The organism is Nocardia sp. NPDC046763 (genome assembly GCF_040645495.1).
Lineage (GTDB): Bacteria > Actinomycetota > Actinomycetes > Mycobacteriales > Mycobacteriaceae > Nocardia.
Window position 1 is genome coordinate 1 of sequence record NZ_JBEYYI010000003.1, and the last position, 226,719, is coordinate 226,719.

At 68.4% G+C, this 226,719-nt stretch carries 219 protein-coding genes, 2 pseudogenes and 1 riboswitch (1 of these 222 only partly in view); of the genes and pseudogenes, 101 read left to right on the forward strand and 120 right to left on the reverse strand.

Annotation, left to right across the window (positions count from 1 at the left end):
* The coding region (locus tag ABZ909_RS05035; protein WP_356996332.1) for a DNA-directed RNA polymerase subunit beta at window positions 1–2,039 on the reverse strand (2,039 nt) is incomplete at its 3' end.
* A gap of 384 nt (window positions 2,040–2,423) precedes the next feature.
* Between ABZ909_RS05035 and ABZ909_RS05040 the strand changes: the two genes are divergently transcribed.
* A complete protein-coding gene (locus ABZ909_RS05040) occupies window positions 2,424–2,750 on the forward strand; it encodes a hypothetical protein (protein WP_356996333.1) in 327 nt (108 codons plus the stop codon).
* A gap of 1 nt (window position 2,751) precedes the next feature.
* Here the strand turns inward: ABZ909_RS05040 and ABZ909_RS05045 are convergent, their stop codons facing one another.
* Entirely contained in the window at window positions 2,752–3,633 is an 882-nt protein-coding gene (locus tag ABZ909_RS05045; RefSeq protein WP_356996334.1) for a sigma-70 family RNA polymerase sigma factor, read from the reverse strand.
* Window positions 3,634–3,635: 2 nt separating this feature from the next.
* Window positions 3,636–4,031 (reverse strand): VOC family protein, encoded by a 396-nt coding sequence (locus ABZ909_RS05050; protein ID WP_356996335.1) that lies wholly within the window; start codon window positions 4,029–4,031, stop codon window positions 3,636–3,638.
* Between the two features lie 242 nt (window positions 4,032–4,273).
* Between ABZ909_RS05050 and ABZ909_RS05055 the strand changes: the two genes are divergently transcribed.
* The 3 genes from ABZ909_RS05055 (at window position 4,274) to infA (ending at window position 5,739) form a co-directional block, all read left to right on the forward strand.
* Window positions 4,274–4,498, forward strand: a complete 225-nt coding sequence (locus ABZ909_RS05055; protein WP_356996336.1) for a hypothetical protein — start codon at window positions 4,274–4,276, stop codon at window positions 4,496–4,498.
* Between the two features lie 225 nt (window positions 4,499–4,723).
* Window positions 4,724–5,518, forward strand: a complete 795-nt coding sequence (locus ABZ909_RS05060; RefSeq protein WP_356996337.1) for a GNAT family N-acetyltransferase — start codon at window positions 4,724–4,726, stop codon at window positions 5,516–5,518.
* Window positions 5,515–5,739 (forward strand): translation initiation factor IF-1, encoded by a 225-nt coding sequence (gene infA, locus ABZ909_RS05065; protein ID WP_356996338.1) that lies wholly within the window; start codon window positions 5,515–5,517, stop codon window positions 5,737–5,739. The genes ABZ909_RS05060 and infA overlap by 4 nt, the downstream gene beginning before the upstream one ends.
* A 138-nt stretch (window positions 5,740–5,877) precedes the next feature.
* Here the strand turns inward: infA and ABZ909_RS05070 are convergent.
* From ABZ909_RS05070 to ABZ909_RS05130, 13 genes and pseudogenes are all read right to left on the reverse strand, one after another.
* Window positions 5,878–6,021, reverse strand: a pseudogene (locus ABZ909_RS05070) (dihydrofolate reductase family protein); the annotation flags it as partial.
* Between the two features lie 127 nt (window positions 6,022–6,148).
* Window positions 6,149–7,009, reverse strand: coding sequence for an amidohydrolase family protein (locus ABZ909_RS05075; protein ID WP_356996339.1), 861 nt, complete (start codon window positions 7,007–7,009; stop codon window positions 6,149–6,151).
* Between the two features lie 11 nt (window positions 7,010–7,020).
* Window positions 7,021–7,761 (reverse strand): SDR family NAD(P)-dependent oxidoreductase, encoded by a 741-nt coding sequence (locus tag ABZ909_RS05080; RefSeq protein ID WP_356996340.1) that lies wholly within the window; start codon window positions 7,759–7,761, stop codon window positions 7,021–7,023.
* A 54-nt stretch (window positions 7,762–7,815) separates the two neighbouring features.
* Complete coding sequence (locus ABZ909_RS05085; RefSeq protein ID WP_356996341.1) at window positions 7,816–8,967, reverse strand: glycosyltransferase; 1,152 nt, start codon at window positions 8,965–8,967, stop codon at window positions 7,816–7,818.
* 49 nt (window positions 8,968–9,016) lie between these two features.
* Complete coding sequence (locus tag ABZ909_RS05090) at window positions 9,017–10,336, reverse strand: glutamate-1-semialdehyde 2,1-aminomutase (RefSeq protein ID WP_356996342.1); 1,320 nt, start codon at window positions 10,334–10,336, stop codon at window positions 9,017–9,019.
* Complete coding sequence (locus ABZ909_RS05095; protein ID WP_356996343.1) at window positions 10,329–11,627, reverse strand: GNAT family protein; 1,299 nt, start codon at window positions 11,625–11,627, stop codon at window positions 10,329–10,331. The genes ABZ909_RS05090 and ABZ909_RS05095 overlap by 8 nt, the downstream gene beginning before the upstream one ends.
* Window positions 11,624–13,009, reverse strand: coding sequence for a glycosyl hydrolase family 28-related protein (locus ABZ909_RS05100; protein ID WP_356996846.1), 1,386 nt, complete (start codon window positions 13,007–13,009; stop codon window positions 11,624–11,626). The genes ABZ909_RS05095 and ABZ909_RS05100 overlap by 4 nt, the downstream gene beginning before the upstream one ends.
* Complete coding sequence (locus ABZ909_RS05105) at window positions 13,009–14,310, reverse strand: Wzz/FepE/Etk N-terminal domain-containing protein (protein WP_356996344.1); 1,302 nt, start codon at window positions 14,308–14,310, stop codon at window positions 13,009–13,011. The genes ABZ909_RS05100 and ABZ909_RS05105 overlap by 1 nt, the downstream gene beginning before the upstream one ends.
* Window positions 14,301–15,677: a hypothetical protein gene (locus ABZ909_RS05110; RefSeq protein WP_356996345.1), complete on the reverse strand. Its 1,377-nt coding sequence runs from the start codon at window positions 15,675–15,677 to the stop codon at window positions 14,301–14,303. The genes ABZ909_RS05105 and ABZ909_RS05110 overlap by 10 nt, the downstream gene beginning before the upstream one ends.
* Window positions 15,678–15,836: 159 nt before the next feature.
* Window positions 15,837–16,841, reverse strand: a complete 1,005-nt coding sequence (locus ABZ909_RS05115) for a glycosyltransferase (RefSeq protein WP_356996346.1) — start codon at window positions 16,839–16,841, stop codon at window positions 15,837–15,839.
* Window positions 16,838–18,121 carry an oligosaccharide flippase family protein gene (locus ABZ909_RS05120; RefSeq protein ID WP_356996847.1) on the reverse strand — a complete coding sequence of 428 codons (1,284 nt, stop codon included), beginning with the start codon at window positions 18,119–18,121 and terminating at the stop codon, window positions 16,838–16,840. Before ABZ909_RS05120 ends, ABZ909_RS05115 begins: the two co-directional genes overlap by 4 nt.
* Before the next feature lie 451 nt (window positions 18,122–18,572).
* Window positions 18,573–19,760 carry a glycosyltransferase family 4 protein gene (locus ABZ909_RS05125; protein WP_356996347.1) on the reverse strand — a complete coding sequence of 396 codons (1,188 nt, stop codon included), beginning with the start codon at window positions 19,758–19,760 and terminating at the stop codon, window positions 18,573–18,575.
* Window positions 19,760–20,800 carry a glycosyltransferase family 4 protein gene (locus ABZ909_RS05130; RefSeq protein ID WP_356996348.1) on the reverse strand — a complete coding sequence of 347 codons (1,041 nt, stop codon included), beginning with the start codon at window positions 20,798–20,800 and terminating at the stop codon, window positions 19,760–19,762. Before ABZ909_RS05130 ends, ABZ909_RS05125 begins: the two co-directional genes overlap by 1 nt.
* A gap of 145 nt (window positions 20,801–20,945) precedes the next feature.
* Here ABZ909_RS05130 and ABZ909_RS05135 point away from each other — a divergent pair, with 145 nt between their 5' ends.
* Window positions 20,946–21,350 (forward strand): hypothetical protein, encoded by a 405-nt coding sequence (locus ABZ909_RS05135; RefSeq protein WP_356996349.1) that lies wholly within the window; start codon window positions 20,946–20,948, stop codon window positions 21,348–21,350.
* Window positions 21,351–21,558: 208 nt separating this feature from the next.
* Here ABZ909_RS05135 and ABZ909_RS05140 read toward each other — a convergent pair whose 3' ends face one another.
* The 3 genes from ABZ909_RS05140 to ABZ909_RS05150 form a co-directional block, all read right to left on the reverse strand.
* Entirely contained in the window at window positions 21,559–22,398 is an 840-nt protein-coding gene (locus ABZ909_RS05140) for an alpha/beta hydrolase (RefSeq protein ID WP_356996350.1), read from the reverse strand.
* A 181-nt stretch (window positions 22,399–22,579) separates the two neighbouring features.
* A complete protein-coding gene (locus ABZ909_RS05145) occupies window positions 22,580–22,843 on the reverse strand; it encodes a hypothetical protein (RefSeq protein WP_356996351.1) in 264 nt (87 codons plus the stop codon).
* Window positions 22,840–23,211 carry a hypothetical protein gene (locus ABZ909_RS05150; protein ID WP_356996352.1) on the reverse strand — a complete coding sequence of 124 codons (372 nt, stop codon included), beginning with the start codon at window positions 23,209–23,211 and terminating at the stop codon, window positions 22,840–22,842. The genes ABZ909_RS05145 and ABZ909_RS05150 overlap by 4 nt, the downstream gene beginning before the upstream one ends.
* A gap of 89 nt (window positions 23,212–23,300) precedes the next feature.
* Here ABZ909_RS05150 and ABZ909_RS05155 point away from each other — a divergent pair, with 89 nt between their 5' ends.
* Window positions 23,301–24,695: a helix-turn-helix transcriptional regulator gene (locus tag ABZ909_RS05155; RefSeq protein ID WP_356996353.1), complete on the forward strand. Its 1,395-nt coding sequence runs from the start codon at window positions 23,301–23,303 to the stop codon at window positions 24,693–24,695.
* Between the two features lie 4 nt (window positions 24,696–24,699).
* Here ABZ909_RS05155 and ABZ909_RS05160 read toward each other — a convergent pair whose 3' ends face one another.
* Window positions 24,700–25,443 (reverse strand): HAD family hydrolase, encoded by a 744-nt coding sequence (locus ABZ909_RS05160; protein WP_356996354.1) that lies wholly within the window; start codon window positions 25,441–25,443, stop codon window positions 24,700–24,702.
* 293 nt (window positions 25,444–25,736) lie between these two features.
* On the opposite strand from ABZ909_RS05160, the gene ABZ909_RS05165 reads away from it, so the two are divergent.
* From ABZ909_RS05165 to ABZ909_RS05200, 8 genes are all read left to right on the forward strand, one after another.
* Entirely contained in the window at window positions 25,737–27,188 is a 1,452-nt protein-coding gene (locus tag ABZ909_RS05165; RefSeq protein WP_356996355.1) for an amidase, read from the forward strand.
* A gap of 168 nt (window positions 27,189–27,356) precedes the next feature.
* Window positions 27,357–28,277, forward strand: coding sequence for an alpha/beta hydrolase (locus ABZ909_RS05170; RefSeq protein WP_356996356.1), 921 nt, complete (start codon window positions 27,357–27,359; stop codon window positions 28,275–28,277).
* 96 nt (window positions 28,278–28,373) lie between these two features.
* Window positions 28,374–29,069: a DUF2993 domain-containing protein gene (locus ABZ909_RS05175; protein WP_356996357.1), complete on the forward strand. Its 696-nt coding sequence runs from the start codon at window positions 28,374–28,376 to the stop codon at window positions 29,067–29,069.
* Between the two features lie 53 nt (window positions 29,070–29,122).
* A complete protein-coding gene (locus ABZ909_RS05180; RefSeq protein ID WP_356996358.1) occupies window positions 29,123–29,428 on the forward strand; it encodes a DoxX family protein in 306 nt (101 codons plus the stop codon).
* Window positions 29,425–29,967, forward strand: coding sequence for a dihydrofolate reductase family protein (locus ABZ909_RS05185; protein WP_356996359.1), 543 nt, complete (start codon window positions 29,425–29,427; stop codon window positions 29,965–29,967). The genes ABZ909_RS05180 and ABZ909_RS05185 overlap by 4 nt, the downstream gene beginning before the upstream one ends.
* A 71-nt stretch (window positions 29,968–30,038) precedes the next feature.
* Window positions 30,039–31,739: a protein kinase gene (locus ABZ909_RS05190; protein ID WP_356996360.1), complete on the forward strand. Its 1,701-nt coding sequence runs from the start codon at window positions 30,039–30,041 to the stop codon at window positions 31,737–31,739.
* 144 nt (window positions 31,740–31,883) lie between these two features.
* Window positions 31,884–33,278: a polysaccharide pyruvyl transferase family protein gene (locus ABZ909_RS05195; protein WP_356996361.1), complete on the forward strand. Its 1,395-nt coding sequence runs from the start codon at window positions 31,884–31,886 to the stop codon at window positions 33,276–33,278.
* Window positions 33,275–34,114, forward strand: coding sequence for a glycosyltransferase (locus tag ABZ909_RS05200; protein WP_356996362.1), 840 nt, complete (start codon window positions 33,275–33,277; stop codon window positions 34,112–34,114). Before ABZ909_RS05195 ends, ABZ909_RS05200 begins: the two co-directional genes overlap by 4 nt.
* A gap of 6 nt (window positions 34,115–34,120) precedes the next feature.
* Here ABZ909_RS05200 and ABZ909_RS05205 read toward each other — a convergent pair whose 3' ends face one another.
* On the reverse strand, window positions 34,121–34,744 hold the full coding sequence (locus ABZ909_RS05205) for an MspA family porin (protein WP_356996363.1): 624 nt from the start codon (window positions 34,742–34,744) through the stop codon (window positions 34,121–34,123).
* A gap of 240 nt (window positions 34,745–34,984) precedes the next feature.
* Entirely contained in the window at window positions 34,985–36,082 is a 1,098-nt protein-coding gene (locus tag ABZ909_RS05210) for a methyltransferase domain-containing protein (protein ID WP_356996364.1), read from the reverse strand.
* A 14-nt stretch (window positions 36,083–36,096) separates the two neighbouring features.
* Here ABZ909_RS05210 and rfbC point away from each other — a divergent pair, with 14 nt between their 5' ends.
* The gene (gene rfbC / locus ABZ909_RS05215; RefSeq protein WP_356996365.1) at window positions 36,097–36,666 is read left to right on the forward strand and encodes a dTDP-4-dehydrorhamnose 3,5-epimerase; all 570 of its coding nucleotides are present in this window, start codon (window positions 36,097–36,099) and stop codon (window positions 36,664–36,666) included.
* On the opposite strand, the gene ABZ909_RS05220 is transcribed toward rfbC, so the two are convergent.
* The 4 genes from ABZ909_RS05220 to ABZ909_RS05235 are packed head-to-tail and all read right to left on the reverse strand — an operon-like array spanning window position 36,650 to window position 40,373.
* A complete protein-coding gene (locus ABZ909_RS05220; RefSeq protein WP_356996366.1) occupies window positions 36,650–37,678 on the reverse strand; it encodes an SDR family oxidoreductase in 1,029 nt (342 codons plus the stop codon). The two genes, rfbC and ABZ909_RS05220, sit on opposite strands and share 17 nt — an antisense overlap.
* 3 nt (window positions 37,679–37,681) lie before the next feature.
* Window positions 37,682–38,332, reverse strand: a complete 651-nt coding sequence (locus tag ABZ909_RS05225) for a PIG-L family deacetylase (protein WP_356996367.1) — start codon at window positions 38,330–38,332, stop codon at window positions 37,682–37,684.
* Window positions 38,329–39,111, reverse strand: coding sequence for a sugar phosphate nucleotidyltransferase (locus tag ABZ909_RS05230; protein WP_356996368.1), 783 nt, complete (start codon window positions 39,109–39,111; stop codon window positions 38,329–38,331). The genes ABZ909_RS05225 and ABZ909_RS05230 overlap by 4 nt, the downstream gene beginning before the upstream one ends.
* On the reverse strand, window positions 39,108–40,373 hold the full coding sequence (locus ABZ909_RS05235; RefSeq protein WP_356996848.1) for a class I SAM-dependent methyltransferase: 1,266 nt from the start codon (window positions 40,371–40,373) through the stop codon (window positions 39,108–39,110). Before ABZ909_RS05235 ends, ABZ909_RS05230 begins: the two co-directional genes overlap by 4 nt.
* A gap of 517 nt (window positions 40,374–40,890) precedes the next feature.
* On the opposite strand from ABZ909_RS05235, the gene ABZ909_RS05240 reads away from it, so the two are divergent.
* The 3 genes from ABZ909_RS05240 (at window position 40,891) to ABZ909_RS05250 (ending at window position 44,588) form a co-directional block, all read left to right on the forward strand.
* Window positions 40,891–42,402, forward strand: coding sequence for a sugar transferase (locus ABZ909_RS05240; RefSeq protein ID WP_356996369.1), 1,512 nt, complete (start codon window positions 40,891–40,893; stop codon window positions 42,400–42,402).
* Window positions 42,403–42,562: 160 nt separating this feature from the next.
* Window positions 42,563–43,789 carry a cytochrome P450 gene (locus ABZ909_RS05245; RefSeq protein ID WP_356996370.1) on the forward strand — a complete coding sequence of 409 codons (1,227 nt, stop codon included), beginning with the start codon at window positions 42,563–42,565 and terminating at the stop codon, window positions 43,787–43,789.
* A gap of 70 nt (window positions 43,790–43,859) precedes the next feature.
* Window positions 43,860–44,588, forward strand: coding sequence for a TetR/AcrR family transcriptional regulator (locus ABZ909_RS05250; RefSeq protein ID WP_356996371.1), 729 nt, complete (start codon window positions 43,860–43,862; stop codon window positions 44,586–44,588).
* A gap of 12 nt (window positions 44,589–44,600) precedes the next feature.
* Here the strand turns inward: ABZ909_RS05250 and ABZ909_RS05255 are convergent, their stop codons facing one another.
* The 3 genes from ABZ909_RS05255 to ABZ909_RS05265 all read right to left on the reverse strand — a co-directional run bounded on the left by ABZ909_RS05255 (window position 44,601) and on the right by ABZ909_RS05265 (window position 48,841).
* Window positions 44,601–45,059 (reverse strand): GNAT family N-acetyltransferase, encoded by a 459-nt coding sequence (locus tag ABZ909_RS05255; RefSeq protein ID WP_356996372.1) that lies wholly within the window; start codon window positions 45,057–45,059, stop codon window positions 44,601–44,603.
* A 21-nt stretch (window positions 45,060–45,080) separates the two neighbouring features.
* Complete coding sequence (locus ABZ909_RS05260; protein WP_356996373.1) at window positions 45,081–47,309, reverse strand: MMPL family transporter; 2,229 nt, start codon at window positions 47,307–47,309, stop codon at window positions 45,081–45,083.
* 140 nt (window positions 47,310–47,449) lie between these two features.
* Window positions 47,450–48,841 (reverse strand): threonine/serine exporter family protein, encoded by a 1,392-nt coding sequence (locus tag ABZ909_RS05265; RefSeq protein WP_356996849.1) that lies wholly within the window; start codon window positions 48,839–48,841, stop codon window positions 47,450–47,452.
* Window positions 48,842–48,973: 132 nt separating this feature from the next.
* Between ABZ909_RS05265 and ABZ909_RS05270 the strand changes: the two genes are divergently transcribed.
* The 4 genes from ABZ909_RS05270 to ABZ909_RS05285 all read left to right on the forward strand — a co-directional run bounded on the left by ABZ909_RS05270 (window position 48,974) and on the right by ABZ909_RS05285 (window position 53,735).
* Window positions 48,974–50,881 carry an acyl-CoA dehydrogenase gene (locus tag ABZ909_RS05270; RefSeq protein WP_356996374.1) on the forward strand — a complete coding sequence of 636 codons (1,908 nt, stop codon included), beginning with the start codon at window positions 48,974–48,976 and terminating at the stop codon, window positions 50,879–50,881.
* Between the two features lie 457 nt (window positions 50,882–51,338).
* Window positions 51,339–52,406 carry a catalase family peroxidase gene (locus ABZ909_RS05275; RefSeq protein ID WP_356996375.1) on the forward strand — a complete coding sequence of 356 codons (1,068 nt, stop codon included), beginning with the start codon at window positions 51,339–51,341 and terminating at the stop codon, window positions 52,404–52,406.
* Window positions 52,403–53,035 (forward strand): cytochrome b/b6 domain-containing protein, encoded by a 633-nt coding sequence (locus tag ABZ909_RS05280; RefSeq protein WP_356996376.1) that lies wholly within the window; start codon window positions 52,403–52,405, stop codon window positions 53,033–53,035. The genes ABZ909_RS05275 and ABZ909_RS05280 overlap by 4 nt, the downstream gene beginning before the upstream one ends.
* Before the next feature lie 31 nt (window positions 53,036–53,066).
* Window positions 53,067–53,735 carry a phosphatase PAP2 family protein gene (locus ABZ909_RS05285; protein ID WP_356996377.1) on the forward strand — a complete coding sequence of 223 codons (669 nt, stop codon included), beginning with the start codon at window positions 53,067–53,069 and terminating at the stop codon, window positions 53,733–53,735.
* Here ABZ909_RS05285 and ABZ909_RS05290 read toward each other — a convergent pair.
* On the reverse strand, window positions 53,710–54,600 hold the full coding sequence (locus tag ABZ909_RS05290; protein WP_356996378.1) for a nuclease-related domain-containing protein: 891 nt from the start codon (window positions 54,598–54,600) through the stop codon (window positions 53,710–53,712). The two genes, ABZ909_RS05285 and ABZ909_RS05290, sit on opposite strands and share 26 nt — an antisense overlap.
* A gap of 83 nt (window positions 54,601–54,683) precedes the next feature.
* Window positions 54,684–56,378, reverse strand: coding sequence for a GMC family oxidoreductase (locus ABZ909_RS05295; protein ID WP_356996379.1), 1,695 nt, complete (start codon window positions 56,376–56,378; stop codon window positions 54,684–54,686).
* 215 nt (window positions 56,379–56,593) lie between these two features.
* On the opposite strand from ABZ909_RS05295, the gene ABZ909_RS05300 reads away from it, so the two are divergent.
* The 7 genes from ABZ909_RS05300 to gcvP all read left to right on the forward strand — a co-directional run bounded on the left by ABZ909_RS05300 (window position 56,594) and on the right by gcvP (window position 63,716).
* A complete protein-coding gene (locus ABZ909_RS05300; protein WP_356996380.1) occupies window positions 56,594–57,211 on the forward strand; it encodes a CDP-alcohol phosphatidyltransferase family protein in 618 nt (205 codons plus the stop codon).
* Between the two features lie 56 nt (window positions 57,212–57,267).
* A complete protein-coding gene (gene gcvH, locus ABZ909_RS05305; RefSeq protein WP_356996850.1) occupies window positions 57,268–57,672 on the forward strand; it encodes a glycine cleavage system protein GcvH in 405 nt (134 codons plus the stop codon).
* Window positions 57,673–57,857: 185 nt separating this feature from the next.
* Window positions 57,858–58,325: a glycogen accumulation regulator GarA gene (gene garA, locus ABZ909_RS05310; RefSeq protein ID WP_354850581.1), complete on the forward strand. Its 468-nt coding sequence runs from the start codon at window positions 57,858–57,860 to the stop codon at window positions 58,323–58,325.
* A gap of 44 nt (window positions 58,326–58,369) precedes the next feature.
* Window positions 58,370–59,155 carry a MerR family transcriptional regulator gene (locus ABZ909_RS05315; protein WP_356996851.1) on the forward strand — a complete coding sequence of 262 codons (786 nt, stop codon included), beginning with the start codon at window positions 58,370–58,372 and terminating at the stop codon, window positions 59,153–59,155.
* 67 nt (window positions 59,156–59,222) lie between these two features.
* Entirely contained in the window at window positions 59,223–59,696 is a 474-nt protein-coding gene (locus tag ABZ909_RS05320) for a bifunctional nuclease family protein (protein ID WP_040807814.1), read from the forward strand.
* A 208-nt stretch (window positions 59,697–59,904) separates the two neighbouring features.
* Window positions 59,905–60,471: a MerR family transcriptional regulator gene (locus ABZ909_RS05325; RefSeq protein WP_354850586.1), complete on the forward strand. Its 567-nt coding sequence runs from the start codon at window positions 59,905–59,907 to the stop codon at window positions 60,469–60,471.
* A 139-nt stretch (window positions 60,472–60,610) separates the two neighbouring features.
* Window positions 60,611–60,706: riboswitch (glycine riboswitch) on the forward strand.
* A gap of 163 nt (window positions 60,707–60,869) precedes the next feature.
* Entirely contained in the window at window positions 60,870–63,716 is a 2,847-nt protein-coding gene (gcvP, locus tag ABZ909_RS05330; RefSeq protein WP_356996381.1) for an aminomethyl-transferring glycine dehydrogenase, read from the forward strand.
* A 336-nt stretch (window positions 63,717–64,052) separates the two neighbouring features.
* On the opposite strand, the gene ABZ909_RS05335 is transcribed toward gcvP, so the two are convergent.
* Complete coding sequence (locus ABZ909_RS05335) at window positions 64,053–64,904, reverse strand: 3-keto-5-aminohexanoate cleavage protein (protein ID WP_356996382.1); 852 nt, start codon at window positions 64,902–64,904, stop codon at window positions 64,053–64,055.
* Window positions 64,905–65,559: 655 nt separating this feature from the next.
* Window positions 65,560–66,171 (reverse strand): TetR/AcrR family transcriptional regulator, encoded by a 612-nt coding sequence (locus tag ABZ909_RS05340; RefSeq protein ID WP_356996383.1) that lies wholly within the window; start codon window positions 66,169–66,171, stop codon window positions 65,560–65,562.
* Window positions 66,172–66,247: 76 nt separating this feature from the next.
* Here ABZ909_RS05340 and ABZ909_RS05345 point away from each other — a divergent pair, with 76 nt between their 5' ends.
* The 3 genes from ABZ909_RS05345 (at window position 66,248) to ABZ909_RS05355 (ending at window position 69,094) form a co-directional block, all read left to right on the forward strand.
* Window positions 66,248–67,270, forward strand: a complete 1,023-nt coding sequence (locus ABZ909_RS05345) for a GlxA family transcriptional regulator (RefSeq protein WP_356996384.1) — start codon at window positions 66,248–66,250, stop codon at window positions 67,268–67,270.
* Window positions 67,271–67,382: 112 nt separating this feature from the next.
* On the forward strand, window positions 67,383–68,348 hold the full coding sequence (locus tag ABZ909_RS05350) for an alpha/beta hydrolase (RefSeq protein ID WP_356996385.1): 966 nt from the start codon (window positions 67,383–67,385) through the stop codon (window positions 68,346–68,348).
* A gap of 29 nt (window positions 68,349–68,377) precedes the next feature.
* Complete coding sequence (locus tag ABZ909_RS05355; RefSeq protein WP_356996386.1) at window positions 68,378–69,094, forward strand: alpha/beta hydrolase; 717 nt, start codon at window positions 68,378–68,380, stop codon at window positions 69,092–69,094.
* Window positions 69,095–69,220: 126 nt separating this feature from the next.
* On the opposite strand, the gene ABZ909_RS05360 is transcribed toward ABZ909_RS05355, so the two are convergent.
* The 5 genes from ABZ909_RS05360 to ABZ909_RS05380 all read right to left on the reverse strand — a co-directional run bounded on the left by ABZ909_RS05360 (window position 69,221) and on the right by ABZ909_RS05380 (window position 72,610).
* The gene (locus ABZ909_RS05360) at window positions 69,221–69,631 is read right to left on the reverse strand and encodes a hypothetical protein (protein WP_356996387.1); all 411 of its coding nucleotides are present in this window, start codon (window positions 69,629–69,631) and stop codon (window positions 69,221–69,223) included.
* Window positions 69,632–69,716: 85 nt separating this feature from the next.
* Window positions 69,717–71,411, reverse strand: coding sequence for a VWA domain-containing protein (locus ABZ909_RS05365; protein WP_356996388.1), 1,695 nt, complete (start codon window positions 71,409–71,411; stop codon window positions 69,717–69,719).
* A gap of 130 nt (window positions 71,412–71,541) precedes the next feature.
* A complete protein-coding gene (locus ABZ909_RS05370) occupies window positions 71,542–71,808 on the reverse strand; it encodes a WhiB family transcriptional regulator (RefSeq protein WP_356996389.1) in 267 nt (88 codons plus the stop codon).
* A gap of 77 nt (window positions 71,809–71,885) precedes the next feature.
* Window positions 71,886–72,431: an HNH endonuclease gene (locus ABZ909_RS05375; protein ID WP_356996390.1), complete on the reverse strand. Its 546-nt coding sequence runs from the start codon at window positions 72,429–72,431 to the stop codon at window positions 71,886–71,888.
* A 53-nt stretch (window positions 72,432–72,484) separates the two neighbouring features.
* The gene (locus ABZ909_RS05380; protein ID WP_356996391.1) at window positions 72,485–72,610 is read right to left on the reverse strand and encodes a hypothetical protein; all 126 of its coding nucleotides are present in this window, start codon (window positions 72,608–72,610) and stop codon (window positions 72,485–72,487) included.
* Window positions 72,611–72,885: 275 nt separating this feature from the next.
* Here ABZ909_RS05380 and ABZ909_RS05385 point away from each other — a divergent pair, with 275 nt between their 5' ends.
* On the forward strand, window positions 72,886–73,875 hold the full coding sequence (locus ABZ909_RS05385; RefSeq protein WP_356996392.1) for a LysR substrate-binding domain-containing protein: 990 nt from the start codon (window positions 72,886–72,888) through the stop codon (window positions 73,873–73,875).
* Entirely contained in the window at window positions 73,823–74,635 is an 813-nt protein-coding gene (locus ABZ909_RS05390; RefSeq protein ID WP_356996393.1) for an amidohydrolase family protein, read from the forward strand. The genes ABZ909_RS05385 and ABZ909_RS05390 overlap by 53 nt, the downstream gene beginning before the upstream one ends.
* Before the next feature lie 426 nt (window positions 74,636–75,061).
* Here the strand turns inward: ABZ909_RS05390 and ABZ909_RS05395 are convergent, their stop codons facing one another.
* Complete coding sequence (locus ABZ909_RS05395; protein ID WP_356996394.1) at window positions 75,062–75,928, reverse strand: metallophosphoesterase; 867 nt, start codon at window positions 75,926–75,928, stop codon at window positions 75,062–75,064.
* Window positions 75,925–76,230 carry a hypothetical protein gene (locus ABZ909_RS05400; RefSeq protein WP_356996395.1) on the reverse strand — a complete coding sequence of 102 codons (306 nt, stop codon included), beginning with the start codon at window positions 76,228–76,230 and terminating at the stop codon, window positions 75,925–75,927. The genes ABZ909_RS05395 and ABZ909_RS05400 overlap by 4 nt, the downstream gene beginning before the upstream one ends.
* Window positions 76,231–76,738: 508 nt before the next feature.
* Between ABZ909_RS05400 and ABZ909_RS05405 the strand changes: the two genes are divergently transcribed.
* The 8 genes from ABZ909_RS05405 to ABZ909_RS05440 are packed head-to-tail and all read left to right on the forward strand — an operon-like array spanning window position 76,739 to window position 87,966.
* A complete protein-coding gene (locus ABZ909_RS05405) occupies window positions 76,739–79,465 on the forward strand; it encodes a phosphoenolpyruvate synthase (protein ID WP_356996396.1) in 2,727 nt (908 codons plus the stop codon).
* Window positions 79,462–83,073: an AMP-binding protein gene (locus ABZ909_RS05410; RefSeq protein WP_356996397.1), complete on the forward strand. Its 3,612-nt coding sequence runs from the start codon at window positions 79,462–79,464 to the stop codon at window positions 83,071–83,073. Before ABZ909_RS05405 ends, ABZ909_RS05410 begins: the two co-directional genes overlap by 4 nt.
* Window positions 83,070–83,351 carry an acyl carrier protein gene (locus tag ABZ909_RS05415; protein WP_356996398.1) on the forward strand — a complete coding sequence of 94 codons (282 nt, stop codon included), beginning with the start codon at window positions 83,070–83,072 and terminating at the stop codon, window positions 83,349–83,351. Before ABZ909_RS05410 ends, ABZ909_RS05415 begins: the two co-directional genes overlap by 4 nt.
* Window positions 83,348–84,457: an SDR family oxidoreductase gene (locus ABZ909_RS05420; protein ID WP_356996399.1), complete on the forward strand. Its 1,110-nt coding sequence runs from the start codon at window positions 83,348–83,350 to the stop codon at window positions 84,455–84,457. Before ABZ909_RS05415 ends, ABZ909_RS05420 begins: the two co-directional genes overlap by 4 nt.
* Complete coding sequence (locus tag ABZ909_RS05425) at window positions 84,454–85,389, forward strand: nucleoside-diphosphate kinase (protein ID WP_356996400.1); 936 nt, start codon at window positions 84,454–84,456, stop codon at window positions 85,387–85,389. The genes ABZ909_RS05420 and ABZ909_RS05425 overlap by 4 nt, the downstream gene beginning before the upstream one ends.
* Complete coding sequence (locus ABZ909_RS05430; protein ID WP_356996401.1) at window positions 85,386–86,390, forward strand: ScbA/BarX family gamma-butyrolactone biosynthesis protein; 1,005 nt, start codon at window positions 85,386–85,388, stop codon at window positions 86,388–86,390. Before ABZ909_RS05425 ends, ABZ909_RS05430 begins: the two co-directional genes overlap by 4 nt.
* Window positions 86,390–87,022, forward strand: a complete 633-nt coding sequence (locus ABZ909_RS05435; RefSeq protein WP_356996402.1) for a nitroreductase family protein — start codon at window positions 86,390–86,392, stop codon at window positions 87,020–87,022. The genes ABZ909_RS05430 and ABZ909_RS05435 overlap by 1 nt, the downstream gene beginning before the upstream one ends.
* A complete protein-coding gene (locus tag ABZ909_RS05440; protein WP_356996403.1) occupies window positions 87,019–87,966 on the forward strand; it encodes a hypothetical protein in 948 nt (315 codons plus the stop codon). The genes ABZ909_RS05435 and ABZ909_RS05440 overlap by 4 nt, the downstream gene beginning before the upstream one ends.
* Before the next feature lie 13 nt (window positions 87,967–87,979).
* Here ABZ909_RS05440 and ABZ909_RS05445 read toward each other — a convergent pair whose 3' ends face one another.
* Window positions 87,980–88,759 carry an ABC transporter permease gene (locus ABZ909_RS05445; RefSeq protein WP_356996404.1) on the reverse strand — a complete coding sequence of 260 codons (780 nt, stop codon included), beginning with the start codon at window positions 88,757–88,759 and terminating at the stop codon, window positions 87,980–87,982.
* A complete protein-coding gene (locus ABZ909_RS05450) occupies window positions 88,756–90,033 on the reverse strand; it encodes a glycosyltransferase (RefSeq protein WP_356996405.1) in 1,278 nt (425 codons plus the stop codon). Before ABZ909_RS05450 ends, ABZ909_RS05445 begins: the two co-directional genes overlap by 4 nt.
* A gap of 119 nt (window positions 90,034–90,152) precedes the next feature.
* Between ABZ909_RS05450 and ABZ909_RS05455 the strand changes: the two genes are divergently transcribed.
* Window positions 90,153–92,705, forward strand: a complete 2,553-nt coding sequence (locus tag ABZ909_RS05455) for a cytochrome P450 (protein WP_356996406.1) — start codon at window positions 90,153–90,155, stop codon at window positions 92,703–92,705.
* 12 nt (window positions 92,706–92,717) lie between these two features.
* On the opposite strand, the gene ABZ909_RS05460 is transcribed toward ABZ909_RS05455, so the two are convergent.
* The gene (locus tag ABZ909_RS05460) at window positions 92,718–93,935 is read right to left on the reverse strand and encodes a cytochrome P450 (protein WP_356996407.1); all 1,218 of its coding nucleotides are present in this window, start codon (window positions 93,933–93,935) and stop codon (window positions 92,718–92,720) included.
* A 99-nt stretch (window positions 93,936–94,034) separates the two neighbouring features.
* On the opposite strand from ABZ909_RS05460, the gene ABZ909_RS05465 reads away from it, so the two are divergent.
* Genes ABZ909_RS05465 through ABZ909_RS05475 form a run of 3 tightly spaced genes read left to right on the forward strand, consistent with a single transcriptional unit; the run spans window position 94,035 to window position 95,640 of the window.
* On the forward strand, window positions 94,035–94,460 hold the full coding sequence (locus ABZ909_RS05465; RefSeq protein WP_356996408.1) for a hypothetical protein: 426 nt from the start codon (window positions 94,035–94,037) through the stop codon (window positions 94,458–94,460).
* On the forward strand, window positions 94,454–94,681 hold the full coding sequence (locus ABZ909_RS05470; protein WP_040857236.1) for a helix-turn-helix transcriptional regulator: 228 nt from the start codon (window positions 94,454–94,456) through the stop codon (window positions 94,679–94,681). Before ABZ909_RS05465 ends, ABZ909_RS05470 begins: the two co-directional genes overlap by 7 nt.
* Complete coding sequence (locus ABZ909_RS05475; RefSeq protein ID WP_356996409.1) at window positions 94,678–95,640, forward strand: NAD(P)-dependent alcohol dehydrogenase; 963 nt, start codon at window positions 94,678–94,680, stop codon at window positions 95,638–95,640. The genes ABZ909_RS05470 and ABZ909_RS05475 overlap by 4 nt, the downstream gene beginning before the upstream one ends.
* Before the next feature lie 254 nt (window positions 95,641–95,894).
* On the opposite strand, the gene ABZ909_RS05480 is transcribed toward ABZ909_RS05475, so the two are convergent.
* The 3 genes from ABZ909_RS05480 to ABZ909_RS05490 form a co-directional block, all read right to left on the reverse strand.
* A complete protein-coding gene (locus ABZ909_RS05480) occupies window positions 95,895–96,944 on the reverse strand; it encodes an alkylmercury lyase family protein (protein ID WP_356996410.1) in 1,050 nt (349 codons plus the stop codon).
* Window positions 96,941–97,345 carry a MerR family transcriptional regulator gene (locus ABZ909_RS05485; protein WP_356996411.1) on the reverse strand — a complete coding sequence of 135 codons (405 nt, stop codon included), beginning with the start codon at window positions 97,343–97,345 and terminating at the stop codon, window positions 96,941–96,943. Before ABZ909_RS05485 ends, ABZ909_RS05480 begins: the two co-directional genes overlap by 4 nt.
* Window positions 97,346–97,451: 106 nt before the next feature.
* The gene (locus ABZ909_RS05490) at window positions 97,452–98,291 is read right to left on the reverse strand and encodes an alpha/beta hydrolase (RefSeq protein ID WP_356996412.1); all 840 of its coding nucleotides are present in this window, start codon (window positions 98,289–98,291) and stop codon (window positions 97,452–97,454) included.
* A 108-nt stretch (window positions 98,292–98,399) separates the two neighbouring features.
* On the opposite strand from ABZ909_RS05490, the gene ABZ909_RS05495 reads away from it, so the two are divergent.
* Complete coding sequence (locus ABZ909_RS05495; RefSeq protein ID WP_356996413.1) at window positions 98,400–99,371, forward strand: YafY family protein; 972 nt, start codon at window positions 98,400–98,402, stop codon at window positions 99,369–99,371.
* Here ABZ909_RS05495 and ABZ909_RS05500 read toward each other — a convergent pair.
* The 3 genes from ABZ909_RS05500 to ABZ909_RS05510 form a co-directional block, all read right to left on the reverse strand.
* Window positions 99,362–99,937 carry a WHG domain-containing protein gene (locus tag ABZ909_RS05500; RefSeq protein ID WP_356996414.1) on the reverse strand — a complete coding sequence of 192 codons (576 nt, stop codon included), beginning with the start codon at window positions 99,935–99,937 and terminating at the stop codon, window positions 99,362–99,364. The genes ABZ909_RS05495 and ABZ909_RS05500 overlap by 10 nt on opposite strands.
* 204 nt (window positions 99,938–100,141) lie before the next feature.
* Window positions 100,142–100,729 carry a Uma2 family endonuclease gene (locus tag ABZ909_RS05505; protein ID WP_356996415.1) on the reverse strand — a complete coding sequence of 196 codons (588 nt, stop codon included), beginning with the start codon at window positions 100,727–100,729 and terminating at the stop codon, window positions 100,142–100,144.
* Between the two features lie 102 nt (window positions 100,730–100,831).
* The gene (locus tag ABZ909_RS05510; RefSeq protein WP_356996416.1) at window positions 100,832–103,015 is read right to left on the reverse strand and encodes a malate synthase G; all 2,184 of its coding nucleotides are present in this window, start codon (window positions 103,013–103,015) and stop codon (window positions 100,832–100,834) included.
* Between the two features lie 183 nt (window positions 103,016–103,198).
* Here ABZ909_RS05510 and ABZ909_RS05515 point away from each other — a divergent pair, with 183 nt between their 5' ends.
* The 3 genes from ABZ909_RS05515 to ABZ909_RS05525 are packed head-to-tail and all read left to right on the forward strand — an operon-like array spanning window position 103,199 to window position 105,875.
* Entirely contained in the window at window positions 103,199–103,945 is a 747-nt protein-coding gene (locus ABZ909_RS05515) for a glucose 1-dehydrogenase (protein WP_356996417.1), read from the forward strand.
* Window positions 103,942–104,583 (forward strand): TetR/AcrR family transcriptional regulator, encoded by a 642-nt coding sequence (locus ABZ909_RS05520; RefSeq protein ID WP_356996418.1) that lies wholly within the window; start codon window positions 103,942–103,944, stop codon window positions 104,581–104,583. Before ABZ909_RS05515 ends, ABZ909_RS05520 begins: the two co-directional genes overlap by 4 nt.
* A 2-nt stretch (window positions 104,584–104,585) precedes the next feature.
* Window positions 104,586–105,875 carry an acyl-CoA dehydrogenase family protein gene (locus ABZ909_RS05525; protein ID WP_356996419.1) on the forward strand — a complete coding sequence of 430 codons (1,290 nt, stop codon included), beginning with the start codon at window positions 104,586–104,588 and terminating at the stop codon, window positions 105,873–105,875.
* 67 nt (window positions 105,876–105,942) lie between these two features.
* Here ABZ909_RS05525 and ABZ909_RS05530 read toward each other — a convergent pair whose 3' ends face one another.
* From ABZ909_RS05530 to ABZ909_RS05550, 5 genes are all read right to left on the reverse strand, one after another.
* Entirely contained in the window at window positions 105,943–106,446 is a 504-nt protein-coding gene (locus ABZ909_RS05530) for a DUF4231 domain-containing protein (protein ID WP_356996420.1), read from the reverse strand.
* 102 nt (window positions 106,447–106,548) lie between these two features.
* A complete protein-coding gene (locus tag ABZ909_RS05535) occupies window positions 106,549–107,271 on the reverse strand; it encodes a hypothetical protein (protein ID WP_356996421.1) in 723 nt (240 codons plus the stop codon).
* A gap of 219 nt (window positions 107,272–107,490) precedes the next feature.
* Entirely contained in the window at window positions 107,491–108,489 is a 999-nt protein-coding gene (locus ABZ909_RS05540; RefSeq protein ID WP_356996422.1) for an adenylate/guanylate cyclase domain-containing protein, read from the reverse strand.
* A 130-nt stretch (window positions 108,490–108,619) separates the two neighbouring features.
* Window positions 108,620–109,204, reverse strand: coding sequence for a DUF305 domain-containing protein (locus ABZ909_RS05545; RefSeq protein ID WP_356996852.1), 585 nt, complete (start codon window positions 109,202–109,204; stop codon window positions 108,620–108,622).
* Between the two features lie 74 nt (window positions 109,205–109,278).
* Window positions 109,279–110,856, reverse strand: coding sequence for a hypothetical protein (locus ABZ909_RS05550; RefSeq protein ID WP_356996423.1), 1,578 nt, complete (start codon window positions 110,854–110,856; stop codon window positions 109,279–109,281).
* 267 nt (window positions 110,857–111,123) lie between these two features.
* Between ABZ909_RS05550 and ABZ909_RS05555 the strand changes: the two genes are divergently transcribed.
* Complete coding sequence (locus ABZ909_RS05555) at window positions 111,124–111,753, forward strand: DUF4232 domain-containing protein (protein ID WP_356996424.1); 630 nt, start codon at window positions 111,124–111,126, stop codon at window positions 111,751–111,753.
* 79 nt (window positions 111,754–111,832) lie between these two features.
* On the opposite strand, the gene ABZ909_RS05560 is transcribed toward ABZ909_RS05555, so the two are convergent.
* The gene (locus ABZ909_RS05560; protein WP_356996425.1) at window positions 111,833–112,111 is read right to left on the reverse strand and encodes a helix-turn-helix domain-containing protein; all 279 of its coding nucleotides are present in this window, start codon (window positions 112,109–112,111) and stop codon (window positions 111,833–111,835) included.
* A 130-nt stretch (window positions 112,112–112,241) separates the two neighbouring features.
* On the opposite strand from ABZ909_RS05560, the gene ABZ909_RS05565 reads away from it, so the two are divergent.
* Window positions 112,242–112,814, forward strand: coding sequence for a carboxymuconolactone decarboxylase family protein (locus ABZ909_RS05565; protein ID WP_356996426.1), 573 nt, complete (start codon window positions 112,242–112,244; stop codon window positions 112,812–112,814).
* 18 nt (window positions 112,815–112,832) lie between these two features.
* On the opposite strand, the gene ABZ909_RS05570 is transcribed toward ABZ909_RS05565, so the two are convergent.
* From ABZ909_RS05570 to ABZ909_RS05585, 4 genes are all read right to left on the reverse strand, one after another.
* Entirely contained in the window at window positions 112,833–113,765 is a 933-nt protein-coding gene (locus tag ABZ909_RS05570; RefSeq protein WP_356996853.1) for a 3-methyladenine DNA glycosylase, read from the reverse strand.
* Window positions 113,765–114,829: a hemolysin family protein gene (locus tag ABZ909_RS05575; RefSeq protein ID WP_356996427.1), complete on the reverse strand. Its 1,065-nt coding sequence runs from the start codon at window positions 114,827–114,829 to the stop codon at window positions 113,765–113,767. Before ABZ909_RS05575 ends, ABZ909_RS05570 begins: the two co-directional genes overlap by 1 nt.
* The gene (locus tag ABZ909_RS05580; protein WP_356996854.1) at window positions 114,822–116,198 is read right to left on the reverse strand and encodes a hemolysin family protein; all 1,377 of its coding nucleotides are present in this window, start codon (window positions 116,196–116,198) and stop codon (window positions 114,822–114,824) included. The genes ABZ909_RS05575 and ABZ909_RS05580 overlap by 8 nt, the downstream gene beginning before the upstream one ends.
* Before the next feature lie 338 nt (window positions 116,199–116,536).
* Window positions 116,537–117,973 (reverse strand): GuaB1 family IMP dehydrogenase-related protein, encoded by a 1,437-nt coding sequence (locus ABZ909_RS05585; RefSeq protein ID WP_356996428.1) that lies wholly within the window; start codon window positions 117,971–117,973, stop codon window positions 116,537–116,539.
* A 95-nt stretch (window positions 117,974–118,068) separates the two neighbouring features.
* On the opposite strand from ABZ909_RS05585, the gene ABZ909_RS05590 reads away from it, so the two are divergent.
* Window positions 118,069–118,509: a nuclear transport factor 2 family protein gene (locus ABZ909_RS05590; RefSeq protein WP_356996429.1), complete on the forward strand. Its 441-nt coding sequence runs from the start codon at window positions 118,069–118,071 to the stop codon at window positions 118,507–118,509.
* An 8-nt stretch (window positions 118,510–118,517) separates the two neighbouring features.
* On the opposite strand, the gene ABZ909_RS05595 is transcribed toward ABZ909_RS05590, so the two are convergent.
* The 7 genes from ABZ909_RS05595 to ABZ909_RS05625 all read right to left on the reverse strand — a co-directional run bounded on the left by ABZ909_RS05595 (window position 118,518) and on the right by ABZ909_RS05625 (window position 125,406).
* A complete protein-coding gene (locus ABZ909_RS05595; protein WP_356996430.1) occupies window positions 118,518–118,901 on the reverse strand; it encodes a hypothetical protein in 384 nt (127 codons plus the stop codon).
* A gap of 214 nt (window positions 118,902–119,115) precedes the next feature.
* Window positions 119,116–120,825, reverse strand: a complete 1,710-nt coding sequence (locus ABZ909_RS05600) for a DEAD/DEAH box helicase (protein ID WP_356996431.1) — start codon at window positions 120,823–120,825, stop codon at window positions 119,116–119,118.
* Window positions 120,818–121,759, reverse strand: a complete 942-nt coding sequence (locus ABZ909_RS05605) for a M48 family metalloprotease (RefSeq protein WP_356996432.1) — start codon at window positions 121,757–121,759, stop codon at window positions 120,818–120,820. Before ABZ909_RS05605 ends, ABZ909_RS05600 begins: the two co-directional genes overlap by 8 nt.
* A gap of 43 nt (window positions 121,760–121,802) precedes the next feature.
* The gene (locus tag ABZ909_RS05610) at window positions 121,803–122,204 is read right to left on the reverse strand and encodes a BlaI/MecI/CopY family transcriptional regulator (RefSeq protein WP_354831823.1); all 402 of its coding nucleotides are present in this window, start codon (window positions 122,202–122,204) and stop codon (window positions 121,803–121,805) included.
* 78 nt (window positions 122,205–122,282) lie between these two features.
* Window positions 122,283–123,110: an ABC transporter ATP-binding protein gene (locus ABZ909_RS05615; protein ID WP_356996433.1), complete on the reverse strand. Its 828-nt coding sequence runs from the start codon at window positions 123,108–123,110 to the stop codon at window positions 122,283–122,285.
* A complete protein-coding gene (locus ABZ909_RS05620) occupies window positions 123,107–124,177 on the reverse strand; it encodes an iron chelate uptake ABC transporter family permease subunit (protein ID WP_356996434.1) in 1,071 nt (356 codons plus the stop codon). The genes ABZ909_RS05615 and ABZ909_RS05620 overlap by 4 nt, the downstream gene beginning before the upstream one ends.
* Window positions 124,178–124,368: 191 nt before the next feature.
* Window positions 124,369–125,406: an iron ABC transporter permease gene (locus ABZ909_RS05625; protein WP_356996435.1), complete on the reverse strand. Its 1,038-nt coding sequence runs from the start codon at window positions 125,404–125,406 to the stop codon at window positions 124,369–124,371.
* A 131-nt stretch (window positions 125,407–125,537) separates the two neighbouring features.
* Here ABZ909_RS05625 and ABZ909_RS05630 point away from each other — a divergent pair, with 131 nt between their 5' ends.
* Window positions 125,538–126,242, forward strand: a complete 705-nt coding sequence (locus ABZ909_RS05630) for a hypothetical protein (RefSeq protein ID WP_356996436.1) — start codon at window positions 125,538–125,540, stop codon at window positions 126,240–126,242.
* Window positions 126,243–126,297: 55 nt separating this feature from the next.
* Here ABZ909_RS05630 and ABZ909_RS05635 read toward each other — a convergent pair whose 3' ends face one another.
* Both ABZ909_RS05635 and ABZ909_RS05640 read right to left on the reverse strand, forming a co-directional pair.
* The gene (locus ABZ909_RS05635; protein ID WP_356996437.1) at window positions 126,298–126,597 is read right to left on the reverse strand and encodes a hypothetical protein; all 300 of its coding nucleotides are present in this window, start codon (window positions 126,595–126,597) and stop codon (window positions 126,298–126,300) included.
* 16 nt (window positions 126,598–126,613) lie between these two features.
* On the reverse strand, window positions 126,614–127,351 hold the full coding sequence (locus tag ABZ909_RS05640) for an LpqN/LpqT family lipoprotein (protein ID WP_356996438.1): 738 nt from the start codon (window positions 127,349–127,351) through the stop codon (window positions 126,614–126,616).
* 151 nt (window positions 127,352–127,502) lie between these two features.
* Here ABZ909_RS05640 and ABZ909_RS05645 point away from each other — a divergent pair, with 151 nt between their 5' ends.
* Window positions 127,503–128,852: a neutral zinc metallopeptidase gene (locus tag ABZ909_RS05645; protein WP_356996439.1), complete on the forward strand. Its 1,350-nt coding sequence runs from the start codon at window positions 127,503–127,505 to the stop codon at window positions 128,850–128,852.
* Window positions 128,853–128,900: 48 nt separating this feature from the next.
* On the opposite strand, the gene ABZ909_RS05650 is transcribed toward ABZ909_RS05645, so the two are convergent.
* The 3 genes from ABZ909_RS05650 to ABZ909_RS05660 all read right to left on the reverse strand — a co-directional run bounded on the left by ABZ909_RS05650 (window position 128,901) and on the right by ABZ909_RS05660 (window position 133,752).
* Complete coding sequence (locus tag ABZ909_RS05650; RefSeq protein ID WP_356996440.1) at window positions 128,901–131,975, reverse strand: BTAD domain-containing putative transcriptional regulator; 3,075 nt, start codon at window positions 131,973–131,975, stop codon at window positions 128,901–128,903.
* 119 nt (window positions 131,976–132,094) lie between these two features.
* Window positions 132,095–133,105 carry a nucleotidyl transferase AbiEii/AbiGii toxin family protein gene (locus ABZ909_RS05655; protein ID WP_356996441.1) on the reverse strand — a complete coding sequence of 337 codons (1,011 nt, stop codon included), beginning with the start codon at window positions 133,103–133,105 and terminating at the stop codon, window positions 132,095–132,097.
* On the reverse strand, window positions 133,102–133,752 hold the full coding sequence (locus ABZ909_RS05660) for a hypothetical protein (protein WP_356996442.1): 651 nt from the start codon (window positions 133,750–133,752) through the stop codon (window positions 133,102–133,104). The genes ABZ909_RS05655 and ABZ909_RS05660 overlap by 4 nt, the downstream gene beginning before the upstream one ends.
* Window positions 133,753–134,150: 398 nt before the next feature.
* On the opposite strand from ABZ909_RS05660, the gene ABZ909_RS05665 reads away from it, so the two are divergent.
* A complete protein-coding gene (locus tag ABZ909_RS05665; protein WP_356996443.1) occupies window positions 134,151–135,134 on the forward strand; it encodes an AraC family transcriptional regulator in 984 nt (327 codons plus the stop codon).
* A 9-nt stretch (window positions 135,135–135,143) separates the two neighbouring features.
* On the opposite strand, the gene ABZ909_RS05670 is transcribed toward ABZ909_RS05665, so the two are convergent.
* A complete protein-coding gene (locus ABZ909_RS05670) occupies window positions 135,144–136,103 on the reverse strand; it encodes a helix-turn-helix domain-containing protein (protein WP_356996444.1) in 960 nt (319 codons plus the stop codon).
* Between the two features lie 512 nt (window positions 136,104–136,615).
* Between ABZ909_RS05670 and ABZ909_RS05675 the strand changes: the two genes are divergently transcribed.
* From ABZ909_RS05675 to ABZ909_RS05700, 6 genes are all read left to right on the forward strand, one after another.
* Entirely contained in the window at window positions 136,616–137,476 is an 861-nt protein-coding gene (locus ABZ909_RS05675) for a helix-turn-helix domain-containing protein (protein WP_356996445.1), read from the forward strand.
* 195 nt (window positions 137,477–137,671) lie between these two features.
* Window positions 137,672–138,115, forward strand: a complete 444-nt coding sequence (locus tag ABZ909_RS05680) for a PaaI family thioesterase (protein ID WP_356996446.1) — start codon at window positions 137,672–137,674, stop codon at window positions 138,113–138,115.
* A gap of 129 nt (window positions 138,116–138,244) precedes the next feature.
* Window positions 138,245–138,547: an urease subunit gamma gene (locus tag ABZ909_RS05685; protein ID WP_356996447.1), complete on the forward strand. Its 303-nt coding sequence runs from the start codon at window positions 138,245–138,247 to the stop codon at window positions 138,545–138,547.
* A gap of 5 nt (window positions 138,548–138,552) precedes the next feature.
* Window positions 138,553–138,864 carry an urease subunit beta gene (locus ABZ909_RS05690; RefSeq protein ID WP_356996448.1) on the forward strand — a complete coding sequence of 104 codons (312 nt, stop codon included), beginning with the start codon at window positions 138,553–138,555 and terminating at the stop codon, window positions 138,862–138,864.
* Window positions 138,864–140,585 (forward strand): urease subunit alpha, encoded by a 1,722-nt coding sequence (locus ABZ909_RS05695; protein ID WP_356996449.1) that lies wholly within the window; start codon window positions 138,864–138,866, stop codon window positions 140,583–140,585. Before ABZ909_RS05690 ends, ABZ909_RS05695 begins: the two co-directional genes overlap by 1 nt.
* A gap of 121 nt (window positions 140,586–140,706) precedes the next feature.
* The gene (locus tag ABZ909_RS05700; protein ID WP_356996450.1) at window positions 140,707–141,378 is read left to right on the forward strand and encodes an O-methyltransferase; all 672 of its coding nucleotides are present in this window, start codon (window positions 140,707–140,709) and stop codon (window positions 141,376–141,378) included.
* 116 nt (window positions 141,379–141,494) lie between these two features.
* On the opposite strand, the gene ABZ909_RS05705 is transcribed toward ABZ909_RS05700, so the two are convergent.
* Entirely contained in the window at window positions 141,495–142,049 is a 555-nt protein-coding gene (locus ABZ909_RS05705; protein ID WP_356996451.1) for a PadR family transcriptional regulator, read from the reverse strand.
* Window positions 142,050–142,136: 87 nt separating this feature from the next.
* Here ABZ909_RS05705 and ABZ909_RS05710 point away from each other — a divergent pair, with 87 nt between their 5' ends.
* Together ABZ909_RS05710 and ABZ909_RS05715 are read left to right on the forward strand one after the other, a co-directional pair.
* A complete protein-coding gene (locus ABZ909_RS05710; RefSeq protein ID WP_356996452.1) occupies window positions 142,137–142,544 on the forward strand; it encodes a nuclear transport factor 2 family protein in 408 nt (135 codons plus the stop codon).
* 4 nt (window positions 142,545–142,548) lie between these two features.
* Window positions 142,549–142,959: a YchJ family metal-binding protein gene (locus tag ABZ909_RS05715; RefSeq protein ID WP_356996453.1), complete on the forward strand. Its 411-nt coding sequence runs from the start codon at window positions 142,549–142,551 to the stop codon at window positions 142,957–142,959.
* Between the two features lie 30 nt (window positions 142,960–142,989).
* Here the strand turns inward: ABZ909_RS05715 and ABZ909_RS05720 are convergent, their stop codons facing one another.
* From ABZ909_RS05720 to ABZ909_RS05735, 4 genes are all read right to left on the reverse strand, one after another.
* Window positions 142,990–143,931: a formylglycine-generating enzyme family protein gene (locus tag ABZ909_RS05720; protein WP_356996454.1), complete on the reverse strand. Its 942-nt coding sequence runs from the start codon at window positions 143,929–143,931 to the stop codon at window positions 142,990–142,992.
* Window positions 143,932–143,942: 11 nt separating this feature from the next.
* Window positions 143,943–146,294, reverse strand: a complete 2,352-nt coding sequence (locus ABZ909_RS05725) for an arylsulfatase (protein ID WP_356996455.1) — start codon at window positions 146,292–146,294, stop codon at window positions 143,943–143,945.
* Window positions 146,295–146,473: 179 nt separating this feature from the next.
* Window positions 146,474–147,064, reverse strand: coding sequence for a cadmium resistance transporter (locus tag ABZ909_RS05730; RefSeq protein WP_356996456.1), 591 nt, complete (start codon window positions 147,062–147,064; stop codon window positions 146,474–146,476).
* A 411-nt stretch (window positions 147,065–147,475) separates the two neighbouring features.
* Window positions 147,476–148,144: a TetR family transcriptional regulator gene (locus ABZ909_RS05735; protein WP_356996457.1), complete on the reverse strand. Its 669-nt coding sequence runs from the start codon at window positions 148,142–148,144 to the stop codon at window positions 147,476–147,478.
* 113 nt (window positions 148,145–148,257) lie between these two features.
* Between ABZ909_RS05735 and ABZ909_RS05740 the strand changes: the two genes are divergently transcribed.
* On the forward strand, window positions 148,258–149,757 hold the full coding sequence (locus tag ABZ909_RS05740; protein ID WP_356996458.1) for an MFS transporter: 1,500 nt from the start codon (window positions 148,258–148,260) through the stop codon (window positions 149,755–149,757).
* On the opposite strand, the gene ABZ909_RS05745 is transcribed toward ABZ909_RS05740, so the two are convergent.
* Window positions 149,754–150,593 (reverse strand): hypothetical protein, encoded by an 840-nt coding sequence (locus ABZ909_RS05745; protein WP_356996459.1) that lies wholly within the window; start codon window positions 150,591–150,593, stop codon window positions 149,754–149,756. The genes ABZ909_RS05740 and ABZ909_RS05745 overlap by 4 nt on opposite strands.
* 117 nt (window positions 150,594–150,710) lie before the next feature.
* On the opposite strand from ABZ909_RS05745, the gene ABZ909_RS05750 reads away from it, so the two are divergent.
* Window positions 150,711–151,613, forward strand: a complete 903-nt coding sequence (locus tag ABZ909_RS05750; RefSeq protein ID WP_356996460.1) for an SDR family NAD(P)-dependent oxidoreductase — start codon at window positions 150,711–150,713, stop codon at window positions 151,611–151,613.
* Here ABZ909_RS05750 and ABZ909_RS05755 read toward each other — a convergent pair.
* Window positions 151,602–152,579 carry a zinc-binding dehydrogenase gene (locus ABZ909_RS05755; protein WP_356996461.1) on the reverse strand — a complete coding sequence of 326 codons (978 nt, stop codon included), beginning with the start codon at window positions 152,577–152,579 and terminating at the stop codon, window positions 151,602–151,604. The two genes, ABZ909_RS05750 and ABZ909_RS05755, sit on opposite strands and share 12 nt — an antisense overlap.
* 201 nt (window positions 152,580–152,780) lie before the next feature.
* Here ABZ909_RS05755 and ABZ909_RS05760 point away from each other — a divergent pair, with 201 nt between their 5' ends.
* From ABZ909_RS05760 to ABZ909_RS05775, 4 genes are all read left to right on the forward strand, one after another.
* On the forward strand, window positions 152,781–153,008 hold the full coding sequence (locus ABZ909_RS05760) for a hypothetical protein (protein WP_356996462.1): 228 nt from the start codon (window positions 152,781–152,783) through the stop codon (window positions 153,006–153,008).
* A 61-nt stretch (window positions 153,009–153,069) separates the two neighbouring features.
* Window positions 153,070–153,702 carry an urease accessory UreF family protein gene (locus ABZ909_RS05765; protein ID WP_356996463.1) on the forward strand — a complete coding sequence of 211 codons (633 nt, stop codon included), beginning with the start codon at window positions 153,070–153,072 and terminating at the stop codon, window positions 153,700–153,702.
* Between the two features lie 67 nt (window positions 153,703–153,769).
* Window positions 153,770–154,483 (forward strand): urease accessory protein UreG, encoded by a 714-nt coding sequence (ureG, locus tag ABZ909_RS05770; protein ID WP_356996464.1) that lies wholly within the window; start codon window positions 153,770–153,772, stop codon window positions 154,481–154,483.
* Window positions 154,473–155,123, forward strand: coding sequence for an urease accessory protein UreD (locus ABZ909_RS05775; RefSeq protein WP_356996855.1), 651 nt, complete (start codon window positions 154,473–154,475; stop codon window positions 155,121–155,123). Before ureG ends, ABZ909_RS05775 begins: the two co-directional genes overlap by 11 nt.
* Window positions 155,124–155,202: 79 nt before the next feature.
* On the opposite strand, the gene ABZ909_RS05780 is transcribed toward ABZ909_RS05775, so the two are convergent.
* On the reverse strand, window positions 155,203–155,679 hold the full coding sequence (locus ABZ909_RS05780; protein WP_356996465.1) for a macro domain-containing protein: 477 nt from the start codon (window positions 155,677–155,679) through the stop codon (window positions 155,203–155,205).
* A 362-nt stretch (window positions 155,680–156,041) separates the two neighbouring features.
* Between ABZ909_RS05780 and ABZ909_RS05785 the strand changes: the two genes are divergently transcribed.
* The gene (locus ABZ909_RS05785; RefSeq protein WP_356996466.1) at window positions 156,042–156,743 is read left to right on the forward strand and encodes an SDR family oxidoreductase; all 702 of its coding nucleotides are present in this window, start codon (window positions 156,042–156,044) and stop codon (window positions 156,741–156,743) included.
* A 28-nt stretch (window positions 156,744–156,771) separates the two neighbouring features.
* A complete protein-coding gene (locus ABZ909_RS05790) occupies window positions 156,772–157,191 on the forward strand; it encodes a tautomerase family protein (protein ID WP_356996467.1) in 420 nt (139 codons plus the stop codon).
* Window positions 157,192–157,384: 193 nt separating this feature from the next.
* Here the strand turns inward: ABZ909_RS05790 and ABZ909_RS05795 are convergent, their stop codons facing one another.
* The 5 genes from ABZ909_RS05795 to ABZ909_RS05815 all read right to left on the reverse strand — a co-directional run bounded on the left by ABZ909_RS05795 (window position 157,385) and on the right by ABZ909_RS05815 (window position 161,246).
* Entirely contained in the window at window positions 157,385–157,567 is a 183-nt protein-coding gene (locus tag ABZ909_RS05795; protein ID WP_356996468.1) for a hypothetical protein, read from the reverse strand.
* 198 nt (window positions 157,568–157,765) lie between these two features.
* A complete protein-coding gene (locus ABZ909_RS05800) occupies window positions 157,766–158,275 on the reverse strand; it encodes a hypothetical protein (RefSeq protein ID WP_356996469.1) in 510 nt (169 codons plus the stop codon).
* 120 nt (window positions 158,276–158,395) lie between these two features.
* Window positions 158,396–159,844: an NAD(P)/FAD-dependent oxidoreductase gene (locus ABZ909_RS05805; RefSeq protein ID WP_356996470.1), complete on the reverse strand. Its 1,449-nt coding sequence runs from the start codon at window positions 159,842–159,844 to the stop codon at window positions 158,396–158,398.
* Window positions 159,845–160,059: 215 nt separating this feature from the next.
* The gene (locus ABZ909_RS05810; RefSeq protein ID WP_356996856.1) at window positions 160,060–160,848 is read right to left on the reverse strand and encodes a tat pathway signal sequence; all 789 of its coding nucleotides are present in this window, start codon (window positions 160,846–160,848) and stop codon (window positions 160,060–160,062) included.
* Window positions 160,849–161,039: 191 nt separating this feature from the next.
* A complete protein-coding gene (locus tag ABZ909_RS05815) occupies window positions 161,040–161,246 on the reverse strand; it encodes a hypothetical protein (RefSeq protein ID WP_356996471.1) in 207 nt (68 codons plus the stop codon).
* A gap of 177 nt (window positions 161,247–161,423) precedes the next feature.
* On the opposite strand from ABZ909_RS05815, the gene recC reads away from it, so the two are divergent.
* The 5 genes from recC to ABZ909_RS05840 all read left to right on the forward strand — a co-directional run bounded on the left by recC (window position 161,424) and on the right by ABZ909_RS05840 (window position 172,849).
* Window positions 161,424–164,765 carry an exodeoxyribonuclease V subunit gamma gene (gene recC, locus ABZ909_RS05820; RefSeq protein WP_356996472.1) on the forward strand — a complete coding sequence of 1,114 codons (3,342 nt, stop codon included), beginning with the start codon at window positions 161,424–161,426 and terminating at the stop codon, window positions 164,763–164,765.
* A 49-nt stretch (window positions 164,766–164,814) separates the two neighbouring features.
* Window positions 164,815–168,456 carry a UvrD-helicase domain-containing protein gene (locus ABZ909_RS05825; protein ID WP_356996473.1) on the forward strand — a complete coding sequence of 1,214 codons (3,642 nt, stop codon included), beginning with the start codon at window positions 164,815–164,817 and terminating at the stop codon, window positions 168,454–168,456.
* Window positions 168,453–170,345 (forward strand): exodeoxyribonuclease V subunit alpha, encoded by a 1,893-nt coding sequence (gene recD / locus ABZ909_RS05830; RefSeq protein WP_356996474.1) that lies wholly within the window; start codon window positions 168,453–168,455, stop codon window positions 170,343–170,345. The genes ABZ909_RS05825 and recD overlap by 4 nt, the downstream gene beginning before the upstream one ends.
* A gap of 172 nt (window positions 170,346–170,517) precedes the next feature.
* Window positions 170,518–171,360 carry an alpha/beta hydrolase gene (locus ABZ909_RS05835; RefSeq protein WP_356996475.1) on the forward strand — a complete coding sequence of 281 codons (843 nt, stop codon included), beginning with the start codon at window positions 170,518–170,520 and terminating at the stop codon, window positions 171,358–171,360.
* 34 nt (window positions 171,361–171,394) lie between these two features.
* The gene (locus ABZ909_RS05840; RefSeq protein WP_356996476.1) at window positions 171,395–172,849 is read left to right on the forward strand and encodes an NAD(P)/FAD-dependent oxidoreductase; all 1,455 of its coding nucleotides are present in this window, start codon (window positions 171,395–171,397) and stop codon (window positions 172,847–172,849) included.
* Between the two features lie 35 nt (window positions 172,850–172,884).
* Here ABZ909_RS05840 and ABZ909_RS05845 read toward each other — a convergent pair whose 3' ends face one another.
* Window positions 172,885–173,424 carry an SRPBCC domain-containing protein gene (locus ABZ909_RS05845; protein ID WP_356996477.1) on the reverse strand — a complete coding sequence of 180 codons (540 nt, stop codon included), beginning with the start codon at window positions 173,422–173,424 and terminating at the stop codon, window positions 172,885–172,887.
* The gene (locus ABZ909_RS05850; RefSeq protein WP_356996478.1) at window positions 173,421–173,732 is read right to left on the reverse strand and encodes a helix-turn-helix domain-containing protein; all 312 of its coding nucleotides are present in this window, start codon (window positions 173,730–173,732) and stop codon (window positions 173,421–173,423) included. The genes ABZ909_RS05845 and ABZ909_RS05850 overlap by 4 nt, the downstream gene beginning before the upstream one ends.
* Window positions 173,733–173,807: 75 nt before the next feature.
* On the opposite strand from ABZ909_RS05850, the gene ABZ909_RS05855 reads away from it, so the two are divergent.
* Window positions 173,808–174,152, forward strand: a complete 345-nt coding sequence (locus ABZ909_RS05855) for a hypothetical protein (RefSeq protein ID WP_356996479.1) — start codon at window positions 173,808–173,810, stop codon at window positions 174,150–174,152.
* A gap of 230 nt (window positions 174,153–174,382) precedes the next feature.
* On the opposite strand, the gene ABZ909_RS05860 is transcribed toward ABZ909_RS05855, so the two are convergent.
* From ABZ909_RS05860 to ABZ909_RS05875, 4 genes and pseudogenes are all read right to left on the reverse strand, one after another.
* A complete protein-coding gene (locus ABZ909_RS05860) occupies window positions 174,383–175,000 on the reverse strand; it encodes a DUF5753 domain-containing protein (RefSeq protein WP_356996857.1) in 618 nt (205 codons plus the stop codon).
* A 42-nt stretch (window positions 175,001–175,042) separates the two neighbouring features.
* A pseudogene (locus ABZ909_RS05865) lies at window positions 175,043–175,222 on the reverse strand (helix-turn-helix transcriptional regulator); the annotation flags it as partial.
* Complete coding sequence (locus ABZ909_RS05870; protein ID WP_356996480.1) at window positions 175,219–175,755, reverse strand: DUF6879 family protein; 537 nt, start codon at window positions 175,753–175,755, stop codon at window positions 175,219–175,221. The gene ABZ909_RS05870 and the pseudogene ABZ909_RS05865, both read right to left, overlap by 4 nt.
* Window positions 175,733–176,332 (reverse strand): hypothetical protein, encoded by a 600-nt coding sequence (locus ABZ909_RS05875; protein WP_356996481.1) that lies wholly within the window; start codon window positions 176,330–176,332, stop codon window positions 175,733–175,735. The genes ABZ909_RS05870 and ABZ909_RS05875 overlap by 23 nt, the downstream gene beginning before the upstream one ends.
* A 183-nt stretch (window positions 176,333–176,515) precedes the next feature.
* On the opposite strand from ABZ909_RS05875, the gene ABZ909_RS05880 reads away from it, so the two are divergent.
* A complete protein-coding gene (locus tag ABZ909_RS05880; protein ID WP_356996482.1) occupies window positions 176,516–176,923 on the forward strand; it encodes a hypothetical protein in 408 nt (135 codons plus the stop codon).
* Here the strand turns inward: ABZ909_RS05880 and ABZ909_RS05885 are convergent.
* From ABZ909_RS05885 to ABZ909_RS05895, 3 genes are all read right to left on the reverse strand, one after another.
* Window positions 176,871–177,788 carry an NADP-dependent oxidoreductase gene (locus ABZ909_RS05885; RefSeq protein ID WP_356996483.1) on the reverse strand — a complete coding sequence of 306 codons (918 nt, stop codon included), beginning with the start codon at window positions 177,786–177,788 and terminating at the stop codon, window positions 176,871–176,873. The two genes, ABZ909_RS05880 and ABZ909_RS05885, sit on opposite strands and share 53 nt — an antisense overlap.
* 62 nt (window positions 177,789–177,850) lie before the next feature.
* Window positions 177,851–178,213: a hypothetical protein gene (locus tag ABZ909_RS05890; RefSeq protein ID WP_356996484.1), complete on the reverse strand. Its 363-nt coding sequence runs from the start codon at window positions 178,211–178,213 to the stop codon at window positions 177,851–177,853.
* Window positions 178,214–178,263: 50 nt separating this feature from the next.
* The gene (locus ABZ909_RS05895; RefSeq protein WP_356996485.1) at window positions 178,264–178,959 is read right to left on the reverse strand and encodes a TetR/AcrR family transcriptional regulator; all 696 of its coding nucleotides are present in this window, start codon (window positions 178,957–178,959) and stop codon (window positions 178,264–178,266) included.
* Between the two features lie 102 nt (window positions 178,960–179,061).
* Here ABZ909_RS05895 and ABZ909_RS05900 point away from each other — a divergent pair, with 102 nt between their 5' ends.
* The 4 genes from ABZ909_RS05900 to ABZ909_RS05915 all read left to right on the forward strand — a co-directional run bounded on the left by ABZ909_RS05900 (window position 179,062) and on the right by ABZ909_RS05915 (window position 183,283).
* The gene (locus ABZ909_RS05900; RefSeq protein ID WP_356996486.1) at window positions 179,062–180,633 is read left to right on the forward strand and encodes a succinic semialdehyde dehydrogenase; all 1,572 of its coding nucleotides are present in this window, start codon (window positions 179,062–179,064) and stop codon (window positions 180,631–180,633) included.
* Between the two features lie 34 nt (window positions 180,634–180,667).
* On the forward strand, window positions 180,668–181,522 hold the full coding sequence (locus ABZ909_RS05905; RefSeq protein WP_356996487.1) for an SDR family NAD(P)-dependent oxidoreductase: 855 nt from the start codon (window positions 180,668–180,670) through the stop codon (window positions 181,520–181,522).
* Between the two features lie 228 nt (window positions 181,523–181,750).
* Window positions 181,751–182,650, forward strand: a complete 900-nt coding sequence (locus ABZ909_RS05910; RefSeq protein WP_356996488.1) for a phosphotransferase — start codon at window positions 181,751–181,753, stop codon at window positions 182,648–182,650.
* Between the two features lie 219 nt (window positions 182,651–182,869).
* A complete protein-coding gene (locus ABZ909_RS05915; RefSeq protein WP_356996489.1) occupies window positions 182,870–183,283 on the forward strand; it encodes a VOC family protein in 414 nt (137 codons plus the stop codon).
* Window positions 183,284–183,395: 112 nt separating this feature from the next.
* On the opposite strand, the gene ABZ909_RS05920 is transcribed toward ABZ909_RS05915, so the two are convergent.
* Window positions 183,396–184,427, reverse strand: coding sequence for an alcohol dehydrogenase catalytic domain-containing protein (locus ABZ909_RS05920; RefSeq protein ID WP_356996490.1), 1,032 nt, complete (start codon window positions 184,425–184,427; stop codon window positions 183,396–183,398).
* Window positions 184,428–184,538: 111 nt separating this feature from the next.
* Window positions 184,539–184,937 carry a VOC family protein gene (locus ABZ909_RS05925; protein ID WP_356996491.1) on the reverse strand — a complete coding sequence of 133 codons (399 nt, stop codon included), beginning with the start codon at window positions 184,935–184,937 and terminating at the stop codon, window positions 184,539–184,541.
* A gap of 105 nt (window positions 184,938–185,042) precedes the next feature.
* Here ABZ909_RS05925 and ABZ909_RS05930 point away from each other — a divergent pair, with 105 nt between their 5' ends.
* Entirely contained in the window at window positions 185,043–186,038 is a 996-nt protein-coding gene (locus ABZ909_RS05930; RefSeq protein ID WP_356996492.1) for a YafY family protein, read from the forward strand.
* A 234-nt stretch (window positions 186,039–186,272) separates the two neighbouring features.
* On the opposite strand, the gene ABZ909_RS05935 is transcribed toward ABZ909_RS05930, so the two are convergent.
* The 6 genes from ABZ909_RS05935 to ABZ909_RS05960 all read right to left on the reverse strand — a co-directional run bounded on the left by ABZ909_RS05935 (window position 186,273) and on the right by ABZ909_RS05960 (window position 193,258).
* Window positions 186,273–186,620 (reverse strand): VOC family protein, encoded by a 348-nt coding sequence (locus ABZ909_RS05935; RefSeq protein WP_356996493.1) that lies wholly within the window; start codon window positions 186,618–186,620, stop codon window positions 186,273–186,275.
* 27 nt (window positions 186,621–186,647) lie between these two features.
* Window positions 186,648–188,132, reverse strand: coding sequence for a DHA2 family efflux MFS transporter permease subunit (locus tag ABZ909_RS05940; protein ID WP_356996494.1), 1,485 nt, complete (start codon window positions 188,130–188,132; stop codon window positions 186,648–186,650).
* 42 nt (window positions 188,133–188,174) lie between these two features.
* Window positions 188,175–188,327, reverse strand: coding sequence for a CopG family transcriptional regulator (locus ABZ909_RS05945; protein ID WP_356996495.1), 153 nt, complete (start codon window positions 188,325–188,327; stop codon window positions 188,175–188,177).
* A gap of 359 nt (window positions 188,328–188,686) precedes the next feature.
* The gene (locus tag ABZ909_RS05950; protein ID WP_356996496.1) at window positions 188,687–188,848 is read right to left on the reverse strand and encodes a hypothetical protein; all 162 of its coding nucleotides are present in this window, start codon (window positions 188,846–188,848) and stop codon (window positions 188,687–188,689) included.
* Window positions 188,849–188,852: 4 nt separating this feature from the next.
* Window positions 188,853–192,116, reverse strand: a complete 3,264-nt coding sequence (locus ABZ909_RS05955; RefSeq protein ID WP_356996497.1) for a protein kinase — start codon at window positions 192,114–192,116, stop codon at window positions 188,853–188,855.
* A 485-nt stretch (window positions 192,117–192,601) separates the two neighbouring features.
* On the reverse strand, window positions 192,602–193,258 hold the full coding sequence (locus ABZ909_RS05960; protein ID WP_356996498.1) for an MBL fold metallo-hydrolase: 657 nt from the start codon (window positions 193,256–193,258) through the stop codon (window positions 192,602–192,604).
* 165 nt (window positions 193,259–193,423) lie between these two features.
* Between ABZ909_RS05960 and ABZ909_RS05965 the strand changes: the two genes are divergently transcribed.
* Window positions 193,424–194,287 (forward strand): alpha/beta hydrolase, encoded by an 864-nt coding sequence (locus ABZ909_RS05965; protein ID WP_356996499.1) that lies wholly within the window; start codon window positions 193,424–193,426, stop codon window positions 194,285–194,287.
* 513 nt (window positions 194,288–194,800) lie between these two features.
* Complete coding sequence (locus tag ABZ909_RS05970) at window positions 194,801–195,538, forward strand: alpha/beta hydrolase (RefSeq protein ID WP_356996500.1); 738 nt, start codon at window positions 194,801–194,803, stop codon at window positions 195,536–195,538.
* A gap of 10 nt (window positions 195,539–195,548) precedes the next feature.
* Here ABZ909_RS05970 and ABZ909_RS05975 read toward each other — a convergent pair whose 3' ends face one another.
* The 3 genes from ABZ909_RS05975 to ABZ909_RS05985 form a co-directional block, all read right to left on the reverse strand.
* Window positions 195,549–195,749, reverse strand: coding sequence for a hypothetical protein (locus tag ABZ909_RS05975; protein ID WP_356996501.1), 201 nt, complete (start codon window positions 195,747–195,749; stop codon window positions 195,549–195,551).
* A 211-nt stretch (window positions 195,750–195,960) separates the two neighbouring features.
* Window positions 195,961–196,275: a hypothetical protein gene (locus ABZ909_RS05980; RefSeq protein WP_356996502.1), complete on the reverse strand. Its 315-nt coding sequence runs from the start codon at window positions 196,273–196,275 to the stop codon at window positions 195,961–195,963.
* A complete protein-coding gene (locus ABZ909_RS05985) occupies window positions 196,253–196,624 on the reverse strand; it encodes a hypothetical protein (protein WP_356996503.1) in 372 nt (123 codons plus the stop codon). The genes ABZ909_RS05980 and ABZ909_RS05985 overlap by 23 nt, the downstream gene beginning before the upstream one ends.
* Before the next feature lie 178 nt (window positions 196,625–196,802).
* On the opposite strand from ABZ909_RS05985, the gene ABZ909_RS05990 reads away from it, so the two are divergent.
* The 6 genes from ABZ909_RS05990 (at window position 196,803) to ABZ909_RS06015 (ending at window position 202,558) form a co-directional block, all read left to right on the forward strand.
* The gene (locus tag ABZ909_RS05990) at window positions 196,803–197,702 is read left to right on the forward strand and encodes a helix-turn-helix transcriptional regulator (protein WP_356996504.1); all 900 of its coding nucleotides are present in this window, start codon (window positions 196,803–196,805) and stop codon (window positions 197,700–197,702) included.
* Complete coding sequence (locus ABZ909_RS05995) at window positions 197,692–197,901, forward strand: DUF397 domain-containing protein (protein WP_356996505.1); 210 nt, start codon at window positions 197,692–197,694, stop codon at window positions 197,899–197,901. The genes ABZ909_RS05990 and ABZ909_RS05995 overlap by 11 nt, the downstream gene beginning before the upstream one ends.
* A gap of 193 nt (window positions 197,902–198,094) precedes the next feature.
* Window positions 198,095–199,291 (forward strand): SPFH domain-containing protein, encoded by a 1,197-nt coding sequence (locus ABZ909_RS06000; protein WP_356996506.1) that lies wholly within the window; start codon window positions 198,095–198,097, stop codon window positions 199,289–199,291.
* Between the two features lie 1,073 nt (window positions 199,292–200,364).
* Window positions 200,365–201,426 (forward strand): hypothetical protein, encoded by a 1,062-nt coding sequence (locus tag ABZ909_RS06005; RefSeq protein ID WP_356996507.1) that lies wholly within the window; start codon window positions 200,365–200,367, stop codon window positions 201,424–201,426.
* Window positions 201,427–201,450: 24 nt separating this feature from the next.
* Window positions 201,451–201,951, forward strand: a complete 501-nt coding sequence (locus tag ABZ909_RS06010) for a hypothetical protein (protein ID WP_356996508.1) — start codon at window positions 201,451–201,453, stop codon at window positions 201,949–201,951.
* A gap of 79 nt (window positions 201,952–202,030) precedes the next feature.
* The gene (locus ABZ909_RS06015; protein WP_356996509.1) at window positions 202,031–202,558 is read left to right on the forward strand and encodes an ester cyclase; all 528 of its coding nucleotides are present in this window, start codon (window positions 202,031–202,033) and stop codon (window positions 202,556–202,558) included.
* 101 nt (window positions 202,559–202,659) lie between these two features.
* On the opposite strand, the gene ABZ909_RS06020 is transcribed toward ABZ909_RS06015, so the two are convergent.
* The 3 genes from ABZ909_RS06020 to ABZ909_RS06030 all read right to left on the reverse strand — a co-directional run bounded on the left by ABZ909_RS06020 (window position 202,660) and on the right by ABZ909_RS06030 (window position 205,221).
* The gene (locus tag ABZ909_RS06020) at window positions 202,660–203,355 is read right to left on the reverse strand and encodes an HAD family hydrolase (protein WP_356996510.1); all 696 of its coding nucleotides are present in this window, start codon (window positions 203,353–203,355) and stop codon (window positions 202,660–202,662) included.
* Complete coding sequence (locus ABZ909_RS06025; RefSeq protein ID WP_356996511.1) at window positions 203,352–204,299, reverse strand: methyltransferase; 948 nt, start codon at window positions 204,297–204,299, stop codon at window positions 203,352–203,354. Before ABZ909_RS06025 ends, ABZ909_RS06020 begins: the two co-directional genes overlap by 4 nt.
* Before the next feature lie 61 nt (window positions 204,300–204,360).
* A complete protein-coding gene (locus ABZ909_RS06030; RefSeq protein ID WP_356996512.1) occupies window positions 204,361–205,221 on the reverse strand; it encodes a YdcF family protein in 861 nt (286 codons plus the stop codon).
* A gap of 274 nt (window positions 205,222–205,495) precedes the next feature.
* On the opposite strand from ABZ909_RS06030, the gene ABZ909_RS06035 reads away from it, so the two are divergent.
* Window positions 205,496–206,344: a bifunctional 5,10-methylenetetrahydrofolate dehydrogenase/5,10-methenyltetrahydrofolate cyclohydrolase gene (locus ABZ909_RS06035; RefSeq protein WP_356996513.1), complete on the forward strand. Its 849-nt coding sequence runs from the start codon at window positions 205,496–205,498 to the stop codon at window positions 206,342–206,344.
* A gap of 90 nt (window positions 206,345–206,434) precedes the next feature.
* Here ABZ909_RS06035 and ABZ909_RS06040 read toward each other — a convergent pair whose 3' ends face one another.
* Both ABZ909_RS06040 and ABZ909_RS06045 read right to left on the reverse strand, forming a co-directional pair.
* Window positions 206,435–207,181, reverse strand: a complete 747-nt coding sequence (locus ABZ909_RS06040; RefSeq protein ID WP_356996514.1) for a L,D-transpeptidase — start codon at window positions 207,179–207,181, stop codon at window positions 206,435–206,437.
* A gap of 203 nt (window positions 207,182–207,384) precedes the next feature.
* Window positions 207,385–208,023 carry a cyclodeaminase/cyclohydrolase family protein gene (locus ABZ909_RS06045; RefSeq protein ID WP_356996515.1) on the reverse strand — a complete coding sequence of 213 codons (639 nt, stop codon included), beginning with the start codon at window positions 208,021–208,023 and terminating at the stop codon, window positions 207,385–207,387.
* Between the two features lie 126 nt (window positions 208,024–208,149).
* On the opposite strand from ABZ909_RS06045, the gene ABZ909_RS06050 reads away from it, so the two are divergent.
* Window positions 208,150–209,187, forward strand: coding sequence for an LLM class F420-dependent oxidoreductase (locus ABZ909_RS06050; RefSeq protein WP_356996516.1), 1,038 nt, complete (start codon window positions 208,150–208,152; stop codon window positions 209,185–209,187).
* Window positions 209,188–209,280: 93 nt separating this feature from the next.
* Here the strand turns inward: ABZ909_RS06050 and ABZ909_RS06055 are convergent, their stop codons facing one another.
* The 7 genes from ABZ909_RS06055 to ABZ909_RS06085 all read right to left on the reverse strand — a co-directional run bounded on the left by ABZ909_RS06055 (window position 209,281) and on the right by ABZ909_RS06085 (window position 215,218).
* Entirely contained in the window at window positions 209,281–209,610 is a 330-nt protein-coding gene (locus ABZ909_RS06055) for an STAS domain-containing protein (protein WP_356996858.1), read from the reverse strand.
* A gap of 197 nt (window positions 209,611–209,807) precedes the next feature.
* Complete coding sequence (locus tag ABZ909_RS06060) at window positions 209,808–212,111, reverse strand: SpoIIE family protein phosphatase (RefSeq protein WP_356996517.1); 2,304 nt, start codon at window positions 212,109–212,111, stop codon at window positions 209,808–209,810.
* 87 nt (window positions 212,112–212,198) lie between these two features.
* Window positions 212,199–212,852 carry a SpoIIE family protein phosphatase gene (locus ABZ909_RS06065; protein WP_356996518.1) on the reverse strand — a complete coding sequence of 218 codons (654 nt, stop codon included), beginning with the start codon at window positions 212,850–212,852 and terminating at the stop codon, window positions 212,199–212,201.
* Window positions 212,845–213,258 (reverse strand): ATP-binding protein, encoded by a 414-nt coding sequence (locus ABZ909_RS06070; protein WP_356996859.1) that lies wholly within the window; start codon window positions 213,256–213,258, stop codon window positions 212,845–212,847. Before ABZ909_RS06070 ends, ABZ909_RS06065 begins: the two co-directional genes overlap by 8 nt.
* A complete protein-coding gene (locus ABZ909_RS06075; RefSeq protein WP_356996519.1) occupies window positions 213,248–213,637 on the reverse strand; it encodes an STAS domain-containing protein in 390 nt (129 codons plus the stop codon). The genes ABZ909_RS06070 and ABZ909_RS06075 overlap by 11 nt, the downstream gene beginning before the upstream one ends.
* Window positions 213,638–213,651: 14 nt before the next feature.
* Window positions 213,652–214,545 (reverse strand): STAS domain-containing protein, encoded by an 894-nt coding sequence (locus ABZ909_RS06080; protein WP_354832015.1) that lies wholly within the window; start codon window positions 214,543–214,545, stop codon window positions 213,652–213,654.
* Window positions 214,546–214,711: 166 nt separating this feature from the next.
* Window positions 214,712–215,218 (reverse strand): MarR family winged helix-turn-helix transcriptional regulator, encoded by a 507-nt coding sequence (locus ABZ909_RS06085; RefSeq protein WP_356996520.1) that lies wholly within the window; start codon window positions 215,216–215,218, stop codon window positions 214,712–214,714.
* Between the two features lie 280 nt (window positions 215,219–215,498).
* Here ABZ909_RS06085 and ABZ909_RS06090 point away from each other — a divergent pair, with 280 nt between their 5' ends.
* From ABZ909_RS06090 to ABZ909_RS06115, 6 genes are all read left to right on the forward strand, one after another.
* Window positions 215,499–217,175: a fumarate hydratase gene (locus ABZ909_RS06090; protein WP_356996521.1), complete on the forward strand. Its 1,677-nt coding sequence runs from the start codon at window positions 215,499–215,501 to the stop codon at window positions 217,173–217,175.
* A 17-nt stretch (window positions 217,176–217,192) separates the two neighbouring features.
* The gene (locus ABZ909_RS06095; RefSeq protein ID WP_356996522.1) at window positions 217,193–217,765 is read left to right on the forward strand and encodes a D-alanyl-D-alanine carboxypeptidase family protein; all 573 of its coding nucleotides are present in this window, start codon (window positions 217,193–217,195) and stop codon (window positions 217,763–217,765) included.
* Window positions 217,766–218,135: 370 nt separating this feature from the next.
* Window positions 218,136–218,744 (forward strand): carbonic anhydrase, encoded by a 609-nt coding sequence (locus ABZ909_RS06100; protein ID WP_356996523.1) that lies wholly within the window; start codon window positions 218,136–218,138, stop codon window positions 218,742–218,744.
* A gap of 73 nt (window positions 218,745–218,817) precedes the next feature.
* A complete protein-coding gene (gene cynS / locus ABZ909_RS06105) occupies window positions 218,818–219,288 on the forward strand; it encodes a cyanase (protein ID WP_356996524.1) in 471 nt (156 codons plus the stop codon).
* A gap of 127 nt (window positions 219,289–219,415) precedes the next feature.
* The gene (locus tag ABZ909_RS06110) at window positions 219,416–220,813 is read left to right on the forward strand and encodes a metallophosphoesterase (protein ID WP_356996525.1); all 1,398 of its coding nucleotides are present in this window, start codon (window positions 219,416–219,418) and stop codon (window positions 220,811–220,813) included.
* Between the two features lie 211 nt (window positions 220,814–221,024).
* The gene (locus ABZ909_RS06115; RefSeq protein WP_356996526.1) at window positions 221,025–221,297 is read left to right on the forward strand and encodes a hypothetical protein; all 273 of its coding nucleotides are present in this window, start codon (window positions 221,025–221,027) and stop codon (window positions 221,295–221,297) included.
* A gap of 21 nt (window positions 221,298–221,318) precedes the next feature.
* Here ABZ909_RS06115 and ABZ909_RS06120 read toward each other — a convergent pair whose 3' ends face one another.
* On the reverse strand, window positions 221,319–222,812 hold the full coding sequence (locus ABZ909_RS06120; RefSeq protein ID WP_356996527.1) for an MFS transporter: 1,494 nt from the start codon (window positions 222,810–222,812) through the stop codon (window positions 221,319–221,321).
* Between the two features lie 27 nt (window positions 222,813–222,839).
* Between ABZ909_RS06120 and ABZ909_RS06125 the strand changes: the two genes are divergently transcribed.
* Entirely contained in the window at window positions 222,840–223,250 is a 411-nt protein-coding gene (locus ABZ909_RS06125) for a MerR family transcriptional regulator (RefSeq protein WP_356996528.1), read from the forward strand.
* A 107-nt stretch (window positions 223,251–223,357) separates the two neighbouring features.
* On the opposite strand, the gene ABZ909_RS06130 is transcribed toward ABZ909_RS06125, so the two are convergent.
* Both ABZ909_RS06130 and ABZ909_RS06135 read right to left on the reverse strand, forming a co-directional pair.
* On the reverse strand, window positions 223,358–224,551 hold the full coding sequence (locus tag ABZ909_RS06130) for a hypothetical protein (RefSeq protein ID WP_356996529.1): 1,194 nt from the start codon (window positions 224,549–224,551) through the stop codon (window positions 223,358–223,360).
* Between the two features lie 340 nt (window positions 224,552–224,891).
* A protein-coding gene (locus tag ABZ909_RS06135) for an SbcC/MukB-like Walker B domain-containing protein (protein WP_356996530.1) crosses the window boundary here: on the reverse strand, window positions 224,892–226,719 show its 3' portion. Its footprint extends 2,534 nt past the window's final position; the window shows 1,828 of its 4,362 coding nt (coding positions 2,535–4,362); the start codon falls outside the window, past its right edge — the gene reads right to left on this strand; its stop codon occupies window positions 224,892–224,894.

A 226,719-nucleotide genomic window follows, 5' to 3' on the forward strand; every position in this document is an offset into this window, starting at 1 on the left:
TCGGCGAGCACATGCCCGGCCTCCACCCGCATCCCCTCGTCCACGATCGGACGCTGGTTGGCGCAGGTGCCCTGGTTCGAACGCTCGAACTTACGCAGGCGGTACGAACGGCGGGTGCCATCGTCGTGCATGACGGTGATGAAGTCGGCCGAAACCTCCTCCACCACACCGGGTTTCTCGTTCAGCACGACATCGCCGGAATCGATCGCCACCCGCATTTCCATGCCTGTGCCCACCAGTGGCGCCTCCGAGCGGATCAGCGGCACCGACTGCTTCTGCATGTTCGCGCCCATGAGCGCCCGGTTGGCGTCGTCGTGCTCGAGGAACGGGATCATGGCGGTGGCCACCGACACCATCTGGCGCGGCGACACGTCCATGTAGTCGACGGCGGCGGCATGAACCAGTTCTACTTCGGAGTTCTTGCGCCGCACCGCGATTCGATCGGACACGAAGCGCCCCGCCGCATCCAGCGGTTCGTTGGCCTGCGCCACCACGTGCAGGTCCTCTTCGTCGGCGGACAGATAGTCGATCTCGTCGGTCACCCGGCCGTCGGTCACCCGCCGGTACGGAGTCTCGATGAACCCGAACGGATTGACCCGCGCGTACACCGCCAGATACCCCATCAGGCCGATATTCGGCCCCTCCGGCGTCTCGATCGGGCACATCCGGCCGTAGTGGCTGTAGTGCACATCGCGGACCTCGAGGCTGGCCCGTTCCCGATTGAGCCCGCCGGGTCCGAGCGCCGAGAGCCGCCGCTTGTGGGTGAGGCTCGCCAGCGGATTGCGGTGATCCATGAACTGCGAGAACTGGGAGGTGCCGAAGAACTCCCGCAGCGCCGCCACGACCGGCCGGATGTTCAGCAGCGACTGCGGGGTCACGGCCTCGATGTCCTGGGTCGTCATGCGTTCGCGCACCACGCGTTCCATGCGTGACAGGCCCAGCCGCAGCTGGTTCTGGATGAGTTCGCCGACGGTGCGGACCCGGCGATTGCCGAAGTGGTCGATATCGTCGACCTCGACCGGGACCTCGATGCCACCGGGCGCGGTCATCACCTTCTCGCCCGCGTGCAGGCGCAGCAGGTAGTCGATGATCGTGACGAGGTCCTCCTCGGTGAGTACCGGGGAGCCGACCGCCTCGGTCGTGTGGATGCCGAGTTTCTTGTTCACCTTGTAGCGGCCGACGCGGGCCAGGTCGTAGCGCTTCTCCTTGAAGAACAGATTCTCCAGCAGCAGCTGCGCGGACTCCTTGGTCGGCGGCTCGCCGGGGCGCAGCTTGCGGTGGATGTCCAGCAACGCCTCGTCGGTGCCGGGCGTGTTGTCCTTCTCCAGCGAGGTCAGCATGATGCCGGAGTGTCCGAAGCGCTCGGCGATCTGCTCGCTGGTCCAGCCGAGCGCCTTGAGCAGGACCGTCACCGGCTGCCGGCGCTTGCGATCGATCCGGACGCCGACGGTGTCGCGCTTGTCCACGTCGAACTCCAACCACGCGCCACGGGAGGGGATGACGCGCGCGGAATACAGTGTCTTCTCGGTGGATTTGTCGATGCTCTCGTCGAAATAGACGCCGGGAGAGCGGATCAGCTGCGAGATGACCACACGTTCGGTGCCATTGATGACGAAGGTGCCAGTGCCGGTCATCATCGGGAAATCGCCCAGGAATACCGTCTGGGATTTGATCTCTCCGGTGTTGTGGTTGATGAACTCCGCCGTCACGAAAAGTGGTGCCGCATAGGTCAGATCCCGGTCCTTGCACTCCTCGATCGAGGTCTTGACGTCCTCGAAGCGGGGTTCGGACAGGGTCAGCGACATGGTTCCCGCGAAGTCCTCGATGGGGCTGATCTCGTCGAGAACCTCCTCCAGCCCGCTGGCACGCGCGCTGCCGTGCGCGGCCACCCGTGCGCGCCAATCGGCCGCGCCGGTCAGCCAGCCGAACGAATCGGTCTGCACCCGCAGGAGATCCGGAACTGCCAGCGGTTCGGTCACCGTGGCGAACGAAACCCGCTCGGTCTGATTCGAGACTGTCAAAATGCGTCCTTCCAGCACCTCGCGCCGCCCGCGCAGGCGGTCGGTCGCGGTATCTGCTTGTCCTGTGGCCGTAATTCACGCGCACCGGCGCCGGCCGCCCGAACATGGCTCGACAACAACGGGTGGATGAAGCCGCACGCAGACAGCACGACCTTCCACGGTCATTTCACATTTCGAGAGTCGGACAGCACCCGCCCAGGCGCGAAATCTCAAATTACACCTGCGGTCAACAGATGTCGAGAGGCGCAAAGAAATCGACACCGAAATTCCGGTGTCTTCCCATTTCAATAATGACACCGCGGAACACAATTCGTCAAGTCGATTGTCGCCTCCCGTTCTAGGTCCGCTGACCAGCGCGAAAGTGACTGGGCGGCAGCGTGTTCGGCGCTCCAGCGTGTGGCCGTGCAGGAATTCGTATCTCGCGAGGACCATGACCGGACGCGGGGTGGACTGTTCCTGGTCGAACTGTGGATCATTATCCGCGGCTATGTCGATCCCGGTGACGTGCGAGCCTTCGCGGAAGCGATTGTGGCCGAGGCAGATTCGGGCCGGGACTTCGAGACCTCTTTCCGCATGATCCCGTATCGCGGCGATGCGGTGTGGGGCCACCCCACCGCCTACCGGGAAGCCGGTGGTCACCCGTGCCTCCCGTGCCTCCCGTGCCTCTTCGCCCAGATCCTCGATGACAGCTGCGGCAGCGTCGAATTGGCCGACGTGGCCGGTCGGTGATTCAGTCCGAACCGGGTAGGTGCACAGCGGCGAGACGGCGGGGGTCGGCGAGCAGGGTGATGGCGGTGATGCGGTGGCCGGCGACGGCGAGGGACATGACGGATAGCGGGGTGCCGTCCTCGCGCCAGGATATGTAGCCCGGCAGATTGTCGACGAGGACCGGCTGGTGGCGGGTGACCGCGCCGGAGAAACTGCGTGCGCGCGTGGCTACCTCGGTGGCGCCGAGGGTGACGAACACACCGCCGGGGGTGTGGACGGTGAGCCGCACCTCGGGGTCGAGGACGCGGAGGAGCGCCTCGAAGTCGCCGCCCACCGCGGCCCGGCGAAACGCTTCGGCCACGGCCCGCTGTTCGCGCCCGGGGGCGGCGGGGTGCTCCCCGGCGCCCTGCACCTTCCGGCGGGCGCGGCTGGCGATCATCTTGGTGGCGTCGGCGGATTTGCCGAGGATCCGGCCGATATCGGCGAACGGCACCGCGAACATGTCGTGGAGCACGAAGGCCAGGCGCTCACTGGGGCCGAGCGAGTCCAGGACGACCAGCAGCGCCAGGCCCACCGAATCGGCCAGGGCGACATACTCTTCCGGTTCGGTGGCGCCGTGGTCGGCGGTGACGACGAACTCGGGCAGGCCGTCGTAGGACGACTCCTGCCGGGCCTGGCGCGACCGCAGCAGGTCCAGGCTGATCCGGCCGACGACCGTGGTGAGCCAGCCCGCGAGGTTGTCGATGGCGGCGGCGTCCTGGCGGGCCAGCCGCATCCAGGCCTCCTGGACCACGTCCTCGGCATCGGCATGCGAGCCCAGGACGCGGTACGCGACCGCCCGCAGCCGATCGCGCTGTGCCTCGAAGGTCGCGGTCACCGGGTCCGTCGAGCCGGATTCGGCCATGGCTACCGTCCCCGCCGCTGCTGTCGAAGCGAGATCCGGTTCCCGTCCGGGTCCACCGCCTCGATCCGCACGCCGAACGGATAGTCCACCGGTTCCGGATCGATGAACGTCACGCCCCTGTCCTGCAACACCTCGAAGTCCTTCCACAAGTTGTCCGATTCGAGAATGAGCGGCCCGGGTGCGACCACCTCCAGGCCTCCGGCCGGCTGTCCGGCCGCCTCCGGAAGCTGCCACAGGATGATCTCCACGGGACTCCCGGACGCCTTGACGGTCAGGAACCGCCCGTCGGGCCCGGCATGGTCCACCTGCTTCTCCAGCCCGAGCCCTTCGGTATAGAACCGCAGCGCCCGGTCCTGATCGGTCACATAGACGGTGACGTACAAGATGTTCGACAGCACCCTGTCCTCCATTCCTCGGTCCGGCGACCCCGGTCGATGTCGGTCGCCACCCTGTATGACGCGGGCCGCGGCGAGAAGGTAACCGGCCCCGTCGCGCGGCCTCCGTTGCGCCGATGCCCGGCGGATAACGAATCGGACGAATCGCGGCACGGTTGAGGCAGGCGGCCGATCAGGGCGGTTAGCGTCTGACGACGCGGTCCGACAGGACTCCGATCTGCCCTCAGCCTCGACAGGAGGATCCGGTGACCGAGACATCCAAACCCTCACCGCTGTCGAAGATCTCGATGAAGCAGTGGATCGCGATCATCCTCACCGTGCTGGCCGTGATCTTCATCGCCGAGAACCGGCACCGGGTGGACATCGAATTCCTGCTGATGACCATCCGTTCGCCGATGTGGCTGGTGCTACTGGTCACCTTCGCCATCGGCTGGGTCGTGGGCGTCCTGACCATGCGGTCCCGTCGCTGAGACGGCCATTTTTTCTGCTTCTTCATCGGGAGGTGGCGGAAAATACGTTGCGTGGACCGCGGTTCGGTCTGCTAGCCTGCTGCCTACCGTGACATCACGCGAGGAGGTGAGACCCATGAACACAGTACCGATGTGGGGGCTCCCTCTCGTCGTCACGGATTGGCGAACGCTGTAGTTGTCGCCGGGAGCGCCTGCCTGACAAGGCAATCCCGAAAGGTGACGACGATGAATACTTCGGATATCTCTTCGCGTGCGGGCGATTCCGCCGTGATCAACCGGGTCGCGCTGACCCGATGGCAAGCCATGGAGAACGACCTGGTGGTCGGGTGCGGCGATATTTCGACACGACCCGATGGACGGCTGTTCGTCAGCATCGACGCCTGGCACGACACGGTGTTCGATCAACTCGCTGCCGCGATGCTCCCCACCCTGCGCAGACCACTGCACACCGTGGTCGACGAGAACGACGCCGACCTGCTGTCCCGGTGGGCGCGAGCCGGTTTCACGACCCGGCGCCGGGAATGGGAGTGCCTGATCCCCACCGATCCCGCCGACACCGGGCTGCATGCCGTCCTCCCACCACCGGACATCACGATCGTGCCGGCCGGGCGCGCGGCGGAGGAACCGTTGCGCGCCGTGGACCGGGTGATCCGCGACGAGGTGCAGGCGGCGGTCGGCTGGCAGGAGATGCCGGCCGAGATCCTGGGCGGGTACGACGGTGACACCATCGTGGACCGGTCGAAATACGTGGCGGCGGCCCAGGCCGACCGCTACGTGGGCCTGGTCCGCGTGGTGCAGGTGACCCGGCTACCGCGGATCGGACTGATCGCGGTCCGGGCCGACCAACAGCGCCGCGGCATCGCCCGGGCCATGCTGGCCCACGCCCTGTCCGCGCTGCACCACCGCGGCATCGCCACCGCCTCGGCCGAGGTGAACGAATCCAACACGGCGGCCACGGCACTGTTCGACGGCATCGGCGCCCGACGCGTGAACAGCAACCTGGAACTGGTGCTGCGATGACCAAGACCGGCAAAGGAATCGAAATCGAGGGCACCGTCGTCGAGTGCCTGCGCAATGCCACCTTCACGGTGGAACTGCCCAACGGACATCAGGTCCTCGCGCACATCAGCGGGAAGATCCGGAAGAACTACATCAAGATCCTCCCGGCCGACCGCGTCCTCGTGGAACTGAGCCCCTACGACCTCACTCGTGGGCGAATTCTGTTCCGGTACAGGACGTAACGGGCACGGGCGGCGGCTCCCGGTCGTCGCCCGTGGCACCCACTCGGATGGCCGAGCCGCCGGGCGCGCGGCTGGGCCATCCGGCCGTGGGCTCAGGCGGCACGGAAGAATTTCGTAGGCGTAGTACACCAGGCCGTCGCCGATCTGCCGAGTCTCGGTGAAACGCAACGGTTTTGCAGCGGTGGTCCGATCGAAGAGGCGTTTGCCGTCGCCGAGGACGACGGGGAAGACGGCGAGGCGGAGTTCGTCGGCCAGGTCGTGTTCGACCGGTGTGCGGACCAATTCATAGCCGGCGTAGAGATCTGGACGTGCTGGTGGCCCTGCTGACCGACGACGTATTCATGTCGATGCCGCCGTGCTCCCACGCTTCGGGCTGCCCCGATCGCTGCCGAACCGCCAGCCGGGCCGCCTATTTCAGGCGATAGGTGTCGAGCGCGTTGGCCCGGTAGAAGAACTCCGCTTCCTGATCGGTGGCGTCGGCGGTGACGATGTGGTCGATCGCCGAGACCAGCTCGCTGTAGGTCCCGGCCAGCGAATCCACCGGCATGTTCGAGGCGAACATCAGCCGCCGCCACCCCCACAGCGCCACACTCGATTCCAGCCAGTACTCGAGCGAGGGCCACGCCAGATCCCGGCAGATGAGCCCGAATCCCGACAGCTTGCACAGCCACTGAGTCTCCTTGGCCGCCAAGGAGATCGCATTGTGCCAGGCGGAGCGAGCCTCGGAGGAATTCCCCTGCGGGAACCCCAGATGTTCGAGCACCACCCGCAGCTCCGGGTACCCGGCCAGGAAGTCGATCCAGTCGAGAATCTCGCCGGGCTCGGTCACCAGATCGAAGACCGCGTCGTGCTCCTGCAGCCAGCTCGCGAGGGCATCCGCCGCAGGCGTATTCGGCGACAGTCCTTCGAAAACCCGTACCCCACGGAATCGTTCGGTCCGGGCCTGCTGGTCGAGATGCGCGATCAGCTCGGTCGGCGGCAGTGCTGGATCGACCGCCCCGACGATCGCGAACGGCCGCGAACCCGCCGCGGCAATGCCATCCACCCACCGGGTTTCGTCCAGATAGGCATGCGGCGCGGTGGTGGCCGACACGTGCACCAGCCCGGCCACCTCGATCCCTCCCAGCCCCCGATCGAAATCGGCCGGTAGAAAGTTCTGCGCGATGTCGGGTCGTCCGGCGTCGGCGAATCTCGCGAGGCCCGGATACCAGGCATGCGCACCGGTGTCCCACAGGTGCATGTGGGCGTCGACGAGGGGGAGAGAGGGCATGTGGGCAACTCCTACTGCATGGTGATGCCGCCGCTGACGCTGATCAGCTGGCCGGTGACGTAGCTGGCTTCCGGGCTCGCCAGCCATGCGATGAGGGAGGCTACTTCGTCCGGTCGGCCCAGGCGTTTGAGGGGGATGGATTTTTCGAGGGCGGTGAGGGTTTCGGGGTGATCGGCCATGGTGTGGGCGACCATGCGGCCCTCCAGCGGTCCGGGGCAGACCACGTTGACGGTGACGCCGTCGCGGGCGACCTCCCGGGCGAGGGACTTGGCGAAACCGAACAGGCCGGATTTGGATGCGGCGTAGACGGTTTCACCGGAGGCGCCGGCACGCGCGCCGTCGGAGGAGACGAACACGATCCGGGCGGCCTCGGTGTCGAGCATGCCGGGCAGCAGCAGCTGGGTCAGGCGCATGGGCCCGCGTAGATTCACCTGGAACATGAGGTCCCAGGCGAGGGTCCCGCTGTCCAGGAACGGTCCCACGACGGCGACCCCGGCACAGTGCACGACCGCCGAGACCCGCCCGCCGACCGTCAGGACGGCCGCTTCGATGCTCTCCGCGCTCGTCAGATCCAGTTCCAGCGCAGTGGCTTTCGCCCCCAGCTCCGCCGCACACGCATGCGCACCCTCGGCGTCGACATCCGCGACCCATACGGGCCGCCCGGCGTCCACCAGTCGCCGCGCCACCGCGCGCCCGACATCCCCTGCCCCACCGGTCACCAGCGCGCCGGATACCGCTCCGACACCACCCACTGCCTCACCCTGTTCCGCTGTCCTCGAATCCGTTCGGATTCAATGAATAGTCGGTCAGCGGGAATTGCGCGACACAATGTCCGCGATTCGGCTGCGGAATGCCTCGGGGGAGAAGGTGATGGCATGCTTGCGGACGGTTTCGGGGTGATAGGCGGTCGGGTCGAAATCGCGCATCACCCGCGCGAATCCGGCCACCACCGAATCATCGGAACCGGTCGGAATGTGTTCGCCGGAGATGCCGGGCACGACGGTGTCGAGGGCCCCGCCCTCACCGACCGCGAGCACCGGCGCGCCACAGGCCATGGCTTCCACCGGGACGATGCCGAAGTCCTCCACGCCGGGCATGAGCAGGGCCCGGCAGCGGCGGTACATGTCCTGCAGCACGTCGTCGGAGGCCGCGCCCAGGAAGGTGGTCTCCGGGCCCGCCAGCGCCTCCAGCTGACGGCGATAGCGGCCGTCGCCGAGGATCACCAGGCGCACCCCGGCCTCGCGGGCGGCGCGAATGGCGAGATCGGGTCGCTTGTAGGGCACCAGCCGGCCCGCGAAGAGGAAGAAATCCTCCCGGCCGATGCGCGGGTCGGGGGAGAAACGGTCCACGCGCACAGGCGGATTCACCACCGACGCGGGCAATCCCCACCAGTCCCGCACCCGATCGGCCACCGCCTGCGAGTTCGCCACCACGTGGGCGAGCCGCGGTGCGGCCCGCAGTTCGTTGCGCCGTGCCAGCGCACCCAAGGCCATCAGAATGGCCTGCCCCGCCCGTCCTCCGGCCTCACGCGCCCGGAACGCGCTGTCCCAAGCCCACCGGGCCGGGCTGTGCACATAGGCGATCACCGGTGCGGTGGTGGCGAAGACCGCCTGGGTCGCGAAGGCGTGATGGCTCACCACCACCGCGTCGTACTCGCCGTCGAGCGGAAGATTGCGCAACGTCCCCGGCACGAAGGGCAGCAGCGGCGCATGCGACCGCCGCCCACTCGCCGAGTAGGCGCGCGACAGCCAGGTGTCGTACACGAGTCCGGTCGCCGCCGAGCCCGTTTGGATCGAGGGGCCTGCCGCCGTCAAGAGTGCGCGCGTGCACTCCGCGTCGGCGATGGGCGCGAAAACGGGTGCGCCGGGCCAGGTTTTCATGAACTCGGCGACCACGGCCTCGGAGCCGCCGTATTCGGTGAATCGCTCGTGGACGAGGGCGATCCGGGGTGCGGACATCACAGCTCCTGGGTTACTGCGTGAGACTGGATTACTGCGCGAGACTGGGTTACGGCGCGAGACGACGCGGTGCCGCCGTGCGCCGCAGCGCCGGAGCCACCGGCCGTCCGGTGAGCAGGCCGTCCACCGTGCCCTGTTCGAGGGCCTTGCGGTAGGTCTTGGCCGCCGACTGGCAGGCGTCGATGGTGTGGTCGATATCGGCGTCGGTGTGCGCGGCCGAGTTCACGAACGACTGCCCCAGCACGCCCCGGTCCAGCAGCTCCTGCAGGAACAGCGTCCGATACGGCTGGGAGAGAACGCCTTCCGGGTCCCGGGTGAGGAACACCAGGCACGACGGCCGGCCCGCCACCTCGAGATGATCACCGATACCGAGGTCCGCGGCGATGGCGTTGACGCCCGCGGCGAGGCGGCGGCCGGATTCCTCCATGCGCGCCACCGGATCGGTGTCCCGGTAGGTCTGCACGACGGCCCGGAAGGCGGCCAGGGACGCGGTTTCCGGCCCGTGGGTGGTCGACAGCAGGAATACCCGGTCCTCGTCGGTGCGCAGCCCGCCCAGCTCCATGTACTCGCGTTTGCCGGCCAGCGCCGAGAGCGGGAACCCGTTGGCCATGGCCTTGCCCCAGCACGACAGATCGGGCGTCACGCCGTAGATCCGCTGCGCCCCACCGGCGGACCAGCGGAACCCGGTGATGTTCTCGTCGAAGATGAGCAGCGCGCCGTACCGGTCGCACAGCGCGCGTACGCCTTCCAGGAAGCCCGGCGCGGGCTCGGCCAGGGCCGTGGCCTGTTCGAGGATCACGCACGCGATCGCGGTGCCGCGTAGGGCCTTTTCCAGCGACGCCAGGTCGTTGTACTGGAATCGCACCGTCGGAACCGCCGGTATCCCCGCGTTCATCTCGGTGGTGCCGATGAACCAGTCGTCGACCGAGAAGAACGGCTGCACGCAGATCGCTACCGCCTCCCGCCCGGTCACCGCGCGCGCCAGCCGCACCGCGGCCGTGGTGGTGTCGGAGCCGTTCTTGGCGAACTTCACCATGTCCGCGCCCGGCACCAGGCTGAGGAAGTCCTGGGCCGCCAACAGTTCCAGCTCGGTCGGCCTGGAGAAGTTGACCCCGTCGGCGATGGTGTGCGCGACCGCCTCGACCACCGGCGCGAACCCGTGGCCGAGGGTCACCGAGCGCAGCCCCATGCCGTACTCGACGTACTCGTTGCCGTCCGCGTCCCACACCCGGGCGCCCTTGCCGCGCACCAGGATCGGGGCCATGGCCTCCGGATACTGGTCCGCGCCGCGCGCGTAGGTGTGCGCCCCGCCCGGGACCAGATCGTGCAGGCGCGCCTGCAGGGCGGCACTGCGCCGGTAGTCACGCATGATCGGCACCCCCGGCTGTGATGGCCCACAGTTCGTGGTCGCCGCGGTGCCCGTCGAGTCCGGTGTAGCTGCGCATGGTTCCCTCCTTGTGCAGTCCCGCCGAGGCGGCGACCGCAACTGATGCGGTATCCCCGGCCGCGACGGCCGTGTATACGCGGAACAGTCCGAGCCGGTCGAAGGCGTGTGCCAGCAGGGCCCGGGTTGCCGCCAGGCGGACTCCGTCGTCGGCGTGGGCGGGATCGGCCCAGATGTGCATCCGGGCATTGCGATCGAACATGTCGAGGTCGAACAGCCGGGCCTCCCCGGCGTAGGCGCCCGCGGCGTCGAGGACGAGCAGCAGACCGGCGGGGGAGCGCACTCCCGCTGTGCTGCGGGCGAATTCGCGCCACCAGGACGGACCGGTGCTATCGGTTCCGTCGGTCGCCGGGGGTGCGCCGTTACGCCGGGCGATCGCGCGGGCCGGGCCGTCCGAGGGCCGCGGGCTGCGCAGCGTCACCCGGTCGTACCCGGTCAGCCGGAGCGTGACGGGCCGGGTGGGCAGTGCCTGCCGGGCGGCCCGCCACAGCTGGCCCGCGCGATAGCGGGCCAGGACCCCGAAAATGGTTGCGGTATCGGGTATTCCGTTCGCCTCGGGTGCGCCGACCGGTTCGTCCGGCGGCGCGGTCCGATGCTCGAGGGTGCGCTCGGTCCACATCTCGGTGAATCCCTTGGGCGGGATCTCGGCCCGCGTCATCGACCACAGATCGTGATCGGCCCGCGCCCCGCCCACATCGAAGTGCAGCCGCATGCGCCCCTCGCGCACGAACCCGATCTGCACCGCGCCGCTGGTGGCCGCCGCGTTCCCCGGCGAGATGGGCGCATTGATGCGCTCCAGCCCCAGCACCTCGAAGCTGAAGTCGAGGATCAATCCCGCCGCGATCCCGCCGAATCCGTGCCGCCCCGTCCGCGCGTCGATCCAGATTCCCATCTCGCCCTGCCGGGCCTGCGGATCGATATTGCCGATCTCCACCTGCCCCGCGAAGCGGCCGTCGATCTCGATGACGGTGGCGATCCGCCGCCCCGTGCGGGCATTGGTCGCCGCCTCCAGACACTCACGCACCCAGGCCTTCTCGCTGTGCCGGGTGTCCCAGTCCAACGGCGAGGTGTGCCAGAACGGTTCCAGGAAGGCGCGATCGCGCAGCCGCAGCCGTCGCCACTCCTGGTAGTCGGCGAAGCGCGGCAGCCGCAGCAGCAGGGTGCTGCCGTGCAGCCGCGCCGGGCCCAGTCGAAGTCGAGCCGGTGCGCCGCTCACGAGTGCGGTCGCTGCTTGCCCAGCGACGAGGTCTTGACCGCGCCGTCCGTGCCCACCGACAGCCGCCAGTACGTGCCCGCCGAATCCTTCAACACGATGCCGCCTTCGCTGCGATCGGAAAGATATGCCCCACTGTTCAATACGGCCGACAATACGGTCCCGTCCCGGTCCTGGACCTGGAAAATGTCGCCATCGGGCTGACTCGCCTGCGCCACCGTGGTCCCGGCGAAGCGTGCGCCGTGGATGGCTCCGCGCCCGATGACGTGCCAGCCGTCCGGGAACGATCTGGGATCCACGTCCTCGAAGGACCCGGAGATGAGGTTGACGGCCGTGCCCTCCGACACGCCCTTGGGATCCACCCGCACCTCGATGGGCGGCGCGTCCAGATCGGGGTCGAACTGCACATTGGCCAGGTACGGCTGGCGGCAGTGGATCAGGTCCAGGCACACCTTGCGCGCGGCCACCTTGCAGTTGACCAGACCGAACTGGGCGGGCCCGCCGGCCGGTCCGCCGATGGACAGCGCGGTATCGGCCCCTTCGAACCACACGTTGGTCAGCCACCAGTCGTTCGCGGGGCCGTCCACCACCAGGTGCTTGTCGGTGGTCTTGGGATCGTTGTCGGACACGAATTCCACATTGGCCAAAGCCAATCCGGCATTGTGGTCGCCGCCGGTGCCGAGCACCCCGATGTGATTGTTGGTGAGTTTCGAGGACGTCACATAGTTCTGGATGCACGAGGTGACGATCCCGTACCCGAAATTGTTGATATCGGAATTGATGACGGTCGTGCCGCCGGTGTTCTGATCCAGCACCAGCCCCCGCTGGTCCTGGAATCGTGGCGCGTTGTCGCTGAGATGGTTGCCGCGCAGCACCACCGAATCGAAGGTGCAGCGGAAGCACTCCGACAGCCGGACCGCGGTGGCCTTGGGGCCGGAGAAGTAGAAACCCAGGCGGGAGAAGCGAACCCGCTGCTTGCGCTGCAGTGCGATGAAGGTGTCATCGCCCTCGTAGTTGATGGTGGTGACATCGGCCCCGTCGCCCAGCACGGTTGCATAGTCGGCGAGCGCCGGGAACTTCCTCAGTGTGTACTGCCCGGCCGGGATGTAGAGCACCAGCGGCTTGTCGCTGACCGCGGCGGCCTTGGCGAAGGCGTCGGTGTCGTCGGCCTTCCCGTCCCCGACCGCGCCGAAGTCCTTCACATTCCGGGCCGACGGCTGATCGGTGACATGCGGCGAACGGAATTCCGTTGCGCCGGAATCGGTTTTCGCGCACGCCGCCGCGACCGGCAGGATGGCGGCCGCCCCCAGTCCGGCGGCCAGCAGCCGCCGGCGGCGCACGGCGGCCTCCGGCCGGTTGTCCGTTGTCCCCCCGTCCTCCTCGATCACCGTTTCACCAGATCGAGCGGATGCTTGACGAGCTCGCCGACGCTGCGGTGCGGCCGCGAGAAGACGACTGTGCCGATCATTCGCTTGTTGTCGTGGCCGAAGGTGGCCAGCGCCCCGCGCACCTGATTGGAGGTGGTCTGCCCGAGCTCGATGACGCCGATGGCGGCGTCGACGCGCCGCGCCAGCGCGATGGCGTCGGCCGCCGCGGTGACGGGTGCGGCCTCCACCACGATGTGGTCGAATTCGCTGCGCAGCTTGGACATGATGTCGCTGAACCGCTCGGAGTCCAGCAGGTCGGGGGTGCGGAAATCCATGCCGCCCAGCGGCAGCACGCTGATCCCCACCTCCGGCCAGGCCATCACGGTGCCCGCGGGAGTCGCGTTGTTGCGCAACAACTCCGAGAGTCCCGCAGCTCCGGCCACCGGACTGCGCCGGGACGAGCCGTGCCCGGTGGTGTCGGCGTCCACCAGTACCACCCGCGCGCCGGTATCGGCGAAGGTGCGGGCCAGCCCGATCGCCACATCCGGTTCGGAGTGCGGCGACAGCGAGGTCAGCAGCAGGCTGACCAGCTCGGGATCCTCGGTGAGCCGGGTACGCAGCCGGCGCAGCTCACCCGCCGCGCCGGGCCGCCCGTCGTCGACGATGCCCAGAATCGGCACGGGCAGAAAGGCTTCCAGCTCGGTGGAGGTGCGCACCCGCTTGTCGAGTTTGTCGCGCACGATCGCCGCGCCCAGGCCGACCATCAGTCCGGCCAGCACGCCGAGGATGTAGTAGCGCTTCTTCTGCGGTCCGCTGGGCTGGCTGGGCGTCTGGGCCTTGTCGATGACCTCCGCGCGGGCGGCGGGCGCGGCGTCGCTCTGGGTGACCTCGAGCCGGGAGACCAGCGCCCGGAACTGGGAGACCACTTCGTCGGCCAGGGTGCGTGCCCCGGCCGCGGTGGAGTCCTTCACCGTGATGATGATGATCGTGGTGGCCGGCGGCGAGACCGCGGTGATCCGGCCGCGCAGGTCGTTCACCGAACTCTTCAGGCCCAGCTGATCGTGCACGTAGGTGGCGACGGTGACGCTGGAGGCCAGATCCACGTACGAGCGCACGCGCTGCTGTGCGGCCAGTCCGCCCTGATAGGAGTCGTTGACCGACGTCCCGGTGGCCATGGACACGTACACCGAACTGGACGCCGTGTATTCGGTCGGCAGGGTGCTCGCGTATCCGTACGCCGCCCCCGTACAGATCACCACCGCGACAACGATTATCGGCCAGCGCCGCCGCAGCAGCCGCCAGTAGTCGATCAAACCCATTGCGCTGTCCTCGTTTTCCCGGATGGAATCGGTGCCCCCTGCAGCTGTTCCATCCGTCTTCGGAATTCACCAACAACCTGATACGCCAGCCATGCCAGCACCACGGCCTGCAGATATTTGCCGAGCATCTCGACGGTGCCGAGGATGCCGCGCTCGAACAGGACCGGGACCTCGATCACCGACAGGCCCAGGATCGCCATGGCCAGGTACCTGCTGTAGAGGGCGCGGATCCAGATCATCAGCAGCACGAACGTGATCGTGACCCCCACCGCGACGCCGATATAGCCGCCCAGCACATAGCCCTCGTTGATATTGCCCTCGGCGAGGGACACCTCCACGGTCGACATGTCCACCGAGCGCCCGCGCACCTGCTCGGCCCAGGCCGCGCCGGACCGGAACTTCTCCGCGCCCAGTAGCTGGGTGGGAATCAGGCTCTGCACGGTGTGCTGCGCCACCTGACTCGGCGTCAGCCAAGAACTCGGCCCGGCGAACCAGGAGTCGGTTGCCGCCTCGAGCAGGTCGAATCGGCGCAGCATGCTCAGGAACGGGTGCACCACCGTCGGATACTGTGCATCCACCTGTGCCGCCTCGGCTTTGGCGGCGGCATCGGTCTTGAGCGACTGCAGCCAGCCGAACCCGCCGATGGCGAGGCCGGTGATGCTCAGCACGCCGATCACCTTGACGCGCGTCCAGCCGGTCATGGCGAAGCGCACGGCGATGGCCAGCGCCGCGCCCATGATCGGGGTCTTGGATTGCACGGTGGCGGTCCACACCAGTTCGCCGCAGGTGAGCGCGCCGACCACCAGCGCGGTAGTGCGGCCGGACTCGTTGCGGTAGAACACGATCAGGCCGACCGCGCCGAGCGTGGCGAGAATGGTGACCAGGTTGATGAGCGGGTTCGGGCTCTCCAGTTCGCCCGCCTTGCCGGTGGTGCCCGTGGCATAGGCCGCCAGCCGGCCCAGGGTGCCGACGCCGTAGAGCAGGAACAGGGTCTGGGTGAAGATGGGCTCGCCCGCGAAAGGCGCTACGCGCGGCGTGGTGTCGCCGGGGCGCAGTCGCACCCACAGCACGTAGCCGACGATAAGCGCGGCGTAGACCCAGAGTCCGAAGATGACCGGTTGCAGCACCGCGGCGATGCCGCCGTCGTAGCCGTACTCGTAGAGCCGCGGATCGGGCACATTGTCGCCGTAACTGGGGACGGGCTGCACCCACAGCAGCACCACCGGCCGCGCAATATACGACAGCGACCAGTGCGCGGTCTGCGCGATGAGGAACACCCGGGCCACACCGGGCAGGAACATCGCGGCCACGACGATCGTCACCAGCGCGGCGGCGACGAGGAATACAGCGAATTGTGCGGAGGCCATCACTCTCCCATCACCCGTATGTTCGCGCCGCGGGCCGGGGCGTTACCCGTTTGCGTGGCCTTTCTTTTCGCCGTCGGCGTGGCGAATCCGTTGCGCCGTTTCGGGCGTGGGCAGCGTTTCGCGCGGCTAGACTGTGCGACCTGGTGCGCGCGCGGCTGCTCATGCCAGTGCGTCGATGATCTCGCGGGCGCGGTCCACATACCGATGGTCGCCGTTCAAGATGCGGCGATGACCGGCCTCGGCGACCTTGGCGACCTGATCGGGGTACTTGGTGCAGCGGCGCAGGATCTCGCGCAGCTCGGTCGGGCCGGAGAACAGGTAGCACTCGGCCTCGTCCTGGAGCAGTTCGGCGTGTTCGTCGGTGCGTTCGCCGACGAAAAGGCCACCGGCGGCCGGGACTTCGAAGGTGCGGCAGGTGTGGGTGTCGCGATTGTCCGAATTGAGCAGCACCAGGTTCGCGGTGACCGCGGCTACCGCCGTGGAGAAGTTCTCGCCGTAGACCGCGCCGCCGACATCGGCGCCGGTCTGCCACAGCGCGCGCACGCGCCGCCAGCCGGGGCCGCGTAACAACATGTCCCCGTGGTGTTCCCGGGCCAGCGAGATCAAGAGGTCTTGACGGTCGGGGCGCACCGCACCGATGAAACCGACCAGATAGTTGCGGACGGTGCGGCGGGCGGTGAGGTGGTGCAGGGCCGGATCGTACGCGCTGCGGACGAATTTCACGTGCCGGGCGCCGCGCGCCGCCAGCTCAGGAACGTTGTGCGACTTGGTGGTGACGATGAGGTCCCATTCGGCTTCGTGTGCCAAGTATTCCGGGCTGGTGTTGTACGGATTGGACACGTCATCCGGGCTGTAGTGCACATGCAGACCAGCCGGGGCGCTCAGTAGCCGCTGCTGGTCCAGGTGCACCGATTTGAAGGCGAGCAGCACGTCGGGCGCGAATTCGATAGCAGCACTATCGATCTCGCGATGCAGTGCCTCGACGTCCCAGGGCGCGCGCCGATGGGCGATCTTCGAGTACACCCACGGTGGCGACAGCCGTGCGGGCAGCGTGACCGGGGTTGTGTCGACCACCACCACCTCGTGCCCGGCCTGCTGGAATCCGTCGGCGAGTGAGCGTGCGTTACTGCCCACCCAGTCATCCCCGACGAAAAGTACTTTCACGCCAAATCCCCCTCGGTCAACAGCGCGGTGGCAGGTTCGACCGGCCCGCCGCGGCCGGCCTGTTCCCGGACCATGAGCCACCGCACTCGGATGATGTACCACAGCGCGACACTGATTTCCGCGGAAACGGTGCCGTAGACCAGGGTCCAGACCGATCCGGTCCGGGCGGCGACCGCCAGCGCCACCGCGGCGACGCAGGTGCCGATGATCGCGCCGATCAGCACGCCGATGGTGTCCTGCTTGACCGGCAGCACGGCGGTGGTCACGTACGAGGTGATGGTGGTGGCGGGCAGGATGAGAATCTCGACGCGCAGCATGGGGATCGCGCCGTCGAAATCGTGGGTATAGATGAGGTGGATGAGGATCGGGGTCATCACCCAGACACTCACCACGGCCAGGCAGGCCAGGGTCACACAGCCGATCAGCATCTGGATCTGATTGCGCCAGAACTGATCATGGGCGCTGCGGCGGGCCATGCGGGGGAGCAGGGCGAAGCCGATCGGGTCCAGGGTGGACTGGATCGCGCGGACCAGCCGGTCGCCCGCGGAATACAGGCCCAGCGAGGCCGCCTCCAGCACCGCGCCGTACACCGCCGCCGAGCCCTGGCCGTAGCCGGTGACCAGCAACCGGGAGGTGAAAATCGGCGCGGCCATGCGCAGGACGACCCGCACGCCGTAGGGCCGGGCGGGCGGGCCGAACTTGCGGAAGGAGTCCCACCAGGTCAGCGCGACCGTGGCGATGGAGGAGACCAGCAGGCACAGCACGGCCATGGAGGCGCTGGGGAATCGGGGTAGCAGTCCGACGAGCAGGCCGAGATATCCGATGCGGCCCACGCCCTGATACATGGTGGAGCTGCCGAATCTGCCCTGGCCGATGAGCAGCCAGTCCTCCGAGATCGACCAGAAGCCACCGGCGAACAGGCCCAGGAGCACCATGTGCAGTTTGGGGGACACCCCGATCGCGAGGCTGGCCAGCAGCGCTACGCCGATGAGGCACAGGGTGGTTGCGCGAATGGCGAGGTAGGTGCCGCGCAGGCGGTTCACCTCCAGGTGGCCCGGATCGTCCTCGGGCACTTTGGCGGCCAGGAACGAGGTGACGCCCAGATCCACGAGCAGCGAGCCGATGAAGTAGGACGACATGCCGATGGCCAGCAGGCCGGTGCCGTGCGGGCCCAGCATGCGGGCCAGCAGCGGGACGGTGACCAGGGTGATGACGTACTGGCCGTACTTGCCGAACGTCACCAGTCCGATATCGCGGATGATACTGCCGATACTGCCCAGGCCGGAGGACGATTCCTTGCGATGCTTACCGTTGGCCTCGGAATGATCTGTGGCGGTGTGGGATTCGCCGTCTGGAGCGGCCTGTCGGTAGGCGCCGGTGGCATCGCGCGCCGGGCGGGTGACCGGGAGTCGCACGGTGGGCGGCTCGACCGGATCGCCGTAGAAGGTGGGGAGTACCGGACCGCGGGAGGGCGCGGCATAGCGGGCGGCCCGGGTCTCGTCGAACGACACCGTGCCACGGCCGTTCGCGTGGCCGTTCGGTCCGGCGCGGCCCGGCCGCGGACCGGCCGGACCGGAATCGCTGCGGGCGTCGTGCTCGAAGGCGGAGGGCTGCTGGTCGACCTCCGGAATCCCGTGCCGCATGTGGCGGCGCTGCCGCAACCGGCCCAGCGTGCCGAGGGCCTCCATCCGCTCGGTGGGCGGGTCATAGGCCGGCAGCGGATCGGTCGGATCATCCACGCCGCCACCGCTTTCCGGGTAGACCGGTCAGGAAGTCGGTCACGATCCGGCCCGACTCGGCCACGTCGAAATCGCGGGACCGCACCCGCGCGGCATCGGCGAGCTTGACACGCAGTTCTCGATCGGCGATCAAAGTGTCCAGGGCGCGGGTGAGCCCGGCGCGATCGCCGGCCGTCACCAGCAGGCCGTTCACCCCCGGCTCCACGATCTCCTCCGGTCCGCCCGGGCGGGTCGCGATGACCGCGCAGCCCGCCCGCATGCCCTCCACCACCACCTGGCCGAAGGGCTCGGGCAGCACCGAACAGTGCACGAGGATATCGGCGTGGCGCAGATAGGATTCCGGGTCGTCCACGTGGCCGGTGAAGGTGACCGGGAGGTCGAGGGCGGTGGCGTGCACCTCGAGTTCGGCGCGGTAGGGCTCCTCGTCGAAGAAGGTGCCGCCGACCAGGAAGACCTCGCGGGGGAGGGTTTTCACATCGGCCAGGGCGCGCAGGAACAGATCCTGGCCCTTCCAGGGGGCGAGGCGGCCGACGACGGCGATGATGGTCTCGCCGGCGGGGCGTTGTTCCTGGGGTCGTGGTTCGCGGGAGAGCACGGATTCTTCTGCCGCGGTCTCGTTGTCGGGTGGAAACTCGACGCCCGGATAGGCGACGACGGCCGCTCGCCGCCAGGTGTACAGCGAGGCCAGGGTGCCGCGGCTGTTGGCGATCACGCCGCGGGCCACCACCCAGCCCATCACTCGGATGACGAGGGCGAGCGCGCGGCCGAAGTAGTCGCGCGAAACCCGGTCGTGCACATGCCAGACCAGCGGGACCCGGGCTCGGCGGGCGGCGACCGCGCCCATGAGCATTGCTTTGGTGCTGCCCGCCACCAGGACGGTGGCGTCCAGGTCGCGGACGGTCGCGCCCAGTGTCCAGCCGAGACGCAGTAGGCCGGTCGCGCCTGCGAGCAGGCTGCGGATTCCGGCCTTGTCGATGGTCATGGCGCGGGAGTCGAAACTATTGGTGACGACGCGGGTTTCGATCCCGCGCGCGGCCATCTGGCGCAGCATCGGGCCGTCCTCGGTGTAGAGCACGGCGGTCCGCCCGGCGGGCATGGCCGAGAGCAGACGCAGTGTCGCGAGTTCGGCTCCGGAGGGGGCGGCGGTGTGCGCGAGGAATACGGCCTTCAGCGGTGCCATCAGCCGACGAGTTCCGCGTAGAGATCCCGGTGCCGCCGGGCCGCGACGGCCCAGGAGAATGTCTCCGCGTGGGCGCGGCACTGTTTCGCGGCGGGCCGGGAGCCGTCCAGGGCCGCGGCGATGCGGGCCGCGAGGGCCTCGGCATTGCCCGGGGGGACGAGAAGCGTGGCGTCCAAACCCCGGACAGAATCGGGCAATCCGCCACAATCGGACACGATCGGCGGGCGACCGGCGGCGAGGGATTCCAGGGCGATGAGGCCGAAGCCTTCCAGCGCGAGGGAGGGGACCACTGTCAGGTCGGATCGGGTGTACAGGTCGGTGAGCTCCGCGTCGGAGACCGACCCGGTGAATCGGATCGACGGCTGGTCGGCGGCGAGCGACCGCAATTCGGCCTCGGCGGTCCCGGTTCCGACGATGACCAGCCGGGCGTCCGGATGCCGGGCCGACACGTCGGACCAGGCGCGGATGAGCACGTCGATGCCCATCCGCTTCTCCAATCGCCGCACGCACAGCACGATTCCGGTGTCGGCCTCGGGCTCCGAGGTGGTGAAACGCTCCAGATCCACACCTGGCGGAATCACCTGAACCCGGTCCGGCCGCACTCCGTAGTCGCCGACCAGCAACCTTTCGAAATGTTGCGAGAGCACGATGAAACGATCCGCTCTGGCATACCGCAGCCGCTCGACCAGATACTTGGCGCGCACGGCCCGCTGGCCATCTCCGGCCATCCGGCTCTCCGCCGCCCACGGCCCGTGAAAGTGCACTACCAGCGGATTTCGTACCGCTGCAGGCCCGTACAAGCAGAAATGCCGATCGATCACGGTGTCGCGAGTGAGCGTGTCCCGGTCCAGAAACGCGGTGCGCGCTCGATGGAGCGTCGACCCGCCGGTGGGTCCCCATGACCCCGCACCGACCGGTCCATCTCCGAAAGCCCTTGCGCCGACACTCATTCGAGTGTCGCGCGTCAGTGCACCGTATAAATCCGTGAAGTACCGGTTGAGACCCCCATGAGCGGCCGTGAACCACTCCGACCCTGTCATCAACACCCGAATGGGCCGTGTCAAAACCCTCACCCCCGGGTCCGTCACCCACATTCGGACCGAAATAACGATCCGAACGCCCTTGCAGCGCAAGTGTATGCCAATCCGCGCTGCTGGGCGGGCTATCGGTCCGCAATCAACCACCATGACCGCCACCCTGACCGCCCAGGACAAGCAGACCCTTCGCACCGCCGCCTACGGCGCCGTCTCCCTGATCTCGGCCGCCGACGCCGCCGGCGGCTCGCCCCACAAGGCCGCCACCGCCGGCAGCATCGCACTCGGCTCCGCCACCGGCCTGGTCGGCCACGTCCTCGCCGAAAAGTCCACCGGCGTCCGCCTCGAGTCCAAGTCCGTAGCCGCCCTGGCCGACCAGGTCCTCCCCGCCCTGAGCGCCGCAATGACCCTGCTGGCCGACCACTCCCCGGCCGAGGCCGCCAACTTCCGCACCACCGTCGTCGTCGCCATCGAGGCCGCCATCCACAAGACCGGATCCACCCCCACCGTCACCGACATGGCCCGCAAAATCACCGCAGCCCTCGACGCCGCCTGACGGAATGCGCCCGGGGCCACCCTCATCGGCGCCGACCCCCAATCCCCACCAGGCACTCGAAGCCCGGACAGAACAAGCGCTCCGTCCGGGCTTCTTCACCGTGTCGCGCCCGTGTCTTACGAGCACTCGTCAGTCGTGACCGGGGTCGGCAACGCAACGGTTTTCGCCGCGGCCAGTCGTGCCGGCACGCCGCAACTCATGCATGAAGTCAGCCGAAGAATTCGGATAATGCCGCAGCCACCGCTGCGGGATCATCGGGGTGGTGCCCCTGTCCGGCCAGCACCATCAGGTCCGCGTTCGGAAGCGTCGCGTGCAGCAGGTCGATACTCTTGCTGCCGTAGGAGTCCGTGTTGTCGCCGGCGAGTAGCAGGGTTTGTGTGTCGAGGGTCGACCAGCGGCTCAGGTCGGGCTCCATCGCCGTCAAACATTCGAGGTCGGCGACCAGACCGGCGGCGCGGTGAGCGAGTATCCGGGCGATCGGCTCGAGCGTGGTGGGCGGACGAGCCGAATCACTGATTGCGGTGAAGAATTCGACGATAGCTTCCTCGGGGCGATCGCGTTTCACCAGCTCCTGGATCTCGGCGAGGGCCGATGCCAACACCGGCCCGGCGAGAGCAACAGGGGGCTCATAGAGTGCCAAACGGCGGACAGCCGACGACGTTTCGTGCATCGCGTGCAATGCGACAAGCCCGCCAATGGAGTGCCCGAAAACGAAAGCCGGCTCGCCCAATACGCCGAGCACCGCACCGAGGTCCGCTGCCTGCCTGGAGAATCCGGCCGGCCGCGGTCCGCTTCCGCTGGGGCCGTAGTCCCGGCGTTCGACCACCACAACTCGGTAGCGCGAGGCGAGCATATCGGTCAAGCCGTTGTACATGTCCGTAGTGGTCAGGGCGCCGTGCAGAACCACCAGTGGCGGCCCGTCCCCCTGCAGGTGAAAGACGACGCGGGTGCCATCCGCCGACTCGACGCTCTCCGTGGTTCTCAACATGTCACGATCATGCCGACGGCCGCTTGCGCGGCTCTTGCACACCTCGAGCAGTTGGAGCACGCCGCACTGTCATGCCGCGACCCGCGCGGTTCGAAGCGGCCACTCGACCCAGTTGAAGATCAACAGTCCGAGATCATTTCAAGATGCGACGGAGCTATACAGCAAGATCGGGGAGCTGCCAGCGTGGGGAACTGGGTGGATTTCCGCCGTGTCCGCGTGCTCCGCTGTCGTTCGAGCGGGTTCACAGGGTGAATCGCTTTCCCTTGGCAGCCCACAGGACGCGACCGCGTTGCGTGAGTTGCCACCCACCGTCTTGGCTGTTTTCGACCAGCCCCCGGGCCTGCAATCGCGTCATAATGCGACGGATGGAGTCGGGGCTGAGGGAGACGCCGGGGCCCGATGGCGGGAGGTGAGCCGCTGCCGCGACTCGGTCAACGGTCAGAGGGTGACCTGCGCGGTTCAGCGCACCGAGCACGGCGAAGTCGTTCAGCGCCAGCGGCGTCATGCTGGACATCCGTGCCGCCCACCGAAATACCGCGCGAACGTTTCACGCGGTGCGACGACTTCCACATCGCAGAGGTCCATCAGTCGGTCCAGAGTCAACGCATCGAGATCATTCAGCGATGGGACCACGACCGCATCCACGTCAGCGGTGCGTACTTGGTCGATCAGGTCCAGTGGCGATGTGTCCTGCGGCCAGACCAGTTCGTATCCGAGCCTCCGCGCTAGACGCGTGATCTGTGCCCGATCCCATTGGGCGCCAACGCCTGAATGCTCATCATCTACATAGCCGAGTGCTGTCGGAAGCGCTCTCATCATGACGCCCTCAAAGTTCGGAGTGGTAGCTACTTGCTTCGAGAGAACCTCGGTCACGAGGAGTTCAGGAAGATGGTAAATCCGTGGAAAACCAGACTTGCCACCCGCTCCTATCAGCGAGAATGGGCGAATGCGCAGGGGCGGCGATGAGTGATCCGGGTGACGAACCCGAGCAGCGATCGGCAGCGATTGCGGACTGTTTGGCGCGCGAAATCAAGCGCCGCAGGGTAGCCGCCGGGTTGAGTCAGCGTGTGCTGGCCACGCAAATCGGCTACTCACGCCAATACGTGTCCATGACCGAATGGGAAGATGCCAACCTTCCCTCGTTTGATCTTGTGACCGCTATCGACACTGCGCTCAGCGCGGGTGGGGCACTCATCGCACTGCGCGCACAAGCGAAGACGGGACGATCGACGGTCTGCACGCAATCCCATCCTGCCGCAATGGATTCGGAGGTACCCGGTAACCGATCTGGCGGGTTGCTTGCTGATCGCTATGGGTGGGAAGTACGGCCACCACACGATCCAAGCACGACGGTTGCAGCTTGGGTGGAGTCGAATATCGATGTATCGCATAGTTACTCGGGCGTCACGCCGACTGTGCTCGATCCCGTTGAGGCGCTCGTACGTTCGCGGAAGATTTCGAGCAGGACAATCACCGGTTTCAAGGCCGTGACACGGCTGTTGGCGACCCAGAGGCAAAGCATCGCCCCCGACGCCTTGGTGGGCCTCACCGCAGCTCATCGGGATTCTGTGGCGGAACTCTTCCGTGCGGCACAAGAGGATCAGGTCAAAGATCGGCTCGGCGCACTGCTCGCAGAGACATCGATCGTCGCGAGCCGCCTGTGGAGTGCCGTCGGCGATCGACCCATGGCACTGGCCAACTGCGTGTACGCGCGGCGGCTCGCCGACAGGCTTCAGAATCCTCTCCTGAGCGGGATCGCGCGGATCTTCGAGAGCAACCTCCGATCCGACGCCGCTACGTTGTTGGGTCCGGATGGTGACATCGCGATCGGTCTCCGAATGTTGCAGGAGGCCGCCGCGTTCGGCAACATCTTGCCTCCGGCCGCTCGGGCGAGGATCTCGGCAGAGCAAGCACAGGCTTATGCGGTGCTGGAGCTGCCCCGTGAATGCCAAGATGCCCTGGCGATGGCTCGTCGCGCGGTGGACGAAATCGGCGAGGCAGACCGAACCGGGTTGTTCAGCGACTGGAACGCGGAGCGCTTACATGTGTACGAGGGAACTTGTTGGCTGTTTCTCAACGAGCCGCGAAAGGCGATCGCCGCGCTCGAAGCCGCATTGCGGGCGACCGGGCAGGAAGACCGGAATGTCGCGCTGGCTGCCCGAGTCGACCTCGCCAGTGCCTACGTTCTCGACGGCGATCTCGGGGAGGGTTGCCGATTGATCGGCGAGACTTACGAGAGCTTGATGGCGATGGGCAATCAGCGCGGCATCGAACGCGCTCAGCGGGCTATCGAGCGCTTGACGCCCTGGAGGGCGGAGCGGCCGGTCGCGAACTCGAGCGGCGTGTCGCGGCGCTGACCGCTCAATGATACCGCTGGCCGGCGGTTCCAGTGACCAACGCTTGCGCGGTGGCAACAACCGACTCTGGTTGCAGCGCATCGAGGATCGCGTCCGGTGCGTGCTGAGCCAGTTCGTCACGAGTCGCTCGATGGGTCACGACGATGACATGAAATCCCGCGTGCCGGGCGCAGGCGATGTCGTTGGGGGCATCACCGATGACAACGGTTCGCGCAGGATTGAACTCATTGCCGTACTTGGCCGGAAATCGCTTGGCGATCACGTCAGGCAGATCGAACCGGTCCCTCGCGTCGGACCCGAATGCTCCGATTTCCAAGTCGAGATGCGGGTTCAGCCCCGTGACTCGGAGCTTGACTTCGGCCGCGGACCGCAGGTTACCGGTCAGCACAGTCTGGACGAACCCGCGCGCGTTCAGAGCCTCGATCGTTGCGGCCGCGCCCTGATACGCGGGCTGATCCCGAGCCAGCTCTTCCTCACCCTCCACCATCACGTGGGCCAGCTCCTGATGGAAGCCCAGGACCCCATTTTCCGCGATCTCTGGCGAAATACCTGATGCGAGAGCGGTGTCCACCACGATGGACTCATCGGTGTAGCCGTGTACCCGTGCGGTCGGGAAAACGACAGCGTCCTCCGCGATGGCGTAGGTGCGCGCGACAGCTCTCCGGAGCCATCGCAGATCGGCCGGAATCAGAGTGCCGTCGACGTCCCAAATGATGAGTCCTGCGTACTCCGCGCTCATAACGTGCATTCTGGCAGAGTCGGCAGTGGCATGTTGGGACTACTATGCCGCGTAATGCGCTGTCTGATCCGGCTGGTTCTGGGTGATGACGCGGAATCCCGTCCAGTAATGAGACATCTATCCGGTTGTGTGACGCGGTATTCCGTGCCCTCGACCAGGGAAGGGTGACCCACTGTAGACGCTGTGACATGCGGTTGGCCGCGTTTGACGGCTGGCCGGTGCCGATCGAGGCGGAGATTCCACGGATCGTGGGTGGCGTTTATGGGTCGGTCGCCCCGCCATGCGTCGGTAAGGTCGAGCATATGGAGTGGAGTTTTCGTCCGGCGGAAGAGCTTTCGACGGCGATGCGGGGCGGTGAGGTTACCTCGGTCGAATTGACCGAGGAGGCTATCGCGCGGATCGAGCAGGATGACAAGGCGATCAATGCGGTCTGTGTGCCGGACTTCGATCGGGCACGTGCCGCTGCGCGCCGGGCCGATGAGGCGCGGGCGCGCGGGGAGGATCGGCCGCTGCTCGGGATTCCGGTGACGGTCAAAGAGTCCTACAACATGGTCGGACTGCCCACGACGTGGGGTATGCCCGCGTTCCGGGATTATCTGCCGGCCGAGGACGCGGTGCAGGTGTCGCGGCTCGAGGCTGCCGGTGCGGTGATGCTCGGTAAGACCAATGTGCCGTTCATGTTGCAGGATCTGCAGAGCTTCAACGAGATCTACGGCACCACCAACAATCCGTGGGATCTCGGGCGTTCGCCGGGTGGTTCTTCCGGTGGGTCGGCGGCGGCACTGGCTGCCGGGTTCGGCGCGCTGTCCATCGGGTCCGATATCGGTGGTTCGCTGCGTGCTCCCGCGCATTTCTGCGGCGTGTACGCGCACAAGCCGACGCTCGGACTGGCGGCGACTCGCGGGATGCTCCCGCCGCCTGCTGCGGCGCTGCCCGCTGAAGGCGATCTCGCCGTGGTCGGTCCGATGGCGCGCACCGCACGTGACCTCTCGCTGCTGCTCGACGTCATGGCCGGACCGGACCCGCTGACCCTCGGTGTCGCATACGAATTGGCTCTGCCGGCCGCCCGCCACGAGAAGCTGTCGGACTTCCGCGTCCTGATCATCGACGAGCACCCGGCGATTCCGACCGGCTCGGCCGTGCGGGCCGGGCTGAACCGAGTCGCCGACGCGCTCATCGCCGAGGGCGCTCGCGTCGAACGGCACAGTCCGCTGCTGCCCGATCTCACCGAAGCCGCGACCCTCTATACGCAGCTGCTGGTTTCGAACCTCGCGGCACGCATGCCGGCAGAGCAATACGAGCAGGTGCGGACCGTCGCCGCCGGACTGCCCGCGGACGCACAGGGTTCCGAGGTGGCCTGGGTACGGGGCGCCGTGTTCAGCCACCGCGACTGGATCGAGGCGAACACCCGCCGCGAATTCCACCGCCAGAGCTGGCGGCAGCTCTTCGGCGAGTTCGATGTCGTCGTGTGTCCGATCACGCCGACTCCCGCGTTCCCGCACGACCACAACGCCGACCTGCGCGAACGGCACATCGACATCGACGGCGTCGCACACCCATTCGGCGACCAGCTCGTCTGGGCCGGGGTGGCAACCATGCCCGGCCTGCCCGCCACCGCCATCCCGACGGGACTCTCGCCCGAGGGGCTGCCGGTGGGCGTTCAGCTCATCGGCCCGATGTACGAGGACCGCACCCCACTGCGGCTGGCCGAACTGCTCGAAGAGAAGATCGGCGGCTTCCAGCAACCGCGGTAGGGCCGCATTCGGTGCGGCGCACAACCAAACGTTGTGGGCGGCAGGTGGATCGGTTGTTTGATGTCCGGTGCATGGCCTGATTGCATCTTCATGATCGATGCGAGGGTGTTCGGGTGCGGCGATGTGCCGCTGACATTCACCCGGTACACGGCTGTGAACAGGAGGAACGTGGAGATCGGACTCACGCGGCTGATCGATGAGGAACTCGGCATTCACATCGCGGAAAGCCGACAGCTCAACGCGGCGTCGAAACCTGTCGCCGGCCCGGCCACGTTCGAGGAGCTCCGGCAGGTGCGGGACAGACAGGCCATGTCCCTGCCGCACGTGAGTACCAGGGCTACCGAGCACATCGCCGAAACAGGAGGTCGTCGAGTCCCGGTGCGGATCACGGTCCCTCGGGAAACCGAGATCCGAGCCGCCTGTCTCGACATCCACGCCGGTGGCTTCTATCTCGGCTCGGCGGCAGGCGGGGATGAACGCAATGCTCGCCTCGCCGACGCCCTCGGGGTAGCAGTGGTGAGCGTCGACTACCGCCTGGCGCCGGAGCATCCCTGGCCCGCCGCCCCCGACGACTGCGAAACCGCCGCGCTCTGGCTCCTGGATCAGGCGGAATCATTGTTCGGGACAACGGATCTGGCGATCGGCGGCGCATCCGCGGGATCCACTCTGGTCATGACCACCCTGCTGCGACTGCGCGACCGAGGCCTGGCCGATCGGTTCGCCGGTGCCGTCCTGCAGTTCGGCGCCTACGACCTCAGCGGGCAATCTCCCGGCGGCAAGCTCTACGCCGACGAGTACTTCATCCAGGCCTACGCCGGCCACATCTCCGACCGAACCAATCCGGACATATCGCCGCTCTACGGCAATCTCACCGGTCTGCCACCCACGCTACTGATGGTCGGCTCTCTCGATCTCCTCCTCGAAGACAACCTGGTTATGGCAGCCCGTCTCGCTGCAGCGGGAAACGATGTGGACATCCGCGTCTACCCCGAGTCCACGCACGCCTTCACCTCCCGCCCGACCGGCATGGCCACCGCCGCTCTCCGCAACGCAGAGTCATGGCTTGCCCAACGCCTCACGAGGAAATAACTGGTCGTCGCCCTATGCCGGACCCGGTGGCGGGTCGGAGGCGGCGGATGGTCGCGATCGACAGCATGATGGTGGGATGGCTGAGCGGGTGAGTGTATGCGTGCGTTGTTGATGTTGGTGGTTGTGCTCGCGATTGCGGTGGTCGTGGGCGACCGGGTCGGGGTCGTGGTGGCGCAGAACGAGATCGGGCGCCGGATTGCCACCGGGTACAACCTTCCACAGCAGCCGCGCGTGGAGATCGGTGGCTTCCCGTTCCTGACGCAGGCTTTCGACGGCAGTTTTCATGACATCGATATCAGGGTCGGCGACTGGAGTGGACAGCAGATTTCTGTTCACGATCTCGATGTCGGCCTGACCGATGTATCTGCGCCGCTGAGTGATGTGGTGCACGGCCGTACCTCGAATCTGGTTGCCGCGCGGGCGACCGCGACAGCTCTGGTTCCGTACGACACCGTGCAGGCTTTTGCCCCGGAGGGGGTGGAGTCGATCTCCTATGCTCCGGACGGACTGCGCGTTACGGGAACGTTTTCGGCGGAGGGTCTTTCGGTGCCCGCGACGGTGGTCGTCACTGTCGCGCCGACCGAGGACGGCATCGTGGTAACTCCGTTCTCGGTCCAGGCCGCAGCCGGTGGCCCGACGATTCCGCTGGCCCTGCTGCAACGAAATCTCACCTTCACCGTGCCATTGCAGCGGCTGCCGCTCGGCGCCCAGCTGACGTCCATCCAGCCGAGCGCCGACGGCCTGCAGGTAACCGCCGTCGCCCACACCGTGCGCTTCTCCGACCTGTCGTAAGAACACTCCCGCCCGGGTGCTGTCACATTTCCCGCGTGCCGATGGTCGAGGAGATGACACCGAAGAGTGCATCTCGATGGAAACTGCTGGGCAGCACCGCGATTCTGGTTCCCGGCTTCTCGCGACCGAAGGAATGGGCCTATGCCGGAATGTTCTTCAACATGACCGGAGCCTTCATCTCGCACCTGGTCGAGCGCGACTACGGCACCGCCGGCATGCATCTGACCGTCACCGCCGGCATCGTGGGCACTGGTCCTCGCGTCCTGGGCGCTGCGGCCCGCGGACCGCATGCTCCCGTGCCGATAGTCCCCGCCGCCGTCGATGAGTTTGCGCCTCCCGACCCGTCTCCACTCCCATGACGCAGGTTCTGTGGCACGTCACGATGTCAGTGGACGGGTTCATCGCACCGGAGGACGACTCCACCGAGTGGATGTTCGGGCACGGGGCCGCGGGCCCGCTCGGGGTGGAGGCGATGCGGCGGACCGGGGCCGTCTTGTCCGGGCGACGCGGATACGACCTGGGCAACAGGCCCGGGACCGGCGATCGGAAACTGTACGGCGGCATGTGGTCCGGGCCGATATTCGTGCTGACCCATCGGCCCGGGGAGGCGCCGTACGATCCCGATATCACCTTCCTGTCCTGCGGTATCGCGGAGGCGGTCGCCACGGCGAAAGCCGCCGCGGGGGAGGGCGACGTCGGGATTTTCGGCGCGAATCTGGCCCGGCAATGCCTCGAATCCGGGCTCGTGGACGAGATCGTCATGCACCTCGTGCCGGTTCTGCTCGGTCGTGGAGTGCGACTGTTCGAAGGGACCGCGCCGGTTCGGCTGCGCAAGCTGCGCTGCGATGACTCCGGCCAGATCACCGATTTCCGATTCCAGGTCGAGCCCGGCGATTAACGCCGACGCCGCGCTGCCGGATCTGGGTTACGGTGATCGGCGGGCACGATGTGGTCGGAGGTAGGCAGGCTGTGGGGCGGACACTCGTGCAGGGGCAGGTTTTCGCGGGGTACACCGTTGAACGGCTGCTCGGGGTGGGCGGGATGGGGGAGGTCTATCTCGCGCAGGACCGGGATCTGCCACGCTCGGTGGCCTTGAAGCTCTTGGCTTCCGGCAAGGCCGACGATCCTGAGGTACGGGCGCGCTTCCTCCGGGAGGCCGATACCGCTGCGCGGCTGTCGCATCCGAACATCGTCGCGGTGTACGCGCGGGGCAACGACGACCACCGCCTCTGGATGGCCATGCAGTACGTCGAGGGCACCGATGTGTCGGCGATCCTGCGGGAGGGCCCGATTCGGCCCGACCACGCGGTGCGCATCATCGGGGAGACCGCGCGGGCACTGGACCACGCGCACCGCGCCGGCGTGCTGCACCGGGATGTGAAACCGGCCAATATCCTACTGGCCTGGGGCCCGGATCAACGGGTGTACCTGGCGGACTTCGGCATTGCGAAGGCCGTCGACCACACCAGCGGGTTGACCCGGACCGGCGAAATGTACGCCAGCTTCCAGTACGCCGCACCCGAACAGTTCGAACTGCGCAGCGACACCGACCATCGGGCGGACGTCTACGCCCTGGGCTGCACGCTGTTCCACATGCTCACGGGTCGGCTGCCGTATCCGGGCGAGAGCACGGCACAGCTGGTGGCGGCCCACCTCGGCGCCGAGATTCCCCGGCCGAGCCTGGTGCACTCCGGCGTTCCCGCCGCCTTCGACGCCGTCATCGACCGGGCGCTGGCCAAGAACCGGGACCAGCGCTTCGGCAGTTGCGGGGAACTGGCCACGGCCGCCGAGCAGGCTCTCACCGCCACCGCGGGCCCCTGGGGGCCCGGGTTCCGCCAGGATGGACCCGCCGAACAAGGCAGCCTGCCGCCGAATCCCGCTGCGGCGCAGTCCCGGATGGGCTTCGACCCGAGCAAGTTCACCGGCGCGACCACCGAACCCAGCATGCCCACCCAGCCCGCGCCGGTCCCGCACCGTGAGCTGCCGACCCAGCTCAATGCGCAGCGTCCACGGTTCGCGGCGCCGCAGACCCAGATCACGCCTCAGCAGGTCCCGCTCACCGCGCCGCCGCTGCAGTACCACGGCCCGGCCGGCAGCGACCCGCGTCCCGTCGACGCCACCCCTGCTCCGCCCGCCTCGCCGCGCCGCCGCGTCCGCAAGGTCCTCCTCGGCGCCTTCCTGGCCGCCCTCCTGCTCGCCGGTGGATTGGGCGTCGGATTCGGTACGGGCGCAATCCATTTCGGTAACGGAGGCGGCCGCTCCAGCTCCCAGCCGCCGGTAGCCGGCGACGCCTCCCAGGCCGCGGCCACCAAGGCCGCCTGCGACTACGCCGAACTCATGACCACCTACGACTACAGTAACGGCGACGACTGGCAGTCCAAGGTCATCGCGGGCGCGACCGGCACCTGGAAATCCGAGGCCGAGACGCTACTGCCGACCATCCGCGTGCTGCTGGAGTCGGATTCCGAGCACACCCGCGCCGCCGACGCGGCCTGCACGGTGACCTCGGGCAGCAACACTCATTACGATCTGGCCGTCGACGTCACCCAGATCAACTCCACCCAGGGCAAGGCCGACACCACCAACCACCAGAAGATCACCCTGTCCATGGACTACGTGGACGGCAAGTGGCTGTGCAGCAATCTGGTGAGCCCCCTGTTCCCCAGCTGACCGGTCGGTTCGCCCGCGCCGATGATCGTGCAACTGGAACGTCTTCGCACTCTGGGACCCCCGCTGCGTATAGCGCGAAGCACTGGACGTGCGATAGATTCGCTGCGGATTCGTGCTCGGAGCGGGCGTCGGAAGGAATCGAGCGTGGGGAACTCTGGCGCGGGGGATGGTGCCGGGAAGATAAGGGTGCTCGTCGACAATGGCGAGTACTGGTTACGCAATCGCGGCGACATCGCCATGATGGTGATGACCGTCGAACGCCTACGGGAACGCTGGCCGCACGCCCGCATCGGCATGCTCACCGACGAACCCCACGTTCTGCGCGGCGTCCTGCCGCAGGCGGAACCCGTGCCGGCCCACACCGGCGGGCACTGGGGCAGGAGCGGTCTCGCGGGTCGGCTGGAGGGGGCGGCCGGGGTCCACCTGCTCGGCCCCGCCGCCATGCGCTGGCGCTCCGCCACCGAGGTGCCCAAGCACTATCTGCGCGGGGCCAAGAACTGGGCTCGCAAGGAGGTCCACGTGCTCACCACGGGCGGGCGGGAACCCGAACCCGCCGGCATGCCCGACCTGCCGCCGGTGCCCGCCGCCCTCGTCGACGCGGACCTGGTCATCGCCCAGGGCGGCGGCTATATGACCGATGTCGATCTCTACCAGGCTCATCGCACCCTCAATCTGCTGGAAGCCGCCCAGCGTCAAGGCATTCCGAATGTCATGATCGGCCAGGGCCTGGGACCGATGCGTAACGCGCACCTGCTGCGCCGCGCCGCCGAGGTGCTGCCGGGCGCCGACCTCATCGCCCTGCGCGAGGGTCGGCGCGGCCCCGAGCTGCTGGCCGAACTCGGCGTCGCCGCCGAGAAAATCGTGGTCACCGGCGACGACGCGGTGGAGTTCGCCTATCGCCTGCGGCGGCCCGGCATCGGCACAGATCTTGGCCTGTGCCTGCGTATATCGGACTATTCCAAGGTGAGTGACTCGGCCCGCGACACCCTCGGCGTGGTGGTGCGCCGCGAGGCCGCCGAGCTGAACACCGCGCTGGCCCCGCTCATCATCTCCGAATACGATGACGAGGACCGCCGGCACACGCTGCCGCTGCTCACCGGCGCGGCGAGCACCCGGCCCGTCATCGGGCGCGCGGGCACCGCGCAGGACGTGGCGCGTCAGGTCTCGCGCTGCCGGGTGCTGGTGACGAGCGCCTACCACCTCGCGGTTTTCGCACTCTCCCAGGGCATTCCGGCCGTGGCTGTAACGGCGTCGGAGTACTACGACGACAAATTCTATGGGTTGGCCGACATGTTCGGCGCGGGCGCGGCCGGGGCCGGTCTGCGCATCGTGCACTTGGACGTGGACAACCTCGACGCCGAACTGTCACGTGCGATTCGCCAGTTGTGGGAGTCCGCGCCAGAACTGCGGGATACGCTGCAGCAGAGGGCAGTTGAACAGATCGACGCCGGCCGCGCGGGTCTGGATCGGGTGTACGGGCTCGTGGCAGGAGGTGAGGGCGCACCCGGCGAACCAGCCGAACCAGTTCAGGGGGAATGATGAAGAACCTTTCGGTGTGCGTCCCGGCCTACAATTCCGGCCGCACCCTGGAGACGACGCTGCGCTCGATTCTGGACCAGGACACCGACATCGAGGTGCTCGTCCTGGACAATGCCAGCTCCGACGACACCGGCGCCATCGCGAAATCCTTCGACGACCCGCGGGTGCACGTACACCGCAACGAGGACACCCTGCCCATCGGCGAGAACTGGAACAAGGCCGTCTCGCTGACCTCGGGCCGCTTCGTGAAGGTGGTCTGCGCCGACGACATCCTGCTGCCCGGCTCTCTCGACAAGCAGCTGGAGATCATGGGCGACAATGGCATCGCCATCTGCTCGTCCAAATTCCAGGTCATCGACGAGCACGGCACGGTCGAGGAGACCGACCTGGGCCTGCCGAACCTGCTGGGCCGCCGCACCGCCCGCGCCCTCATGCGCACCATCGTGCACCGCGGCCCCGCCGACTTCGGCCCCACCGCGGCGGCGATCTTCCGCCGCCAGGACTTCGATCGGGTGGGCGGCTTCCGCGGCGATCTGGTCTTCCCGATGGACGTGGACCTCTTCGCCCGCGTGTGCGCCTTCGGCGACTTCTACGGCATGCCGGAAATCCTTGCCGCCTGGCGTAATTCGAGTTTCAACCTGTGCAGCCAGACCTCGACGGTCAGCAAGCTGACCGAGATGCTGCGCTTCCATCACCGCCTGGGCGCGGAGTACCCGCAGTACGTCGGCCGCGTCGCGGTCCTCGGCGGCGACTGGCGGCTGGCGCGCGCCGCCGCCGAGCGGGTGCGGGTCCGGACGGTCGCGACCGCACTGCGCCGCCCGGACCTGCTGCGCTGATAACCGCTAGATGCTCGACAGCGGACCGTAGGCGACAACGGTGTCGCCGCCGCTGCTCACCAGCCGCACGAACGGCCGGATGGTGGTGGTGCCCAGCACCCCGGACACGGTGCCGTGGAAGCCGGACATGGTGATGCAGCCCGCGGTGCCGGACACATCGCCGCCGGCGGCATCCACCGACTGGATGCCCGGGCCGAAGCCGACGTCGAGGGTCACGCCCAGCGTCGGAATCAGGTTGAAGACATCGGCTTTGGGGTCATTGCCGATCTCCAGCTCCAGGCCGGGAGTCTGGTACTGGAATTCCAGCTTGCCCGACAGTGTGGCCGGGTAGCCGACCTGGTACCCGAGGGTGATGTGGCCGGTCCACGGGTCGCCGGTCGGGACATCGACCTTGAAACAGGCCTTGCCGCTGTGGAACCACTCCCTGGTGAGCGGGTTGCCGTCCAGCGGCGGCACGAAATCGATCTTGGTATCGGCGGAGATGGCCTGGACCGTCCGACCCTGCTGGTCGACGATCGAATTGGTGGCGTCGACCGCGGCCGTGGAGGCGCCGCTGCCCAGAACCAGGCCGATGGTGCCCGCTACCGCGACGGTCGCGGTGCGAGAGAGCGCAGTCGTGTTGTTGCGCATGATGAATCCCATTCCCTCATCAGGTGTTGCTGCGTATTGCCTACGCGTGTTTGATGATTCCCCAGTGCTACGGGACGCGAGACGACGTCCCCGGTCCCCTCGGTCGATGATCGACCCCCACGCTGAGACTATCCCACTCGATTACCCTGCGTGTGGCCGCGATCGCATGATCGGGATCACAGGCCGACGTGGTGCTTGCCCGGCGGATTCATGCGTGTGCCGGGCGAGATCTGCTGGCTTTCATAGCGATTCGGTCACGTCGGTCACCCACTTCCCGTGAAGCTCGGGCCACCGGTACGAAACCTCCGGCAACAGATCGGGCAAAGTCAGGAAAACCCGATCCGGCTGGGCGGCAACGAGTTCCGCCGGAGACAGGATCGGGATATCGGTACCGGGCATGCGGCGGCCCTGCTTTCCCGGGGAGGCGTCGGCCACCCCGGCCAGCAGGCCGCGATGCGCGCCCGCCAGATGCAGCAGCGCGACCGCGCGCGAGGCCGCCCCGTACGCGTAAACGGTTCTACCGGAGGCGGTTTCGGCCTCCAGCCAGGCGCGCAGGGCCTGCGCCTGCTGGTCGGCGGCCCGCTGGAGCCCGCGCACCACCACCGGGTCCGCCACCGCCGCCTCCGCGGCGCGGATCCGCACGATGGCGGGGTCGGGAGCGGCGGGCGCGTGCACCGCCGCCACCAGCACCGTGCCGCCATAGAGCGGGAACTCCCACGCGGTCACCGCCACCAGCCCGGCCGGGTGCAGCAGGCCCTGTAACGAAGCCATCGTGTAGTAGGCGAAATGCCCGTGCCGCAACGCATTCCACTGCCCCTGCCGCACGATGGCGGATAGGGAGTGGAACTGCAGCAGCAGCACTCCGCCCGGCACGGTCGCCGCCGCGCGCTGCGCGAAGGCGACCCGCTGATGGGGCTCGTGCATGATGCCGAAGCAGTCGATCACCACATCGGCGGGACGATCGGTGACCCGGTACCCGAGCTCGGTCAGCAGCGGCAGCCAGCTGCCGCCGTGCGGGCTGCCGAACTCCCGCACCGTCCCGCCGCCTGGCAGCAGGCCCGCCGCGGCCACCCGGGCCACCGCGTCCGCCGCCTGATCCCGCAGCGCCTGCGGCTCCACGCCACGCGGTTCAGCGGTGACGGTGTCGTCCTCGGCCAGCTGCGCCAGCCCGCACATGGCGCACATGTCCATGGCCAGCGGATGCGCTGCCTCGGCCGTACCGGCCGCCGAGTCGAGACTCGGAAAGTCGTCTGCCGCAGGCATTTTCCCGAGATCCAGCACCCGGACCAGTGGTCCCAGCCCGCAGCCGCGACACCCGTACCGCGGTTCGCCGGTCATGGCACGATGACCTGGTGCGCATCGAATCGACCGACCTCGCCGACGTCCTGATCCTGATCCCGCAGCCGTTCCGCGACGATCGCGGCCTGTTCACCAGAACCTTCGACGCCGAGGAGTTCGACGCCCACCTGGGCACGCCGGGGGTGTCGGCGACTTTCGTGCAGGACTCGCAGTCGCGCTCGCACCGGGGCGTCGTGCGCGGTATGCACGGCCGCTCCGGGCGCGGCGAGGCCAAGCTGGTGCGCTGCGCGCACGGCGCGGTGCACGACGTGCTCGTCGACATCCGCCCGGATTCGCCCACTTTCGGCCGCCGCCAGGCATTTCTGCTGGACGACACCGACTTCCGGCACCTCTACGTCCCGCCCGGCTTCCTGCACGGCTTCCAGGCTCTCACCGAGGTGGCCGATGTGTGCTACCGCATCGACCGCCCACACGACCCGACCGAGGACTTGGGGGTCGCCTATGACGATCCCGACCTGGCCATCGCCTGGCCGCAGCCGGTGACCGTGGTGTCGGAGCGGGACGCGGGCGCGGGCTCGTGGCTCGAGCTGCTCGCCGCCCTTCACCTCACACCCCGGTCCTGATCCGGCGCAGCTCGTCGTCCAGCACCCCGGTCTCCTTGAGCGACTTCAGCCACGCCAGGCGGGTGAAACGCTGGAAGAAGGCCCCGGCGGTGAGCCCGCGCGCGAGGTACTCCCGATACAGCTCGGCCGCGCCGTCCGGAATGCTCCACTCCGCTTCGAAGCCGAGTTCCCTGCGGGCATAACCGAAGTCGACCCGGTACGAGCGCGGGTCCGCGCCACTCTCGCCGGTGATGACCAGCGTGGATTCCGGGACCACGTCGACCACCGCCTGCGCGATCTGCGCGACCGTCAGATTATTGGCCTCGGTGCCGACGTTGTAGGCGCGGCAGTGCACGGCCTCGTCGGGCGCCTCCAGACACGCGGCGAAAGCGCGCGCGATGTCCTGCGCGTGCACCAGCGGCCGCCACGGCGTGCCGTCCGAGAGCACCTTCACCTCACCGGTCAGCACCGCGTACCCGACCAGATTGTTGAGCACGATATCGGCGCGCAGGCGCGGCGAGAACCCGAATGCCGTGGCATTGCGCAGGAATACGGGGGAGAACCCGGAGTCCGCGATGGCGGCCACATCGTCCTCGACCCGGACCTTCGACTCGGCGTAGGGGGTGAGCGGACGCAGCGGCGCGTCCTCGGTCACCAGGCCGTCCCCGGCCGCCCCGTACACCGAACACGTGGACGCGTACAGGAATCGGCGCACCCCGGCGTCCTTGGCCAGCCCCGCCAGCCGGACCGAGGCGTGATGGTTGATGTCGTAGGTGATCTGGGGCGCCAGCGCGCCCAGCGGATCGTTCGACAACGCCGCGAGATGCACCACGGCATCGAAACCGGCGAGCTGATCGGCGCTCACATCGCGCAGATCCACCGCGAGGGCGGGCGGCGCGGGTGGTGCCTCGCCCAGCACGCAGTCCGCGAAAAGGCCGCTGTCCAGCCCTGTCACCTCATGGCCGGCCTGCTGTAGCAGCGGAACCATGACGGTACCCAGATACCCCTGATGCCCGGTGACGAGCACGCGCATGACTTATGCACCTCCGAAAGTGATGGTGGCCTTCTCGAGCAGAAACGCCTCGGCGTGCTGGGCGCGGCACTGCACCCCGCGCAGCCGGGACAGGGCCAGGAAGGACTGCTCATCGAACCAGTCCCGATTGCGCTGTGAGGGATAGTGTTTCACCAATAGCGCGGCTTTGCGCTCCGCGCAGCCCGCGGGCAGCGGATGGAACACCGCCGGCTGCGGGGTGTCGTTCTCCCACTTGAGGATCTCGTAGCCGAGGATCAGGTGATCGCGGAACTCGGTGGGCGCCAGCTCGGCCAGTAGCCGGTGGTCCTGATGGGCGTCCCCGCGCTGCGGCGCGAACACCACCTGGGCCGCGCTGTCGCGGCGCAGCGCGCCCACCGCGTCCTTGACTCGCGCCCAGTGCGCGGGCGCGTAACCGTCCGGCACGTCCAGGATCCGCAGCTCCAGATCCGCACCGGGACAGAAGGATTCGAGCGCGGCCCACTCCTCCTCGGCGCGCTCGGTGCCCGCGCCGGCGAGCACCATCGCCCGCACCCGCAGGCCCGGCACGGCCTCGGCCAGTGTCAGCAGCGTCCCGCCCAGCCCGATGGCGAGATCGTCGCAGTGGGCCGCCAGCAGCGCGATCTCGGTGATCGCATCGGTGTCGAGTCGGATCATGCGGTGCGCTGCTCCCACACCATCCACGGGCGGTCGCCCTGTAGATAGCCGCTATCCAGCTCGGCGCGCTCCTTGAAGGTGTCGGCGGGCTTCCAGAACCCGTGATGCTGATAGCCGAACAGCCGGCCCTGCGCGGCCAGCGCGCCGCAGGCGTCCTCCACCAGATCCCCGCCGGCAGGCAGATGCTCGAAGATCTCCTGCGTCAGCACGAAGTAGCCGCCGTTCTCCCAGATCGGCAGCTGCGAGACCGGGGTGATGTTCTTGACCTCTCCGGCCGAGTTCACGTCCACGCAATGGAACGAGGACTGCGGCGGCACGATCATCATGGCGGCCGCGGCCCCGGAATGCTGGAACTGGGTGATCATCTCGTCCAGTGGGGCGTCGGTGAGCACATCGGCGTAGTTGGCCAGGAAGTACCGTTCGCCCGCGAGGTGATCGCGCACCCGGCGCAGCCGCTCACCGATGGGCGACTCCACCCCGGTGTCGACGAAGGTGATGGTCCAGTCGCTGATGTCGGACTGCAGCAGCTCCACTTTGCCGCCGCGGATGACGAAGTCGTTCGACACCGACTCCTGGTAGGTGAGGAAGAAGTTCTTGATGTGCGCGGCGCCGTAACCCAGGCACAGCACGAAGTCCTTGTGCCCGAAATGCGCGTAGTAGCGCATGACATGCCAGATCAGCGGGCGCGGGCCCACCATCTGCATCGGCTTGGGGATCACGTCCTCGGTGCCGTTGCGCATCCGCATGCCGTAACCGCCGCAGAACAGTACGACCTTCACTTCGCTTGCCTTCCTGCATGAGTGGATGCGGCGGCGTCGTCGAGCGTCGCATGATGAAGGTGGGGGAGCGGGTAGACGATCTCGCCACCCCAGTCGGTGACGTGGCGCAGCTGCGCGGTGATCTCCCGTTCCAGGTTCCAGGGCAGCACCAGCACCACATCGGGGCGGTCGGCGTCGATCCGCTCCGGTTCATGTATCGGAATGCGGGTGCCGGGTGTGAACCGTCCGTGTTTGTAGGGGTTGCGGTCGACGGTGTACTCCAGCAGGTCGGTGCGGATGCCGCAGTAGTTGAGCAGGGTGTTCCCCTTGCCGGGGGCGCCGTAGCCCACCACGCGCTTGCCGGATGTCTTGGCGTCGAGCAGGAATCGCAGTAGATCCTGGCGCACCTGCTCGGTGTCGGGTCGCAGTTCGAGGTAACCGGCGACCTCGTGCAGACCGGCATCGGCCTCCAACTGCAACACCTCGGCAACCCGGGTGCTGGGGGTGCTCACGCCTTCGGGGCGAGCCCAGACGCGCAGTGAACCGCCGTGTGTGCCAATCAGTTCGCAGTCGACCACGGCCAGGCCGGCGGTGGCCAGGGCCCGCTGGGCCGACAGCAGCGTGTAGTACTGGAAGTGCTCGTGATAGACGGTGTCGAACTGGGCCAGCGCTACCAGGTTGAGCGCGTGGTGCACCTCGATGGACAGCCAGCCGTCCTCGGCCATGAGCGCACGCAGTGACCTGGTGAACCCCAGCAGGTCGGGGATGTGGGCGTAAACGTTGTTGGCTACCACCAGGTTTGCCGGTCCGCGTTCGGCGCGCACCCGGGCGGCCAGGTCCTCGTCGAGGAAGGCGGTTTCGGTGGGTACGCCCTTGTCGCGTGCTGCCGCACCGACATTCACCGACGGTTCGATGCCCAGGCACGGGATGTCGGCGGCGACGGCGTGCTGGAGGAGATACCCGTCGTTACTCGCCACCTCAATAATGAAACTATTATCGGTCAGATTTAGCTGTGTGATTGCCTGATCTACGAAGTGCTTTGCATGCCGAACCCAGCTGTCCGAAAATGAAGAAAAGTAGGCATATTCCGTGAACGTTTCCTCCGGTGTGATGAGCGCTGGAATCTGCAGCAGCAAGCAGTTTTCACAGAGCCTCAGGTGCAGGGGATATGTCGGTTCGCACAGGTCTAGTTCGTCGGCGGTGAGAAATTTTTCGCACGGCGGTGTGGCGCCTAGATCGAGAACGCTGCGCAGACGATCGGAGTGGCAAAGACGGCATTGCACGAAGTTCCCCACCTTTCACCGAGTTCGGGCTGCCCGCGCAGCTCCGGATGACCTGTGGTCGGCTCGGTCCGGCCTTACGTTACAACAGGATTGCGTGGTGTTCCGGTGCCCGGCGAGTGACCGATGGTGCCAAAACTTGTGGATTTCTGCGACCCGCAGAACTTGGCGTCCGATCGGCAAACGCTCGAGCCTTGCAGTGCAAAGGTTTCGACCAGCTCACACGGTGGATCTTGCGTAGTTCAACCTGCGATTTTGCGAATAGGGGAAATAGGGGGATCGGTACGGGGAACTGGTCGTCACGAAACCCGTTACTTTTCGGAAACGTTGGGGCCCTACGGGTTACATCCTGCGCGCCACCGTGGTTGTGTAACATTCGGCATCTGGCCACCGAAACACTCGTCGGCCACATCGGTTGTCATGGTCCTGAAAGCCCTTGGGAAGCCGGCGTCAGCCCGTCGTGGAACTGATCAGCGGGGATCGGAACCGAGTTCTCCCGTGGGGGAGGTGCGTTCGTTTCATGAGTTACGAAATTTCTGCCGGTCGCGCCGTGCGCGCGCATCGGCCTCCACGTCCCGAGCCGCGCTCGGATCGTGAACGCTGGCAAGCGGATTACGCGCGTCGGCTGTTTATTAGTGACTTAATCGTTTTAGTTCTATCCATCGGATTTGCCCAATGGATTCGCTTCGGCGGCGCGGGAGCCGAGCCGCCCCTGGCCTCCCAGTTGCCACTGGAAGTTCGCTACACCATGGTGTCGGCCATGCTGGCCCTGGCGTGGTCGATCACGCTGACCCTCGGCGGCACCCGGTCGCCGCGCGTAATCGGTAGTGGCACAGAGGAATACCGGCGTGTGGTGGCCGCGTCCCTGAAGCTGTTCGGTGGGATAGCCATTGTTTCGCTGCTGCTTCGGGTCGACATCGCTCGCGGCTATCTCGCCATCGCCCTGCCGCTCGGCATGATCGGTCTCATGGTGGAGCGGCGGATCTGGCGGCGCTGGGTGGCCGGGCGCCGCGCCCGCGGTCACTACCGCACCGCCATGCTGGTGGTCGGCAGCCCGGAGGCGGCGCGGGCCATGGTCGCGGCCTTCTCCCGCGATCGTGACTCGGGATATCAGGTGATCGGGATGTGCACCCGGGACGAGGGAGCGCTCGCGGACGCCGCGCTCGAGGTGGGCGGACGGGAGATCCCGGTTGTCGCAAGCGATCACGCCGTGATCGAGGCGGTCCGGCGAACGGGGGCCGACACCGTCGCGGTCACCGCCACCGACAACCTCGGCCCGGCCGACTTCCGCCGGATGGCCTGGGAGCTGGACGAACTGGGCGCCGAACTGATCGTGACACCGGGTCTGGTGGACATCGCCGGCACCCGGCTCACCCACCGGGTGGTCGCCTCCATGCCGATGCTGCACGTGGAGAAGCCGCAGTACGACCGCGCGAAGTCGATTCGCAAGGGCGTCTTCGACTTCTGCTTCGCCTGCGCCGCCCTGCTGGCCATCGCCCCGGCGCTGGCCGTCATCGCGCTCGCGGTGAAGGTCACCAGTCGCGGTCCGATCTTCTACCTCTCCGAGCGGATCGGCCGGGACGGGCGGCCCTTCCGGATGATCAAGTTCCGCAGTATGTACGCCGACGCCGAGGCGCACATCAACGCGCTCATCGAGAGCAACGGCGGCAACCCGCTGTTCTTCAAGGTTCGCGATGATCCGCGGGTGACCTCGGTGGGCAAGGTCATCCGCAAATACTCACTCGACGAGCTCCCGCAGTTCTTCAACGTGCTGCGCGGCGAGATGAGCATCGTCGGCCCGCGTCCCCAGGTCCAGCGCGAGGTCGACTCCTACGACGGCGTCATGCGCCGCCGCCTGCTGGTGAAACCCGGCGTCACGGGTCTCTGGCAGGTCAGTGGCCGGTCGGATCTGACCCCCGAGGACGCCATGCGCCTCGATCTGTCCTACGTGGAGAACTGGTCCATGGTCCTGGACCTGCTCCTGATCGCCAAGACGATTGGCACAGTGACCAGGGGTGATGGAGCGTACTGACCGCTAATTCCGAAACCGCCGCGCCTGCTGCCTTCCTCGCAGCGGGCGCGTCTTGTTTCCGGTCCGGCGGAATCTAGTGAACGGGTTTTAGTAAAACGTGTTCACAAACCCCGGTGTGGTGTGGTTCACTCGTTGTCGAACGTGTTCCAAAGGAGGTTCCGTGTCCGCGCCGTCCATCCCCACCGGTTTCGACTTCACCGACCCTGACCTGCTCGCGCAGCGTCTGCCGGTCGAAGAGTTCGCCGCACTCCGCAAGCAGGCCAAGCCCTTCTGGGTGCCGCAGGCCAATGGCCTCACCGGCTTCGACGATGGCGGTTACTGGGCCATCTCCCAGATGGATGACATCAAGGAGATCTCCAAGACCCCGGAGACCTTCTCCAACGAGGAGAACACCGCGGTCATCCGCTTCTACGGCGACATCGCCCGCGAAGAGATCGAGGTGCAGCGCTACCTGCTGCTGAACATGGACCCGCCGCGCCACACCAAGCTGCGCCGGATCATCTCCAAGGGCTTCACCCCGCGCGCCATCGAGTCGCTGCGCAACGCGCTGCGCGAGCGCGCCGAGCGAATCGTGCACGAGGCCAAGAAGAACGGCTCCGGCAACTTCGTCGAGCAGGTCGCGTGCGAGCTGCCGCTGCAGGCCATCGCCGAGCTCATCGGCATCCCGCAGGAAGACCGCGGCAAGATCTTCGACTGGTCCAACCAGATGATCGGCTACGACGACCCCGAGTTCAACGGTGACCACAAGGTCGCCACCGCCGAGGTCATGGGCTACTCCTGGAACCTGGCCGAGCAGCGCCGCGCCTGCCCGATGGACGACATCGCCTCCACCCTGCTGCAGGCCGACATCGACGGCGAGTCGCTGGCGTCGGACGAGTTCGCCTGGTTCGTGATCCTGCTGTCGGTCGCCGGCAACGAGACCACCCGCAACGCCACCACACATGGCATGAAAGCCTTCGTGGACAATCCGGATCAGTGGGAGCTCTACAAGGAGCAGCGTCCGCGCACTGCTCCCGACGAGATCGTCCGCTGGGCCACCCCGGTCATCGCCTTCCAGCGCACCGCCATCGAGGACGTCGAGCTCAGCGGCCAGCTGATCCAGAAGGGCCAGCGCGTCGGCATGTTCTACAGCGCGGCCAACTTCGACGAGAACTACTTCGAAGACCCGTACAAGTTCAACGTGCTGCGCAACCCCAACCCGCACGTCGGCTTCGGCGGTACCGGCACCCACTACTGCGTGGGCGCGAATCTGGCTCGCCTGCAGCTGGATCTGATCTTCAACGCGATCGCCGACGTCATGCCGAACCTGCACCAGATCTCCGAGCCGGTGCGTCTGCGCTCGGGCTGGCTCAACGGCATCAAGAGCTGGGAAGTCGCGTACGAATGAGCGTCCGGGCCCCGAGGAGGTAGTGTGCGTAATCCGGTAGGGGCCCGTTCTTTCAAAATATGGAGTCAGCATGAGTGAACCTCGCCGACGCGGCCGGGTGCCGGCGGTCAGCGACGCCGACATCCGGCGCGTCGCGCGGTCACTGCTGGTCGACCAGGGGCCCGACGCGATCACGCTGCGGGCCATCGCGCGGGAGCTGGGCATCACCGCTCCCGCGCTGTACCGGTACTACGAATCCCGCGACGACCTCGTCACCGCCGTCCGCACCGACGTATGCGCCGATCTGGCAAAGGATTTGGAAGCCGCCATCGAGGGTCTCCCCGACGACGCGGGCGTCCGCTTCTTCGCCATCTGCCGCGGCTTCCGCCGCTGGGCCCTCACCCACTCCCGCGAATTCACCCTGGTCTTCGCCTCCCCGGTCGGGGCCGGAATCACCAGCGCCATGCAGCAATTCGGCGAACCGGTCGGCCGCATCTTCCTCGGCGCCGCCGGCCGCCTCCTCACCGACTACGACGTCGTCACTCCGCCCACGGCCCTCATCCCGCCCGAACTCCGCGACGACCTCGTCAAATTCCAGACCGACCTGCTGCGGGTTCTCGCCGACTCCGGCCAGAAGTTCCCCGCCGAAAAACTCGATCTCGGTGTCAGCTACGTCATGATCCAGTTCTGGGCCCGCCTCTACGGCCACGTCACCCTCGAGGTCTTCGGTAACTACCCCATCCCGGTCAGCCACCCCGACGTCCTCTTCGATTCCACCCTCGCCGACATCGGCCGCGGCATCGGTCTCGTCGCCGACTGATCAGCCCACTTTTCAGTGGGCGCGGCGCATGAAGCGTTCGCAGTCGTCGTCGGGTGATGGTCCGGCGTCGACGAATCCGTGGCGGAGATACAGGGCGATCGCACTGTCGTTGCCGGACTTGACCGAGAGCACGACGTCGCGCCGGCCCGCCCAGCCCACGACCGCACGCACGGCCGCGTCGCCCACCCCGCGGCCGCGAGCCGACTCGGCGACCCACAGCGAGATCAGTTCTGCCGCATCGTCGTCCCGGATGTAGGCGCCTGCCATCCCTACGGGTGTGCCGTCCAAACGCACGATGAAGTTGAGGGGGACATCGGTCAGCCGGGCGCGCCAACGCTTTTCGGTGTCGCCGGGGCCGCTCCACTCGGCGAGGGTCGAACCGAAGGCCGACGCCGATTCGGCGAGGGCCCGCAGTCGCAGCTCGCGCCAGAGGGGCCAATCGTCGGGGCGGAGGGCCTGGATTTCGATCATGACGTCGGGACCTGGGATGAATCAGCTTCGGGCGTCTGCCAATTCTGCGCGGAGGTGGGCGGGTTCGTCGCGCAGGACGGGTTCGCTCAGGCCGATGCGCTGCTGGATGCGCTTCATCCAGGCCGGCGCCCACCAGACGCGGTCGCCGAGGAGCTTCATGGTGGCGGGGACCAGGAGCATGCGCAGGACGGTGGCGTCGATGATCAGGGCGGCGATCATGCCGTAGGCGATGTACTGCATGAGGACCAGGTCGGAGAAGGCGAAGGCGCCGGTGACCACCAGCAGGATCATGGCGGCGGCGGTGATGATGCGGCCGGTCTGGGCGGTGCCGGAGCGGATGGCCTCCTCGGTGGTCGCGCCACGCGCGCGGGCTTCGACCATGCGGGACACCAGGAAAACCTCGTAGTCGGTGGAGAGGCCGTAGATGATGGCGATGATCAGGAACAGGATGTTCGCCTGAATCGGCTGGGGGGTGAAGTTCAACAGGGTCGCGCCGTGGCCCTCGGTGAAGATCCAGGTCAGGATGCCGAGTGTGGACCCCAGGCCGAGCACGCTCATGAAGGCGGCTTTCAGCGGGAGGACCAGGGATCCGAAGGTGAGGAACATCAGCAGCGTGGTCATGGCCAGCACCAGCAGGATCATCAGGGGCAGCCGCTTCAGCAGCGCGGCGATGGCGTCGTGCTGAACCGTCGGCACGCCGCCGACCAGCACGGTCATATCGTCGGGGACCGGCAGCGCCCGCAGATAGTCGATGGTCTTGTCGTATTTGGTGGAATCGATCAGATACGCCTGGGTGCGATAGACATTCGGCTGCGTCTGGGAGCGGGTCGGAATCTCGAAACCGGTCGAGAGCCCGGTGGTGACCAGCCCGGGAGCGCGACTCGCCTGTTCGATGAAGGGGCCGACCTCGGTGCTGTCACTGGCGTTGATGAGCAACTCGATCGGGTCGGGCTTGCGGAGCGGGAAATAGGTGTCGATCTGCTGCTGGGCGACGCGAGTCGTATTGTCCGGTGGCAGATACTTCTCACTGAAGCCGCCGAAGGCGATATTGCGGACCGGCACGATCGGTACCAGCAATCCGAGGATCAGGACCGCGGTGATCTCGCGGGGATGCCGCATCACCCAGCTGGTGGACCGGCCCCAGAAGCCCTGCTCCACCTCTTGCGCCGAATCGGTACGGCGGAATCGCTTGATGCCCAGGGCATTCACCCACGGCCCGAGGATCGCCAGCATGGCGGGCAGAATCGTGACGGCCGTCAGCGCCGCCAGCGTGACGGTGGCGATCGCGCCGTACGCGATGGACTTGAGGAAACCCTGCGGGAACAGCAGCATGCCGCCCAGGCTGGCGACGATCATCGTGGCCGAGAACAACACCGTGCGGCCCGCGGTCATCACCGCGCGCCGCACTGCGGCGGGCGTGTCGTATCCGGCGGCCACCTCCTCGCGGAACCGGCTCACGATGAACAACGCGTAGTCGATGGCCAGACCCAGGCCGATCATCGAAACGACCGGCGCCACGAAGGAATTCACCTCGGTCACATTGGTGATCGCCCGGACGATGCCGTTCGCGCCCAGAATCGTCAGCACGCCCATCAGCAGCGGCAGCGCCGCGGCGACCACACCGCCGAAGATGAAGAACAACAGCACCGCCACCGCCGGAATGGCCAGCAGTTCCATGCGATGGGTATCGGCCGAAATGGTGTCGGTCAGGGCGGTCGAGACCGGCTGCAGGCCACCGACGTACACCTTGATACCCGGAATCGAGAACGCGTCCTTCACGGTCGTGGCGGCATCGTCCTTCAGCGCGACGGAGGCGACCGCGCGGGTCCGGTCCTTGGTGGCGAAGGCCGCGGAGGAACCCCGGATGGCGGAGACCTCGGGCCAGTACGTGGCGTACACGCCGGTGATGTCGTTCGGGAAGCGCTGGGCGAGCCCGTTGAGGCTGTCCACGATCGGCTGGCTCACGTCCGGATCGTCGACGGTCTTCCCGTCGGGCGCCTGATAGAGCACGATCACATCGGCGGCGTGGTTCGGCCCGAACGCATTGGCGGCCAGCACCGCGGCCTGCGCGGACTCCGAGTTCGGATCATCCAGACCGCCCGCGCTGAGTCGGCTCTCGAAACCCCAGGCGTAGCCGCCGAGACCGAGCAGGGCGGCCGCCACGATGCCCAGAACGAGAAAACGGTGGTTGGCTACGAGTTTTCCCCATAGCGCGAAGACATCGCGGTCACGCGGGCCTCTCGTGGTCATACTGCACGGTAGCAGTCAAGATCACGAGGAGTGAAAAGCGTTGTATCAGAATACAATAAGTGAATTCGGAAACGTGATTTAGCGATAGAAAACGAGTATGGATCGTGGTGAAAAGGCCATGTCGGATCGCCGTGTTGTGATCACCCGGAGCTGAGCCGTGGACGACGCAGCGAGCCCATGCGCTTCACGATGCGGGGCCGGCGCAGATCGCGGGCCATCCACTCGCCCAGGGTGACACCGGCCGCCAGCGCCAGGCCGACGGCGAACGCACTGAACAACTGGTTGAGCCCGACGATCAATTCGTCGTTGAGCAGCGCGTAGAGGCCGCGATAGACGCGCAGACCGGGAAGCAGGGGAGTGATCCCCGCGACCGCCACCACCAGCGGGGGAGTCAGGGCGCGGCGGGCCAGCAGACCACCGGCCAGGCCCACCACCGTGGCCGCCACACCCGACGACACGATCGGGCCGAATCCGAAATGCTGGACCAGCAGATAAACGATTGTGGCCGCCGCACCGCTGAACGCCGCCGCCGCGACGGCCCGCCGTTCCGCATAGCAGGCGAGCGCGAAGGCCGCCGAGGTGAGCGCGCCCGCGAACAGCTTCAGCGGCAGATTGGTCAAATCGCGGGTCGAGGTCATGTCGGCTATCGGAACCGTCGCCTCGAACACCTCCGCCACCCGCAGGGTGAACGCGATACCGGCGATGATGCCGCCGGTCATCATGATCACTTCCAGCATGCGCGCCGACGCCGTGATCGGCGCGCCGGTAATGGCGTCCTCGACCGCGCCGACCAGCTGTAAACCGGCCAGCAGCACCGTGATTCCGGCGGCGATGATGAGCGCGGGGTCCAGATGCAGGCTCTTGGCGAAGGTGGAGACCAGGACCGCGGGCACGGTGGCGATGATGCCGCCCACCATGTGCTGGAAGAAGAACGGCAGACCGCGCCGATTCAGGACGCGGTTGGTGCGATCGATCATGGTGGTGGCCGCGAAGCTCAGCAGGGCAACGAGCAGTCCGCCGTTGAGCAGCAGCGCCACCGCCGCGGCCATGACCGCCCAGCCGACCGTCGCGAGCCACCGCGGATACGGATGCGGCGCGGAGGTGATCTCGTCCAGCGCCGCGAGCGCTTCCTGCGGCGGCACCAGTTCACGGCGGATGCGGCGGGTCAGCCGGTCGGCCGCCGCGAGGCGGGTGAAGTCGAGCGACCTGTAGTGCACGACGCGCATGGTGCTGTAAGGCGGCAGCCGCGGTCCCCGGTCGGCGGAGATACGAATCGAGTTGTAGGTGACGTCGATATCGCATTTGGACAGGCCGTAGGTGGCGGCGATGAATTCGATCTGAGTGGTGGTGTCCATGACCGCGGTGCCGGACGCCAGCACCACCTCGCCCACCCGCTCGGCCAGATCCATCACCTCGGTGACCGTCGCGTCATCGGTGAGGTCGATCGGCTGCACCGGGGCGGGCGCCTCGACCACGGCGTCGACGGTCGCGCGGCGGTCCGCGACCAGCCGGTCCACTGCTCCGTCCAGCATCCGCCGCCACCGGGCGCGTAGCCCGGAGGGCGCCTCCGACTCGGTAGCCACATCGGTGCTCACATACAGAAACGTACACGGGTGCGAGAGATCACCGGGGCGAGCAGGCCCAGGGCAGTAGTGTTTTCGAGTATGGCGACGAGCGGCGTTTCGATTGCGGACGAGCTACGCGCGGCACTCGACGGCCCCTGGCGTGACGTGCGCGAACGAGCGCGGGGCATCCTCGACGACGATCGCCTCTACGGCGACCCCGCCCTCGACATCAAGGCGGCGCGGGCGCGCGTGCTGGAACAGATGCAGCTGGTCGCCTCCTTCGGCTGGGTCGAGGGAGGCTTCCGTCACCCGGACGGCAGCCCGGGTGACCCGGGAGCGGTGGTCACCGCGTTGGAGATGCTGGCCTACACCGACCTGTCGCTGTGGGTGAAAAGCGGTGTGCAGTGGGGTCTTTTCGGCGGCGCGGTCGAGAACCTGGGCACCGAGCGCCACCGCGAGTACATCGACGAACTGATTCCGCTGCGCCTGCTCGGCTGCTTCGCCATGACCGAGACCGGGCACGGCAGCGATGTCGCCAACCTGGAGACCACCGCCACCTACGATCCGGCGACCCGGGAGTTCGTGGTGCACAGCCCGACTCTCTCGGCCCGCAAGGACTATATCGGCGGCGCGGCCGAACACGCCCGCGTGGCAGCGGTTTTCGCGCAGCTGATCACCGGCGGCGAGAGCAAGGGCGTGCACTGCTTCCTGGTGCCCATCCGTGACGAGGCGGGCAGCGACCTGCTCGGGGTGACCACCTCCGACTGCGGCCTCAAGGGCGGCCTGCCGGGCGTCGACAACGGCCGAATCCTGTTCGACCAGGTGCGGATTCCGCGGGAGAACCTGCTCAACCGCTACGCCGATGTCGCACCGGACGGCACCTACAGTTCCGAGATCGAGAACCCCAGCCGCCGCTTCTTCACCACCCTCGGCACCCTCGTGCGCGGCCGCATCAGTGTCGGCGGCGCCGCCGCCGCGGCCGCACGGGTCGCGCTCAGCATCGCCGTCCGCTACGCCGAGCAGCGCCGCCAGTTCGCCGACCCCGACACCGGCGAGGAGACGGTGCTGCTGGACTACCGCAGCCATCAGCGCCGCTTGCTACCGCTCGTGGCCCGTTCCTACGCACTGGCTTTCGCACAGAACGATCTCGTACACCGCATGCACCTGGTGCAGACCGGCCAGGCCACCGACCCGCGCGCCCAGCGCGCCCTGGAGAACCGCGCCGCCGGACTCAAGGTCGCCCAGACCCGCCATGCCACCCAGGCGATCCAGGAATGCCGCGAAGCCTGCGGCGGCGCAGGCTATCTCACCGAGAACCGCCTGGTCACCCTCAAGGCCGACACCGACGTGTTCACGACCTTCGAAGGTGACAATGTGGTCCTCACCCAGCTGGTAGCCAAAGACTTGCTGACTGCCTATGCCGATGAGGTGCGCGACCTCGACGCCCTCGGCTGGGTGCGCTTCGCGGCCACCATGGCGCGCGACGTGGTGCGCGAACGATCCGGTGTGCGGCAGATGATCCAGCGCCTGCGCGACCGCAGCGACGAGTCCGTCGACGAGGGCGACCTGTCCTGGCGGTCGGTCCAGTTGCAGCTGTTCGCCGATCGCGAGGACTACCTGGTCCGCACCGCCGCACACCGGCTCCAGGCCCGCGCCGAGGAGACCGGGCCCTTCGAGGCGTTCAACAATGCCCAGGACCACATCCTCGCCGCCGGCACCGCGCACATCGAGCGGTTGGTGCTGGAGACCTTCATCGACGGCATCGCGGAGATCGAAGACCCGGACTCGCGCGCCCTCGCCGATTCCGTGTGCGACCTGTACGTCTACTGGACCATCGAGCAGAACCAGGCCTGGTACATCATGCACCGGTTCATGTCCGTGGAGCGGGCCAAGGCGGTGCGCCGCGGCGTCAACGAACTCGTCGATCGGCTACGGCCGCGGGCGCTCACCCTGATCGAGGGACTCGGCGTGCCGGAGGGCATGTTGCGTGCCGCCGTGCTCGGCTGACCCCGGTCGCCGCCGCGGCTGAATCCTATTGTCTCCGTGCATCATCGAGAGGTTGCACACACCACGACGGGGCCACGCCATGATCGGCAGACCGATCGCACCGGCGCTGCGGGCGCCGAAACCGGTGCTGGCTCTCGTCAGGATCGCCGGTCATCACCTTCGTGCTGCTGCTCCTGCTCACCGGCAGCGAGGTCCGGGCCTGGCGCTGGCCGTGCTCATGGACGCCACCCTCGTCCGCATGGTCCTGGTGTCCGCCTTCATGCGGCTGCTGGGCACCGCCAACCGGAGGCCCCGGCGCGTTCGCGCCCGCTCCTGGAACGGGCGGCGCTGTGAGAGTGACTCGTTAGTTCTTACGGAACCATGAAGTCATGCCGATACCCGCCGTGTCGGTTGGTGTCCGCAGCCGCCCGCACGGCATCGTCTCTCTCGTTTCGACGATCGACACGAGGAGATGCGAATGGGCGAGGAGAACGGTCCGCTACGCCTGAATCGGCGCGCGCTGCTGGCCGCGGCGGTGATCGCCGGTGCGGGAACCGCCGGCGTCGGCGGATTCCTGTTCGCGGAGAATGCCATCGGCCCGGCGCGGCTGACCGCCCGGCGCATCGTCGACGGCCTGCAGGCCGCCAACGGTTTCGTCCCGGGCTATCGGCGCAACCATGCCAAGGGCGTCGCGGTGGCGGGACGCTTCGAGAGCAACGGGGCCGGAACGGAGCTGTCGACGGCCGCGGTGTTCCGGCCCGGCAGCTACCCGGTGGACGGGCGGTTCTCGCTGGCGGGCGGCAAGCCGTTCGCGCCCGACGTTCTCGACGCGCGCCGGGGGCTCGGACTGCGGGTCACCCTGCCCGCCGGTGAGGAATGGCGGCTGGCTCTGCTCAATATCCCCGTCTTCACCGACGCCTCCGCCCAGGACTTCCACGACCGGACCGCGGTCTACGCGCCCGACCCGGCCACCGGGAAACCGGATCCGGAGCGAGTACGCGCCTATCTGGCCACGCATCCGAAAACCGCTGCCGCACTGGAGGTCATCAAGCGGAACCCGCCGACGGCGAGCTTCGCCACCTCGACCTTCCACGGCCTCAACGCCTTCGAATGCATCGACGCGTACGGCACCCGGACTCCGGTCCGCTGGCGGCTCGAACCCGAAACCACCGGTGCCACCGGTGCATCCGGTGATGATCAGCTCTTCACCGGCCTGGTCCGGGACCTCCGCCGGGAATCGCTGCGTTGGAAACTGATCGCGGTGGTGGGCAATCGCGGCACCGATCCGACGCACGACCCGACCATCCCCTGGCCGGCGGAGAGGCGCGGCATCGACACCGGCACACTGGTTTTGACCGGCGTCGCGAGCGAGTCCGCGGCCAATGTGCGGGATGTCAACTTCGATCCGCTGGTACTGCCGAACGGCATCGCGGCCTCGGACGACCATGTGCTGCAAGCGCGCTCGGCCGCCTATGCCGAGTCGTATCGACGCCGGGCGGGCGAGACCGCGACCCGGCAGCCGCTGCGGGTGGAGGGGCTGGCATGAGCGGGGCGATGGAACCGGCCGGGACCACGGTCGAGGAATCCGATCCGACGACACCGGACGTGCCGGAAGCCGATGCCACGGCGCCCGCCGAACCCATCGCGCGGGCAGGTCATTTCGACCTCACCACGCGGGTGCTGCACTGGCTGATGGCCGTGCTCGTCGTGGCCATGCTGTTCCTCGGAGCCGCCCTGGTCGGATCGGTCGGGGATTACGGCGTGCTGCTGAGCGTCCATCGGACGGTCGGCATCGCCATCCTGGTGCTCGGCGTGGCGCGGCTGGTCAACCGATTGCTGCGGCGGGCGCCCGTCCCGGCGGCGCTGTCACCGGCCGAGCGCCGGATCGCGATGGCGTCGGAGCTGTCGTTGTACGTGCTGTTCCTGTTCCAGCCCGTCGTCGGATGGGCGCTGGTGTCGGCCTCCGGAATTCCGGTGCGGATCGGGGGCGGCCTCCACCTGCCCGCGATCGCGCCGGAGAACGCACACCTCTACGCACAGTTGCGCACCCTGCACTCCTGGCTGGCCTATCTGCTGCTGGCCCTGTTCACCGCCCACATGTCCGCGGTGCTGTGGCACGCGATCGGGCTGCGTGACGGGCTGCTGCGGCGCATGCTGCTCATGCGCCGATCCTGAGGCGCGGGCGGGCCGTCGGTATCGTGCAGCCGTGACTCGATCGACCGCGCCCGCCCCCACCCAGCCGGATCACCGGATACGCCGTGCCGCCCTGCCCGCCATCGTCCTGGCGGGGGTCATCGTCACTGTCCTTGTGCCGCTGTCGTTTCCGGCCGGCGGCGGGTCGACGAGCGCGGATCTGGTGCTGGAGCGCGATATCCACTCGGGGCTGGACGCGCACACGTGGGTGTACCGGATCCTGCTGTTCCCCAGTAACGGTTATGTCGTCCTGCCGCTGCTGTGCGCTTCTACGGCGTGGTTCGCCTACCGGCGCCAGTGGTGGCAGGCCGGATTCGCCCTGGTGGCCCCCGAGCTGGTGGTGGCCGTCAATACCTTTGCGCTCAAACCGTTCTGGGACCGCAGGCTCGACCACTATCTCGCCTACCCCAGCGGGCACACCGTCCAGCTGGTCGCGGTCGTCATCGCCTTCGCCCTGGTGGCCGAATCCACGCGCGTGCGGACCGGCACGGTGGTCGTCATGGTTGTGGTGCTGCCGGCCGTCATGATCGGCATGGTCGGCTTCGGATACCACCATCCGACCGACGTACTGGGCGGAACGGCGGCGGCGGTCGCGCTCGTGACCGCCCTCTACCTACCGTTCCGCTACTTCACGGCTACACGGATCGCGGCGCCGTCTAGTACGACGCCGCAACCGCGATGATGAACCACACCACCCACAGCGCGGCCACCAGGAAACCGAGCGTCAGCATCACCCGCATGAGCCCGCGGGTCACCTCGATCCGGTCACTGCGGCGCGGATAGAGCTTGCGCGGGCTGAACCACGGCTCGGGGATGTTCAGACCGCGCCCGGCCGAGCCGTGATCGTGCTCCAGCCGCGCCTGCTCCTCGGCGAAGGCCTCGGCCTGGGCCTGCTGCGGACCGCCGTGCCACAGCGTCGGATCCACCGGGCCCAGGAAGCCCTCGTTCAGCAGGTCCTGCGGCGCGGGCAGATACGGCAGGATGCCCAGGCCGCGGAACGCCCAGGCCACATCATTGGCGGACCACTGCGGCCGCCCCCGCGAGAGCAGGCTGGTGAAGTGGTCGCGCAGCCGCCGCTCGTCGCCCAGCAGCACCTGGAAACTGGGATCGTTCCACAGCTGGGTGATCCGTAGATTCGAGCCGGGCGCCGGCACCACCAGCACGATGCCGTGGATGACGCGCTGCCCGAGTCCCCGCTCGGCCAGCCAGTTCTGCAGCGCGAAGGTGTGATCGCGGGACTTGTCCAGCGGACTGCGCTTGTCGCCGCCCTCGAAGGCGATGATCCGGTCGCCGACCCGCCAGGGGCCGTTGACCGGAACCTCGAGCTCACCGTCCATGCGCTCCGACAGCGCTTCGGCCTCGATCACCACACAACTGGTCGGCGTCCACACCACCGCGTCGAACGGATGCAGCTTATCGCCGTGGAACAGACTGCAATTGACGGTGGCGACGCCCTTGGGGTCGGTGCTGCCCTTCCAGGTCCGCAGCCAATCGATGAGCACCTTCTCGGCGTGGGTGCCGGCGGTGTTCTGCACTCGGACGAGCATCGGCTCTCACCTTCCTCGTCGAATCGATACCGGGAATGGTACGGGCACAACACCCCAAATTACCGCCGGGCACGCCGCCGCGCTCAGTTCGCGGAGAGCTCGTGATCGTTCGGGAACAGGGGCAGTCGCAACGCGCCGGGCGCGAAGTCCGGCACCACCGCGCGCTTGGGCGCGACGGGGCGGATCCGACGATACGCGGCGCCCAGCGCGGGCCGCGGATCGGCCTCGTTTCGGTTGGGCCAGAACGCCATTGCGCGCTCGGCCTGGGCGGTGATGGTAAGCGAAGGGTTCACGCCCAGGTTCGCCGTCACCGCCGAGCCGTCGGCGATATGCAGGCCCGGATGGCCGTACACGCGCTGATACGGGTCCACCACACCGCTTTCCGGGCCCTCCCCGATGACGCAGCCGCCGATGTAGTGGGCGGTGGCCGGGATGTTGAACACGTCCATGGCCAGCATCTGCACGTCGCCGTCGACCTTCGCCCCGAAGCGGCGGCCGACGTCGTGCGCGAGCGGGATCCAGGTCGGATTCGGCTTGCCCATACCCTGTTTGGTCCTCAGCTGCCCCCAGCGGCGGAACGAGGTCAACGAGTTGTCCAACGACTGCATGACCAGCAGGATGACCGACTTCTCCGATGCTCGGCGGGCATTGAGACTGCGCGCGAACACCACCGGGTGCAGCAGCATGGCCAGCAGGAAGCGCAGGAACCGGAACGCGCCGCCGTCCACCAGTGGCACCGACAGCGGGAACAGGCCGTTCTGGCCCTTGCCGTAGTGGCACACCTCGACATGGGTGTCGGGCTCGGGATGGATCGAGGAGGTGATGGCGATGCCCTCGGCGAAGTCGTCGCGGGCCTTGCTCACCACGTTCAGGATGGCCTCGGAGTTGGACCGGGTCAGCTCGCCCAGCCGCGGCGACAGGTTCGGCAGCACGCCCTCGTCCCGCATCTTGTGCAGCAGCTTCTGGGTGCCCAGCGCGGCCGCCGCGAACACCACCTGCTCGGCGGTGAACACCTTGCGGCCCTTGCGAACCCAGCGATCCGAGCGCTGCGTCTCGATGGCGTAGCCGCCGCCGGTCATGGGCCGCACCTTGGTGGCCGTGGTCAGCTCGAACACGTGCGCGCCCGCCTGCTCGGCCAGGTACAGGTAGTTCTTGGGCGTGGTGTTCTTGGCGTTGTGCGGGCAGCCGGTGAAACAGCGCGCGCAGTGGATGCAGCCGGCGCGCCTCGGACCCGCCCCGCCGAAGTACGGGTCGTCCACCTCCTCGCCCGGCGCGGCCTCGTTGAAGAACACACCCACATTGGTGGCGTGGAAGGTGTCGGCCACGCCCAGATCCTGTGCCACCGAACGGATCACGTCGTCGGCCGGGGTCATGCGCGGATTCGGGGCCACGCCCAGCATGCGCTGCGCCTGGTCGTAGTACGGCGCGAGCTCCGAGCGCCAGTCGGTGATGTGGGCCCACTGCCGGTCGGTGTAGAAGGCCGGCAGCGGCTCGTAGAGGGTGTTGCCGTAGATCAGCGACCCGCCGCCCACGCCCGCCGCCGAGAACACCGCGCACTTGCCCAGAATGCTGATGCGCTGGGTGCCGGTCAGCCCCAGCCGTGGAGCCCAGATCGACTTGCGCACATTCCAGTTCGTCTTGGGGATGTCCTCGGCGTTCCAGCGCCGGCCGGATTCCAGCACGGCCACCCGGTAGCCCTTCTCGCTCAGGCGCAGCGCGCTCACGCTCCCCCCGAACCCGGAGCCGATAACGACGACGTCATAGTCGAAGTCGGGCATGGCATTTCCTCTCCCTGGGCGGTACCGATCAGCCTTCACCACTCGGGTCCGAACCGCAGCACGCCCGCGAATTCGCACCCACCAATACAATGAGAAGATACTGATGTCATTCTCTCAACGAGTGAGTATGGCAGCGACCATATCGGTCGGCTCCGGCGGCGGCGCGGCGGCGTGCCCGGATGGAGATGGCGCAGCGATTGGGGTAAGACCGGGTTGTGACAACCGAGCGGAACGCCGAGCCGGTCTACAGCGACCGCATCTTCACCGTCCCCAACGTGCTCAGCCTGATCCGGCTGATCGGCGTCCCGGTTTTCCTGTGGCTGCTGCTCGCCGAGAAGGCCGACGGCTGGGCCTTCACGCTGCTGGTCGTCAGCGGCATCACCGACTTCCTGGACGGCAAGCTGGCCCGCCTGCTGGACCAGTCGTCCAAACTGGGCGCCATCCTCGACCCGCTGGTGGATCGCCTCTATCTGCTGGCGACCCTGGGCGGCTTCCTGATTCGCGGCATCCTGCCCTGGTGGGTGGTGCTGATCCTGGTCGGCCGCGACGCGATCCTGACCCTCACCCTCGGCATCTACCGGCGCCGCAACCTCCCCCCGCCCGAGGTCATCTATCTGGGCAAGGCCGCCACCTTCGCGCTGATGTCCGCGCTGCCCTGGCTGCTGGCGGGGCAGATGGACTGGGCGGCCGCGGGTTTCGGCCGTGCCTTCGGTGGGGCATTCTTGATCTGGGGCACGGCGGTCTACGTCTGGACCGGAATCCTGTATCTCCGCAAAGCCGTCGCCGTGGCCCGAGCGATACCGCCCGTGCCGCACCATGATCATTCCCGATAGTGTGTGCGGCGGACGGATCGACGACGATCCCGAGAGGAACGCCCGTTGAAAGGACGCTGCCAGTGACCGCAGTACCCGAGGATTTGCGCTACTCCGAAGAGCACGAGTGGGTGAGCAAAGTGGGTCCGACCCGGGTACGGGTGGGTATCACCGATTACGCGCAGTCGCAGCTGGGTGACGTCGTGTTCGTGCAACTGCCTGCGGTGGACTCCGACGTGGCGAGCGGTGACAGCATCGCCGAGATCGAATCCACCAAGAGCGTGTCCGATATCTACGCTCCGCTGGCCGGGAAAGTCGTTGCGGTGAACGATCTTCTGGATGCCGAACCCGAGACGGTCAACTCCGACGCCTACGGCGACGGGTGGCTCTTCGAGGTCGAGGTGGAGTCCGCCGAGGTGCTCGACGCTTCGCTCGGAAAGCTCCTCGATGCCGCAGGTTATCAAGGAGTTATCGGAGGCTGAAGGAGCCTTCACAGTTCTACCTGCACGGGTACGCCCTGGCAGGGTACGGTCAATGCCAACAGAAGTGCGCGCAGCCGGTGTCCGGATTATCCGGACCTACCCGAAGCGGGGAGCGGCCGGAGTGCCGCATCGCTGAGGGCATCAACTGCTTGCATGGATTATTCGGTTCGAGGAGGAGAGCAAGGGTGAGCGAGAACAAGGACCCGGGTTACCAGGAAACGGCAGCAGAGACCACTTCGGTGTTCCGTGCCGACTTCCTGAACGAGGTCGACACGTCGCGCACCGAGCAGACCGGCGAGCAGCCGGTGCAGGGAGTGGAGGGCCTGCCCGCGGGCGCGGCCCTGCTGGTGGTCAAGCGTGGTCCGAACGCCGGCTCGCGCTTCCTGCTCGACCAGCCGACCACCTCGGCGGGACGCCATCCCGACAGTGACATCTTCCTGGACGATGTCACCGTCAGCCGGCGTCACGCGGAATTCCGCCAGGACGACGACACTTTCCAGGTCGTCGATGTGGGCAGCCTCAACGGCACCTACGTCAACCGGGAGCCGGTGGATTCCTCGGAGCTGCAGAACGGTGACGAGGTCCAGATCGGCAAGTTCCGTCTCGTCTTCCTGACGGGACCGCGACCGGCGACGAGCGACTCGGGTCTCTAGGACCGAGCGGAATGACTGGCGCAGCGCAGTGGACGCGCGGAGGCATGTCGATCGGCTCCGTGCTGGATCTCCTGCGTCCGGATTTTCCGGACATCACCATCTCCAAGATTCGATTCCTGGAGTCGGAGGGCCTGATCAGCCCGGAGCGCACGCCCTCGGGGTACCGCCGCTTTCATGTGGCGGACGTCGAGCGCCTGCGCTTCGTGCTGACCGCGCAGCGGGATCAGTACCTGCCGTTGAAGGTGATCAAGGAACAGCTCGAAGCGATCGACAGTGGGGCGGCGACGCTCGGGGTCCGGGAGGCCCGGGCCCGGGCGAACGCCGTGGGAGGGTCCGTGCCCGATTCCAGACCTGGGCCCGGCGCGAGAGATGGTCTGTCGCCCAATGGAGGCGGACGCCTGCGGCGGCTGAACGCCGTGCCCGGTGAGGTATCGCCCGAGGAGCTCCGGTTCGACCACGAAATCCGGATCACCCGGGCGGATCTGCTCGAGCAGGCGGGCATCGACGAGAAGTTCCTGACCGAGCTGATCCGCGCCAACCTCATTACCCCCGGCGCCGCAGGCTATTTCGACGGCGACGCCGTCACGCTGGCCCGCACCGCCAAGGCTCTGAGCGAATTCGGTTTGGAGGCAAGGCATCTGCGCGCCTTCAAACTGGCCGCCGATCGCGAGGCCGCCATGGTCGCGCAGATCGCGGCGCCGATCGCCAAGAGCCGCGACGCGGATGCCCGCGCCCGGGCCGAGGAGACGGTCCGCGAGTTGGCGGCATTGTCGCTGACTCTGCACACCTGCCTGGTGAAGACCTCTGTGCGCGCTTCCCTCGGGGGCTGAATTCTTCGCCTAGACTCGGTATTACAGCCGGGTTGGGCGGCCGGTGAGGATTTTGGGAGGCACTGCGATGAGCGAAATGCGTGTGATCGGCATCCGTGTCGAACAACCACAGAATCAGCCCGTGCTGTTGCTCCGAGAGGTCTCCGGCGACCGCTATCTACCTATTTGGATCGGCCAGGCCGAGGCTACCGCGATCGTGCTGGAGCAGGAGGGTGTCACGCCCATCCGTCCGCTCACCCACGATCTGATCAAGATCCTGATCAAGGAGCTCGGGCACACCCTCAAAGAGGTACGGATCGTGGATCTGCAGGAGGGCACCTTCTACGCCGACCTGGTCTTCGAGAACGATCTACGCATCTCCGCGCGGCCCTCGGATTCGGTGGCCATCGCGCTGCGGGTGGGCTGCCCGATCTATGCCGAGGAGCCGGTGCTGGAAGAGGCCGGACTGGTCATGCCGGACGAGCGTGAGGACGAGGTCGAGAAGTTCAAGGAGTTTCTCGAATCGGTATCTCCCGACGACTTCAAGGCCACGGACAGCTGACCAGTTTCTGACCTGGTGATGATCTCGAAACGGGACAAAAACAGCGTCTCTACCTCAGGTTTAGGGTTAAAAACACGCGGCCGGCCAAGCTTTGACGGTGCCGATTCTGCCGCGACAATCAGGGGAGTAGCCTCGATTGTTAGGCCAACGCTCCAGAGTCGATTGACAGAGCCCGAGCCCTGATAGGTAAGCAGTAAGGGAGTAGTCAGTGGGAGATCAACCGCAACCTCAGGATGTGGTGCAGCCAGGGCTGTTCCCCGATGACACGGTGCCCGACGAACTCGTCGGCTACCGCGTGCCCAGCGCTTGTCAGGTGGCCGGCATCACCTATCGCCAGCTCGATTACTGGGCCCGCACCGGACTGGTCGTCCCGTCCATCCGCAGTGCCACCGGATCCGGCAGCCAGCGCCTGTACTCGTTCAAGGACATCCTGGTCCTGAAGATCGTCAAGCGGCTCCTCGACGCCGGCATCTCGCTGCAGAACATCCGCATCGCCGTGGATCACCTGCGCAGCCGGGGCGTCGAAGACCTCGCCGGGATCACGCTCTTCTCCGACGGCACCACCGTCTACGAGTGCTCCTCCGCCGAAGAGGTGGTCGATTTACTGCAGGGCGGCCAGGGCGTGTTCGGCATCGCCGTCAGCGGTGCCATGCGCGAACTCACCGGAGCCATCGCCAACTTCCCGGCCGAGCGCGCCGAAACCGCCACCACCTCGGACCGTCCCGAGGACGAGCTGTCCTTCCGCCGCAAGGCCCGCATGAGCAAGACCGGGTAGACACCCCTTTTCGAACGCGCGTCGCCTCGAGCGGCGCGCGTTTCGTGTATCGGGGGCCGGTCGTTCGGAGCGCGCCACGGTGTGAAACCGGCCCAGGCAACATTCTTGTAACCTGGCGCCGCTTAGACTGGCAGTGCGTCGCAGCCGTGCGGGAGAGTTCCGGGGATAGTCTCGGACGCCGAAGGAGCAGCACCTCCCCGTCAATCTCTCAGGCACCAGGGACCGTGCGGAGTTTCGACGCCTCTGGAAAGTGGTGACCTCGCGTCGCCCGCCCATGGTGAAAGGTCAACGGCCGCAAGGCCGGGGTCCGAATCTCTCAGGCATCGAGGACAGAGGGGGAGGGCAGACGACACGTCGGCCGTCGGGCCGACCCCCGCCCACCCCTTTGGAGAGCAGCCGTGATCTGGACTCGATCCTTCGCCGACCGCCACATCGGCCCCGACAGCGGCGAGACCGGCCGCATCCTGGAGACCGTGGGCGTCGAGTCGCTGGACGAACTCGCCACCAGGGCCGTGCCCGCCAGCATCCTGGACGCGCCCGAGGGCAATGGACTGAGCGCGCTGCCCGCCGCGCTTTCCGAGCACGAGGCGCTCGCCGAGCTTGCGGCGCTGGCGAATTCGAACACCGTGGCCACCTCGATGATCGGGTTGGGCTACTACGACACCCTCACCCCGCCGGTGCTGCTGCGCAATCTGATCGAGAACCCGGCCTGGTACACGGCGTACACGCCGTACCAGCCGGAGATCAGCCAGGGCCGCCTCGAGGCGCTGCTGAACTTCCAGACCATGGTTGCCGACCTGACCGCCATGGAGGTCGCCAATGCCTCCATGCTGGACGAGGCCACCGCCGCGGCCGAGGCCATGACGCTGCTGCAGCGGGCCAACCGCAAGAGCAAATCCGAGCGGCTGCTCATCGACACCGACCTGTTCCCGCAGACCCGGACGCTGCTCTACACCCGGGCCGAGCCGCTGGGCATCGAGATCGTCGAGGCCGATCTGGCGGGCGGGGAGCTGCCCGAGGGCGACTTCTTCGGCGTGATCGTGCAGCAGCCGGGCGCGTCCGGCCGGATCGTGGACTGGGTTCCGGTCATCGAGGCCGCGCACGCGCGGGGCGCACTGGTGGCGGTCGGCGCGGATCTGCTTGCGCTGACACTGATTACGCCGCCGGGGGAGCAGGGCGCGGACGCCTGTTTCGGCACCACGCAGCGCTTCGGCGTGCCGCTGGGCTTCGGCGGGCCGCACGCCGGCTACCTCGCGGTGCACAGCGCGCACGCGCGGCAGTTGCCGGGCCGCCTGGTCGGCGTCTCCGTGGACGCGGACGGCAACCTGGCCTACCGGCTCGCCCTGCAGACCCGTGAGCAGCACATTCGCCGGGAGAAGGCGACCTCGAACATCTGCACCGCGCAGGTGCTGCTGGCCATCCTGGCCGCCATGTACGCCTCGTATCACGGCGCGGACGGGCTGCGCTCGCTCGCGCGCCGCGTGCACGGGCACGCCCAGTGGCTGGCGGCCGGGCTCGGCGACGCGGTAGTGCACCAGACCTTCTTCGACACCGTGCTGGTGAACGTGCCCGCGGGTGCGGAAGCCATTGTGGCCAAGGCGAAGGGGCGCGGGATCAACCTGCGGCTGGTCGATGCCGATCATGTGGCGATCGCCTGCGACGAGGTCACCACCGACACCCATGTGGTCGACGTGCTGGACTGCTTCGGCGTGGAGATCCCGGTCGGCCCGGAGGGCGCGCTCTTCCACGGCAAGCAGCGCCCGCACATCGAGGTCCGCACCTCGGAATATCTGACCGCGCCCGCGTTCACCAGGTACCGCACCGAGACCGCGATGCTGCGCTACCTGCGCGCGTTGTCGGACAAGGACATCGCCCTGGATCGCAGCATGATTCCGCTCGGCTCCTGCACCATGAAGCTGAACGCGGCCGCCGAGATGGAGTCCATCACCTGGCCGGGCTTCAACCGGGTGCACCCCTACGCGCCCGTGGAAGACGCGCCGGGCCTGATCAAGCTGATCGAGGACCTAGAGGGCTGGCTGTGCGCGGTCACCGGCTACGACCGGGTTTCCTTGCAGCCCAATGCCGGTAGCCAGGGCGAGTACGCGGGTCTGCTGGCCATTCGCCGCTACCACCTGGACCGCGGTGACTCGCACCGGGACACCTGCCTGATCCCCTCCAGCGCGCACGGCACCAATGCCGCCTCCGCCGCCATGGTGGGCATGCGGGTGGAGGTCGTGAAGACCCGCCCCAACGGCGATATCGACCTCGACGACCTGCGCGCCAAGATCGCCGACCACGCCGAGCGGCTGGCCTGCATCATGATCACCTACCCGTCCACCCACGGCGTGTACGAGCACGAGGTGGCCGAGCTGTGCGGGCTGGTGCACGAGGCCGGCGGCCAGGTGTACGTGGACGGTGCGAACCTCAATGCCCTTGTCGGACTGGCCCGTCCGGGCAAGTTCGGCGGCGACGTCAGCCACCTGAATCTGCACAAGACCTTCTGCATCCCGCACGGCGGCGGCGGTCCGGGCGTGGGCCCGATCGCCGTACGCGAGCACCTGGCGCAGTACCTGCCGGGCGATCCCCTCGAAAAGGGTTCGCACGCGGTGTCGGCGGCTATGTACGGGTCGGCGTCGATCCTGCCGATCACCTGGGCCTACATCCGCATGATGGGCGCCGACGGGCTGCGCCGCGCCACGCTGACCGCCATCGCCTCGGCCAATTACATTGCGCGCAAGCTGGATCCGCACTTCCCGGTGCTCTACACCGGCGACAACGGAATGGTCGCCCACGAGTGCATCCTGGATCTGCGCGAGATCACCAAGCGCACCGGCGTCACCGTCGACGATGTCGCGAAGCGCCTGGCGGACTACGGCTTCCACGCCCCGACCATGAGCTTCCCGGTCGCAGGCACCCTCATGGTGGAGCCCACCGAGAGCGAGAACCTCGAAGAGCTGGACGCTTTCATCGCCGCCATGATCGCCATCAAGGGCGAGATCGACCAGGTCGAGGCCGGGGTCTGGCCGGTGGAGGACAACCCGTTGCGCGGCGCGCCGCACACCGCCGAATGCCTGGTCGGCGACTGGAACCACCCTTACACCCGCGAAATGGCCGTCTACCCCCAGGGTGTCAAGCACGCCCGCGCCAAGGTCTGGCCGTCCGTCCGCCGCATCGACGGCGCCTATGGCGACCGCAATCTGGTCTGCTCCTGCCCGCCGCTGGACGCCTACGCTCACGCCGAGTGATCGCTGGCTGACCACTGAATGACCGAGCGCCCCATCGGTTCCAGGAACCGATGGGGCGCTCGTCGTTTCGGCGTGTGTCCACCAGCAAGCTAACAACAAGGCAGCTAGGACCATGACCACCAGGAGGACCCGCACAAACGCCGAGCTCAATGGTCTTGTCCCGCACCAGCGATTGCCCGATCATCCAGTGGCACATCCTGGCGGGGAGTTGCCCGAAATCCCCTCCAGGATGTGCCACTCGATGAACCAGGGGTGCAGGGCTGGCCGGTTCGGTCAGCGCGGCGTGCGCAGAATGGTGCGCGGCCGCATTACCTTCCCAACGTTGCCGACGCGGCACTAGCCCCAAAGAGCTGCTGTGACGTCGTCTACGCCGACCGGAGGGCGACCATGCTGTGCGCCGAGGTCGGCCGCCTGTGCCACCAGCTCCTCGTTGGTTGGCTGTCCTTGTCCGGCGTAATCCTCGAGACCGACTCGGACGTGGCCGCCTGCTCGCAGGGCTGCCTCGGCGAGCCCTGATCCGAGTACGTCTCCCCGCGGCACCCCGACCATCCAGGGAAGTCCCGTGTCGCTGATCATCTCGACATAGGCATTCAGGCCGGCCTGCGTGGGTGGTAGGCCGAATAGTGCCGCTGGTCCGCCGAAATACAACTGGATCTTCGTCCGCTGTGGCAATCGACGCGCCTTGTGGTGCGCGAGGGTGAGCCGGAGGAAGCCGGGCTCGAAGATCGATACGTGAAGTGGCAGGTCGGCCTCACGGCACCACCCGAACACCTGGTCGACGTCGGCAGCGGAGTTGCCGAAGACGGGCAGGGCCAGCGGTCCTTCGGGGCCGTCGAACGCACGTGAGAGGCAGCCCGCATCCGCGGTGGCCATGGTCAGGGCGCCGCGCTGATGGAGTTCGACGATGTGCGAGAAGCGATCGGCGATCGCGGACGAGCGCTCACCCGATGTCGTGGGGTGCATCAGCAAACCGGGGCGGGTCTCCCAGATCTGGCTCCACGCCGCTTCGTAGGGATCGGCCGAATGTACGCTCGGCTCACCGACATTCGGCTCGTCATTGTGGTTGTGCACGATGGCTGCGCCCGCGTCGACACAGGCGAGAGCCGTCGCGACGATCTCCTCGACCGTACGCGGCACGTTGGGATTGGCTTCCTTTGACGTCGACCCATTGATGGCGGCCTCGATCACCAGTGGCTTACCCGAACTCACTCGACCTCCAGATGTCCGTAGAGTACGGGCGCAAGCATCGCTGGAATCGATCCATCCCGCAATATCCGCATTCGACCAGCGAATCCCAGCCTCAACGGGCCGTGACATCGGGTGCTATCTCGTCCGCGGGATCGTCGTCGAACATCCGCAAGTCCAAACCGATTTGGTTGAGGTCCACCTCGGGGCATGTATGGGTACTGACGCGCCGTGCCGGGTATGGATTTCCATCGCGTCGCGCGAATCGTGGATTTATTCGGCCCATGAGCGGGTGACCTCGCCCCGATCCCGGGCCAGTACGATTGCGGAGATTCCCGTTCTTCCGCCCGGCATCCGGCGGCAATCCGTGCTACCCGGCGCATAACTTGCGTTCCTGTCGCTGGACGCCTACGCGGAGTGATCGCGGGCCGAGCGTCGAAGCGCCCCATCGGTTTCGATGGCGCTTCTCATCGCTCTGGCGATGGAAGGACTGGTAACCGAGTCATGGTCCTCCCAATGGGCAATCGCCCCGCCGGTCCTCGGGGTCGGCGGGGCGATTCTCGTTGCGCCGCAGGCTGGATCTCGACCGGCTCGTGGGTGGCGATGGCTCGGATCGCCACCTCGACCCGTCTTCCGTATCCGAAGCGGGTATCGCTGCTCAGTTCACCGGCAGGCCGGCCCAGGTCGCTGGGAGGATTTCGCAGGACACGTCGGCGATTTCGCGTAAACGGGATGGGGTGACGCCCATTCGGCTCAGTTGGATGAGGCCCTGGGTGGTCATGATGATGTTGGCGCTCAGGGTCGAGAGGAGGGCTTCGTCGACGGGGCCGGTGGTGCTCGTGGTGTGGCGGAGGCGGTCGGCCACAGCGCTTTCCATGGCGGCTGTGGTGCGTGCGCCGATGGTCGCGACTTCCGGGATGCGGGTGCCGAGGTGGGCGATGCTGTTGATCATCAGGCAGCCGCGGCGGTCCGGGTGGGCGGCACAATCGTCGATGACGGCGCGGCAAAGGGCACGTGCGGCGGCCCGGGCCGAGCCGGGGGCCGATTCGATGACCTCGCGGACGAAGCGGGCGCGTTGCTCGCAGTATCTTTCGAAAGCGGCCAGGAACAAGCCGAGTTTGCTGCCGTAGGCGCCGTAGATGCTGCCATTGCCGATACCGGTGGCGCGCGAGACGTCTTCCACCGACGTCGTGTCGAAACCCTTGGCCCAGAAGAGTTCGACCGCGGCGGCGAGCAGTGCCTGCTCGTCGAACTGCCGTGGTCTGCCCATGGGCATCACCGTATCAATCTGCGATCTCGCGCACTATTGCTTGTTCTGGAGGCCAGCCTCCAGAATACTAGTGGATATGTCATCCATATCTTCCGATCCGACCCGCCGCCGGGTGGGGATCCTCGTCTTCGATGGTGTGAAGATGCTCGACTTCGCCGGTCCCGCCGAAGTCTTCATGGAGGCCAATCAAGCGGTACGCGGCTACGACGTGGTGTTGCTCTCGCCGGATGGGCGGGAGGTGCAGACCTCGATCGGGGCGCGGGTGGCGGTGCACGGTGCGGCGGCCGATGCCGGGCGGTTCGACACGGTGGTGATTCCGGGTAGTGAGCTGCCCGCCTCGGTGTTCGTGACGCCGGAGGTACGGGCGGCGGCTCGGCATCTGTCCGCGCACACCCGGCGGCTGGTCTCGATCTGCAGTGGGACGGCGGTGCTGGCCGAGCTGGGGTTGCTGGATGGGCGGCGGGTGACCACCCATTGGAAGTTCGCGCCGGATCTGGCCCGCCGATTCCCGGCGGTGGAGGTGGACGCCGACGCGATTTTCGTCCGCGACGGGAACCTGTACAGCTCGGCCGGTGTCGCGGCGGGCGTGGATCTGGCGCTCGCGCTGGTCGAGGAGGATCACGGCGCGGATGTCGCGCGACGGACGGCACAGCTGCTGGTGGTGTATATGCAGAGGGCGGGCGGGCAGTCGCAGTTCTCGGCATCGTTGAGCGGTCCGGTGCCGCGGAGTCCGCTGGTGCGCCGGGTTGTCGATCTGATCTGCGCGGATCCGGCCTTCCCGCATACGGTGCAGACCCTGGCCGCGCACGCGCAGGTCAGTGTGCGGCATCTGACCCGGCTGTTCCGGTCCGAATTGGAGCGCTCACCCGCCGAATACGTGGCCTTCATCCGCTTCGGTGTCGCCCGGGATCTGCTGCACGCCGGGTCCACGGTGACCGAGACCGCCATGGCCGCGGGCTTCGGCAGCAGTGAGGCGCTGCGCAGGGCTTTCATTGCGCGCCTGGGCATTTCGCCGCTCAAGTATCAGCAGCGCTTCCGGACGACCGGGTCGGCGAGCTGGGCGGACGCGCCGGAACCCGCCGTCGCGGCCGTGTCCTGAATCGTGGATTTCGTGGCCGGTAAGGCGGGGCGGCGCGAGACGTTTCCGGATGAAATGAATCCCGTGGCGCCGACACCCCGTTCCCGGTGCCACGGAAAGGATCCGATCGCCCATGTCCGGAAACCCGCACCACCTTTCGCTCGAACCGGCCGCCCAGGAGTTCGTGGACGCCACCTCGCAGCCGCCGTTCCTCTACCAGCTGCCCCCCGAGGAGGGCCGCAAAGCCGTTGACTCGGTACAGGATTCACCCATCTTCAAGCCCGAGATCGACGAGGAGTGGATCACCGTCGAGGGCGGTCCGACCGGATCGGTGCGGGCGCGCATCGTCAAGCCGCAGGGCGTGACCGAGCCGCTGCCGGTCATCGTCTACACCCACGGCGCGGGCTGGGTCTTCGGTGACGCGCACACCCACGACCGTCTGGTGCGCGACCTCGCGGTAGGCGTGCGGGCCGCGGTGGTGTTCCCGGAATACGATCGCTCTCCGGACGTGAAGTACCCGGTCGCCAACGAGCAGTCGTATCGAATCGCGCAGTGGGTCACCACCGATGGAGCGAGCAAGGGCCTCGACGCGTCGCGGCTGGCCGTCGCCGGCGACTCGGTCGGCGGCAATATGGCCATCGCGCTGACCCTCATGGCCAAGGAGCGCGGCGACGTCTCTTTCACGCAGCAGGTGCTGTTCTACCCGGTGACCGACGCCAACTTCGACACCGCGTCCTATCGCCAGTTCGCCGAGGGCTACTTCCTCACCCTCGACGGCATGAAGTGGTTCTGGGATCAGTACACCACCAGCACCGAAGACCGCGCCCGCATCGATGTCTCGCCGCTTCGCGCCACCACCGAACAGCTGGCCGGGCTGCCGCCCGCGCTGGTCATCACCGCCGAGGCCGATGTGCTGCGCGATGAGGGCGAGGCGTTCGCCGCGAAACTGCGCGCCGCGGGCGTCCCGGTCACCCAGGTGCGCTACGGCGGCATCATCCACGACTTCGTGATGGTCAACGCCCTGCACGACACCCACGCCGCGAAAGCCGCTGTGGCGCAGGCCGTCGCGACCCTGCGCGCGGCGCTGTACCCGGCCTGATACCCGATCCCAGCTCAGGAGCAACCCACATGACCACCACCCCGACCGTCGTCCTGGTGCACGGGGCTTTCGCCGATTCCTCCAGCTGGAACGGCGTCATCGAAGCCCTTGCCGCCGAGGGTATCTCCGTACTCGCCGCCGCTAATCCATTGCGCGGCCTCACGTCCGATGCCGCCTACATCGCCTCCGTCGTGGACAGCATCGACGGCCCGGTGGTGCTGGCCGGACACTCGTACGGCGGCAGCGTCATCAGCGTTGCCGCGCAAGGAAAGCCACAGGTCACCGCACTCGTCTACGTGGCGGCCTTCATTCCGGAGATCGGTGAGAGCGCACTGGAACTGACCGATAAGTTCCCGGGCTCGACCCTCGGCCCGACCACTCGGCCCGCGTCCTATCCCCAGGCCGACGGCACCGACGGCACCGAGCTCTACATCCGCCAGGACGAATTCCCGCGGCAGTTCGCCGCGGACGTCCCCACCGCCACCGCCGCCGCCATGGCGGTGACGCAACGCCCGGTCGCACTGGCCGCCCTCCAGGAACCGGCCACGGCCGCGACCTGGACGACCGTCCCGGCCTTCGCGCTGCTCACCACCGACGACAAGAACATCCCCCTGGAGGCCCAGCGCTTCATGGCCGAGCGCGCCCGGGCCGACGCCACCGAGGTCGCCGCGTCCCACGCGGTCACGGTGTCCCGCCCCGACGCAGTCGCCGATGTGATCCTGCGGGCAGTGCGTCGGCCACACTGAGCCTCCCCGCCGCGCGGGTTCAATGAGTGAGCGCCCCATCGGTTGTCACCGATGGGGCGCGTCGACGTTGTGCCGCAGGCACTATCGGCGCGGCGGTGCCCCGGGGCACGGTCACCGCGCCCGGGCTCAGGCGGTGACGGGCTTGTAGGTGGAGATGGCCCAGATGACGACGACGTCGAGCGCGATGATGAGCAGCGACCAGGCCGGGTAGTAGGGAATCCAGAGGAAGTTCTCCACGATGGACAGGGCCGCCAGGATCAGGGCGGCGACCCGACCCCAGGTGGTGCCCCGGAGCAGGCCGATCGCCACGACGATCTCGATGATGCCGAGGACGATGTGGATCCAGCCCCATCCGGTGGTGTTCATCTTGTAGACGTAGTCGTAGCCGACGACCAGCAGGTCGTCCGACGCCACCGCGGAAATGCCCTGCAGGATCGACAGCGCGCCGACGACGAGCAGCAGGATGCCCGCCGCGATCGTCGTTCCGGCGGCGAAACCCTGTTTCAGTGTGGGTTCGGGACCAGTGCTATGTACCATTCGCCGAATATGCCACGGGTTTGCTGGCGAATGCGGAAAGCGCTGTCGCCGTGTTGCCGTGCAGCCGCGCTGGAATTCGAGGCGGTCAGGGTGTCGTCAGCGCCTGCGAGACCGCGGTGCCGAATGGCAGGTCCGCGGTGGTGTTCACCTTGGTGTAGGTGCCGCCGGTGCGCTGGGTGAGGGTTTGCAGGGTCTGGGTGCCGGGGCCGCCGACCACGATGACGTCGATCCGCACCGGATGTGCCGGATCCGTCGCGGCGGCGATGTCGGCGAGCAGCTGATCGCCGGTGACCGTGGAATCGTCCTGGGGGCCGTCGGTGATCAGCAGGATCGAATTGGTGCGGGCCGCGGCGTAGTTTGCGAGCACATTCTTGTAGGCGGCCTCCAGCGTGGGATAGGCGCGGTCCGGCTTGGAGGTACTCGCGGTGACCGTGGTCAGGGCCTGGCCGATGGCGGTGCGCTGATCATCCGACAGCGGCGCGGTCGGGGTGAGGACCTTGTAGGGGTTGTTCCCGTCGAGGTTCTTCGAGTACTCCCACACGCCCAGGCCGAAGTCCGGCGGCATGACGCCCATCGTGGACTCCAGTGCCGCGGCCGCATTGGCGAGGCGGGTGCCGAAGCCCTCGGTGGTGGACATGGAGGAGGAGACGTCCAGCAGCACGGTGGCCTGCACGCCGAGCACCGGATGGGCGAGGATCTGGCCCACCTTGTCCAGAACCGCCTTCGCCGGGACCGGGGTGGTGGCCGGAGGCGCGGCGCCGAAACCGTTGTCGGTGAACAGCTTCGACTGGTCGGGGGCGCGCAGGAAGTCGGCGAACAGGCCCGCGATCAGGTTCTGGGTCTGGTCCACCCAGGAGCCGGTGAGCTCGGCGGCCGGGTAGTCGGCGACCGGGCCCGCGCCGTCGGGGCGGAAGGCGGTCAGGCCGTTGCGGGCCCGGATCTGCTGCTCGGTGGCGGCCACCGCGTGCACCGCTGCACCTCCCTGCGCTCGAGCGGCGGCCGGGTCGGCGGCCCCCGACAGATCGGTGAGCGCGCCGGTCACGTCCTTGGCGGCGGGTGCGCCCGCGGCCAGGCCGGAGATGGCCGAGACCACCTGACCGGTGGCGACGGCCTTCTCGTCGAGGGGATCGGTGCCGGAGACGCCCGAGCCGACCGCGGCCGCGACGGCCAGCGAGCCGTCCCCGGCGGGCATGGCGAGGCGCAGCTTTCCCCAGGTGGGCAGCCCGATATCGGCGAGCGAGCCTGCTTGCAGCCGGGGTAGGTCCGACCAGTGCGCCTTGGCGGTCTCGAGCGCGCGGCGCAGGTCGTCGGGGACGGCCAGGGCGATGGGGCTGACCGCGATGGGGGCCGGGGTGCCCGCGATCAGGCCCGGCACGCGCATCTGCTCGACCGAGCGGGAGGAGTCCGGAATCCAGAGCGCGGGCTGCGGGCCCAGTGCCGGATCCCACGCCTTGCCGGAGGTGAAGGCCGCGACCATGGCGGCCGAGGGCTGTGCGGCCACGGCCACCTCGGCGCAGTGGTCGCGCACGTGTGGTTTGGTGGCGTTGAAGCGGTCGGCCGCGGCCCTGACCGGGGTGAGGATGTCCGGATCGACGGTCACATCGAGGGTGGCGGTGCCCTCGACGCAGGAGGCGGCGGCGCGGCTGTCGCGCTCCTTGGACCGATCCGACAGCCAGGCCCAGCCGACGACGGCCAGCGCCAGCACTATCACCGCGACGACTGCGATAACCGGTCCCTTGCTGATACCTCGTGACCCGCCCGCGGCGCGATGAGTTCCCACGAGCGACCATCCTATGTTGACGGGTCGGTAGCCACCGGTGCCAGGCGGCTACGCGGAATCCGACCGGCCTGGACCCGGTGGCGTAGCGACGACAACGGCGGTGACTCCGAGGGGAGTCACCGCCGAGGTGTCAGTCGCGAATCAGCTTGCCGCGGTCGTACTCGTGACCGCCCCAGACGCCGGACTGGCCGGTGCGGGCCGCGAAGTCACCGCATTCGCGGCGGATCGGGCAGGCCGCGCAGATGGTGCGGGCGTAGCCGAAGTCCTGCGAGGGGTACGGGAACCACGCCTCGTGGTTCGGGTCACCCTTGCAGGCCGCGCGCTGCCAGTAGTCCTTCGAGTCGGAAATGGGGAGCAGATCCGCCAGGGTCGGCTCCCGAAGTGCAGTGTTCGTCATCGGATCTCGCTCCTCTCATGTCCGATCACGCGGTGTGGGCGTTCTTTGTTCATCGAGATCGGGCCCTGTCCTCGGATTCAGGACGCCGCCAGTTCCTTCCAGACCTGACGCTGGGCCCGCTCTCTGTCATTGGGGGCTTTGGGCTCCCACAGCAGGCGCATGCCGGCCTCCTCGGGGGTCCGGTCCGCCTTGTAGGTATTGCAGGGACCGCACGCGGCGACGAGGTTGGCCCAGGTGTTGGGCCCACCCTTCGAGCGCGGGCGGATGTGATCGACGGTGCGGGCCCAGTCGTTGCAGTACCCGCAGCGGTAGCGGTCGCGGCGCAGGACCGCGGCCAGGGTGGCGCGGCTGTCGTCGTCGTGCGTGAGGATCCGGTGCTCGAGGTAGACGTAGCGGTGCAACCGGATGGTCTCCGGCAGCGCCAGCTCCAGGTGCTTCGAGCGGATCGGGAAGTGCGGCCGCCGATCGGTGACGGTCTCGGCGGCGCCGCCGAGCAGCAGCACCACCGCGCGCTCGGCGCGGATCGTGGTCAGCGCCTCGTAGGAGGCGTTGAGCAGCAGCACTCCGGCGTGTATCCAGTTGTCGGTGGTTATTTCCGGGTCATCGGCGTGGCGGAACAGCATGGGGGTCACCATGTTTCGTGAAAGGGATCGAACAGAAGGAGGGAGTTGCCCGCTTACGCGTGGGCCTGGAGACGGCCGATGTTCCGGTCGTCGCCGCGCAGGCTGCGCTCGGCGTGGCGCACGAGTAGGGCGCGCTGTTCGGGCGAACGCGAATACTGTTCGCTGAACATCGGATTCAATGCCGTCTCCTCCTTTCCTGCTGGTCACGACCTTGACGGTCGGCTGATCATCGGTGAAAAACATGGTGGCACAACGGACCTGCCGTTGTCGGGTGATTTTTCGCCCCCTGACTCCGAGGTGCCCGCGTGGAGCGCGGATCTGGAGCCGTGGATGTACAACGAACGTCATCGGCCATTTGTTCCAGGGAGAACAGCAATTCATCACCGGTTACCGGCCGGGGCTAGCGTGGCTGATATCGCGACGAGCTTGGCGGGTATTACAGAGGAGCCGGCCCATGGAGATCCGACATCTGGTCTCGTTCATCACCCTCGCCGAGGAGCTGCACTTCGGGCGCGCGGCCCAGCGGCTGCATCTGACGCAGCCGAGCCTGAGCGCGCAGTTGCAGAAGCTGGAGAAGTCGATCGGTGTGACGCTGGTGGCGCGGAACTCCCATGAGGTGCGGCTCACCCCGGCCGGGCGGGAGTTCGAGGTGCAGGCCCGGCAGATCGTGGCGCAGCTGGACCGGGCGGCGCGGGCGGCCCGGGCCCTGGCCGACGGCCGGGTGGGGACGGTCGACGTCGGCTACAACCTGCCCGCGAGCCGGCACGTGCTACCGGACACGCTGGTGCGGATGACCGACCGATATCCCGACATCGAGGTGTCGCTGTGGGAGAAGCGGACCGGCCCCCAGCTCACGGCGCTCGCCGAGGGCGCGCTGGATGTGGCCATGGTGTACGGGCATCCGAGCACGCCGGAGTTCCGGTACCGGCGGCTGCTGCATCGGGTGCCGCTGGTGGCGGTGGTGGGCAAGCGGCATCGGTGGGCGGACCGGGCCGGGGTGCCGTTCGCGGAATTGCGAGACCAGGAGTGTGTGCTGTTCGCGCGGGAGCAGTGCCCGGCCATGTACGACAACATCTTCCGGGCGGCGGCGCAGTCGCGGATCTCGCTGAATGTCACGCAGTACGCCGATGATCCCGGGGCGACCGCGCACCTGGTGTCGGTGCGGCCGCTGGTGGGGTTCGCCTCGCTGCCGCGCGCAATCTCCATGGGGATGGGCGGGCCGGGAAGTATGTCGGTTGCCGTGAAAATCGTGGATCCGGTGCCCACACTGGATCTGTACGCGGTCTGGCGCAGTGCGGAGGCCAATCCGGCGGTGGCCGCGTTCCTGGAATGTCTGGACGGTCCGGAGCCGGCGGGCGCTGCGGACCCGGAGAGCAATGGGGTGGTCAGTGATGACGATCGACGCCTGGGCGCAGCATCCGACGGGTCGCTTTCTCGCGCGTGACATCTTCGACTCGCTGCGGCGGTGGACCGGGGATGTCATCCCGTCGGAGGAGATTCCGCTGAAGGCCACGCTGGCCGCCATGGACGCCGGCGGCGTGGACCGGGCGCTGCTGTCGGCGTGGTGTGCGCCGGAGGGGGTGCTCATCTCGAATGACGAGGTGGCCGAATGGGTTGCGGAGGCGCCGGACCGGCTGATCGGGGTGGCCTCGGTGGATCTGCGGCGGCCGATGGAGTCGGTGCGGGAACTGCGGCATCGGGTGCGGGACGAGGGGTTCAAGGCGGTGCGGGTGCTGCCGTGGCTGTGGGAGGTGCCGCCGACCGACGCGCGGTTCTATCCGCTGTACGCGGCGTGCGTGGACCTGGGGATCCCGTTCTGCACGCAGGTCGGGCACACCGGCCCGCTGCGGCCCTCGGAGCCGGGGCGGCCGATTCCCTATATCGACCGGATCGCCCTGGATTTCCCGGAGCTGACGATCGTGTGCGGTCATGTCGGTTATCCGTGGACCGAGGAGATGATCGCGGTGGCGCGCAAGCACGAGAACGTGGTCATCGACACCTCGGCGTACACCACCAAGCGGCTGCCGGCGGCGTTGATCGAGTATCTGAAGACCACGAGCGGGCGGCGGAAGGTGCTGTTCGGTACCAACTATCCGATGATCCTGCCGCAGCATGCGCTCGACGGGCTGGAGCAGCTCGGGCTGGACGACGAGACGCGGGAGCTGTACCTGGACGGGAACGCCCGGCGGGTGTTCGGGCTGTGATCATTCGGGTCCCGGCCGGACGAGGGCGTTCACGACGTGCCCACACCACCAGGACGGCGAACCCGAGCAGCTGCCGGCCGGTGACGCCGATGATGACCCAGTGGGCGGTGGCGGCGTCGTAGACCCGGTCTCGGTCCGAGTCCAGCGCGCCGTCGACGAAACCGGTGCGCGGGTGGAGGAGCCGGCGCCACACCGCGACGGCGGCCACCGGTGCGATGAGGACGTGGCGAAAATCAGTGCGTGATAGAGGGTTCGGAGGCGCGGACGTACCCGCTGGCTCGCCAGGTCCACGCCACCAGCAGGATCACTGCGGTGTGAGGTACAGGTGGGGCGTGGCTCGGCGGAGCCGGGCACAGTGCGGACGCGCCGCCGGTGCCGGGGTCGGCATCGGCGGCGAATCCTGCGGGGCGACAGCGACGAACACCGCTAGCCCTTTCCGGCCGCGAGGGCCTGGAGACGCTCCTGCACCTCGGTGTCGGACTTGTCGTAGAGCCGGGTCGTGGGTGTCGTCTCGACCGCGGTGGCGACGATCGCCGTGTCGAGGACGTCGATCCGGGTGAAACCCGAACCGGCGATGCCGTATTGACGGCCCGCCGGTGACATGGCGTCGATGCGATAGGCCAGCGCGGGTCCGACCCATACCGGGATGCCCGCCAGCGCGGAGGCGGCGGTCATGTGGTTGTGGCCGCAGAGGATCATGCGGACGTCGGTGCCGGTGAGCACCTCGGCCAGCCGATCGGCATTGCGTAGCTTGAGGAATTCGGCGGCTGGGACGGCCGAGGGCAGCGGCGGGTGATGCAGCACCAGAAGGCTGCCCAGGGGCGCGGGCCCGCGGAGCTGGGCGGCCAGCCAGTCCAGCTGGCTGCCTTCCAGATGGCCGTGGTGCTGTCCGGGCGCGGTGGAGTCCAGGCCGATGACGCGCAGCCCGGCCACCTCGAGGACCTGGTCGTAGGGCGCGGTGGCCGCCGCCGGACCGGGCTCGCGCCCGAGCAGTTCGACACCGAAAGCCGCACGCTCGTCATGATTTCCCAGCACGTAGAGCACCTGCGCGCCGAGTTCGGCCGCCACCGGTTCCACGGCCGCGCGCAGCCGCCGATACGCCTCGGGCGCACCGGTGTCGGCCAGATCGCCGGACAGGATGAGCGCGTCGATACGCCGCCCGCCGGCGCGGAGCTTGTCGAGGACGTGCAACAGGACCGCATGGGTGTCCACCGCGTCGAGGACGCGCTCACCGTTCGCGCGCAGGTGGGTGTCGGTGAGCTGGACCAGGGTCAGGACGTTCGCCGGGTTCATGACGTGGCCAGGAGTTCGGCGCCCTCGGCGCGCAGCGGCCGATAGCCGGTGTTCTGGGAGATCTTCACGTGGGACTCCTCGCTGGTGAGGTATTCGATCAGCGCCCGGGCCGCGCGCTGCTTGGCCGGGTCGCTGGACAGAATGTGCAGGCCACCACCGGAATTGGTGGGGACCGGCGGTTTGTCGCCGAAGCGCGGCACGCGGGCCGCGCGCAGGTCCCACCGGTCCTTGGCGCTCGCCTCGCGCACCGCGTGCTCGGGGCCGAATCGGTTCGACACCTCGTCGATCTGCAGCCGGGCCACCACTGTCCTTTCCGGGACCGCACGGGTTTTCGCCGAGGTTGTGCGGTGTGCTGCGCCCAGTCTCGCTGCGGTGGCGTCCGGCGCGGCCCGGCGATAGGTACTGTCTATCGCTCGAATCGAGCAGCGCGCGACCGCGGGAGCGTGGGAGCGCTCCGACACGGTGAGCTCGACGCCCGGCGATCCACGGGATCTCGTCGGTGGCTGCACAGTGCTTCGGCATGCGGCGACGGAAAGTGAAGCCGCACAACAAGAGTCGCGGTGTTACCGAGGAATGCCGGGTTGCGCCGGTGCCCGTCGGGGACTGTCGGGGCTTTTTCGCGCCATCCGGCCGTGTCGTACTCGCTGCGCGAATTGCACGGCGTGGCTTCGGCCGTGATGGTGGCTCGAGGAACCGGGGTGAGGCAGACCCAAGAACCTTGGGCTGGTGCGCGTTTGAAACGTGGACTACTCAAAGTAGAACCCCTGATCTTGCTCCGGCATTCGCTGTGATGTGACTGGCCTCAGGGGGATGGGAGAGGTTGTGCGATTGCTCGGCCCTTGGTCGGATTCGGTGGATGTCGCCGCGTATGGGGGCGGGAAGGCGCGGGGGTTGTACGCGTTGGGGGAGGCGGGGGTCCGGGTGCCGGAGTGGGTGGCGCTCGGCACGGAGGTGTTCGACGGGTTCGCGAGCGGGGCGGGTCTGACGGGAGAATTGGAGCGGTTCGCGGCGCTCGGGGAGGTCGAGGCCGCGGTGGCGCGGGCCGCCGAGTTGCGCGGGGCGCTGGCGGCCGCGGAGGTGTCCGCGGCGGCGGTGGCGGTGATCGGCGAGGCCTGGGAGCGGCTCGGGCCGGAGCCCATCGCGGTGCGGTCGTCCATGTCGGCCGAGGACGGGGCGGAGCATTCGTTCGCCGGGCAGTTCGACAGCCACCTGAACGTGCACGGTCTCGAAGCGGTGATCGCCCGGGTGCGGGATTGCTGGGTGTCGGCGTTCTCCGAGCGTGCGGTGCGATATGCGTTCGCGCACGGCCTGTCTCGCGCCTACGCGCCCGCGGTGGTGTTACAACGATTGATCTCGGCGCGATCCAGTGGTGTGGTGTTCACGCGGAATCCGATGACCGGCGCGGACGACGAGCTGGTGATCAGCGCCGTCTTCGGGCTGGGGGAGGGGCTGGTGTCCGGCGCGGTGGACGCCGACTCGATGATCCTGGACCGGGACACCGGTGCACTGCTCGATATAACACTGGGGGACAAGGATATTCGCGTCGAGCCCGGCGACGGGCAGGGCAGCACGACGGTCGAAGTCGAGGCCGCCCGACGCGGCACGCGGGTGCTGACCGACGCCGAGACCGCCGAGCTGGCCGAGATCGCCCGGAAGGTCGAAATATCGTGTGGCGCACCACAGGACATCGAATGGGCGATCGACGACACCGGCCTGTGGCTGCTACAGACCCGGCCGATCACCGCGACCGCGTCGACGCTGTCCGCGCGCGAGGTCGAACTGCGTGGCGCCGGCGAGCGGGTGGGTCGCAGTGAGACACGAATCTGGGACAACTCCAACATCATCGAGAGCTTCAGCGGCGTCACCTCGCCGCTGACCTACACCACCGCCGCCGATATCTACGGCCGCGTGTACCGCGGCTACGCGGCCTCCCTGGGGGTGCCGTCCGAGCAGCTGCGGCAGACCGATGCGTGGACTCCCGTGCTGCTGGGCAGCTTTCACGGCCGCGTCTACTACAACCTGCTGCACTGGTACCGCATGGTCGGCATCGCGCCCGGCTACCCGCTCAACCGCCGGGTGCTCGAGGTCGCCCTCGGCGTGGCCGAACCGCTGCCGGCGGATATCGCGAAGACGCTGCGGCCCTTCGAGTTCGACAGCGCAGCGGCCCGGCTGCGCTCGCGCGCGCTCACCACGATGATCTACGCGCGGCGCCTGTTCGGCATCGACGACCTGGTCGAAGGGTTCATGACCGACTTCTACCGCGTCTACGACGAGTACGACGCCGTGGACTACACCGCGCTGACCGGCGAGCAGGCCTACCGCTCCTATCGCACGGTGGAGGGCGACCTGGTGCGGCGGTGGGGCCCGCTCATGGTGCTCGACGCCATCCTGCTCACCTGTACGGGCCTGATGTTCCTGCTGACCAAGCTGTTCCTGCCCAAGGCGCCGGAATGGTTCCTCTACGCCGTGGTCGGCCCCGGCGCGGATGTCGAATCCGCGGAGCCGGCCCGCGCCATGACCGAACTCGCCCGGGTGGTGCGCGCTGATCCGGAACTGAACGACATCATCAATTCGGCTGCGCCGGAGGCGATTCACGACGCGCTGCGGGCCGCCGAGCGCACCGAGTTCCTGGCCGCCCTCGATGACTATCTGGACCGCTACGGCTATCGCAGCCTCGACGAACTCAAGCTGGAAACGCCTGATCTGCGCGAGAATCCGGCCAATCTGTTCGTCATGCTGCGCAGTGCGGTCGGCCGTGTCGGCGACACCGTGACCGCGAACCGCGCCGGGGAAGCCGACGCCTACCTGGACGCGCATCTCGGCCACGGCGCCCGGCGGCGCGTCTACGAACGCCTGCGCGCCAAGGTCTCCCGCTGCGCCGCCCACCGTGAGCGGCTGCGCTTCTGCCGCACCCGCGCCTTCGGCATGGTCAAGCGCATGATCCGGGTGATGGGCCGGGATCTGGCGGCGCGCGGTGTCATCGACGAGTTCGAGGACGTGTTCCAACTGACCGTCGAGGAACTGCGCGGCTGCTACGAAGGCGCCGACACCGGCCGGCTGCGCGAGGTGGTGACGGTGCGGAAGTCGCTGCGCGCCAAGGATTCCACGCTGGTGGCCCCGGCCCGCTTCCGCACCGTCGGCCCGCGGCTGGGCAATGCCGAACTGGCCGAGCAGGGCTGGATTCCGGTCACCGCGACGGCCGCGGCCACCCCCGGCACGGTGCTCACCGGAACCCCGTCGGCGGCGGGCATTGTCGAGGGCGTCGCGGTGATCGTGGACGAACCCCGCGACGTGGCCGGCGGCATCCTCATCGCCTACCGCACCGATCCGGGCTGGGTGGCGGCCCTGCCCTCGGCGTCCGCGCTGGTCATCGAACGCGGCAGTCCGCTCACCCACGTGGCCATCGTGGCGCGTGAGCTGGGCGTGCCGACCGTGGTCCAGCTGCCCGGTATCACCCGCCAATTGCGCAGCGGCATGCGTATTCGAGTCGATGGGGCCGCCGGCACCGTCACCGTGCTTCCCGAAGGAGACCAGTGATCGACCACGTGAACGACGTAGCGACCGTGCGCAGGTGGCTGATCGAGCCCTCGGCCGGCACCGGACTGTACCTGGCCGACGAGGCCGACGGATGGGAGTACCGGAGCTATCGGGACCTGGCCGACCAGGTGTGGTCGATCGCGGAGCTGCTGCGGGTCGCGGGACTCGGCAGCGGCGACGGCGCGTGCGTGATCATGCCGACCGGATTCCCGTGTGTGGCGGCCTTCTACGCGGTGTGGGCGTGCGGCGGGGTGTTCACCCCGGTCGCACCGCCCATGTTCGGCGACCTGGAGCAGATCGTCGCGCATATCGCGGGCATCGTCGAGCAGGCCGCGCCCCGCCTGGTGGTCACCTCCCCGGAGTTCGAGACCTTCGTGCGCAGCGCCTGCCTCGCGGCCGGTCGCACCGACGAGCCTGTGGTCGTCCGTGCCGCGGCGCTGCCCGCCGCCCCCGCGACGCGCGAACTCGCCGAGGTGTCGGAAGTGGCACTGCTGCAGTTCACCTCGGGCTCCTCGGGTGCACCGCGCGGTGTGCGGGTGAGCTGGCACAACCTGGCCAACAACATCGCCATGATCACCCGCCTCATCGACTGGCAGCCGGGCGAGACCATGGTGTCGTGGCTGCCGCTCTACCACGACATGGGGCTGGTCGGCGCGTTTCTGCAGGGCGTCACCAACCAGGCCGACCTGTACCTCATGCGCCCCGACCAGTTCGTGCGCGACCCGCTGCGTTGGCTGCGCGCCATGACCCACGCCCAGCACGCACCGTCGCCGTCGTTCGCGCTCGGCTATGTGGCGCACCGGATCCGGCCCGAGGAGATCGCCGGCCTGGACCTGTCGGGCTGGCGGACGCTGGCCATCGGCTCCGAACCGGTCGAGGTGGCCGACCTGCAGGCCTTCGCGAATCTGACCGGCCCGCAGGGCTTCTCGATGGGCGCGTTCACCCTCGCCTACGGGCTGGCCGAGGCGACGCTCATGGTGACCTCCTCGCCCACCCGGCGGCCCATCACCGCGCTGCGGCTGGACAATCCGAATCTGCGCTTCGGCGAACGGGTTCCGGTGCTCGAGGAGGCGATCCTCGACGACACCCACCGGGTGGCGGGCGCGGGCTGGATCACCGGGCTCGGCTTCTCCACCCCGGAATCCATCGTGACCGTGGTCGACGACGAGGGCCGGGAACTGCCCGACGGCGTCCTGGGTGAGATGGTGGTGACCGGAGACTCGGTGGCGCTGGGCTATTCCGGGGAGGCGGGCGCGACCTCCTCCACCCGCCTGGAGAACGGCCGCCTGTACTCGGGTGATGCCGGATTCCTCTACCACGGCGAGGTTTTCGTCCTCGGCCGCATGGGCACCAGCATCAAGGTGCGCGGCCGCTCGGTGTTCATGGAGGACATCGAATCCCGGGTCGCCCAGGAAACCGGGCTCACCAAGGGCAAGCTCGCGGCCGTCGGCCTCGTCGAGGCGGGACTCCAGGGCGTCGCCCTCTTCGCCGAGACCGCGCCCGGCGACTGGATTCCGCAGGCCCGCGACCTCATTCGCGGCCACCTCGGGCCCGCCCAGACCGTGCACATCGTCACCGGCCCGCGCGGCCTCATCCGCCGCACCTCCAGCGGCAAACCCCGCCGCCGCCACATGTGGCAGCTGCTGCGGGACGGCGCCCTGCAGGGCGCGGTGCTGCACGAGATGGATTCCGCTGCGGGGCAACCCACTTCCCTCGAGTCGGAGGGGGCCGCGGTCGGCACGTCACAGCCGACCACGCTCGCGCAGCCCGGCGACGCCGACGATGGCGGATCCGAGAGTGTGGCGCCCCCGGCGCAGGCCGTGCCGCGACCCGGGATGCCGATGGACAGGCTGCGACAGCTCCTGGACGGCGCGCTGCGGTCGGTCGCCGTTCCCGAGGACGCCGCGGTCTTGTTCGAGGGCTCTCTGGCCGAGGGTTTCGGCAATGCGGGCTCCGACATCGACTTCCTGGTGGTGGCCCCCGGCGCGGACGAACTGCCGACGCTGCCGACCGTCCTGTTCCTCGACGGCCGCCGCGTCGAGGTCCGCACCCGCTCGGTGGCCCAGCTGCGCCGGCAACTCGAGCGGGCCGCCACCGACCCGGACGAGGACGGCCTCAACCGTTGCCAGCGTTTCCTGCGCGCCACGGTCGTCCGACCCGGCACGGTCGATCTGGACCAGCTGCGCGGGATCCTCACCCACGACGGCTTCACCATCCTCGTGGCGGACTGGTGGACCGCCCGCGCCCGCCACGCCCTGGGCTACGCCATCGCCCTGCGTGCCTTCGGTTCCCGCACCGAAGCCGAGGCCTGGGCCGAAGACGGTCTCAGGCAGGCCATGAAGGCCTGGCTCGCCCGCCGCGGCGAAACCTACCTCGAAACCAAATGGCTGCCACAGCAACTCGATCGCACCGCCCCCGACGCGCTGATCGACCGCTACCGCGAGCTGACGGGTGCGGCCGACCGGGAGCGCGCGGGTAACGAGGGCGATTCCGGGCGGCTCGCGCGGTTCGAATCGACTGAATCATCGGATTCCGGTGGGGAGATCGCTGGGACGATCGCCACCACTGCCGATGCGGAGTCTCGGGACCGGGGCGGCGCGCGGTGGGCTGCCACGGTGGCCCTGGCCACCGATCTCGGGGTGGCGGGAGTCGCGGATGACCCGCACGAGCTGATCTTCACGCGGCGTCCCGCCGTCACCACCTGGCCGCTGGCCGGACGCCTGCACGTGCTGCGTTCCGACAGTGAGGTTTTCGTGCTGTCCGAGGCTGGAGCCCAGGCGTGGCGGTCGGTGGTGTTCCGGCAGTCGATCCGGGATGTCATGGCGCGCGCTCCGCGCGATATCGGGGCGGAGCTGGCGGAGTTCGTCCGGCTGGGGTTCGTCGGATTGCAGTGGCGGGGCGGTGAGGTGCTCGAACCGGCCCTGGCCATGTGTAAACCGGTCGAGGCGTACACGCCGGTGGCCGTGGCGGCGACGCCCGCACTGGGACTCACCGGCGCGGCGCGCGGGGAGGGGGTCGCGACGCTATCGGCGCTGCCTGCCCGGCGGTTCATCGGAGCCGGGTTGAATCTGGTGTGGTCCAACGTGGTGCTGGAAAATGCCCGCGAGGATCTGGTGGGCGCGGTCAAGGACGCGCAGGGCGAGGTTGCCGATATCGCTGGGCACCGGCTCATCGCCATGAGTGTGCGAGTGCTGTTGAGCGCGTTCGGCATTCATCCGCTGCCCGCCGATGTGGATCCCGTCGGCACGGTCGCCGGGCTGCTGCCCCCGCATGCCCCCGAGCGGGACACACTGATCGCGGCGCTGGAATCGGCCGTGCGCGTGCGGTTCTCGCGGACCCTGCGAAACGGCGGCGACACGCTGAACGATCTTGCCCGTGTCGACGCCGTCGTCGCCACGGTGCGCCGCCTGGTCGCGGATACCGGCGCGGGCCGGGACTTTCCGGCCTCCTTCGATTCCCGCGAGCAGTGGCAGCGCACCCTCACCCTCGGCTACGACTGGCTGCGGCTGGCCGGGTATCTCGACGCCGACCTGCCTCTGGACGAGGCCCGCGACCTGCTGGCCAGCGGCGGCCAGCAGCCCCACCTGCGAGAGAGCGAGCAGTCATGACCACGGAAACCACTGTCGCCGAACGCGTCCGGCACATCATCACCACCATGGCCCCACGGCCCGCCGAACTCGACGGTGCCGCCGGCGCACGGCAACAGGGTGACGAGCTGCGCCTGATCGAGGACCTCGGCTTCGACTCGCTGCGGCTCATGGAATTGACCGTGGTGCTCGAACAGAGCTTCGCGCTGCCGCGGTACCGGCCCGAACAGCTGATGGGAGTGCTGCGGGTCGGCCAGGTCGTCGATCTGGTCACCCGCACCCTGGAGGTGAGTGCATGAGCGACCGGAACACCGTCCTGCTCACCGGCGCGAGCGGACTGGTCGGGTCGGAAGTTGCCGCCAGGCTCAGCGGCGCCGGCCGACCGGTAGCCGCCGTGCTGCACAGCAATTCGGATATCCGCCGCAATGACGGCAGCGGGTACGAGCCGGACCTGCGGATCACCGGCGACATCCGGCGGCCGGTCTTCGGGCTGGAGCCTGCGACGGCGGCCGATCTCGCCGGCCGGGTGGGCATGATCGTGCACTGCGCCGCCACCACCGCCTTCGACGCCACCGCCGAGACCTACGACGAGCTCAATGTGCGCGGTGCGGAGCACGCCGTCGCGCTGGCCCTCGCCTGGGACGTGCCGTTGCTGCACGTGAGCACCGCCTATGTGTGCGGTCTGCGGCACGGCGTCATCCGCGAGGACGAACTGGATGCGGGCCAATCCTTCGGAAACGGCTACGAGCAGAGCAAATTGCGGGCCGAACAGGTGATCAGGGCGGCCGGGGAGCGCGGGCTGCGGTGGGCGGTGGTGCGGCCCGGCATCGTCACCGGCGCGCTGGGCGACGGCGTGATCCGCGAGTACAAGAACCTCTACACCGTGGTGAAACTGATGGTCGAGGGCAAGCTGCGCACCCTGCCCGGCCGCTACGACGCCACGCTCGCCCTGGCCCCGGTCGACCATGTCGCCGACGTGATCGCCGCCGCGGTCACCGATTTCGACAGTGTCGCCGGATCCACCCTGCACGCTGTGGGCCGGGACACGCTGTCGCTGCGCGAGGTCTCCGACGTGCTGGCCGAGTACCCGTCCTTCGAGGTCGCGACCTTCGTCCCGGAATCCTCCTTCCACAGTGAGGATCTCGACCCCATCGAGCGCGAGTACTACCTGCGCATCGGCGCGCTCTACACCAGCTACTTCCAGCGCCGCCTGTCCTTCGACACCAGCAATGCGGACCGCCTGCTGGACCGGCTCCCACCGCAGACCGGCAAGGACTACCTGCGGGCGCTGCTGGACCACTGCCTCGAGTCCGGCTACCTGGGCGCGCCGCTGCCGTCGATCGCGGAAACCCTGGCGCGCACCGGAATCGGCGCGCCGACGCCGGGAGCGGAGGCCCGGCCGTGACCGACGACGCCCTGCGCACCCTGCTCGCCGACGCGACACCGTCGAAGGAGAAGGTCGACGCCTACCTCACCGACACCTATGTGCTCGAGACCGTAGAGCAGGCACAGCGGCTCGGCATCGACGCCGCCGGCTTCGCCCGCGAGCACTCGCTGCTGTTGCTGAAACCGGACGCCATCGTGGCCCGGGCGGTCGAACCGACCCTGACCTGGCTGGCGGACAACGACTTCCAGGTGGTGGACGCCCGCCGCGTGGTGGTGGACCGGCACGTGGCCCGCGCCCTGTGGTACTTCGCCTGGAACATCGCCTCCCCGGAACGGCGGCGGCTGGCCGATCTCCTGGTGGGGATCTCCGACGTCCTGGTGCTGGTCGTCCGCGGCCCGGTCGCCGAGCTGCCGACACCGGTGCGCCTCACCGCCGCCAAGGGCGCGACCGACCCCCGCAAACGGCAGCCCGGTGAACTGCGCTACCTGCTCGGACGCCACAACTACCTGCTCAATCTCGTCCATTCCCCCGACGATCCCGCCGATGTACTGCGCGAACTCGCCATCTACTTCGACGAGACCACCCGGGCCCAGGTGTTCGCCCACGCGCTCGAGGCGCGCGACCGCACCGACGCGGCCGCCGCGCTGGCCCGTGACCTCTACGACCGGGCCCCCGCCCGCAGCTTCGAGCGCTCCGACGCCATCGCCCGGCTGTACGCCGAACTGGGTTCCGCCGCAATGAAATCCCCGGACGACCGCATCTCCGCGACCGAGCCCGGCTCCCCGGCCGCCCAGGCCGCGCTGCTGGAGGTGGCGTGGTCCAGCGGACGTGAGCTGGACCCCTGGTCGGTCATCGTGCTGGGTTCCTACGTCCTACCCATGCGCGCCGGGACCGGGTCGCAGACCCTGCGCCCGGTCAGCGCGACCGATTGGCTGGAGGCCAGATCATGACGACGACACAGCCACCCAGAACCGCCCACCCGCTCTCCCGGGCCGCCGTGCGCGCCACCCACCTGCGCACCATCCCGCGCGCGCTCGCGCACCGGCACGCGGTCGCGGAGGTGTTCGTGACCTCGCTGGATGCCGAGACCTCCGGCGCCTTCGTGGCCGGGGCCCAATTGCCGCGCATGCACGGCCATTACGGCGATCACGCCGGCGCGCTGGGCCTGCACCACGACCTGATCGCGGTCATGGAGGCCGCCCGGCAGGCCTCCATCGCGGTGACCCACGAATTCTTCGACGTGCCCACCGACCGGGCCTTCCTGGTGCGCACCTTCAACGGCACCGGCATCGACGGCGCGATCTGGGAGATCGGTTCCGCGCCCGCCGATCTGGAACTGCGGGTGCGGGCACTGCGCGAACACCATCGGGGAGAGCGGCTGGAGGGCCTGGACCTGGTCCTCGACATCAGCTGCCGGGGAGTTCCGATGGGTACCGTGGACGGCTCCTTCTCCTGGGTGGATCCCCGGCAGTGGGCCGCCATCCGCGCGGGCTACCGGAAGCACCTGGGCCTGGGGCCCTTCGAGATTCCCGCCTCGCCGGGCACGCGGGCCGCCGCGGCACTGGTCGGCCGGGAGAATCCCCGCAATGTGGTGATCGGGCCGCCGCAGTCCACCCCGGGCCGGTCCCGCGCCGCGCTGGTCGCCGACACCACCCATCCGGTCCTGTTCGACCATCAGCTCGACCATGTGCCCGGCAACCTGCTCATCGAGGCCTGCCGGCAGACCGCGCTCACCACCATGGGCCCGCAGCCCCGCCGATTGATCAGCGTGACAAGCGCTTTCGACCAGTTCGTGGAGCTCGACCTGCCCGCTGTGTGCGTGGCCGAGCGCACCGACTCCGGGGTGGATGCCACCGTGGTGCACTGCGAGATCCGCCAGGCGGGCACCGTGGCGGCGCGCATCGACCTCGAATTCGCGGGAGACCCGACACTGTCGGAGGACGGCGACTGATGGACATCGATCTGCTGACCGGCACCCGCGCGATCCGCAAACGCCTCGACCTGCAGCGGCCCGTCGACGACCGGGACCTGCGGGAGTGCCTGGAGATCGCGGTACACGCGCCCAGCGGCTCGAACCGGCAGCCGTGGCGGTTCGTGGTGGTGCGCGACCCCGGACTCAAATCCCGGATCGGCCAGTACTACCGGAAAGGGTTCGCCGCCAACCTCTCCGGCCGCACACCCCGGCCGGATCAGCTGGCCGATCTGGCGTCGGGGCAGTACCTGGCCGACCACCTGGCCGAGGTGCCCGCGCTGATCCTGGTATGCGCGCTGGGCCGCCCGCCCGCCGAACCCTCGGCGGTGCGGCTGGCCAGCTTCTACGGGTCCATCTATCCGGCGGTGTGGAATCTCCAGCTGGCCTTGCGCGCACGCGGTCTCGGATCGACGCTGACCACGGCGCATCTGGCCTACGAGCGCGAGGTCGCCGAGCTGCTGGGCATTCCGTTCGAGGAGGTCACCCAGGTGGCCATGCTGCCGGTCGCGCACCTGCTGCCGGGCGGCGGGAGACCCGTGCGCCGCACACCCGCCACGGAACTGACCGGCTGGGACGGCTGGCCGACACCGGGGGAGGTGGCGGCGCCATGACCGATCTCGCCGAAATTCCCTCCCGCACCGGCCTTCTCACCTCGGTGGGCCGGATCGCACGGTTCACCAAGGTGATGTACAAGCCGCACTACCTGCTGTACGGAATCCTCTGGGTGCTGGCCCTGGAAGGCACGGCGGCACTGCTGACGCAGCCGGGCGTCGCTTGGCATCCGACCGGCGCGACCGCCGCCCGCATCGGCATCGTCGCGATCGTGCTGCTGTACCTGCGCATGGTCGACGAGCAGAAGGACCTCGAGTACGACCGGGTGCACAATCCGGACCGGCCACTGGTCACCGGAGCGGTGAGCGCGCTCGAATTGCGCAGTGCCATGGGGGTGATCGCGGTGGTGTCGATCGCGGGCAGCCTCGCGTTGTCGGCGCGCTCGGCGGTGGCCATCGCGGCGGTGCTCGCCTACGGCCTGATTCTCTGGGCGCTGGAACAGCTTTCGGAGACGGTGCGCACCGACATCATGCTCAACCTCGTGGTCACCTATCCGGTGCAGCTGCTGGTGACCGCGTATGTCGTGCTGTCGGCCATCGACACCGGCGAGGCGGCGGCCCACGGCCGGGTCGCGGTGGTGGCGATCGTGTTCGCCGGTGCCTTCCTGCAATTCGAGTTCGCCCGCAAGACCTCGCGCAGCACGCGGCCGGGGGAGATGTACTACTCGAACGCGCTCGGTGCGCTCGGTAGCGCCGCGGCGTCGGTACTGTGCGCACTGGCGGCGGCGGTGTGTGAGATCGCTGTCGCGAAGCCGTGGGAGTGGCACGGCGCGGCCGCGGTCCTCGGCTGGATTCCCCTGGCGCTCACGCTGATCCCGGCCGTCGGAGCATGGCGGTTCGCGCGGTCGCGGGACGACGAATACCCGGTACTGCCCGCGGTCCTGTTCATCCTCACCCTGTACCTGACGCTCATCGCACAGGCAGTGGTGGCCACCCGCGGCTGAGCCGCTCAGCGGCTCAGCGGTAGGACAAACGCCGGAAGGACACGGCGGCACAGGCGAATCCGACCGCCGCGATGGCCAGGCACCACAGCACCGCTGCCGGCGCCCGGTCGGCGGCGGTACCGTCCAGCAGCGCGCGCACGGTGTCGACCACCGGGGTCGCGGGCTGCCGGTCGGCGATACCGCGCAGCCAGCCCGGCATGGTGCGGGTCGGCACGAACGCGCTGCTGACATACGGAATGAACGTGATGGCGTAGGTGAGCCCGCCCGCCGCCTCCGGATTGCTCGCCGCCATGCCCAGCGCTACCGCGATGGCCGTGATCGCGACCACGAACAAGGCGATCAGCGCGGCCGCGCCCAGCCAGCCCAGCGGCCCCGAACCCGGCCGGTAGCCCAGTGTCACCGCGACGCCTACCGCGATGGCGATGGCCGCCATGGTGCGCACGAGGCCCTCGCTCAGATGTCCCGCCGACAGTGCCTGCCGGAACATGGGCAGCGTCCGGAAGCGGTCCATACTGCCGCGCGTCATATCGGTGCACACGCTGGTCGCGGTGATGGACGCGCCGAAACCCGTGCACAGCAGCATGATTCCCGGCACCACATAGTTCAGGTACGAGCCGCCGACCTCGATCGCGCCGCCGAACACGTAGGTGAACAGCAGCATCATCAGAATCGGCATGGTCAGCGAGATGACCAGCGTGTCCGTGCTGCGCAGGGTCCGGCGGGCACAGCGCCGGAACATGACCAGGGTGTCGGGGACGAAATGGCGTGCCGCCGAGAGCGTGGGAACCGTCACCGGGCGGCGGCCTCGATGAGATCCGCGGTGTGCTCGGCCACCCCGGTGGTCCGCAGGGTCGCCGCGAAACCCTCGACGCGCTGCCGGGTGCGCGCGTTCAGCAGCGGCCCCAGCGCGCCTGCCAGCCGGTCGGCGGTCATGGCGGTGAACGGAAGATGCGCGCCCACACCGAGTCTCTCCACCTGCCCGCCCCACATGGGCTGCTCGAACGACACCGAGCACACCACCGTGGGCAGTCCGGCCCGCAGGCTTTCGAACAGGGTGCCGATGCCGCCGTGGTGCACGGCCGCCGCGCAGTGCGGGAAGACCCGGTCGTAGGCGAAATTGCCGACCAGCTTGATCCGGTCGCCCGTCACGATGTTCGCGACATCCAGGTCGCTCCATCCCGCGTGCACCAGGGCACGCACCCCGAGCCGCGCGGACACCTGCTCCACCATGGCGAACACGGCGGCGGCATCGCGAATCGGCATGCTGCCGAAGCCGAAGAACACCGGCGGCTCGCCCGCGTCGACCCAGGACAGAATGTCGTCGTGGCTGCCCGACAGCTCGCCCACCGCCGCGCGGGTGGCCTGATCGAGGGTCAGGAAGCCGGTGAAGGGGCGGCGGTCGTCCCACTGCCGGGGCAGACCCGGCACCAGGGCGGGATCGTAGATCTGGATCTCGGGCACCCGCGCCCGCGCGAGGGCCGCGGCCGGGCTGGTGTACGACTTCGGCAGCCCCAGCACGCCGCGCAGCTCGTTGAGGTAGCGCAGGAACACCACGCGGCGCAGGTTCTCGGCCAGCAGCCAGGTGGCCCGATTGACCGGGGCGGGCGGATTCCAGTGTGCGGGAAGCAGACCCGGGAACGGGTAGACGCTGTTCATGCGCGCCGGATAGTAGTGCAGGCTGACCAGTGGTACGCCCATGGCCTCCGCGATCGAGGACGCCCGGTCCTCGGTGACGGTGCTGGCCACGATCAGATCGGCCTTCGCGCACACGCGGATGACCTCACGGTTCATCCGCTCGCCGTACTCGGCCATCTGCTTGCCGACCAGCTGCATCAGCCGCAGCGTATTGCCCGCGGCCAGCGCGCGCTGGCCCTCGTCGGAGCTGTAGAGCCGCTGCACGTCCGGTCCGCAGGCCTGCGCGGGAAGCCCTGCGGCGGTGACGAATTCGACCAGATTCGGCGGCGCGCCGATCAGCACCTCGTGACCGCGGCGCTGCAATTCGACGCCCAGGCCCACGATCGGGTGCACATCGCCCCGGGTTCCGGTCAGCGGTATCGCAATGCGCATGCGGCCTCTCTCGGCAGGGGGACGGGATCCCTTGACACTGGGGTGCTCTGCGGGCCGGCGTCCAGACGCAGGAAATGTGGGCATTTCACAGCGGGGCGGCGCTGCGTAGGGTTGCGCTGATGCACATCGCCATGTTCGTGGACTACCATCCGGCCTCGCTCGGCGGGGTGCAAACAGCTGTCACCGGGCTGCGCCGTGGACTCGAGCGCGCCGGGCACCGGGTGACCGTGTTCACAGTGCCCGACCCGGCGGCCGCGCCGGACCCGGATATCGTTGCGCTGCAACCGCTGCCGGTTCCGGCCGTGAACGGATTCGCGGTCGTCGCACCGACCCGGCGCAATGCCTCGCTCATCGACGCCGCATTCGCCGCCCGGGGGCCCGTCGACATCGTGCACACCCAGAGCACCTACGGCGTCGCCATCGCGGGCATGAAAGCGGCACGGCGGCACCGGATTCCGCTCGTACACACCGCGCAGAGCCGCGACGACGCCTTCATCGAGCACACCTCGCCCGCGCCGTACGCCACCGCGCTGGCGCTGCGGGGGCTGCACGGCCGCTGGGTGCCGCACGAGCATCACATGCCGCACCGGGCCGAGGAATCGGCCGCGGCCCGGCACGCCTGGTGGACGATCAGCGGGCAGGCCCAGGCCGCCGACCAGGTGATCGCGCCGACCCGGCACTTCGCGGACCTGCTGCTCGCGCACGGGCTCACCCGCCCGATCACCGTGGTGTCCAACGGTGTCGACGATGCGCTGCTCGACGACCGCACCGCGGTGACGCGCCCCGCGGACGGGCCGCTGCGGCTGGTGTGGTGCGGGCGGCTGTCGGGAGAGAAGCGGCTGCTGGAATCCATCGAGGCGGTGCGGCGCACCGACAACTGCGTGCTCGACATCTACGGCGAGGGCGACCTGCACGGCGCGGCCGTCGGACGCATTGTGGAACGGCGGCTCGGGGAGCGAATCCGGTTGCACGGCAGGGTGAGCCAGGCCGCCTGCCTCGACGCCATGGCGGCGGCCGACGCACTGCTGTTCCCCTCCAACGGATTCGACACCCAGGGCATGGTGCTGCTCGAGGCCGTCGCCGTCGGACTGCCGGTGGTGTACTGCGATCCCGATCTCGCCGAATCGGTGCCCGCGGGCATCCGGTCGGCGGATCCCTCGGTCGAGGCGCTGAGCGAGACCCTCACCAAGCTGGTGGCGGACCGCTCGGTGCTCGCCGATCTGCGTGAGCAGCTGGCCGGTCACGTCGACGCGGTGCGCCAATCGCACCAGATCGCACGGGTATTGGAGGTCTATCGGGACGCCAGCGCCGGATTGGCTTCCGCGTCGCCGCCCGTCATGCCACGGAGCCTGGCGGACATCCCCACCGCGCCGGGCAGTGTGCCGGTGCTGGGGCACAGTCTGCGCGCGCTCACCGACGCACCCGGCTTCGTGACCTCGCTGCCCGCGCTCGGGCCGATCGTGCGGGTGCACTTCGGCCGCCAGACCGGCTATGTGCTCACCACCCCGGACCTGCTGCGCGAGGTCAATCTCAGCGATGCCGAATTCGAGCGGGAAGATCTGCGCGAGGCTATCGACGATATCGCGGGCGGGGCGGTCAATGTCCTGCGCGGGCCCGAACACCGGCTGCGCCGCCGCATGATCTCGCCCGCGCTGCGGCAGAGCAGGCTCGCCGAGTACGCCGAAGCCGCCGCCGATATCGCCAATGCCTGGGCCGCCGCACTGCCGGTCGAGCAACGGGTGAACCTCATGGACGAGGCGCACGGCCTGGTACTCGACACCGTCTCGGCGACCCTGTTCACCGCCGACTTCGGCGACAGCGCGCGCCGCGAGATCCGTGACAGTGTGCCGTGGCTGCTCAGCCAGGTCATCGTACGCACCGCACTGCCGCCGCAGCTGCGCAGGCTGCGGGTCATCGCGAACTACCGGTGGCGCAGCAAGTCCCGGCACCTGCGCGCGGCCGTGGGGGCGGTGGTGAGCGAATACCGCAGGCGCGACGAGGATTTCAACGACGTGGTGTCGGCGCTCATCCGGCACACCGACAGCGAGACCGGGGCGCGGCTGTCCGACGACCACATCATCGACGAGGCCATCCTCATGCTCGCCGGCGGCGTTGGATCCATGGCGTCGCTGACCGGCTGGCTGTGGCACGAGGTCAGCCTGCGACCGGCCATCGCCGAACGCCTGTATGCGGAACTGGATGCCGTGGTCGGCGGCGGTGACGTGCGGCCCGAACACCTGGCCGCCATGCCGTACCTGAAACAGGTCGTCTCCGAGACCATTCGATTCTGGGGACCCTGGATCAGCGCCGCCAACGCCAGCGCAGACCTGAACTTGGGGGACGTCACCATTCCGGCGGGGGCCGCGATCATGTTCAGCCCCTACATGGTTCAGCACGACCCGCGCTGGTTCACCCACCCCGAATCCTTCGATCCGGAGCGCTGGTCCGCGGAGAATGCCGCCGACACCGCCAAGAAGGCGATGATCTCCTTCGGCGTCGGCCGCCGCCGCTGCCTCGGCGACCATTTCGCCATGCTCGAAATCGCGCTGGCCTCCGCCGCGCTGCTGTCCCGCTGGCGGATCGCCCCGGTGCCGGGACATCGGGTGCGGGCCTCCAACCGGGATTTCGTGCTCTCACCCTCGGCGCTGCCGGTCACCCTGCGGGCCCGCTGATCCCGGCGGGTACTACAGCAGCACCGGCAGCTCGTGCAGCCCGTGCATGAGGGTGCTCGAATGCCAGGCGAGCGCCTGCGCGGCGGGTGACAGGCGCAGGTCCGGGAACCGGGACAGCAACGCGGCGAAGGCGACCCGTGCTTCCATGCGGGCCAGCGGGGCGCCGACACAGAAGTGGATGCCGTGGCCGAAGGCCAGATGGCCGGTGGTGTCGCGGGCGGGATCCAGGGCGTCGGGGACCGGATAGCGGTCGGGGTCGCGGTTGGCGGCGGCCAATGCGACGAAGACGAATTCGCCGGCGGGGATGTCCGTGCCGGCGATGGTGACCGGTTCGGCCGTGTGCCGGATGGTGCTCATGTTCACCGGGCCGTCGAAGCGCAGGAATTCCTCCACCGCAGCGGGAATCGCCTCGGGGTCGGCGCGCAGGGCCTGCAGTTGCGCCGGATTGCGGAGCAGGGCGTGCGTACCGTTGGCGATCAGATTGACGGTGGTGTCGTGCCCGGCGACCAGCAGCAGGAAGGCCATGCCGACCTGCTCGGACTCGGTGAGGGCATCGCCGTCGTCGGCGGGGACGGCCAGCGCGGACAGCAGATCGGCGGTGGGCTCCTCGGCCTTCGCCCGTACCAGCTGGGTCAGGTAGGCCGCCATGGCCTCGGAGGCGCGGGCCCGGTCCTCGTCCAGGCCCGCGACCGCGACCAGCGCTCGGGTCCACTCCTGGAAGTCCGCGCGATCGCCGAGCGGCACACCGAGCAGCTCGCAGATCACCGTGATCGGCAGCGGCTCGGCGAATTCGCGCAGCAGATCCGCCTCGGACCTACCCTCCAGGGCATCCAGCAGCGAGCCGGTGATCTCCTCGATGCGCGGGCCCAGCGCGGCTACCCGGCGCGGGGTGAAAGCCCGGGTCACCAGCTTCCGCAGCCGGGTGTGCCCGGGCTGATCGGTACTGAGCATATTGGTGAGCAGCGTCAGCGAATTCGGATCCGACTGCGGCACACCGCGTTTGCGGCTGAGCAGTGCGTCGTTGACCGCGGCCGCCTTCTGCAGGCGCGGATCGGACAGTGCGGCCCGGCCCACGGCGTAATCGAGGATCACCCAGCGAATGACGCCGTCGGGGAATCGGACTCGCCGCACCGGCCCGTGCTCGCGCCAGCGCCGGTAATGGGCGTGCGGATCGGCGAAGAACTCCGGGCCGATGGATTCGATCCGGTCCGGGGCTGCGATATCGGCCATACCGCGACCCTAGTCGATGGAATGGCATGCGGCGAAGGGCAATTCGTCGCAATGTAAAATATTCTGTACATCGAGTCGTGTTTTCTTTACACTGGGCTCATGCCCTACGAGGAGAAGCGAACCTGGATCCTGGGTGTCGCGGCCGTGGTCTCGTACGTGATCTATCTGATCGTCGTGCTGGCGCGTGCGCGGCACATCGCGGTGGTGGACGTGGCCTATGTCGCGCCGTTGCTGTGGGCGGTCGGCGGGTCCATCGTGGTCTCGATCGCCGCCAGCATCGCCGTGGCCATCGGGTCCCGGGATCGGGACCGCAGAGATCAGCGCGACCGCGAAATCGATATGCGCGGAGCACAGGTCGGTAATGCCTTCGTCGTGCTCGGCGCGGTCGCCGCACTGGTGCTTGCCATGGCGAACGGCGACCGGTTCTGGATCGCCAATGCCGTCTACCTCGGCTTCACGCTCTCCGCGGCGGTGGGCGCGATCACCAAGCTCGTCGCCTACCGGCGGGGGACCTGGCCATGGTGAAACCAACCAGGGTCACCAACAACATTCGCGCACTGCGCTTCTCGCACGGCGAGATGACACAGGCCGAACTGGCGGACCGGCTCGGGGTGACCCGGCAGACCGTCAATGCCATCGAACAGGGCAAGTACTCGCCATCGCTGGAGATGGCGTTCCAGATCGCCCGGGTGTTCCGTGCACCACTGGACGAGATCTTCGAGTATCCGGAAGAAGACCAGCCATGAAGGCCATTGCGCAAGACGCGTACGGCACCGTCGACATGCTGTCCTACATCGACATCCCCACGCCCGACACCGGACAGGACGGCGTGCTCGTCCGCGTACGCGCCGCGGGCGTGGATCCCAGCGTCTGGCATTTCATGACCGGCGAGCCGCGGATCGCCCGGCTGGTGCTCGGGCTGCGCGCGCCCCGGGAACGGGTCCGCGGCTGGGATGTCGCCGGCGTCGTCGAAGCGGTCGGGCCACAGGTGACCGAATTCCAGCCCGGCGACGAGGTTTTCGGCACCGTCCCCGGCTCCTACGCCGAATTCGCCTGCGCCCCCGCCGCCAAACTCCAGCACAAACCCGTCAATCTGAGCTTCGAACAAGCCGCGGCCCTGCCGATCTCCGGCATGACCGCCCTCACCGGCCTACGCGACGCGGGCCGCATCGAGGCCGGAGAGCGAGTGCTGGTCATCGGCGCCGCCGGCGGGGTAGGACACCTCGCGGTCCAGCTCGCCAAGCACTACGGCACCGAGGTCACCGGCGTCTGCTCGGGCGCGTCCACCGCCTTCGTCACCGAACTCGGCGCCGACCACGCCATCGACTACACCACCGAAACCCTCACCGGCCATTACGACCTCATCCTCGACATGGCCGGAAACCGCCCCCTCCCACTACTGCGCTCCCTGCTCACCCCCACCGGCACCCTGGTCCTCGGTGGCGGCGAAGGCGGCGGCCGTTGGTTCGGCGGCCTGGGCCGCTCCCTCCACGCCCAACTCCTCTCCCCCTGCACCCGCCACCGTCTGCGCTCCCTGCTGGCCCTCCCCAAACCCGAAACCCTGAGCACCCTGGCCGAACTCGCCACCGCAGGCGCGCTCACGCCTCGCATCGAACGCACCTTCGCCCTCCCCGAAGCCGCAGCCGCCATCACCCACCTGGCCGCCGGGCACTCCACGGGCAAGTCCGTGATCGTGGTCAGCTGACGCGGAGACGCGCAAACCCCTCCGCCGAGTGCGGCGAGGGGGTTCGCGAAATCGTATGGCCCGCTGTTACAGCGGCATCGGGCCGGACGAGCCCGACGAGGCCCAGGACCAGCCCGCGTTGATGCGGGCCAGGATCAGGTTGACGATGTCGAGAACGGTTGAACCCATCGGTGTTTCCTCAGTGCTCGGGGTATTGACGGTGCGGAGCGTAGTCGAGGCGATCCGGGAGCGATATGGGTTGGCGCAATGGTGAATCAGCACTGCGGGGGAGCGGGAGGCGGCACGGTGTCCGGGTGGTCGGAGGTCGCGAAGAGTTGAGCGCCGAAGATGTCTTCGCCGAGCCGGCGGGCCGCAGCCAGATCGAGGATGGCGCCGTCGAGGTGGGGATGCGCGTCGGACCAGCGCTGGGCGGTGTCGCGGTCGGTGAAGAAGTTCAGGTCGTTGCAGCAGGAATCGGCGGAGGGGCCCGAGCCGGCTCGGGCGCCGAGGAAGACGACGGTGGTTGCCGGTTGGGCGGTGAGTTCGCCTGCGCGGATGGCTATCTCGACGGGGTCGGAGGTCACCGGGTCCGCCGAGGTGATGACCGCATCGGTGCCGAGCATTGCGGGCATGCCCAGGGCGTCGACCGCGCACATCGCGTAAACCGTTGCGCCGTCCGTGATTCGAACGCGGTGCGGGGTCGGCGACGTCGAGAACGGGTAGGCCGAGGCGATAGCGCCGGCGGTATCGAGACGGATCACGTCCGCCTCGTGTAGGTGAGTCAGGACCGATGCGGCGGAGACGTCGAACCGCGCTGCGATGCGGGCCAGCTCCTCCGTGCTCGGTGGACGGCCGGTGGCGGCGAATCCGCGGAGAACAGCCTGGTGGATCGCCTTTCCTGCGGCGTCCGCCGGTTGTGCGGCGCTTCGCCACGTCGAGAGTCCGGATGCGGGGGAGTCCGTGGTGTCCGAGGGTGGGCAGCAGTCGCCGGCAGCCCGGGAGTCCTCCGGCGTATCGCTCGGTCCGAGCCGCAGGGCCGCGCGGAGAGCGCCGACCGATGGGGCACCGTCCATGCCGCCGGATTCGGACCGGTACAGGCGGCACGAGACGCTCGGGACCTGGCCCGGCACAGCGAACGGGTCGACGCCGTCGACCAGCAGCGTGGGCGAGCCGGCCATGCCCGCGGCGGCCGCTTCGTCCGGGTCGTCGATGACGCGGTGACTGATCTCGAGGACGATCGGATGGCCCGCCGTCGCCTGCCGGACGCGGTCCTCCAGCACAGCCACATTCGGGCAGTCCGGAACCTGCAGAATTTCGAGCTTCACGACCGATCTCCGTTCTCGTGCAAGGTCTCCAGCAATGAGCAGCAGCGGTCCGCTCGCGGGCGCTCGCAGGTCGCCACCAGCTCGGCCAGCGATCGCCGCATGCGTTGCAGATCGGCGATGCGATCGGCGAGCAGGGCCATCCTCGACTCGGCCAGCTCCCGGGCCGTGTCACAGTCCTCGGGGCCGCCTGCGGCGAGCTGCAGCAGCACCTCGACCTCGTCCAGGCTGAACCCGTGATCCTGCGCCCGCTTGACGAATCGGACCGTTGCCACCGCGTCCGCGGGATACGCGCGGTACCCGCCCGCCGAACGCGGCGGCTCCGCCAGCAGACCTCGCCGCTCGTAATACCGCAGGGTCTGCACGTTCACGCCCGCCCGGGCGGCCACCTCGCTGCTGCGCATACCGCCATTCTCAACCCTGTACCCGGGTACAGAGTCAAGGGTGGGCGTGGGCCCTGGCTGCCGGACCGGTGTGGAGCGGGCGGCAGCCGGGGGTGGAGCGAATTCGCTACGCCGGGGCCGGAATCGGGGCTTCGGCAAAGGCGAGGAGGTCGCGGGTGAGGCGTTCCGGGTGGGTCAGGTAGAGGCCGTGGGGGGCATTTTCGTAGATGACGAGCTCGCTGTCCGGGATGAGGGCGGCTTGGCGGCGACCGCCGAATTCGAGTGAGATCGAGGCGTCGGAGTCGCCGTGGATGATCAATGTCGGGACGGTGATCGTGCGCATCTCGGCGCGGAAGTCCGTTTCGACCACTGCGCGGTTGCATTCGACGGTCGCCCACATCGATGTTTCCGCAATGGATTGCAGGACGCGGTCACGGGCGATCGCGGAGACCTCGCAGCCGGGCAGGCCCGCGCCGATGTAGGGATCGGCATTGTCGGTGAGCCAGCGGTCCTGATGGTGGTGCCAGGTATCGCGCAGGGCATCGGCGGCCGCGCGCGGTGCGCCGTCCGGGTTGTCGTCGGTGGCCAGCAGGAACGGCAGCACGGCCGCCACCAGCACGATGCGATCCACCCGGGCGCTGCCGTGACGGGTCAGATAGCGGACGATCTCGCCGCCGCCGATGGAATGGCCGACCAGCAGGAGATCACGCAGGTCCAGGTGGTCGATCAGGTCGGCGACATCATCGGCGAGGGTGTCGTAGTCGTAGCCGTGCCCCGGATCGTCGGAGCGGCCGTGGCCGCGGCGGTCCAGGGCGATGGTGCGATAGCCGCGCCCGGCCAGATCGGCCATCACACCGCGCGGTTCGGTGCTGTCCATCCCGGCCGCCGCCAGGAACAACACCGGGCGGCCGGTGCCCCAATCGCGGTAGAACAGCGAGGTGCCGGTGCGGGTTTCGACGAAAGGCATTGCGGTGTCTCCTCATTCGATGGTCGGAGGGGTCCGTTCGGAACGAGGAGCACAGTATGTCGGCTTCACTGACATCTAGTGTCAGTGGATTCCGGCAGAATTTCGGATATGCGCGCCAGCCGTCTCATGTCGATCCTGTTGCTGTTGCAGACCCGCGACCGGGTCACTGCCCAGGAGATCGCCGGCCAGTTGGAAGTCTCGGTCCGCACGGTCTACCGCGACATGGAATCCCTCTCCGCCGCCGGCATCCCCGTCTACGGCGATCCGGGCCACGACGGCGGCTATCGTCTCCTCGACGGCTTCCGCGCGAAGCTCGAGCTGCTGACCACCGACGAGGCCGGATCCCTGTTCTTCGCCGGACTCCCCAGCGCCGCAGCCGATCTCGGCCTCGGTGCCATCGTGACCGCCGCCAACCTCAAGGTCATGTCCGCCCTGCCCCCGGAATTGCGCGACCGGGCGGGCCGCGTCGCCGAGCGCTTCCACCTCGACGCCCCCGGCTGGTACAGCGAAGCCGAGCCGACGCCCCACCTCACCACCGTCGCCGACGCCGTCTGGAACGAACACGCCCTGCGTTTCACCTACATCCGCTGGGCCACACCACATCTGGTCACTCGCACCGCCGAACCCCTCGGCCTGGTCCTCAAATCGGGCAACTGGTACCTGGTGGGCCACACCGGCACCGGCCTGCGCACCTACCGCATCTCCCGGATCATGGAACTCGAGGTCCTCCCCGACTCCGTATCCCGCCCGCCCGACTTCGACCTCGCCGCCTACTGGGCCACCTACCTGGAATCCTTCGACCAACGCCGCCACCACCATTCGGCCCTGATCCGCCTCACCGCCGAAACCTTCGAACGCCTACCGGAACTCCTCGACCCCGCCACCGCGCAGGCCGCCCGCGACTCGGCCACCGACCCCACACTCACCGGCCATCGCGATATCCGCCTCCCCATCGAATCCATCGACCGCGCCGTCCCCGACCTGCTCCGCCTCGGCGCCGGCGCGGAAGTCCTGGCCCCCGAATCCCTCCGCGATCGCATCGCCACCGAAACCGCGGCGATGGCCGGCCTCTACCGGTAGGACGGCCAGTTCGACAGCGTCTGGTGCAGCGCCTCGACAATGTGCGGCCAGGAGTCGCCGGGGGAGCGCGAGTGGGCGAAACCACCACCCGACTCGAGGGTGGCGAATCCATGAAAAGTACTGCGCAGCAGGCGAGCCGCGTCCAGCCCCTCGGCCTCTCCCAGCCCGTACCCGCGCAGCAACGCCGCGGTCAGCTCGACACTGCGCAGCAGCGCGGGCTCCCCGGCCACCTCGGCCGGATCCATCCGAACCTGCGTGGCCGCATACCGTTCCGGATACTCGAGCACATACGCCCGATACGCGTCCGCGAACGCCACCAGCGCATCCTTCCCGGAGCGTCCGAGCACAGCCGCCCCGATCCGCTCATTGAGCTCCGCACTGGCCAGCAGTGCCACCCGCACCCGCAAGTCGTGCAACCCCCGCACATGCACATACAAACTCGGGTCCTTCACCCCGACCCGCTTGGCCACTGCCGACAGCGTGAGCTTCTCGAACCCGATCTCATCGACCAGTTCAGCCGCCGCCCCCACAACCCGCTCCGTAGTCAAACCAACGCGCGGAGACATCCGCCCTCCTTCCTACGACTACTAAGCCAAAACCTAGCATCCATAGGACCAATCGAATCAGCCCGGGCGAGCTGCCAGCGTCCATGAGGCCGGGGGCGTAGCCTCCCGGCTGACCTCGAACGCGACGAGTCGCCTCGGGCTGAAAAGTCCTGGTCGGCTCGCGGTTTCACTCTGAGGGTGTTCGGCTGACCCGACGAGGAACTATCAAGAAAAGTCGGCCAAGCGGGACAAGGGGAAGGAGATCGGGAATGGGTCGGAGACCTCGAGGACGTCTGTTTCCTCGAGAATGATCGGATCACCGTAAACGGTGCCGTTGAGGCGTCGGATCTGGATCCGTGGATGCGGGTCGAAATCGACCAGCCAGTACTGGTCGATTCCGGTGCGGGCGTATTCGATCACCTTGCGGCCGCGGTCTTCTCGCTCGCTGCCCGAGCCGCGCGACACGATCTCGATCGCAAGTTGGACGTCATCGCCGGGGTACAGGGAAAGCCCCAGGTCGCGAGCGTTCCTGGCAGCGGCTGCGCTCATGACAGCCACATCGGGTTTCCGGGCGCCCGACGGTGTCGAGATATCCATCGGGGCTTGGACGTAGGAGTTGGTCCCGGAATCTTCGGCTGCGCGTTCCATGATGCGCGCCAGGACCTTCGCGAGGTAGTCGTGGCGAGTGCTCGGCGACAATTCGATCAGCCAGCCATCGACGAGTTCGTGTGCCTTGCCCTCATCGGGAAGGCCGTGCAGATCTTCCACGGTGTACGGCCCGTAGCCGTACCCGTCCTCGTAGGCGACACTCACCGGCTCCTGTCCTTTCATCAGGGAACTTCGCCAGTCTAAAGCGAATCCCCGGTCGACCACTGTCGACCGGGGATTCGTTTCATGAGCCCGCGTGGATGTGGGTTACACGCTCTTGTTGAAGGCCTTGGCCTCGCGACGGCGGCGGTGCAGGATGGGCTCGGTGTAGCCGTTGGGCTGCTTGGTGCCCTCGAGGACCAGTTCCTTCGCGGCCTGGAAGGCGATGGAGGCGTTGAAGTCCGGGGCCATGGGGAAGTACGACGCGTCGCCGGCGTTCTGGCGATCGACGACGGGGGCCATGCGCTCGAGGGAGGCGATGACGTCCGCCTCGGTGACGATGCCGTGGCGCAGCCAGTTGGCCATCAGCTGGCTGGAGATGCGCAGGGTGGCGCGGTCCTCCATGAGGCCGATGTCCTTGATGTCGGGCACCTTCGAGCAGCCGACGCCCTGGTCGATCCAGCGCACCACGTAGCCGAGGATGCCCTGCGAGTTGTTGTCCAGCTCCTGCTGGATCTCCTCGGCGGACCAGTCGGTGTTCGGGGCGAGCGGGATCTCGAGGATCTCGTCGACGGTGGCGCGCGGGCCGCCCTTGGCGATCTCGGCCTGCCGCTTGAACACGTCCACCAGGTGGTAGTGGGTGGCGTGCAGCGTGGCGGCGGTGGGCGAGGGCACCCATGCGGTGTTGGCGCCGGACTTCGGGTGGCCGACCTTCTGGACCAGCATCTCGGCCATCAGATCGGGCATGGCCCACATGCCCTTACCGATCTGCGCCTTGCCCGGCAGGCCGGTGACCAGACCGGTGTCGACGTTCCAGTCCTCGTAGGACTTGATCCACTGCTGGGCCTTCATCTCGGCCTTGCGGACCATCGGCCCGGCCTCCATGGAGGTGTGGATCTCGTCGCCGGTGCGGTCCAGGAAGCCGGTGTTGATGAAGACCACGCGGTCCTTGGCGGCGAAGATGGACGCCTTCAGGTTCACCGTGGTGCGGCGCTCCTCGTCCATGATGCCGACCTTGAGGGTGTTGACCGGCAGGCCCACGACCTCTTCGACGCGGCCGAACAGCTCGTTGGTGAAGGCCACCTCGTCCGGGCCGTGCATCTTCGGCTTCACGATGTAGATCGAGCCGGTGCGGGTGTTCTTCAGCCGGGTCTCGCCGTTCAGGGCGTGCTTGGCGATCAGGACGGTGATCAGGCCGTCCATGATGCCCTCGGGCACCTCGTTGCCGGCGGCGTCGATGATCGCGTCGGAGGTCATCAGGTGACCCACGTTGCGCACGAACAGCAGCGAACGGCCGTGCAGCACAAGCTCACTGCCGTCGAGGGCGGTGTACACGCGGTCCGGGTTCATGGTGCGGGTGAAGGTCTTGCCGACCTTCGACACCTGCTCGGCCAGATCGCCCTTCATCAGGCCCAGCCAGTTGTGGTAGCAGAGGACCTTGTCCTCGGCGTCGACGGCGGCGACCGAGTCCTCGAAGTCCATGATCGTGGTGACCGCGGACTCCAGCACCACGTCCTTGACGCCCGCGGTGTCGGTGGAACCGATCGGGGAGGCCGGGTCGATCTGGATCTCGATGTGCAGGCCGTTGTGCTTCAGCAGCACCGAGGTCGGGGCGGCCGGGTCGCCCAGGTAACCCACCAGCGCGTCATTGTCGGCGAGGCCGATCTCGGTGCCGTCCTCGAGGCCGACCACGAGCTCGCCGTCCTCGATCGAGTACTTGGTGGAGCCGACGTGCGAGCCGGTGATCAGCGGCACGGCGTCGTCGAGGAAGTTGCGGGCCCACTCGATGACCTTGTCACCGCGGACCTTGTTGTAGCCCGAACCCTTCTCCGCGCCATTGGCCTCGGAAATGGCGTCGGTGCCGTACAGGGCGTCGTACAGCGAGCCCCAGCGCGCGTTCGCGGCATTGATGGCGAAGCGGGCGTTCATCACCGGCACGACCAGTTGCGGTCCCGCCTGGGTGGCGATTTCGGCGTCCACGTTCTCGGTACCGATCTGGAAGTCGGCCGGTTCGGGACGGAGATAGCCGATCTCGGTGAGGAACTGCTTGTAGGCAGCCTTGTCGTAGCCTGCGCCCGGGTTCGCGCGGTGCCACTCGTCGATCTTGGCTTGGATGTCGTCGCGTTCCGCCAGCAGTGCGCGGTTGCGGGGAGCGAGGTCATTGATGACGGCCTCGGCACCCGACCAGAACGCGGCGGAATCAACACCGGTGCCGGGAAGGGCCTCGTTCTCCACGAAATCGTGGAGCACCTTGGCAACCTGCAGCCCGCCGACCTGAATCCGCTCTGTCATCTACTGCCTCATTTCGAGAAGCCGGGTGGAAAAAGTACGGGCGTCATATTACTCGCGGTTACCGGGCGGTATTTCACGGCCTCGGGGTTGGGGCCTCGGACGATGGGGGTTGATTGTATCGATCGGTACATTTAATGTACTGGTTGGAACATTTTCCGGCGGCTCGGAGCGGAGGCGTGATTCATGGGAAAACCCTTGTCGGGCAAGGTCTCTGTGGTGACGGGCGGCAGTCGCGGGCTCGGACGCGAGATGGTGCTCGCGCTCGCGGAGGCCGGATCCGATGTGGTCATCGCCAGCCGCAAGCTCGAGGCATGTGAGGAACTAGCCTCCGACGTGCGCGCGAAGACCGGGCAGCGGGCGCTCGCGGTGGCCTGCAATGTGGGCGACTGGGAGCAGTGCGAAACGCTCGCCGAGGTCGCCTACGACGAGTTCGGGGCGGTCGACGTGCTGGTCAACAATGCCGGGATGTCGCTGCTCTATCCCAGCTTGGACCAGGTTTCCGAGGCCATGTTCGACAAGGTGATCGCCACCAATCTGAAGGGACCTTTCCGGCTCTCGGCGCTCATCGGCGCGCGCATGGCGGCGGCGGGCGGCGGATCGATCGTGAATATATCTTCGATCGAGGCCGCGCATCCGGAACCGCTGGCGGTCCCCTACGCCGCCGCCAAGGCCGGTCTCGAGGCCCTGACCGTCGGTTTGGCGCACACCTACGGGCCGTCGGTGCGGGTGAACACGATCCGCTGCGGCCCCTTCGACACCGATATCGCCAAGGCGTGGCCGCCGCAGATGCGCGCCGAACTGGCCCGGCACACCGCCCTCGGCCGGATCGGGGCGCCCGCGGACATCACCGGGGCGGTGCTGTTCCTCGCCTCGGACGCCGCCGCCTACTGCACCGGCGCGACCCTGGCCCTGGACGGTGGATTCCGATGACGGCCGCCGTCCCGGCCCGCCGCCGCGGCCGCCCGCCCGCCTCGGCGAGCGGGCCGGGGGAGACCCGGGAGCGGATCGTGCGCGCGGCGCTGGAACTGTTCGCGGAGCAGGGTTTCCACGGCACCGGCGTCGCCGAGATCGGGGATCGGGCCGGTGTGCAGCGCGGGGCGCTTTATTACCACATCGGATCCAAGGAGGAGCTGCTGTGGCAGATCCTCGCCGACTACACCCGGCTCATGCTGGCCGAAGCCGAGCAGATCGCGGACGGCCCCGACTATCCGATCACCAAGCTGCGCAAGCTGATCCACAGCCACGTGCGGCTGATCATTGACAATCGCCGGGCCGTGGCCATCCAGCTGCGCGACGTCACCGCGCTGACCGGGGAACGGGCGCGGGAGCTGCAGCAGCTGCGCGACCGCCTGCAAGCGCTGTGGCAGCAGGTCATCGATGCCGGCCGGGCCGCGGGCGTGCTGCGCACCGACGACCACGTGGTCACCAACAGCGTGCTGGGCATGCTCAATTCGGTGACCTTCTGGTACCGGGCCGACGGGCAGCACACCCCCGACGAGATCGCCGACATTCTCGGCACCACCGTCCTGGACGGACTCATCCAACCGCGTAAGAGCACGAAAGGCTGATCATGGCTTGGGATTTCGAGACGGACCCGGAATACCAGAAGAAACTGGACTGGGTCGCGGAGTTCGTCAGGACCGAGGTGGAACCTCTGGACCTGCTCTACCCCAACCCCTACGACCGCCGGAACCCCGAGATCCGGGCGCTCATGAAACCGTTGCAGGAGAAGGTGAAACAGCAGCAGCTGTGGGCCTGCCACCTGGGACCCGAGCTGGGCGGTCCGGGCTACGGGCAGCTGAAGCTGGCCCTGCTCAACGAGATGCTGGGCACGTCCCAGTGGGCCCCGCTCGTCTTCGGCTGTCAGGCACCGGATTCCGGCAACGCCGAGATCCTGGCCCACTTCGGCACGCCCGAGCAGAAGGCGAAATACTTGCAGCCCCTGCTCGATGGCGAGATCGGGTCCTGCTACGTGATGACCGAGCCGACCGGTGGTTCGGACCCGACGGCGTTCCGGACCCGCGCGGTGCGCGAGGGTCAGGAGTGGGTCATCAACGGCGAGAAGTGGTTCAACTCCGCCGCCGAATTCGCCGCCTTCCACATCGTCATGGCGGTGACGGATCCGGACGCACCGCCGCATCAGCGGCTGTCGATGTTCATCGTGCCCGCCGACGCCCCCGGTCTCGAGATCGTGCGGAACTTCACCGTCCCCGGTTTCAGTGAGCACGAGGCTCACCTGCGTTTCACCGACGTGCGCATTCCGGCGGATGCGCTGCTGGGTGCGGAGGGTCTCGGCTTCGTCGTGGCCCAGACCCGCCTGGGCGGCGGCCGCGTCCACCACGCCATGCGCACGGTCGCGCTGGTGCGCAAGGCCTTCGACATGATGTGCGAGCGGGCGGTGTCGCGGCCGATGGGCAAGGGCGTGCTCGGTGGTAAGCAGCTGACCCAGGAGAAGATCGCCGAATCCTGGATCGAGATGGAGCAGTTCCGGCTGCTGGTGCTGCGCACGGCCTGGCGCATCGACAAGGAACAGGACTACCGCAAGGTCCGCCACGACATCGCCGCGATCAAGGTGGCCATGCCCAAGGTCATGCACGACATCGCCCAGCGTGCCATGCATCTGCACGGTGCCATCGGCGTCAGCACCGATCTGCCGTTCCTCGACATGATGAACTACGCCCAGGTGATGGCCATCGCCGACGGGCCGACGGAGGTGCACAAGATCACTCTGGCGAAGGAGGTCCTGAAGACCTACGCGCCCGCAGATCCGGTCTACCCCAGCGGTTTCCGGCCCGCCCTGCGCGAACAGGCGCGTCAGCTGGTGGCCGACCGGCTCGAGCACGCCGTCGGAAACCTCTAGCCCGCCTGATCCAACGGCCCACGGACGAGGGTGATCCGGTGCATCTCGTCCGCGGGCTGATCGGCGATCAGGGTGCCGGGGTGGGATCGTCGATGGTCTTGATGTAGTCGTCCACGTAGGTGGAGAGGATCTGCTCGACACTGAGCAGGAACTTGGTGGCGTTCGCGGCGGTGGGGCCGCCGGTGTAATCGCCCGCACCCGCGACGAAGCGCCAACCCTCGGAGAGCAATAGCTGCTGGGTGCGCCGGTTGGTCGCCACCCGCTGGTCGGCGTGGAAGATGGCGGCGCTGCCGGTGGCCACCACGGCCACCCCGCCCGCGAAGGCAGTGGAAGCTCGGATGAGGGAGCCCTCGAATCCGGCCAGGCCCGTCACCACGGCGCTGGCGACCATTGCGACGAACCGGAGAATCTGTCCCCAGCTGCGGAATCGGCCGGTGAGGTGGCCGGTGTTGGTGACCTCGCGAGCGTAGGTGCTGGTCCAGAAATCGTGAAATGCGGGGCCGACGGTATTCCAGTCGATGACCGCTGCCATGGCGTCGGTCTGGGCTTGGGGCGACGAGGATCCTGCCACCCGGTCAGTGTGGCACGAGTACCGTTGCCGCGCTCGGCGGTTGCGGCGAGTCCGCCTCGCGGTCAACGGCATTCGGCGGCGTGGCGCGCCCGGCGAGTCGGCTCAGCCTCGGCGCGGTTCGATCCAGAGCCCTTCGGACAGGGCACACAGTTCGCCGTCGGCGGTCGAGAGCGCCACGCCGACCGTGTGTTTGCGGCCGTCGCGCGCGACCACCCAGGCGTGCGAAATGTAGTCGGCTCCGGCGTACATCGGTCGCAGCTGTTGTGAGGTCATGGCGGCGGTGAACGCGCCGCTGCCCATCCGCGAGAAGACGAACGCGGCCCGGCCGCCCGGGCAGTCGAGCGCCGACCAGACCACCTCGGGCGGGAGTTCCCCGGTCTCGTCGGCGAGCCCGGCGGCAGGGGTCCAGGCGGCGGCCATCATCTGCTCGCCGGGCAGCTCCGACGGGAACAGCAGCAGCCCGCGGCCCGGCTCGCAGGCCAGCCCGCAGCCGTAGCAGTCGGTGACCGTCCGATCGCCCGACAACCCCAGTGCAACAGCGGATTTCGCCGCTGTCCAGGAGGGTGCCGGCCGCGGGTCGAGGGTGAGCGCCGCGGGCGCGGCCTCGACCAGCAGGGTGTCGTCGGTGGCGGTGAAGCTGACGCGTCCGTCGTCGGGACGAGAGAGCAGGATCGGGGTGTCGACCGTGACGGCGCGTCGGAAGTCGACGCGCACGGTGTCGGCATCGGCCTGGGCGGCCAGCAGGCCCGCGAGGTAGCCGCCGAACGCGATCTCCGGATAGCCGTGGATGTGCGCCGGAATGGTGAGCGCCTCGGCCCGAGTCATACTGACAGCCAACCTCTCCCGGCCGGTCGGCCGACAATCCCTTCGACCATACCCACGGCGGGGCTGGGCGCAGCCGGTGAAATTTCCCACTCCGGCGAGAGCGATAACGAGGCCGGCATCGGCCGGAACTGCCGAGGTGCGGGCGGGGATCACCGGGGCAGTCCCCACGGTTGTCCGGGCCCGGCGAGACGTCGGTCGGTCGCGGCGGAGCGGCCCGGGCTAGCGGCGCTTGCGCTCGCGGACCAGGTGGGAACGCAGGCGGGAGAAGCCCTTGACCCGCACGCTGCGCAGACGGCGGAGTGCCAGGTCATCGTCGTCGTCGAGTTCGGCGGCCGCGCCGTCGTCGACCAGGACCGTGCCCGGGCGGGCCACACCGGTGAGCCGGGCGGCCACATTGACCACCGTGCCGTAGAGGTCGCCGAAGCGGGTCAGGACCGGTCCGTAGGCCAGGCCCACCCGGATCTGGGGCATCTCCGGAATCGTCTGGGCCGCACGGGTGATCGCCGCATTGAGGTCCAGCCCGATGCGGGCGCCGGCGCGGGCGTCCTCCGCGGCGAACATCACCTCGTCGCCGACATTCTTGATCACCCAGCCGCCGTGCGCGGTGATCACCTCGGTGGTCGTGGACTCGAAGGTCTCCAGCAGTTCGGTCAGCTCGTCGGGGTCGAGGTGGCGGGACAGCCGGGTGTAGCCGACCATGTCGGCGAAGCCGACCAGCAGGTGGCGGGTGGCTCCGCCGGACGCGAGCGAGCGGGTCAGCGCCGCGGCCATGTGCCGTTGCCAGGCGTAGTCCTGCAATTCGGCGAGCAGCGCGATGGCTTGTTCGGTGGCCTCCCGGCCCGCCTCGGGCCGACCGGTGCCCGCCGCGATCCGGCCGCCGATCTCGCGGGTGATCAGATCCGCCTGCCATTCGGCGAGCCGCGCCATCGCCTGACCCAGCGTGCGGGCGGCGGCGATCTGGCTCTGCTCGTTCGCGATCGAAGCCTGGTCCAGGCTGGCGAAGGTGCGAATCGCGGCGACATCGTTGTCGGTGAACGCCACCTCGTCGTCGCTGGCCGCGGCCGGAAAGCCCAGCGCCACCCAGAGCTTGCGGGCCCGATCGGCGGGTACGCCGGACAGCTCGGCCACCTGGGCGCGGGTGTACCGGCGCGGGCCGCCGAGCAACGACCGTTCGACCACCGCGTCGACCGCCTCGGTCAGGCCACCAGATTCGATCATGCCGTCAGTACAGCACATCGAGTGGCGGAGACAGAGGTGTCCCGTGACAGCGTCCGATTCCGCCATTCCTGCGATGGAACTCCAAAACCGTTGCGGCCGTGGGCGACAGGCGACCCACAGCTCGCGCACCTCAGGACAGGGGCTGGGCGTCGCGCTGCGCGAGCATGATCGTCATCAGCCCCGATTCCTGCGACTGGGCCGTGATCATGCCCCGCGCCGCCTCCTTCACCGGGCCCGACGCGAGCAGCTGATCGGCTGCCTGCGCCATGGCCACGCCGCCGCGGTGGTGGCGCAGCATGAGCTGCAGAAACAGGACCTCGGCGGCCCTGCCGCGGGCGGTGGCCAGCGAGTCGAGTTCGGCCTGGGTGGCCATGCCCGGCATGGATGTGCCGTTCGTACCGGTCATGGTCGGCATCGAATGGTCGTGCGCGGCAACCGCATCCGCGGTCATCCAGGCCATCGGATGGGTGGAGTCCGGCGAGGCGTTGGCCAGGCGCAGCCAGCCGAGCATGGTGCCGATCTCCATGCGCTGGGCATCGGCGATCTGCTGGGCCAGGCGGCGCACCGTGGGATCCACCCCGGAATCCAAGCGCTGCACCATGATCAGCGCCTGCTCGTGATGGGCGGTCATGTCCTGGCTGAAGCCGATCTCGACCCGGCTGAGTACCGGTGGCGCGGAACGGTTCTCGGGAATCAGCAGCGGGCGCAGCAGCATCCCGGCCGTCAGCAGGGCGAGGGCGAGCACGGTCAGCGCCACCGGCCGCCGGACTCGAGCGCCCGGGCGAGCCGTCACGATCCCACCACGGACTGCTGGTCGGCGGGCGGGGTGTACACGTCGTCGGCGAGCCGCAACACCATGAAGCCGTTGTCATTGCAGGTGGCCCACAACTGGTTGCCGTGCCACTCCGGCGGGGAGAAGCACCAGTCGGTGGACAGGTCACCGAACGCGACCATGCCGGACCGCGACGAGAGCGCCTTGTTGGGATCGAACTTGCCCTCGAGCACCGCCCGCGCCGCCGACGGGAACTCCATCACCGGGACGCCGATGAGCGAGGCCAGGGCGTGCGGGGAGTTCCACAGCTCCAGGTTGCGCCCCTTGCGGGCGGGTGGATTGAAATACGCGATCTCCTTGGCGTGGAACGGATCCCGCACATCGAACACCCGGATGCCGGATTCCTCCCAGCCGCAGGCCAGCGCGGTCGGATTCTCCGGCCGATCGGCGGCGCAGTAGTGGGCGTCGTAGGAGAACACCGAGCCGCCCATGGCCGAGGCCAGCATCGAATCCTGATGCTCGGGCAGGTTGATCTCCAGCTTGATCTTGGCCGCGACCGTCGGATTGGTCTCGTCGGAGATGTCGATGAGCTTCACCCCGCCCGCACCGCCCTCGTCCACGGTGAACAGGTACGGCTTGCCGTCATAGGTGACCGGAATGCTGTGCTGGGTCGCCCAGCCATCGGTCCAGAACACCCGTCCGAGATGGTTGACCTGTGGGTTCGGATCCCGGCGTTGCACCGCGCTGATGTCCAGCACGGTGAAACCGGCCAGCGCGGACAGGTACATGCGGTTGCCGTCCGGGCTGATCCCGAAGCCGTGTGCCTCGATGCCGGTGAGGCCCTGCCAGATCACGTGCGGATTCGCCGGGTCGGTCAGGTCGACCGCGCTGACGAAACCGGGCGCGATGCCCGAGGCCCAGTAGGTCCTGCCGTCCGGGGAGAACCCGCCCTCGTGAGTCGTGATCGGCAGCGGCATAAGCAGATTGGTGCCCGCACCGGTATTGAGCAGCCGCGGGTGTGCGCAGTCGGAGATGTCGTAGACCGACAGGTACCCGGCGCCTTCGCCGACCGGAACGCCGGTGCCCACCAGCAGCCTTCGCTCGGCATTGACCTTGAGTGATTCCCATGTGCCGGCGAGCATGGCGGGCTCGGTAAGGCTGCCGGTTACCACCGGATTCGCCGGATCCGAGACATCCAGCACCTGCACACCCTGCGCGGGCCCGAGAATATTGCCCGGGAACATCGACCCCGTGTACGAGCAGTGGTCGTAGGTCGCCGAGGTGATCCCCGCGCCCCTGCCCGCATAGCCGCCGACGAGCGACAGATTGCACCGATACCCCAGCGTGCTGCGTCCGCTGTTGCGATCCTCCGCCGGAACATCGCCCTGCAGACCGGTTTCCGGCAGCGCGTCGTCCCCGCAGTCCGCCCGCGGCACCGAGGTCCGCCCGACATCCAGGAACTGCTGCACCTGATTCGCGATGTCGGACTGCAGATCCGCCGTCGCACCCTGCATCGGCAGCAGGGCCGCCCCCAGCAGCGTCACCGCCAGCACCGCCGCCGGCCTGGACCGGCGCGCGCCTGTGAACCGCTTCATTGCGGCTACCCCCGTCTTCTTCTGAAATGCTCGTGCAGTGACCGGTGGCACAGACAGCTGCGCAGTGTGGTCACAGTTACATCTCGGAACGCTAACCCATAAACTGACCGTCCGGTAGGGGCAGTTACAAATAAGTGTCTGTGACACCATCGATGAATGGCGGTCATCGTCTCAGAAGCCGGCGAAACCCCTTGCTACAGTGCGTAACAGACCTGATCAGTCGGTCGATTTCGGAGATGTCCGATGTTCGAAGGGGATAGGTGACTCATGCGCACAACAGGATTCACGGCACTACTGGCCTGCGCCGTGCTCGCGGCCGCCACCGGCTGCTCGAGCTCCAACTCCTCCGCGCCGACCACCTCCGCGTCGCCCACCATCGGCATCTCCTCGGGCGGCGGTAACCCCGGCGGCAACCCCACGGGAGGCGGCTACCAGGGCGGCGGCCCGGCCACGAGCACCCCGCAACCCGCCGACACGCCCATCGCTCCCTGCGCCTCCGGCCAGGTCGACGTCACCGCAAAAGGCATGGGCGCCGCCATGAGTCACGACGGCATCACCCTCACCTTCTCCATCGTCGACCCCTCCCAGGCCTGCACCCTCACCGGCTACCCCGGCATGGACGAAATCACCGACACCGGCACGGTAATCCATGCCGAACGCACCCTCAACGGCTACATCGGCGGTCTTCCCGCCGGCACCGAAACCCCACCCACCGTGGTGGTGAAATCCGGCCACCCCGCCCACGCCATCGCCGAGGGCACCTCCTGCGGCCCCTACAACAAACCCGACCCCAAAATCGTCAAAACCGAAGTAACCGCACCCAACTCGACCGACACCCGCGTCATCGACGCCGCCGTCCACACCTGCACCCTCGAGATCCACCCCGTCACCGAGTGACGCGTTGGCTGCCGCCCCTTCGCGTGGCGTTCATGGTGATCATTCATACGCCAACGTGATGGTCGCAGTGCTTTGCGAGTCAGTCTGTGCTGGAATGGGTTTCGGCCCAAGTGTCGGCCCAGGCGTCGAGTGGGCCGAGTGCGCCGCGCAATGCGGCACCCAGCGGAGTCAGCGCGTACCCGTCCTCGTCTGCGTGCAAGACCCCGGCCTCCGTGAGTTCCCTCAGGCGTTGATACAGCACGCTGGACGACAGTCCCTCGCATCGAGCCAATAGACTCCGCGCTCCGACCGGACCGTCCTGAAGTTCCCAGATGATGCGCAGGGTCCACCGGCGTCCGAGCAGGTCGAGGGCCGCCATCAGCGGGCGTCCCGTCGATGAACCGCGTACCGGTCTTCCGGGTCGTGGGACTCCCATCGCACTCCTTGTGTTTCGAATATAGAAACACTAGCATCCGGAGTGTTTCTATTTCCGAAACATGGGAGTTGGGATGTCCAGAATCGAACCTCTCGAGCCGCCGTACGCCGAGGAAACCGGCTCACTGCTGGCCCGAATGATGCCCGGTGGCGCGGCCCCGATCGGCCTGTTCCGGCTCTTCGTGAAGAACCTGCCCATGGCCACCGCGATGCACGGCTGGGGAGGATATGAACTGGGCAAGGAGCTGTCACTGAGCCTCCGCGAACGCGAGATCGTCGTCGACCGGACCACCGCCCGCTGCGGTTGTGAATACGAGTGGGGTGTGCACCTCGCGGTTTTCGCCGGGCGTGCCGGGCTCACCGCGGAGCAGCAGATCTCGCTCACCCACGGCGAGCCCGACGATCCTTGCTGGACAGTGGAATCCGAACGCCTACTGATCCGCGCGGTCGACTCCTTGCACGACGATGGCGATATCGATGACGGTCTGTGGGGCGAACTGGCGAAGGAGTTCGACGAGCGGCAGTTGCTGGATCTTGTGCTCCTGTGCGGCTGGTACCACGCGATCAGCTTCGTCGCGCGGGTGACCAGATTGCCGAACGAGCCCGGTACGCCGAACTTCGCCGATCTGAGGGCGCCTGCGGTATAGATCCACCGCGCCTCCGCTCTACGACGGGGTCGTGATCACCTCGGTCAGCAGTTCTCGGCAGGCGTCGAGGAGGCGAGTGCGGAGGAGCTCGGCCCGGGTGGCGATGTCGGCCTGGGCGCGGACGTATTCGGCTCGGCCGGCCGGGGTTTCGATGCGGATGGGTTCGTAGCCGTAGTCGAGGAGGTCGTAGGGGCTGGCCTTCATGTCGAGTTCTCGGGCGGCGCAGGCCAGTTCGAAGGCATCGAACAGCAGGTCGGACGAGATCAAGGGGGTTAGTTTGAAGCCCCACTTGTAGATGTCCATGTTGGCGTGGAGGCAACCCGGTTGTTCGCGGTCCATCTGGGATTCGCGGGTCAGGGGTTCGAGGTTGCGGGGGGCCGCTTCGGGGGTGAAGAACCGGAAGGCGTCGAAGTGGGTGCAGCGCAGTTGCATCGACTCGACGACGGCGTCGGTGCCCTGGTGGCCCAGACGGAGCGGGACCTGTTGGTGTCGGACGTCGTCGGTGCGGTAGGCCATCGCCCATTCGTGGAGGCCGAAGCAGGAGAGCTGGGCGGGCCGGGTGGCTGTGGCCGCGAGGAGTCGGGCAACGAATTCGAGGGTGTCGCGGCGCTTTTCGAGGAAGGCCGGATCGGCGGTCCAGCCGGAGGTCGGAGAACCGGCGGGGTCGATGGCCGAGATCCGGTGGTAGCCACGGGAACCCGCGTAGTCGTCGGCTTCGGCGAGTGCAACGCCGAAGCCCGGATGCCACTTTCGGAGTTGGGCGGGCTTGTGGCCGTAGTAGGTGAACAGGAAGTCGATCACCGGGTGCTTCGAACCCGCCGCTCGGCGTTGGAGATACGGGCCGACCAGGGCGTCGACGCGGTCGCGGTGGGCGGCCGCCCGGCCCCGCCAAGCGGGACCGGACAGCCATTCCGGTCCGGGCGACACGGTGGAATCGGTGCGCGCGTTCATCATTCGGCGAGGCGATGGGTGGCGTCGCGGACCGTGCCGACGAACTCCTCCACCAGGTCTTCCAGGGCCACGATGCCGACCGTATTGCCGCGGCTGTCGACCACGCGACCCAGATGGGAGTTGGTGCGGCGCAGGCGGGCCAGCGCCTCGAACAGGGTGGTGCCCATGCTGACGGTGGGCAGCGGGCGGATATCGGTGCGGGGGATGGGGGTACCCGGGCCCGCACTGTCGTCGGCGGTCAGATCGAGCACGTCCTTGACATGCAGGTAGCCGACCAGGGAACCGTCGTCCGCGCGCACCGGGTACCGGGAGAATCCCGTTTCGGCGACGGCGGATTCGATATCGCCCAGCGTGGTCCCGTCCCCGCGCAGCGGCACCGAGCGGGTCCTGGCCAGCGTCACCATCACATCGGCCACGATCCGGTCGCTCGAGCCCAGCGCCTGGGTGAGGCGGCGATGCTCTTCCTCGTCCAGCAGGCCCACCGAACGCGATTCCCCGAACATCTCCGCCAGCTCCACCGACGACACCGTGGAATCCAGCTCGTCCTTCGGTTCGATCCGCAGGGCGCGCAAGGTGATATTGGCCGCGAAGTTGTAGATCGCGATCAACGGCTTCGCCAGCCGCAGCCACATCAGATGCAGTGGAACCAGCAGCAGCGCCGACCGTTCCGGCCCCGCGAGCGCGATGTTCTTCGGAATCATCTCGCCCAGCAGAATGTGCAGGATCACCACGATGGTCAGCGCCAGCGCGAACGAGATCGGATGCAGCAGCGAATCCGGCACGCCCACCAGATCGAACGGCTTCTCCAGCAGATGCGCCACGGCCGGCTCTCCCACGCGACCCAGCAGGATCGAGCAGATGGTGATGCCCAGCTGCGCGGCCGCCAGCATCATCGACAGGTTCTGACCCGCCTGGATGACCGTGTTGGCACTCCGCTTGCCCTGCGCCGCAAGCGCTTCCAGCCGGTCGCGGCGCGCGGAGATGAGCGCGAACTCCGCGCCCACGAAGAACGCGTTGCCCAGCAGCAGCACCAGCGTGAGCAGGACGGCGTACAGGTCACCCATGGCTGTGCTCCCAGGTCGCGAGGGCCTCGGCGTCGACGGGCCGGATCAGGACGCGGTCGATGCGCCGGCCGTCCATCCGCTCCACGCGGGCGATCCAGCCGCCCTTGGTGTGCGGCTGCTCCAGCTGGTGGTTGCCGGGCTGCGGCAGCAGCACCTCGTCGCCGGTCTCGGGGATCCGACCCAGTCGGGTCAGCACCAGGCCGCCGATGGTTTCGTACTCACCCTCGGGTGCGTCGTAACCGGTGGTGCGGGAGACCTCGTCGATGCGCAGCAGGCCCGAGCAGTTCCAGCCGTTCGGGGTGCGGCGCACATCGAGTTCCTCCTCGTCGTGCTCGTCGCGCACGTCGCCGAGGATCTCCTCGATCAGGTCCTCCATGGTGACGATGCCAGCGGTGCCGCCGTACTCGTCGACCACCAGCGCCACCTGCATGCCGTCCCGGCGCACCCGCTCGAGCACCTCGTCACCGTCGAGGCTGGCAGGCACGATCGGCACCGGCTGGGCGATCGTCTTCAGCTTGGTGCTGCGGCGATCCCTCGCCGGGTACACGAAGGTCTGCTTCACGTGCACGAAGCCCAGGGTGTTGTCCAGATCGCCGTCGATGACCGGGAAGCGGGAGTAGCCGGTCTCGCGGGCGGCGTCGACCAGATCGGCGAGAGTGCAGTCCTGATCGAGGGACTCGATCCTCATCCGCGGCGTCATCAGCTCCTCCGCGGTGCGCTCACCGAACTGCAGCGAGCGATCCACCACCTGCGCGGTGCGCTGATCGAGCACCCCGTGCAGGGCGGAAGTCCGCACCAGCGAACCCAATTCCTGCGGCGAACGCGCCGAACGGAGTTCTTCCGCGGGCTCCACGCCCAGCCGGCGCACCGCCCAGTTGGCGGCCCCGTTCAGGAAATTGATCATCCACTTGAACACGGTGGAGAACGCGATCATCGGCCCGGCCGTCAGCCGGGCCGTGGACAGCGGATTGGCGATGGCGATGTTCTTGGGCACCAGCTCGCCGTGGACCATGGACAGCGAGGTCGCGATGAGCAGTGCCAGCGCCAGCGAAATGCCCTGTGCGGTACCGGCGCTCACCCCGAGCGAGCGGAACATCGGCTCCAGCAGCCGCGCCAGCACGGGCTCGGCGATATAACCGGTGATCAGCGTGGTGATGGTGATGCCCAGCTGGGCGCCTGACAACTGGAAAGAAAGCGTGCGATGCGCCTGCCGCACCTGCCGGGCCCGGCGGTCGCCGTCGCGGGCGTGCGCCTCCACGGTGGAGCGTTCCAGAGCGGTGAGCGAGAATTCGGCGGCGACGAACAGTGCCGTGCCGGCGGTCAGAGCGATGAATCCGAGCAGACTGAGAACGGTGAGCAGGACCGACACGGTCAGCACCACCTGGCCGTTTCCGAAGCCGGTATTGCGGGGAAGCCGGGTTCGTCACCCGGCTCGGTAGAGGAGCCCTCCTGTGAAGCGCCCTTGGACGCGGGTGACAACTGGTTCCTTTCGCAGGGGTTGCTGGCGGCGATACGCCACGGATCCCATTTCTTGGGTCCGGTGAGGCCATGGTACCGGGCCTCTTCCACGGCTTCCGCACAGCGGGGCCCTATCACATCCGGCGGCGGCCTCGCATCGCCGCAGGGCCGGGCCCCGCATACGCGAAACCCGGCGGATCCCAGAGGGATCCGCCGGGTTCGGGCTGTGCAGTACTAAACCGGTGGTGATCACCAACCGGAGGGCAGCGGCCGGCCCTCGGCGAAACCGGCGGCCGACTGCACGCCCAGCATGGCGCGCTCGTGGAACTCGCCGATGGTGCGGGCGCCGGCGTAGGTGCAGGAGCTGCGCACACCGGAGGTGATGTGGTCGATCAGGTCCTCCACGCCCGGGCGCTCGGGATCGAGGCGCATGCGCGAGGAGGAGATGCCCTCCTCGAACAGTGCCTTACGGGCGCGGTCGAACGCCGAGTCGGTGGCGGTGCGGGCGGCCACGGCACGCTTGGAGGCCATGCCGAAGGACTCCTTGTATCGGTTGCCGTCGCGGTCGACGCGCAGGTCGCCGGGCGACTCGTAGGTGCCCGCGAACCACGAGCCGATCATCACGTTGGCCGCGCCGGCCGCGAGGGCCAGGGCCACGTCGCGCGGGTGGCGAACGCCGCCGTCGGCCCACACGTGCTTGCCGAATTCCTTGGCGGCCGCGGCACATTCGGCCACGGCCGAGAACTGCGGGCGGCCCACGCCGGTCATCATGCGGGTGGTGCACATGGCGCCGGGGCCCACACCGACCTTGATGATGTCCGCGCCGGCCGCGATCAGATCGCGGGTGCCGTCGGCGGAGACCACATTGCCCGCGACCAGCGGCACGCCCAGATCCAGTGCGGCCACCGAGGCGAGCGCCTCCAGCATCTTCTGCTGGTGGCCGTGTGCGGTGTCCATGACCAGGACGTCGGCGCCCGCGTCGACCAGGGCCTTGGCCTTGGCCGGGATGTCGCCGTTGATGCCGACGGCGGCCGCGATGCGCAGCCGGCCATTGGCGTCGGTGGCCGGGGTGTAGATGCCGGTGCGGATGGCGCCGGTGCGGGTCATCACGCCCGCGAGGGTGCCGTCGGCATTGACCAGCACGGCCAGGTGGGCGTGCTTGGCCTCGAGCAGGTCGAAGATGTCGCGCGGCGAGGAGTCGGCCGGGGCGCTGACGAAATTGGCGTCGGCGACCACGCTCAGGCGGGCGAAGCGGTCCACGTCGGCGCAGGCGCCCTCGGTGACCACACCGACCGGCTTGCCGTTCTCGACCACCACGACCGCGCCGTGGGCGCGCTTGTGGATGAGGGCCAGCGCGTCGGACACCGACTGGTCAGGATCGAGCACCACGGGGGTGTCGGCGGTGAGGGAGCGGCTCTTGACGAAGGCGATGGTGTCGGAGGCCGCGGGGATCGGAAGATCCTGCGGCAGTACCACGATGCCGCCCCGGCGGGCGACGGTCTCGGCCATGCGGCGGCCGGCGACGGCTGTCATATTGGCGACCACGAGCGGAATGGTCGTGCCGGTCCCATCTGTGGTGGAGAGATCGACATCGAACCGGGACGCCACATCCGTCCGGCGGGGGACGAGGAAGACGTCGTCGTAGGTCAGGTCGTAGGGCGGAGTCTGCCCGGGAAGAAACTGCACGTTGGACCATGGTAGCTGAATGCTGAGAGTTCGCGGTGCGATCAGGCGGGGAAAATGCCAGGCGGGTGCCAGCGAGGTCTCCTATGTTGGCGTCCGTGACCGATCTTGCGGCGCTCGCCGATCGACTGGATGTCAGCGACACCATCACGAAACTCTTCGTCTACTGCGACCAGGCCCGCTGGGCCGACCTGCGCGAGTCGGTGTTCGCGGAGGAGGTGTTCTTCGACAACGGCTTCGGCGGACCCGTCGGCCCGCGGTCCGGCGCCGACATCGCCGATGCCTGGGCCACCGGCCTGGGTGCGCTGGACGCCGTCCAGCACCAGGCCGGCAATCACCTCGTCGAGATCACCGGCGACACGGCGCTGGCCCACGCCGACGCCATCGCCGTGCACGTGAAGAACGACGCCGCCGGCGGCACCACCCGCTGGTTCGTCGGCAGCTACGTCCTCGGCCTGCAGCGCACCGAAAAGGGCTGGCGCATCGACCGTTTCGAATACAAGCTGAAGGCCATCGACGGCAACGCCGACCTGCTCTGAGCCTCGGCTCAGGACGCGGTGGGGATGAACAGCGCCTCGAAGGGCGGTTCGCCCACCGCGACGGTCGTGTGACCGCATCCCCCGGTGTCGGCGGCCAGCACCAGATCACCCGGTGCGAACCGCCGGCGCTCACCGTCGGAGGTGGTCACCTCGATCGCGCCGCGCAGCATGACCACCCATTGCCGGGCCGGGGCCGGATGCGGCTCACTGTCGAAGCCCGCGCTGCGCAGGTAGGACACACCCGCGGTCGAGGGCATGCCGCCGACGGCCATGGCGGGCACTCCGACGGCCAGAGTCCGCTCGGTCAAAGGGATTTCGGCGTCGGTGAACTTCGAACCACCCTCGTTCGTGGATTCGATGACGGTGTAGCGCAGGTTCTTTCGTTCGCTCATGACTCACATGCTCACCGCTCGGCGGCGAGTTCGCGATTCCCCGCGGGGAATGACGCGGAGGCTGTCCGCTCCCGATACCGAGCCACCCGAGTTCATTAGCTAAAAGATTGCTGCGGCTCATTTCGGGCTCGGAGTTATCTCAATCTCGTCCGATTTGCCGGGAAACTCGCGCGATTTCGCGCGCGTGTCGTAGGAACATCCAAACGTGTTGGCGTCAGCGGGACGAACGCCGCGCCACGCCGGGCTTGCGCTTCTTGTTGTGCGGCCGGCTCTCACCCTTCGGACGCTGCCGGAACCGCGGCTGCTCGCGCGGAGCCTCCGCCGCGGGCGCGGGCGGCGCCGAAGGGTCCGCCACCGGTCGGCCGCTCGGCCGCCGCGCCCCCGTGATCTCGAGCAGCCGCCGATCGCCGGGCCGCACTTCCACGTCGGTGAGCGTCACCGAGGCCCGCTCCGCCAGCCGCGCGGCCTCCTCCCGATCGTCCGGGGTGACGATGGTGACGACCGTGCCCGACGCGCCCGCCCGCGCGGTTCGCCCGGTCCGGTGCAGATAGTCCTTGGGATCCGCGGGCGGATCCACGTGCACGACCAGCGAGACATCGTCGATGTGCAGCCCGCGGGCGGCCACATCGGTGGCGACCAGCACGGGCGCGGTTCCGTCCGCGAACGCCGCGAGCATGCGATTGCGCTGGTTCTGCGCCTTGCCGCCGTGCAGCGCGACCGCGCCGATCCCGATCTCGCGCAGCTTGCGCGCCAGCTTGTCGGCACCGTGCTGGGTGCGCACGAACAGCAGCGTCCGGCCTTGCCGCGCGGCGATTTCGCTGACCACCGCCCGCTTGTCGGACCGCCGCACATGCAGGGCGTAGTGCGCGATATCGGGTCCGGCCGCGACGTTCCCGAGCTCGCCGCCCGAATCCGCGCCTGACACGGTGGCGTCCACCGGCTCCGGCGACATCGCGGCCGGAACGGCGCCGATCGCATGGGTCGCCGGTTCCCGCAGATACTTCTGCACGAGTCCGTCGACCGTCTCGTCGAGGGTCGCCGAGAACAGCAGTTGCTGCGCCTCGCCCGGCACCTTGTTGAGCAGCGCCGTCAGCTGCGGCAGGAAGCCCAGCTCGGCCATGTGGTCGGCCTCGTCGACCGTGACGACCCGAATGTCGCCCAGCTGCACCGCTTTTCGCCCGAGCAGATCGGTCAACCGCCCCGGCGTCGCGATGACGATGTCAACCCCGCGGGCCAGCCGCTCCTCCTGCTTCTTGATCGGCAACCCGCCGACCGCCGTGGCCAGCCGCAACCCCAATGACAGCGCGGGGTCGTCCAGCGCGCTCTCGATCTGAATCGCCAGCTCCCGCGTCGGGGCCAGAATCAGCCCCCGCGGCCGCCGCGGCGCACTCGGCGCACCGAACAGTCGCACCAGCATCGGCAGCCCGAACGCGAGCGTCTTCCCCGAACCCGTCGCCGCCCGGCCCAGCACGTCCCGCCCATCCAGAATGTCCGGAATCACCGCTGCCTGGATGGGAAACGGCTTATCGATCCCGCCTCGCCGCAGCGCCTGCACGAGCACCGGCGGCAATCCCAGATCCGCGAACCGTACCTCGCCGCCCTCGGAACCGGCCCCGGCGTGGTCGTCCACCGGGCTCGTGGTCCCGGCCGGGTCGCGCTGGTCCCGCCCGCTCTCGCGGGCGCCGGTCCGGCGTCGGGCTTCGACCCCTCGGTCGGTCGGCGAAGCCTCGGCTGCGGGTGACGAGTCGGTGGCGATGGTTTCCTCCCGGGCTGAAGTGGGTGTCGAAGTCGGAGTGGGCGCGGGGGCGCCGCTGGTCGCGAGCGGTGGCGAAAGGCTCTCGCCCGGGCCGGTATCGGCGGCGGGCATGGCGGATTGCGGCGCGCCCGAGCCGGATTCGGGGGCGGGTAGGTGGGGATCAGGCACGGCTGACCAGGCGGCTGAGTTCGACCAGCCAGGGGATCGCGACGGCGAGGGTCGGGACGACCAGGATCGCGGCGGCGGCCACGTAGGCGGCGACGGCGATGCGGAGATCGCCGATGGGTCCGGCCAGGCGCTGGATCCGGATCAGGGTGGTGGGGCCGCCGACGGCCATGGCGCCCTGCGGGGCCGGGGAATTGGAGCAGGCCACCAGGGCGCGCGCCAGGGGAGTGGGACCGGTGACCTTGACCGCGGAGTCGTCGGCGAGCAGTTCGATGAGCAACTTCACCGAGTCCAGCGCGGATTTGGAGCGGACCACCCGGGGGAACGCCTCGTGCGCGGCGGTGAAGGCCTCGAGCACCAGATCGTGGCGGGCGCGCAGGTGCGAGCGCTCGTGGCTGACGATGGCGGTGAGTTCCTCGTCGGACAGGTTGGTGACGGTGCCCTGGCTGAGGACCACGCGCCGCCGCAGACCGGGCAGGCAGTACGCGATGGGCTCGGTGGCGGCCAGTACTCGGATGTCGGCCGATTTCCGCTGCACGCCCGACTGATCCAGCAGGTCGACCAGCATGCGGTGGCGGGCACGGCGGCGGCGGGTGTGGATGCCGACCCGGATCACCGACCAGATCAGCCGCGCCCCGACGAGCAGGGTGAGCGCGAACACCAGGACCAGGGCCAGCCACAGCGGCAGACCGAGGGCGTCGATCTCCTTGCTGGGCGTGGTGGTCGGACGGCCGTCGCCGCCCGGGACGAGGAGCCGGGAGGCGATGGCGAGTCCGGAGCCGAAGGCGCTCAGCACCGCGGCCAGCGCGATCGCCTGCCACAGCACCAGCGCGGCACGGGGACTGCGATAGGGCCAGGTCGCCCGGCTGAGCAGCGCTGGAACCGGTCCCGCCAACAACAGGGCGAGACCGGCGAAAACCGGCGCTGTCCAGTCCATGTCCTCAGCTCACTGCGTTGTGGGGCTCGGGCCGAGGCTACGGCTATTTGGACTCGGGTTTGTCCTTGCGCGCCACCTCGGTGGCTTCGAGCTTAGCGAGTGCGTCGCGCAATGCGGCAGCCTCGTCCGCACCGACCTGTTCGACGAAGTGCACGAGTGCGGCGCGGCGGCTGCCGACCTCGTCCGCCTGCTGCAGCGCGTCGACCATGAGGCTGGCGACGAGTTCGTCGCGAGTGTGCACCGGCGCGTACCGGTGTGCGCGGTCGTCGCGCTGCTGGACCACCAGATTCTTCTTCGCCAAGCGTTGCAGAACGGTCATCACCGTGGTGTACGCGAGTTCACGACGCTCAGCGAGGGCTTCATGGACCTGCCGGACCGTTTGCGGTTCGTCGGCCGACCACAATTGGTCCATGACCGCTTTCTCGAGTTCACCAAGACCTGCCATCCCACAAGTTTACGGAGACAACGACAGGAATGCGTACTACAGCCCGTCGTAACCGGCGAGTTGCTGGTGTGGTATTGCTCATACCCCGGCGTCCGCCGGCATGCCTCCGGATCGGGAGTCGCGCACATGCCGGGCGCCGATCGGCACGATCATCGGCCGCCCCGATACCGGGTCCTCGAGCACCTCGGCGCGCAGGCCGAAAACCTCGCGCAGCAGTTCGGCGTCGATGATGTCGGCGGGGACGCCCTGGGCGACGATGCGGCCGGCGTGCATGACGATGAGGCGGTCGCTGTAGCGGATGGCCAGATTCAGATCGTGCAGGACCATGACGACGGTGCGGCCGAGATCGTCGTGCAGGCGATCGACCAGGTCGAGGACCTCGAGGGAATGGGCGAGGTCGAGGTAGGTGGTCGGCTCGTCGAGCAGCAGGATGTCGGTGCCTTGGGCCAGCGCCATGGAGATCCAGGCGCGCTGGCGCTGGCCGCCGGAGAGCTCGTCGAGGGTGCGGTCCGCCAGGTCCCCGATACCGGTCTGTTCCAGCGCAGCGGTCACCTCGGCCTCGTCGTCGGCCGACCACTGCCGCAGCCAGGACTGATGCGGATGACGGCCGCGGGCAACCAGATCTGCGACGGTCAGGCCCTCGGGCGCGACCGGCGTCTGGGGCAGCATGCCGACGATGCGCGCGATGTCCTTGGTCTTCATGGTGGAGATGGCTTTGCCGTCCAGCAGGACCCGGCCGGACCGGGGCCGCAGCAACCGGCCCAGGGAGCGCAGCAGCGTCGACTTGCCGCAGCCGTTGGGGCCGATGACGGTGGTGATCAGCCCGGGCTCGATCCGCACCGAGAGCCCGTCGACGATGACCCGCTCGCCGTAGCCGAGGGTGATGTCTTCCGCAGCGAGAGTCACAGTGTCGCCTTCCGGTTGGTGCGAACGAGCAGGTAGAGCAGGAACGGTCCGCCGACGGCCGCGGTGACCACGCCGACCGGGAGTGAGACGGGAAAGACGGTGCGCGCGAGCAGGTCCGCCCCGACCACCGCGATGGCTCCGACCAGTGCCGAGGCGATGACCGGTTCCCCGGGGGTCCGCAGCAGCCGCCGCGCGATCTGCGGTGCGGCCAGCCCGACGAACCCGAGCGGGCCCACCGCCGCGGTCGCGAGCGCGGCGCAAGCGACCGCGGCGGCTACGAGAATCGCCTGCTGGGTCTGGATGTGGACGCCGAGGATGCGCGTGGTGTCGGTGCCGAACCGCAGCGCGGCCAGCGTCCGCGCCGACCCGGCCGTGACGAGCAGTGCGACGCCCAGGCCGATCGCGGCGGGCACGAGGGTCGACCAGTCCGCGGTGTTCAGCGATCCGGTGAGCCACTGCTGGGCATGCGCGGCATCGGTGAGCGTGGCCCGGGTCAGCAGCCAGCTCACCGCCGACAGCAGCGCCGCGTTCACGCCGATCCCGATGAGCACCAACCGGAATCCCATGACCCCGCTGTCCCCGCTCGTGGTCCGGCCCCAGGCCAGCAGGTAGATCAGCACGGCGGTGAGCAGCCCGCCGGCCAGTGCCGCCGCCGAAACGCCCAGCGCCGCAGCCATGCCCGTCCCGACGCCACCCATCCCGACCAGCACCGCGACCGCACCGCAGCTCGCTCCGGAGGTGATGCCCAGCAGATCCGGGCTGGCCAGCGGATTGTGCAGAATCGACTGCGTCACCGCGCCCGCCAGTCCCAGTGCCGCTCCGACCGCGATCGCGGTCAGCGCCCTGGGCAGCCGTGAATCCATGATCACGAACCGCTGCGCGCGAGTCCCTCCGCCGCCCAGCGCATCCAGCACTCGCCCGAGCGGAATCCGGAACTCGCCCATCGCGATATCCAGCGCGAACAACCCGAACAACAGGGCCGCCAGCGCGATCACGGTGAATAGCGCGCCGATCCGCAGCACCGCCGAGAACCCGCCCACCCGCACCGCGGGCCGGACAGCGCGCAATTCGTCAGCGCGAGCCCGGTCGCCGCTCCCGGCTGGTTCCGCGCTTCCGGGAGTGCCGGGGTGATCGGAGGCGATCGGCGGTGTTGCCGGTGCGAGCCGGGCGCAGGGTGATCCGGTGCTTCCGGAGGCGTTTGCCGTGGGGTGGCCAGGGCTCACAGGGGCTGCGGTGTCGTTGGGAGGTGTCGGAAGAGTCACAGGCTCACCAGCTTTCGGCGGCGAACCAGAAGGATGAAGAACGGCGCTCCCAGGGCGGCGAGGGTGACACCGGCCTGGAGTTCGCCCGGCCGGGCGATGAGGCGGCCGGCGGTGTCGGCCAGGAGCAGGACCAGAGCGCCGAGCAGGCCCGAGAAGGGAAGCAGCCAGCGGTAATCGGGGCCGGTGCGGGCGCGCGCGAGGTGGGGGACGATCAGGCCGAGGAAGGCGATCGGCCCGACGGCGGCGGTGGCCGCGCCCGCGAGGAGGACGACGGCGGCCAGACCGAGCGCCCGGCTGCGGGTGACATTCACGCCGAGACCGCGGGCGACATCATCGCCGAGACCGAGCAGGTTCAGGGCGGGGGCGGAGGCCAGAGCGAGAATCGCGCCCAGGGCGAGGAAGGGCAGCACCTGGCCGAAGGTGGAGGCGTCGTGCCCGGCCACGTCGCCGACCACCCAGTAGCGGTAGGTATTGAGGGCCGTGCCATCCAGCAGGACAACGATATTGGTCATCGCCTGGAGGAATGCGGTGACGGCCGCGCCCGCGAGGACCAGGCTGAGCGGGCTCGCCCGGCCGCCCCCGAGCGAGGAGACGCCGAACACGACCAGGCCGGCGAGCAGGGCGCCCGCGAAGGCGAACCAGATGTACTGCGCGGGCGTGGTGAGGGCGAGCAGGTGAATGCTCAGCGCGGCGAGGAAGGCCGCGCCCGCATTGATGCCCAGTAATCCGGCGTCCGCCAGCGGGTTTCGGGTGTAGCCCTGGATGAGGGCGCCGGCCATGCCGAGCGCGAGTCCGGTGACCAGGGCGAGTCCTGTTCGCGGAAGGCGTAATTCGCGCACGATCTGGGCGGCCGAGCTGTCCGCGGGACACGAGAGTGGCAGTCCGCCAGGGCAAATGAGCGCGTCGTACACGGTTCCGAGACTCAGATTCCGCGAGCCGAGGGCAATGCTGGCCGCGACGGCACACAGCAGGAGGGCGGCGAGAACGAGAAGTTCGGACAGACGTCGCCGTCTGGTGGTGACTACGGCGGGCACGGTGACGAACTACTCCTGACGCGTTCATTGCTCGATAAGTCTGGTAAGCCTAACCTATCTTCCCGTGCTCATTGTCCATGCATTGGCCGAATAGTCGCATTGGCCGAATAGTCGATGAATGAGGAGGTTCGATGCTCGAACCCGTAACCGTGTCCACGCCACGCGATTCCAGGCTCGCCTTCGGGACGGCCTGTTCCCGCCTGCGCGCCCTGCAACCCGAACACCCGCGCGTCTACGCCGTCGCCGCCATGGCCGACCAGGGAAAACGTCGCTGGTGGCGGCTCGCCGACGGCATCCGCGAGGGCCGGATCGAGGTGATGTACCGGCGGCACGCCGCCGAGATGAGCAATGCCGACATCGCGGCCGAGGTGGTGGCCACGGCGCTCATCCACGCGGTGATCGGACGGGTGATGGCCATGGTGGTGTCCGAGGGCCGGGCCTGGGATCCGGGCCTGGAGAACCTGTGGATCCACACGGACAACGACGGCGGCATCGACTGGGCGGGCCTGTCCGACACCACGATCCGCGTGATCGACGGCGACCTCCTCACCGGCGAGGACGGTGTCGTGGCCCTGCCCTGTGAGCCGGCGCTCTACGTCTGGCTCGCCCACCGCTGCCTGCCCGCCCTGTCCCTGGTCCAGGAGGCGATCGCGCGCTGCGCGGGTCTGGGTGTCCGCCGCTTCTGGGGCCTGGTCGCGGAATCCATTGTGGGCGCGGCGACCTACGTGCCCGCACTGTCGCGCACCTCCTCCTCGGAGGGCGCGCGCCGCGGCCAGGCCATGCTGGCCGCGTTCGAGGACCGCGGTCTCCCGGTCCGCCGGGTCTGCATCAGGTAGGCCCGACCCGCACCTGTCGTCGGCCGGTCGAGACCGGATCCGGTCTCGACCGGGGTCAGGAGACGGACACCGGCCCCGCTGCGTCGTCCGAGGCCTGGGTGGAGTCGGGTCGCCGCCGGGAATGCAAGGGCCAGAGCAGAATCCACAGCACGCCGTAGAGCACTGCCACCGTGAGCATCAGCACCAGCCACGCGGGATAGAGCACGATCAGGCACAACTGGAGGAACTGCTTGACGCCGATCGGATAGTCAGCGGCCTGGGACAGCACGAACGGCAGCCCCGCGACCCTCAGGAACATCCGCAGCAGCGACTCCTCCGGTGTTCCGGGCGGCGAATCGGGTTCCGGGACAGACATTGTCGGGCCTCGCTCCTCAGACCGTGATGGTGATCTGCTGGTCGATGGTCTCGATGGCCGACTGCAGCACGCCGGCCTGGTCCTGGTTGCTGGTGGCGTTCAGCTGCAGGACGTAATAGACGCCGCCCGCTCCCGGAATGACCACGGTCTCCTGCGCGGACACCGCGGGAATGCCTTGCAGCGTGTAGGTTCCCGCGCTCCGGTAGGCGGGGAATCCGGAGATGGTGGTGACCGACCCGGTGCCGATCTGGGTGAAGCCGGGCAGGTTCTTCATCTCGCCGGCGGCGTCGGCGATCAGCTTCTGCGGATCGACCGTGCCCTGCAGTTTCGACAGCAGCGCAATGATATTCGGGGTGTAGTTCGCCCCCGCCGCCTCCGCGCCGTCGTAGACGATCGCGCCGATGGCGTAGTCGGGGGTATCGGCCCCGGCGTTGGCCCAGCCGTCGGGGAAGGGCAGGCCGATCGCCGGCGCGCCCGGATCGCCGTTGTGCACCGGGGTTTCGATGATGTGCTGGTCTTTGATGTAGTCGGCGATCGTGTAGTTCGAGCCACCGGTGGTGTCGAGCGTGCGCGGGGCGAGTTTGCTGTTGGCCGGATTCGCCGATGTGGTCGGCTTGGCCGCGCTCGAGGTCACCGACGCCGAGGACGCCGGGGCGCTCTTCGCGCTGTCCTTGCCACCGCAGCCGGTGAGCGCCACGCTCACCGCCAATGCCGCCACGGCGACCCCGATCAGGCCGCGATTTCCCATCATCATGGGCACCTCCTTGTCGAATCGAGCCGTCGAAAGGTAGCCACGCGGGATTGGGATTCGATTGGAACAGCCGTCCATGCCGGTTCCAATCCGGGCCGCTTACCGTCCGCGAGACCCGGCGACGAACCGATACAGCGGAACCCAAGGAGCGGCCATGCGCGCGTCTCGTACCCTCGGACTCGCGGCTCTGGCCGCGACCGTCGTCCTGACCGCCGCCTGCGGTACGCGATCGGAGACGGGCTCGGGGACGCCGAGTTCCGCAGTGGCCGTCCACGGTGATGCCGGGGCCGCGGTGAACACGATTGCGGCGCAGGCGATCAGCGATCTGCAACGGTATTGGTCCGAGCAGTTCCCGAAGCTCTACGGCTCGGCATATGGGCCGGTCACGGGTGGGTTCTACGCGGTGACGCCGTCGACCGGGCCGCTGCCGCCGTGCGCGAATGCGGCCGCCGACATCGCCGGCAACGCCTACTATTGCGCGGACCGGGATGTGGTCGCCTGGGATGCCGAGGGCCTGCTGCCGTCGCTGCGGAAGAGCTACGGGGACTTCGTCATTCCCATCGTGCTGGCCCACGAGTGGGGGCACGCCGTCCAGGCCCGCGCCGGGTTCCAAGGGCTCACGGTGACCAAGGAGATCCAGGCCGACTGTTTCGCCGGAGCCTGGGCCGCGGACGTGGTCGCCGGCCACAGCTCATTCCACGCCACCGCGCACGATCTCGACGGCGCTCTGGCCGGATTCCTGTCCCTGCGTGACGAACCCGGGACCGACAAGACGAACGGGTCGGCCCACGGCAGCGGGTTCGATCGGGTCAACTCCTTCCAGACCGGGTTCGACAGCGGGCCGGGCGCGTGCAAGGACTATCGGGACGGCACTCCCGCGGTCATCGAACTGCCGTTCCGGCCCGCCGCCGACGCGGCGTCCGGAGGCAACGCCTCCTACGATCAGGTCGTCCAGCTCGCCCCGGTGGATCTGGAGGACTACTGGTCCGCGGTGTATCCGGCCTTGTTCGGCGCACCCTGGAAGCCGGTGCGGCAGGTGCTGGGATTCGATCCACGGCGCGCCCCGAGCTGCGGTGGCTCACCCACCGGTTCCTACAGCCTGTTCTATTGCGTTCCCGACAACTTCATCGGATACGACGGTGTCCGGTCGATGCCCGAGTTCTATGACGAGGGCGGCGATTTCGCGGTGGCGACCCTGCTGGCCACGCAATACGGACTCGCCGTCGAGGCCCGCGACGGCGATAACTCCGACGACCGCACCGCCTCGCTGCGGGGCGACTGCTATGCGGGCGCCTGGGCGGCCAGTGTGCTGCTGGAGAACCGGCCCACCAGCAATATCCGCATGTCACCCGGTGATCTGGACAAGGCGCTGGCGGCGCTGCTGGTATTCCGCGGCCAGGATTCGACCGACCGGCAGGGCAGCGGATACACCCGAGTCGAGGCATACCGCGACGGGCTGCTCAATGGCGCGAAGGTCTGCACGGGGACGATGCCCGGCGAGTGAACGGATAACTGGTCTCGGTGGTCCCGTCACTCGTGCCCCGTGGTCGCGTCACTCGTGCGTGGCGACCCGGCGCAGGCCGGCGATTCGGGCCGACAGCAGCGGGTCCCACGCGTGCTCGCCGGTGGTGTCCGCGATGCCCTGTGCTCGGGCGAGCAGTCCGAGCGCCTCGGCGGTGCGGTGGCGGCGCGTCTCGATATCGGCGAGCAGGGCCAGGAAGAACGGGGCCATGACGGTGCTGCCGTCCTCGGTGATGGCCTCGAACGAAGCGAAAGCGGCGGCCGGATCGGTGTGGTCGCCGGTGAGTACGCGTGCCCAGACCTCGACCACCTTGGCGCAGGCCGCCCACTGTCCACCGCCCGCTGCGGTGAGTTCCTCGAACACCGCCGCGGCGGCGCCCGCCGTGCCCTCGGTGACACCCAGCACCGCGTAGACCTCCACGAAGGTCAGCCGCGCGGCCAGGATATTGAAGACGTCACCGCGAGTCCGGGCCAGCTCCAACGACATCCGGCAGCATTCTTCGGCCGCGGCACGGTCGCCGCGCAGCGCCTCCATCAAACCCATCCAGCAGTACACCCGGGGATGGAAGAAGTGTGTCGGGTCGCCGACCGTCTCCGGTGGCGGGAAGGTCTCGAGCATGCGCTGGGCGCGGGCCAGCATGTCGTCCCGGTCGCCCCGCAGTGCGGTGGTCATGATGTCCACGAAGTGGCTCGCGACCCCGGCGGCGGGGTCGTTCGAGGCCCCGTACCGGGCCCGGAGGCCGTTGGCGATGACCTCGGCCTCGTCGAGCCGGCCGCGGGCGCACAGCATCATGCAGCGCATGGCCGCCGCGCCGTAGAAGTCACGTCCGTCGATCTGCTCCCCGAGTTCGAATGCGCGTTGCACGGCGGCCAGGGCCGTGGCGCTGGTCTGGCCGTGCAGGATGCCGCGGGCCCCGGCCAGGTGCAGCCACAGGGACGACTGTCGTTCCAGCAGTTCGGGTTTGGCGGGCAGGCGGCGGCAGATCTGCAGCGCGTGCTCGGCCAGGGCGACGATGTCCGCGTAGGCGGAGCGGGCGAGGGCACGCTGGATCACGGTCTCGTGGATCTCCAGGGCCGCATGGGTATTGATCTCGGTGCCAGCCCGCCACGCGTGGTCGGCGGCGGCGATGGCCTCCTCATAGGGCGAGGTCGGCAGCGCGGCAGCGCGATCCGACGCGATGGCCGCGTGCGTGGCGGTCCGCTCCGCCACCGGAATCCGCACCAGCACCGCGTCGCGCAGCAGGCCGTGACTGAAGCAGAACACCCCCGGCCGTTCCCGGTGCTCGTCGAGCAGACCCGTCTCGTAGGCCGGGCGCAGCCGGGCCCGGACCGACTGGACCGGGGAGTCGAGGATGCCCGCGAGCGTCGCGACATCGAACTCCGGGCCGATCACCGCGGCCGCGGCGAGCGCGCGCCGACTGGGCTTGTCGAGCACCGCCAGCCGGCGACCGACCGCGGCGGCGATGGCATCGGGGACGGCGTCGAGGTCGGGCACGGCGGGGCCGCCCGGTTGTTCTCCGGCCGCGAGTGCTCGCACCAATTCCTTGATGTAGAAGGGATTTCCGCGGGCATGCGCCCACAGGTGCTGCGACAGTTCCGGGGTGGCGGGCGCGCCGGTGAGCCGCTCGATCAGCTCGCCGGCCGCATCGCTGTCCACGCCCCGCAGGGGCACGGTCGAGATCTCGCTCGACCCGGTGAGCCTCTCGTACAGCTGCCGATTGACCGGGCGGCCGCTGCCGAAATACGTCCAGGTGCAGACGATCTGGATGGGCAGGCGGGCGATGCGTGCGGTCAGCAGGAGCAAGGCGCTGCCCGAGGCGGCGTCGGCGAGGTGCAGGTCGTCGATGACCAGCAGCAGCGGGCGCAGGGCGGCCAGCTCGGCCAGGGCGGTCACGATGCCCTCGAAGAGGGGGAAGCCGGTCGCGGCGGGCCCGGGCGTGGCCGCCGCGCCGGTGTGCCACTCGGGCACCAGCGCGTCGATGACGCCGGGGGCCTTGTGGCGCACCGCGTTCCGGCCCGCGTCGCCGAATTCGTCGCCCAGGCGGCGCAGGATCTGGATCCATATCCACAGTTGGGGGACGCGAATACCGGTGGGGTGGGCCGCCCAGGCGACCGTCAGACCGGCCTCGCCGGCGCGGCCGGACACCGCGTCGGCCACGGCCGTCTTGCCGATTCCGCTCTCCCCGGTCACCACGATCAGACCGCCCGACCCGGCGTGGGCGCGTGTCACCGAGTCGGTGAGCGCTTCGAGTTCGACGGCGCGGCCGACCAGGGCCGGTCGGCGGGCGTCCGGTCCGGTCACGACAAGTGGTGCGGGCGAGGGTCTTTCGAGCAGCAGCTCGGTGCTGTTGTCGCTGATCTTGCGATACAGGGCGCGCAGCTCGTCGCCCGGCGGTGCCCCCACTTCCCGGTCGAGTGCGTCGCGGGCGCGCTCGAAGGCACCCAGCGCGTCGGGTCCGCGTCCGGTGCGGAAGAGCACGAGCATCAAATGGCCCCACAGCTTTTCGTGGACCGGATCGTTCGCGAGTGCGGCCTCGATTTCTGGTATCAGCTCACTGCCGCCGCCCAGCCGCAGCGCGGCGTCGAATCGGGACTCGATCGCGAGCCTGCGCAGCACCGAGTACCGCAGCACTTCCGCATGGGCGAACTCGTGATCGGCGAATTCGCCGAAAGGCCGTCCGCGCCACAGTCGCAACGCTGTGGTCAGCTTGTCCAACCCGAGTTCCGCGTCGTCGCGGCCGAGCGCCGCGCGGCCCTCATCGACCAGGTGTTCGAAGGTGGCGAGGTCGAGCCGATCCTCGCCCAGCAGGGTCAGCCGATAGCCGAGCGGCAAGGTCTCCAAGCGCGTCACCGGGGCATCGGTCCCGGCGGCCGTCAGGCACCTGCGGAGATTGGAGACATAGGACCGCAGTGATACCAGCCCTTTGGCGGGCGGCTCGTCGTACCACAGCGCGTCGGTGAGCCGGTCGACGCTGACGACCGTGCCGCGCTCGGCCAGCAGTACGGCGAGCACACACCGCTGTTTCGGCCCGCCCAGGGCCGCCGGGGCCCCGTCGACGCACGCCTCGATCGCGCCGAACAGCGAGTACTCGACCGGACCGGTCATGCGGATGCGTCTCTCTCGTACGTGCGGGCACGGCGAAAACCGCAGAATTGGTTTGTAACACGTCCCGCCGCGCCCCGCCCACCGGTCATGGAAATTCAGCGCATGAGCGGCAATCCCCGTCAGTGCTCCTCGTCGACATCTCCCGGGTGAAAGGCCGGCGCGAGGGCTTCGGTCAGCCGCCGGGCGAAGGTCTCCTGCTGGTCCGCCAGGTCCGGGCGGTCCTTCGCGAACTCGGCCCAGTCGGCGGCGAGGGCGATGTGCGGCAGCTGGATGAACCGGGTGTCCGGGGTGACCGCGCGGAGCAGTTCCGGCGTCGGCGTGCAGTGCTCGGCGAGCAGGACGGCGTCGTAGAGGTCCTTGCCCTCGGGGAAGCGGTCGTCGGTGAGCCACAGCAGTTTCCACGCCAGCGACAGTTCCGGGCCGGCCGCGAGCACGGCGGCGGCCGGGCCGGGGCGGCCGAGGCGAGGGATCTCGGTCCAGCGCGGCGGTTCGGGCAGGTGCTCGTTGAACACGAAGTCCAATTGCACGGTGCCCGAAGGGATCCGGGCATCGGTGGCGGTCCAGGGCACGACCAGACGGCGACCGGGGACCCGGTCGTAGGTCCAGATGTCGGCATCGACGGCCTCGCCGACGCGGAGACGGATCGACTCGGAGGCTTCGGCGGCCGCGGCCGCTCGGGCGGCGATGTCGGCGAGCATGCTGTCTGTGAGGTCGCTGTGGAACTCCCACTCGGTGGGCAGCACAATGAAATCCACGTCGCCGGGCTCGCGGGCCAGGTCGCCGAACCAGGCGCCGAGCAGGACGCTGCCGCGCAATACCAGGTGGTCGGTCCAAGGGGAATCGGCGATGGCCCCCAGCACGGTATCGAGGGCGTCGCGGCGGGCGGCAAACCAGGCCGCAGCCAGGTCCGCATCGTCGAAGTGCGGTTCGCTCAAACGCATTCCCATGCGATGCGCCGCCATGGCGGGATCGAAGACTGGCCGCTGCAGGACGCCGTCGCCCGCGACCGGCAGCAGCGTGCCGGGCAGGTCGCGCAGTTCCCGGTCCGCTTCGGACGGCGGCTGGGCCGGGACGACGGCGGTGGGCTCCCACGGGCCGGGGCCCAGCGCGGTCCACGGGTTGGTTGTCATGGCCGATTCCCTCCCTCGGTGATCCAGCCGGCGTCGATCGACTCGTCGGTGTCGAGGACGACGAATTCACGTTCGGCGGACAGTACTTCGTATTTGTTCGCCTGTAGCGCGGTCAGTAGGGCGGTGTGGCGTGCGGTGGCGGTGGTGTCGCCGACCAACCGGCAGCGCTGGGTGACGAACCGCTCGGTGCGGCCGTCGGGGCGGGTGCGGCGGGCATTGGCGGAGAGGTGTGCGGAGTGGGCGGTGGCGAGGCGGGCGAGTGCGTGCGCCTCGGTGCCGGGTGTGAGCAGCAGTTTGATGTGGTGCTCGAAGTAGTAGGCGGCACCCAGTGCGACGGCTGCGTCGTCGGTGGTGGGGACGCCCGCCGCCCAGGGCGTCGCCTCGATCTTGGCGCGGATCACCTCGAATCCCGCCGCGTCGAGGCGCGCGGTGAGTGCCGCTACCGAATCCGCAACCGCGGGAAGCGGTCCCGAGGCGCGGACGGTGAGCATCGGCTGGTCGATGACGCGGCCGCGTTCCAGCACGATGAGAACGAACTTCAATCCGTATGCGGCGGCATACTGCTCGAGGCGTCCGGCATCGGTCGCGCGCACCGTGAGGTGGGCTTCGAAGTCGCCGTGGAAGATCGGGGGAGCGGTCACGGTCACCGCGCCATCCTCGCAAACCCACCGCCGTGCCGTCGCAGGGTTTTCGGCGGGGGATCAGTGCGCGTAGATCCTTCCGGGAAGCTCGTGACCGGTGGGACCCCGGTCGGCACGGTGGTGAACCCGCGGTCGTGCCATGACTGCGGACACGGCAGCCGATAGTTTGCTGTTCGCGGTAGCGTGAGGGCCTACCGCGTCGATGGTGCCTCTGGTTCGCCGAGTGGTAAGCATCCTGTGCGGCAGGGGATCTCGTCATTGTCCCGACAGTGGGGCCGGGGTGCCGATCCGGAGCCGACGTCACGTGTGCTGGACGCTTGCTGTTACTCTTCACCGCGGCGGCTTCGGGTGTGTTCGAGACGCCGTGATGGGAGCGACGGTCGCGTCGAGATGGTGAGGACGGGATGGCTGTCGTATTCGACACCGGGTCGCTCGCCCGGCACGAGCGGGCGGACGCCCTGGCCACCGCGACCGCCGAGGAAGTGGCCGGCGCGGATGTGCGGTTCACCGATCCGCGCGCGGTCCACGGCCGGTTCGAGGAGTGGATCTTCGGGCCGGTGCGCCTGCTGCGGGCCGAATTGTCCGGCCTCGAGGTGGTCAGGACGTCCGGGCATATCCGGGCCAGTCGGGCGGGCATCCTGTCGATCGCCCGGCAATTCGATGGTGTTCGCGTGCACGAGCAGTTCGGCGTGCAGGAGGTGCTCACGTCCGGACTGTGCGGCGTCCTCGATATGGACACCCCGTTCGTGTCGGTGACCCGGGGACCCTCGATCAGCGCGAGCCTGCGGATCTCGCTCGACGAGTTGGGGCTGCCGAGAGGATCGGTGCGGGCCGCCGCACTCGGCCTGCGGCACAGTCCGTTACACCCGATGGTGTCCACGTTCATCGCCGATACCGTCGGCCGAGCCGACGATATCGAATCCGATTCCGATACCGCGGATATCGGGGGGATGTGCGCGGATCTGATCCGGGCGCTGGTGTTCTCGGCCGCGGGTGGACTCGCCGCGGACGGCTGCGGCGCCGCGCTACCCGGTCCGCTGCTGCTGGGGCAGATCGAGAGCTATCTGCGTTCCCACCTGGGATGTCTGGATCTCACCGCGGCGGAAGTCGCTGCGGTACACAATATTTCGGAGCGGAAGCTCTACCGGCTGTGGGCTGATGCGGGACGTTCGATGCGGCAGTGGGTGATCGCCGAGCGGCTCGAGCTGGCACGTCGGATCCTGTCCGACCCGCAACATGCCGGCCGCACCATCGGCGGGGTGGCCCGGACCGCCGGGTTTCGCGATGCCAGCCACTTCACCCGCCGTTTCCGTGCAACCTACGGGGTCGGCCCGCGGGAGTGGCGGGCGGTCATGGGTTCGGCTGCTCGCGGCGCCGGAGCGGAGTGAGAGCGACCTTCACCCGGCCGTCGTGGCGTACCGCCAGTCGCGCGGAGTCATGCCGTAGGCCGCGCGGAAGCGGCGAGTGAAATGGGTCGCGTCGCGGAATCCGACGGTGTGGGCAATGGCGCTGATGGTGCGGCTGCCGTGGGCGGGATCCACCAGCAGGGCGCGGGCCGCTGCCAGCCGTTCGCCGATGATCCACTGCTCCAGCCGGATTCCCGCCGCCGCACACAGCCGGTACAGATAGCGAGAGGAGATGTTGTGCGCGGCGGCGATCTGCTCGACCCGCAGGTCCGGATCGGCCAGATGCTCGCGCACATAGGTCTGGACCGCACGGACCACGGCCTGGTGCGGGATGGCCGCGGTGCTGTCGCCCGTGTGCCCGGACGCTGAAAGCAGCAGGGCCCGCATCATTTCCACGCAGCACTGGCCGATCATGACCGCGGCGGGATCCCGTTCGAGCGCGTCGGCGCCCTCGATGAGTTCGGTGATCTGCCCGGCGATCATGTCGTGCAGTGGACTGTGGCGCAGGCGGCCGGCGGCCGCGGCGACGGTCTCGCCCGAGAGCCCGATCCGATTCCGGGGGACGGCGATACACCACGATTCGCCGACGCCGTCCCAGCCCGCCTCGAACGGCGCGGTGAAGTCCCAGACCGCGCATTCGCCGGGTGCGGTGGAAGTGTGCCGTCCGTACTGATACTGATGCCGCACCGACTGCCGCTGCAACATCACCGCGACCGCCGAGGACGGCGTCCGATGGACCTGGGCGGTGGTGCGGCGCACCCGAACCGAGGAGATCCGCACGCGATGCAGGGTGGCCACGCCCAGCCGCCACCGCTCATGGCGGGCGACGATCCGCTCCGGTGGATCCAGCATCTCCGCATCGACCTGCAGAGCAACCGATTTCGCCAGTTCGGTGACCACGGTGGGCCGGTGCTCGATCGGGTACGACTCCACGTCCAGGAGGACGGCCATCTCAACTCCCCTCGGAACTCGCCCGACCTCGAGCTCCACATCCGTGCCGAACAAAACGACTGGCCTGATCTTATGGAGACCCGGGCAAACTTCGTGCATCGGTGACGGCCCATTACTAGGAACGGAATGCCGGAAAATCCGCCGACCGGATCCCCCGATCGAACCCGACCTGCTCGTTCGCCTCCCGGACCGGGCGGCACCGGACCAGGCGCTGGCAGGCGTAGGCGACAACTGTGCGCCCACAGCACAATTGGCGGCTTCGTGATGTCGCACCGATCACCCCCGCCGTGCACCCCGGAACCCGGGCAGTGCACACCTGCCGATCCGGAGTCACTGCGAGCCGATCCGAAAACCCACACCGGGCGCGGACGGAACCCACAGGTCGCTGTCAGCCGATTGGCTGGCACGCACAGCACCCTGTCGGCCCCGCTCGGGGATCTAGCGTGAGAAGTGGCCGGGGTCATAGTAGCTGGCAAGGAAGAGGGTTGGGCGTGGCGAACAAGCAAGGGTCAGTGGGGATCTCGATTGCGGACGGCCCGTCGGTCGGTGGTGGCCACGGACGCGGCCACGGGCAGGTGTGCGTGCGGGGACAGCTGGAGTTGCAGGCGCCGATGGATGCTCCCGTGGCCGTGGAGCCGCCGAGTTTCGGGGAGGTGCTGCGTCGGCTTCGCGACGAACGGCGAGTGTCGCGCGAACGACTCGCGATGGCGGCCGGTGTCAGCGCCAGCTACATCACCCATCTGGAGCTCGGGCGGCGGGGCCGGCCGACGCAACCGGTGGTCGATGCGCTGTTCGGGTGTCTCGACCGGGTCCATCCGGTGCCGTACCGATCGCGGCGATATCTGTTCGATCTGGCCGGATTGCCGGACCGCGCCGCTCCGGAACCCGCCGCGTTGCGGGCTGCCGTCACACCGGCCATGCTGCGCCGCCTCGAACGGCTCGACCCGGATCCGGCCGGCTATGTCGATTCGCGGTGGAATGTGCTGGCCCTGAACCGGTCCGCGCACCGCGCTTTTCCCGGGCTCGCCGAGGGAGGCTGCTGGTTGACCTGGCTCCTCGACGATCCCCGGTCCGCCGCGGCCGTCATCGACCGGGAGGCGGCGGCGCGTGCCTCGATTGCGGTGCTGCGGGCGCGAATCGCGACCCACGATGCTCAGGAATGGTCCATCCCGTATCTGCGTGAGCTGGGCCGGAATCCGGAGTTCCGGCGGCTGTGGTCGGAATCCGGGGACTGCCACGATGCCGGTGAGCGCGTCGTTCGTTTGCGTGGTCCGCGCGGCGGCACCGAGGTCCCGCTCGACCTGCAGCTCTACGACGTGGAGAGCGCTCGATACCCGGGATGGATCCGCATGCTGTGGGGCATGGCCGGATAAGACGAATGTGGTGGGTTCCGTTGAACGATTGCCGTCGACGGAACCCACCACCGGCAGGGGATCGGGGCCACCGCAGCCCTCGGGGCCTCGCTCGATCCTGACGCCAACCTAGTATAGGTCAGGCTTGCCTAACTAGACAAGTGGTGGTGCCGACCCGGCGGTCGGGATCAAGATCCCGCGTGCGAACGTGGAGCCATGAGCGACGACTTCTCCTCGATAAAGTCCCTGGCTGATATCACCCCGGAGCTGATGAACAAGCTCAGCGAGGGCACCTTCACCGACCTGCTGGGGCTGAAGTTCACCGCGCTGAGCGGTGACGGGGCGGTCGCGGAGTGGGTGGTGACGCCGCAGCAGTATCAGCCGGCGGGGATCGTCAACGGCGGTGTGTACTGCACGGTCATCGAGACCCTCGCCAGTGTGGCGGCCGGAGCCTGGCTGGGCGATCGCGGGACCGTGGTGGGCGTCAACAACAACACCGACTTCCTGCGCGCGGTGCGGGAGGGCAAGCTGACCGGTGTCGCGAGCCCGATCCACCGCGGGCGTTCGCAGCAGCTGTGGCAGGTGGTGATCACCGACGAGCAGGATCGGACAGTGGCGCGTGGCCAGGTCCGGCTGCAGAACCTCAACCCCCAGAACTGAAGGCGCGGAACCGGAATCGCCGCGTCGGAACGAGGCGTCCGCGGGTCGTGGATCACCGAAACATGCTGGTAACGCGGGTCGTGCCAGAATGACCGACGATCCGTCCCCGCGATTCGACGAGGAGTCCGAATGCGACTGTCGCCGCACGAGCAGGAGCGCCTGCTGCTGAGTTACGCGGCCGAGTTGGCCCGGCGGCGACAGGCCCGTGGACTGCGGCTCAATCATCCCGAAGCGATCGCGATCATCACCGACCATGTGCTGGAGGGCGCCCGCGACGGGCGCACCGTCGCCGAGCTGATGGCCTCGGGCCGCACCGTGCTCACCCGCGCCGACGTCATGGACGGGGTGCCGGAGATGATCCACGACGTGCAGGTGGAGGCCACCTTTCCGGACGGTACCAAGCTCGTCACCGTCCACCACCCGATCGGATGACGGCCATGATTCCTGGCGAATACCTCTGTGCCGAAGGCATGATCGAGCTCAATGCGGGCGCGGAGCGCATCGAACTGGACGTGATCAATACCGGTGACCGGCCGGTTCAGGTCGGCTCGCACGTGCACTTCCCGCAGGCCAATACCGCGCTGGAATTCGACCGTGCGGTCGCCCACGGCCGCCGCCTCGACATTCCCGCCGGCACCGCGGTGCGCTTCGAACCCGGTCTGGGGCAGCGGGTTTCGCTGGTCCCGCTGGGCGGCGCCCGCGAGGTGCACGGAATCAGCCTCACCCCACCCGGAAAGCTGGATGCCTGATGGCCGAACTGTCCCGCGCCCGTTACGCCGAACTGTTCGGGCCCACCGTCGGCGACCGAATCCGCCTGGCGGACACCGATCTGCTCATCGAGATCACCGAGGACCGCAGCGGCGGACCGGGTCTCGCCGGTGACGAGGCCGTCTTCGGTGGCGGCAAGGTGCTGCGCGAATCCATGGGCCAGGCCCGCGCCACCCGCGCCGAGGGCACCCCGGATACCGTCATCACCGGCGTGGTGATCGTCGACTACTGGGGAATCATCAAGGCCGACATCGGTATCCGTGACGGCCGCATCGTCGCCATCGGCAAGGCGGGCAACCCCGACACCATGAGCGGGGTGCATCCGGATCTGGTGGTCGGTCCCTCGACGGAGATCATCGCCGGCAACGGCCGCATCGTCACCGCGGGCGCCATCGACTGCCACGTGCACTTCATCTGCCCGCAGATCCTCGACGAGGCCATGGCCGGCGGCATCACCACCCTCGTCGGCGGCGGCACCGGACCGGCCGAGGGCTCCAAGGCCACCACCGTCACCCCCGGCGCCTGGCATCTGGCCCGCATGCTGGAGTCCACCGACTCCTGGCCGGTGAACATCCTGCTGCTGGGCAAGGGCAATACCGTGCGTGAGGATGCGCTGTGGGAGCAATTGCGCGGCGGCGCCGGCGGTTTCAAACTGCACGAGGACTGGGGCACCACCCCGGCCGCCATCGACCACTGCCTCACCGTGGCCGACGCTTCCGGCGTACAGGTGGCGCTGCACTCGGACACCTTGAACGAGGCCGGATTCGTGGAGGACACCCTCGCCGCCATCCGGGGCCGGGCCATCCACTCGTATCACACCGAGGGCGCGGGCGGCGGGCACGCGCCCGACATCATCACCGTCGCTTCGCATCTCAATGTGCTGCCCAGCTCCACCAACCCGACGCGGCCACACACCATCAACACCCTCGACGAGCATCTGGACATGCTCATGGTGTGCCATCACCTGAGCCCGTCCATTCCGGAGGATCTGGCCTTCGCGGAGAGCCGGATCCGGCCCTCCACCATCGCGGCCGAGGATCTGCTGCACGATCTGGGCGCCATCTCCATGATCGGCAGCGACGCGCAGGCCATGGGCCGCATCGGCGAAGTGGTCATGCGCACCTGGCAGACCGCGCATGTCATGAAGCGCCGTCGCGGCGCGCTGCCCGGCGACGGCGCGGCCGACAACAACCGGGTGCGGCGCTACATCGCGAAATACACCATCTGCCCGGCGGTTACGCACGGCCTCGACGCCGAGATCGGCTCCATCGAAGTGGGCAAACTGGCCGACCTGGTGCTGTGGGAGCCCGCCTTCTTCGGGGTCCGCCCGCACGCGGTCATCAAGGGCGGCACCATCGCCTGGGCCGCGATGGGCGACGCCAATGCGTCCATTCCGACTCCGCAACCGGTGCTGCCGCGCCCGATGTTCGGGGCCGCGCCGAGCGTGGCAGCGGGAACCTCGCTGCACTTCGTGTCCGAGCAGGCCATCGAGGACGGCCTCGCGAACAGGCTGCGGGTGAACCGGAAACTGGTGCCGGTGGCCAATGTTCGCAGCCGCACCAAGGCCGACCTCCCCAACAACGACGCCATGCCCCGCATCGAGGTGGAGCCGGACACCTTCACGGTCCGGATCGACGGGGAAGTGTGGGCCGAACAGCCCGCCACCGAACTGCCCATGGCACAGCGATACTTCCTGTTCTGAACGGACCCGGTGCCGGGTGCGGCGAGAGCGCGCCCGGCACCGAGCCCGGCCTACGAGTGCGAAATCTCTCAGCGTGAGCGCAATGCTGGGAGTGCGCCGGAGCCGGTGGCAGACTTCGGGTATGACGACTGCCGATTGGGCCGAAGTTGATCGCTATCTCGTCGAAACCCTGGTGGGAGACGAGGATTCGGAAACCTTGCGGGCGAACGCGGCGGCGGGACTGCCCGCCATCGACGTCTCGCCGCCGCAGGGCAAATTCCTGTATCTGATCGCGAAATCCGTTCGGGCTCGGCGGGTACTCGAGGTCGGCACGCTGGGTGGATACAGCACCACCTGGCTGGCGCGGGCCGTCGGGAAGGCCGGTCGAGTGGTGACCCTCGAATACGAGCCGAAGCACGCCGAGGTCGCGGGCCGCAATCTGGATCGCGCTGGTGTGGGGGAGCGGGTCGACATCCGGGTCGGCGCGGCGCTGGACTCGCTGCCGACGCTGGCCGAGGAGCAGCCGGAACCGTTCGATCTGGTCTTCATCGATGCCGACAAGGTCAACAACGCCAACTACGTGCGGTGGGCTTTGCGGCTGACCAGGCCCGGGTCGGTGATCATCGTCGACAATGTGGTGCGCAATGGCGGCATCGCCGACGCGGCGTCGACGGATGCCGCAGTGCGGGCCAGCCGGGAGGTCATCGAATTGATCGCCGCCGAGCCGCGATTGGACGGGACCGTATTGCAGACCGTTGGCGGAAAGGGCTGGGACGGTTTCGCTTACGCGGTCGTGCTCGACGAGGATGACTGAGTTATCGGTCACTTGACCGAGGGTGAACCGGGCATGCTCCGCCCGGTCCACCCCGTCCCAGAACACGCGTCGTAATGCCCTGCGGGGCAACCACTGTCGTCTGCCCTGCGGGGCGATCACGGTCGCGAACCGGGCGCTTCGTCCGGGTTCGCGGCCAATTCCTCCCAGTAATCCACGTACGCCTGCTCATGCATGATGCCCAGCCGCAGCACGCGGGCGCGTGAGGTCGCGCGCTCGCTGTCGTCCGGATCGATCTCGGCGTAGAGCGTCCGATACAGCTCCAGCCAGCCGCGATGCTCGGCGGCCTGATTGCGGGCCAGTGCCACCACGTCACCGGGCTCGCCGAGATCGGCGAAGAACAGTTTCAGCTGCGCGGGATCGCGGGTCTCCGGCGGCGGCGAGGTCGGGTCGCCCAGCCAGCGGGTCAGTTCGGCGCGGCCGGCGTCGGTGAGATGGAAGACGCGGCGGCGGCGTCCGCTCTCCTCGGCCTCCTCGTGCAGCAGGCCCTGCTCGGCCAGGCGTGGCGGGACGCGGTAGAGCTGGGCGTGCGGGATGGGCCAGAACTTGTCGACGCTCTCCTCGAGGCGGACCTTCAGGTCGTAGGGCGTCAGCGGGCCGTGCCGGGCGATGAGCCCCAGCACGATGTGGTCCTGCGGGCCGAGGTCGGTCATTCGGCAACTCCTCTCGGTTGACACGATATCACTGAGACTATACATTCATTCCCGCCAGACCATATCAATGAGACTATAGGAGTTGGGATGCGCGACTACGCCATCGACCTGTACAACCGCTGGGCGGCGCTGTGGAACGGCGACCTCGCCATCGCCGGCGAGATCATGGCCCCCGAATTCACCCTCCGCTACGCCCAGCCCGGCGCGACCGTCTTCGACGACGTCCACGACCCCGCGGCCCTCGCCGCCGTCATCGACACGTTCCGCGCCGAACGGCCGGGCCTGGAGTACGCCCCGCAGGGCATACCCGTCGTCGACATGGCCGATGGCCGAACCGGACTCATCGCGCAGCCCTACGGCGCCCGGGTCGTCGATCCGGACGGCACCGTCGTGCGCGACATCAGCGGTACCGACATCCTGCGATTCGAGAACGGGCGGATCGTCGAGGTCTGGTCGGTGTCCGGTGGACCCGCCGGACGCAGCTTCTACGCTTAGGCCCATGTCGAAGCGCCGCACTCCCCGTCCCGTGCCCGAGGACTGCCCGTGCGGGCTGCCCGCCGCCTACGCCGACTGCTGCGGGCGCCTGCATCGCGGCGAAGCCGAGGCGAGCACCGCCGAACAGCTCATGCGGTCGCGCTTCAGCGCCTTCGCGGTGCGGGACGAGGCGTATCTGCTGCGCAGCTGGGCTCCCGAAACCCGGCCCGCCGACGTGGATTTCGACCCGGGACTGCGCTGGGACCGGCTCGAGATCCTCGGCACGACCGGCGGGGGACCGTTCCACGCCGAGGGCACGGTGGAGTTCCGTGCCCACTATCGTGCCCACGGCAGGGCGGGACAGCTGCACGAGAACAGCCGCTTCCGCCGCGACCACGGGGCGTGGGTCTACCTCGACGGCCGGATCGAGAACTGATCAACGAGTTCGGTTCGGGCACATCGCTCGTCACGGACCTCCATCACGCACGACACAACGGAATCCGAGATGGCAGGTGGCGGTGTCCTCGGTCTGCCCCTGCCGGGCGGCCGGACGATAGCGCAGACAGTAGTCGGCCGCGCACAGATATGAGCCGCCCTTGACTACGCGGCGTGGAAAGCGTTGCGCCGCTTCGAGTCCGGGTGTGTCCACGCGTGGGTTGAGTGGAGCGCAACAGGACGACGCCGAGTGCCCCGGGCGAAAGAAGTCGACTGTCCACTCCCACACGTTGCCGGTCACGTCGTACAGACCGTAGCCGTTGGGCGAATAGGTGCCGACCGCCGTGGTCCCGGGTGTGGGCGTCTGTCCTCGGCCGGGATGGAACTTCCAGGGGAATGCGCCGACCCAGACATTGGCCAGGCGCCGGCCGGTGGGTTCGAATTCGTCACCCCAGGCGTAGGTGGCCGAATCGAGTCCGCCGCGGGCCGCGTACTCCCATTCCGCCTCCGTGGGCAGCTGTTTGCCGGCCCAGGCCGCGTAGGCCGCGGCGTCCTCGTAGGCGATCTGGGTGACCGGGTGACGGTCGAGCCCGTCGAGCGTGCTGCCGGGCCCGTGCGGATGGCGCCAGCTGGCACCCGGAACGTACCGCCACCAGCGGCGCCAATTGTCCAATGGCACCGGACGCGAGGTGGGCCGGAACACCAGCGCGCCGGGTGTCAGGTCCGCCGGCTCCGCATCCGGGTAGTCCTCGGCCGCCGGAATGCGTTCGGCGACCGTGATGTATCCGGATTGCTTCACGAATCGCCGGAAGGCGGCGTTGGTCACCGGGTACGGGTCGATCCAGAACGAATCGACTCGCACCCGATGCACCGGCCGCTCCTCGGGGAAGTAACTCTCCGAACCCATGCTGAAGTCGCCACCGGCTATCCGGACCATGCCGCGGTGGACCTGCGCGCGAATCGCGGTGGCCATGGGTGCTCGCCTCAATCGCGCGAAAAGGCCGCAGCCGCCGCCATTTCCAGATCCTGGTACGGCTTTCCGCTCACGTCCTCGATGACCTGGTGCATGGTCCCCCCGGTGAACGGGAACGGTGACCGGTATCGCGCCGAAACGGACTGACCGGTGTCCCGGCCGACTCGGACGCCCTCCCCGACACCGGAGAAGACGGTCGGCTGGATCCGCATGTCATCGAGTGAACCCACGGGGTTCTCATCGATATAGAGGACGGCGTCGCCCGTGGGCGTGAAGTGGTCGGGCCGGGTGCCGTGCCGTTCGTACCGAACCCCGAGGATGTGATCGCCGAGCGGTACCCGGCGATCGGAGACGATGGCCTGTTCCTCCTCGCCGAGGAAGTTGTAGATGTAGCACAGGCGGCCGTCCTGGACGAACAGGGCGTGCCCGCCGAGCCGCCCACCATGGGCGAACAGCACTCCCTCCGCGTCCGGGCTGGTGATCGTCGTCTCGGCGAGCAGCGCGAACGAGCGTCCCAGAATCTCGAGTGCCGCGCCCGGTCCGACCTCCGCGCTGTCCGGGTAGTAGACGGCCCGGTCCAGGCCCTTGGCGTAGGTCGGGCGATAGCGCACCATCGCGGAGACGATGTCGAGATCATTGAGTGGCATCCCGTTGTATTTCTCGGCCTCCGAGAACCACAGTGCCTTCAATTCCTCCAGCTTCTCGGGATGAACCTCGGCCAGATCGTGCATCTGGCTGCGGTCCTGCTCGAGATGGAACAGTTCCCAGCGGTCCTTGTCGAAATGTCCCCAGCCGGACGGGCACGCCGCGTGAATGGTGTCGGCGAACCACCCGCGATGCCAGATTCCGCGCGTGCCCAGCATCGAATAGAACTGGGTGTGCTTGCCGACATCGGCGTCGGCGTCTTCGAACAGGGCCCGGAAGCTGACCCCCTCCAAGGGGCGCTGCTCCACGTTCTTCACCGTGTCCGGCGGTGTGATGCCGAGCAGTTCGTAGACCGTGGGGGTGACGTCGCAGACGTTGAGGTACTGGTGGCGGACCTCGCCACGGGCCGGGATGCCGGCCGGCCACGACATCAGGCATGGATCGGCTATACCGCCTTCGTGCGAGGCGTACCGCTTGTACAGCTTGTAGGGGGTGTTGAAGGCCATCGCCCACCCGATGCTGTAGTGGTTGTACGTGGTCGGCATGCCCAGTTCGTCGAGCTTGGCCAGACTGTCCTCGATCGTGTCGATGTAGCCGTTGAAGAACTTCATCTCGTTGACCGAACCGTTCGGACCGCCCTCGCCGCTCGCGCCGTTGTCCGAGAAAGCCACGATGATCGTGTTGTCCAGCTGGCCGCTCTCCTCGAGATAGTCCAGCAACCGGCCGATCTGTGCGTCCGTGTACGACAGGAATCCGGCGAACACCTCCGCCTGCCGGGAGAACAGCCGTTTTTCGTTCTCGGACAACGAATCCCATGCTCGTACCGTGTCCTGCGCCGGCCACGGCCTGCCGTCGGCACTGGTGACGTCGATGTACGGGTTCATGGGCGACAGCTCGGTGTGCTCCGGCACCAGACCCATGCGCTTCTGGTTCTCCAGCACTATCTCGCGATACTTCTCGTAGCCCATGTCGAACCGGCCACGGTATTTGTCGGCCCACTCGTGCGCAACGTGGTGCGGGGCATGCCCGCAGCCCGGGCACAAGTACATGAACCACGGTTTGTCGGGGGCGATCACCTTGGCGTCGCGAATGAACTCGATCGACTTGTCGGCCAGATCCTTGGACAGGTGATACCCGTCCTCCGGCGGATACGGCTGGGAGATCGGGTGATTGTCGTACACCAGATTCGGATACCACTGGTCGGCCTCGCCGCCCAGGAAACCGTAGAACCGCTCGAACCCACGCCCCAGCGGCCAATGCCGCTTCGACGCCGCGAGATTCTCCTCCTCGAGCGGCGTCATGTGCCATTTACCGACGGCGTACGTGTTCCACCCGCGCTCGGCGAGAACCTCCGAACACAACGCGGTGTCGGCAGGGATGCGCCCCGACAGGCTCGGGAATCCATCGCTGAATTCTTCGATCGTCGCCATACCGACCGACGACGCATTTCGCCCGGTCAGCAGCGAGGCACGCGTGGGCGAGCACAGCGCGGTGGTGTGGAACTGCGTGAACTGCACGCCCTGATCGGCGATCCGCTTCATATTCGGCATGTCGACCAGACCGCCATAGCAGTCCCAGGTAGCGATTCCGATGTCGTCCCACACCAGATACAGCACGTTGGGTGCACCCTGCTTCGCGGTGGGCTCTGCGTACGGCCCCCAGTCGGCGACCGAGTCACGGATGTCGAGAGCGATATGTCCTTCGAACTTCCTGGCCATCATTCACCTCTGGAAAGGAGAATCGTTGGTGGTGGTACCCAGCTCCGGCGATACCGCTGGGAGTTCATCGATGTTCGATTCGATGCATGGGTGACCATGCCGTTCCGGGACTCGATGTCCGGAACTCTCGCTGGTCACCAACCTCTCGTACCCATAGAAGAGTACCGACCGGAATGGACTCATAGCGGCAGTTGACCGAACACGAGGCCCGAACGGTCGATGATGTAGAGCCCGAGCGCAATAAGCACGAACGGGATGACCCAGCGGCTGTAGCGTCGCTGGATTTCGACCAGCCGGCGATGGGATGTCAGCACCATGCCGGCCGAACACCACGCAGCGGTGAGGATGGCGAACACCAGGACGGTGAGCAGCGCATCCGTCGGCCCCATGATGCGAAAGGCCGGGGTGTAGACGGAAACATTGTCCCCGCCGTTGGCGACGGTGAGTCCCACCACCGACCACAGCCCGGTGCCGACCGGGGTCGGTGTGCGATCGCAGCGCCGACGGGCCCTGACCAGCATCCCGACCCCCAGGCTCAGCGGGACCACACCGAGCAGCCCGATCCACTCCACCGGGACGGCGCAGAGTCCCAGCGCCGCTAGCCCGGACACCGCCACGATCAGACCGACGCCGAGGTATTGACCGGCCCAGATCTGCCACCGCCTCGGGATCCCCGTGCTGTGCGAGGTGACGTTGAGCACCGTCAACACGACCGCATTGTCGATGTTGGTGCCGACGAACATCGCCGCGGCGGTCACGAGGGTGGCCATCTCCGCCAAGCCTCGGTGAGCACCGGGTGGGTGCGGGCGCGGTTCCGAGTTCGGTACACATCGACCACCGATCGATGGACGGAACGGATGCCGAATCAGGTTGACGGCGAAAGCATGTGGCCGCGGGCGACCTGTCGGCGATGCGCGGTGGCAGTGCGAGCGCCACCCCAAGACTGCCGGCGCCGGGGTCCGCTGGACATCGCGGTCTGCGACCCGGACGGCCTTGCCTAGGAACTCGAAAGTGAGTTTTCGAGTGTACGAGTGATCGAACGGGGGCACAAGACGCCGTCGCCGATCTGCGGGCAGCGGCCAGGCGGACCGCATCGTCCGCAGGATTGCAGTCTGTGCAAAGGTGCAGACGATGCCGCGCACCGGGATTCGGCGGTGCCCGGGCCGGTGATTTCGGGCGGATCAGTGAACGGCGCGGGCCTCGAAGCCGTCGCACAGTGCGGTGAGGCCGGTGTCGAGCAGGTGTTCCGGATCCAGCAGGGTGGTGTCGCCCGTGCCGACGAGGTCGGCCAGCGGGGGCGGGGTGGCCCAGCGTGGGTCGCCGTCGAGCAGGGCGGTGAGCCCGGAGCGCTCGTCGGCGCTGCTGTCGCGGCCCTGCAGCAGCCGGGCGCTGACCTCCTGCAGGGCGACCCCGGCGATGTAACTCCACACCGACAGTGACATCCGGGTCGCCTCGCGGGTGTCGACGCCGAGCTCGGCGAACCCCTCGACCAGCCAGCCCAGCACCACCAGGCTGTGCTCGCCGAAGTTGTAGCGTGGCACCGCGAAAGTGAACAGCACCCACGGATGTTCCTGGTAGAGCCGCCAATCCACCTCGGCCGCGATGCGCACCCGGTCCCGCCAGGTCCAGCCCTGGCCCTCGGCCGGCGGGTAGGGATTGCGCCGCGAGACCTCGTCGGTCATGGCCGCCAGCAGGGCGTCCTTGTTGGGGATGTGCCGGTACAGCGACATGGCGCCGGAGTTCATGCGATCGGCGATGCGGCGCATGGACAGGGAATCCAGTCCGGACTCGTCGGCCAGCGTGATGGCGGTGTCGACGATGGCGGCCCGGGTGAGCTTGGCCTCGGTCATCGGACGAATTGTTCCCTTCCCGCGCAGGGTGTGCGTACACTGTACTCGCGCTCGTGCGTACAACGTACGCGCGCATTTTCTTGCAAGCCCGAAATCAGCCCGAAGGATAGGTCATGACGAGTACCCTCGCGCGTCCCGACGCGAAGACGCCGCGCCGCGCCTGGGCGGGCCTGGCGGTTCTGCTGCTGCCGGTGCTGCTGGTGTCGATGGACATGTCGGTGCTCTACCTGGCCATGCCGACCCTCACCCGGAGTCTGGATCCCTCCGCGACACAGCAGCTCTGGATCCTCGACATCTACGGGTTCATGATCGCCGGACTGCTCATCACCATGGGCAATCTGGGCGACCGCATCGGGCGCCGCAACATTCTGCTCGCCGGCGCCACGGTCTTCGGAATCGCCTCGGCGCTGGCCGCTTTCGCACCCAGCGCGGGCGTGCTCATCGCGGCGCGGGCGCTCATGGGCATCGGCGGCGCGACACTGCTGCCGTCCAGCCTGGCGCTGATCTCGACGCTGTTCCCGAACGATCGGGCGCGCGCCACCGCCATCGGCGTCTGGACCGCGTTCTTCGCGGGCGGGTCGGCGGTCGGGCCCATCATCGGCGGTGTCCTGCTACACCACTTCTGGTGGGGTTCGGTGTTCCTCATCAATACCCCGGTGCTGCTGGTGCTCCTGGTCTTCGGTCCGCTGCTGCTGCCCGAGCACCGGGACGCCGGGCGCGGGCGTCTGGACTGGGTGAGCGTGCTGCTGTCCATCGGTGGCATCCTGCCGCTCGTGTACGCCGTCAAGCATTGCGCGGCCGAGGGATTCGATCTGCCGGCCGCCGGCATCGGGATCCTCGGCGTGCTGCTGCTGACCGCGTTCATCCGGCGGCAGCGCACGCTGGACGAGCCGCTGCTGGATCTGAGTCTGTTCCGGCGCGGGCTGTTCTCGGTGGCCATCGGGTCCAGCACGGTCTGCATGCTGGCGCTGGCCGGCATGAGCTACCTGACCAGCATGTATCTGCAGTCGGTGACCGGCCGCGACGCGTTGCAGTCGGCGCTGCTCGGGATTCCGGGGGCCGTGGTGGTGTTCGTGTTCTCGATGAGCGGCGCGCGGATCGGGCGCAGGTTCGGCACCAAGACCACCTTCGTGCTGGCGCTGAGCATGGCGTCGCTGGGCAACCTCATGCTGCTCGGGCTCGGCGTGGATGGCGGGATCGGCTGGTACATCGCCGGTTCCGTGGTCGCGGGCGCGGGCTTCGGCATCGCGTTCACGCTGGTGTCGGAGGTGGCGGTGTCGTCGGTGCCGCCCGAGCGGGCCGGATCGGCGGTCGGCATCTCCGAGACCAGCTTCGAACTCGGCAACGGGCTGGGCCTGGCGCTGCTGGGATCGCTGGCGGCCCTGGTGTTCCGCTCCGGCGGGGACTTCGGGCCGACGCTGGGCGAGACCGTCGCCCGGGCCGGTGACAATGCCGCCCTGGTCGATTCGGCCCGCGAATCCTTCGTGACCGGCATGCACGTGGCGACCACCACCGGTGCGGTGCTGCTGGCCGCCATGGCGGTGGTGGCGGTCTTCGCCAAGTCCGGCGCCACCGCGACCAGCGGTGCGGTGCCGGCCGGTTCCGCGCACTAGCCGCCGAACAGCGTCGTCCACACCTCGGTGATGCGGGCGCGCCAGGGCATGACCACCCGCTGATACGCCCAGCGCACCGGGCCCACGAGGGCACGGCAGGCGCGGGCGACGGCCGCGAAGAGTGGTTGCAGGACAGTGCGGTTGAACCAGCGGCAGGGAGTCACCACCGTGATGCGGACGACGGTGGTGGCCACCAGCCAGCCGAACAGCACCGTCACGACGACTGCGTAGACCAGCGGACGCAGTACCCACCGCCACAGTTGCTTCGCGGGCCACACAATCAGCCAGGTGACGAGCGGGTCGATCACCGTGACGAGAAGCCAGCGGCCGCCGGGGCGCAGGATCTGCCGCCACAGGGCCGAGATCGGGACGGCGACCAGCCACTTCCACGCCATGGCGAGGGTCCACTCGATCGCGTCGACGATCGGTAGCACCACGGTGCGGAAGATCCACAGGATGCCCGGCTTCAGGATCCGCCGCCACAGCCACTCCTCGATGGCGCGCTGGATCGGGCGCAGGACATAGGCGAGCAGGAACGCCCCGATCGGGGTGAGGACCATGCCGAACAGCAGCTGCTGGATCAGCAGGTGCCAGAGATGGTTGCGCACGAAATTGCGCAGTGGGCGGAAGGCCCAGTCCCGGAACAAGATCGCCAGCGGTCGCGCCAGATGCTCGTTGAAAAGCCTGAATGCCGCCGCGATCAGTCGCGGGATCCGCTCGAGCGCCTCCCACACCAGCCGCGGCGGCACGAACAGCACCAGCACGATGCCGCGTGCGATCCAACCCGGGATCGAGACGTGTTCCGGCGTCGGCTCTTCCGCCGTTCGATACGACATGACCGATTCCTTCCCCCGCGGACCGCCTCCCATCCTGGTGCCGGAAAGCGGGCTGCGCCCAGGGTATTTCCACTCAGTTCCCGATCACATACCGGTCCGCCGGTTAGGCTCGGAAGCGTGGCTGAGCAAGACGCTCCGAACAGTGCGCGACCGGCCGGGGCGAACGGACGTCCGCTGGCGGAACGCGTGGCGACCAGAATCTTCTATCCGACCTCACGGCCGCGTGAGAAAGCGCTGTGCGAGGCCGTGTCCGGCGAGGTCATCCTGGTGACCGGCGCGTCGCACGGCATCGGCAAGGCGGCCGCGCGGAAACTGGCGGCCGCGGGCGCGACGGTGCTGCTGGTGGCGCGGTCGCTGGAGGCCCTCGAACAGGTCGCCGCCGAGATCCGGGAGGCGGGCGGGACGGCGCACGTGTATCAGTCGGACATCACCGAATTCGATGCGGTCGAGGCCCTGGGGCAGCGAGTGCTGGCCGAGCACGGCCGGGTCGACGTGATGATCAACAACGCGGGCCGCTCGATTCGCCGCCCGATCGACGAATCCTATGACCGGTTCCACGATTTCACCCGCACCATCGACGTCAACTACCTCGGACCCGTGCGGCTGTTGCTGACCCTGCTGCCGAGCATGCGCCGGCACCGGCGCGGGCACATCGTGAACATCTCCACCTGGGGACTGCGCATGCCGCCCGCGCCGCGGTGGTCGGCCTACGGTGCGTCCAAAGGCGCCTTCGACATCTGGTTGCGCACCGTGGCGACCGAGATCGCCGCCGACGGTGTCACCACCACTTCGGTCTACATGCCGCTGGTGCACACCCGCATGAGCGCGCCCACCGATTTCTCCGGCGTGCCCGGGCTCACCGCCGACGAGGCGGCCAATCTCATCTGCCATGCCGTGGTGGCGCGGCCGTTGGAGATCTCGCCCTGGTGGACCGGTCCGGTGCAGGCGTTCGTGGATCTGCGGCGCGGGGCCGCGCAACGGTTCATGGAGCGCAGCATGGGTCGCTGGTCAGGGGAGTAGCACCACCTTGCCGGTCGTCTCGCGGGACTCCAGGGCCCGGTGCGCGGCGGCGGCCTGCGCGAGTGGGAAGGACTGGACGGCCGGGCGCAGACGACCCGCCGCGGCCTCGGCCAGCGCGCGAGTCTCCAAGGCGCGCAAGCCGCCCGCGCGTTCCAGCATCGGTGGGCCGAGCACGACCTGCGAGGTGATGCCGCGGGCGGCCAGGGCCTGCTCGTCGAGGTCCACCTGCCCGCCGGACCAGCCGAACACCAGTCGCACGCCGCCCGCGCCGAGCAGATCGACCGCGGTGTGGGCGATCTCGCCGCCGACACCGTCGAACAGCAGGGTGGCCGGGCGGTCGCCGTAGCGGGCCCGCACCGCCTCCGGCCATGCCGGATCCAGGTAGTCCAGCGCCAGATCCGCACCGTTCTCGTACACCAGATCGGCCTTCGCCTTCCCGCCCGCGAGCCCGATGACGGTTGCCCGCGCCGCGGCCAGGTACTGCACCAGCAGGGTGCCGATACCGCCCGCCGCGGACGGTACGATGGCCACGGTCTCGGCGCTGATCTCGGCGAAGCCGAGAATCCCGAGCGTGGTGCGCCCGGTGCCGATCATCGCGACCGCGGCCCCGGCATCGACACCGTCCGGAATCGTGTGCAGCCGTACGGCTTCGGTCACGATGAGCTCCGCGTATCCGCCCGGCGCCTGCCCTATGTGGGCGACGACCGCGCGGCCGAGCCAGCTGTCGTCCACTCCGGGACCCACCCGGTCCACCGTCCCCGCCACCTCCCGGCCAGGGATGGTCGGCAGTTGGGGCACCGGCATCGGCGATCCCGAGAAGCCCTGCCGCAGCGTGGTATCCAGCAGATGCACCCCCGCGGCGCGGACCGTGATCCGTACCTGGCCGGGGCCGGGCTCGGGGTCCGGAACCGTCTCGTACCGCAGATTCTCCGCAGGTCCGAACTCGTGAAGACGGATGGCGCGCACGGCAACTCCTGGTCTCGGCAATGAACGTGCCCCCAGCGTGCAACCTCAACATTGGTCGATGTCAAGTTGCTTGCGCGGGTCTGCTGGCCGTGGCACCGGATCCCCCCGTAGTTTGAAACGAATTGCCTTCGCACTCGCGGCTTTCGGGTTAGTCTCGCTGCGTTCCGCTTCCTGTGAGCTTGCTGTGAGATAGGGCGATTCATGAAAACCGTTGTGCTGAAAGCCTGTGCGATCGCGGCCATCGGCTCCGGACTCGGTGCGGCCCCGGCCCTGGCCGCTCCGCTGTCGCTGCAACCGGCCGCCCCCGAACCGGCCACGGTGAACCCGGTCGCCGGGCTGGTCCCCGAGACCGGTTCCGCGGGCGCGGTCAATTCCTTCACCTGCGCCCTGAAGAGCATCTCGGCCTCGATGCCCTGCCTGTTCACCTAGCCGGGAGGACGCGGCCGGGCACGGCCTAGGATCGGGCCATGCGATATCCGGACGTGCGGCGATGAGCCTGGCCACCCTCCTCACGCTCGCCGATTCTCGGCTGCCGATCGGCGGGCACGTGCATTCGGGCGGAGTCGAGGAGGCGGTCGCCTCGGGTCTGCTGCGTGACGTCCCGAGCGTCGAGCTCTATCTGCGGCGACGCGTCCGCACCTCCGGGCTGGTGGCGGCCTCGCTGGCGGCCGCCGTCTGCGCGGGGACCCTCGAACCGGGGCGCGCCGAGCTCGAGGCCGACGCGCGGACGCCGTCGCCGTCGGCGCGCTCGGCGTCGCGGGCCCAGGGGCGGGGGCTGCTGCGGCTGGCCAAACAGGTCTGGCCGCAGGCCGATTGGCGGGCGCTCGGCGCTCGGCCGCATCTGTCCACGGTGTTCGGGGTGGTCGGCACGGTATGCGATGCCGCACCGGAGGACATTGCCGCCGTCACCGTCTACACCACCATGACCGGGGCCGCGACGGCCGCGCAGCGCTTGCTGGCCCTCGATCCCGCCGCGGTCGCCGCCTGCACGGTCCGGCTCGCCGAGCTGTGCGACGCCACCGCGCGGCAGGCGGCGAAATCGCTTGCCGCGCTCTCCGACCCGCTGCAGGACGTGCTCGCCGAGCGGCACCTGCGGCGGGACATGCCGCTGTTCGCGTCCTAGCCGGTCGCCGGGTTGGTAACAACCGGTTTACGTGGCTGGGCAAGGATGGGGGTGAAAGGAGCCGCACATGCCACCTCACCTCATCGATGGGGAACCGCACGACCACAGCCACGACCGGCCCAAGCGGGAGCGGACGCCGGGGGAGCCGCTGCGGATCGGGATCGGCGGGCCCGTCGGGTCCGGGAAGACCGCGCTGACCGCGGCCCTGTGCCGGCAGCTGCGGGACGAGCTGTCGCTGGCCGTGCTGACCAATGACATCTACACCACCGAGGACGCGGACTTCCTGCGCCGGCACGCGGTGCTGCCCGACGAGCGGATCACCGCGGTCCAGACCGGCGGCTGCCCGCACACCGCGATCCGCGACGACATCACCGCGAACCTGGACGCCATCGACGACCTGATCGAGGCGAACCCGCCGCTTGATCTGATCCTGGTCGAATCGGGCGGCGACAATCTGACCGCGACCTTCTCCTCCGGCCTGATCGACGCGCAGATCTTCGTGGTCGACGTGGCCGGCGGCGACAAGGTGCCGCGCAAGGGCGGACCCGGCGTGACCTGGTCGGATCTACTGGTCATCAACAAGACCGACCTGGCCCCCATGGTCGGCGCGGATCTGGCTGTCATGGACCGGGATTCGACCCAGGTGCGCGAGGGCCGGCCGTTCGTGTTCACCTCCCTCACCGAGGATCCGGCCGCGACACCGGTCCTGGCCTGGGTGCGCGAACAGCTGCGCGTGGCCGCCGAGCAGGATGCGGCGGCGGGCAGTGCCCATTCGCACTGAGCTCCGCATCACCGCGACCGCCGGGACGCTGCCGCACATCCACGCGGTCGGCGGCCTGACGGCGCGCCACACCGGTATCGACACGGTGCATGTCATCGGCACCGCCGCCACACCGTTGGGCGGCGACGTGCTGGACATCGTCGTCTCGGTGGGCGAGGGCGCACGGTTGACGGTACGGTCGGTGGCCGCCACCATCGCGCTGCCCGGGCGCGAGACCCGGAAGTCCGTGGCGCACTGGCGCTTCGACGTGGCCGCTGGCGGCGAACTCGATGTCGACCCCGAACCGACGGTGGTCGCCGGCGGCGCCGAGCACGAGACCTTCACCACCATCCGACTGGAAGAGGGTGCGCGCCTGCGCATTCGGGAACGCATCCAGATCGGCCGCACCGGCGAGGACCACGGCTACTGGCGTGGCGAGCTCACCGCCGACATCGGCGCCACCCCACTCCTGCGCCACCGCCTCGAACTCGGCGCCGACACCACCACCGACGACACCCTCTCGGCCCCGCGCGCACTGGAAAGCGTGCTCACCTACCCCGACGACCGCCCAGCCGACACCACCGGCCTGGATGCAGCACTCCTACCCCTCGCCGCAGGCGGCACCCTGTTCACTCGAACGGGGCGCCTGCTGACCCGCTGACTTGCAATTCCGTTCTCGGAGAAACCTCTTCGTCGATGTATTCCGGGAGCCGCGAGCAGAGCACCCGGGAAAATCGAAGTCATTCCAGGTCGTACACGGTGACCGGGATGCCGTGGCCGGAGAGTCGATGTCGGATGAGCGATTCGATTCGGTCCCAGGTTCCGCCGGCCAGGCCACAACCGATGCGCGGCATGTGCACGGTGGCATGGGACGAGGACGCGAAATCGGCCAGTCTGCTCAAACTTTCGTCTACGGCTTCGTAGCGGATCGGCGCGACGCCCGCGCGGGGGCGGATGTCGTGTTGGCCGATCATATTGGCCACGTGCAGGGTCGGAGTGATCGGAACGAATTGCACTGCGCCCAGTCCGAAGTCGTTGGAGTCGCGGTGACGGTACCAGTCGCGGTAGGCGCGTTCGGGTTGTGGCCAGCGGGCCGACACGGCGACTACGAAGCCCTTGCCCCAGCGGCCGAGGTCGTTGCAGATATGCGCAATGATCGCGGGGCCATCGGTGACAGGTACGGTTGCGTCGCCGAACTGGTACCTGATGTCGGTCATGATCATGAACTCCTCCCGCGTCGAACGTAGACGCGAGCACCGACAGATCTCGCCTACCCGGTGGACGATCCGGTCCCGCGGACCCGGAGGCGAGTGGGCGCAGCCCCTGTGCCAGCCCCGGCCGCTCCCCGGCGACTCACCTCAGCCGGCCCGCTCGCCTGCGAAAGCGCTGCTCGCTCACCGGACCAGGATGATCGAGATCCGGGAGGTGCTACTGCGGAGTTCCGCCTCGTCGGACAGGGCCTCGACCGCCATGACCGGAATCCGCCGACAGCTCGACGGCAGATCCGTGACCTGTCGCCGTTCATGTTGACTATAGTTAGATATAGTCAGATCATTGGCGACGAATCAAGGAGGCGGATATGACGACCATCGAGGGTGCGAGTGTCCTGGTGACGGGCGGGCAGCGTGGGCTGGGCCGTGCGTTCGCGCAGGAGTTTCTGGAGCGGGGTGCGGCGCAGGTGTACGTGAGCGCGCGCAAGCCGGAGTCGAGTGACGATCCGCGGGTCGTGCCGGTCGAGCTGGAGGTCACCGACCCGGATTCGGTTGCCGCGGTGGCCGCGCGGGCGGCCGATGTGAGCATTGTGGTGAACAATGCGGGGGTGCTGCGGCCGGCTCCGCTGTTGCGGACCGAGATGGCGGATGTGGTGGAGACGTTCGAGACGAATGTCTTCGGGCCGCTGCGGATCGCGCGGGCTTTCGCGCCGATCCTTGCCGCGAACGGTGGTGGGGCGCTGGTGGATATCCACTCGGTGCTGTCCTGGAGTTCGGGGGCGGCGGCGTACGGCGCGTCCAAGGCCGCGCTGTGGTCGATCACCAATTCCCTGCGGATCGAATTGGCGGGGCAGGGTACGCAGGTGGTCGGTGTGCATCTCGGGTTCGCCGACACCGACATGGTGAAGGCCATCGCGGCGCCGAAGCTCAGCCCGGCCGAGGTGGCGGCGGCGGTCGCCGACGGGCTGGAGCAGGGGGCGACCGAGGTGCTCGTGGACGACTTCACCAGGCAGGTGAAGGCCGCGCTGTCGGGGCCGGTCGAGGGCCTCGTGTTGTCGTTCGGTCGCTGAAAATCCGTCTCTTTCAAGGGAGTTCATCATGCCGCTGTGGCACATCTATCACCCCGCCGACACTCTCACGGCCGAGGACAAACAGAATTTCGCCAAGGACATCACCGCCTACTACGCGCACTTCGGGCTGCCGGAGTTCTACGCGGTGGTGCTCTTCCACGAGGTCCCGGCCGACTCCTTCTACGTCGGCGGCGTGTCGATCCCCGCGGTGCGAATTACCGTCGACCACCTGGCACGCCAACTCGACGACCCCGACCTGCGCAAGCGGATGAGCGAGCGCCTGCACGACCTCATGGCCCCGTACACCCACGATCGCGGGCTGCATCTCGAATTCAATATCACCGAGGTACCCCGGGACACCTGGATGATCGGTGGACTGTTCCCGCCCCCGCCCGGCAGCCATATCGAGCGCGGCTGGGCCGAGGCGAACAAACCCATGCCCTACTGACCGAGAAGGCGGCAGCGACGGCAGGGAATTGAGCTGCTGAGGCCAGCGAAATTGTCGCGTGTGCGAGGGATTTCGCCGGGGCCGCAATGCGTGGCCCGTATCGGGGCGGCGGGCGCCGGTGGGAACCGGACCTCACCACCGGTTCCCACCGCGAGCACAGCGGTGCTCGATAGAGCTGCTTCGGCGGCGAGGGTCAGTCGCCGACGACGCGCGGTGGAGCGTTGACCGCGCCGACCGAGGCGCCTGCGGCGGCGGGTGCCGCGTTCGCGCTGCCCGGTCCGGCGATCGCCAGGACTAGTGGAACCGCTCCCGCCGCCACCACATTGCCTACCTTGTTCCGGTGGGGGTTGAGTGCTCGGTGCTTACCTCCGGCCATGCAGAACCTTTCTGTTCAGGTAGAACGTCTACGGGTACATCGACGCTCGACATTCGAACCCATCGGTCGCCTGGATTGGTGACAAGGTTGACAACCGGAAATCGTTGCCGTAACTGGGAAATCGCCGATGTGTTCGCGAAATGCTATGAAAGAGGCCGGAATCCCAGTTCAGGGATTCCGGCCTCAGTAGATCCGCACTTACTCCTCGGTTGCCGACTCGTCCGTAACTGTTCCGCCGACGGGTGCGGAGTCGTCGATTCCGCTCGCCGACTGATCGGCCGGCGCCCCCGGGGCCGGGTAGCCGTTCACCGCGCCCGCGGCCGCGCCGATGGTCGCGGCGGGCACCGCGATGATGGAGGCGGCCGCGGGCGTACCGGCCGGGCCGAAGACCCGGCCTGCCGGTACGCCGATGGTGGCGTCGAGGTAGGTGCGCGCGCCGTCGGCCACGGCCTGCGGCACCGGCACGGCGAACTGGCCGAACGGGGTGTCCACGACCATGCCCGGCTGCGCGGTGGTGCGGCCCGGCCGGGTGGTGGCGGGCTGGTTGTCGACCACGGCGGGTTGGGACTCATCGGCCGAAACCGGTTCCGCCGCACTGGTTCCGGCTGCGGCGAGGGCAGCGGCCAGCGGCAGCGCACTCGCGACCGCCAGTGAACCTGGACGTCGTCGCCGTGGCGAAACAGAATCGACCTGTTGGCGTTTGCCCATGGGGGACCTTTCTTCCGAAATATCAACGAATGTCGAACATTCGGATCCGGCGATGCACCGGATTGGTCGGGACACACAGCCCGATCAGGCCCCTATCGGGCCCCCATGGGAGAAATACTGTCAGCCCGCGCGCTGCTGCGAGGACTTCCCTGTTTCCGCATTCGCCACGGATTTGCCATTGCCCGAAGCGCTTTCGCCGCCGATCTGTTTGGCGAGCTGACGCGCCTCGGCCGGATCGTCGAGCGCCTCGAGCGCCAGCCGCGCGAACACCCACTGCTCGGTGGCGGCCATCTGACCGCGGTGGCGGCCCAGGAAGGAGACGAACCATTCGAGCACGGTGACGAAGCGGCTGCGGAAGCCGACCAGATACCACAGGTGCAGGCCCAGCCAGGCCAGCCACGCGAAGAAGCCGCTGAACTCCAGCTTGCCCACCTGGCATACCGCACTGAACCGCGACACCGTGGCCATGGAGCCCTTGTCGAAGTACTTGAAGGGTTTGCGGTCGGCGACCGTCTGCTTGCCCGCGACCTCGGCCTTGATGGCCTTCGCGGCGTAGGTGCCGCCCTGGATCGCGCCCTGGGCCTGCCCGGGCACGCCCGGTACCGACATCAGGTCGCCGACCACGAAGACGTTCGGGTAGCCCTTGATGGTGAGGTCCGGTTCGACGATGACGCGCCCGGCCCGGTCCACCTCGGTGCCCTTGGACCGGTCGGCGAGGATCTTGCCCAGGCCGCTGGCCTGCACGCCGGCCGACCACACCTTGCAGGCGGATTCGATGCGCCGTTCGGAGCCGTCCTGGTCCTTGATGGTGACGCCGCGCGCGTCGACATTGGTGACCATGGCGTTGAGCTGGATCTCCACGCCCATCTTCTCCAGCCGCTGCTGCGCCTTGCCGCCGAGCTTGGGGCCCATGGGGGCGAGTACCGCGCCCGCGCCCTCGACGAGGATGACGCGCGCATCGCGGGTGTCGATATTGCGGAAGGAGCCGTCCAGGGTGCGGTCGGCGAGTTCGGCGATCTGCCCGGCCAATTCGACGCCGGTGGGCCCGGCGCCGACCACCACGAAGGTCATGAAGCGGTCGCGGACTTCGGGATCGGTGGCGAGCTCGGCCTCTTCGAAGGAGCCCAGGATGCGCGCGCGCAGTTCGAGGGCGTCGTCGATGGTCTTCATGCCGGGCGCGTAGGTGGCGAAGTGGTCGTTGCCGAAGTAGGACTGCTGCGCGCCGGTGGCCACGATGAGGCTGTCGAAGGGGGTGACGTAGTCCTGGTTGAGCAGGCGCGAGGTGACGGTGCCGTTGGCGACGTCGATGTCGGTGACCTCGCCCATGACGACGCGCGCGTTCTGCTGCTTGCGCAGCACGATGCGGGTGGCGGGGGCGATCTCGCCGGTGGAGAGGATGCCGGTGGCGACCTGGTACAGCAGCGGCTGGAACAGGTGCGTGGAGGTCTTCGAGATGAGGGTGATGTCGACGTCGGCCTTGCGTAGCTGCTTGCAGGCGAACAGTCCACCGAACCCGGACCCGATCACCACCACGCGATGACGCTGTGCGACGGATTTCTCGGCGTTCATCTAGTTCCTGCTCCTCGCCAGACGGTGAAAGTACGACAACTCACCCGTAACGGTAATGCAGTGTGAGTAGCGCAGACCAATCAGGACCGACTGAAAACAGACCACTTAGACAACAACCTCGAAAATACAATATGGGCGGTCGTCCAGCGAGGATTGCCGGGAAGCGCGCCGCGGGCGGCCCCGGCCGTGCCGGAACCGCCCGCACAGCGCCGGTGTCAGCGCCCCTGGAACAGCAATTGCGCCACGTGCGTGGTGGTTTCGGAGCCGTCGGTGTAACCGCCCTGATCGCCCTGCTCGGTCATGATGGCGAGGGTGTAGCGCTCACCCGGGCCCGCGAAGCCGACCGAATTCACCACCCAGCCGCCCTGCTCGTCGGACCAGCCGTTCTTCAGGCCCGGGTTCATGGCCGCACCCGCGCCCCAGACGCCCCAGTGCTGGTTGGTGTCCACGTGGCGCATGCGGTCGAGCAGGTAGGCGCGGTCGTCCGGGTGCATGCGGGTGAGGACGTTGTCCATCAGCCGGTCCAGGTCGGCGGGGGAGCACTGCTGGAAACCCCAATCGGGGAACAGCTTGACCTGCTCGATCGAGGTGGTGGGCTGCATGGGGACCAGACCGGTCATGCCGTTGGCGCGGAAGGCGTTGTTGAACGACATGCGGTCGAGGCCGGCGTACTTGTTCCAGAGGATATCGGCGGCATTGTCGTTGGAGGTTGCCAGCATGGACTCCATCAGCGCGCGGTCGTCGGGGCCGAGCTGGATGGCGCCGACCCGGGCGCGGTTCAGCAGATCCTCGGCGATTGCCAGCTTGATGGTGGAGGCGGTCCAGAAGTTGGTGTCCGCGTTGCCGTTTCGATAAATGCCGCCGGTGACGCGGTCGCGCATCACGTAGCCGGTGACGCCGGGGCGGGTGCCGAGGTAATTGTCGACAGCGGCGATGCGGCTGCTCATATCGGCGTCGAATCCCGCAATCGGGCCCTGGGTGTGTACCGGTGCGGCACCGGCCATGGGAACGAAGGCGGGGGCGGCCGGAATGAGGACCGCGGCAGCGAGAACACAAGCGGAGGAGGCCACGCGCCGGGCCTGGTGGGAACGCACGAGGGAACACAATAGAGGGGACAATGCCCGATACGCACGTCTTGAGCGGAATCGTTGCGTGTGTTATCGAATCGACACTGTTGCACGGACTTTCGTGCACGTCAGTGGAAAGCCGCCTGTAGCTCTTCGATGCTGCGGCCATTGAGCCGGTAGCAGTGCTCGAATGCCTCGGTGTGCCGCTCCCGCGGCCACGACTGCAGAACCACGCCGCGGCCGTAATGCCGCGAGTTGACCAGTTCCCAGCGGTCTCCCACCCGCCGAACCGTGAACCCGGTTCTGGGCATGAGCGGAATCACCGACGCAGACATCGACGCGGACCAGCCTTTCCTGAGAACTTCGAACCTCCCCGAAAGGCACTGTCGCATACCACACTCGAATTTCGGGGTGACGCGCCCTAGCAAATCCTGGGCGTGTGGCAGGTGTCACCCGGCGAGCCGGGACGCTCGGTGTTTGCATGTCGTTCGCCGACTGTATAAACACAGCTCGTGCACATTCACCGGGCCGAACGCGCGGATACGCTCGCCGACGCGCTGGCCGAGCTGCTCGCCGATCCGCTCGGCGATCCGTTCACCCCGGAGGTGGTGGCGGTTCCCGCCAAGGGGATCGAGCGCTGGCTGAATCAGCGGCTGGCCACGGTGCTCGGCAGTGGCGCCGCAGCCGACGGTATTTCGGCCAATATCGATTTCGCCGATCCGGCGGCCCTGGTGGCGGCGGTGCTGGCCGAGGCGACGGGGGTGGATCCGGAGCAGGATCCGTGGTCGCCGGAGCGGCTGGTGTGGACGGTGCTGCCGGTGCTGGACGAGGTGCTGGCCGAGCCGTGGGCCGCGGTGCTGGCGCGCCACCTCGGACACGGGGACGCGGGCGGCCATCGGGTCGGCCGCCGGTACGCGACGGCCGTGCGGATCGCATCGCTGTTCGACAGCTATGCCACCCAGCGCCCGGCCATGATCACCGACTGGGCCGACGGCCGCGATACCGACGGCGCGGGCCGGGCGCTGCCCGCGGATCTGCTGTGGCAGCCGCTGCTGTGGCGGCGGCTGCGCGGCGTGGTCGGGGTGGCGAGTCCCGCCGAGCGCCTGGGCGCGGCGTGCGCCCGGCTGCGGGTGGAACCGTCCATCGTGTCGCTGCCGGAACGGATTTCGCTGTTCGGCGTGACTCGGCTGACCACCGACCAGCTGGAGGTGCTGTCGGCGCTGTCGTCGGGGCGGCAGGTGCACCTGTGGCTGGTGCACCCCAGCCCCGCACTGTGGATCAAGCTGGCCGATGCCGAGGTGATCCCGAATACCGGTGTGCGCGTGCGGCATCCACTGCTGGCGGCGTTGGGCCGGGATATGCGGGAGCTGCAGCAGCGGCTGTCGGGGTACGACCACATCGACACCTATCACCCGCGCCCGGAGACGGTCGCGGCGCGCACGTTGCTGTCGGAGTTGCAGGCCGCGGTACGGCAGGACCGGTGGTCGTTCATGCCGGAGCCGAGCCTGGCCGATGGGACCATCGCGGTGCACTCCTGCCACGGGCCGTCGCGCCAGGTGGAGGTGCTGCGCGACGCGCTGCTCGGACTGTTCGCCGCCGACCCGACGCTGGAGCCGCGCGACGTCATCGTCATGTGCCCGGATGTGGAGCGTTACGCGCCACTGGTGCGCGCGGCCTTCGGGCAGTGGTCCCTCGCGCCGTCGTCCCCCAACCCACCCTCGGCCGAGCCCGGGCATCCGGCGCACGGACTGCGGGTGCGGCTCGCCGATCGCGCGCAGCGGGCGGTCAACCCGGTGCTGGATGTCGTCGGCACGCTGCTGGAGCTGGCCGACGGGCGCGTCACCGTGACCGAGGTGCTGGATCTGTGTGCGGCCGAACCGGTTCGGGTGCGCTGCGGCTTCGACGACGACGATATCGAGCGGCTGCGGGAATGGGCCGCCGAGACCGGGGCGCGCTGGGGAATCGGGCAGCGGCAGCGGCAGGCATTCGGGCTCGGGGACTTCGCGCAGAACACGGTCAACGCGGCGGTGGATCGAATTCTGCTCGGGGTGGCGGCCGGGGAATCCAGTGAGGACTGGCTGGATCTGGTGTTGCCGCTGGACGACGTGGACAGCAATGACATCGATCTGGCCGGCCGGTTCGCCGAATTCGTGGACCGGCTGGCGGTGTGCCTGCGTGATCTGCGCGGATCCACGCTGGAGGAACCGGCGGGCACCGCGCGGCCCGCGGTCGAGTGGGCGTCGGTGCTGGGCCGGGCACTGGACCTGCTCACCGAGATGCCCACGAGCCAGGGCTGGATGGGGGTGCAGGCGCGCCGGGAACTGGCGACCGCGCTGGAGCCCGCGGGCGGGATTCCCTTGCGGCTCAGCGATATCGGGGCGCTGCTGACCGCCCGGCTGGCCGGGCGGCCCTCGCGCGCCAACTTCCGCACCGGCGAGCTGACGGTGTGCACCATGGTGCCGATGCGGTCGGTGCCGCATCGGGTGGTGGTGCTGCTCGGCCTCGACGACGAGGTGTTCCCCCGCGCGGGCGGCGTGGACGGCGACGACGCGCTGGCCCGGCACCGGTGCCCCGGGGATCGGGATCCGCGCAGCGAGGACCGGCAGCTACTGCTGGACGCCATCATGGCCGCCGGGGAGCGACTCGTCCTGCTGCACACCGGATCCGATCCGGTGTCGGGTGCGTATCGCCCGCCCGCGATTCCGCTGGCCGAGCTGCTCGACACGGTGCGCGCGCACGTCGGCGCGGCTGCCCTGGAGCGGGTGGTGACGCGACATCCGTTGCAGCCCTTCGATCGCCGCAACTTCCGGCCCGAGCAGCCGTTCAGCTTCGACACCGTGGCGCTGGCGGGCGCGCTGGCCGCGGGGCGCTCGCCGCGGTCGCGGTCGTTGTTCCTGGGTACGCCGCTGCCCGCGCGTGACCGCGGCGATGTGGAGCTGGCCGATCTGGTGGCCTTCGCGGAGCATCCGGTGCGGGCATTCCTGTGGCAGCGCCTGGGGATCCGGGTGCCGGAGGACGAGGAGGAGATCGCCGACCGCCTCCCCATCGAGCTCGACGGCCTGACCAAATGGAACATGGGCGAGCGCATGCTGTCCGCGCGCCTGACCGGTGTGGACCCGAACGTGCTGCGCGCGGCTGAATGGCGGCGCGGCACCCTGCCGCCGTTCACCATGGGCGCGGCCGTGCTCGACGAGGTGGAGGGCACCGTCGACCAGCTGGTGCGGGTGGCCCGGCCGCTGCACGAGATCCCCGCGCGCACCGTCGACATCGCCGTGGACCTGGGTGACGGCCGCCGTCTCACCGGCACCGTCCCCGACGTCCACGACGACACACTGCTGCGCACCACGTTCTCGCGACTGGCTCCGAAACACCGGATGGCGGCCTGGATTCGCCTGCTCGCGCTGGCCGCGACCGGGACCCACCAGTCGTGGCGGGCCATCACCATCGGCCGCGGCAAACACCATCGCCCCGCCTGGCAGTCCACCTTGACCTCGCCCACCGCGCCCCTGGCCCGCGGCATCCTGCGCGACCTGGTGCTGCTGCGCGACGAGGGCCTGTCCGAACCACTGCCCATCGCCCCCTCGGCCTCGGCCACCTACGCCGAACGCCGCCTCGCCGGTGCCTCCGCCGAGGACGCCCTGGCCGCCGCCGGACAGGACTTCGACGACCGTTTCGGCGAACACACCGACCGCTACTTCCGCCACATCCTGGGCCGTTCCCCGCGCTTCGACCAGCTCACCGAGGCCGCCGCACCCGCACTCCCCGGCGTCGACACCGAACCCACCCGCTTCGGCGAACTGGCGCGCCGTCTCTGGAACCCGTTGCTCACCAACGAGAATCAAGGTCAGCCATGACCACCCCGAGGCGGAACCCCCTGCCCGTCAGCGCTCCCGGGAGCCCCGCATGACCGAGGACCTCTTCTCCCTCACCGATCCGGACCTGGCCCCGCGCCCGGTTACCCGCACGCGCCGCCGTTCCGACGGTCCCGCGGGCGAGAACCGCCGCCGGGACACCCCATCCTCGGGCCGCGACGCTCCGGACCTGTTCGATCTGCCTGCCGCCGAGCCGGATCCGGCGATGCCGGGCGGCGAATCGGACCGCGATCGTTCCGGGACCGCCGACGACGGGCTGTGGGATGCGCCCGCCGAAGTCGGTGATGATGCTGGGCTGCAGGATGATTCGGTCGCGGTACCCGCAATTTCCCATTCGGTCGGGGATGCGGGGAATCGGTTCGAGCTGACGGGGCCGTTGCCGGTCGGGACCACCGTGCTCGAGGCGAGTGCGGGGACCGGGAAGACGTACGCCATTGTGGGGCTGGCGGTGCGGTTCGTGGCCGAGCTGGGGGTGGATATCTCCGAGTTGCTGCTGGTGACGTTCAGCCGGGCGGCGACGCAGGAGTTGCGGGAGCGGACGCGGGATCGGTTCGTGGGAGTGGCGGCGGCGCTGGGGGATCCGGAGCGGGCGCTGGCGTCGGGGGATGAGCTGATCCGGCATCTGGCGCAAGGGAATCCGGGAGAGGTCGCGACACGGCGGGAGCGGCTGCTGGCGGCGCTGTCGGACTTCGACGCGGGAACCATTGCCACCACGCACAGTTTCTGTCAGCGGATGCTCGACGAGCTGGGGCTGGCGGGCGAACAGGATCCGGGGGCACGGCTCGTGGAGGGGATCGAGGATGTAGTGTCCACGGTCGCCGATGACCTGTATCTGAGCCGGTATGCACGTGGCGGAGCGCCGTTCGGTCCGGCGGACGCGCAGCGGCTGGCCGCGGCGGCGGTCGGGGATCCGCACGCCATGCTGCTGCCCGAGGCCGAGGCCGAGGCCGAGGGGGAGGCGGATCCGGCGGCCGAGCGAGTGGCGTTCGCGATGGCCGTGCGGGTGGAAACGGCTCGGCGAAAACGGCTTTCGGGCCTGCGGGACTTCGACGACCTGCTGGTGCTGCTGCACGAGGTGCTGGCCGACCCCGAGCACGGGCCGCGCGCCTGTCAGCGCATCCGGGACCGGTACCGGGTGGCGCTGGTCGACGAATTCCAGGACACCGACCCGCTGCAGTGGGACATCCTGCGCCGCGCTTTCCACGGGCACGCCACCCTGGTGCTCGTCGGCGACCCGAAGCAGGCCATCTACGCCTTCCGCGGCGCGGAGGTGCTCAGCTACCTGGACGCGGTGGCGCACGCCGACAGCAAGCGCGAGCTCACCACCAACCGGCGCAGCGACGCGGGCCTGCTGACCGCGCTCGAGCATCTCCACGGCGGTGCGGCCCTGGGGCACAAGGAGATCACCGTGCACCGGGTGGCGGCGACCAGGCCGTTCTCGCGGCTCTCCGGCGCGTCGGAGCGGGTCACGCCCCTGCGACTGCGGTGCCTGCCGCGCAGTGGTGCGGGTCCGCTCAACAAGTCCGGGTATCCGACGGTCGGCCGCCAGCGGGAACGGGTCGCCGTCGACGTGGCCGCCGATATCGTCGGCCTGCTCGAATCCGGGGTGCTCATCGACGCGGGCACACCCGGCGAAAGGCCCATCGGACCGGGCGATATCGCGGTCCTGGTCCGCAACCGGAACCAGCTGGAAATGGTGCGCACCGAACTCGAGGCGGCCGGTGTCGCCTCGGTGCTGGCGGGCGGCGCGAGCGTGTTCGGCACGCCCGCGGCCACGGAATGGCTATGGGTGCTGCACGCTCTGGAACAGCCGCACCGCGCCGACCGAGTCCGTCTGGCCGCCGGCACCGCCCTGCTCGGGCTGAGCGTCGAGGAAATCGACGCCGGGGGAGCGGATCTGGTCGGCCGCCTCAGTGCCGAACTGCGCGACTGCGGCCGGCTGTTCGCCCGCGCGGGCTTCGCTGCCGTAGCCGAAAAGCTCAGCGCCGAAACCGCATTGGCCCCTCGCCTGCTCGCTCTCGAGGGTGGCGAGCGCCAGCTCACCGACCTGCGCCAGATCGCACAGCTGCTCGACGACGCGGCCTTGCGCGAGGGCCTGGGCCTGTCGGCGCTCACCCGCTGGCTGGCCGACCGGGTGCGCGATCCGGCCTCCGGCAGCGTCGCCGACCGCAGCCGCCGCCTGGACCGCGACGCCGCGGCCGTGCAGGTCGCGACCGTGCACGCCAGCAAGGGCCTCGAATTCCCGGTCGTGTACCTGCCTTTCGCGTGGGACGCGGCCAAACTGCGCAATCCGCCCACCCTGCTGTTCCACGACGAGCAGGGCCGGCGCGTCCTCGATGTCGGCGGCCCCGACGCGCCCGGCTACAGCTCCCGCCGCCTGCGCGCCGAGGCCGAGGAGCAGGCCGAGGAACTGCGCCTGCTGTACGTGGCCCTCACCCGGGCCGGCGCGCAGATCGTGGCCTGGTGGGCCCCCGCCTACGACACCCAGACCGCGCCTCTGCACCGCATGCTGCTGGGCCGCGAGCCCGGCAGTCCGGCCGTCGCCGACAAGACGCCGGTGCCCGCGGATTCCGTACTGCTGGAACGCATCCGGGAGTGGGCCGCCACCGCCGCGCCGGGCGTGATCGCCGTCGAGCCGGTGCGCGAGATCACCCGCGCCCGCCTGCCCCTCGACGCCACCGCCGCCGCCACCGAGCCTTTGGCGGCCGCCCACTTCGGCCGTGCCCTCGACCAGGCGTGGCGACGCACCTCCTATTCGGCTCTGACGGCGGGCGCGCACGACGCCCTGCCCGCCGCCGACCTGCCCGAGGGCAGCGGAGTCGCCGACGAACCGGCCACCCCGTCCGTGCTCGCCGAGGACCTCGCCGCCTTCGTGGGATCCCGGCCGTCGCTGATGAACTCGCTGCCCTACGGTGCGGAGTTCGGCACGCTCGTGCACGAGGTCCTCGAATACGTCGACACCGACGCGCCCGACCTGGCCGCCGAGATCCGCGCCCGTGTGCTGCACGCGGTGAGCGAGCAGATGTTCGACGCCGACCCGGACGTCCTGTCGGGCGCGCTGCTGGCGGTCATGCACACGCCCATCGGTTTCGGCGCGCTCGCCGACTTCTCGACCCGGGATCGCCTGAGCGAGCTCGACTTCGAGCTCCCGCTGGCCGGTGGCGACCTACCGGTCGCGCGGGTGACCGTCCCGCGCATCGCCGACCTGCTGCGCCGCCACCTGCCCGCCGACGATGTCTTCGCCCCCTACGCCGACCAGCTGGCCCACCTCGACGACACCCCGCTGCGCGGCTACCTCACCGGCAGCATCGACGCCGTGCTGCGCACCACCGGACCGCGATTCGTGGTCGTCGACTACAAGACCAACCGTCTCGGCACCGGCGACCTCACCGTCGCCCACTACACCCACGAGCGCATGGCCGCGGAGATGATGCGCTCGCACTACCCGCTGCAGGCCATCCTGTATTCCGTTGCCCTGCACCGGTATCTGCGCTGGCGGCTGCCCGGCTACGATCCGGCCGCACACCTCGGCGGCATTCGCTACCTGTTCGTGCGCGGCATGGTCGGACCCGACACCCCGGACGGCTGCGGGGTTTTCGACTGGCTCCCGCCCGCGGACCTGATCGTCGAGCTGTCGGCCCTGCTGGCAGGGGACCCGGAGGTGGCGCGATGACCGCGATCCAGCTGGCGCAGCGCGGCACCGGCCCGCTGCAGGTGTTCAATGCCGCCGGGGTGCTGTCGGCGGCCGATGTGCATGTGGCGCTGCGGCTCGCGCGGCTGGGCGGCGAGCGGTCCCCGGCCGTCGTCTTCGCCACCGCGCTGGCCGTGCGCGCGGTGCGATCCGGGTCGGTGTGCCTGGAGGTCCGGCGCATGCACGAGATCGGTGTCGACGCCGAGGGCGCCGAGGAATCGGCGATCGACCCGGCCACCCTGCCGTGGCCGGAGGTGGAATCGGTCATCGCGGCGCTGCGGGTGAGTCCGCTGGTGACCGGCAGCCCGTCCGGGCCGCTACGCCCGCTGCGGCTCATCGACCCGCCCGGCGCGAACGCCTCGGGCCCGCTGCTCTACCTCGACCGGTACTACCGGCAGGAAGAGACCATCCGCCGCGTCCTCACCGAACGCGCCGCCACCCATCCCATGGTGGACGCCGAACTCGTGCGGCGCGAACTGGATCGGCTCTTCCCCGACCACGCCGGACCGGGCGAACCGCCGGACCGGCAGCGGCTGGCGGCCGCCCTGGCCACCACCCAGTGGACCACCGTGATCGCGGGCGGCCCCGGCACCGGCAAGACCCACACCATCGCCCGCGTACTGGCCCTGCTGGTCGCACACCAGCAGGCCGTGCCCGGCGCGCCCGCCCTGCGCATCGCCCTGGCCGCCCCGACCGGCAAGGCCGCCGCCCGCATGCAGGAATCGGTGCGTGAGCAGGCGGGCGAGATCGGGCTGCCCGAGTTGACCGCCGCCACCCTGCACCGCCTGCTGGGCTGGCAGCGCGCCGGCGCGGGCCGGTTCAAGCACAACGAGTTCAACCGGCTGCCCTACGACGTCATCGTGGTCGACGAGACCTCCATGGTGTCGCTGACCATGATGAGCCGCCTGCTCCCCGCCGTGCGGCCCGACGCCCGCCTCGTGCTGGTCGGCGACCCGGACCAGCTGGCCTCGGTCGACGCGGGCGCGGTGCTCGCCGACCTGGTCGCGGGACCCGTTCCGGGACAAGCGAATCCGGCGCTGGAACGCATTCTCGGCGGCGACCCGGCCGCCTCCGCCGCCCATCCGGACGCCCTGTCCGGGCGTGAGCGGGAACGCCTGCGCGGCGGCATCGTCCGGCTCACCCGCGGCCGGCGCTTCGGTGGGCGCATCGCGGAGCTGGCCGTCGCGATCCGGGCCGGTGACGCGGACTCCGCCCTGGCCCTGCTCGCCGACGGCGGCGACGAACTGTCGCTCTACGCGCCCGACGACATCACCGAGGTTCGCGCCGACGTCCTGCGCGCCGCCCGTGAGGCCACCGACGCCGCCGTCGACGGGAACGCGACCGCCGCGCTCACCGCGCTGGAATCCCATCGTCTGCTGTGCGCCCACCGCCAGGGCCCCTACGGTGTCGAACGCTGGGATCGCCTGGCCGCCGGGTGGGTCACCGCCGCGGGGATCAGCGCTGATCCCGGTGCCGGGCACTGGTATCCGGGCCAGCCGCTGCTGGTCACCGCCAATGACCACGAGGCCCGCATCTACAACGGCGACACCGGTGTCATCGTCCGCGCGGCCGACGGCACCCTGCGTGCCGCCCTGCAGCGCGGCACCGAGCCCTACCTGGTGCACCCCACCCAGTTCCCCGGCGTGACCACCGTCTACGCCATGACCATCCACCGCAGCCAGGGCAGCCAGTACGACACCGTCTCGGTCGTGCTGCCCGGACCGGAGTCCACGCTGCTCACCCGGGAACTGCTGTACACGGCCATCACGCGCGCCCGGCGTCACGTCCGCATCCTCGGCACCGAGGAATCCATCCGCTCCGGCATCGCCCGCCGGGTGCTGCGCGCCAGCGGCCTGCGCAACCGGGAGTGACTCGCCGCGTCGACCTCGGCACACCGGGCCGCCGCCGGAGTATTACGTGGTAGTCGGCCTGCGGTGGCGCGATCGGCGTAGCGTGGACGGGGTCCGATACGGCTGTCGCCGTGGTCTTTCGGAGTGCATACGGCCGAAGAAGGCGCGTGCGGCCGAAAGCGGAAGGTTGCCCATGGCCGAGTGGGAAGGCGAGCGGACCACGGATGCCGTGGTGTCCGCGGACGGTACCAGGATCGCCTACGTGACCGAGGGAGCGGGGCCGGGGGTGATCGTCGTCCCGGGGTTGCTGTCGCTGGCGCACGGGTACAGCGGGTTCGCCGACGCGCTGGCCACCGCGTTCACGGTGCACACGATCGAGCGGCGCGGGCGCGGGGACAGTGGCCCGCAGCGGCCCGGCCACGGTGTCGAGGACGACTGCGCGGATGTGCGTGCGCTCCAGGACAAGACGGGTGCGGCGTTCCTGGTGGGGCATTCGTACGGCGGGTTCGTCGCCCTCGAGGCGGCGCGGAACGATCCGGGCATCCGGAAGGTCGCGGTGTACGAGCCGGGCCTGTCGGTGCGGGGTTCGATGCCGGCCGACTGGATGCGTCCCTACGAGAAGTACCTGGCCCAGGGCAAACCCTTCGACGCCTTCGTCGAATTCATCCGTGCGATCGGTCCGGACAGCGCGCGCAAGGTCCCGCGCTGGATGTTCCGCCGCATGATGCCGATGTTCATGAACGCGCCCGAGATGGACATGGTCATCGGGCAGCTGGCGCAGAACCTCACCGAGCACCGCCAGTATGTGCGGTTCGACGGTACCTACCGCCACTACGCCGAGATCACCGCCGAGGTGCTGCTGCTCGAGGGCGACCGGGATCGGCGCGCGTGGACGGCCTCCGATCAGGAGCTGCTGGCCTCGGTGATCCCGCACTGCGATCGCGTCACCGTGCCGGGACTCGACCATTTCGGCATCGACAAGGGCGATCCGGATCGGGTGGCGGGCTTGGTGGGCGAATTCTTGTCGCGTTCGTAGTGGGTTCGCTCACCGCGGTCGATAGGCTGGGGCTATGGCCACTACGCCCGAGCACGTCGACGTGCTGATTGTCGGGGCCGGACTGTCCGGTGTCGATGCCGCCTACCATCTGCAGCGCGCCTTCCCGTGGCGGACCTACGCCATTCTGGAGATGCGCGAGGCCAGCGGCGGCACCTGGGATCTGTTCCGCTACCCGGGGATTCGCTCCGACTCGGACATGTTCACCCTCGGCTACCGGTTCCGGCCGTGGCTGGGGGAGAAGGCCATCGCCGACGGCGACTCGATCCTGGAGTATGTGCGCGACACCGCGGCCGAGAACGGAATCGACGCGCACATCCGCTACCGGCACAGGGTGGTTCGGGCGGAATGGTCCTCGGCGGACAACCGCTGGACCGTCACCGCCGACCATGACGGCCGGTCGGTCACCATGACCGCGAATTTCCTGTTCAGCTGCTCGGGCTACTACCGCTACGACGAGGGCTACACCCCGGACTTCACAGGCACCGAACGTTTCCCGGGCCCGATCATCCACCCGCAGCACTGGCCCGGCCATGTCGATGTCGAGGGCAAGCGGGTGATCATCATCGGCTCCGGCGCCACCGCCGTCACCCTCGGCCCCGCCCTGGTCGAGGAGGGCGCGCACGTGACGATGCTGCAGCGGTCGCCCTCGTACATCATCTCCCTGCCCTCCCGCGACGGCTTCGCCGACCGCGCCCGCGCATACCTGCCCGCGCGCCTCGCCTACGGCCTGGCCCGCGCCAAGAATGTCGCCCTCAGCACGCTGATGTACCAACTGTCGCAACGCTATCCGAAGCGCATGCGGGGCTGGATCCGCGGCTGGCAGCAACGCTGGCTGCCCGACGGCTACGACATCGACACCCACTTCAACCCCACCTACGAGCCGTGGGATCAGCGACTGTGCCTGTCGCCCAACGGCGATCTGTTCCGCGCCATCCGCGAGGGGCGGCTGGATCTGGTCACCGACCGCATCGAGACCTTCACCGAGACCGGCCTGCGCCTCGACTCCGGCCGCGACCTCGAGGCCGATATCATCATCACCGCAACGGGTTTGAACCTCATCCCCTTCGGAGGCATCGAACTGGTGGTGGACGGCCGCAAGGTCCACCTCCCGGACACCATGGCCTACAAGGCCACGATGCTCTCCGATGTCCCCAACTTCGCCTTCATCATGGGCTACACCAACGCCTCCTGGACGCTGAAGGCGGATCTGGTGTGCGAGTATGTGGTTCGCCTGCTGCGCCACATGGACGCCCACCGCTACGCCACGGCGACCCCGGTGCGCGACCCGTCCATCGGCACCGCGCCCTTCCTGAACTTCGAGCCCGGCTACGTGCTCCGGGCCCTCGACATCCTCCCCAAAACGGGCGACCGCGCCCCCTGGCGCCTCTACATGAACTACCTCCGCGACCTCCCCAAACTTCGCTACGGCCGAATCACCGACCCCGCCATGCGTTTCGAGCGGGCCTGACCCCAGTGGAAGCAAATCCAGTGCAGCTCAGGTGATCAGCTCTTCCGGGTGGGGCGACTGACGGGCAGTGACCGCCCCGTCTCCAGCAGGGATTTCAGGTCGCTGAGCATGAACGGGTAGCCGCCGCCGAAGCCTTCCGATTCCAGATCGCCGGAGGCGATGATCGAGATGAGCGGGGCGCCGGCCACATCGTGGATGACGGTCAGGGCGCAGGTGCCGTCGCCGCGATCACGAATCTCGTATCGCAGATAGGTTTCCGGCTGTGCGGCAAGGCTCTCATCGCCCAGGAAACGGATGCGGGCACCCCACGACACCGGCGGATCGTAGTCGGTGACCGTGCCGCGGATGATGACCTCCGGCTCGCTGTCGATCGGACGAGGTCCGGAGGGAGCGAACACCGTGAAGGCACCACCGACCCGAGGTTCGATCACGCTGCGGCCGCCGAATCCGTAGCGCACGGTCCAGTCGGGATCGGTCACGGCTTGCCAGATCCGCATGGCCGGTGCGGCGATGATCACGCGATGGATCTGTGTCGTCTCCGGGCGCGCACGCGAGAGGACGTCCTCGAAGCTCACGATTCCAGGTCCTTCTTCAGATCGGCCAGCGCGGAGAGTTGTTGCTCGGTGAATTTGTCGATCCATCGATCGTGAATCAGCCGGATCGGCACGGGATTGAGGTAGTGCAACTTCTTTCGCCCGCTGCGGACCGCCGTCACCAAGCCCGCTTCCTCGAGCAGGCGGAGGTGCTTGCTGATGCCGAAGCGGGTCATTTCCAGCCCCGATTCCAGCTCGGTCAGCGTCTGGCCGTCTTTGGTGAACAACGCGTCCAGGAGATGCCGTCGGGTGCGATCGGCCAGCGCCTTGAACACCACGTCCTCGTCCACGCCCCCACTCTATACGAGACCAATCGGTCACATGATCGTTGACATGTGACCATTTGGTCACCTATCGTCGGAAACATGAAGCGCTACATAGTTCTCTATCTCGCACCCCTCTCGGTCGCCGAACGATTCGCCCAGGCCACACCTGCGGAAGCCGCGAAAGGCATGCGGCTGTGGGCGGATTGGAGCAACCGGATCGGCGCCGGCCTCGTCGACGCGGGCAAACCCCTCGGCAATGCGCGCCGCATCACGCCGGCCGGTATCACCGAGACCGACAGTGGAGTGATCGGAATGTCCATCCTCCAGGCCACCTGCATGGACGAGGCGCTGGAAATGGTCGACGATCACCACCACCTGCACTGGGCCGAGCAGTGCGAAATCGTCGTCCTCGAAGAACAACCCATTCCCGAGCTGCAGCACTGAAACAGTGAGCTGACCGAGCCGATCAGTGCTTCAGCCGCACTCGGGTACGTGGATGGTCACGGTGTCGGCGGTGCGACGGCCGGCTCGGTGTTCGGCGAGTCCCATTTTGCGGCGATGGGTTTCGTGGCCGCATGCCGCGCCGGGCGGCGAGTTCGGGCTGGGCGGTGTGGCGTGCCGGGCCCACCATCTGCCGACCTGGTGGTGGCCGAGCCTCGCCTCGAGGGGCGCAGCTAGACGGCGCGACGGCTTCGTATGGCTGCGTTGATCAGTTCGCGAGCCGAACGGCCGTAGACCGCTTGCGCTTGCAATGCTTTCCACACGCGCTCGTACAAGGTCAGCTCGGTGGCCGTGACGACCGTCAGTTCGGCGCTCACGGTTTCGATCAGCGCGAGGCGATTGTCGAAGAGGTCGAATGATGTTGTGATGTAGGTGAATTCGGCCTCCTTCGGGACGATTCCGAAGAGCACGCGCGGCATGTCGAACGCTGAATCGAGCAGGTATTGAAGCTGATCCACCATCACAGCGGAGTTTGCGACCGTCGTGTACAGGGCCGACTCATCGGCCAGCAGATTGAATCGGTGTCGCGGCTTCTGGAGTACTTGCTTGCGTTCCATCCGAGCGGAGACGGCCTCGTCGAGGTCGTCCGGAGTGCCCAGGAACCGAATGCACTGGGCCAGAACGGCACGTGCGTAGTTCTCGGTCTGCAATAGGCCGGGGAGAACGACTGGCGCATAGGTCCGTTGGAGTGCGGCGCGGCTCTCGATTTCGACCTGTCGGCGCTGTCGGCGACTGTGCCCCGCTGCGGCGATCCGCTTCCACTCGGACCACTGCGCCTGGACATTGCGCAAGGTGGCAAGCAGATCGGGCAGCGTGAGGCGGGCGTCGCAGATCTCGCACCAGGTTTCGAGATCCGACTCGCTGGGCGTCTGCCTACCGAGCTCGATACGACTGGTCTTGGACTTGTGCCATCCGGCTGCGGAGCTGAGCTGGACAGCGTCGAGGCGAGCATCCTTACGGAGCTCTCGCAGACGCGCGCCCAGCGCAACACGTGCGCGCAAAACCTCGGTCACGTCGTGGCACGTCCCAGGTACTGGGCGTAGGGAGTTGCGATCCGCCAGACACGGTCTCGGATCGCGACCGTATTCGCAACGAGGACCGGATCCTGGGTGACTGCGCCGCCGATCCAGACCCCGCCTGCATCGAACAGGCTGTAGACGACCGTGCGGTCGTCGAGTAGCCAGAAATCCTCGGTGATCGCGTCGTTGGATGCCGCCACGTTCCGGGGCAGATAGCGCACGTCCTCGCCTGCCTCGACGTTGTAGCGGGTGAGGGCGAGCAGATAACGGGTATATGCCGTGTGGGACCGGGTGACGATACGCGCCCGCTGGACGCCCACTCCGCGGCCGACCATGCGACGGACCTGGTCGGTCCACGGGGTGAACCAGTCGCCGCCGGGGTCGATGGACTCGTCGGCGAGAAATGCTCTCAGCGAGTCGGTTTCGGTCTCGGCGAGGTAGTCATCGTGCGTTTCGAGGTGGAATGCGCGGGTCTTCACCTCGTCGAGCAACCGGTCGAAATCTTCACCCCCGAGGACCTGGCGCATCGGGGGTCACCTCCTGCGCGATGGGGACCTCGACTGCCGTTTCATGGCTGGGGATCTTCATGATCTCCAGGGCTTCCGGATCGGTTATCGGGGTTCCGGACAATAGGAACGTCCCGTGGCCGGTGTCCCGGAGACCAGCGATGCAGGTGCCGGGACGAACATGCACGAGCAGTCGGTGAGGGATCTCGATTCGGTTGGCGCGCATCGTCTTCCAGCCCTGCACGGCGAACGTGTTGCGATCGGTCAGATACAGGCGCGGCGATCCTTGTCCCCCGGAGGGGCCGCCGAGAAACTCAACATGCATGGCGAGAACCTTGCTCGAGTGGTTGCGTGTGAGGCCCTCGGATTTTCCCAGCTCCCTGCGATGGCGGTCAATGAACTGCGCAACTTGGCGCAACTCTCTGGCCTCGCGGCCCTGCGCGGCCCTACTTTCGATGGTGCGAGCCGCAAGCGGAATCGCGTTCGCTGCCGACGAGTCCCGTATCGATGAGTCGTGAGGGGTGCATATGGCGCTGACAGAACCAGAGGCAAAGGTATTGGGAGCGTTGGCCGCGCTGGGCGTGATGGAATCGGTCACGGTCGAACGGTTGTGCGTGAGTACGGGTCTTGCCGAGACGTCGACGCGCCGTGCGTTACTGCACCTGTTACGGGCGGGCCTCGTGATGAGTGCGTCGGCTGGACCGGCCCGATGGCGTGCGACGGACCGCGGTCGGGCCGCGATCAGGCGGCCGGGCTATCGCGAATACGCGGGGACGCAACCATGACCGACTACGCAATCGGATACCTGCGCCGAGACGTATCGGGTGTGAACTGGCAGCGGGACGAGGCACGAATCCACGCCGCCGCCGACGAACGGAATTGGACCGTGATCCTCGTCGTGCTAGCCGATCCGATACGTCAGGGCGCAGCGATCAACCGCCTGATGAACCTTGCCTACGCCGAGGGGGTCGACGCGGTAATCGCGCCGAGTCTCGCCCATTTCGAGTCCGGGGACATCTCGGCGTTGGTCAAGATCGCCGACGTGGTCTGCGCCGATACCGGCAACCGGTACACGGCCCCCACGGATGCGACGGGAGACGCCGACGATCCGGTATCGATCGTGATCGGCGAGCGGTTCAGGGCTGGAGGATCATTCGGCCGGGAAGGCCGCCGGCGGCCTTGGCGCTGAAGGCTTTTACTGCTTCTTCGAGGGGGTAGACGGCGCCGACCTGGGGGCGGAGGTGGCCCTCGTCGATGAGGCGGGCGAGTTCGGTCAGTTGAGCGCGGTTGGATTCCTGGACGAAGACGACCTTGCGGATGTCGTCGCGGTCGGTGGGGAATTCGGCGGCTGCCTTGATGGTGATGAGGGTGCCGTTGGGGCGGAGCAGGATCGATGAACCGGTGAGGACGTCGCCGCCGATCGTGTCGACCACCAGGTCGGCTCGACCTGCGGCGTCGGCCAGTTGCTCGGTGTCCAGGGCGAGATAGCGGTCGGCGCCGAGTTCGGTGGCGAGCGAACGGGAGTGCTCGCGGCCGGTTCCGATGACGTGCGCGCCTGCCCAGTGCGCGAGCTGGACGGCCATCGAGCCGACCGCGCCGCCCGCACCGTGGATGACGACGGTCTGGCCCTTTTCGAGGCGCCCATGGTCGAAGAGGGATTGCCAGGCGGTGAGCCCGGCACGCGGGACCGCCGCCGCCTGGATGTGGTCCAGGGTGCGGGGTTTGCGTGCGATATTGCGGGCTTCGACGGCGACGTACTCGGCGGCCGCGCCGTTGCGCAGCTGGTCGGTGAGGCCGAAAACCTCGTCGCCGACGGCGAACCCGGCGCTGCCGTAGCCGAGCCCGGCGATCACACCCGAGACCTCGTTGCCGGGAATGACCGAGTCCCGCGGGTGGCCGGCGCGGCAGTTCCAGATGGGCCAGTCCAGTTCGTTGTGCGTGATACCGCACGCTTCGACCTTGATCAGGACGTCGCAGAGACCGGGTTTCGCGTCGGGGACATCCTCGTAGACCAGTCCGTCGATGCCGGGCTCGCGGGTGCGAATAGCCTTCATACTCAGCTCTTTTCGTTGTACCAACGAAATCGACGATAGGACGGGATGATGCGCGGTGTCGGCTAATTTCCTGGGAATTCGACGGCCGGATCCTGATCCGAGCCGAGCAGGAAGTGGCCCAGGAACACGACGTCCTCGTCGAGTGCGTCGAACTGGGCGATGCGCACCGCTTCCGGCTCGAAGAACACATCGCCCGGCCGCAGCACGACCAGCGGTTCGCCCTCGATCCGGTAGGCCACCGAGCCGGACACGATGCTGCCCACCACGGGACCATTGTGCGTGTGCAGGCCGGCCGCCGTGCCCGCGGGCATGGAGATGCGGCGGGTCTGGATGCGGTCGGTGTGCTTGGCGGGCGTCACCGTGACGTCCTGGACGATGGCGCGGGTGACGGCCGAGAAGGATTGGGGCGGCGTGGTTTCCGGCATGCGCGGAGCCTAGCCCCGAGGCGGCATTGTTGGCTAACCGGCTGGACAGGTTAGTCCTGGGTGGATTCGAACAACCCCGGAATGGTGAGCGCGTATTCGACATCCGCGCGCGTGCCGAGCATGGTGAGCACCCCGCGGATCATGGTCAGCCGGGCCGCATCGATGGTGGCCTGATCGGGTTCGCCGTGCGGTGCGTCCGCGGAGATGCGGTAGACGACGAATTCGCAGGTCTGCAGTGCGGTATCGAGGTCGAGATCGGTGGGTGCGGGCCGCCCCAGGCCGGTGATCTTGGCGCGCACCAGGACCCGGATGTCGTCGATGGCCTGCACGCGATAGGCCGACACCGGCGAGCCCGGATCGTGCAGCTCGGCGAACAGTGGCGCCAGCATCGGGCCGTGACCGCCCGCCCAGTGCAGATACGCCTCGATCATATTGATGCCGAGTTCGACGGGTTGCTCGCTGCGTTCCAGCGCGGACCGGATGCCGCCGACCAGATCCTCGTTGGAGACCGTGAGCACCGCGTGCAGCGGCTCGACGGCGTTGGCGAAATAGCGGTAGAACGTGGGCCGCGCCAGCCCGGCCTTCTCGATGATCCGTGCCACGCTCAGTCCGCGCGAACCCTGCTCGGCGAACACCTCGGCGGTAGCCAGCACGATACGGGCGCGCACCTGGTCGGCCTGCTTCTCCGTCTGCGGCGGGCGGCCGCGGCGGGCCGGGGCGCCCTCGCCCGCTGGAGGGCTTGACATGGTGTGTGTCACGTCCATTAATCTAACACCAGTGTTCATGTAACACCGATGTTCAGTTAATAATGGATTTCACCCGCACCCGACTCCTCGAGAGGGCGACCAATGACGACTGCCCCGCAGCTCGCCGCCGCCGATGCGCTGCCTTTTGACCTGGTCCAGCGCCTGCTCGGCCACGCCGTCGCGGGCGGAGCGCCCTCGGTGGAGGTGTTCGCGCCCGCCACCGGCGCCAAGATCACCGACCTGCCGCAGTCCTCGGTCACCGATATCGAGGCCGCCTTCGCCACCGCGCGCGCCGCGCAGCAAGAGTGGGCGAAGGTAGCGGTCGGGGAGCGGGCCGCACTGCTCGGCCGCATCCACGACCTGGTGCTCGCCGAGCAGGACACCATCCTCGACATCATCCAGCTCGAGACCGGCAAGTCCCGGGTGCATGCCTTCGACGAGGTCTCCGACGTCGCGGTGAACACCCGCTACTACGCCGCCGAGGGCAAATCGATTCTGGCGCACCGCAAGCCGCGCGGCGTCATGCCGGTCCTCACCCAGGTGGAGGTGCGCAACCGGCCCAAGGGGGTGGTCGCGGTCATCTCGCCGTGGAACTACCCGCTCGCGCTGGGCGCCTCCGACGCGCTGCCCGCGCTACTGGCCGGCAATGCCGTCATCGGGCGGCCGGACAACCAGACCGCGCTGACCCTGCTCTGGGCCATAGATATCGCCGAGCGCGCCGGTCTGCCCAAGGGCCTGTGGCAGGCGGTGCTCGGGCGGGGCGCGGTGGTCGGCACCGAGGTCATCGCGCGCGCCGACTACGTGGACTACACCGGATCCAGCGCCACCGGCCGCACCATTGCCCAGCAGGCCGGGGAGCGGCTCATCGGGTATTCGCTCGAGCTCGGCGGCAAGAACCCGCTGCTGGTGCTCGCGGACGCCGACGTCTCGTCCGCCGCCAAGATCGCGGTGCGGGCCTGCTTCGCCTCGGCCGGGCAGCTGTGCGAATCGATCGAGCGAATCTATGTGCACGACACGGTATACGACCGGTTCATCACCGAATTCGTGGCCCACACAAAGAAACTGGGCCTCGGCCGGACCCTCGACTACAGCTACGAGATCGGGTCGCTGACCTTCCCGCGTCAGATCGACACCGTCAGCAAGCACGTCGACGACGCGGTCGCCAAGGGCGCGACGGTCCTCGCCGGCGGTAAGGCGCGACCGGACCTCGGCCCCTACTTCTACGAGCCCACCGTTCTCGCGGGCGTGCGCGAGGGCATGACCGTCTACCGCGAAGAAACCTTCGGACCGGTCGTGTCGGTCTACCGTGTGTCCAGCGACGACGAAGCCGTCGCCCAGGCCAACGACACCGCCTACGGCCTCAATGCCAGTGTGTGGAGCCGAGATATCGCCCACGGCCGCGAGGTCGCCGCGCGGGTGCGTGCCGGATCGGTGAACGTGAACGAGGGTTTCATCGCCGCGTGGGGCTCGGTGGCCGCGCCCTCGGGCGGGCTCGGCATCTCCGGCACCGGCCGCCGGCACGGGCCCGAGGGCCTGCTGAAGTACATCGACACCCAGACCATCGCGGTGCAGCGGGTGCTGCCCATCGCGCCGCTGCCGGGCATGTCCGAACAGCTGTGGGCCAAGACGATGACGCTCTACCTGGGCGTCATGAAAACACTGCGGCAGAAGTGATTCCGTAGATCATTCGACAGGGGTACAGCGGGGTATGAAGACCGTAGCGGGCAAGAAGATCCTGGTCACCGGGGCGGCTATGGGCCTGGGCAAGTCGTTCGCGCAGCGCGCGGTGGCCGAGCAGGCCGCCGACGTGGTGCTGTGGGACGTCAACGAGCGGGCGCTCGAGGAGACCGCGGCCGAGCTGGCGGCGCTGGGCGGCAGCCGGATTCACCACTATGTGGTGGACGTGTCCGACCGCGACGCCATCGCCGAGGCGGGCGCGGCCGTGCGCGCCGAGGTCGGCGGAATCGACGTGCTGGTCAACAATGCGGGCATCGTGCGCGGCAACGGGTACTTCTGGGAGACCGGCAATCGTGCCGACATCGACAAGACCATGGCGATCAATTCGCTTGCGCCCATGTACATCGCGCTCGAATTCCTGCCCGCCATGGTGGCGAACAAGGGCGTCGAGGGCCGCGTGCTGAACATCGCCTCCTCCGCCGGGTTGGTGGCCAATCCCCGCATGAGCGTCTACGCGGCCTCCAAGTGGGCGGCGCTGGGCTGGTCGGACTCGGTACGCCTGGAGCTCGAGCAGTCCGGCAACGAGCACGTGAAGTTCACCACGGTCTGCCCGACCTACATCAACACCGGAATGTTCGACGGCGCCAAGGGCTTCTGGTTCACTCCGATCCTGGACCAGGAGGAAGTCGTCGACACCTCCTGGACCGAGATGAAGAAGGGCTCCGCCCTGGTCGTCCTACCCTGGACCTCCCGCCTCAACCGCGCCATCTCCGGGCTGCTACCGCTCAAGGTCCGCGACTTCTACCTCAACACGGTGGGCGTCTACCACTCCATGGACGAATTCACCGGCCGCAAGAGCGATTCGAGCCGGATCGGCGCAAAGTGAACGAATCGATCCAGCCGGGGCCGGTGCCGCAGAATCCGCGGCACCGGCCCCGTGCCGTTCCCTGGTCGGGAATGACGAAACCATGACCGACGTTGTGACGGGGTGACGCCCTTGCTCGACTCGCCCTATCGTGCATGCATGCAGATCTCGGCTCGAGAGTGCGCTTCCGGCAAAGGATATTTCGTGGCCGCCGACGCGGTGGGCGCGGCCGAACGATGAGATGGTGCGATGGACACCCAACTCCCTGAGACAGAGACCGTGGCCGACCTCCTCGGCCACTACCTTCCCGGTTGCCGGATCGATTCACTCAGAATTCTCGGCGAAGGACAGGACAATACGTCCTATGAGATCAACGGTGAATTGATCCTCCGATTCAGCAAGCAGGACAACTCGGATCGCCGCGCCGAACTGGTGCTCGGCGAAGCACGGCTGCTCACCGCGATCGCGACGATATCTCCGGTACCGGTCCCCACACTGGTCTTCGTCGCTCCCGAGTCAGGATGTCTGGCCTACCCCAAACTCGGCGGTCGGCCGATCATCGACCTGCCGTCCGACCTCAGGATCACCCACACCGCAACGATTGCCGCCACCGTGGGCGAGGTACTGTCCGCACTGCACACCATGCCGGAGCAGGTCGGTGACCTCGTCGAGATCGACGTTCAGCCAATGCAAGCCTGGCTGGCCGAGGCCGCGGACACCTACGCCGATCTCACCACCGCCATACCGGCGAGCCACCGTCGCGCGGCCGAAGCCTTCCTCGCCGCACCACCTCCGCCCGAGTGCGGTCACACCGTGTTCTCCCACAATGACCTGGGTATCGAACACATCCTCTTCGATCCTCGTGTTGCCCGCGTCACGGGCATCATCGACTGGAGCGACGCAGCGTTGGTAGACCCCGCCTACGACTTCGGACTCCTTTACCGCGACCTCGGATCCACCGCCCTGGACATCGCGGTCGACACCTACCGAACCCGCATCCCGCAGAGCGAAGAAATCCACGCCCGCGCCCAGTTCTACGCCCGCTGCAGCGTTTTCGAAGACCTCGCCTACGCACTCCGCACCGGGCACACCACATACCTCGACAAAAGCCTCGATTCCCTGCAATGGCTGTTCCCCGCCAGCCACTGACCAATGCCAGCTCAGAAATATCCGCATACCCAGAATGCCGACTCTATATCCATGGCGAGTGAGGTTCTCATGCCTGCCGCACACTCGTACTGGCCGAAGCGGCCATAGCGAGTGTGCCGGTGGCCGGAACCTGGTGCGGTACCGAACGTCCGTTACTGCTTGCGGGCTCAGTGGCGATCGAACCAGCGGGTAGGACAGCGATGTGTAAGCATCGGTGCCATGTCGATCTCAGTGGAATCCATCGCTCATATCCGCCTCACGGTCTGCGACATCGAGCGATCACGGTCCTTCTACGAGAGGGTTTTCGGATGGCCTGTGGCGCTGGAGATTCCGGCCGACGCCGATGCTGAAACACGGCAGCGGCTCAGTTTCCTCTACGGCGGAGTGATCTACCGCATGGAGCACGGATTGCTCGGGTTGCGTCCCGCCGGTACCGATCGCTTCGACGAGAACCGCGTCGGGCTCGACCATCTCGCGTTCTCGGTCGGGTCCCTGGCCGCCCTGGAGGCCGCCGCCGCACACCTCGATGCCTGCGGTGTAGTGCGCGGGGACATCAAGGACATTGGCGTCAGCTACATCCTGGAGTTCCGAGACCCTGACAACATCGCGCTGGAGTTGATCGCTTCGAAATAGGGCCAACGGGACGCCTCGACATCCGGCGGGACGGCCAGGCTGCACGACCGTCCCTGGGCGCTGACCGAACATCCTGTGATGGCGCATCGCGCGCTGACCGAATCCGCCGATCTCAGTAGGTGATCACGGCGCGGGACCGCACAGCGCCGCTGGCCACGCGTTCGTAGGCGTCGGCGGCGTTCGCCAGCGGGTAGGTCTCGACCATCGGTGTCACCGTGCCGGTGGCGACGAATTCGAGTGCCTGGGTGAGGTATTCGAAGCCGCCGTGGGTCGCGCCGATGATCTGGTTGCGGTTGACCACGAAATTGATGCCGGTCTCGGGCGGCGGAATGATGAAGTCGGTATCGTGCGGCAGACCGACCAGCACCATCCGCCCTTCCGGTCGCAACCCGTGCATGCTGTCCATGGCCGCGCGGTTGGAGTTGCCCGTCATCAGGATGACGTCCGCGCCGCCCATCGCTTTCAGTTCCTCGCCGTTGGAAACCACGTCGTCCGCACCCAGTTTCCGTGCCAGTGTCTGCTTGTCCGGTGAATGCGTGATCGCGATCGTCTCGAACCCGGCCGCCTTCGCATACTGCACCGCCATGTGTCCGAGCCCACCGATACCCAGCACGGCGACCCGCTCGTGCGGCTGCGGATTGCCCGCGCACAACGCACTCCACGTGGTGTAGCCGGCGCAGGCGACCGGGGCGGCCAGCTCGAAAGACAAACCCTGCGGCAACAACACCGTGGCAGCCTCGGGCGCGGCGAGATACTCGGCATGCCCGCCCTGGACGCTGAACCCGCTGGTTTTGGGTGCGGCGCAGCTCAATCCGGCCACCCCGGTGACCGGCTTGTTGCGCCGACAGTACTCACACCGGCCGCACGTCTGCAGAATCCAGGTCGTCGCGACCCGGTCGCCGACCACTCGCGAGTGCACGCCCTCGCCCACCGCGACGATCTCGCCGACCGTCTCGTGCCCGACGACCCCGGGCACGCCCGTCGGGATCACCCCGGTGGTGGACCAGATGTCGGTGTAGCAGATACCGCTGGCCCGCACCCGGATCAGTACCTCGCCGGGACCCGGTTCCGGCCTGGGCAGTTCGCGCACCTCCCAGTTCGCATCGACCGCCGGTACGTAGGCGGCCCGCATCGTCGCTGTCATTTCCGTCATGGTCGTGAATGCTGTCCGGCGGTGCTGGCATCGCGCTGTCAGCCACTGCCAGCGGGCGCCTCACAGGTCCCCGCTGTGCACGCACATGTCGACGAGCGGATGTCAGCGGGCAAATTTTGCGATGGCCTGCGCGGTGACCGGGGTGAAGAGATTGATCAGGTTGCCGTCGGGGTCGCGAATCAGCAATGACCGATTCCCCCACGGCATCGTGGTGGGCTCGTTGACGAAATCGTCGACTGTTCCCCGCAACCGCCGGTAGTGGGCATCGACGTCGGGGACCAGGAACTCGATGATCGCGGTGTGGTTGTCGGCTGGGCGCGCGCTGTCGGCCGCGAACAATGCGACGGTGCGGGTGCTTCCGATCGCGAGGGTGCCGGCCGGTGTGACGATTTCGGCGAAATCCGGTGTCGCCCAGGTAGCTTCGACACCGGTGAGGTGCTGATAGAAGCCGACCAGCCGTTGGATGTGGCCTGTGATCAGACGGATCGAGACGAGATTCATCGCGTACTCCCTGTTGTTGGCTGGGGCGGAGGTTGCATCGCCCGCAGGCCACGTTAGATCCGATACCGGACAGTTTCCGCCCGGTATGGATGCGAGAATTTCCTGATGACACGCCCCACCGCCCGAGTGCTGGCCCTCCTCGAGCTGTTGCAGACCGGCGGCACCCATACCGTCGGCGAACTCGCCGGACGGCTCGGCGTCGATGAACGCACCGTCAGGCGATACGTCACCCATCTCACCGACCTGGATATCCCCGTTCGATCGGTGCGGGGCCGCTACGGGGGATACCGGCTCGCCCCGGGGTACCGAATGCCGCCGCTGATGCTGACCGATGACGAAGCGGTGGCCGTATTGCTCGGACTCCTCACCAGCCGCGGCGTCGGCCGATCGACAACCGCCGCCCACGCGGCCGACAGCGCTACGGCCAAACTCCGTCGCGTCCTGCCTCCGCATCTGACGGCCCGTCTGGACGCACTGATGAACACCGCCGAATTCACGGCCGACGCCCGCTCGGAGGTGGCCGTCGAGACCGCCGTCCTCCTCCGGCTCGCCGAGGCCACCGGCGAGCGCCGACCGGTCGCGATCGGTTATACCGACCGGAATGGGCGCCGCAGTGAGCGGACCGTACACCCATACGGGCTCGTCGCCCACTCCGGCCGGTGGTACCTGACGGGGATGGACAGCAAAAGCGACGAACTACGTCAGTTCCGGCTCGACCGCATCACCGCGGTGACCACACTGCCCGGAACGTTCGCTCCGCCAGCCGGATTCGAGCCGACCGCGCATCTGCTGTCCGCACTGGCCACGGCGCCCTATCGGCACGAGGTATCGATCCGAGTTCAGGGCACCCGCGCCCAGGTCGGCCCCCTGCTCCCCGCGACGATCGCGACCGTGCACGAGATCGACTCACCGTCCGCTGACGCCCACCCGTGGGTCCGGGTCCGAATCCGAGCCGAACAGCTCGACTGGATTCCCCCCGTCCTGGCCGGTCTGAATCGGCCGTTCGTCATCGAACACCCCGACATACTCAACGACGCCGTGCGCGCCCTGGCCCGCCGACTCACGGCAGCCGCCGACGGTCGATCCGAAGCCCACCGGTAGAGCCTGGGGCCACGCAGTGCGAACGTGCGGGAATAGCGCTACTCGCGCTGTTCCGGCCGGCCGGCGCGCAGCGTCGGAAGCCCAACGGGCCGAGCGCCGTACGGCCTTCGGCAATGCACGCACCGATTACCGGATGGCCGGGCGAGCCTGGGCCGTCACCCGTAGGGCTCCGGCCTGATCTCGGCGGGCAGTGGCAAGTCATGGACCCGAGGTCCCGGCCAAGAGGTCTTCCGCCTAGTCGTTCTTCAGCGGAGACGACAGTGTCCAGGTCCGTCCATCGGGATCGCGGATGATCATCTCCCGGGTGCCGTAGTGGGTGTCGTCGGCCGGGGACACCACGTCGATGTCGGGGTCGACGCGCAGCTCGTCCAGGTTGTGTACGCCGAGGACGCACTGCATCCCGGGTTCCCTGCTTTCGGGCACCTCCGCGATGAAGATGGCGGGGCCGGTCGTGTTCCGGAGCTGGCCGGAGTTGTGCCCGGTGTCGAATTCCAGTTCGTAGCCCAGCGATTGGAAGAACTTCGCCGCCTTGCCCCAGTTGTGGGTCTCGAGGAAGATCATTTCGATACCGTTGGTGCTCATGGTTTTTCTCCTTCTGTGCTGAATATTTCAGTTGCGGTCATTCGAATTGCCTGACAGGACGGTGAGTTCGGTAGGCGCCGCGCCGCCGGGCGTTGGCGTCGAACCGGTGAACAGCGCCGCGGCGAGCGCGCCGACCACCAAGGCGGCGGCCGGGAGGATCATCGCCTGACCGAGGGCCGTGCTGAACCGGTCCAGCACCGCGGGCGGCAGGTGTCCGGCGACACCGGTGGACAGGGCCCCATCGCCAAGTCCGGCGGCGGCCATGCGGGCGGAAATCAGCGCGGCGACGGCCGCGCTGCCCAGTACCGAGCCCAGTTGGCGGGTGGTGTTGTACACACCGGCGCCGGCCCCGGCCTGGTGCATCGGCAGATTGCGGGTGGCGACCGAGGCCAGTGACGCCCAGATGCAGGAATTCGCCAGCCCGGCAACCACACCCGCCACCAGGAACACCGCGATCGGCGAGCTCGGCCGCATCGCGGCGGCGATTCCGAAAACCGACGCGGCGAACAGCGCGAAACCGACGGTGGGCACGACCCGCGGCGGCACCCGATCGGAGACCTTGCCGATCAGCGGTCCGGTGACCGCGGTGACGATGGCCATCGGGGCCAAGACCAGCGCCGACCGCATCGGCGACAAGTCGCGCACCGCCTGGAGGTAGAAGTACCACGGGGTCATCATCGAAGTGACCGCCACGCCCATGGCCGTGACCGCGACATTCGACAGCGCGAAGTTGCGATCACGGAACAACCGCAACGGCACCAACGGTTCGTCGGCCGTGCGCGCCTGACTTCTCACGAACAGCGCCGAAATCGCCAGTCCCGCAGCGATCATGGCCCAGGTCGTGCCGTTCCAGTGCCGGCCGTTGCCTTCCTGAAGGCCGAACACCAGCAGGAACATGCCTGCCGCCGACAGTGCGACGCCGACCCGGTCGAACCGATGCGGATGCGTTTCCAGCGTGGGTACCAGCCGCCACGCCAGCGCGAAGGCGACGACCCCGATCGGCACGTTGATGTAGAAGATCCAGCTCCACCCCAACTGGCCGACCAGCACCCCGCCCAGGATCGGGCCGACCAGCATGGCCAGGCCGGCCACCGCACCCCACAGCCCCATGGCGGCGCCACGCCGGTCCGGCGGAAAGGTGCGGGTGATGACGGCCATGGTCTGCGGCGTCATCATGGACGCACCGAGACCCTGCACGGCGCGGGCCGCGATGAGCATCTCGATGCTGCCGGACCTCGCGCACCACAGCGAAGCCGCGGTGAACACCGCCAGACCGGTCAGATAGATCTTCTTGGGGCCCAGGCGATCTCCGAGTCTCCCGGTCACCAGCAGGGGCACCGCGTAGGTGAGCAGGTAGGCGCTGGTCACCCAGATGACCTGGGTGATATCGGCGTGCAGGTCCCGCATGATGATCGGGTTGGCCACCGAGACGATGGTCGAGTCCAGCAGGATCATGAAGAATCCGATGATCAGCGCGCCCAGCGCCGGCCACGGATTGCGTTGTGCAGTCACAGGTTTCCAATCCCGGTGTCGATGCGACCGAAGGTCAGGTCTTCAGCGTCCGGTGTCTTCAGCGAGGTATGCCCGCAAGGCCTCTTCGACCAGAGCCGACAGCGACAGGCCCGTGTCGATCGAGCGGAACTTGACCTGCTTGATCAGCTCGACCGGCAGATACACGTTGAACTGTTTGACATTCTTCTCGCCCACAGGGCGATGCTAGCATGCTAGCAACCTAGTGATCTAGTGCGATCGTTTGCGGACTGTCATCGCATCTACAGCATCGGCACCACGACGAAGAGGTGCGCATACAGGTCGAGCGTCAGGGTCGCGGTCTTGTGCACGAGGGCGGGGTGTGCCGGAGTCCATGCGGCGCAACGCCGCCCACGTCAGCCACCTTGGCAGCCCGATCGAAGGCCCAGCGAAACTCGCCGAGCGGCAGTGGGCTGCCCTTGCGACTTTCGGACACCCGCGCGTCCGGATCGCGGTCGGCGGACAGCGCGGGGGCACGGAAGATCAACGGGCTTACGGACGTTCGTCTGCCGGGATGCGCGACGCAGCGCCCATGTCTACGCTCGACAACGGAAAGTCTTGTGGGCCAGCACCTTCGAATCACGATCGCAGACCACGATCATCTGCTTGCGGTCGGCGAGATCGATTCCCACGCGCAGCTGCCGAATGCAGCGCGTCTTGTTGGTCTGTTGAACCCGGTGCGCCTCAGCAGCGGGCACGCGATCAGCTCTCGTGCCGGGTCGCGTCCACGATCCACGCTGCGATCTGGGCGCGAGAGGTGAACCCGAGCTTGGACAGGATGTGCTCGACGTGGGCATCAGCGGTGCGCTGGGAGATCACCAGCCGGGATGCAATCTGTTTGTTGGTGAGCCCTTCGGCGACCAGGTCCGCCACCTGGCGTTCACGTTTGGTCAATGTCGTCCCGCTGACGGGTGGTGTGCCGGCCGGTTGTTCTTCGTTCAGCGCGTAGGCGACCGCGGCGTTGACTCTCATTGCCTGGCCGCGTCGCCACGCCGCATCGAAGCGCGCTTCACCGAGCGCGCGACGCACAATACGCTCGCAGTCGAGGTGGGCCTCGACCATCTGCGGGAAGTAGATCGCCGCGCCGGGGGAGGTCTGCATCATGTTTGCCGCAGCGCCCATCAGCACGGCGGCTCGTTGGGCGTCGGTGCCGGCCGCGATCCACGCCAGCACTTCGAGATCGAGCGCCGCGACGATCAGGCTGCGCATGCGCTGGTTGAGCCGTAGCGATTCCCGCAGTACATCCTGTGCGCGGGAGCTCTCACCCTGCTGCCACGCCGCGATCCCGGTCATCCCCAGAGCGGTCGACCGGAACAACAACTCGCCGCACGCTTCGGTGATGGACAGGATCCGCTGATGGCATTCGGCTGCCCGTCCGATGTCGCCCTGCTGCGCGTGCGCCACACCGAGCAACAGCAACGCCGCAACGTGCAGACATCCTCGCGGGTCGGAGCTCAGCACCTCGATGGCTCGGTTGATACACGACACCGCGCGCGCAGGCTCCTCGAGATAGAGAGCCAGATCGCCCTCCGCATAGGCGATCAGCGCCTGATTCATGGGCGTGGGATCGCGCTCCGCGAGCACACGCCCCTGCGCGAGCAGGGCGGCTGACGTCTGGAGGTCCCATTGCCGCGTGGCCATGAAGATGCTGGCGTGCAGCGCCCGGATCCGGTCGGTTGTCGAACGTGCGCAGGGATGGGCCAGGGCGCGGTCGAGCCAGCGGCGGCCTTCACCGAACAAGCCACGGAAACTCCAGAATACGAAGGAGGCCGCGCTGATGCGCAGCGCCGCTTCGGCTGACTGCTCGGTCGGGTCGGACATGCAGAATTCGAGTACTGCACGGATGTTCCCCTGCTCGCGGTCGAGCCGGGACATCCAGTCGAGTTGCCGGTCGCTGATCCAGTCGGCCTCGGCATCGAGCACCAGCTGTCGGTACCAGTCCCGGTGCCGACGCCGCAGATCCTCGTCCGCACCGGCCTCCCGCAGCTTGTCCTGCCCGTAGTCCCGTACGGTGTCGAGCATCCGGAAGCGGACCGCACCCGCGGGTTCTTCCCTGATCACAACCGATTTGTCCACCAGCCAGGACAGCACATCGAGCAGCTCTGCCGCCTCGGTATCGGCACCGCATACGGCCTCGACGGCGTCGAGTTCGAAACCGCCGGCGAACACCGACAACCGGGCCCACAGCCGCTGCTCGGCCGGGGTGCACAGCTGATAGCTCCAGTCGACGCACCATCGCAGGGCTTGCTGCCGTGTCGGCGCGGTGCGGTGGCCCCGGGTGAGCAGCGCGAACCGGTCGGTGAGCCGCTGCAGAATCTGGTCCGGCGACATAGTGCGCATCCGGGCCGCCGCGAGTTCTATCGCCAGTGGCAACCCGTCCAGCCGGGAACAGATCCCGGCCACCGCGGCCATGTTCTCCTCGGTCAGCGCGAAGCCGGGCACGACTGCTGCGGCGCGATCGGCGAACAGCATCACCGCATCGTATTTGCGCAGCTCTCGCAGCGTCGGCTCGCGGCCGGCGGCAGGAATGCTCAGCGGCGACAGCCGCCGCACCGCTTCTCCGCCGATATCCAGCGGCTCGCGGCTGGTGACCAGGATCCGCAACCCCGGACACGCCGACAACAACGTCTCGGCCAGGCTTGCCATCGACTTGGCAACCTGCTCGCAGTTGTCCACGACGAGCAGGGTTTCACGGGATCGCAGAAACTCGACCAGCGTGTCGTCGACCGGCCGGGCCGAATCGGCCCGCACGCCCAGCGCGGCAGCGACGATGGGAGCCACCAGCGACGGATCACGCACGTCGGCCAGATCGATCGCCCACACCCCATCGGCGAAATCGCGTCGGACAGCCGAGGCCGCCCGCATCGCCAGTCGGGTCTTGCCCACGCCGCCCATCCCGGCCAGCGTCACCAGCCTCGACACGGTCAGCAGATGCTTGAGCTCGGTCAGCTCGGCACGCCTGTTGACGAAGCTGGTCAACTCGGGCAGCAGGTTGCCGCTGCGTCCCATGGTTCGTGACGAGGTCGGCGGACGGTTCTGCGGCTCGTGGTCGCCGCCGGCGGCGGGGTCGCTGCGGGGGGCCATCTCGCCAGCTGGGTAGCCGCAGCGTTGCTGCACCTGCCGGATGGCCTCGCCGAGTTCCGCTGCGGAGGGCCGCTGCTCGGGATCGCGGTGCATCGCCGATTCCACGACGGTGCACACCTCGGCGGGGAAGCCGCTATCGCGCAGGTCCGACACCGGCCCCTGGCTGATCCGCACAAACTGGGCCACCAGTTGCTCGCCGCTGCGCCGCTCGTAGGCGGCATGCCCGGTCAGCGCACAGAACAAGGTGGCACCGAGCCCGTAGACATCGGCGGCGGGAGTCGGAGTGTGGCCCTCGAGCACCTCCGGCGCGGTGAACGCCGGCGATGCCGTCACAATGTCGGCAGCCGTTTCGAACCCGCCGGGGATGCGCGCGATTCCGAAGTCGGTGAGGGCAGGTTCACCGTAATCGGTGAACAGAATATTGCCCGGCTTCACATCGCGATGCACGATGCCCAGCCGATGCGCGCTCTCGAGCGCCCCGGCGATTCCGGCCCCGATCCGCAGCACGTCGGCCACCGGAAGCGGACCGTGCCGCCGGATCCGCGCATCCAGCGAGTCCGACGGGTAATACGGCATGACCAGATAGGGCCGTCCGCCGCTGGTGACACCGGCCTCCAGCACGGTGGCGATATTGGGATGCCCGGTCAGCCGGCCCATCGCCCGCTGCTCCCGCACGAACCGCGCCCGGTTCTCCTCGTCCAGTTCCCCGGTCAGGACCTTCACCGCAACCGTGCGATTCAACTCCACCTGCCGACAGCGGTAAACCGCACCGAAACCGCCGCAACCGATCTCTTCGGCGTCCTCGAAGCCGACCGCACGCAACTCCTCCGCTACCGTCATGCTCACGTCACGGCGGGTACGGTTCGCGGCGTCGTCGATCATCAGCCGCGCGCAATCCTCTCGGTATGGCTGTGAGCACCGGACATGATCAACTCACCTTTCGACGGTGCCCAGCCTATCGCCCATGACGAGCGGACATCCAGCTATTCGGTGGATGCGGCACGGCCGTACACGCGTGCCACCGCGCCGACCGCGAACACCGGGAAGCAATCCCATGGCGTCGATATCCGAGGCCCTCACCACCGCCCTGGTACACCGCGACCACGTTTCGCCGCTGGTGGCGGCAAGGCAGCCGACAACCATGATGTTGCATGGCAATCCTGACCCGGTTGGCGTGCGGACCGCTGTGGTGCCGTGGCTACTGGAACCGGACCCGCCGACGCGGCGCCTTGGTAGATCAGCGGGCCGTATGCATCTGAGGTCGGACGAACACGCTACTGCCGATTCAGGGTGTCTTCGCCCGGATGGGGGCTGCGCCGAGTTGTGTCGAAACTGTGCACCACGCGGACGCCACGCAGGGTGGTTCGTTACCAGCCGCGCTGTCGCCACTCCGCAAGGTGAGGGCGCTCCGCGCCGAGAGTTGTGTCATTGCCGTGCCCCGGATAGACCCAGGTTTCGTCGGGAAGTTGACCGAACAGTTTGGTCTCGACGTCGTCGATAAGGCTGGCGAACGCTCGGGGGTCGTTGTGGGTGTTGCCGACGCCCCCGGGGAAGAGGCAGTCACCGGTGAACACGTGCGGGTGCCCATGGGGATCGTCGTAGACGAGAGCAATACTGCCGGGAGTATGACCGACAAGGTGACGTGCGGTGAGTTCCACACGCCCGACCCTGATGACGTCACCGTCCTCGACGGGGACATCTGTCGACACGGGAATGCCTTCGGCGTCGTAGCGCCCGGCATAGGTACGGGCACCGGTGACATCGACGACCTCCGAGAGAGCACCCCAATGATCGGCATGTTGATGGGTGGTGACGACCGAGGCTATACCGGAGTCACCGATCAAAGTCAGCAGTGTCTTGGGCTCCGCCGCGGCATCGATCAGCAACTGTTCGTCCGTGGCGCGGCAACGGAGCAGATAAGCGTTGTTGTTCATGGGGCCGACGGCAACCTTTGAAATCACCAGGTCGGTCAGCTCGTGCACATCGGCGGGACCGCCGACCTCTACCACCCCGGAATACGTCATGGGAGCAGTGTAGGGCGAGCCCGGCAGCGGAAACGGGGACCGCAGCCTGACGCGCATCGATGTCAGGGCGTCCGCAGTGGTGTACACGATTTCGGCTGCACCGATGACTTTCGGGTGAATGCGTCGTCGATGCCTGTGGATATACCGACAGACAGGAGCGCGGGCATGACGAGACCGTTTCGAAGTGGCATGACGTTGGTTCGGGCGAACGGTGTGGACCTCGGCATCGAGAGCTTCGGCCGCGAGGACGATCCGCTGATCCTGCTGGTCGGCGGCCCAACAATGTTGTCGTGGCCCGACGCCCTGTGCGAGCGGCTCGCGTCGGGCGGGCGACGCGTGGTCCGCTACGACCTGCGCGACTCCGGCGCGTCGACGACCCTCGACCCGCAGAATCCGGGTTACGACCTGCGAGACCTCGCCACGGACGCGGCCGCGCTGGTCGAGGTCCTCGGTGCCGGGACCGCCCATCTCGGTGGGGTCGGCGTCGGCGGTATGGTCGCTCAGGTCGCCGCGCTGGACCACCCGGAAGCGTGCTCCGCACTGACCCTCGTCGGCACCCGGCCGGTAGCGCCGGGCCCGGCCGACGAGGACTTACCGGACCACGACCCCGCGGTCATGGCCGCGCTGTTCTCCCGCTCGCTGCCGGACTGGACCGACCGGGATGCCGTCGCGGCGTTCGCTGCCGAGGGAGCCGAGCCGAGGGGCGACGATCCGGAGGAGGTGCGGGCGAGGGCGGCCCGCATCTGGGACCGGACGCCGTCGAGCGATCCCGCGGTGCACCAGGCGAACCAGCTCGCGATGGTGTTCTCCCGGATCGACTGCGCCCCGCGATGGCGGGAGCGGCTCGGCGAGCTCGGCATGCCCGCGCTTGTGGTGCACGGTCGCGCCGATTCGTTCTTCCCGGTCGGCAACGGCGAGGTCCTCGCCGCCGAGATCCCCGTAGCGCGATTGCTCATCCTCGACGACATGGGCACCGCCCTGCGGACCGCAGCAGCCGACCAGGTCGCCGCCGCCATGCTCGCCCTCTGACCACTCGGCTGAACGTGCTGGACTGCGAACGCTCAGTTGCCCGACCGCACTCGAACTACATCCTTTCGCACCTACACGGCCTCGGCCTCCTGACATCTCAACCCCAATCACCCTCGCCCGCACCGGAGTTCGACTCTTTCACCACTGAGTCGCGGCGACTGCCGAGGCCCATCGATCGCAATCGTCCGCTCATGGCAGCGGTGAGCAGCCGCAACCCCGCGCCGACCGAACCGGCCGGCGCGGAACCTCGGAAGATCTATGGCCGCGAGCGATCCGACGCTGGCCGAACGCGTGCACATGCCGATGAGCGTGCTGTTTGCTTCGGTCTCGTCCGGGCAAAAACCTGTTTGGCGGACCACGGCGACCACTGATACCTTTCCGGAGGCCGTGCAAGAGAACGAGGAGGTGGTACCCGTGAACGCAGTATCGACATGGGTGCTCCCCTCCGGGGTCACGGTCGGGCGATAGGTCGTCCGGGAGCGCCGTTCACAAGCACTCCCGAAAGGCACGACCGTGCAATTCACTTCCGAACAGCGTCTCGACGACGGCAGCGTCCTCAAGCGCGAATTCACCCTCGGCGAGATCCCCGGCATCCTGTGGACGCCCGGATCCGTATCCACACCGGTGCCGCTGATCCTGGTCAGCCCCCCTCCCCTCGGGCTGCGCAAGGCGTACCCGCGACTGCTGGCCCGGGCCCGGCACGCCGTGGCGGAGGGCTACGCCGTGGCCACCATCGAGCTCCCCTGGAGCGGTGACCGGCCCCGTTCGGCCGCAGCCGATCAGGCCCTCACCGACCTGCACCGGGCGCTGGCGGCCGGCGGGCCGGTCGACGACGAGATTGTCGACCGGCTCATCCTCCCGCTGGTCGACAAGGCGGTCCCGGAATGGCGGGCCACCCTGGACGCCCTCCTCGCGCTGCCCGAGATCGGCGGCCCGGTCGGGTATTCGGGAGGGGTGATCTCCATCGGCACCCGGTTGGCGGTGGTCGAGCCGCGCATCGCGGCCGCCGTTCTGTTCGCCGGTAGTTTCGTGCCCCGCGCCATACTCGAGGAGGCCCGGCAGGTCGCCATTCCGCTGCATGTTCTGCTGCAGTGGGACGACGAAGGCAACGACCGGCAGATGGCCCTGGACCTGTTCGATGCCTTCGGCAGCAAGGAGAAGACCCTGCACGCCAATATGGGCGGACACACCGGCGTCCCGCAGTTCGCGGGGGACGAAGGGAACCGGTTCTTCGCCCGGCACCTGAAGTGAGGCCGGCCCGTCAGGCCGGCAGCAGACGATAGGAGCTGTCGGCCAAGATGCCGCTTATCGAGGACAGGTCCCGGCCCTCCTCGACAGCGGTAGCCAGCAGATGCACCACCGCCCCGATCGCGGCGGTACCGGCCATCGGCGGTACCGGCCGGTCGGGGCGGCGCGTCTCCGGATCGACGTCGGAGAAGGTCCCGCCGGTGTTCGGGGTCATGACGCACAATGGTCGGCGACCACGGCAGTCGATGCACCGTGATGCTGCTGGCCGAAGCGGCCAGCGCGGGCCCTCGGAAGATCTACGGGCGGGCGGCATCTCGGGCGGATGACCGACCGAGGGCAGTGCGCGGCACTGCCGATGATGCTCGTTCGCGTCTGCCGCATTTGAAAAGAGATGGCCGAAGCCGCTCGTCGATGTGTCCAGAGCCTCAGTTCACGGGCACGGTGTGGTGGTCGATGACGTCCTCGATCGGTTGGATGGCGGCAGTTTGGTTCGAGGGTTCTGCGCCGTCGAGGATGGTGTCGAGGATGGGGGCGCGGTCGAGGGTGGCGGGGAGGCGGTGGGATTCGCGAGCGCTGACGATGACCGCGTGCAGCACGGTTGCGTAGACGCGGGAGCGGGGGACGGTCAAGCGCCGGCCGTGGCGTTCACGGTCGCGCAGACGGGTTTCGATGGTGTCGAGGACGTCCTGGATGACCTGGATCTCGATCAGGTCTGGATCATCGCAGGGCATGGCGACCACCGAAAAGCAGTGTGCTGTAGCCGAATACCGCGGCGCGTAGCAGAGTGAACAGGGATCTGCGTCGGGTCGGCGGTGTTCGCGCCGCACGGGGATCGAGGATCATACGCCCGGATGCGACCAGGGCGGTGCGCGCCCGCCCTCGCACCAGGCAGGTGTCGACTCCGCATTCGAGATGCAGTTGCATCGCGATATGCGCTTGTGCGGCAGTCAGTTTGCCGGGATCGGAGTAGCACGACCACAGCCCGCGAACGGAATAGCCGACCGCGGCGGGCTCGTCGGCGGTCTGACGGTTCTCTCGTTCGATGCGGTCGATGATCGCCTGCACGGACCACGGATTATTGCTGGGCATTGCCACCTACCTGTGTGCCGTCGTTGGAGCCCAAGCACACCACCGAGGACGTTTCTGAAAACGTGGAATCTGAATATTCAGATTAGGTAGTCTGAAATCCCAAGGCGGGATGCGGATCCATCGCGATGCAGCATTCAGATTCTGTTGGCAGATGTATTCACTTTCAGGGGGAGCATCGATGGCAGAGGATGTGTCGCCGACCCTGTTGCGGCGGCAACTGGGTAGGTTTCTGCGGGAACGGCGTCAGGCGACCGGGCTGACTCTCGAACAAGCTGCGGTCCAGGTTCAGCTCAGCTTCAACGCATTACAACGACTCGAGGCCGGTCGCACGGTCAAGCCGCGACGGCAGGACGTGCGGGAGTTGTGCATGCTCTACGAGGTGGATGCCGACGAGACCGAACAGGCGGTCGGTCTGGCGTTTCGGGCGGCGACGGCCAAGGACGAGGACGGGATCTTCTCCCTCGGTGGCCTTTTCAGTGATGCGTTCAACATGTATGTCGGCATGGAGCGTTCCGCCCGCCGTCTGGTCACCTACCAGGAACAGATACCTGGATTGCTGCAAACCTCTGACTACGCGCGTGCGGTGTTCCACGCCTTCCCGGGCTTCGAGAACGATGAAGACATCCAGCGGCGCATCGATATTCGGGTGAAGCGTCAGGTGATCGTGACCCGCAAAGCCAACCCGCTGGCGGTCGAAGTGTTGCTGAACGAAGCGGCGCTGCGTCGGGTCGTCGGCGGCAAGCGTGTGATGGCCGCACAGCTCAAGCATCTCGCCGACCTGAGCACCAGGCCGAACGTGACCTTGCGGGTTCAACCGTATGCGGCTGGGTACACCTGGGGTTTCCAACACGGCCCGTTCGTGCTCTTGGACTTCGGCGCCGACGCCAGGAACAACCGGGTCGAGCCACCGGTCGTCTACGTCGAGGGTCGGCTGACCAGCGATCTGTACGTGGAGAGGCTCGAGGACGTCCAGCGATACAGTGAATTGGCCGAGGCCATTCGGGCCGAAACGCTGGATGAAGTGCGAACGCGAGACCTGGTCCGCCAGGTAGCAAGGGAGTTCGATCGTGAACGGTGACCTGTCCGGGGCGCGCTGGTTCAAGAGCAGCCGTAGCGAAACCGGTTCCCAATGTGTGGAAGTCGCGTTCCTCGATTCGGGCATGGTCGGGATCCGCGACTCCAAGAACCCGAGCGGCCCAGCGCTCGTCTTCGCACCCGGCGAGTGGGACGCCTTCACCGCCGGTGTGGTGGACGGGGACTTCAACCCCGCTGTCTGATCGGGGCTTGGCCGTAGTAGCGGATTGATATGGCCCGCGCGGGAAACCTCGCGCGGGCCAGGGTCGTTCATGAATGATTAACACTGCCTGTGGTTGGCTCGATAGCCACACGACGGTGACCGCGCGCGCCGGCGACCCTGTGCCATACTCGGCCGGGGTCGGGCGCAGCGCCCGAGGGAGGAAAGAGAACTCAATGGGCCTGTTCGACATGATCCGCGGCGAATTCGTCGACGTCATCGAATGGTTGGATGACACTCGTACCACGCTGGCGTGGCGGTTTCCCCGCTACGAGAACGAGATCAAGAACGGCGCGGAACTGATCGTCCGGGAGGGGCAGCAGGCGGTCTTCGTCTACCGCGGGCAGTTGGCCGACAAGTTCGGTCCCGGCCACTACCAGCTGACCACCGAGAACATGCCGATCATGTCCACCCTGCAGGCCTGGCGGCACGGCTTCAACTCGCCGTTCCGGTCCGAGGTGTACTACGTGAACACCCGCGCCGTCACCGACATGCGCTGGGGCACACCGCAACCGGTCACCGTGCGCGACCCCGACTTCCGCATGGTGCAGATCCGCGCCAACGGCACCGCGAACGTCCGCGTCACCGACATCGAGGTGTTCCTGCGCCAGATGATCGGCACCAATGCCGAGGTCGACGCCGACGTGCTCAGCGAGCAGCTGCGTGCCAATGTCGCCCTGGCCTTCTCCGACATGGTGCTGGCCAGCGGCCTGGGCGCCATCGATCTGCAGGGCCGCCAGGTCGAACTGTCCGACAAGCTGCGCGAATTCGTCGGCCAGCGTCTGTCCGGCTTCGGCATCGGGGTCGAGGGCGTCACCATGACGATCTCCCTGCCGGAGGAAATCCAGCAGGCCATGACCCGCGGCGTGGCGCGCGGCGTCGAAGCCGGCGGCTTCATGAACAATGTCGACCTCAATCGCTACCAGCAGATGCAGGCCGCCGACGCCATGCTCGCCGCCGCCCAGAACCCCGGCGGCGGAATGGGAGCCGCCATGCAGGCCGGCATGGGCGTGGTCCTCGGCGGCCAGATGGCCGGCGCCATGCAGGGCAGCATCGCCCAGCCCCAGCAACCCGGCTACGCCCAGCCCCAGCAGGGCGGCTATGCCCAGCCCGCCGCCCCCCAGCAGGCGGCCCCGCCGCCGCTCCCCGGCCAGCAGCAGTTCCACTTCGACAACGCCGGCCAGGCCGCGGGCCCCTTCCCCATCGAGCAACTACGCCAATACGTCTCGTCCGGTCAGCTGACCCGCGACACCAACGTCTGGACCGAGGGCATGCCGGGCTGGCAACCGGCCAACTCCGTCCCCGCCCTCCAGCCCCTCTTCGCCACGCCGCCCCCGCTCCCGGGCACCCCGCCGCCCCTGCCCCCGCAGTAGCGGCACCTTCGGCCGATGGCATCGGCCGCGCCCGCCCGGGCGGTGTCCTGGCCCGGTTCGCGCGGGCGCGCCGCGACGAGTGCCCGATGGTGGGAACCGAGCTCCCGCAGCTCATTCCGCTGCTCCGAGCTCCGGTGCCCACGACAGTCCATCGGTCGTAGCCGCCGCATCGCGGCCGTCGTCGCCCGGCTACCGCCTATCCGCCCGCTGCACACCCGGAAGGCATTTCCGTCCGGGCTGCCCCGCACCCGTGCTCGAGCCCCGGGTGCGTCCCCAAAGTCCTTCCACCCCATGGCGCGACCCGAGTCCGCCGTACCGAGTGAGCCCACATGAACGACAACCAGCAGCCCCCACGCCCGTCCGGCCCGCCGCCACTCCCGGCCAGGGACCCGGCCGACCCCCAGCCATGGACACCGCCGCGACCGGCCCACGATCAGGGCCGAGGCGGCCTCCCTCCCGCGCGACCGCCGCTCCCGGGTGGTCCCGGCGCAGGATCGCCTGTGCCGCCTCAATTTCCCCCTGCTGGCGGCGGGCAGGGTGGAGTCCCGCCCATGCCGCAATCCGCCCCGCCACAGCACTTCGGCCCGCCGCCGGTCACTGGTGCCGGGCCGGGAGCCGTTGCGCCGCCGCCGCTTCCGCGCCCAGGGACTCCTCCGCCGTTGCCGGGAACCGCGGCGCCCGCGCCTGCTGGGCCGCCGCCGCTGCCCGGTGGCGCGGGCGGCCGGCAGGTGGCAGCGCCGTTCGCGCCGCCGCCACTTCCGGGCGCCGGAGTAACGGCGGGGCCGCCCCCGCTGCCGGGTGGGTACGGTCCGGGGCAGCCGCTGCCGGCGCCCGCCGGTGTTATGCCGCCGCAGGTGATCGTCGCGCCGGTGATCGTGCCGGGCGCCGGGGGGATGGCGCCGGTCGAGGCGGAAAGTCATGGGGCGCAGCCGGGGCCGGTGGCGCCGGATCGGGCGATGTTGCATCAGACGGAGTTGACTCGGACGTATCCGTGTTCTTCGTGTGGGGCGCAGTTGGTGTTCGATCCGGTGGGGCAGGATCTGTTGTGTCCCAGTTGCGGGAACCGGTCTCCGGTGACGGCGCCGGTTGCGGCGGTTCAGGCTCGGGAGCTGGGGCCTGCGATTGCGGCGTTGCGGGAGTTGCAGGCGCATGCGGCGGGGCCGCAGGTGACGGGGGAGTGGGAGGTGAAGTGCCAGAACTGTGGTGGGACAACCGGGTTCAACGGGAGTCTCACCGCTACTCGGTGCCCGTACTGCGCCACGCCCATTCAGCGGGATGATGTGCACAATGCGCCGGCCCGGTTGCCGGTGGACGGTGTGGTGCCGTTCCTGGTGGGGGAGAAGCAGGCTCGGGAGCTGGTCGAGAAGTGGGTGTCGGGGCGGTGGTTCGCGCCGTCGAACTTCCGGAAGTACCGACGGATCGGGGCGTTCTCCAGCCTGTATACCGCGTATTTCACCTATGACGCTGATACCCAGAGCTGGTATCAGGGTGAGCGCGGCGACGACTATCGGGTGCGGGTCGGGACGGATTCGGACGGCGATCCGATCTATGAGACCCGGACCCGGTGGTATCCGGTGGCGGGTGAGGTCGCCAATGAATTCGCGGATCTGCCGGTGCTGGCCAACGACAATATGAACCGCAACCGGATTCGGGCGCTGGAGCCGTGGCCGGTGGAGCAGGCGCGCGCCTATTCACCGGAATTCGTGGCCGGGCACCTGTGCCGCACCTACGACAATGATGCGGAGCAATCGTTCCCGGAAGCGCAGCAGCGGATTGAGTCGGCGATCGAATCCACCGTGCGCGGCGATATCGGCGGTGACCATCAGCGCATCCACCAGCTGAACACGAACTGGAACTGGCTGGCGTACAAGCATCTGCTGCTGCCGATCTGGCTGCTGACGGTCGTCTACATGGACAAGACCTACCAGGTGTACATCAACGGCCTCACCGGCCAGGTGTCCGGCGACCGCCCGTGGAGCAAGGTCAAGATCATCGCCGCGATCCTGGCGGCGCTCGCGATCATCGTCACGGTGATCCTGGTGTACGGCAAGGTGCACGGCCATCACACCCCGGCGCATCCGACCGGACCGAGCCACTCGACCGTCGCCCCGCCGCACCCCACCACCCATCGCTGACCGACCGACGAAAGTGAGCCGACCATGCTGATTGCCGTGCTGATTGTGCTGGTCCTGATCGCGGCCGCCGTGGGTGCTGTGATGCTGGTGTCCTCCCGCCAGAAGACCGCGATCGCGGCCGCCAACCAGGTCGTCCCCGGCGCCCCCACCCGCGCCCCCGCCTCCTGGGCGGGCTCGCACGACCCGGAGCCACGCCTGCACCGCCGCCTGCGCGACGCCATGACGGCCCTGCACACGGCCGATGCCCTCGACGACGGCGCCACCATCGTGCTGCGCGCCGAACTCGAGCAGGCCGCCCTGGCCTGGGACGACCGCCTGGTCGCCATGGCCGCCCTGCCCGCCGCCGCCCGCGGCGACCAGCTGTCGACCGCGACCACGGCGGTGGAATCCATCGAAGCGGCGGTGGCACAGTATGTTTCGGCCGCCACCCAGCGCACAGCCGCCGACGTGAACGCGGGCCTGACCGCGGCCCGGGCGCAGCTCGAGATCCAGGCCGAGATCCGGAAGTCGCTCGAGGCGGGCTGAGCCAGGGGAACCGCTGCGGCCCCCGCGGTGATCGCGCAGACTGTGGGGGCGGAGGTCGTGTCGACAATCGGAGGGGACCATGGCCGGCACCGGTGAAGACGCCAGGAAACTCGCCATCCACTCGATCGAGCTGATGGCCGGCGGTGAGCTCGCCGATTTCGAGGCGATCATCCACCCGGAGGCGACCAACCGTGAGGGCTCGGCCGAGCCTCCGGCGGCGCGCGGCACCGGCCCGGTCGCCTACTACGCGTCCGCCGAGTGGCTCCGCTCCGCCTACACCGATCTGCGCTGGGACATCCACGAGGTGGTCGTCGATGGCGACCTGGTGGCCCTGCACACCACGATGCACGGCCGCCAGATCGGGACGTTCATCGTCTACGGTCCCGACGCCCAACCGGTGCAGGCCATGCCGTCGCTCGGCAAGAGGTTCGCCGTCACCCAGTCGCACTGGATCCGCATCGCCGACGGCAAGATCATCGAACATTGGGCCAACCGCGACGATCTCGGCCAGGCCGCCCAACTCGGCTGGATCCCACCGACTCCGGTGTACCTGCTCCGCATGCGCCGCGCGCTGGGTGCGGCCCGGAAGGCGGCACAGCGACACTGAGCAAGGCGGCACAGCGACACCGAGCAAGGCGGCACAGCGACACCGAGCGATGCGAGACAGCGACACCGAGCGATGCGAGACAGCGACACCGAGCGAGGAATTCACCTGGTCGGCGAATCCAGTTCCGCCAGTGAGTGAATGACCGTGATCCCGTCGTCCGGGGCGACCGCCGGTCCGCTGCGGACCAGCCAATAGGCTCGCAGTCCGGCATTTCTGGCGCCCAGCGCGTCCCAATCGTATCGATCGCCGACGTACGCCACCTGCTCCGGCGGCAGCCCGAGCATCTCGCATCCCGCGCGGAAGATCGCCGGATCGGGCTTGGCCGCACCGAATTCGTCCGAGCACAGGATGGCGTCCCCGAAGTGGTGCAGCAGCCCGACCGTGCGCAGCTTCCCGGTCTGGTACGGCTGGGAGGCGTTCGATACCACGCCGAGCGCCCTCTGCCCGTCGAACCGCTCCAGTACCGGCGCGGCATCGGGGAACGCCGCCCACGCGGAATCCCGGTGTGCCGCATAGCGCGCGAACCACGCGACCGGATCGTCGGCCGTCACGCCCAGGTGCGCGAGAAATCGCTCGGTCCGCACCCGCTGCTGTCCCTTGAAGGTGAGTTCACCGGTCAGGAACCGCAGGTACTCTTCCTCCTCGAGCGCCCGCCACAGCGCCAACGCCGCCTCCGGTGACTCGACGCGATCCAAGAGCCGTTCGGCCGCGAGGTGTCGGAGGAATCCGATCCGCACCGTCGCGGAATAGTCGATGAGCGTGTCGTCGACGTCGAACAAGACCCCGCGAATACTCATGTGCGCGTGCCGATCACCACGGTCGCCCCCATGTCCTCACACTCCACGATCCGCGCCGCCAGTCCGTACTCCCGCATGATCCCGGCGGCGACCGGAGCCTGCTCCTCGCTCTCCTCCACCAGCAGATGCCCACCGGCACAGAGCCATTCGCCGGCTACGGCGGCAATCCGCCGCAGCAGGTCCAACCCGTCCACGCCGCCGTCGAGCGCCCGCCGAGGCTCGTGATCGCGCGCCTCGGGCGGCATCCACGCAATGTCCTGCGACGGCACGTAAGGCGTATTCGCCAGCAGAATGTCCACGCGCCCGCGCAGATCCGCCGGCACGGCATCGAACAGATCGCCCGCCGCGACCCGCGCCCCCACCACGCCGAGATTCTCCCGCGCGCAGGCCACCGCCGCCGGTTCGATATCCGTCGCAGTCAATTCGACCCGAATACCCTCATCCGCCATTTCTTTCGCGAATGCCAAGCCCAGAGCCCCGCAGCCGCAACATATATCGAGCGCGACCAGCATCGAGTCCGCATGAGCGACGGCGGTCTCGGCCCGGTCGGCCAAGGCTTGTGGCCGGACGGGCTGATGCGCACCGGCACCGGCAGCAGCAGCGATGGTGGTGTTGGCAGCAGTGGTGATGCTGTCGTGCGCGATATCAGCGGAGTCGGGCGGCCGGATCATGCTACGACCCAGGGCGATGGCCTGTTCGACCAGAAAGCTCGTGCGCTGACGTGGGACGAAGACGCCAGGTGCGACCGCCACCCGAAGGCCGCGAAACTCCGCCCACCCCAGCAGATGTTCCAGCGGGAACCCGGCAATGCGCTGCGTGACAAGCGATTCCAGGTGGCGGGCGTCGGTGGCCGCATCGAGCAGGAGCGCGGCCTCGTCCTCCGCGAACACACACCCGGCCGCGCGGAGCCGCACGACCAGCGTTTCGGTGGCGGAAGGAGTCACCGCGTCATTGTGCACACCCGGACTGCCGCCCGGTTCGAGCGGGGGGTCCGGGCGCGGGGGATCAGCGTTCGGCGGGGAGCCGCAGGGTGCGGATGGCGTCGAGGTAGATGCCGCGCTGGCTGCTGTGCGCGGGCGGTGGCAGCTGCGAGACGAACTGCTCGAGGGAGGTGGTCGCGCCGATGACCGGGATTCCGGCGACGATGAAGTCGGCCACCGCGCGGCGAATGTGGTTGGGGGAGGTCACCACAATGGCGCTGGTCGCGCCCGCGTCCTCGAGCATCTGCACGCCGAAGAGCGCGTTCTGCACGGTCGATTCGGCGCGGTGGTCGGCCAGGATGCGGCTGGCTGGAATGCCGTGCGCGATCAGCCAGCCCTGCATGGCCGCCGCCTCGGTGATCCCGTTCTGCGGATTGCCGCCGGTCACCAGGATCGGCGACATGGGTGAGGCAATCGCCTGCAGCCAGGCTGCCTGCATCCGGTTCACCAGCTCGGGCCGCATGGACCCGTCGGGGAGCAGGCCGTAGCCGAGCACCGCGATGCCGGTCTGCGGTCCCGCGATGGCCGGAATCGGATTGGGTAGCGTGCCCACTGCGGCGCCGATGGCCCGGAACAGATTCCGGGTGCCGTCCGCGAGCCGGCCGTCGACGCCGTTGAGGCGGTTCAGCGCCACCTCGCGGGTGATGATGTCGCCGGTGTAGTCCGACCAGATCGCCTGCAGCGCCAGCGCCTGCGCGTCATCCGGTGTTTCACTGAGCAATCGGCGCAGGTCGGCCAGCCCGGCCGCCTCGTTGCCGGCGGCGAAATTGTCCTGTGCGGAGTTGTACAGTGCCGCGGGGTCCGCGTGCGCCGCGCCGCTGCCGAGGATGGTGAGGGCGGCGACCGCCGCCGCGAGCAGGGTGGAAAAACGCTTGGCGATCTGCACTGCTGTCGACCTTTCGGGGGTGTCACGCATTGCTGTTGCCTGCTGTCCATGGAATTAGCTGGCTATTGTCCAGATACCGAATGGGGACACGATACGACTGACCACCGCGGTTGTCGTGTATTTGCCGGACTGATTTCAGGGTTTTGCGCGAAGTCATAGTGCGAGTGCGCGCGGAGCGTGCCGCATTACCTACCGTCCCCGGAACACATCGCCCGCCCGGCCGCCGGTGTGCGCGGGGATGGCGCGAGCGGGACTCGGGATAAGCTGTGCACCCGTGGATACGACTTCGCTCATCGGCAAGGAACTCGCCGCCGCCATCAATGCCGACACCAAGCAGCGCGCCGCCGCCCTCACCGAGCAGGGCGCCGCCCCCCGCCTGGCCCTCGTGATCCCGAACGACGACCCGGCCAGCGCCTGGTACGTGAAGTCCCTCAACCGTGCCGCCGAGCGCAATGGAATCGCTTGCGAGAACGTCGATCTCGGTGTCGACGCCACCGCCGAGGAGATCCGCGCCAAGCTCACCGAGCTGTCGCAGGACCCGTCGGTGGACGCCATCATGCTGCAGACCCCGCTGCCCAAGGGCGTCGGCCTCGACGACGTCAGCTCCGCCATCGCCGCCGAGAAGGATGTGGACGGCGTCAGCCCGCTGTCACTGGGCCTGCTCGCCGCGGGCCTACCGGGCTTCCCGCCCGCCACCTCCGAGGCGGTCGTGGAACTGGCCAAGTTCCACGAGATCCCGCTCGCCGGTCGGCATGTCGCGGTCGTCGGCCGCTCGAATGTGGTCGGCAAGCCCCTGCTTCAACTGCTGCTCGCCGAGAACGCGACCGTCACCATCGCCCACTCCCGCACGACGGACCTGCCCGCGGTGACCTCGGCCGCGGACGTCGTCGTCGCCGCGGTCGGCCGCGCGGGCCTCATCACCGCCGACCACGTCCGCGAGGGCGCGGTCGTCATCGATGTCGGCACGAACGAGGACGAGAACGGCAACATCACCGGCGACGTGAACGCGGCCTCGGTCACCGGCAAGGCCGCCGCCCTGAGCCCCGTCCCCGGCGGCGTCGGCCCGGTCACCACCGCACTCCTCATGCGCCACGTGGTCCAGGCCGCCGAGAACGGACGCTGACAACAGAGAATCAGGGAGCTCTCAGCGCGGGGAATCGGCGGATTCCCGGCTGAGAGCTCCCTGATCTTGTGCTGACCGGTGTTCTTGGACTCACCAGTGCGTGGTGACGGGGTCGCCGACGGAGACGTTGTCGAAGTACCACTCGGCGTCGGCGGGGGCGAGGTTGATGCAGCCGTGGCTGACGTTCGAGTTGCCCTGGGAATCCACGGACCAGGGTGCGGAGTGGACGTAGACGCCACCCCAGGTCAGGCGCTCGGCGAACTCGCCGGTGATCAGGTAGCCCTCCGGATCGCTCAGCGGGATGCCGATGGTCCGGGAGTCGAAGGTGACCGAGCGCTCACGGGACAGCACCGGGAAGGTTCCGACCGGAGTTTCGCGCCCCGGCTTGCCCATCGAGGCGGGCATGGTGCGGGCGACGCCGTCCACCCAGACCGTGAACGTGTGCGCCGACATGTCAGCGTCCGCGGTGGTACCGCCATTGGTCTGGAATTCGGTGTGCTGGCGCCCGGCGAGGACCGTGATCGGCGAGCGGGTGGGCAGGAAGTTCGCCGGTTGCCACATCAGCTGCCGGTCGTCGATCCAGGTGAAGTGGCCGGCGAGGGAGTCCTGCGCGCGGACGTCGACGGTGCGTTCGGCGGCGGCGCGATCGGTGACCGCGGCGGCGAACTGGACGGTTACGGGGGCCGCGATGCCCACCACCTGGCCTGAGGCCGGCGTAATGGCTTGGACGGCTGGGAGATTGGGCGTTACGTCGGCCGCACCCGCGGCTCCGGTTCCGAACGCGGCCGCCGCGGCGACGAAGCTTGCGACGAACAGAGAGCGAATCGCTTTCCGCATTCTTCCATCCCTTCGAGAGGGTGTGGGGCAGGGTTTCTCAGACTATGACTCGATCATCAGTCCCATCTGGAAATGTACCCGGTTCGTAACCTTTGTAACGGCGTGGGGGTTATGCGAAGTTCGTATCGCCCGGTAGAGAGCCGAAAAATGACTGTGCCCCGTTCCATAACGGAACGGGGCACAGTGCGGCCGATTCGCGGCGGTCAGCGGGTGATGGCCGCGACCACGTCGTTGTGCAGGGCATCGGCGCGGGCGATGACCTCCTCGATCTGCTTCAGCACCGGTGCGAACTCGGCGGCGGCCGTACCGTCCAGCGATGTCACGTTGATGGCGATGTTCAGTTGCGAGCTGGCCGCCGCGGACCGGGCGCAGTCGGCCGCCGCGCCGATGTCGGTCACCACGTTCGGGTTGCCGATGGGCAGCAATTCCGTTGCCAGGGAGACGATTTCGTCGGCCTCGGCCACCACGGCCGCCGGCACCCGGGCGGCCTGCAGCAGCGCGGCGGTGATGGCTTCGCCGCGGGCGGCCTGCTCGGCCTCGGACCCCTTGGGCAGCTTGTAGGCCGCGCCGACCGCGGTGAAGGCGGCGGCGTCGGCGTCGGCCAGGGCCAGGGAGCGCTCGCGGGCCACGTCCGCGGCGGCGATGATGCGGTCGATGACCGGGCGATTCTCGGCATCCTTGGCCCGGGTGGTGTAGCGCGCGACCATGGCGACCAGGGCCGCGCCCTGGGCCGCGTGCAGCGCCGCGACCGCGCCGCCGCCGGGGGCGGGCACCTTGGCGGCCAGTTCACCCAGGTACCCCCGCAGTGTCGAATCACCGAAGGTGGTGGTGTCCTGAGTCATGAGGGGTGGCCTCCCTTAGCAGTACGGGGAATTCAGGTGATTTCGCCGCTTACCGTACCGTTCGCGGGGCCGCGCGCGGCAACCCGCCCGCTGTCGGTGTGCCGACCGGTGGGTAAGGTCCCGGACATGCGTATCGGACTGTCGATCAATTACACCGACGGCTTCAAGGAGACCGCCGCCGAGGTCGCCGACCTCGAACGGGCGGGCCTCGACATCGTGTTCGTGCCCGAGGCGTATTCGTTCGACGCGGTGAGCGCGCTCGGATACCTGGCCGCGAAGACCGACCGGGTGCAGCTGGCCTCGGGCATCCTGCAGCTCTACACCCGCACGCCCACGCTGACCGCCATGACCGCGGCGGGTCTGGACTACGTCTCCGACGGCCGCTTCATCCTGGGCCTGGGCGCCTCCGGCCCGCAGGTGATCGAGGGCTTCCACGGCGTGAACTACGACGCCCCCATCGGCCGCACCCGTGAGGTGCTCGAGATCTGCCGCAAGGTCTGGAAGCGCGAACGCCTCGAGCACAGCGGCAAGTACTACAACATCCCGCTGCCCGAGGGGCAGGGCACCGGCCTGGGCAAGCCGCTCAAGCTCATCAATCACCCTGTGCGCGAGAACATTCCGGTGCTGCTGGCCGCGCTGGGCCCCAAGAACGTGGAGCTGGCGGCCGAGATCGCCGAGGGCTGGCAGCCCATCTTCTTCCTCCCGGAGAAGGCCGACCTGGTGTGGGGCGACTCGCTGAAAGCCGGTCTGGCCAAGCGCGATCCGGCACGGGGCGACCTCGAGGTGTTCGCCGGCCCCGCGCTGGCCATCGGCGACAATGTGGACAGCTGGCGCGACGGGGTCAAGCCGCACCTGGCCCTCTACATCGGCGGCATGGGCGCCAAGGGCAAGAACTTCTACCACGCGCTGGCCACCAAGTACGGCTACGGCGCCGAGGCCGACCGGATCCAGGAGCTGTACCTGGCGGGCCGCAAGGAAGAGGCCGCCAAGGTGGTTCCGGACGATCTGGTCCGTGACATCAACCTGATCGGTTCGGCCGGATTCGTGAAGGAGCGAATCGCGGCCTTCCGCGAGGCCGGTGTGACCGTGCTGAACGTGGTCCCGATGGCCGGCACCCCGGCCGAGCGCGTGAAGCTGATCGAGCAGCTGCGCGAGCTCCTCTGACCGAGCCGTGAACGCCGCGAAGCCGAGTCCGGAACGAACCGGACTCGGCTTCGTCGTTTACGGGCGGCCCTCAGCGGTTTGCGGGCCATGCCCTCAGCGCAGCGCGCTGAGCGCTTCGTCCAGGGTGGAGTGCAGCGAGAACACCTGGTCCAGGCTGGTCATCTTCAACTGGCGGCTGGTGGCGGGCCCGTCGGCCACCACCACGAGGCGGGTGCCCCCGGCGCGCTTGTGGACGCCCACCAGCACCGCCATGCCCGCCGAGGCCAGGAAACTGACCGCGGACAGGTCGATCACCAGTGCGGCGGGTTTGCCCGCGAGGGCCGCGTCGATCGCGTTCTCGAGGGCGGGGGCGGTCGCCAGATCGACTTCGCCGGTCACGGTGAGCACGGTGGCCTCAGCGTGCGGGGTGACCGAGGTGGTCATCGTTTCGGCAAAGGGATAGCCGTCTCCGGAAGTGTTGGTCACGTTTGTTAAATCTGCCATGATCCGTCCGTTCGTGCTGCATCGTCTACCACATCGGTACTGGTTCGGTAGCGGGCGTTGTAGTGAAAACCGCAGCTACCGCACTCTTTCGGAGTACTCCGAAACCGCCCGCCGAATTTGTGCCGGCGGACCCGGATTCACATGCGCCCGCCCGCCGAAAATGAAACGGCCATTAGTCGCACCGACATCCGCACCCGGGTGCCCGGACCGGAATTGTCGATGTCGAGATCATCGGTGAGCGCACGCATCATGGCGATGCCGCGGCCCCGGTGACCGGGATCCGCGGGCAGCGGCCGCCACACACCGGTATCGGACACCTCGATGGCGAGGGTGTCCACGCCGCAGTCCGCGTTGAGTCGTACCCGGCCGGGCTCGCCGCCCAGGTACGCGTGCTCGATGCTGTTGCTGCAGGCCTCGTTCGCGGCCGCGACCAGGTCGATCGCCGTATCGTGCGGCACTGCGGCGGCGGTGAGCCAGGACCGCAGCGCGCGCCGGATGCCGGACAGCTCACGGGCTTCGGCGGGCACGTCCAGGCGCAGCGGCCCGGGCGGCTGCCGGTAGACGACCATGGCCACGTCATCGTCGTAGCCGGCGGCGGGCCGCAGCCGCGACAGCACCGAATCGGCCACCTCGCGCGGCAATTGCCCGGCCACGCGCGACAATTCGTCGGCGAGTTCGACGAAGCGGTCGTCGATGTCGACCCCGCGCTGCTCGACCAGGCCGTCGGTGAACAGGACCAGGGTGGAGCCCGGCGCCATGGCCGTCGTGGCCTCCGGGCGGCGCGGAATGTCGAAGGTGGCCAACGGGACTGCGCGACCGCCCTCCAGCAGCCGGCCGCGTTTGCCGGGCTCGGCCAGCACCGGGGGCATGTGCCCGGCATTGGAGTAGCGCACCAGCCCGCGCACCGGGTCCAGGATGGCCGCGCACACGGTGGTGCACATGGCTCCCGGAATGCGGGAGGCCACCGTATCCAGTTCGGCCAGCAGCTGGGCCGGGCCCGCACCGCGCAGCAGCAGAGCCCGTGCGGCCGTGCGCAATTGGCCCATCACCACGGCCGCCGAGAGACCACGGCCGACGCAGTCGCCGACCACGACGCCGATGGTGCCGTCCTCGAGCCGGACCACGTCGTACCAGTCGCCGCCGATCTCCAGCGGGGGCAGGGCGGGCTCGTAGTGCACCGAGAAGCGCGGCGGCAGTTCGATCGGGCCGAGCATGGCCCGCTGCAGGGTGAGCGAGGTGGAACGGGCCTGGTCGAAGTTGCGCGCCCGCTGCACGGCCAGGCTCAGATGCCCCACCAGCAGCGAGAACAGCGCCCAGTCACCGGGTGTGATCACGCGTGGCGCGGCGAAGCGCAGCCACAGCGCCGAGTCGCCGCTCTCGCCGAGCGGCGCCACGATGCCCTCCGAACTCGACGCCCCCTCGGGGATGGCGAACATGGTGCGGCCGGGCTGTAGGCGGGCACGGTCGAGCAGGGCGCGCGCCCGGGCGTCCAGGACGCGCCGGGATTCGCCGCCCTCGGCCGGCTCGGCGTCCCCGCGTCGGCGGATGGGCTGGGTGTCGTGCGGGGCAAGGCCCGCGCCGGTGTACGGATTGTCCTCGGAGACATACAGTTCCGGGCCGGTGTGATGGTTGGGCCAGACCGAGACCACCGCTGCCTCCGCGCCGATAGCGCGCCGCAGTTCCTCCAGGCCGACGGTGAGCACCTCGACCACGCTGGTGGCCGCGCCGACCGCGGTGGCCAGCCGGGAGACCGCCTGGTCACGGGCCTGGGCGTCGTGCTCGGCGGTGACGTCGCGCAGCGTACCGACGAAAATCCGTTCCCCGTTCTCGGGTTTCACCAGCGAGGACGTCGACACCGCGAGCCACAGCTGCCGTCCGTCTCGGTGGCGGATGGGCATTACGAAGCGGGCCGCGTCGGCGCCCAGATCCGGGTAGCGCGGCGCCTCGGGAACGGTCCAGGGGTGGGGGAGCGGATACGGAATGCCGTCGGGCCCATAGCCGGTGAGCGCGCCGAACGCCGAGTTGACCTCGACCAGCGTGCCCTGCGCGTCGACGACGAAGAAGCCGTCCTGCAGCGACTCCACCAGCGCCGTGCGGAAGGCGTCGCGGCCCGCGAGATCGTCGGCGCGCGAACGCTGTTGCTCGTAGCGCCTGGTCCCGTCCAGGAAGCCGCGGGTGGCGACGTCCAGTGCCGCCATGGTCTGCAGCAGGAACTCCAACGCCGCCTCGGTGCGGTCGGTGCCGTCGGGCGCGGGCCCGAGACCCTCGAGTTCGAGCAGCCGGAAGTGGTGCTCGGTGAGGTCGAGGATGCTCACGCCCTCGACCAGCGCCCGCCGGCCGAGCTCGTAGCCCTCGGCCAGGGTGTTCTGGTTGGGGGCGCGCAGGTGCAGCCGGAGCGCGGCGGCGTACGCCTCGCGAAACGCGGCCAGTACCGTACTCACGCTCTGCTCCATGGCCATGAGCGGAGGCCCTGCGTGGTTACGCAAGCTTCCGCCTCCGGGCCTCGACCGCTCATGCCGGATTCTCGCTCATGGCTTCACACTCGGAATGGGTTGGGACGGATGGGATTGCCCGCGATGGCGGGCCGCCAGCACGAGCGCGTCGTCGGTGTCCTTGGCGTGGCGGGCCAGGATCTCGGCGGTGATCTCCGCGGTCGGCTTGGACAGGTCGACGGCGTCGGCGAAACTGCTGGTGATGCCGTCGGTGGACATGAGCAGCAGGTCGCCGGGGCGCACTGCCACGGTCTGCGGCTGCAGGTTCGGCGGCAGCAGGTAGCCGACGATGCCGCCCGAGAGCAGGGCCGTGGCGCGGATGGCCGGTTTGCCGGGAGCCGCTGCGACGATGCGGGATTCGACATTGCCGACGCCCAGCCAGTGCACGCGGTCGCGAGAGTCGAACAGCGCCAGCGAGACCGCCGCGCCGCGGGTGTCGGACATGGCGCGATGGCACAACAGCAGCAGCACGTCCAGTGGCTCGGCGCGGTTCTCGGCCAGCACCTGCGCAGCCCGATCGGACGCGTCGGCCGCCGCCGCACCATGGCCGAGACCGTCCAGTACGGCGAATAGCACCGAGCCCCCGCCCGCGTCGAGCACGACCGACCGGTCGCCCGAAACCCGTTGCCCGGGCAGTGCGCGACCGGCGACGGCCCATTCGACCGCGCCGATGAAACCGTCCTCACGCACCGGTGGGCACCCACTTCCACATTTCGACGAGGGTGCCGTGTCCCGGCCTGGAATTGATGACCATGCCGTCCATCAGCCGCTTGGCGCCCGGAAGACCCAGTCCCAGACCGCGTCCGGTGGAGAAGCCGTCCTCCATCGCGCGCGGAATGTCGGGAATGCCGGGCCCATTGTCCTTGGCCTGCACCACCATCGAGCGCCGGCCGTCGCGATCCTGCACGGCCAGCCGGATCTCCCCGGTGCCCGCGTAGCTCGTGATATTGCGCGCCACTTCGGAAATGGCGGTTGCGATCATGGTGCGATCGGAGAGCGAGAAGCCGAGTTTGGCAGCCAACTCCAGCCCCGCTTGCCGAGCGGTCACGATGTCGTTCGACACGTTCACCGCGATCACCACGTCGTCAGCGGCCACGGTCACGACCGTCTCGTTGGCCTCGACTCTTCGTCTTCTTGTTCAGCCAGGACAGGCCCTCCTCGAGGTCCAGCGCGGTGTGCATGTCCTCGAACGTGAGCCCCAATTGCACCATGGCGAAAGCGACTTCGGGCTGTAGGCCCACGATGACCGTTTCCGCGCCCCGCAGCTTGGTCATGTGGGCGATGGTACGCAGCGATCTGGCGGCAAAGGAGTCCATTACGTCGATTGCGGTGACATCGACGATGATGCCCTGGGCGCGGTATCTGCTGACGTAGGTCATCAGATCGTCTTGCAGGCGTTCGGTATCCGCGTCGGTGAGCGCTGACTGCACCGACGCAATGAGATAGGTGCCCTGCTTCAGAATGGGTACCGGCATCTGCCCCGCCCTGATTACCGTCCGTCGCGATCGGTGACGCGCGACACCTCGTAGCCGAGCAGCCGCTCCGCTTCCTCGATGCCGCCCTGGAGGTCACCGACGGCATTCATCTTCGACAGATCCAGGCCGATGGTTACCAGGGTAAGCGCGATCTCCGACGACAGGCCGGTAATGATGACATTCGCGCCCATGAGGCCCGACGCGTCGACCGTCTGCACCAGGTGGTTGGCGACCGTGGAGTCGATCGCGGGCACACCGGTGATATCGATGACGACGACCTTGGCGCGGTTGGCGCGAATGGCGCGCAGCAGCTGCTCGGTGAGCTGACGCGCGCGCTGGGAGTCCAGCACGCCGATGATGGGGAGGATCAGCAGCTGCTCACGCACCTGGAGAACGGGCGTGGACAGCTCGCGAATCGCCTCCTGCTGCTGGCGGATGACGCGCTCGCGCTCCTGCACGAAGGACACGGCCACGGTGTTGGCGATGCGGTTCGCGGCCGGTTCGTAGGCGTCGAGCACCAGCTTCAGCAACTCGAAGTCGGACTGGTACTTCTCGAAGAGGCTGCGCGCCAGCACGTCTCGCAGCAGGAGCACGATGCCGACGACCTCGTCGGTTTCGACGCCTCTGGGGATGATGCGTTCGGACAGGTCGCGCGCGTAGGCCTGCAGGGCTTCGACGCTACCGGTCTCGAGCACCTCGACGTAGTTGTCGTAGACGGAGGTGGCCTCGGAGAAGATTTCCTCGGGCGTCATGGCGGTGAGCAGCTGGGCATCGGTGATGCGACGGGCCCACTCCTCGCGCAGTTCGGTGCGGTTCTGCCGCAGGTGCTCGACGAGCTGCGGAAGCAGGTTGTCGACGGAACCCGCGGGCAGCGAATCCGCCGAGAGACCGATGGACACGTCGGACATGAAAACTCCTGCCCCTTTCGCTAAGGCCAGGTCGGGTGCTCACTTCAACGACCGATAACCGGCCGTGTGCTCGGTGCCGACCGCCGTCGGAAGCCGATGCCGAGCCTAGTCTTACCCAGTACCCGATGGGTGCCAAACCAAACGCTGGTGGGCTGGGAATTCGGGGTCAGGTGTGCTCGTCGCGGGTTTCCGGTCTGCGGTGATGGGCCAGCAGTGTGTCGTAGATATCGGCGAGTGCCGTGAGCTGGCCACGATCGAGCACATCCACCATGTGACGCCGCACACTCTCGACATGCGAGGGCGCGGCGGAATCGAGTACCTCCGCGCCTTTTTCGGTGAGGACCGCGGCGGTGCGGCGAGCGTCGTCGGGAATGGATTCGCGGGCGACCAGGCCGCGCTTCTCCATCCGGGTGATCTGATGCGAGAGCCGGCTCTGCGACCACTCCAGCACAGCCGCGAGTTCGGCGAAGCTGCGCCGCTGGTCCTGGGCGTCGGCGAGCCGGGCCAGCACGGTGTATTCCACGTAGGTCAGGTTGGATTCGCGTAGGGAATCGCGTCCGACCGCGGCGGCGATGAGGTCGCGGGTGAACACGAATCCCAGCCAGGCGCGCATCTCGACATCATCGAGCCAGCGGGGTTCGGCCACAGTTCCACTCCCGGGTTTTGTTGTCATGCTAAATCCTCCCCGCCGCCGACAAGCGCATCATGCACAGGTAACACCCGCTCGGTTGAAGGTGCAACATGTACCTGTTCGCGGCATCCTGTTGCGGATTGCGGTGTCCTCGACCACGACCCATGGTGCCCGTCGCCGCGCCGTGCGCAGCACCGAATGCAATTGGAAACGAGCGAAGATGGCCGGGCCTGGTCATCGGCGCGTACGCGCGGGTCGGTACAGTCACTCTGCTTGAACCGTCGGCTGACCAGCCCCCAGCCCTGCTCGAGGAGTCCGATTCGTGACCGCGCCTGATTTCCTGTACTCGGATCTGCTGCCCATCGGTACGGACGAGACGCCGTACCGGCTGCTCACCACCGAGGGCGTGAGCACGTTCGAGGCGGGCGGGCGGACCTTCCTGCAGGTCGAGCCCGAGGTGCTGCGCATGCTCACCGCGGAGGCGATGCACGACATCAGCCACTACCTGCGGCCGGCGCACCTGGCGCAGCTGCGCAAGATCATCGACGACCCGGAGTCCAGCGGCAACGACCGGTTCGTCGCGCTGGATCTGCTGAAGAACGTCAATATCTCCGCGGGCGGCATCCTGCCCATGTGCCAGGACACCGGCACCGCCATCGTGATGGGCAAGAAGTCCGAGGGCGTGCTCACCGGAGCCGATGACGCGGAATGGATTTCGCGCGGTGTGTTCGACGCGTACACCAAGCTGAACCTGCGCTACTCGCAGCTCGCCCCGATCACCATGTGGGACGAGAAGAACACCGGCAACAACCTGCCCGCGCAGATCGAGTTGTACTCCAACGCAGGCGATCCCGCGCACCCGTCCTACAAGTTCCTGTACATGGCCAAGGGTGGCGGGTCGGCCAACAAGTCGTTCCTGTACCAGGAGACGAAGGCGATCCTGAACCCGGACCGCATGCTGGAGTTCCTGGACGAGAAGATCCGTTCCCTGGGCACCGCCGCCTGCCCGCCGTACCACCTGGCGGTCGTCATCGGCGGCACCTCTGCCGAATTCGCCCTGAAGACGGCCAAGTACGCCTCGGCGCACTACCTGGACAACATGCCGACCGAGGGTTCGATGGCCGCGCACGGCTTCCGCGACCTCGAGCTGGAGGAGCAGGTCTTCAAGCTGACCCAGTCCTTCGGCATCGGTGCACAGTTCGGCGGCAAGTACTTCTGCCACGACGTGCGTGTGATCCGCCTGCCGCGCCACGGCGCGTCCTGCCCCGTCGCCATCGCGGTGTCCTGCTCGGCCGACCGCCAGGCGCTGGCCAAGATCACCCCCGAGGGCGTGTTCCTCGAGCAGTTGGAACGTGAACCGGCGCAGTACCTTCCGGAGCAGACCGACGCCATCCTCGGCGGCGATGTCGTCAAGATCGACCTCAACCGGCCGATGTCGGAGATCCGCGACGAGCTGTCGAAGTACCCGGTGAAGACTCGGCTCTCGCTGACCGGTCCGCTGGTGGTGGCGCGCGACATCGCGCACGCCAAGATCAAGGAGCGCCTGGACGCGGGCGAGCCGATGCCGCAGTACCTGCGCGACATGGCCGTCTACTACGCCGGTCCCGCCAAGACCCCCGACGGCTACGCCTCGGGTTCCTTCGGCCCCACCACCGCCGGTCGCATGGACTCCTACGTCGACCAGTTCCAGGCGGCCGGCGGCTCGCACGTCATGCTCGCCAAGGGCAACCGGTCCGCGCAGGTCACCAAGGCGTGCAAGGAGCACGGCGGCTTCTACCTCGGGTCGATCGGCGGTCCCGCCGCGCGGCTCGCGCTGGACTGCATCAAGTCCGTGGAGGTCCTCGAATACCCTGAGCTCGGCATGGAAGCCGTGTGGAAGATCGAGGTCGAGGACTTCCCCGCCTTCATCGTCGTCGACGACAAGGGCAACGACTTCTTCGCCGAGACCTCGAAGCCGATCGCCCTGCGCGTGCGCGAGCGGTCCAAGGAACGCGTCTGACGCCAGGAGGCATGCGAATGCGGAGGGCCCACCGGATCGAACCCCGGCACCACCCCGATCCGGGGCCTTCCGCCCGGCGTCGCGGCGGCCGCTACGCGGTCCTCGCGCTGGTCACCGGGGCCGGAATGCTCGGGGGCGCACTGCCTTCCGCCCATGCCGAACCGGCGCATCCCGCCGTGACCAGCGGCCCGATCGCCACCCCGGTCGCGAGCGAAACCGACGGCCTGGACCCCCGCCTGGCCACCGCCTACAACGCCGCAGCCACCGAAGCCCACAATGCCGGTGTCTCCCTCTGGATCACCTCCGGCTACCGCACTCCCGCCGAACAGGAAGCCCTGTGGGAGGGCGGCCTCCAGACTTACGGCAGCCCCGAGGCCGCGCGCCGCTGGGTGCTTCCCCCGAACGAATCCACCCACGTCACAGGCGAAGCCATCGATGTAGGCCCCCGCGAGGGCGCACAGTGGCTGGAGGACAACGGCTCCCACTGGGGCCTGTGCCGTATGTACGACAACGAATGGTGGCACTACGAACTGGCCACCACCCCCGACGGCCCTTGCCCGGCCCGCCTCCCCGACGCCAGCGACCGCTGACCCGCTCTCCCCGGGAGACCTTGGGCGACACAGCAATCCGCACTGATGGTGGAGGTGTCCGCCGCGTCGAGCGCAGTCCCCGGGGTCGCCACCGGGCTCACCGGGTGACGGTGGGTGTGGCCGCTCGCGGCGATGAAGACAGCCTCGTACCGTCCCGCAGCCGCCACGCCGAGCGCCGTGATGAGCAGTGCCGAGGCGCCCGTCCGGAATTCGCGGGGACGGCAGCATAGACGCGGTTCGGGTGTCACCGGCAGCTATAGATTGCAGTAATCGATTGGATCGATATCAAGTCTTGGACACTATAGCTACAGCTCAGGCAAGGTAGAGCAGGTCGGCCCACCCGGGTCGTCGCCCTCGGAGAGGAGTTCCCATGCCGAACCTCGCAGCCGGCCTCGGACGGTTCCAGCGCGATGTCTTCCCGGTCAAGGCCGGGCTGTTCGCCCGCCTCGCCGGTGACCACCGGCCGGGCGCGCTGTTCATCGGCTGCTCCGATGCCCGCGTGGTGCCGGAACTGATCACGTCTGCCGAGGCCGGGGAACTCTTCGTCATCCGCACCGCCGGCAACCTGGTGCCGCCGCACACCCCGGGCGCGGCGGACGGTGTGGTGGCGAGCATCGAGTACGCGGTGGGTGTCCTCGGCGTCACCGACATCGTGGTGTGCGGGCACTCGGCCTGCGGCGCCATGACCGCGCTGTCCGAGGGGCAGGACCTCTCGACGCTGCCCGCGGTCGCGGGCTGGCTGGGGCACGCCGACGCCGCCCGGGCGCTGGTCGATCCCGACATCACCGGTGCCGCAGCGGTTTCCGCGCTGGTTCGTCACAATGTGGTGGCACAGCTGGCCAACCTCGCCACCCATCCCGCGGTGGCCCGGTCGCTGTCCCGGCGGACCCTCACCCTGCACGGCTGGGTGTACGACATCGGCACCGGCCGCGTCGAGGCGCTCGGTGCCGGGGGCGAGTTCAGCACTCTCGCCGCCTGATTCCCGTTTTCCCTCCGAATTCCGATCTCCGATTTCGCGTCCGCGAAACGGTTTCCCGAAAGGAGGCACCGCCATGGTGCACGCACAGTTCGATCCGACCGCCCGCGAGGCGCTGGCCGATGCCGCCGTCGCCGCCAAGATCGCCAAAGACCTGACCTGGCAGCAGATCGCCGACGCGGCCGGCCTGTCGGTCGCCTTCACCACCGCCGCGGTGCTGGGCCAGCACCCGCTGCCGGAGAAGTCCGCGCTTGCGGTGGCCGAACTGCTCGAGCTCGACGACGACGCTGCCCGGCTGCTGCAGACCATCCCGCTGCGCGGCTCGATTCCCGGTGGCGTGCCGACCGATCCGACCATCTACCGCTTCTACGAGATGCTGCAGGTCTACGGCACCACGCTGAAGGCCCTGGTGCACGAGCAGTTCGGTGACGGCATCATCTCGGCCATCAACTTCAAGCTCGACGTCAAGAAGGTCGCCGACCCCGAGGGCGGCGAGCGCGCGGTCATCACGCTGGATGGAAAGTACCTGCCCACCAAGCCGTTCTGACGCCCTGTCGCCCGGAGATGACCTGGAATGTCCGGAATCGGAAGCTGATCGGTCATGTCCGGGCACCTGGCGGTTCAACTGGTGACCGTACCGTCGCGGCTGGAGGATCACGGCGGACGGAGATGTGATGCTGGAACCGCGACTTCGGACCATGTGGCTGGCCAATGCGGCGAGCGGGGCGGCGGCCGTCGCCGTGCGCACGCCGCGCCCGGTGTTCGCTGCCCAGGCGCGGCGGGCGCAGCGCGAGGCCGTGGTGGCCTCGGATCTGGAAGTCGTTACGGTGAACGATCATTCGGCTGTCATCACCTGGACGACCCGGACGCGGAACCGGGCCGGGCGGCTGCGGCCCGCGCCCGCCGACACCGAGCTGCGCATCGCTCCCGCCGACGGGCGCGGCGTGGCCCGTGTCCAGGTGTTCGAGGGCATGCGAACGCCGTACCACTACGCCGAGATCCGGGATCTGGAACCGGGGCGGGCCTATCGATTCGAGGCGTACTCCGACGGGCAGCGCGCGGTGCCCGCCCGGACGCTGGTGACGCGACGGTCCGGAACGCCCGAATCCACCGGTATTTTCACCACCTTGACGCCACCGCCGGGACGGCTGCTGCGGACCCTCGCCCTGGCCAACGACCTGCACTACGGTGAACCGGCCAGTGGCCTGTTCGCGGGATTCTTCGAAGGACTGCGGCACAGTACCGACGAGTATCCGGAGTTCATGCTGCAGGCCATGCTCGAGGATCTGCGCCTCCCGGATCGCGGGGCGGACCATCTGGTGGTTGCGGGCGATCTGACCGATTCGGGAACGGCCGAGCAGTCGAGCGGAGTCCGGGACAGTCTGGACCAATGGGGCAATCTGGGCCGGGATTACTTCGTGTGCAGGGGAAATCACGATGTCCGGCCACCGGAGGAGACCGACCACTGGGGTGCGGTGTTCCATGCCCGGGACCGCCTCGTCGAATACTTCGTGGGCGGCCTGCGGCTCATCGGGCTCGACACCACCCGGGCGCGCGGCGCCGGCGGCACCCTCGACCCGGTGCAGCTGGCCCACCTGCGCGAACTGTTGCGCGGCGAACCCGACCGGCCGACCCTGATCTTCGGTCACCACCCGGTGACCAGGCATGCGGCGGTGAGCAATCCGGGCGGGCCGGGTTTCGTGCTGGACCGGTTCAACGCGGCCGCGCTGCACGCCCTCTACGCCACCGCGCCGGGGGTGTTCCTGCACCACAGCGGCCACACGCACCGGAATCGGCTGAGCCGCCCCGATTCCGGGATCGGCGTGGAATTCCTCGAGGTGGGCGCGGTCAAGGAATATCCGGGCGGGTACACCCTGGTGCGGGTCTACGAGGGTGGCTACATGGTGAACTTCTGCAAGACCCGGTCCGAGGCGGCGCGGCGGTGGAGCACGCGCACCCGCAGCCAGTACCTCGGCATGCATCCCGATCACGCACTGGGCAGTTTTGTCGATCGCAATCATGTCGTCCGACGTGATTTCTCCGGCCTGTGCGCGGAGACCTCGGCGAGTTGACCAGGGACACACCGGTTGACGCACCGGTAGGTCCGGTCAATACGCCCACAATGCCCGTGCTGTTCGGCATACTGCCGATGCGAGTGCGCGCCACCCCCACCTGGACGAGCTACCCAGGCCCGATCGGACATCGCGATGTCCCTTCGTTCACCGCTGTGCGCGTGCCGCGGGTTCGGCATCCCAGGTTCGGCACTTCTCTAGCAACGGAGGCATGGTGGGCAGGCAGGGCGGGCAGTACCGTACGAATCACGGCACACTCCGGCACCAGCGCCCACCCGTTCGCGTAACCGGGCGCCCCGCCCACCCTGTCCGAGATGACGTATTCGCCGCCGGCTGGCTGGTTTTCGAACTGCCCACCGCGGTGCTGCTGGCTGTCTTCGTCGGCACCGGCTGGCTCGGCTATCTCCACCACACGGGCACCCCGGCCCAGCCGCGCTCGGCGGTGGTGGTGCCCGCCGATCCCGCCCGGCCGGGCGCTCGCTGAGTCTCGGTACGAGACCCGGCGTCAGTTCGATACCGGCCCGGCCGTTTCCGGGAACGGGCTCGGCGTCCGCACGCGTCCGCGTCCCTCACCGCGCAGCAGCAGGAGCGCCGTCACGGCCGCGAGGGCGGGCAGCACCGCACACAGCTGGTAGCCGAAACGGAATCCGCTCGCCAGGGCAGCGCCGATGGTGTGACCGCTGCCGCGCAAGCGATCCGACCGGTCGCTCGCGGCCGCGGCGATCACCGCGAGACCGATTGCGCCGCCGAGTGTCCGGGTCACATTCACCAGCCCGGACGCGATGCCGTGCTGCGCGGACGGCACACCGGTGACCGCGGCCACCGTGATCGGGACGAAGGTCAGTGCGAAACCGGACGCCACGACCAGCGACGGCAGGATCACCGCACGCGTCGCGTCGCCGGCGGTCACGGTGTGCGCCAGCAGCAGCATGCCCGCCGCACCGAGCAGCCCGCCCGCGGCGATACTGCCCCGGAAACCGATGTAGCGCACCACAAGCGGGCCCGAGCCCGCGCACACCAGCAACAGCAGGCTGAACGGCACGAGGGCCAGCCCGGTGCCGACGGCATTGCGGCCGAGTGTCTGCTGCAGCTGCAGCGACAGCAGATAGAACAGGGCGTAGATGGCCCCGGAGATCAGGAACTGGGCCAGGTTCGCCGCCGCCACTGTGCGCACGGCGAACAGCCGCACCGGGATCAGGGGATGGGCGGCGAGGCGCGCCTCGTGGAGGACGAAATACGCCAGCAGCAGCGCGGCGAGGACGAGCGGAACCAGCGCGTCCGGCGAATTCCCGCCGCGCACACCGATCTGCGTCACCCCGTAGACGAGCAGCCCGGCGGCACAGGTGGATACGATCGCGCCCACCACGTCGAACCGGCCCCGCGCGGCGGGCGCGGACGCCGGGACGAACCGCAGCACCGCCGCGATGACCACACCACAGATCACCGGATTGACGGCGAAGATCCAGCGCCAGCCGGGCCCGTCCACCAGCAGCCCGCCGGCCACGAAACCCAGTGCGCCGCTGACCGCCGTGGCCGCACCCCACACGGTCACCGCGACCGTGCGCGGCCTGCCCTCGGGAAAGAGGGCGGCCAGCAGTGCCAGGGTCATCGGCGATACGAATCCGGCCGCCACCCCTTGCACGCCGCGCGCCGCCACGAACTCGCCCGCACCGCCGGCCAGCGCGCACGCCAGCGAGGCGAGCGCGAATACCGCGGTGCCGTACGCGAATACTCGCCGATGGCCGAGCAGGTCACCGAGGCGGCCGCCGAGCAGCAGGCAGCCGCCGAAGCAGACGGTGTAGCCGGTGATCACCCAGTGCAGGGTGGCCGCGGAAAAGCTCAGTCCGGCGCGCAGCGCGGGCAGGGCCACATTGACGACGGTGATGTCGATGGTCTCGAGCAACTGGGCCAGGCACAGTGCGGCGAGCGCCACCAGCAGGCCGGGCGTCCAGGCGAATTCGATGTCGCGGCCGGTTGCCGCGGGAGCAGTCTTGCGCATGGCGTCACCGTGCCGGTTAATGTGCACATGAAGGCAAGCGCTCTGACCATCGGCGAGCTGGCCGCACGGTTCGGGATCCCGGCGCATGTGCTGCGGTATTGGGAGAGCGAGGGTCTGATCTCGCCGCGTCGGCAGGCCGGGCAGCGCCGCTACGGTCCCGGCGATGTGCGCCGGATCGCACTCATCCTGCTGGCGCGGGAGGCGGGATTCGGTGTGCGGCAGCTCCGGACACTGCTGTCGACCCCGGATCCCATGGCGCACGCCGATCTGCTGCGTGAGTACGTCCACACGCTCGAGCACCGCATCGAGCACGCCCGGGCCACCAAGGAGCTCATCGAGCACGCGCTGGAGTGCCCCAGGGCCTTTCAGGACTGTCCGCACGCCCAGGAGCGGATTGCGTCCCGCATTCCGGACGGATTGCTGTCAGGGCCGGATTAGTCCGGAAAACGACGCCACCCCGGTGCCGCTGGCTGCGGGTCACCGGGGTGCTGGCGAGCGGATCGGCCGAAGCTGGTGCAGCGGCGGCCGATTCGGCGCGAAGGGTGTCAGTCGTCGAGGGAGCTGCCGTTGCGGGAGCGCGACGCGGCCCGGGCGCGGCGGCGGGCGGCCTGCAGTTCGGCGAGTTCCTGCTCGAGGGTCTCGGCGATCCGGAACTGGCCGGTGTCATAGACATTCAGCGGCGGGACCGGATCGGCCAGATCGGCGAGCGGGGAACGGTCGTCCTCTTCTTCGGGCTTGCGGCTCTTGCCGGTGGCGGAGCGGCGCTCCTTGTCGGCGGGTTTCGCGGTGTCCGACTGGCTTTCGGCCCGAGTGGGTCGGGGCTCGACCACCTGGGCTTCGGCATCGACGGTCTTCTCGGGCTCAGCGGGAGCCGCGGGAAGGGCCGGGGTGGGAGTCGGCACCGCCGAGGGGGAAGGGCGGCCGGGCCAGGAGACGACGGTGGGCATGGAGCGGCGGATTTGTTCGCCCGGGTCCGGCAGATCCCGGATCTGGTCCGTGGCACGCACAATGGCCAGACCGTACCGACCGGCCGCGGCATTGTGGATCAGCATCGCCACACCGATCATCACCGGTGCGATGGCGTGCACGGCCACTTCGTACCAGCTGCCGTTCTTCAGGTACGGGTAGGTGTTGAGCATGACGGTCAGTCCCAGCAGCGCCATCTCGGCCACCACGACCTGCCGGCGGCTGTCGATCACACCCCACTCGGCCACCTTGTTGGTGCCGATCATGATGATCACGAGGCAGACGCTGATCATGCCTTCGAGCAGGTAGCTGAACCAGTACAGCGGATCGCTCGCCCCGCCCGGGGCGATGTTGTGCTGCACATTGACCGCGGACCAGAGCATGCCGGCCGCGACCACGCCGGCGAGCGCGCGCTGACTCCACGCCCGATGCTTGTACAGGGACGCCAGTTTGGCGTGCGGGCTCGATTCCCGCCGCTGGGCGGCGATCGCCTTGCGCGCCAGCAGCAAGTCGCGAATGTCGGCCTTCTCAATCTCTACGGTGGTCTGTCGGGCCCGATCGGCCGCTGATGCCGCGGCCTCGGCCTGTTTCCAGCGCTGCGCCCGCTCCTGCTCGCGGATGCGCTCGGCCAGGTCACGCTCGGCGACGAGCTCGGTCTCCGACAGCACATCGGTGAGAGCGGGATCGTATTGGTATGCCAGCCGTCCCCGGGCCTTCTCGACCCGTTGCGCCAGCTGGGTGACCTCGTCCTCGCGCGGATGTTCGATCGTCAATTGGTCCCCCGTCCGGGGAGTCCCGGTGGCTGACAGGTGATTCCGGTAGGCACGGAGAACATTTCTAGTCGATACACGCCCAACCGCGAAACTGTTGATTTGCCGATGGTCCAATCCTTACGGCGCGCCGCGCTGCGACACGCGGAATTGAGTGGGAGTCAGGGCAGTACGAAGACATCGTCCGATCGGCTGTCCAGAGGGGTTGCCGAGCGGAGTTCGGGCACCACCATATAGGACCCGGTGGAAATCTCACAGGAATCGCAACCCGCATGCGCGAAGCTGCGCGGGCGAAGGATCGAAACCCGGGAGGACGGTGGGAGATTCGGCGCGGCGCTCGGGGTCAGCTGATCGTCTCGAGTTCCTCGTCCATCGGGATGGCGCCCTCCAGGCCGTGGGGGAGGCGGCGGCGGTTGGGGGAGCCGAGGGCGGTGGTGAGGTCGGTGCCGTCGTGTTCGGCGAGCAGATCGTCGGAGTCCCAGACCAGCAGGGTTGCGCTGACGGCGTTCTCGGCGGCGGAGTGGGCCAGATCGTAGTGGGCGCAGGCGGGGACGTGGGGGTAGGTGATCCAGAGGTCGTAGCCGGTCATGAAGAGATCGAGGTCGAATTGGACGGACAGGCCGAGGAGTTCGCTGCGGCCGTTGTCGTCGACGCCGGCGAAGGCCTCGTCGAGGGCCAGCAGGCGAGGGGCCTGGGGGTCGGCCGAATCGAGCATGACGTGGGCGGCGGCGAAGAGCGGAAGGTGCAGGGACACCGACTGTTCGCCGCCGGAGAGGGTGCTGTGGCGGGCGACGGTCAGGCGGTCCTCGGTGCCGTCGGCGGTGACGATCGTGAAGGAGAAGACGCGCCAGGTGCGGTAATCGAGGGTGGCCGCGAGGATCTCGGGGAACGAGCGCTCCGGGTGGGCGGCGCGCGCGGTGCGGATCTCCGCGGCGAAATAGGCGCGGATGGTGGACAGGTCCTCGGGGGTGAGATCGGCGGAGTCGCGGTCCAGGAGCTTGCAGACCGCGCGGGCCGGCTCGGCGAGATTGTCGGCCAGCACCCAGTGCACGCCGATGGTGTTGCCGGAGGACATGCGGCGCTGCTTCATCTCCGCGCCCATGCGGGAGATGAGATCGCGGGCGTCGCAGGTGCGTTCGTGGATCTGCTGGGCCAACCCGGTCAGCAGCGCATCCTCCAGGATGCGGCGCTCGGCGTCGGTGAGCAGCAACTCCTGATCGCGGCGGGCCGCGCCGATGCGCTCGGCGAAATCGGCCAGCGCGGACAGGCCGTGGTCGTCGTGCACCTGCACCACGGTGAGGCCGTCGGCGGCATCCCAGTGCAGACGGTAGTCCTGGCGGGCGGCGGTCAGCGCGGCGTCGAACTCCTGCAGGGCGGTCGTGACCGCGCTGCGGGTCGACTTGCGGGTCGCCTCGCCCGCGCGCACCGAAGCGGTTGCGGCGGAGAGATTCTCGAACAGGGCGGACACCTCGGCGGGCAGCACCGTGGGCTCCTGCTCCGGATCGCCGTTCTCGATCCGGTACAGCAGCTGCTCCGGCGTCGACCACGCGGCATCGCTGCTGGGCCAGCGGCTGTCGGTGGGCGCGCCCAACAGGCTCAGCAGATCCGGGTGCGCGTACGGGGCCAGATGGCGGACGTCGGCGAGCAATTCGGTGAGGGCGGTGCCCAGTGTGTCGTGGGCGGCGCGGTGCGCGCCCTCGGCGGTGCCCACGGCCTCGATGGCCTCGGCCGCGGCCTTGCGGGCGGCCTTCTGCTCCGCGCGCGCCGCCTCGATCTTCTCCCGGGCCGCTTCCAGCTCGCGATCGATATCCGCGGTGCCCGCGCCGAGCGCCTCACGCAGCGTCTCCAGTTTGCGCAGTTGCTCCTCGTACCCGGCGCGCGCCGCCTCGGCCTCTTCCGCGAAGGCCTCGGCCAGGTCCTGGGATTCCTCGAGCCGGTCCCCGGCCTCCCGGGCCCGCTCGTGCTCGCGCTGATGATCGCCGCGCAAGCGCAGCAGCGCCGTCCCGGCGTTCTCGAAATGGCGGACCGCGGCGGCCAGCGCATCCAACTCGGCAGGATCGCGCGGCGCGCGATGATCGGCCGCGATGGCCCGAACCTTCTTGTCCGCGTTGGTGTATTCCGCCACGGCCTGATCCAGATCCCGCTCGGCCTGGCCCGCCGCCTCCGAGCGC

Bases quoted from the DNA above. Each gene is read 5' to 3' on its own strand.
- ABZ909_RS05045 (WP_356996334.1), bottom strand. From the start codon at position 3,633: ATGGCCGAATCCGGCTCGACGGACCCGGTGACCGCGACCTTCGAGGCA.
- ABZ909_RS05060 (WP_356996337.1), top strand. From the start codon at position 4,724: ATGAATACTTCGGATATCTCTTCGCGTGCGGGCGATTCCGCCGTGATC.
- infA (WP_356996338.1), top strand. From the start codon at position 5,515: ATGACCAAGACCGGCAAAGGAATCGAAATCGAGGGCACCGTCGTCGAG.
- ABZ909_RS05075 (WP_356996339.1), bottom strand. From the start codon at position 7,009: ATGCCCTCTCTCCCCCTCGTCGACGCCCACATGCACCTGTGGGACACC.
- ABZ909_RS05085 (WP_356996341.1), bottom strand. From the start codon at position 8,967: ATGTCCGCACCCCGGATCGCCCTCGTCCACGAGCGATTCACCGAATAC.
- ABZ909_RS05090 (WP_356996342.1), bottom strand. From the start codon at position 10,336: ATGCGTGACTACCGGCGCAGTGCCGCCCTGCAGGCGCGCCTGCACGAT.
- ABZ909_RS05105 (WP_356996344.1), bottom strand. From the start codon at position 14,310: ATGGGTTTGATCGACTACTGGCGGCTGCTGCGGCGGCGCTGGCCGATA.
- ABZ909_RS05110 (WP_356996345.1), bottom strand. From the start codon at position 15,677: ATGGCCTCCGCACAATTCGCTGTATTCCTCGTCGCCGCCGCGCTGGTG.
- ABZ909_RS05125 (WP_356996347.1), bottom strand. From the start codon at position 19,760: ATGGCACCGCTGAAGGCCGTATTCCTCGCGCACACCGCCGCCCCCTCC.
- ABZ909_RS05130 (WP_356996348.1), bottom strand. From the start codon at position 20,800: ATGACAGGGTCGGAGTGGTTCACGGCCGCTCATGGGGGTCTCAACCGG.
- ABZ909_RS05135 (WP_356996349.1), top strand. From the start codon at position 20,946: ATGACCGCCACCCTGACCGCCCAGGACAAGCAGACCCTTCGCACCGCC.
- ABZ909_RS05145 (WP_356996351.1), bottom strand. From the start codon at position 22,843: ATGACGCCGCTGGCGCTGAACGACTTCGCCGTGCTCGGTGCGCTGAAC.
- ABZ909_RS05155 (WP_356996353.1), top strand. From the start codon at position 23,301: ATGAGTGATCCGGGTGACGAACCCGAGCAGCGATCGGCAGCGATTGCG.
- ABZ909_RS05160 (WP_356996354.1), bottom strand. From the start codon at position 25,443: ATGCACGTTATGAGCGCGGAGTACGCAGGACTCATCATTTGGGACGTC.
- ABZ909_RS05165 (WP_356996355.1), top strand. From the start codon at position 25,737: ATGGAGTGGAGTTTTCGTCCGGCGGAAGAGCTTTCGACGGCGATGCGG.
- ABZ909_RS05175 (WP_356996357.1), top strand. From the start codon at position 28,374: ATGCGTGCGTTGTTGATGTTGGTGGTTGTGCTCGCGATTGCGGTGGTC.
- ABZ909_RS05180 (WP_356996358.1), top strand. From the start codon at position 29,123: ATGACACCGAAGAGTGCATCTCGATGGAAACTGCTGGGCAGCACCGCG.
- ABZ909_RS05185 (WP_356996359.1), top strand. From the start codon at position 29,425: ATGACGCAGGTTCTGTGGCACGTCACGATGTCAGTGGACGGGTTCATC.
- ABZ909_RS05200 (WP_356996362.1), top strand. From the start codon at position 33,275: ATGATGAAGAACCTTTCGGTGTGCGTCCCGGCCTACAATTCCGGCCGC.
- ABZ909_RS05205 (WP_356996363.1), bottom strand. From the start codon at position 34,744: ATGCGCAACAACACGACTGCGCTCTCTCGCACCGCGACCGTCGCGGTA.
- ABZ909_RS05210 (WP_356996364.1), bottom strand. From the start codon at position 36,082: ATGACCGGCGAACCGCGGTACGGGTGTCGCGGCTGCGGGCTGGGACCA.
- ABZ909_RS05220 (WP_356996366.1), bottom strand. From the start codon at position 37,678: ATGCGCGTGCTCGTCACCGGGCATCAGGGGTATCTGGGTACCGTCATG.
- ABZ909_RS05225 (WP_356996367.1), bottom strand. From the start codon at position 38,332: ATGATCCGACTCGACACCGATGCGATCACCGAGATCGCGCTGCTGGCG.
- ABZ909_RS05240 (WP_356996369.1), top strand. From the start codon at position 40,891: ATGAGTTACGAAATTTCTGCCGGTCGCGCCGTGCGCGCGCATCGGCCT.
- ABZ909_RS05250 (WP_356996371.1), top strand. From the start codon at position 43,860: ATGAGTGAACCTCGCCGACGCGGCCGGGTGCCGGCGGTCAGCGACGCC.
- ABZ909_RS05255 (WP_356996372.1), bottom strand. From the start codon at position 45,059: ATGATCGAAATCCAGGCCCTCCGCCCCGACGATTGGCCCCTCTGGCGC.
- ABZ909_RS05260 (WP_356996373.1), bottom strand. From the start codon at position 47,309: ATGACCACGAGAGGCCCGCGTGACCGCGATGTCTTCGCGCTATGGGGA.
- ABZ909_RS05265 (WP_356996849.1), bottom strand. From the start codon at position 48,841: ATGCTGGACGGAGCAGTGGACCGGCTGGTCGCGGACCGCCGCGCGACC.
- ABZ909_RS05270 (WP_356996374.1), top strand. From the start codon at position 48,974: ATGGCGACGAGCGGCGTTTCGATTGCGGACGAGCTACGCGCGGCACTC.
- ABZ909_RS05275 (WP_356996375.1), top strand. From the start codon at position 51,339: ATGGGCGAGGAGAACGGTCCGCTACGCCTGAATCGGCGCGCGCTGCTG.
- ABZ909_RS05280 (WP_356996376.1), top strand. From the start codon at position 52,403: ATGAGCGGGGCGATGGAACCGGCCGGGACCACGGTCGAGGAATCCGAT.
- ABZ909_RS05290 (WP_356996378.1), bottom strand. From the start codon at position 54,600: ATGCTCGTCCGAGTGCAGAACACCGCCGGCACCCACGCCGAGAAGGTG.
- ABZ909_RS05295 (WP_356996379.1), bottom strand. From the start codon at position 56,378: ATGCCCGACTTCGACTATGACGTCGTCGTTATCGGCTCCGGGTTCGGG.
- ABZ909_RS05315 (WP_356996851.1), top strand. From the start codon at position 58,370: ATGTCGATCGGCTCCGTGCTGGATCTCCTGCGTCCGGATTTTCCGGAC.
- ABZ909_RS05320 (WP_040807814.1), top strand. From the start codon at position 59,223: ATGAGCGAAATGCGTGTGATCGGCATCCGTGTCGAACAACCACAGAAT.
- ABZ909_RS05340 (WP_356996383.1), bottom strand. From the start codon at position 66,171: ATGGGCAGACCACGGCAGTTCGACGAGCAGGCACTGCTCGCCGCCGCG.
- ABZ909_RS05345 (WP_356996384.1), top strand. From the start codon at position 66,248: ATGTCATCCATATCTTCCGATCCGACCCGCCGCCGGGTGGGGATCCTC.
- ABZ909_RS05350 (WP_356996385.1), top strand. From the start codon at position 67,383: ATGTCCGGAAACCCGCACCACCTTTCGCTCGAACCGGCCGCCCAGGAG.
- ABZ909_RS05355 (WP_356996386.1), top strand. From the start codon at position 68,378: ATGACCACCACCCCGACCGTCGTCCTGGTGCACGGGGCTTTCGCCGAT.
- ABZ909_RS05360 (WP_356996387.1), bottom strand. From the start codon at position 69,631: ATGGTACATAGCACTGGTCCCGAACCCACACTGAAACAGGGTTTCGCC.
- ABZ909_RS05370 (WP_356996389.1), bottom strand. From the start codon at position 71,808: ATGACGAACACTGCACTTCGGGAGCCGACCCTGGCGGATCTGCTCCCC.
- ABZ909_RS05375 (WP_356996390.1), bottom strand. From the start codon at position 72,431: ATGCTGTTCCGCCACGCCGATGACCCGGAAATAACCACCGACAACTGG.
- ABZ909_RS05385 (WP_356996392.1), top strand. From the start codon at position 72,886: ATGGAGATCCGACATCTGGTCTCGTTCATCACCCTCGCCGAGGAGCTG.
- ABZ909_RS05390 (WP_356996393.1), top strand. From the start codon at position 73,823: ATGACGATCGACGCCTGGGCGCAGCATCCGACGGGTCGCTTTCTCGCG.
- ABZ909_RS05395 (WP_356996394.1), bottom strand. From the start codon at position 75,928: ATGAACCCGGCGAACGTCCTGACCCTGGTCCAGCTCACCGACACCCAC.
- ABZ909_RS05405 (WP_356996396.1), top strand. From the start codon at position 76,739: ATGGGAGAGGTTGTGCGATTGCTCGGCCCTTGGTCGGATTCGGTGGAT.
- ABZ909_RS05415 (WP_356996398.1), top strand. From the start codon at position 83,070: ATGACCACGGAAACCACTGTCGCCGAACGCGTCCGGCACATCATCACC.
- ABZ909_RS05420 (WP_356996399.1), top strand. From the start codon at position 83,348: ATGAGCGACCGGAACACCGTCCTGCTCACCGGCGCGAGCGGACTGGTC.
- ABZ909_RS05430 (WP_356996401.1), top strand. From the start codon at position 85,386: ATGACGACGACACAGCCACCCAGAACCGCCCACCCGCTCTCCCGGGCC.
- ABZ909_RS05435 (WP_356996402.1), top strand. From the start codon at position 86,390: ATGGACATCGATCTGCTGACCGGCACCCGCGCGATCCGCAAACGCCTC.
- ABZ909_RS05440 (WP_356996403.1), top strand. From the start codon at position 87,019: ATGACCGATCTCGCCGAAATTCCCTCCCGCACCGGCCTTCTCACCTCG.
- ABZ909_RS05450 (WP_356996405.1), bottom strand. From the start codon at position 90,033: ATGCGCATTGCGATACCGCTGACCGGAACCCGGGGCGATGTGCACCCG.
- ABZ909_RS05455 (WP_356996406.1), top strand. From the start codon at position 90,153: ATGCACATCGCCATGTTCGTGGACTACCATCCGGCCTCGCTCGGCGGG.
- ABZ909_RS05460 (WP_356996407.1), bottom strand. From the start codon at position 93,935: ATGGCCGATATCGCAGCCCCGGACCGGATCGAATCCATCGGCCCGGAG.
- ABZ909_RS05465 (WP_356996408.1), top strand. From the start codon at position 94,035: ATGCCCTACGAGGAGAAGCGAACCTGGATCCTGGGTGTCGCGGCCGTG.
- ABZ909_RS05470 (WP_040857236.1), top strand. From the start codon at position 94,454: ATGGTGAAACCAACCAGGGTCACCAACAACATTCGCGCACTGCGCTTC.
- ABZ909_RS05475 (WP_356996409.1), top strand. From the start codon at position 94,678: ATGAAGGCCATTGCGCAAGACGCGTACGGCACCGTCGACATGCTGTCC.
- ABZ909_RS05485 (WP_356996411.1), bottom strand. From the start codon at position 97,345: ATGCGCAGCAGCGAGGTGGCCGCCCGGGCGGGCGTGAACGTGCAGACC.
- ABZ909_RS05490 (WP_356996412.1), bottom strand. From the start codon at position 98,291: ATGCCTTTCGTCGAAACCCGCACCGGCACCTCGCTGTTCTACCGCGAT.
- ABZ909_RS05495 (WP_356996413.1), top strand. From the start codon at position 98,400: ATGCGCGCCAGCCGTCTCATGTCGATCCTGTTGCTGTTGCAGACCCGC.
- ABZ909_RS05500 (WP_356996414.1), bottom strand. From the start codon at position 99,937: ATGTCTCCGCGCGTTGGTTTGACTACGGAGCGGGTTGTGGGGGCGGCG.
- ABZ909_RS05510 (WP_356996416.1), bottom strand. From the start codon at position 103,015: ATGACAGAGCGGATTCAGGTCGGCGGGCTGCAGGTTGCCAAGGTGCTC.
- ABZ909_RS05515 (WP_356996417.1), top strand. From the start codon at position 103,199: ATGGGAAAACCCTTGTCGGGCAAGGTCTCTGTGGTGACGGGCGGCAGT.
- ABZ909_RS05520 (WP_356996418.1), top strand. From the start codon at position 103,942: ATGACGGCCGCCGTCCCGGCCCGCCGCCGCGGCCGCCCGCCCGCCTCG.
- ABZ909_RS05525 (WP_356996419.1), top strand. From the start codon at position 104,586: ATGGCTTGGGATTTCGAGACGGACCCGGAATACCAGAAGAAACTGGAC.
- ABZ909_RS05535 (WP_356996421.1), bottom strand. From the start codon at position 107,271: ATGACTCGGGCCGAGGCGCTCACCATTCCGGCGCACATCCACGGCTAT.
- ABZ909_RS05540 (WP_356996422.1), bottom strand. From the start codon at position 108,489: ATGATCGAATCTGGTGGCCTGACCGAGGCGGTCGACGCGGTGGTCGAA.
- ABZ909_RS05545 (WP_356996852.1), bottom strand. From the start codon at position 109,204: ATGCTGCTGCGCCCGCTGCTGATTCCCGAGAACCGTTCCGCGCCACCG.
- ABZ909_RS05550 (WP_356996423.1), bottom strand. From the start codon at position 110,856: ATGAAGCGGTTCACAGGCGCGCGCCGGTCCAGGCCGGCGGCGGTGCTG.
- ABZ909_RS05555 (WP_356996424.1), top strand. From the start codon at position 111,124: ATGCGCACAACAGGATTCACGGCACTACTGGCCTGCGCCGTGCTCGCG.
- ABZ909_RS05560 (WP_356996425.1), bottom strand. From the start codon at position 112,111: ATGGCGGCCCTCGACCTGCTCGGACGCCGGTGGACCCTGCGCATCATC.
- ABZ909_RS05565 (WP_356996426.1), top strand. From the start codon at position 112,242: ATGTCCAGAATCGAACCTCTCGAGCCGCCGTACGCCGAGGAAACCGGC.
- ABZ909_RS05570 (WP_356996853.1), bottom strand. From the start codon at position 113,765: ATGAACGCGCGCACCGATTCCACCGTGTCGCCCGGACCGGAATGGCTG.
- ABZ909_RS05575 (WP_356996427.1), bottom strand. From the start codon at position 114,829: ATGGGTGACCTGTACGCCGTCCTGCTCACGCTGGTGCTGCTGCTGGGC.
- ABZ909_RS05595 (WP_356996430.1), bottom strand. From the start codon at position 118,901: ATGAGCGAACGAAAGAACCTGCGCTACACCGTCATCGAATCCACGAAC.
- ABZ909_RS05605 (WP_356996432.1), bottom strand. From the start codon at position 121,759: ATGGACTGGACAGCGCCGGTTTTCGCCGGTCTCGCCCTGTTGTTGGCG.
- ABZ909_RS05610 (WP_354831823.1), bottom strand. From the start codon at position 122,204: ATGGCAGGTCTTGGTGAACTCGAGAAAGCGGTCATGGACCAATTGTGG.
- ABZ909_RS05630 (WP_356996436.1), top strand. From the start codon at position 125,538: ATGCTCGAACCCGTAACCGTGTCCACGCCACGCGATTCCAGGCTCGCC.
- ABZ909_RS05635 (WP_356996437.1), bottom strand. From the start codon at position 126,597: ATGTCTGTCCCGGAACCCGATTCGCCGCCCGGAACACCGGAGGAGTCG.
- ABZ909_RS05640 (WP_356996438.1), bottom strand. From the start codon at position 127,351: ATGATGATGGGAAATCGCGGCCTGATCGGGGTCGCCGTGGCGGCATTG.
- ABZ909_RS05645 (WP_356996439.1), top strand. From the start codon at position 127,503: ATGCGCGCGTCTCGTACCCTCGGACTCGCGGCTCTGGCCGCGACCGTC.
- ABZ909_RS05650 (WP_356996440.1), bottom strand. From the start codon at position 131,975: ATGACCGGTCCGGTCGAGTACTCGCTGTTCGGCGCGATCGAGGCGTGC.
- ABZ909_RS05655 (WP_356996441.1), bottom strand. From the start codon at position 133,105: ATGACAACCAACCCGTGGACCGCGCTGGGCCCCGGCCCGTGGGAGCCC.
- ABZ909_RS05665 (WP_356996443.1), top strand. From the start codon at position 134,151: ATGGCTGTCGTATTCGACACCGGGTCGCTCGCCCGGCACGAGCGGGCG.
- ABZ909_RS05670 (WP_356996444.1), bottom strand. From the start codon at position 136,103: ATGGCCGTCCTCCTGGACGTGGAGTCGTACCCGATCGAGCACCGGCCC.
- ABZ909_RS05680 (WP_356996446.1), top strand. From the start codon at position 137,672: ATGAGCGACGACTTCTCCTCGATAAAGTCCCTGGCTGATATCACCCCG.
- ABZ909_RS05685 (WP_356996447.1), top strand. From the start codon at position 138,245: ATGCGACTGTCGCCGCACGAGCAGGAGCGCCTGCTGCTGAGTTACGCG.
- ABZ909_RS05690 (WP_356996448.1), top strand. From the start codon at position 138,553: ATGATTCCTGGCGAATACCTCTGTGCCGAAGGCATGATCGAGCTCAAT.
- ABZ909_RS05695 (WP_356996449.1), top strand. From the start codon at position 138,864: ATGGCCGAACTGTCCCGCGCCCGTTACGCCGAACTGTTCGGGCCCACC.
- ABZ909_RS05700 (WP_356996450.1), top strand. From the start codon at position 140,707: ATGACGACTGCCGATTGGGCCGAAGTTGATCGCTATCTCGTCGAAACC.
- ABZ909_RS05705 (WP_356996451.1), bottom strand. From the start codon at position 142,049: ATGACCGACCTCGGCCCGCAGGACCACATCGTGCTGGGGCTCATCGCC.
- ABZ909_RS05710 (WP_356996452.1), top strand. From the start codon at position 142,137: ATGCGCGACTACGCCATCGACCTGTACAACCGCTGGGCGGCGCTGTGG.
- ABZ909_RS05715 (WP_356996453.1), top strand. From the start codon at position 142,549: ATGTCGAAGCGCCGCACTCCCCGTCCCGTGCCCGAGGACTGCCCGTGC.
- ABZ909_RS05720 (WP_356996454.1), bottom strand. From the start codon at position 143,931: ATGGCCACCGCGATTCGCGCGCAGGTCCACCGCGGCATGGTCCGGATA.
- ABZ909_RS05725 (WP_356996455.1), bottom strand. From the start codon at position 146,294: ATGGCCAGGAAGTTCGAAGGACATATCGCTCTCGACATCCGTGACTCG.
- ABZ909_RS05730 (WP_356996456.1), bottom strand. From the start codon at position 147,064: ATGGCCACCCTCGTGACCGCCGCGGCGATGTTCGTCGGCACCAACATC.
- ABZ909_RS05735 (WP_356996457.1), bottom strand. From the start codon at position 148,144: ATGACCGAGGCCAAGCTCACCCGGGCCGCCATCGTCGACACCGCCATC.
- ABZ909_RS05740 (WP_356996458.1), top strand. From the start codon at position 148,258: ATGACGAGTACCCTCGCGCGTCCCGACGCGAAGACGCCGCGCCGCGCC.
- ABZ909_RS05745 (WP_356996459.1), bottom strand. From the start codon at position 150,593: ATGTCGTATCGAACGGCGGAAGAGCCGACGCCGGAACACGTCTCGATC.
- ABZ909_RS05760 (WP_356996462.1), top strand. From the start codon at position 152,781: ATGAAAACCGTTGTGCTGAAAGCCTGTGCGATCGCGGCCATCGGCTCC.
- ABZ909_RS05765 (WP_356996463.1), top strand. From the start codon at position 153,070: ATGAGCCTGGCCACCCTCCTCACGCTCGCCGATTCTCGGCTGCCGATC.
- ureG (WP_356996464.1), top strand. From the start codon at position 153,770: ATGCCACCTCACCTCATCGATGGGGAACCGCACGACCACAGCCACGAC.
- ABZ909_RS05780 (WP_356996465.1), bottom strand. From the start codon at position 155,679: ATGACCGACATCAGGTACCAGTTCGGCGACGCAACCGTACCTGTCACC.
- ABZ909_RS05785 (WP_356996466.1), top strand. From the start codon at position 156,042: ATGACGACCATCGAGGGTGCGAGTGTCCTGGTGACGGGCGGGCAGCGT.
- ABZ909_RS05790 (WP_356996467.1), top strand. From the start codon at position 156,772: ATGCCGCTGTGGCACATCTATCACCCCGCCGACACTCTCACGGCCGAG.
- ABZ909_RS05795 (WP_356996468.1), bottom strand. From the start codon at position 157,567: ATGGCCGGAGGTAAGCACCGAGCACTCAACCCCCACCGGAACAAGGTA.
- ABZ909_RS05800 (WP_356996469.1), bottom strand. From the start codon at position 158,275: ATGGGCAAACGCCAACAGGTCGATTCTGTTTCGCCACGGCGACGACGT.
- ABZ909_RS05805 (WP_356996470.1), bottom strand. From the start codon at position 159,844: ATGAACGCCGAGAAATCCGTCGCACAGCGTCATCGCGTGGTGGTGATC.
- ABZ909_RS05810 (WP_356996856.1), bottom strand. From the start codon at position 160,848: ATGGCCGGTGCCGCACCGGTACACACCCAGGGCCCGATTGCGGGATTC.
- ABZ909_RS05815 (WP_356996471.1), bottom strand. From the start codon at position 161,246: ATGTCTGCGTCGGTGATTCCGCTCATGCCCAGAACCGGGTTCACGGTT.
- ABZ909_RS05825 (WP_356996473.1), top strand. From the start codon at position 164,815: ATGACCGAGGACCTCTTCTCCCTCACCGATCCGGACCTGGCCCCGCGC.
- recD (WP_356996474.1), top strand. From the start codon at position 168,453: ATGACCGCGATCCAGCTGGCGCAGCGCGGCACCGGCCCGCTGCAGGTG.
- ABZ909_RS05835 (WP_356996475.1), top strand. From the start codon at position 170,518: ATGGCCGAGTGGGAAGGCGAGCGGACCACGGATGCCGTGGTGTCCGCG.
- ABZ909_RS05840 (WP_356996476.1), top strand. From the start codon at position 171,395: ATGGCCACTACGCCCGAGCACGTCGACGTGCTGATTGTCGGGGCCGGA.
- ABZ909_RS05855 (WP_356996479.1), top strand. From the start codon at position 173,808: ATGAAGCGCTACATAGTTCTCTATCTCGCACCCCTCTCGGTCGCCGAA.
- ABZ909_RS05870 (WP_356996480.1), bottom strand. From the start codon at position 175,755: ATGCGCCAGGTCCTCGGGGGTGAAGATTTCGACCGGTTGCTCGACGAG.
- ABZ909_RS05880 (WP_356996482.1), top strand. From the start codon at position 176,516: ATGACCGACTACGCAATCGGATACCTGCGCCGAGACGTATCGGGTGTG.
- ABZ909_RS05885 (WP_356996483.1), bottom strand. From the start codon at position 177,788: ATGAAGGCTATTCGCACCCGCGAGCCCGGCATCGACGGACTGGTCTAC.
- ABZ909_RS05890 (WP_356996484.1), bottom strand. From the start codon at position 178,213: ATGCCGGAAACCACGCCGCCCCAATCCTTCTCGGCCGTCACCCGCGCC.
- ABZ909_RS05895 (WP_356996485.1), bottom strand. From the start codon at position 178,959: ATGTCAAGCCCTCCAGCGGGCGAGGGCGCCCCGGCCCGCCGCGGCCGC.
- ABZ909_RS05900 (WP_356996486.1), top strand. From the start codon at position 179,062: ATGACGACTGCCCCGCAGCTCGCCGCCGCCGATGCGCTGCCTTTTGAC.
- ABZ909_RS05905 (WP_356996487.1), top strand. From the start codon at position 180,668: ATGAAGACCGTAGCGGGCAAGAAGATCCTGGTCACCGGGGCGGCTATG.
- ABZ909_RS05910 (WP_356996488.1), top strand. From the start codon at position 181,751: ATGGACACCCAACTCCCTGAGACAGAGACCGTGGCCGACCTCCTCGGC.
- ABZ909_RS05915 (WP_356996489.1), top strand. From the start codon at position 182,870: ATGTCGATCTCAGTGGAATCCATCGCTCATATCCGCCTCACGGTCTGC.
- ABZ909_RS05920 (WP_356996490.1), bottom strand. From the start codon at position 184,427: ATGACAGCGACGATGCGGGCCGCCTACGTACCGGCGGTCGATGCGAAC.
- ABZ909_RS05925 (WP_356996491.1), bottom strand. From the start codon at position 184,937: ATGAATCTCGTCTCGATCCGTCTGATCACAGGCCACATCCAACGGCTG.
- ABZ909_RS05930 (WP_356996492.1), top strand. From the start codon at position 185,043: ATGACACGCCCCACCGCCCGAGTGCTGGCCCTCCTCGAGCTGTTGCAG.
- ABZ909_RS05935 (WP_356996493.1), bottom strand. From the start codon at position 186,620: ATGAGCACCAACGGTATCGAAATGATCTTCCTCGAGACCCACAACTGG.
- ABZ909_RS05955 (WP_356996497.1), bottom strand. From the start codon at position 192,116: ATGATCGACGACGCCGCGAACCGTACCCGCCGTGACGTGAGCATGACG.
- ABZ909_RS05960 (WP_356996498.1), bottom strand. From the start codon at position 193,258: ATGACGTATTCCGGGGTGGTAGAGGTCGGCGGTCCCGCCGATGTGCAC.
- ABZ909_RS05965 (WP_356996499.1), top strand. From the start codon at position 193,424: ATGACGAGACCGTTTCGAAGTGGCATGACGTTGGTTCGGGCGAACGGT.
- ABZ909_RS05975 (WP_356996501.1), bottom strand. From the start codon at position 195,749: ATGACCCCGAACACCGGCGGGACCTTCTCCGACGTCGATCCGGAGACG.
- ABZ909_RS05985 (WP_356996503.1), bottom strand. From the start codon at position 196,624: ATGCCCAGCAATAATCCGTGGTCCGTGCAGGCGATCATCGACCGCATC.
- ABZ909_RS05990 (WP_356996504.1), top strand. From the start codon at position 196,803: ATGGCAGAGGATGTGTCGCCGACCCTGTTGCGGCGGCAACTGGGTAGG.
- ABZ909_RS06000 (WP_356996506.1), top strand. From the start codon at position 198,095: ATGGGCCTGTTCGACATGATCCGCGGCGAATTCGTCGACGTCATCGAA.
- ABZ909_RS06010 (WP_356996508.1), top strand. From the start codon at position 201,451: ATGCTGATTGCCGTGCTGATTGTGCTGGTCCTGATCGCGGCCGCCGTG.
- ABZ909_RS06015 (WP_356996509.1), top strand. From the start codon at position 202,031: ATGGCCGGCACCGGTGAAGACGCCAGGAAACTCGCCATCCACTCGATC.
- ABZ909_RS06020 (WP_356996510.1), bottom strand. From the start codon at position 203,355: ATGAGTATTCGCGGGGTCTTGTTCGACGTCGACGACACGCTCATCGAC.
- ABZ909_RS06040 (WP_356996514.1), bottom strand. From the start codon at position 207,181: ATGCGGAAAGCGATTCGCTCTCTGTTCGTCGCAAGCTTCGTCGCCGCG.
- ABZ909_RS06045 (WP_356996515.1), bottom strand. From the start codon at position 208,023: ATGACTCAGGACACCACCACCTTCGGTGATTCGACACTGCGGGGGTAC.
- ABZ909_RS06050 (WP_356996516.1), top strand. From the start codon at position 208,150: ATGCGTATCGGACTGTCGATCAATTACACCGACGGCTTCAAGGAGACC.
- ABZ909_RS06055 (WP_356996858.1), bottom strand. From the start codon at position 209,610: ATGACCACCTCGGTCACCCCGCACGCTGAGGCCACCGTGCTCACCGTG.
- ABZ909_RS06075 (WP_356996519.1), bottom strand. From the start codon at position 213,637: ATGCCGGTACCCATTCTGAAGCAGGGCACCTATCTCATTGCGTCGGTG.
- ABZ909_RS06080 (WP_354832015.1), bottom strand. From the start codon at position 214,545: ATGTCCGACGTGTCCATCGGTCTCTCGGCGGATTCGCTGCCCGCGGGT.
- ABZ909_RS06085 (WP_356996520.1), bottom strand. From the start codon at position 215,218: ATGACAACAAAACCCGGGAGTGGAACTGTGGCCGAACCCCGCTGGCTC.
- ABZ909_RS06095 (WP_356996522.1), top strand. From the start codon at position 217,193: ATGCGGAGGGCCCACCGGATCGAACCCCGGCACCACCCCGATCCGGGG.
- ABZ909_RS06100 (WP_356996523.1), top strand. From the start codon at position 218,136: ATGCCGAACCTCGCAGCCGGCCTCGGACGGTTCCAGCGCGATGTCTTC.
- cynS (WP_356996524.1), top strand. From the start codon at position 218,818: ATGGTGCACGCACAGTTCGATCCGACCGCCCGCGAGGCGCTGGCCGAT.
- ABZ909_RS06110 (WP_356996525.1), top strand. From the start codon at position 219,416: ATGCTGGAACCGCGACTTCGGACCATGTGGCTGGCCAATGCGGCGAGC.
- ABZ909_RS06115 (WP_356996526.1), top strand. From the start codon at position 221,025: ATGGTGGGCAGGCAGGGCGGGCAGTACCGTACGAATCACGGCACACTC.
- ABZ909_RS06120 (WP_356996527.1), bottom strand. From the start codon at position 222,812: ATGCGCAAGACTGCTCCCGCGGCAACCGGCCGCGACATCGAATTCGCC.
- ABZ909_RS06125 (WP_356996528.1), top strand. From the start codon at position 222,840: ATGAAGGCAAGCGCTCTGACCATCGGCGAGCTGGCCGCACGGTTCGGG.